210 protein-coding genes and 3 pseudogenes (1 of these 213 running past the window's edge) are annotated in these 225346 nt (G+C 65.4%); 101 read left to right on the forward strand and 112 right to left on the reverse strand.

Annotated elements, in window-relative coordinates; genetic code table 11:
- Positions 1-296 precede the first annotated feature (296 nt).
- The 5 genes from E8F11_RS26960 to E8F11_RS26980 form a co-directional block, all read right to left on the reverse strand.
- Entirely contained in the window at positions 297-689 is a 393-nt protein-coding gene (locus tag E8F11_RS26960; protein WP_280291983.1) for a helicase, read from the reverse strand.
- 136 nt (positions 690-825) lie between these two features.
- The gene (locus tag E8F11_RS26965; RefSeq protein WP_016495401.1) at positions 826-1098 is read right to left on the reverse strand and encodes an HU family DNA-binding protein; all 273 of its coding nucleotides are present in this window, start codon (positions 1096-1098) and stop codon (positions 826-828) included.
- Positions 1099-1286: 188 nt separating this feature from the next.
- Positions 1287-2435, reverse strand: a complete 1149-nt coding sequence (locus tag E8F11_RS26970; RefSeq protein WP_280291984.1) for an FAD-dependent oxidoreductase — start codon at positions 2433-2435, stop codon at positions 1287-1289.
- 73 nt (positions 2436-2508) lie between these two features.
- Positions 2509-2676, reverse strand: a complete 168-nt coding sequence (locus tag E8F11_RS26975; RefSeq protein ID WP_028626916.1) for a rubredoxin — start codon at positions 2674-2676, stop codon at positions 2509-2511.
- 154 nt (positions 2677-2830) lie between these two features.
- Positions 2831-2998, reverse strand: a complete 168-nt coding sequence (locus E8F11_RS26980; protein ID WP_280291985.1) for a rubredoxin — start codon at positions 2996-2998, stop codon at positions 2831-2833.
- Positions 2999-3166: 168 nt separating this feature from the next.
- On the opposite strand from E8F11_RS26980, the gene E8F11_RS26985 reads away from it, so the two are divergent.
- A complete protein-coding gene (locus tag E8F11_RS26985) occupies positions 3167-3721 on the forward strand; it encodes a chorismate lyase (RefSeq protein WP_280291986.1) in 555 nt (184 codons plus the stop codon).
- 25 nt (positions 3722-3746) lie between these two features.
- Entirely contained in the window at positions 3747-4637 is an 891-nt protein-coding gene (gene ubiA, locus E8F11_RS26990; RefSeq protein ID WP_280291987.1) for a 4-hydroxybenzoate octaprenyltransferase, read from the forward strand.
- 110 nt (positions 4638-4747) lie between these two features.
- Here ubiA and E8F11_RS26995 read toward each other — a convergent pair whose 3' ends face one another.
- On the reverse strand, positions 4748-5134 hold the full coding sequence (locus E8F11_RS26995; protein WP_280291988.1) for a hypothetical protein: 387 nt from the start codon (positions 5132-5134) through the stop codon (positions 4748-4750).
- Positions 5135-5450: 316 nt separating this feature from the next.
- Between E8F11_RS26995 and phoB the strand changes: the two genes are divergently transcribed.
- The 3 genes from phoB to E8F11_RS27010 all read left to right on the forward strand — a co-directional run bounded on the left by phoB (position 5451) and on the right by E8F11_RS27010 (position 8900).
- A complete protein-coding gene (gene phoB, locus E8F11_RS27000) occupies positions 5451-6140 on the forward strand; it encodes a phosphate regulon transcriptional regulator PhoB (RefSeq protein ID WP_016495408.1) in 690 nt (229 codons plus the stop codon).
- Positions 6141-6177: 37 nt separating this feature from the next.
- Entirely contained in the window at positions 6178-7482 is a 1305-nt protein-coding gene (phoR, locus tag E8F11_RS27005; protein WP_280291989.1) for a phosphate regulon sensor histidine kinase PhoR, read from the forward strand.
- 77 nt (positions 7483-7559) lie between these two features.
- The gene (locus E8F11_RS27010; RefSeq protein WP_280291990.1) at positions 7560-8900 is read left to right on the forward strand and encodes a hemolysin family protein; all 1341 of its coding nucleotides are present in this window, start codon (positions 7560-7562) and stop codon (positions 8898-8900) included.
- Positions 8901-8960: 60 nt separating this feature from the next.
- Here the strand turns inward: E8F11_RS27010 and E8F11_RS27015 are convergent, their stop codons facing one another.
- The 7 genes from E8F11_RS27015 to E8F11_RS27045 form a co-directional block, all read right to left on the reverse strand.
- Positions 8961-9857, reverse strand: a complete 897-nt coding sequence (locus E8F11_RS27015) for a peptidoglycan DD-metalloendopeptidase family protein (RefSeq protein ID WP_280291991.1) — start codon at positions 9855-9857, stop codon at positions 8961-8963.
- A gap of 104 nt (positions 9858-9961) precedes the next feature.
- Complete coding sequence (locus E8F11_RS27020) at positions 9962-10867, reverse strand: response regulator (protein WP_280291992.1); 906 nt, start codon at positions 10865-10867, stop codon at positions 9962-9964.
- 183 nt (positions 10868-11050) lie between these two features.
- The gene (phoU, locus tag E8F11_RS27025; protein ID WP_280291993.1) at positions 11051-11797 is read right to left on the reverse strand and encodes a phosphate signaling complex protein PhoU; all 747 of its coding nucleotides are present in this window, start codon (positions 11795-11797) and stop codon (positions 11051-11053) included.
- Positions 11798-11917: 120 nt separating this feature from the next.
- Positions 11918-12751: a phosphate ABC transporter ATP-binding protein PstB gene (gene pstB / locus E8F11_RS27030; protein WP_280291994.1), complete on the reverse strand. Its 834-nt coding sequence runs from the start codon at positions 12749-12751 to the stop codon at positions 11918-11920.
- Positions 12752-12819: 68 nt separating this feature from the next.
- Positions 12820-14436: a phosphate ABC transporter permease PstA gene (pstA, locus tag E8F11_RS27035; RefSeq protein WP_280292197.1), complete on the reverse strand. Its 1617-nt coding sequence runs from the start codon at positions 14434-14436 to the stop codon at positions 12820-12822.
- Between the two features lie 252 nt (positions 14437-14688).
- The gene (locus E8F11_RS27040) at positions 14689-16674 is read right to left on the reverse strand and encodes an ABC transporter permease subunit (protein ID WP_280292198.1); all 1986 of its coding nucleotides are present in this window, start codon (positions 16672-16674) and stop codon (positions 14689-14691) included.
- A gap of 515 nt (positions 16675-17189) precedes the next feature.
- Entirely contained in the window at positions 17190-18161 is a 972-nt protein-coding gene (locus tag E8F11_RS27045; protein WP_280291995.1) for a phosphate ABC transporter substrate-binding protein PstS family protein, read from the reverse strand.
- 161 nt (positions 18162-18322) lie between these two features.
- Between E8F11_RS27045 and E8F11_RS27050 the strand changes: the two genes are divergently transcribed.
- Positions 18323-19582: a sorbosone dehydrogenase family protein gene (locus E8F11_RS27050; protein ID WP_280291996.1), complete on the forward strand. Its 1260-nt coding sequence runs from the start codon at positions 18323-18325 to the stop codon at positions 19580-19582.
- 113 nt (positions 19583-19695) lie between these two features.
- Here the strand turns inward: E8F11_RS27050 and E8F11_RS27055 are convergent, their stop codons facing one another.
- Positions 19696-20985, reverse strand: a complete 1290-nt coding sequence (locus E8F11_RS27055; RefSeq protein ID WP_280291997.1) for an MFS transporter — start codon at positions 20983-20985, stop codon at positions 19696-19698.
- 275 nt (positions 20986-21260) lie between these two features.
- Between E8F11_RS27055 and E8F11_RS27060 the strand changes: the two genes are divergently transcribed.
- Positions 21261-21668: an acyl-CoA thioesterase gene (locus tag E8F11_RS27060; protein WP_280291998.1), complete on the forward strand. Its 408-nt coding sequence runs from the start codon at positions 21261-21263 to the stop codon at positions 21666-21668.
- 150 nt (positions 21669-21818) lie between these two features.
- On the opposite strand, the gene E8F11_RS27065 is transcribed toward E8F11_RS27060, so the two are convergent.
- Genes E8F11_RS27065 through E8F11_RS27080 form a run of 4 tightly spaced genes read right to left on the reverse strand, consistent with a single transcriptional unit; the run spans position 21819 to position 26060 of the window.
- Entirely contained in the window at positions 21819-23015 is a 1197-nt protein-coding gene (locus tag E8F11_RS27065) for an ABC transporter permease (RefSeq protein ID WP_280291999.1), read from the reverse strand.
- Entirely contained in the window at positions 23015-24226 is a 1212-nt protein-coding gene (locus E8F11_RS27070; protein ID WP_280292000.1) for an ABC transporter permease, read from the reverse strand. Before E8F11_RS27070 ends, E8F11_RS27065 begins: the two co-directional genes overlap by 1 nt.
- Positions 24226-24900 (reverse strand): ABC transporter ATP-binding protein, encoded by a 675-nt coding sequence (locus E8F11_RS27075; RefSeq protein ID WP_280292199.1) that lies wholly within the window; start codon positions 24898-24900, stop codon positions 24226-24228. The genes E8F11_RS27070 and E8F11_RS27075 overlap by 1 nt, the downstream gene beginning before the upstream one ends.
- A gap of 5 nt (positions 24901-24905) precedes the next feature.
- Positions 24906-26060: an efflux RND transporter periplasmic adaptor subunit gene (locus E8F11_RS27080; protein WP_280292001.1), complete on the reverse strand. Its 1155-nt coding sequence runs from the start codon at positions 26058-26060 to the stop codon at positions 24906-24908.
- 357 nt (positions 26061-26417) lie between these two features.
- On the opposite strand from E8F11_RS27080, the gene E8F11_RS27085 reads away from it, so the two are divergent.
- The gene (locus tag E8F11_RS27085) at positions 26418-27326 is read left to right on the forward strand and encodes a D-hexose-6-phosphate mutarotase (protein WP_280292002.1); all 909 of its coding nucleotides are present in this window, start codon (positions 26418-26420) and stop codon (positions 27324-27326) included.
- A 150-nt stretch (positions 27327-27476) separates the two neighbouring features.
- Here E8F11_RS27085 and E8F11_RS27090 read toward each other — a convergent pair whose 3' ends face one another.
- From E8F11_RS27090 to purE, 4 genes are all read right to left on the reverse strand, one after another.
- Positions 27477-28010, reverse strand: a complete 534-nt coding sequence (locus tag E8F11_RS27090) for a DUF3299 domain-containing protein (RefSeq protein WP_280292003.1) — start codon at positions 28008-28010, stop codon at positions 27477-27479.
- Between the two features lie 86 nt (positions 28011-28096).
- Positions 28097-28342: a GlsB/YeaQ/YmgE family stress response membrane protein gene (locus E8F11_RS27095; protein WP_280292004.1), complete on the reverse strand. Its 246-nt coding sequence runs from the start codon at positions 28340-28342 to the stop codon at positions 28097-28099.
- 102 nt (positions 28343-28444) lie between these two features.
- Positions 28445-29530, reverse strand: a complete 1086-nt coding sequence (locus E8F11_RS27100) for a 5-(carboxyamino)imidazole ribonucleotide synthase (protein WP_280292005.1) — start codon at positions 29528-29530, stop codon at positions 28445-28447.
- 3 nt (positions 29531-29533) lie between these two features.
- Positions 29534-30025: a 5-(carboxyamino)imidazole ribonucleotide mutase gene (gene purE / locus E8F11_RS27105; protein ID WP_280292006.1), complete on the reverse strand. Its 492-nt coding sequence runs from the start codon at positions 30023-30025 to the stop codon at positions 29534-29536.
- 263 nt (positions 30026-30288) lie between these two features.
- On the opposite strand from purE, the gene adhP reads away from it, so the two are divergent.
- On the forward strand, positions 30289-31311 hold the full coding sequence (gene adhP / locus E8F11_RS27110; RefSeq protein WP_280292007.1) for an alcohol dehydrogenase AdhP: 1023 nt from the start codon (positions 30289-30291) through the stop codon (positions 31309-31311).
- A gap of 78 nt (positions 31312-31389) precedes the next feature.
- On the opposite strand, the gene E8F11_RS27115 is transcribed toward adhP, so the two are convergent.
- On the reverse strand, positions 31390-32298 hold the full coding sequence (locus E8F11_RS27115; RefSeq protein WP_280292008.1) for a LysR substrate-binding domain-containing protein: 909 nt from the start codon (positions 32296-32298) through the stop codon (positions 31390-31392).
- A 178-nt stretch (positions 32299-32476) separates the two neighbouring features.
- Between E8F11_RS27115 and E8F11_RS27120 the strand changes: the two genes are divergently transcribed.
- Positions 32477-33901, forward strand: coding sequence for an aspartate ammonia-lyase (locus tag E8F11_RS27120; protein ID WP_280292009.1), 1425 nt, complete (start codon positions 32477-32479; stop codon positions 33899-33901).
- Between the two features lie 124 nt (positions 33902-34025).
- Here E8F11_RS27120 and E8F11_RS27125 read toward each other — a convergent pair whose 3' ends face one another.
- Positions 34026-34718, reverse strand: a complete 693-nt coding sequence (locus E8F11_RS27125; protein WP_280292010.1) for a hypothetical protein — start codon at positions 34716-34718, stop codon at positions 34026-34028.
- Positions 34719-34935: 217 nt separating this feature from the next.
- Between E8F11_RS27125 and E8F11_RS27130 the strand changes: the two genes are divergently transcribed.
- Together E8F11_RS27130 and E8F11_RS27135 are read left to right on the forward strand one after the other, a co-directional pair.
- The gene (locus tag E8F11_RS27130) at positions 34936-35712 is read left to right on the forward strand and encodes an ABC transporter substrate-binding protein (RefSeq protein ID WP_280292011.1); all 777 of its coding nucleotides are present in this window, start codon (positions 34936-34938) and stop codon (positions 35710-35712) included.
- A 10-nt stretch (positions 35713-35722) separates the two neighbouring features.
- On the forward strand, positions 35723-36754 hold the full coding sequence (locus tag E8F11_RS27135; protein ID WP_280292012.1) for a histone deacetylase family protein: 1032 nt from the start codon (positions 35723-35725) through the stop codon (positions 36752-36754).
- 20 nt (positions 36755-36774) lie between these two features.
- Here E8F11_RS27135 and E8F11_RS27140 read toward each other — a convergent pair whose 3' ends face one another.
- Positions 36775-37707 carry a LysR family transcriptional regulator gene (locus E8F11_RS27140; RefSeq protein ID WP_280292013.1) on the reverse strand — a complete coding sequence of 311 codons (933 nt, stop codon included), beginning with the start codon at positions 37705-37707 and terminating at the stop codon, positions 36775-36777.
- 243 nt (positions 37708-37950) lie between these two features.
- On the opposite strand from E8F11_RS27140, the gene E8F11_RS27145 reads away from it, so the two are divergent.
- The 6 genes from E8F11_RS27145 to E8F11_RS27170 are packed head-to-tail and all read left to right on the forward strand — an operon-like array spanning position 37951 to position 43248.
- Positions 37951-38613 carry an amino acid ABC transporter permease gene (locus E8F11_RS27145; RefSeq protein WP_280292014.1) on the forward strand — a complete coding sequence of 221 codons (663 nt, stop codon included), beginning with the start codon at positions 37951-37953 and terminating at the stop codon, positions 38611-38613.
- On the forward strand, positions 38610-39371 hold the full coding sequence (locus E8F11_RS27150; RefSeq protein WP_280292015.1) for an amino acid ABC transporter ATP-binding protein: 762 nt from the start codon (positions 38610-38612) through the stop codon (positions 39369-39371). The genes E8F11_RS27145 and E8F11_RS27150 overlap by 4 nt, the downstream gene beginning before the upstream one ends.
- Positions 39372-39404: 33 nt before the next feature.
- Positions 39405-40733, forward strand: coding sequence for an aspartate aminotransferase family protein (locus tag E8F11_RS27155; RefSeq protein WP_280292016.1), 1329 nt, complete (start codon positions 39405-39407; stop codon positions 40731-40733).
- The gene (locus E8F11_RS27160; protein WP_280292017.1) at positions 40730-41410 is read left to right on the forward strand and encodes a CoA transferase subunit A; all 681 of its coding nucleotides are present in this window, start codon (positions 40730-40732) and stop codon (positions 41408-41410) included. The genes E8F11_RS27155 and E8F11_RS27160 overlap by 4 nt, the downstream gene beginning before the upstream one ends.
- Positions 41385-42038: a 3-oxoacid CoA-transferase subunit B gene (locus E8F11_RS27165; protein WP_280292018.1), complete on the forward strand. Its 654-nt coding sequence runs from the start codon at positions 41385-41387 to the stop codon at positions 42036-42038. Before E8F11_RS27160 ends, E8F11_RS27165 begins: the two co-directional genes overlap by 26 nt.
- Before the next feature lie 13 nt (positions 42039-42051).
- On the forward strand, positions 42052-43248 hold the full coding sequence (locus E8F11_RS27170; protein WP_280292019.1) for a thiolase family protein: 1197 nt from the start codon (positions 42052-42054) through the stop codon (positions 43246-43248).
- A 183-nt stretch (positions 43249-43431) separates the two neighbouring features.
- On the opposite strand, the gene E8F11_RS27175 is transcribed toward E8F11_RS27170, so the two are convergent.
- Positions 43432-44898, reverse strand: a complete 1467-nt coding sequence (locus E8F11_RS27175; RefSeq protein ID WP_280292020.1) for a PLP-dependent aminotransferase family protein — start codon at positions 44896-44898, stop codon at positions 43432-43434.
- A 99-nt stretch (positions 44899-44997) separates the two neighbouring features.
- Between E8F11_RS27175 and E8F11_RS27180 the strand changes: the two genes are divergently transcribed.
- Genes E8F11_RS27180 through E8F11_RS27190 form a run of 3 tightly spaced genes read left to right on the forward strand, consistent with a single transcriptional unit; the run spans position 44998 to position 46793 of the window.
- Positions 44998-45630 (forward strand): FMN-binding negative transcriptional regulator, encoded by a 633-nt coding sequence (locus E8F11_RS27180; protein ID WP_280292021.1) that lies wholly within the window; start codon positions 44998-45000, stop codon positions 45628-45630.
- Between the two features lie 22 nt (positions 45631-45652).
- Positions 45653-46105, forward strand: coding sequence for a GNAT family N-acetyltransferase (locus E8F11_RS27185; protein WP_280292022.1), 453 nt, complete (start codon positions 45653-45655; stop codon positions 46103-46105).
- A gap of 13 nt (positions 46106-46118) precedes the next feature.
- Positions 46119-46793 carry a GNAT family protein gene (locus tag E8F11_RS27190; protein WP_280292023.1) on the forward strand — a complete coding sequence of 225 codons (675 nt, stop codon included), beginning with the start codon at positions 46119-46121 and terminating at the stop codon, positions 46791-46793.
- A 113-nt stretch (positions 46794-46906) separates the two neighbouring features.
- Here the strand turns inward: E8F11_RS27190 and E8F11_RS27195 are convergent, their stop codons facing one another.
- Positions 46907-47725, reverse strand: a complete 819-nt coding sequence (locus E8F11_RS27195) for a helix-turn-helix transcriptional regulator (protein WP_280292024.1) — start codon at positions 47723-47725, stop codon at positions 46907-46909.
- Between the two features lie 176 nt (positions 47726-47901).
- Between E8F11_RS27195 and E8F11_RS27200 the strand changes: the two genes are divergently transcribed.
- Positions 47902-49350, forward strand: a complete 1449-nt coding sequence (locus tag E8F11_RS27200) for an alanine/glycine:cation symporter family protein (protein WP_280292025.1) — start codon at positions 47902-47904, stop codon at positions 49348-49350.
- Between the two features lie 94 nt (positions 49351-49444).
- Positions 49445-50428, forward strand: a complete 984-nt coding sequence (locus tag E8F11_RS27205) for an asparaginase (protein WP_280292026.1) — start codon at positions 49445-49447, stop codon at positions 50426-50428.
- Positions 50429-50647: 219 nt separating this feature from the next.
- On the opposite strand, the gene oadA is transcribed toward E8F11_RS27205, so the two are convergent.
- On the reverse strand, positions 50648-52468 hold the full coding sequence (gene oadA, locus E8F11_RS27210) for a sodium-extruding oxaloacetate decarboxylase subunit alpha (protein WP_280292027.1): 1821 nt from the start codon (positions 52466-52468) through the stop codon (positions 50648-50650).
- Positions 52469-52484: 16 nt separating this feature from the next.
- Entirely contained in the window at positions 52485-53900 is a 1416-nt protein-coding gene (locus E8F11_RS27215) for an acetyl-CoA carboxylase biotin carboxylase subunit (protein WP_280292028.1), read from the reverse strand.
- Between the two features lie 201 nt (positions 53901-54101).
- Between E8F11_RS27215 and E8F11_RS27220 the strand changes: the two genes are divergently transcribed.
- Positions 54102-55049: a LysR family transcriptional regulator gene (locus E8F11_RS27220; protein WP_280292200.1), complete on the forward strand. Its 948-nt coding sequence runs from the start codon at positions 54102-54104 to the stop codon at positions 55047-55049.
- Here the strand turns inward: E8F11_RS27220 and E8F11_RS27225 are convergent.
- Together E8F11_RS27225 and hexR are read right to left on the reverse strand one after the other, a co-directional pair.
- A complete protein-coding gene (locus E8F11_RS27225; RefSeq protein ID WP_280292029.1) occupies positions 54991-55206 on the reverse strand; it encodes a transcriptional regulator in 216 nt (71 codons plus the stop codon). The genes E8F11_RS27220 and E8F11_RS27225 overlap by 59 nt on opposite strands.
- Positions 55207-55428: 222 nt before the next feature.
- Complete coding sequence (gene hexR, locus E8F11_RS27230) at positions 55429-56295, reverse strand: transcriptional regulator HexR (protein WP_280292030.1); 867 nt, start codon at positions 56293-56295, stop codon at positions 55429-55431.
- 193 nt (positions 56296-56488) lie between these two features.
- Here hexR and zwf point away from each other — a divergent pair, with 193 nt between their 5' ends.
- Together zwf and yegQ are read left to right on the forward strand one after the other, a co-directional pair.
- A complete protein-coding gene (zwf, locus tag E8F11_RS27235; protein ID WP_280292201.1) occupies positions 56489-57913 on the forward strand; it encodes a glucose-6-phosphate dehydrogenase in 1425 nt (474 codons plus the stop codon).
- Positions 57914-58060: 147 nt separating this feature from the next.
- Entirely contained in the window at positions 58061-59386 is a 1326-nt protein-coding gene (gene yegQ / locus E8F11_RS27240) for a tRNA 5-hydroxyuridine modification protein YegQ (protein ID WP_280292031.1), read from the forward strand.
- A 105-nt stretch (positions 59387-59491) separates the two neighbouring features.
- Here yegQ and E8F11_RS27245 read toward each other — a convergent pair whose 3' ends face one another.
- Complete coding sequence (locus E8F11_RS27245; protein WP_280292032.1) at positions 59492-62377, reverse strand: GGDEF domain-containing phosphodiesterase; 2886 nt, start codon at positions 62375-62377, stop codon at positions 59492-59494.
- 200 nt (positions 62378-62577) lie between these two features.
- Between E8F11_RS27245 and uvrD the strand changes: the two genes are divergently transcribed.
- The 3 genes from uvrD to E8F11_RS27260 all read left to right on the forward strand — a co-directional run bounded on the left by uvrD (position 62578) and on the right by E8F11_RS27260 (position 66508).
- Positions 62578-64758, forward strand: a complete 2181-nt coding sequence (gene uvrD / locus E8F11_RS27250) for a DNA helicase II (protein WP_280292033.1) — start codon at positions 62578-62580, stop codon at positions 64756-64758.
- A gap of 198 nt (positions 64759-64956) precedes the next feature.
- Entirely contained in the window at positions 64957-65532 is a 576-nt protein-coding gene (locus E8F11_RS27255) for a TetR/AcrR family transcriptional regulator (RefSeq protein ID WP_280292034.1), read from the forward strand.
- 124 nt (positions 65533-65656) lie between these two features.
- On the forward strand, positions 65657-66508 hold the full coding sequence (locus E8F11_RS27260; RefSeq protein WP_280292035.1) for a Tim44 domain-containing protein: 852 nt from the start codon (positions 65657-65659) through the stop codon (positions 66506-66508).
- 135 nt (positions 66509-66643) lie between these two features.
- Here E8F11_RS27260 and E8F11_RS27265 read toward each other — a convergent pair whose 3' ends face one another.
- The gene (locus E8F11_RS27265; protein ID WP_280292036.1) at positions 66644-67108 is read right to left on the reverse strand and encodes a YbaK/EbsC family protein; all 465 of its coding nucleotides are present in this window, start codon (positions 67106-67108) and stop codon (positions 66644-66646) included.
- A 245-nt stretch (positions 67109-67353) separates the two neighbouring features.
- On the opposite strand from E8F11_RS27265, the gene E8F11_RS27270 reads away from it, so the two are divergent.
- Entirely contained in the window at positions 67354-67761 is a 408-nt protein-coding gene (locus E8F11_RS27270; RefSeq protein ID WP_280292037.1) for an SMI1/KNR4 family protein, read from the forward strand.
- 12 nt (positions 67762-67773) lie between these two features.
- Here the strand turns inward: E8F11_RS27270 and E8F11_RS27275 are convergent, their stop codons facing one another.
- Together E8F11_RS27275 and E8F11_RS27280 are read right to left on the reverse strand one after the other, a co-directional pair.
- Positions 67774-69537: a cation:proton antiporter gene (locus E8F11_RS27275; protein ID WP_280292038.1), complete on the reverse strand. Its 1764-nt coding sequence runs from the start codon at positions 69535-69537 to the stop codon at positions 67774-67776.
- A 218-nt stretch (positions 69538-69755) separates the two neighbouring features.
- Positions 69756-70421: a GntR family transcriptional regulator gene (locus E8F11_RS27280; protein ID WP_280292039.1), complete on the reverse strand. Its 666-nt coding sequence runs from the start codon at positions 70419-70421 to the stop codon at positions 69756-69758.
- A 364-nt stretch (positions 70422-70785) separates the two neighbouring features.
- On the opposite strand from E8F11_RS27280, the gene E8F11_RS27285 reads away from it, so the two are divergent.
- The 4 genes from E8F11_RS27285 to E8F11_RS27300 all read left to right on the forward strand — a co-directional run bounded on the left by E8F11_RS27285 (position 70786) and on the right by E8F11_RS27300 (position 75116).
- Positions 70786-72177 carry an aspartate aminotransferase family protein gene (locus E8F11_RS27285; protein ID WP_280292040.1) on the forward strand — a complete coding sequence of 464 codons (1392 nt, stop codon included), beginning with the start codon at positions 70786-70788 and terminating at the stop codon, positions 72175-72177.
- Positions 72178-72252: 75 nt separating this feature from the next.
- Positions 72253-73620, forward strand: coding sequence for a glutamine synthetase family protein (locus E8F11_RS27290; RefSeq protein WP_280292041.1), 1368 nt, complete (start codon positions 72253-72255; stop codon positions 73618-73620).
- Between the two features lie 108 nt (positions 73621-73728).
- Positions 73729-74523, forward strand: coding sequence for a transporter substrate-binding domain-containing protein (locus E8F11_RS27295; protein ID WP_280292042.1), 795 nt, complete (start codon positions 73729-73731; stop codon positions 74521-74523).
- 110 nt (positions 74524-74633) lie between these two features.
- Positions 74634-75116 carry an acyl-CoA thioesterase gene (locus tag E8F11_RS27300; protein WP_280292043.1) on the forward strand — a complete coding sequence of 161 codons (483 nt, stop codon included), beginning with the start codon at positions 74634-74636 and terminating at the stop codon, positions 75114-75116.
- Positions 75117-77112: 1996 nt separating this feature from the next.
- On the opposite strand, the gene E8F11_RS27305 is transcribed toward E8F11_RS27300, so the two are convergent.
- The 4 genes from E8F11_RS27305 to E8F11_RS27320 form a co-directional block, all read right to left on the reverse strand.
- Positions 77113-78513 (reverse strand): mannan-binding lectin, encoded by a 1401-nt coding sequence (locus E8F11_RS27305; RefSeq protein WP_280292044.1) that lies wholly within the window; start codon positions 78511-78513, stop codon positions 77113-77115.
- A gap of 276 nt (positions 78514-78789) precedes the next feature.
- The gene (locus tag E8F11_RS27310) at positions 78790-79260 is read right to left on the reverse strand and encodes a copper chaperone PCu(A)C (RefSeq protein ID WP_280292045.1); all 471 of its coding nucleotides are present in this window, start codon (positions 79258-79260) and stop codon (positions 78790-78792) included.
- A 97-nt stretch (positions 79261-79357) separates the two neighbouring features.
- The gene (locus tag E8F11_RS27315) at positions 79358-80731 is read right to left on the reverse strand and encodes a PepSY domain-containing protein (protein WP_280292046.1); all 1374 of its coding nucleotides are present in this window, start codon (positions 80729-80731) and stop codon (positions 79358-79360) included.
- Between the two features lie 91 nt (positions 80732-80822).
- Positions 80823-81206: a DUF2946 domain-containing protein gene (locus E8F11_RS27320; protein WP_280292047.1), complete on the reverse strand. Its 384-nt coding sequence runs from the start codon at positions 81204-81206 to the stop codon at positions 80823-80825.
- 228 nt (positions 81207-81434) lie between these two features.
- On the opposite strand from E8F11_RS27320, the gene E8F11_RS27325 reads away from it, so the two are divergent.
- The gene (locus tag E8F11_RS27325) at positions 81435-81839 is read left to right on the forward strand and encodes a DUF3301 domain-containing protein (protein WP_280292048.1); all 405 of its coding nucleotides are present in this window, start codon (positions 81435-81437) and stop codon (positions 81837-81839) included.
- A gap of 107 nt (positions 81840-81946) precedes the next feature.
- On the opposite strand, the gene E8F11_RS27330 is transcribed toward E8F11_RS27325, so the two are convergent.
- The gene (locus E8F11_RS27330) at positions 81947-82825 is read right to left on the reverse strand and encodes an alpha/beta hydrolase (protein WP_280292049.1); all 879 of its coding nucleotides are present in this window, start codon (positions 82823-82825) and stop codon (positions 81947-81949) included.
- A 112-nt stretch (positions 82826-82937) separates the two neighbouring features.
- On the opposite strand from E8F11_RS27330, the gene E8F11_RS27335 reads away from it, so the two are divergent.
- The 3 genes from E8F11_RS27335 (at position 82938) to E8F11_RS27345 (ending at position 87561) form a co-directional block, all read left to right on the forward strand.
- Positions 82938-84692, forward strand: a complete 1755-nt coding sequence (locus E8F11_RS27335; RefSeq protein ID WP_280292050.1) for an ATP-binding protein — start codon at positions 82938-82940, stop codon at positions 84690-84692.
- A 2-nt stretch (positions 84693-84694) separates the two neighbouring features.
- Entirely contained in the window at positions 84695-86035 is a 1341-nt protein-coding gene (locus tag E8F11_RS27340; protein ID WP_280292051.1) for a sigma-54 dependent transcriptional regulator, read from the forward strand.
- Between the two features lie 218 nt (positions 86036-86253).
- Positions 86254-87561 (forward strand): MFS transporter, encoded by a 1308-nt coding sequence (locus E8F11_RS27345; RefSeq protein ID WP_280292052.1) that lies wholly within the window; start codon positions 86254-86256, stop codon positions 87559-87561.
- Positions 87562-87731: 170 nt separating this feature from the next.
- Here the strand turns inward: E8F11_RS27345 and E8F11_RS27350 are convergent, their stop codons facing one another.
- The gene (locus E8F11_RS27350) at positions 87732-88703 is read right to left on the reverse strand and encodes a CobW-like GTP-binding protein (protein ID WP_280292053.1); all 972 of its coding nucleotides are present in this window, start codon (positions 88701-88703) and stop codon (positions 87732-87734) included.
- A 78-nt stretch (positions 88704-88781) separates the two neighbouring features.
- On the opposite strand from E8F11_RS27350, the gene E8F11_RS27355 reads away from it, so the two are divergent.
- Entirely contained in the window at positions 88782-89129 is a 348-nt protein-coding gene (locus tag E8F11_RS27355; RefSeq protein WP_280292054.1) for an NADH:ubiquinone oxidoreductase, read from the forward strand.
- Positions 89130-89146: 17 nt separating this feature from the next.
- Here E8F11_RS27355 and E8F11_RS27360 read toward each other — a convergent pair.
- From E8F11_RS27360 to dksA, 3 genes and pseudogenes are all read right to left on the reverse strand, one after another.
- A pseudogene (locus E8F11_RS27360) lies at positions 89147-89283 on the reverse strand (DUF1826 domain-containing protein); the annotation flags it as partial.
- 33 nt (positions 89284-89316) lie between these two features.
- On the reverse strand, positions 89317-90528 hold the full coding sequence (gene zigA / locus E8F11_RS27365; protein WP_280292055.1) for a zinc metallochaperone GTPase ZigA: 1212 nt from the start codon (positions 90526-90528) through the stop codon (positions 89317-89319).
- Positions 90529-90539: 11 nt separating this feature from the next.
- On the reverse strand, positions 90540-90959 hold the full coding sequence (dksA, locus tag E8F11_RS27370) for an RNA polymerase-binding protein DksA (RefSeq protein WP_280292056.1): 420 nt from the start codon (positions 90957-90959) through the stop codon (positions 90540-90542).
- A 68-nt stretch (positions 90960-91027) separates the two neighbouring features.
- Here dksA and folE2 point away from each other — a divergent pair, with 68 nt between their 5' ends.
- Positions 91028-91918, forward strand: a complete 891-nt coding sequence (gene folE2, locus E8F11_RS27375) for a GTP cyclohydrolase FolE2 (protein ID WP_280292057.1) — start codon at positions 91028-91030, stop codon at positions 91916-91918.
- Here folE2 and cfaB read toward each other — a convergent pair whose 3' ends face one another.
- From cfaB to rpmH, 22 genes are all read right to left on the reverse strand, one after another.
- Positions 91919-93103, reverse strand: coding sequence for a C17 cyclopropane fatty acid synthase CfaB (cfaB, locus tag E8F11_RS27380; RefSeq protein ID WP_280292058.1), 1185 nt, complete (start codon positions 93101-93103; stop codon positions 91919-91921). It lies immediately after the preceding gene.
- A 136-nt stretch (positions 93104-93239) separates the two neighbouring features.
- Positions 93240-95075 carry a glutamine--fructose-6-phosphate transaminase (isomerizing) gene (glmS, locus tag E8F11_RS27385; RefSeq protein WP_280292059.1) on the reverse strand — a complete coding sequence of 612 codons (1836 nt, stop codon included), beginning with the start codon at positions 95073-95075 and terminating at the stop codon, positions 93240-93242.
- Positions 95076-95090: 15 nt separating this feature from the next.
- Positions 95091-95861 carry a DeoR family transcriptional regulator gene (locus E8F11_RS27390; RefSeq protein ID WP_280292060.1) on the reverse strand — a complete coding sequence of 257 codons (771 nt, stop codon included), beginning with the start codon at positions 95859-95861 and terminating at the stop codon, positions 95091-95093.
- Positions 95862-95999: 138 nt separating this feature from the next.
- Positions 96000-97364: a bifunctional UDP-N-acetylglucosamine diphosphorylase/glucosamine-1-phosphate N-acetyltransferase GlmU gene (glmU, locus tag E8F11_RS27395; protein WP_280292061.1), complete on the reverse strand. Its 1365-nt coding sequence runs from the start codon at positions 97362-97364 to the stop codon at positions 96000-96002.
- Positions 97365-97468: 104 nt separating this feature from the next.
- Complete coding sequence (locus tag E8F11_RS27400) at positions 97469-97894, reverse strand: F0F1 ATP synthase subunit epsilon (RefSeq protein ID WP_280292062.1); 426 nt, start codon at positions 97892-97894, stop codon at positions 97469-97471.
- 43 nt (positions 97895-97937) lie between these two features.
- Positions 97938-99314 (reverse strand): F0F1 ATP synthase subunit beta, encoded by a 1377-nt coding sequence (atpD, locus tag E8F11_RS27405; protein WP_280292063.1) that lies wholly within the window; start codon positions 99312-99314, stop codon positions 97938-97940.
- Between the two features lie 30 nt (positions 99315-99344).
- Positions 99345-100205 (reverse strand): F0F1 ATP synthase subunit gamma, encoded by an 861-nt coding sequence (atpG, locus tag E8F11_RS27410; protein ID WP_280292064.1) that lies wholly within the window; start codon positions 100203-100205, stop codon positions 99345-99347.
- 52 nt (positions 100206-100257) lie between these two features.
- A complete protein-coding gene (atpA, locus tag E8F11_RS27415) occupies positions 100258-101802 on the reverse strand; it encodes a F0F1 ATP synthase subunit alpha (protein WP_280292065.1) in 1545 nt (514 codons plus the stop codon).
- 21 nt (positions 101803-101823) lie between these two features.
- Entirely contained in the window at positions 101824-102360 is a 537-nt protein-coding gene (locus E8F11_RS27420) for a F0F1 ATP synthase subunit delta (RefSeq protein ID WP_280292066.1), read from the reverse strand.
- Positions 102361-102372: 12 nt separating this feature from the next.
- Entirely contained in the window at positions 102373-102843 is a 471-nt protein-coding gene (locus E8F11_RS27425) for a F0F1 ATP synthase subunit B (RefSeq protein WP_280292067.1), read from the reverse strand.
- 49 nt (positions 102844-102892) lie between these two features.
- Entirely contained in the window at positions 102893-103150 is a 258-nt protein-coding gene (gene atpE, locus E8F11_RS27430; protein WP_003457994.1) for a F0F1 ATP synthase subunit C, read from the reverse strand.
- Between the two features lie 193 nt (positions 103151-103343).
- Positions 103344-104213 (reverse strand): F0F1 ATP synthase subunit A, encoded by an 870-nt coding sequence (gene atpB, locus E8F11_RS27435; protein ID WP_280292068.1) that lies wholly within the window; start codon positions 104211-104213, stop codon positions 103344-103346.
- Positions 104214-104229: 16 nt separating this feature from the next.
- Entirely contained in the window at positions 104230-104637 is a 408-nt protein-coding gene (locus E8F11_RS27440) for a F0F1 ATP synthase subunit I (RefSeq protein ID WP_280292069.1), read from the reverse strand.
- Between the two features lie 147 nt (positions 104638-104784).
- Entirely contained in the window at positions 104785-105657 is an 873-nt protein-coding gene (locus E8F11_RS27445) for a ParB/RepB/Spo0J family partition protein (protein WP_280292070.1), read from the reverse strand.
- Positions 105658-105666: 9 nt separating this feature from the next.
- Positions 105667-106455 carry a ParA family protein gene (locus E8F11_RS27450; protein WP_280292071.1) on the reverse strand — a complete coding sequence of 263 codons (789 nt, stop codon included), beginning with the start codon at positions 106453-106455 and terminating at the stop codon, positions 105667-105669.
- 15 nt (positions 106456-106470) lie between these two features.
- Positions 106471-107118, reverse strand: a complete 648-nt coding sequence (rsmG, locus tag E8F11_RS27455; RefSeq protein WP_280292072.1) for a 16S rRNA (guanine(527)-N(7))-methyltransferase RsmG — start codon at positions 107116-107118, stop codon at positions 106471-106473.
- A complete protein-coding gene (mnmG, locus tag E8F11_RS27460) occupies positions 107118-109010 on the reverse strand; it encodes a tRNA uridine-5-carboxymethylaminomethyl(34) synthesis enzyme MnmG (RefSeq protein WP_280292073.1) in 1893 nt (630 codons plus the stop codon). Before mnmG ends, rsmG begins: the two co-directional genes overlap by 1 nt.
- 514 nt (positions 109011-109524) lie before the next feature.
- Entirely contained in the window at positions 109525-110892 is a 1368-nt protein-coding gene (gene mnmE, locus E8F11_RS27465; protein WP_280292074.1) for a tRNA uridine-5-carboxymethylaminomethyl(34) synthesis GTPase MnmE, read from the reverse strand.
- 85 nt (positions 110893-110977) lie between these two features.
- Entirely contained in the window at positions 110978-112657 is a 1680-nt protein-coding gene (gene yidC, locus E8F11_RS27470; protein ID WP_280292075.1) for a membrane protein insertase YidC, read from the reverse strand.
- A 2-nt stretch (positions 112658-112659) separates the two neighbouring features.
- Positions 112660-112905, reverse strand: a complete 246-nt coding sequence (gene yidD, locus E8F11_RS27475) for a membrane protein insertion efficiency factor YidD (RefSeq protein ID WP_280292076.1) — start codon at positions 112903-112905, stop codon at positions 112660-112662.
- On the reverse strand, positions 112898-113296 hold the full coding sequence (rnpA, locus tag E8F11_RS27480; RefSeq protein ID WP_280292077.1) for a ribonuclease P protein component: 399 nt from the start codon (positions 113294-113296) through the stop codon (positions 112898-112900). The genes yidD and rnpA overlap by 8 nt, the downstream gene beginning before the upstream one ends.
- A gap of 14 nt (positions 113297-113310) precedes the next feature.
- Complete coding sequence (gene rpmH, locus E8F11_RS27485; RefSeq protein WP_137973924.1) at positions 113311-113445, reverse strand: 50S ribosomal protein L34; 135 nt, start codon at positions 113443-113445, stop codon at positions 113311-113313.
- A 526-nt stretch (positions 113446-113971) separates the two neighbouring features.
- Here rpmH and dnaA point away from each other — a divergent pair.
- The 6 genes and pseudogenes from dnaA to E8F11_RS27515 all read left to right on the forward strand — a co-directional run bounded on the left by dnaA (position 113972) and on the right by E8F11_RS27515 (position 122363).
- Positions 113972-115432: a chromosomal replication initiator protein DnaA gene (gene dnaA, locus E8F11_RS27490; protein ID WP_280292202.1), complete on the forward strand. Its 1461-nt coding sequence runs from the start codon at positions 113972-113974 to the stop codon at positions 115430-115432.
- Positions 115433-115461: 29 nt separating this feature from the next.
- Positions 115462-116565, forward strand: a complete 1104-nt coding sequence (dnaN, locus tag E8F11_RS27495; protein ID WP_280292078.1) for a DNA polymerase III subunit beta — start codon at positions 115462-115464, stop codon at positions 116563-116565.
- A 7-nt stretch (positions 116566-116572) separates the two neighbouring features.
- Positions 116573-117672 (forward strand): annotated as a pseudogene (gene recF, locus E8F11_RS27500) (DNA replication/repair protein RecF).
- A gap of 3 nt (positions 117673-117675) precedes the next feature.
- Positions 117676-120096 carry a DNA topoisomerase (ATP-hydrolyzing) subunit B gene (gene gyrB / locus E8F11_RS27505; RefSeq protein WP_280292079.1) on the forward strand — a complete coding sequence of 807 codons (2421 nt, stop codon included), beginning with the start codon at positions 117676-117678 and terminating at the stop codon, positions 120094-120096.
- Positions 120097-120875: 779 nt separating this feature from the next.
- Entirely contained in the window at positions 120876-121223 is a 348-nt protein-coding gene (locus E8F11_RS27510) for a hypothetical protein (RefSeq protein ID WP_280292080.1), read from the forward strand.
- A gap of 948 nt (positions 121224-122171) precedes the next feature.
- Positions 122172-122363 carry a hypothetical protein gene (locus tag E8F11_RS27515; protein WP_280292081.1) on the forward strand — a complete coding sequence of 64 codons (192 nt, stop codon included), beginning with the start codon at positions 122172-122174 and terminating at the stop codon, positions 122361-122363.
- Between the two features lie 134 nt (positions 122364-122497).
- Here E8F11_RS27515 and E8F11_RS27520 read toward each other — a convergent pair whose 3' ends face one another.
- From E8F11_RS27520 to glyQ, 4 genes are all read right to left on the reverse strand, one after another.
- On the reverse strand, positions 122498-123262 hold the full coding sequence (locus E8F11_RS27520) for a lysophospholipid acyltransferase family protein (protein ID WP_280292082.1): 765 nt from the start codon (positions 123260-123262) through the stop codon (positions 122498-122500).
- A gap of 14 nt (positions 123263-123276) precedes the next feature.
- Positions 123277-123807, reverse strand: coding sequence for a D-glycero-beta-D-manno-heptose 1,7-bisphosphate 7-phosphatase (gene gmhB, locus E8F11_RS27525; RefSeq protein ID WP_280292083.1), 531 nt, complete (start codon positions 123805-123807; stop codon positions 123277-123279).
- Positions 123808-123895: 88 nt separating this feature from the next.
- Complete coding sequence (gene glyS, locus E8F11_RS27530; RefSeq protein WP_280292084.1) at positions 123896-125941, reverse strand: glycine--tRNA ligase subunit beta; 2046 nt, start codon at positions 125939-125941, stop codon at positions 123896-123898.
- Positions 125938-126885, reverse strand: coding sequence for a glycine--tRNA ligase subunit alpha (gene glyQ / locus E8F11_RS27535; protein WP_280292085.1), 948 nt, complete (start codon positions 126883-126885; stop codon positions 125938-125940). Before glyQ ends, glyS begins: the two co-directional genes overlap by 4 nt.
- An 81-nt stretch (positions 126886-126966) precedes the next feature.
- Here glyQ and E8F11_RS27540 point away from each other — a divergent pair, with 81 nt between their 5' ends.
- The 3 genes from E8F11_RS27540 (at position 126967) to E8F11_RS27550 (ending at position 128901) form a co-directional block, all read left to right on the forward strand.
- The gene (locus tag E8F11_RS27540; RefSeq protein WP_280292086.1) at positions 126967-127518 is read left to right on the forward strand and encodes a DNA-3-methyladenine glycosylase I; all 552 of its coding nucleotides are present in this window, start codon (positions 126967-126969) and stop codon (positions 127516-127518) included.
- Between the two features lie 61 nt (positions 127519-127579).
- Entirely contained in the window at positions 127580-128467 is an 888-nt protein-coding gene (locus E8F11_RS27545; RefSeq protein ID WP_280292087.1) for a lysophospholipid acyltransferase, read from the forward strand.
- A 170-nt stretch (positions 128468-128637) separates the two neighbouring features.
- Positions 128638-128901, forward strand: a complete 264-nt coding sequence (locus E8F11_RS27550; protein WP_280292088.1) for a PilZ domain-containing protein — start codon at positions 128638-128640, stop codon at positions 128899-128901.
- Between the two features lie 114 nt (positions 128902-129015).
- On the opposite strand, the gene E8F11_RS27555 is transcribed toward E8F11_RS27550, so the two are convergent.
- The 6 genes from E8F11_RS27555 to def all read right to left on the reverse strand — a co-directional run bounded on the left by E8F11_RS27555 (position 129016) and on the right by def (position 135221).
- Positions 129016-129339 carry a tetratricopeptide repeat protein gene (locus E8F11_RS27555; protein WP_280292089.1) on the reverse strand — a complete coding sequence of 108 codons (324 nt, stop codon included), beginning with the start codon at positions 129337-129339 and terminating at the stop codon, positions 129016-129018.
- Between the two features lie 39 nt (positions 129340-129378).
- Entirely contained in the window at positions 129379-130893 is a 1515-nt protein-coding gene (locus tag E8F11_RS27560) for a TrkH family potassium uptake protein (RefSeq protein ID WP_348529795.1), read from the reverse strand.
- 127 nt (positions 130894-131020) lie between these two features.
- Positions 131021-132394 (reverse strand): Trk system potassium transporter TrkA, encoded by a 1374-nt coding sequence (gene trkA / locus E8F11_RS27565; RefSeq protein ID WP_280292090.1) that lies wholly within the window; start codon positions 132392-132394, stop codon positions 131021-131023.
- Between the two features lie 11 nt (positions 132395-132405).
- The gene (rsmB, locus tag E8F11_RS27570) at positions 132406-133719 is read right to left on the reverse strand and encodes a 16S rRNA (cytosine(967)-C(5))-methyltransferase RsmB (protein WP_280292091.1); all 1314 of its coding nucleotides are present in this window, start codon (positions 133717-133719) and stop codon (positions 132406-132408) included.
- Positions 133716-134660 (reverse strand): methionyl-tRNA formyltransferase, encoded by a 945-nt coding sequence (gene fmt, locus E8F11_RS27575; protein ID WP_280292092.1) that lies wholly within the window; start codon positions 134658-134660, stop codon positions 133716-133718. The genes rsmB and fmt overlap by 4 nt, the downstream gene beginning before the upstream one ends.
- Before the next feature lie 54 nt (positions 134661-134714).
- Positions 134715-135221: a peptide deformylase gene (gene def / locus E8F11_RS27580; protein ID WP_280292093.1), complete on the reverse strand. Its 507-nt coding sequence runs from the start codon at positions 135219-135221 to the stop codon at positions 134715-134717.
- 141 nt (positions 135222-135362) lie between these two features.
- On the opposite strand from def, the gene E8F11_RS27585 reads away from it, so the two are divergent.
- The 3 genes from E8F11_RS27585 to E8F11_RS27595 all read left to right on the forward strand — a co-directional run bounded on the left by E8F11_RS27585 (position 135363) and on the right by E8F11_RS27595 (position 138163).
- Positions 135363-136388: a LysM peptidoglycan-binding domain-containing protein gene (locus tag E8F11_RS27585; RefSeq protein WP_280292094.1), complete on the forward strand. Its 1026-nt coding sequence runs from the start codon at positions 135363-135365 to the stop codon at positions 136386-136388.
- A gap of 85 nt (positions 136389-136473) precedes the next feature.
- The gene (dprA, locus tag E8F11_RS27590; RefSeq protein WP_280292095.1) at positions 136474-137568 is read left to right on the forward strand and encodes a DNA-processing protein DprA; all 1095 of its coding nucleotides are present in this window, start codon (positions 136474-136476) and stop codon (positions 137566-137568) included.
- 40 nt (positions 137569-137608) lie between these two features.
- On the forward strand, positions 137609-138163 hold the full coding sequence (locus tag E8F11_RS27595) for a Sua5/YciO/YrdC/YwlC family protein (RefSeq protein WP_280292096.1): 555 nt from the start codon (positions 137609-137611) through the stop codon (positions 138161-138163).
- Here E8F11_RS27595 and E8F11_RS27600 read toward each other — a convergent pair.
- A complete protein-coding gene (locus E8F11_RS27600) occupies positions 138153-139130 on the reverse strand; it encodes an NADPH:quinone reductase (protein WP_280292097.1) in 978 nt (325 codons plus the stop codon). The two genes, E8F11_RS27595 and E8F11_RS27600, sit on opposite strands and share 11 nt — an antisense overlap.
- 138 nt (positions 139131-139268) lie before the next feature.
- Between E8F11_RS27600 and hemF the strand changes: the two genes are divergently transcribed.
- Entirely contained in the window at positions 139269-140189 is a 921-nt protein-coding gene (hemF, locus tag E8F11_RS27605; protein ID WP_280292098.1) for an oxygen-dependent coproporphyrinogen oxidase, read from the forward strand.
- Positions 140189-141013, forward strand: coding sequence for a shikimate dehydrogenase (gene aroE / locus E8F11_RS27610; protein WP_280292099.1), 825 nt, complete (start codon positions 140189-140191; stop codon positions 141011-141013). Before hemF ends, aroE begins: the two co-directional genes overlap by 1 nt.
- A 134-nt stretch (positions 141014-141147) precedes the next feature.
- Here aroE and E8F11_RS27615 read toward each other — a convergent pair whose 3' ends face one another.
- The 3 genes from E8F11_RS27615 to betC form a co-directional block, all read right to left on the reverse strand.
- Positions 141148-142707 carry a SulP family inorganic anion transporter gene (locus E8F11_RS27615; RefSeq protein ID WP_280292100.1) on the reverse strand — a complete coding sequence of 520 codons (1560 nt, stop codon included), beginning with the start codon at positions 142705-142707 and terminating at the stop codon, positions 141148-141150.
- Positions 142708-142770: 63 nt separating this feature from the next.
- Complete coding sequence (gene choX / locus E8F11_RS27620) at positions 142771-143649, reverse strand: choline ABC transporter substrate-binding protein (protein WP_280292204.1); 879 nt, start codon at positions 143647-143649, stop codon at positions 142771-142773.
- 151 nt (positions 143650-143800) lie between these two features.
- On the reverse strand, positions 143801-145306 hold the full coding sequence (betC, locus tag E8F11_RS27625) for a choline-sulfatase (protein WP_280292101.1): 1506 nt from the start codon (positions 145304-145306) through the stop codon (positions 143801-143803).
- A 111-nt stretch (positions 145307-145417) separates the two neighbouring features.
- Between betC and E8F11_RS27630 the strand changes: the two genes are divergently transcribed.
- The 5 genes from E8F11_RS27630 to E8F11_RS27650 all read left to right on the forward strand — a co-directional run bounded on the left by E8F11_RS27630 (position 145418) and on the right by E8F11_RS27650 (position 149815).
- Complete coding sequence (locus E8F11_RS27630; RefSeq protein WP_280292102.1) at positions 145418-146371, forward strand: LysR family transcriptional regulator; 954 nt, start codon at positions 145418-145420, stop codon at positions 146369-146371.
- Between the two features lie 164 nt (positions 146372-146535).
- Positions 146536-147522 (forward strand): hypothetical protein, encoded by a 987-nt coding sequence (locus E8F11_RS27635; RefSeq protein ID WP_280292103.1) that lies wholly within the window; start codon positions 146536-146538, stop codon positions 147520-147522.
- Positions 147503-148774 (forward strand): peptidylprolyl isomerase, encoded by a 1272-nt coding sequence (locus E8F11_RS27640; protein ID WP_280292104.1) that lies wholly within the window; start codon positions 147503-147505, stop codon positions 148772-148774. The genes E8F11_RS27635 and E8F11_RS27640 overlap by 20 nt, the downstream gene beginning before the upstream one ends.
- Before the next feature lie 233 nt (positions 148775-149007).
- Complete coding sequence (locus E8F11_RS27645) at positions 149008-149379, forward strand: hypothetical protein (protein ID WP_280292105.1); 372 nt, start codon at positions 149008-149010, stop codon at positions 149377-149379.
- A gap of 67 nt (positions 149380-149446) precedes the next feature.
- The gene (locus E8F11_RS27650; protein ID WP_280292106.1) at positions 149447-149815 is read left to right on the forward strand and encodes a DOPA 4,5-dioxygenase family protein; all 369 of its coding nucleotides are present in this window, start codon (positions 149447-149449) and stop codon (positions 149813-149815) included.
- 228 nt (positions 149816-150043) lie between these two features.
- Here E8F11_RS27650 and trpA read toward each other — a convergent pair whose 3' ends face one another.
- Positions 150044-150853: a tryptophan synthase subunit alpha gene (gene trpA / locus E8F11_RS27655; RefSeq protein ID WP_280292107.1), complete on the reverse strand. Its 810-nt coding sequence runs from the start codon at positions 150851-150853 to the stop codon at positions 150044-150046.
- Positions 150850-152058: a tryptophan synthase subunit beta gene (gene trpB / locus E8F11_RS27660; RefSeq protein ID WP_280292108.1), complete on the reverse strand. Its 1209-nt coding sequence runs from the start codon at positions 152056-152058 to the stop codon at positions 150850-150852. Before trpB ends, trpA begins: the two co-directional genes overlap by 4 nt.
- Positions 152059-152165: 107 nt before the next feature.
- On the opposite strand from trpB, the gene E8F11_RS27665 reads away from it, so the two are divergent.
- Positions 152166-153047, forward strand: coding sequence for a LysR family transcriptional regulator (locus E8F11_RS27665; RefSeq protein WP_280292109.1), 882 nt, complete (start codon positions 152166-152168; stop codon positions 153045-153047).
- Positions 153048-153080: 33 nt separating this feature from the next.
- On the opposite strand, the gene E8F11_RS27670 is transcribed toward E8F11_RS27665, so the two are convergent.
- From E8F11_RS27670 to E8F11_RS27680, 3 genes are all read right to left on the reverse strand, one after another.
- Positions 153081-155525 (reverse strand): TonB-dependent siderophore receptor, encoded by a 2445-nt coding sequence (locus tag E8F11_RS27670; protein ID WP_280292110.1) that lies wholly within the window; start codon positions 155523-155525, stop codon positions 153081-153083.
- Positions 155526-155708: 183 nt separating this feature from the next.
- Positions 155709-156632 (reverse strand): FecR domain-containing protein, encoded by a 924-nt coding sequence (locus tag E8F11_RS27675; protein ID WP_280292111.1) that lies wholly within the window; start codon positions 156630-156632, stop codon positions 155709-155711.
- Positions 156629-157138, reverse strand: a complete 510-nt coding sequence (locus tag E8F11_RS27680) for a sigma-70 family RNA polymerase sigma factor (RefSeq protein WP_280292205.1) — start codon at positions 157136-157138, stop codon at positions 156629-156631. The genes E8F11_RS27675 and E8F11_RS27680 overlap by 4 nt, the downstream gene beginning before the upstream one ends.
- A gap of 140 nt (positions 157139-157278) precedes the next feature.
- Between E8F11_RS27680 and E8F11_RS27685 the strand changes: the two are divergent.
- The 4 genes and pseudogenes from E8F11_RS27685 to E8F11_RS27700 all read left to right on the forward strand — a co-directional run.
- Positions 157279-157401 (forward strand): annotated as a pseudogene (locus E8F11_RS27685) (LysR family transcriptional regulator); the annotation flags it as partial.
- 59 nt (positions 157402-157460) lie between these two features.
- On the forward strand, positions 157461-157676 hold the full coding sequence (locus E8F11_RS27690; protein WP_280292112.1) for a dodecin: 216 nt from the start codon (positions 157461-157463) through the stop codon (positions 157674-157676).
- A gap of 168 nt (positions 157677-157844) precedes the next feature.
- Positions 157845-158069 carry a DUF1161 domain-containing protein gene (locus E8F11_RS27695; protein ID WP_280292113.1) on the forward strand — a complete coding sequence of 75 codons (225 nt, stop codon included), beginning with the start codon at positions 157845-157847 and terminating at the stop codon, positions 158067-158069.
- A gap of 170 nt (positions 158070-158239) precedes the next feature.
- Positions 158240-159238: an LLM class flavin-dependent oxidoreductase gene (locus E8F11_RS27700; protein ID WP_280292114.1), complete on the forward strand. Its 999-nt coding sequence runs from the start codon at positions 158240-158242 to the stop codon at positions 159236-159238.
- 1 nt (position 159239) lies between these two features.
- Here E8F11_RS27700 and E8F11_RS27705 read toward each other — a convergent pair whose 3' ends face one another.
- Both E8F11_RS27705 and E8F11_RS27710 read right to left on the reverse strand, forming a co-directional pair.
- Positions 159240-159659, reverse strand: a complete 420-nt coding sequence (locus E8F11_RS27705; protein ID WP_280292115.1) for a hypothetical protein — start codon at positions 159657-159659, stop codon at positions 159240-159242.
- Between the two features lie 53 nt (positions 159660-159712).
- Entirely contained in the window at positions 159713-160129 is a 417-nt protein-coding gene (locus tag E8F11_RS27710) for a hypothetical protein (RefSeq protein ID WP_280292116.1), read from the reverse strand.
- A 56-nt stretch (positions 160130-160185) separates the two neighbouring features.
- On the opposite strand from E8F11_RS27710, the gene E8F11_RS27715 reads away from it, so the two are divergent.
- Positions 160186-161262: an aminopeptidase gene (locus E8F11_RS27715; protein ID WP_280292117.1), complete on the forward strand. Its 1077-nt coding sequence runs from the start codon at positions 160186-160188 to the stop codon at positions 161260-161262.
- Positions 161263-161320: 58 nt separating this feature from the next.
- Positions 161321-161554, forward strand: coding sequence for a DUF1161 domain-containing protein (locus E8F11_RS27720; RefSeq protein ID WP_280292118.1), 234 nt, complete (start codon positions 161321-161323; stop codon positions 161552-161554).
- 142 nt (positions 161555-161696) lie between these two features.
- Here the strand turns inward: E8F11_RS27720 and E8F11_RS27725 are convergent, their stop codons facing one another.
- Positions 161697-162341: an HAD family hydrolase gene (locus E8F11_RS27725; protein ID WP_280292119.1), complete on the reverse strand. Its 645-nt coding sequence runs from the start codon at positions 162339-162341 to the stop codon at positions 161697-161699.
- Positions 162342-162351: 10 nt separating this feature from the next.
- Positions 162352-162897: a gamma carbonic anhydrase family protein gene (locus tag E8F11_RS27730; RefSeq protein ID WP_280292120.1), complete on the reverse strand. Its 546-nt coding sequence runs from the start codon at positions 162895-162897 to the stop codon at positions 162352-162354.
- A gap of 157 nt (positions 162898-163054) precedes the next feature.
- On the opposite strand from E8F11_RS27730, the gene E8F11_RS27735 reads away from it, so the two are divergent.
- The 7 genes from E8F11_RS27735 to E8F11_RS27765 all read left to right on the forward strand — a co-directional run bounded on the left by E8F11_RS27735 (position 163055) and on the right by E8F11_RS27765 (position 169077).
- The gene (locus E8F11_RS27735; RefSeq protein ID WP_280292121.1) at positions 163055-163249 is read left to right on the forward strand and encodes a hypothetical protein; all 195 of its coding nucleotides are present in this window, start codon (positions 163055-163057) and stop codon (positions 163247-163249) included.
- A 77-nt stretch (positions 163250-163326) separates the two neighbouring features.
- On the forward strand, positions 163327-165375 hold the full coding sequence (prlC, locus tag E8F11_RS27740) for an oligopeptidase A (RefSeq protein ID WP_280292122.1): 2049 nt from the start codon (positions 163327-163329) through the stop codon (positions 165373-165375).
- Positions 165372-165638 carry a YheV family putative zinc ribbon protein gene (locus E8F11_RS27745; RefSeq protein WP_280292123.1) on the forward strand — a complete coding sequence of 89 codons (267 nt, stop codon included), beginning with the start codon at positions 165372-165374 and terminating at the stop codon, positions 165636-165638. Before prlC ends, E8F11_RS27745 begins: the two co-directional genes overlap by 4 nt.
- 21 nt (positions 165639-165659) lie before the next feature.
- Positions 165660-166433, forward strand: a complete 774-nt coding sequence (locus tag E8F11_RS27750; protein ID WP_280292124.1) for a DUF3658 domain-containing protein — start codon at positions 165660-165662, stop codon at positions 166431-166433.
- A 40-nt stretch (positions 166434-166473) separates the two neighbouring features.
- The gene (locus E8F11_RS27755) at positions 166474-167115 is read left to right on the forward strand and encodes a Vat family streptogramin A O-acetyltransferase (RefSeq protein WP_280292125.1); all 642 of its coding nucleotides are present in this window, start codon (positions 166474-166476) and stop codon (positions 167113-167115) included.
- An 85-nt stretch (positions 167116-167200) separates the two neighbouring features.
- Positions 167201-168259 carry a PA0069 family radical SAM protein gene (locus E8F11_RS27760; protein ID WP_280292126.1) on the forward strand — a complete coding sequence of 353 codons (1059 nt, stop codon included), beginning with the start codon at positions 167201-167203 and terminating at the stop codon, positions 168257-168259.
- Between the two features lie 110 nt (positions 168260-168369).
- The gene (locus E8F11_RS27765; RefSeq protein ID WP_280292127.1) at positions 168370-169077 is read left to right on the forward strand and encodes a carbonic anhydrase; all 708 of its coding nucleotides are present in this window, start codon (positions 168370-168372) and stop codon (positions 169075-169077) included.
- Positions 169078-169172: 95 nt separating this feature from the next.
- On the opposite strand, the gene E8F11_RS27770 is transcribed toward E8F11_RS27765, so the two are convergent.
- Positions 169173-169832 (reverse strand): hypothetical protein, encoded by a 660-nt coding sequence (locus E8F11_RS27770; RefSeq protein WP_280292128.1) that lies wholly within the window; start codon positions 169830-169832, stop codon positions 169173-169175.
- 388 nt (positions 169833-170220) lie between these two features.
- Between E8F11_RS27770 and coxB the strand changes: the two genes are divergently transcribed.
- From coxB to E8F11_RS27790, 4 genes are read left to right on the forward strand one after another with little or no spacing between them, the layout of a single operon-like run.
- Positions 170221-171348: a cytochrome c oxidase subunit II gene (gene coxB, locus E8F11_RS27775; RefSeq protein WP_280292129.1), complete on the forward strand. Its 1128-nt coding sequence runs from the start codon at positions 170221-170223 to the stop codon at positions 171346-171348.
- Between the two features lie 29 nt (positions 171349-171377).
- Positions 171378-172967, forward strand: a complete 1590-nt coding sequence (ctaD, locus tag E8F11_RS27780) for a cytochrome c oxidase subunit I (RefSeq protein ID WP_280292130.1) — start codon at positions 171378-171380, stop codon at positions 172965-172967.
- Between the two features lies 1 nt (position 172968).
- Positions 172969-173520 (forward strand): cytochrome c oxidase assembly protein, encoded by a 552-nt coding sequence (locus E8F11_RS27785; RefSeq protein WP_280292131.1) that lies wholly within the window; start codon positions 172969-172971, stop codon positions 173518-173520.
- Between the two features lie 25 nt (positions 173521-173545).
- Complete coding sequence (locus E8F11_RS27790; protein ID WP_280292132.1) at positions 173546-174433, forward strand: cytochrome c oxidase subunit 3; 888 nt, start codon at positions 173546-173548, stop codon at positions 174431-174433.
- 81 nt (positions 174434-174514) lie between these two features.
- On the opposite strand, the gene E8F11_RS27795 is transcribed toward E8F11_RS27790, so the two are convergent.
- On the reverse strand, positions 174515-174718 hold the full coding sequence (locus E8F11_RS27795) for a twin transmembrane helix small protein (protein ID WP_069081401.1): 204 nt from the start codon (positions 174716-174718) through the stop codon (positions 174515-174517).
- Positions 174719-174787: 69 nt separating this feature from the next.
- On the opposite strand from E8F11_RS27795, the gene E8F11_RS27800 reads away from it, so the two are divergent.
- Genes E8F11_RS27800 through E8F11_RS27820 form a run of 5 tightly spaced genes read left to right on the forward strand, consistent with a single transcriptional unit; the run spans position 174788 to position 178757 of the window.
- Entirely contained in the window at positions 174788-175516 is a 729-nt protein-coding gene (locus E8F11_RS27800; RefSeq protein ID WP_280292133.1) for an SURF1 family protein, read from the forward strand.
- On the forward strand, positions 175491-176072 hold the full coding sequence (locus tag E8F11_RS27805; RefSeq protein ID WP_280292134.1) for a hypothetical protein: 582 nt from the start codon (positions 175491-175493) through the stop codon (positions 176070-176072). The genes E8F11_RS27800 and E8F11_RS27805 overlap by 26 nt, the downstream gene beginning before the upstream one ends.
- Before the next feature lie 37 nt (positions 176073-176109).
- Positions 176110-177195, forward strand: coding sequence for a COX15/CtaA family protein (locus E8F11_RS27810; RefSeq protein WP_280292135.1), 1086 nt, complete (start codon positions 176110-176112; stop codon positions 177193-177195).
- Positions 177196-177219: 24 nt separating this feature from the next.
- Positions 177220-178125 carry a heme o synthase gene (gene cyoE, locus E8F11_RS27815; RefSeq protein WP_280292136.1) on the forward strand — a complete coding sequence of 302 codons (906 nt, stop codon included), beginning with the start codon at positions 177220-177222 and terminating at the stop codon, positions 178123-178125.
- Positions 178122-178757, forward strand: coding sequence for an SCO family protein (locus tag E8F11_RS27820; RefSeq protein WP_280292137.1), 636 nt, complete (start codon positions 178122-178124; stop codon positions 178755-178757). Before cyoE ends, E8F11_RS27820 begins: the two co-directional genes overlap by 4 nt.
- Before the next feature lie 158 nt (positions 178758-178915).
- On the opposite strand, the gene E8F11_RS27825 is transcribed toward E8F11_RS27820, so the two are convergent.
- From E8F11_RS27825 to E8F11_RS27855, 7 genes are all read right to left on the reverse strand, one after another.
- Positions 178916-179692 carry a MetQ/NlpA family ABC transporter substrate-binding protein gene (locus tag E8F11_RS27825; RefSeq protein ID WP_280292138.1) on the reverse strand — a complete coding sequence of 259 codons (777 nt, stop codon included), beginning with the start codon at positions 179690-179692 and terminating at the stop codon, positions 178916-178918.
- Between the two features lie 55 nt (positions 179693-179747).
- Positions 179748-180413, reverse strand: a complete 666-nt coding sequence (locus E8F11_RS27830) for a methionine ABC transporter permease (protein ID WP_280292139.1) — start codon at positions 180411-180413, stop codon at positions 179748-179750.
- On the reverse strand, positions 180413-181420 hold the full coding sequence (locus tag E8F11_RS27835) for a methionine ABC transporter ATP-binding protein (protein WP_280292140.1): 1008 nt from the start codon (positions 181418-181420) through the stop codon (positions 180413-180415). Before E8F11_RS27835 ends, E8F11_RS27830 begins: the two co-directional genes overlap by 1 nt.
- A 164-nt stretch (positions 181421-181584) precedes the next feature.
- Positions 181585-182013 (reverse strand): hypothetical protein, encoded by a 429-nt coding sequence (locus tag E8F11_RS27840; protein ID WP_280292141.1) that lies wholly within the window; start codon positions 182011-182013, stop codon positions 181585-181587.
- Positions 182014-182155: 142 nt separating this feature from the next.
- Positions 182156-182941, reverse strand: a complete 786-nt coding sequence (gene znuB, locus E8F11_RS27845) for a zinc ABC transporter permease subunit ZnuB (RefSeq protein WP_280292142.1) — start codon at positions 182939-182941, stop codon at positions 182156-182158.
- A complete protein-coding gene (gene znuC / locus E8F11_RS27850; RefSeq protein ID WP_280292143.1) occupies positions 182934-183737 on the reverse strand; it encodes a zinc ABC transporter ATP-binding protein ZnuC in 804 nt (267 codons plus the stop codon). The genes znuB and znuC overlap by 8 nt, the downstream gene beginning before the upstream one ends.
- Complete coding sequence (locus tag E8F11_RS27855; RefSeq protein ID WP_280292144.1) at positions 183734-184234, reverse strand: Fur family transcriptional regulator; 501 nt, start codon at positions 184232-184234, stop codon at positions 183734-183736. Before E8F11_RS27855 ends, znuC begins: the two co-directional genes overlap by 4 nt.
- 64 nt (positions 184235-184298) lie before the next feature.
- Here E8F11_RS27855 and E8F11_RS27860 point away from each other — a divergent pair, with 64 nt between their 5' ends.
- The 3 genes from E8F11_RS27860 (at position 184299) to E8F11_RS27870 (ending at position 188299) form a co-directional block, all read left to right on the forward strand.
- Complete coding sequence (locus E8F11_RS27860; RefSeq protein ID WP_280292145.1) at positions 184299-185216, forward strand: zinc ABC transporter substrate-binding protein; 918 nt, start codon at positions 184299-184301, stop codon at positions 185214-185216.
- Between the two features lie 232 nt (positions 185217-185448).
- Complete coding sequence (locus E8F11_RS27865) at positions 185449-187596, forward strand: adenosylcobalamin-dependent ribonucleoside-diphosphate reductase (protein ID WP_280292146.1); 2148 nt, start codon at positions 185449-185451, stop codon at positions 187594-187596.
- 16 nt (positions 187597-187612) lie between these two features.
- Positions 187613-188299, forward strand: a complete 687-nt coding sequence (locus E8F11_RS27870; protein WP_280292147.1) for an NrdJb — start codon at positions 187613-187615, stop codon at positions 188297-188299.
- 245 nt (positions 188300-188544) lie between these two features.
- Here the strand turns inward: E8F11_RS27870 and E8F11_RS27875 are convergent, their stop codons facing one another.
- Entirely contained in the window at positions 188545-189495 is a 951-nt protein-coding gene (locus tag E8F11_RS27875; protein ID WP_280292148.1) for a homoserine kinase, read from the reverse strand.
- 33 nt (positions 189496-189528) lie between these two features.
- The gene (locus E8F11_RS27880; protein ID WP_280292149.1) at positions 189529-189810 is read right to left on the reverse strand and encodes a DUF2782 domain-containing protein; all 282 of its coding nucleotides are present in this window, start codon (positions 189808-189810) and stop codon (positions 189529-189531) included.
- A 74-nt stretch (positions 189811-189884) separates the two neighbouring features.
- Between E8F11_RS27880 and polA the strand changes: the two genes are divergently transcribed.
- The gene (gene polA, locus E8F11_RS27885) at positions 189885-192632 is read left to right on the forward strand and encodes a DNA polymerase I (protein ID WP_280292150.1); all 2748 of its coding nucleotides are present in this window, start codon (positions 189885-189887) and stop codon (positions 192630-192632) included.
- A gap of 277 nt (positions 192633-192909) precedes the next feature.
- Here the strand turns inward: polA and yihA are convergent, their stop codons facing one another.
- Positions 192910-193551 carry a ribosome biogenesis GTP-binding protein YihA/YsxC gene (yihA, locus tag E8F11_RS27890; protein WP_280292151.1) on the reverse strand — a complete coding sequence of 214 codons (642 nt, stop codon included), beginning with the start codon at positions 193549-193551 and terminating at the stop codon, positions 192910-192912.
- A gap of 175 nt (positions 193552-193726) precedes the next feature.
- On the opposite strand from yihA, the gene E8F11_RS27895 reads away from it, so the two are divergent.
- The 5 genes from E8F11_RS27895 to E8F11_RS27915 all read left to right on the forward strand — a co-directional run bounded on the left by E8F11_RS27895 (position 193727) and on the right by E8F11_RS27915 (position 198275).
- Positions 193727-194017: a c-type cytochrome gene (locus tag E8F11_RS27895; RefSeq protein ID WP_280292152.1), complete on the forward strand. Its 291-nt coding sequence runs from the start codon at positions 193727-193729 to the stop codon at positions 194015-194017.
- A gap of 51 nt (positions 194018-194068) precedes the next feature.
- The gene (locus E8F11_RS27900; protein WP_280292153.1) at positions 194069-194674 is read left to right on the forward strand and encodes a c-type cytochrome; all 606 of its coding nucleotides are present in this window, start codon (positions 194069-194071) and stop codon (positions 194672-194674) included.
- Positions 194675-194816: 142 nt separating this feature from the next.
- On the forward strand, positions 194817-195449 hold the full coding sequence (locus tag E8F11_RS27905; protein WP_280292154.1) for a thiol:disulfide interchange protein DsbA/DsbL: 633 nt from the start codon (positions 194817-194819) through the stop codon (positions 195447-195449).
- Positions 195450-195465: 16 nt separating this feature from the next.
- Positions 195466-196344: an endonuclease/exonuclease/phosphatase family protein gene (locus E8F11_RS27910; protein ID WP_280292155.1), complete on the forward strand. Its 879-nt coding sequence runs from the start codon at positions 195466-195468 to the stop codon at positions 196342-196344.
- On the forward strand, positions 196341-198275 hold the full coding sequence (locus tag E8F11_RS27915) for a GGDEF domain-containing protein (RefSeq protein ID WP_280292156.1): 1935 nt from the start codon (positions 196341-196343) through the stop codon (positions 198273-198275). The genes E8F11_RS27910 and E8F11_RS27915 overlap by 4 nt, the downstream gene beginning before the upstream one ends.
- A 6-nt stretch (positions 198276-198281) precedes the next feature.
- Here the strand turns inward: E8F11_RS27915 and E8F11_RS27920 are convergent, their stop codons facing one another.
- Entirely contained in the window at positions 198282-199700 is a 1419-nt protein-coding gene (locus E8F11_RS27920) for a DASH family cryptochrome (RefSeq protein ID WP_280292157.1), read from the reverse strand.
- Positions 199701-199969: 269 nt separating this feature from the next.
- Here E8F11_RS27920 and E8F11_RS27925 point away from each other — a divergent pair, with 269 nt between their 5' ends.
- Positions 199970-200563: a MarC family protein gene (locus tag E8F11_RS27925; protein ID WP_280292158.1), complete on the forward strand. Its 594-nt coding sequence runs from the start codon at positions 199970-199972 to the stop codon at positions 200561-200563.
- Complete coding sequence (locus tag E8F11_RS27930; protein WP_280292159.1) at positions 200560-201339, forward strand: N-acetylmuramoyl-L-alanine amidase; 780 nt, start codon at positions 200560-200562, stop codon at positions 201337-201339. The genes E8F11_RS27925 and E8F11_RS27930 overlap by 4 nt, the downstream gene beginning before the upstream one ends.
- 74 nt (positions 201340-201413) lie before the next feature.
- On the opposite strand, the gene E8F11_RS27935 is transcribed toward E8F11_RS27930, so the two are convergent.
- Both E8F11_RS27935 and algB read right to left on the reverse strand, forming a co-directional pair.
- Entirely contained in the window at positions 201414-203189 is a 1776-nt protein-coding gene (locus tag E8F11_RS27935) for a KinB sensor domain-containing domain (protein WP_280292206.1), read from the reverse strand.
- Positions 203190-203191: 2 nt separating this feature from the next.
- A complete protein-coding gene (gene algB / locus E8F11_RS27940) occupies positions 203192-204538 on the reverse strand; it encodes a sigma-54-dependent response regulator transcription factor AlgB (RefSeq protein ID WP_280292160.1) in 1347 nt (448 codons plus the stop codon).
- A 459-nt stretch (positions 204539-204997) separates the two neighbouring features.
- On the opposite strand from algB, the gene E8F11_RS27945 reads away from it, so the two are divergent.
- Genes E8F11_RS27945 through E8F11_RS27955 form a run of 3 tightly spaced genes read left to right on the forward strand, consistent with a single transcriptional unit; the run spans position 204998 to position 205588 of the window.
- Positions 204998-205237 (forward strand): hypothetical protein, encoded by a 240-nt coding sequence (locus E8F11_RS27945; RefSeq protein ID WP_280292161.1) that lies wholly within the window; start codon positions 204998-205000, stop codon positions 205235-205237.
- A gap of 20 nt (positions 205238-205257) precedes the next feature.
- Complete coding sequence (locus tag E8F11_RS27950) at positions 205258-205401, forward strand: hypothetical protein (protein ID WP_280292162.1); 144 nt, start codon at positions 205258-205260, stop codon at positions 205399-205401.
- Between the two features lie 25 nt (positions 205402-205426).
- The gene (locus E8F11_RS27955; protein WP_280292163.1) at positions 205427-205588 is read left to right on the forward strand and encodes a DUF1328 domain-containing protein; all 162 of its coding nucleotides are present in this window, start codon (positions 205427-205429) and stop codon (positions 205586-205588) included.
- A gap of 394 nt (positions 205589-205982) precedes the next feature.
- Here the strand turns inward: E8F11_RS27955 and wrbA are convergent, their stop codons facing one another.
- Positions 205983-206393 (reverse strand): NAD(P)H:quinone oxidoreductase, encoded by a 411-nt coding sequence (gene wrbA / locus E8F11_RS27960; RefSeq protein WP_280292164.1) that lies wholly within the window; start codon positions 206391-206393, stop codon positions 205983-205985.
- 306 nt (positions 206394-206699) lie between these two features.
- On the opposite strand from wrbA, the gene gltP reads away from it, so the two are divergent.
- Both gltP and E8F11_RS27970 read left to right on the forward strand, forming a co-directional pair.
- Positions 206700-208031 (forward strand): glutamate/aspartate:proton symporter GltP, encoded by a 1332-nt coding sequence (gene gltP, locus E8F11_RS27965; RefSeq protein ID WP_280292165.1) that lies wholly within the window; start codon positions 206700-206702, stop codon positions 208029-208031.
- 224 nt (positions 208032-208255) lie between these two features.
- A complete protein-coding gene (locus E8F11_RS27970) occupies positions 208256-209482 on the forward strand; it encodes a spore maturation protein (RefSeq protein ID WP_280292166.1) in 1227 nt (408 codons plus the stop codon).
- Between the two features lie 182 nt (positions 209483-209664).
- Here the strand turns inward: E8F11_RS27970 and E8F11_RS27975 are convergent, their stop codons facing one another.
- The 7 genes from E8F11_RS27975 to E8F11_RS28005 all read right to left on the reverse strand — a co-directional run bounded on the left by E8F11_RS27975 (position 209665) and on the right by E8F11_RS28005 (position 218808).
- The gene (locus E8F11_RS27975) at positions 209665-210708 is read right to left on the reverse strand and encodes a DUF5924 family protein (protein WP_280292167.1); all 1044 of its coding nucleotides are present in this window, start codon (positions 210706-210708) and stop codon (positions 209665-209667) included.
- A gap of 92 nt (positions 210709-210800) precedes the next feature.
- A complete protein-coding gene (locus E8F11_RS27980) occupies positions 210801-211304 on the reverse strand; it encodes a GNAT family N-acetyltransferase (protein WP_280292168.1) in 504 nt (167 codons plus the stop codon).
- Between the two features lie 119 nt (positions 211305-211423).
- Positions 211424-213112, reverse strand: a complete 1689-nt coding sequence (locus tag E8F11_RS27985; protein ID WP_280292169.1) for a Na/Pi cotransporter family protein — start codon at positions 213110-213112, stop codon at positions 211424-211426.
- A gap of 277 nt (positions 213113-213389) precedes the next feature.
- Entirely contained in the window at positions 213390-214502 is a 1113-nt protein-coding gene (locus E8F11_RS27990) for a tryptophan 7-halogenase (RefSeq protein WP_280292170.1), read from the reverse strand.
- Positions 214492-216498, reverse strand: a complete 2007-nt coding sequence (gene lodA, locus E8F11_RS27995) for a CTQ-dependent lysine 6-oxidase LodA (protein ID WP_280292171.1) — start codon at positions 216496-216498, stop codon at positions 214492-214494. Before lodA ends, E8F11_RS27990 begins: the two co-directional genes overlap by 11 nt.
- Before the next feature lie 69 nt (positions 216499-216567).
- On the reverse strand, positions 216568-217491 hold the full coding sequence (locus E8F11_RS28000; protein WP_280292172.1) for a methionyl-tRNA formyltransferase: 924 nt from the start codon (positions 217489-217491) through the stop codon (positions 216568-216570).
- Between the two features lie 72 nt (positions 217492-217563).
- Positions 217564-218808, reverse strand: coding sequence for a hypothetical protein (locus E8F11_RS28005; protein ID WP_280292173.1), 1245 nt, complete (start codon positions 218806-218808; stop codon positions 217564-217566).
- 44 nt (positions 218809-218852) lie between these two features.
- Here E8F11_RS28005 and E8F11_RS28010 point away from each other — a divergent pair, with 44 nt between their 5' ends.
- The 3 genes from E8F11_RS28010 to recB all read left to right on the forward strand — a co-directional run.
- Positions 218853-220055: an argininosuccinate synthase gene (locus tag E8F11_RS28010; RefSeq protein WP_280292174.1), complete on the forward strand. Its 1203-nt coding sequence runs from the start codon at positions 218853-218855 to the stop codon at positions 220053-220055.
- 84 nt (positions 220056-220139) lie between these two features.
- The gene (gene recC / locus E8F11_RS28015; protein WP_280292175.1) at positions 220140-223385 is read left to right on the forward strand and encodes an exodeoxyribonuclease V subunit gamma; all 3246 of its coding nucleotides are present in this window, start codon (positions 220140-220142) and stop codon (positions 223383-223385) included.
- A 102-nt stretch (positions 223386-223487) separates the two neighbouring features.
- Positions 223488-225346, forward strand: the 5' portion of a protein-coding gene (recB, locus tag E8F11_RS28020) for an exodeoxyribonuclease V subunit beta (RefSeq protein WP_280292176.1). The gene runs 1669 nt beyond the window's last position; the window shows 1859 of its 3528 coding nt (coding positions 1-1859); the start codon lies at positions 223488-223490; its stop codon lies off the right edge, out of view.

The following is a 225346-nucleotide window of genomic DNA, read 5'->3' on the forward strand; positions in this document are numbered from 1 at the left end:
CATGGATGCCGCGAGAGGCGTGCGGGGCCAGGGATGGCCCCTCACGCCGGGCCCCCGGCGCAATGATGGAGCGAGGGAAACGCAGTAACAGCCGAAGGCTGGTCACCCGACGAAGTCGGGCCGGATGCAGGGGCAAGTTTTTTGGTTCCTTTTCAACGATTGGAAAAGGGACTCGCCTGGGAAGGCGAAACCGGGACTCGCAGGCCACTCGATAAGCAGTTCAGCTCAGGACGCTCTAGCAACACTTAACGCAGACATAGCCAATGAATTCGCCCCCACAGCGGAGAGCAGAGCCGTCAGGCCGCCTTCTTCTCCACCGCCTTCTTCTTCGGTACCAGGTGCTTGGTCAGGCCCTGGAACCAGATCACCAGCCCGGGGTTGCCCTGGATCTGGATGTCCTTGTTCTGGATGCCCTGCATGAAGGCCAGCTGCTTGTTCTTCGCGCTCATGGTGGCGAAACCGTAGGCGCCGTCCTTGAAGCCGATGGCGAAGGCCGGCGCGCTGGCGGTGCCGCGTTTGCTGACCACGCGCTGGTCCTTGACGATGAAGTGACGGGCGATCTTGCCGTCCAGGGTGTGCAGCTGGAACACCAGGTCCTTGCCGGCCAGCTGCTGCTGGAACTCGGCATTGTCACGGCTGGCCTTGGTCATCAGGCGGCCCAGCATCCAGAGAAGAAAGCGGAATTTCATGCGCGCACGGTCTCGAAAGGTTGAGAAAACGGCGCATTGTAGCGATTTGCCGGCAGGACTACAGCCAGCCAAAAGGCGGGGCGGGGTGATAGTGGGTGAACTGCCCGGAACCTCCCCGGTTCCGGGCAGAAGAAGCTCAGTTCACAGCTTCTTTCAGCGACTTGCCCGGTTTGAAGGCGACGGTGTTGCTGGCCTTGATCTTCACCGGCTGACCGGTCTGCGGGTTCTTCCCAGTGCGGGCACCGCGGTGACGTTGCAGGAAGGTGCCGAAGCCCACCAGCGTCACGCTGTCCTTGCGATTCAGCGCGTTGGTGATTTCTTCGAGCACCGCATTGAGTACGCGATTGGCCTGATCCTTGGTGAGATCGGCCTTCTCGGCAATGGCGGCGGCGAGTTCCGGTTTACGCATAGATGCCTCTTTGACGGTTTGTTGTTTTTGTGTCCGTGCTGTTCTTCCAGAACAGCGCCCAAGGCGCCGCAACGGCTCTGCGCTGCGGCAGACCACGGGGAGGATGGCACGCCATTTGGCACTTCGCCAGTGTCCCGGAAGGGATTTCCGAATGAAGCGAAGGCCTAATCCGACAGAAGGGCTGACATTTATGCCAAAAGCGGCGGCAGCTCACGGTTCAGAGCCAGTTTCTCCTGCACTGCGGCGCCGGTCAGGGCATAGCCGAGCAGGCGCCCGGCGGCATCGCGGCAGAGCACCTTGATGTCCGCGCCAGAGCCTTCCACCGTCCAGTCGCCCTCCAGGCCACGGGGCGGCGGCGATACCACCAGCGGGCAGGCAGGCGTCTTCACCGTCACCGGCATCGCGCCGTAGTTCACCGCCGTCGGCGTACCCGCCAGCGTCTGCGCCAGGGCGCGGGCACAGGCCATCAGCGGCATCACATAGAGCAGGTTGAGTCCGTCCACCTCGGCGCAATCGCCCAGGGCGTAGATATTCGCGTGGGAGCTCTGCAGCTGGCGGTTCACCACCACTCCGCGGTTCACTTCCAGGCCCGCAGCGGCGGCCAGCTCGGTGCGCGGGCGCAGGCCCACGGCGGAGACCACCAGGTCGCAGCTGATGCGGGTACCGTCGGATAGCTCTGCTTCCAGCCCAGCATCGCCACGATCCAGGCGCGCCAGCACCGGCCCGAGATGGAAATGCGCGCCCAGGCCTTCCAGCCCGGCCTGCACCGCCGCGGCGGCAGCAGGGTGCAGCAGGCCCGGCATCACCTGTTCGCAGGGCGCCACCAGCTCCACCTGCAGCCCGCCCAGGCTGAGGTCATTGGCGAACTCGCAACCGATCAGGCCGGCGCCGAGGATCAGCACACGGCGTTTGCCGGCGGCGGCCGTGCGGAAACGCGCGTAGTCCTCCAGGTCGTTGATGGGGAAGATCGCATCCTGGGCGTCGCCTTCCACCGGCACGCGGATGGTGTCCGCGCCCCAGGCCAGCACCAGGTCGCGGTAGGGCACGGCTTCCTCGCCTATCCACAGGCGCTTGTGCCCCGGATCGATGCCGGTGATGCGGGTGTGGGTGCGGACTTCTGCCTTGAGCTGCTCGGCCATGGCGCCGGCCTCGGCCATGGCCAGGCCGTCGGCGTCCTTGTTCTTGCCGAAACCGGTGGAGAGCATGGGCTTGGAGTAGGAGCGGCCATCGTCGGCGCTGATCAGCAGCAGCGGGGTCTCGCTGTCCAGCTTGCGAAACTCCTTGGCCAGGTTGTAACCGGCCAGGCCGGTGCCGACTATCACCACGGGTGCACTCATTGCTCACTCCTGCTCGTGAAACGACGCGACGGCCCACGGGCCGTCGCTTGAATGGGGTTGGATGGCGGACGGATCAGGCGATCTCGATCATCTCGAAATCGATCTTGCCGACACCGCAATCGGGACAGACCCAGTCCGGCGGGATGTCTTCCCAGCGCGTGCCGGGGGCAATGCCTTCCTCGGGCAGCCCTTCGGCTTCGTCGTAGATGAAGCCGCAGACTATGCATTGCCACTTGCGCATGACCACCTCCGCCGGCGCGGATATCCGTACTGAACCTACTCCAATTGGCCGGCGGCAGCCAAGGGCCGCCATGCCGTTCCAGACAGAGGATAGGCCCTCCCGCGCAAAGACGAAAAAGCCGGCACTTGGCCGGCTCGTTCGACAGGGGACGGGATCAGTTGATCTCGATCATCTCGAAATCCAGCTTGCCCACGCCGCAATCGGGGCACAGCCAGTCTGCCGGGACGTCTTCCCAACGGGTGCCGGCGGCGATGCCCTCATCCGGCCAGCCCATGGATTCGTCGTAGACCAGGCCACACACCACGCATTGCCACTTCTTCATCACTCATTTACCTCGACTATCAGGCGTTCTCGACCTGTTGCCTCTGGTGGGCGCTAGCGGTCGGCTCAGGGCCGCTTTGTACTGCTTCGCCCGCCTGCGGGCAAGAGGCAGCCGACAGACACCGGCCGTGCTAATCTGCGCCGTCTTCAACCGCCCAAGCCCCCGCCCGTGCCCCACGCCGCCCTTGCCCATCCGCCTCGCTGGCTGACCGCCGCCCAGCTCCACCCCGCGCCTGCCGCCTGCGTCCGCGACTGGCTGTTCGACCAGGGTTCCCTGACCCGCCGGCTGACCGCCCTATCGGACAACGCCTTCAGCGTCACCCCGCTGGAGGAAGGCTGGCAGACGCTGCGCGCCGACGAATGCGTCGCCCTCGGCATTCCCGCCGGCAGCCAGGGCTGGGTTCGCGAGGTGTACCTGCGCGGCCATGGCGAGGTCTGGGTATTCGCCCGCAGCGTGGCCGCCCGCAGCGTGCTGGAAGGCTCGGGACTGGACCTGCACCAGCTCGGCAGCCGCTCCCTGGGCGAGCTGCTGTTCAGCGACCGCGCCTTCGACCGCGGCGCCATCGAAGTCGCCCGCTATCCCGCGCCCTGGCTGCCGACCGACGTGCGCGAAGAACGCCTCTGGGGGCGCCGCTCCTGCTTCTCGCGAGGGGAACTGGGGGTGCTGGTGGCGGAGATCTTCCTGCCCGCGCTGTGGCGCGAGGCCGGCGTCGAGGCCGTATAATCCGCTCTCCCAAGGAGAGCCGCCGATGTACCTCACGCTGCTGCAATCGCTGAATCGCCTGCATCCCCGCGCCATGGACTTCATCCAGCTGACCCGGCTGGACAAGCCCATCGGCATCTATCTGCTGCTCTGGCCCACACTCTGGGCCCTGTGGATAGCAGGCTCCGGCCACCCCAGCCTGAAGAACCTGGTGATCTTCATCCTCGGCGTGAACCTGATGCGCGCCGCCGGTTGCGTGATAAACGACTACGCCGACCGCAATATCGACGGCCATGTCAGCCGCACCCACGCCCGTCCCCTGGCCAGCGGTCGGGTCACCCCGCGCGAGGCGCTGGTGTTCTTCACCGTGCTGGTAGCGATCAGCTTCGTGCTGGTGCTCTTCACCAACGCCACCACCATCTGGCTATCCTTCGGCGGCCTGGCGCTCGCCGCCTGCTACCCCTTCATGAAGCGCTACACCTACTACCCGCAGGTGGTATTGGGTGCGGCTTTCTCCTGGGGCATGCCGATGGCCTTCACCGCCGAGACCGGCGAGCTGCCAGCCGCCGCCTGGCTACTGTATATCGCCAACTTGCTGTGGACGGTGGCCTACGACACCTACTACGCGATGACCGACCGCGAGGACGACCTGAAGATCGGGGTGAAGTCCACCGCCATCCTCTTCGGCGATGCCGACCGCCTTATCATCGCCATCCTGCAGGGCCTGGCCCTGCTCTGCCTGCTGCTGGCGGGCAACCGTTTCGAACTGGGGCTGTATTTCCACCTTGGCCTGGCGGCCGCTGCCGCCTGCTTCGCCTGGGAGTTCCATAGCACCCGTACGCGCGATCCCCAGGCCTGCTTCAAGGCCTTCCTGCACAACCACTGGGCGGGACTGGCGATCCTGGTGGGCATAGTCGCCGATTACGCGCTGCGCTGATCGCGACGCAGCGCGCACGCCGATTTGCGGCTGCCGGCCTGTGGAAAAACATTGGCGCGGCAGCCGCTTCAAGCACCGAATCGGCAATGCAGGCAGTTATCCACAGCCTGCTAGTAGGCTTCCGGCTTGGCGACGTGCCATACCCCCATCTTGCCGTCGCCGGTCACGTCGCCAGCCTTCTTGTCCATGACGAAGGTGTACAGCGGCTTGCCGTCATAGGCCCATTGCATCGAACCGTCGTCGCGCTTGACCACGCTCCATTCGCCTTCGGCCTTGGCGCTGGCATCGGCCATCAGCGGGGGCCAGTTCTGCGCGCACTGGCCGTTACAGGCAGACTTTCCGTCGGCGTCCTTGTCGTAGGTGTAGAGCGTCATGCCCTTGGCATCCACCAGCATGCCGTCCTTCTCCATCGCCGGCTCGGCTGCCAGACCCGACAGGGACCAACTCAGCAACGCACCGGCAAGCAACGGGACGAATCGGGGGGAAATTCTTCTCATTTTTTGCGCCTCTCCTCGGAATGAACAGCGATAGCCTGGCGGCAGCTGGATCACGACTTGAGGTCACAGCGATTCAGGACTGGGAAAGCCACGAACGCCCATTTCGAATGGCGCCCTGTGCCAGGCTCCGGACCGCCCTGGGTTGGCGGCGGCCTCATTCAGCTTAGACGAAGCCTTTAGCGGATTCGTTCGATATTCCGTCACGCCAGGGATGGAACTTTGGCAGCGCCTAACATTGCCTGTCACATCGCTGCAATAATTCCGTTATCTAATGCGGCGCAATCAGACATACACGCGATCTTTTCGAGGCCTGAACATGGTTGGCAAGAACATCCTGATAGTCGACGACGAAGCGCCGATCCGCGAGATGATCGCCGTCGCCCTCGAGATGGCCGGCTACGACTGCCTGGAAGCCGAAAATACCCAGCAGGCGCACGCCATCATCGTCGACCGCAAACCCGACTTGATCCTCCTCGACTGGATGCTGCCCGGCACCTCCGGCATCGAACTGGCCCGCCGCCTGAAGCGCGACGACCTGACCAACGACATCCCGATCATCATGCTCACCGCCAAGGGCGAAGAGGACAACAAGATCCAGGGCCTGGAGGTCGGCGCCGACGACTACATCACCAAGCCCTTCTCCCCGCGCGAACTGGTGGCCCGGCTCAAGGCGGTACTGCGCCGTGCCGGTCCCAGCGACGGCGAAGCGCCGATCGCCATCGGCGGTCTGCTGCTGGACCCCATCAGCCACCGCGTGACCATTGACGGCAAGCCGGCCGAGATGGGCCCCACCGAATACCGCCTGCTGCAATTCTTCATGACCCACCAGGAACGCGCCTACACCCGCGGCCAGTTGCTCGACCAGGTCTGGGGTGGCAACGTCTATGTCGAGGAGCGCACCGTCGACGTACACATCCGCCGCCTGCGCAAGGCGCTCGGCGAGGTATACGAAAATCTGGTTCAGACCGTTCGCGGCACCGGCTATCGTTTCTCCACCAAAAGCTGACCCGGGCCCCGCCGGGCCGACCACAAGGACGCGATAGGTGAATCACGACTGGCGCGGCGCTGTCATCCGCCGCCTGCTACTGCTGATCGGTGCCTGCCTGCTGGCAGGGCTGATCACCGGCTACTACGCCTGGGCCCTGGTCATCGGCCTCGGCGCCTACCTGGGCTGGACCCTGGTGCAACTGCTGCGCCTCTACAAATGGCTCAAGCAGCACCAGCCGGAGGAGCCGCCGCCGGATGGCTACGGCCTCTGGGGCGAGGTGTTCGACAGCATCTACCACCTGCAACGCCGCGACCAGCGCGTGCGCGGCCGCCTGCAGGCGGTGATCGACCGGGTGCAGGAATCCACCGCCGCCCTGAAGGACGCCGTGGTGATGCTCGACAGCGACGGCAACCTGGACTGGTGGAACCGCGCCGCGGAAACCCTGCTCGGCCTCAAGACCCCACAGGACAGCGGCCAGCCGGTGACCAACCTGATCCGCCACCCGCGCTTCAAGGAATACTTCGACCAGGGCAACTACAACGAGCCCCTGGACTTGCCCTCGCCGGTCAACGACCGCCTGCGCCTGCAATTCCACATCACCCAGTACGGCAACAGCGAACACCTGATGCTGGTCCGCGACGTCACCCGCCTCTACCACCTGGAGCAGATGCGCAAAGACTTCGTCGCCAACGTCTCCCACGAGCTGCGCACGCCGTTGACGGTGATCGCCGGCTACCTGGAGACCCTGCTGGACAACGTCGAAGACGTGAACCCGCGCTGGACCCGCGCCCTGCAGCAGATGAGCCAGCAAGGCGTGCGCATGCAGAACCTGCTCAACGACCTCCTGCTGCTGGCCAAGCTGGAAGCCACCGACTACCCCTCGGACAACCAGCCGGTGGCCATCGACCTGATACTGCTGCAGATCAAGGCCGACGCCCTCGCCCTGTCCGGCAACCGCCACCACCGCATCAGCCTGGAAGCCGATCACAACTACAAGCTGCGCGGCAGCGAGGCTGAGCTGCGCAGCGCCTTCTCCAACCTGGTGTTCAACGCCGTGAAGTACACCCCGGACGAAGGCGAGATCCGCATCCGCTGGTGGGGCGACGAGTCGGGCGCGCACCTGAGCGTGCAGGACAGCGGCATCGGCATCGAGACCAAGCACCTGCCGCGCCTGACTGAGCGCTTCTACCGTGTCGACTCCAGCCGCAACAGCAGCACCGGCGGCACCGGCCTGGGCCTGGCCATCGTCAAGCACGTGCTGATCCGCCATCGCGGCCGCCTCGACATCAGCTCGGTACTCAACCACGGCAGCACCTTCACCTGCCATTTCCCGGCCACCCAGGTCGCCCGGCGCGCTTGATCCCCGCCATACCCCGACTTGCAAACTCGGGGTACAGCCTTCAACCTTAGCCGGTCATTCGTCAGCAAAAACCATCCATGGACCCTTCCCCCAGTTCCAACTTTCTCGCCTATTTCGCCGATTTCGGCCTGATTCTCTTCGCCCTCTTCCTCGTGCTGCTCAACGGCTTCTTCGTGGCCGCCGAGTTCGCCATGGTCAAGCTGCGCTCCACCCGCGTCGAATCCATCGCCGACAAGCACGGCTGGCGCGGGCGCATCCTGCGCACCGTACACAACCAGCTGGACGCCTATCTCTCGGCCTGCCAGCTGGGCATCACCCTGGCCTCCCTGGGCCTCGGCTGGGTCGGCGAGCCGGCCTTCGCCCACCTGCTGCAGCCCCTGCTGCAAACCATCGGCATCGATTCGCCGAAGCTGGTCCACGGCATCGCCTTCTTCACCGCCTTCTTCATCATTTCCTACCTGCACATCGTGGTCGGCGAGCTGGCGCCCAAATCCTGGGCCATCCGCAAGCCGGAACTGCTGTCCCTCTGGACCGCCGTGCCGCTCTACCTCTTCTACTGGCTGATGTACCCGGCCATCTGGCTGCTCAACGCCAGCGCCAACACCATCCTGCGCATCGCAGGACAAGGCGAGCCCGGCCCACATCACGAGCACCACTACAGCCGCGACGAGCTCAAGCTGATCCTCCACTCCAGCCGCGCTCGCGACCCCAGCGACCAGGGCATGCGCGTGCTGGCCTCGGCCGTGGAGCTCGGTGAACTGGAAGTGGTGGACTGGGCCAACTCCCGGGAAGACCTGATCTACCTCGAACACGACGCGCCCCTGGCGGATATCCTCACCGTGATCCGCCGGCACAAGTACAGCCGTTACCCGGTGCACGACGACCAGAAGGGCGAGTTCATCGGCGTGTTGCACATCAAGGACCTGCTGCTGGCCCTGGCCGCCCTCGACAGCCTGCCGGAAACCTTCGACCTGGAAGAGCTCACCCATCCCCTGGAGCGGGTCACCAAGCACATGCCGCTGTCGCGCCTGCTGGAGCAGTTCCGCCAGGGCGGCTCGCACTTCGCCGTGGTCGAGGAGGCCGACGGCAAGGTGGTGGGCTTCCTGACCATGGAAGACGTGCTGGAAGTGCTGGTGGGCGATATCCAGGACGAGCACCGCAAGACCGAACGCGGCGTCCTCGCCTACCAGCCGGGCAAGCTGCTGGTACGCGGCGACACTCCGCTGTTCAAGGTGGAGCGCCTGCTCGGCATCGACCTCGACCATGTCGAGGCGGACACCCTCGCCGGCCTGATCTACGAAACCCTCAACCGCATGCCGGAAGAGGAAGAAGTGCTGGAGACCGACGGCCTGCGCATCATCGTGAAGAAGATGAAAGGCCCGAAGATCGTCCTGGCCAAGGTGCTCAAGCTGGACTGAGTAATTTATGTAGGTTGGGCTTCGCGTAGCTCAGCCCAACCTACCTCGACTCCGTGGGCCCTACTCCCCACCCACCGCGAAGTTCGGCAGGCTGTCCACCGGCTGGGCGAAATCGAAGGGGATGGATTCCAGCGCCAGGCCGATGTTGCGCTGGATGACGAAGTGCAGGTGCGGGCCGGTACTGTTGCCGGTGTTGCCGGAGCGGGCGATGCGTTCGCCCATGGCCACCTGCTGGCCTTCACGCACCTGTACCGAGCCGCGCATCAGGTGCAGGTAGACACCCATGGTGCCGTCGTCATGCAGGATGCGCACGAAGTTGCCGGAGGGGTTGTTGCCACGGCCGCTCTGGTCGTTCTCGATCTTCACCACCATGCCCGAGCGTGCCGCGACTATGGGAGTGCCTTCCGGCATGGCGATATCCAGGGCGTAGCGGCCCTTGGGGGTGAAGTGGCTGTAACGGCCATTGGCGCCCTGGGTCAGGCGGAAGGGCCCGCCCTGCCAGGGCAGCGGATAGCGGTAAAGCACCGGCTGCAGGCGTGGGTCGCCCAGGGCATAGCGCAGCTTGGGCTTGTAGCGCATGGGCCGGGAGGCATCTGCCGCGGCCAGGGTGGCCATGCGCATGCTGCTGCGCGGCGCCAGCACCCAGCGGATCGGCTGGTCCGGTACGCCGGAGACGTTCTCTGCCTGCTCGATGCGCAATTCCACTTCCACCGGGGCGAACAGTTCGTTGCGCAGCAGCAGCGTTTCACCGGCGGCGTGCTTTTTGGTTTCCAGCTTCACCGACAGGTCGAGGCGCTCCACCATGCGGTCGCGGAAGACGAACACCTTGGCGCCGGCCACGGCCTTGTCGGTATAGGTCACCACACCGTTGGCATCGGTGTACTTGTAAATGGTCAGTGCAGCCGCCGGCAGGCTTGCGCCGAGCAGCAGCACCAGAGAAAGGAATCGCCCCAGCATGTCGGCCCGTTGTTCTTCTGTGCTCCGTGTTGCCGAAGACTAGCAGCGCGGACTGCGGCGGGCGAGGCACCGTCCATCGGGCTGTGACGGGGTTGGCTGGGCGCTCAGGCGCCGGGGACGAAATGCTTCTGCGCAGTGCCGCGGGCGATCAGCCGAGACAAGTAATCGAGCTTCTGCGGATCGCGGTCGACGAAGCGGAAGGTCAGCAGCAGCCACTCGCTATCGGGCCGGGGCTCCAGGGCGGCGACCGCGTGCAGATAGCCATTGAGCCGCGCCACCTCGCCACCCTCGCCCTGCTCCAGATCGAGCACGGCGCTTTCCAGCACCTGCGGTAGCGGATCGCCACGCCGTACCACCAGTTGCGCGTCCTTCAGGCTCAGGGCCTTGATCACGCCGGCCAGCACACCCGCAGGCAGGCGCAGCTGGGCCTGGCCACGGCCACCGGGGGCCTGGGCGGCCGAACTGGTCGATGGCGCGGGCGCAGCGGGTTTGGCGCTCGGCGCCACAGGTGCGGCGGCGGGGCGAACCACCTCGGCCTTGCCACCGGTGAGGGCGGCCAGGGAGTCGTTGGCGAAACCACCGGCATTGGGCAACCGGTTGGGTGCGCTGGTCATCAGGTCTTCCAGGCGGCCGGAGCGGGTCAGCGCCTTCTTCACCTTGGTCACCAGCTGTTCATTGGAGAAGGGCTTTCCGATGTAGTCGGAGACGCCGGCCTGGATGGCCTGGATGACGTTCTCCTTGTCGCCGCGGCTGGTGACCATGATGAAGGGTGTGCCCTTCAGTCTTTCCTGCTCGCGGCACCAGGTGAGCAGTTCCAGGCCGGACATCTCGGGCATTTCCCAATCGCAGAGGATCAGGTCGACAGTGGCGCGGGCGAGCAACTGCTGGGCCTTGCGCCCATTGATCGCCTCTTCGATCTGGATGCCGGGGAAATGGTCGCGCAGCCCCTTCTTCAGCAGGTCGCGAATAAAGGACGCATCATCCACCACCAGCACATTGACCTTGCCCATCGACTGCTCCTCGGGAATCGGGGCTTAGCATAGCCTTGGCTGATAGCCCTTTGCCAAACCAGTTTTGGGCGATGACCTGTCGGACAGCTCGGAGTGATTGCGGCGATCGGTGGGGCCGGTACGACGACGCTGGAAAGCAAAACGCCCGGCGCAGGGCCGGGCGTTCGCTGGGAGGTTTCAGGCTCAGCTCTGGGAAGCGTCCTTGCCGCTGCCGTTGCCCTTCACTTCCTCGGTCATGCGCGCCAGGCCCAGGTGGCGAACGTCGGTGCCGCGCACGAGGTAGATCACCAGCTCGGAGATATTGCGCGCGTGGTCGCCGATGCGCTCCAGCGAGCGCAGGGCCCAGATGACGTTGAGCACGCGGCTGATGGCGCGCGGGTCTTCCATCATGTAGGTGACCAGTTCGCGCAGGGCGGTCTTGTACTCGCGGTCGATGTTCTTGTCGTACTGGGCCACGGAGAGGGCCAGGTCGGCGTCGAAGCGGGCGAAGGCGTCCAGTGCTTCCTGGACCATCTTGCGCACCTGGTCGCCGATGTGGCGCACCTCGACGTAACCGCGCGGCGCCACGCCTTCCTCGCAGAGCTGAATGGCGCGGCGGGCGATCTTCGAGGCCTCGTCGCCGATACGTTCGAGGTCGATCACCGACTTGGAGATGCTGATGATCAGGCGCAGGTCGGACGCCGCCGGCTGACGACGGGCGAGGATGCGCACGCACTCTTCGTCGATGTTGCGCTCCATCTGGTTGATGTGGTCGTCGATCTCGCGCACCTGCTGGGCGAGGCCCGAGTCGGCGTCGATCAGCGCGGTGACCGCGTCGTTGACCTGCTTCTCGACCAGGCCACCCATCGCCAGGAGGTGGCTGCGCACTTCCTCCAGTTCGGCGTTGAACTGCTGGGAGATGTGATGGGTGAGGCTGTCTTTGTCGATCATTTTTCAGTTCGCTCCGCGAAAGCTTCAAGCTGCAAGCTTCAAGCCGGTGGGTTCGTAGTCCTGAGCTGCCTTCACTTGCCGCCTGCAACGTGCGGCTTGCAGCTGTCGCGCGCCGCGCGACTAGCCGTAGCGACCGGTGATGTAGTCTTCGGTCTGCTTCTTGGCCGGGTTGGTGAACAGGGTGTCGGTGTCGCCGAATTCGATCAGCTTGCCCATGTACATGAAAGCGGTGTAGTCGGAAACCCGCGCCGCCTGCTGCATGTTGTGGGTCACGATGACGATGGTGTACTTGCTCTTCAGCTCGTAGATCAGCTCTTCCACCTTGAGGGTGGAGATCGGGTCCAGGGCCGAGCAGGGTTCATCGAGCAGCAGGACCTCGGGCTCCACCGCGATGGTGCGGGCGATCACCAGGCGCTGTTGCTGGCCACCGGAGAGGCCGAGGGCGGACTCGTGCAGGCGGTCCTTCACTTCGTCCCACAGGGCGGCGCCCTTGAGGGCCCACTCCACGGCTTCGTCGAGCACGCGCTTCTTGTTGATGCCCTGGATGCGCAGGCCGTAGACCACGTTCTCGTAGATGCTCTTGGGGAACGGGTTGGGTTTCTGGAACACCATGCCCACGCGGCGGCGCAGCTCGGCCACTTCCTCGCCCTTGCGGTAGATGTTCTTGCCGTCGAGGCGGATCTCGCCATCGACGCGGCAGCCGTCCACCAGGTCGTTCATGCGGTTGAAGCAGCGCAGCAGGGTCGACTTGCCGCAGCCGCTCGGGCCGATGAAGGCGGTCACGCGCTGTTTCGGGATATTCAGGCTGACATTGTGCAGCGCCTGCTTCTCACCATAGAAGAGGGACAGGCCCGGCACTTCGAGGGCAACGGTTTCCTCGGCCAGGCGCAGGTTCTGCTTGTCGCGGCCGAGGGCGGAAATGTTGACGCCGTGGCTGTGGGTTTCGTGTTGCATATTCACTCCGTTCGTAGCTTCGAGCTACAAGCTGTAAGCCTTGGGCAAAGCGAGCGGCGGTGGACTGATCAGCTGTCCAGCGCCTTGTATTTCTCACGCAGGTGGTTCCGGATGGCGACGGCCGAGAAGTTCAGCAGGGCGATCACCAGCACCAGCAGCAGCGCAGTGGCGTAGACCAGCGGGCGGGCGGCCTCGACGTTGGGGCTCTGGAAGCCGACGTCGTAGATGTGGAAGCCCAGGTGCATGATCTTCTGGTCCAGGTGCAGGTAGGGATAGTTGCCGTCCACCGGCAGGCTCGGGGCCAGCTTCACCACACCCACCAGCATCAGCGGCGCCACTTCACCGGCGGCGCGGGCCACGGCGAGAATCAGGCCGGTCATCATGGCCGGGCTGGCCATGGGCAGGACGACCTTCCAGAGGGTCTCGGCCTTGGTCGCGCCCAGGGCCAGGGAGCCTTCACGCACGGCACGGGGAATCCGCGCCAGGCCTTCCTCGGTGGCGACGATCACCACCGGCACGGCGAGTATCGCCAGGGTCAGCGAGGCCCAGAGCAGGCCCGGGGTGCCGAAGGTCGGCGCCGGAGCGGACTCGGGGAAGAACAGGCGGTCCAGCGAGCCACCCAGCACGTAGACGAAGAAGCCCAGGCCGAATACGCCGTAGACGATGGCCGGAACGCCCGCCAGGTTGTTCACCGCGATGCGGATCACCCGGGTCAGCACACCCTGCTTGGCGTACTCGCGCAGGTAGATGGCGGCGATCACGCCGAAGGGGGTGACGATCACGGCCATGATCAGGGTCATCATCACGGTGCCGAAGATGGCCGGGAATATGCCGCCTTCGGTGTTGGCCTCACGCGGGTCATCGGCGAGGAATTCCCAGAGCTTGGCGAAGTAGAAGCCGAGCTTGTCGAACAGGCCCATGGCGTTCGGCTGGTAGGCGTGGACGACCTTGCCAAGGCTGATTTCCTGTTCCTGGCCGCCGGCCTCGCGGACCACCACGCTGTCGCGGTTGAACTGCTGGTGCAAGTCCAGCAGCTGCGCTTCCAGGCCTTTGTAGCGGTTTTCCAGCTCGGCGCGCTCAGCGGCGATATCGGCCTGGGCTTCGGCGGTCAGGGTATCGCTCAGCTCGAGCTTGCGGGTATCCAGGCGCAGGCGCTCGAGACCGTGGTTGATGCCGCCGATGTCCTTCTTCTCCAGCTGGTAGAGCTGGGCATAGAGGTCGTCGACTCGTTGCAGGCGCTTTTGCAGCTCGGCCATGGCGGCCTCGCCTTCGGCCACCATCTGGCCATTCTCCTTCACGGCCACCAGGCGGCCGTAGAAGTTGCCCCACTCGCGGCGCTCCAGCACCAGCAGCTCGGCGGGAGTCTTCTGGTCTTTCAGCCAGTCGCCCACGACCCAAGTGAAGTCGCTGCCGTAGACGTCACGGTTGCCCACCTTGAGCAGCTCGCGGGTCATGAACTCCGGACCGTCTTCCGGCACAGGCAGACCAGCGCCCTTCAGGCGGGTGCGGGACACTTCCTCGACCTGCACTTCTTCGGCGATGACCTGCTTGGCAGCCTGGCCAGGCACCGAGTAGGACGCCTCCACCAGGTCAGCCGGCCAGAAGTGGCCAAGGCCGCGCACTGCAATTACCGAGAGCAGGCCGATGGTCATGATGACGGCGATGGACACCGCGCCGCCGCTCATCCAGACGCCCGGTGCGCCACTCTTGAACCAGTATTTCAGGGAAACCTTTTTCACGGATTTCTCCACCGCTTGAGTCTTTCAGTTCCTCCCGCCGAATGGCCGGAGGATTCGTGTTTTCTACCCCCTCTCCCTTCAGGGAGAGGGTTGGGGAGAGGGGGTCGGCGCGCGGCCAAGCGACCCTCTCCCGGTCCTGCGGACCACCCTCTCCCTGAAGGGAGAGGGTCATCGGATGCGCCTCTGCGAGGCGCGCTTTTAAAGAGAGGCGTACTTCTTCCGCAGACGCTGACGGATCAGCTCGGCCAGGGTGTTCATGATGAAGGTGAACGTCAGCAGCACCAGGGCGGAGAGGAACAGGACCCGATAGTGGGTACCGCCGACTTCCGACTCGGGCATTTCCACCGCCACGTTGGCGGCCAGGGTTCGCATGCCTTCGAAGATGTTCACTTCCATCACCGGGGTGTTGCCGGTGGCCATCAGCACGATCATGGTCTCGCCCACGGCACGGCCCAGGCCGATCATCAGGGCCGAGAAGATGCCCGGGCTGGCGGTGAGCAGGACCACGCGGGTCATGGTCTGCCAGGGCGTGGCGCCCAGGGCCAGGGAGCCGTAGGTCAGGCTGCGGGGCACGCTGAATACGGCGTCTTCGGCGATGGAGAAGATGTTCGGGATCACCGCGAAGCCCATGGCCAGGCCGACGATCAGGGCGTTGCGCTGGTCGTAGGTGATGCCGAGGTCATTACTGATCCACAGGCGCATGTCACCGCCGAAGAACCAGCTTTCCAGCGTCGGGCTCATGCCCAGGGCGATCCAGCCCACCAGGCCGACGACCGGGATCAGGATGGCCGCTTCCCAGCCGTCCGGTACGCGCAGGCGGATGGACTCGGGCAGGCGGCTCCAGGTGAAGCCGGCCAGCAGGATGCCGATGGGGGTCAGCAGCAGCAGGCTGAAGATGCCGGGCAGGTGGCCTTCCACATAGGGTGCCAGGAACAGGCCGGCGAAGAAGCCGAGGATCACGGTGGGCAGGGCTTCCATCAGCTCGATCACCGGCTTGACCTTGCGGCGCATGGACGGCGCCATGAAGTAAGCGGTGTAGATGGCTGCCGCGATGGCCAGCGGAGCGGCCAGCAGCATGGCGTAGAAGGCCGCCTTGAGGGTGCCGAAGGTCATCGGCGCCAGGCTCAGCTTGGGCTCGAAATCGGTGTTGGCGGCGGTGGATTGCCAGACGTACTTGGGCTCGTCATAGCTCTCGTACCAGACCTTGCCCCACAGCGCGCTGAAGGAGACTTCCGGGTGCGGGTTGTTGAGGCGGAACGGCAGCAGTTGGCCGCCCTCTTCCACCACCACACGGTTGGCGCGCGGGGACAGTGCCAGCAGGCCGGAACCATCGGTCACCGGCTCCACCAGCAGAGTGCGGTTGGCAGTGCTGTGGAACACGCCGAGGTGGCCGGTGGCATCCAGGGCGACGAAGCCCTTGCGGCGCTCTTCCGCGGTGATCTGCACCACCGGTGCGGTGCCCAGCTGGAAGTCGCGGATGTGCTTGAGGCGCGAGGAGCCGTCCGGATCGCGGGCCATGAACCATTGGGCGATGCCACCCTTGGAGTCGCCCACCATCAAGGAGATGCCGCCCAGCAGCATGGCGCTGGCGGTCACCTCACGCTCGCCGTCTTCCAGCAGCTTGTAGCGGCCGTTCAGGGCGTGCTCGCGCAGGCTGAAGACGTCGGCCTGGGCGCGGCCGTTGAGCACATAGAGCCACTGGTGGCGCGGGTCGATGTAGATGGCCTTGATCGGCTCGACCATCTGCGGCAGCTCGACGCTGCTCTGCTCCTGGGTGGTCTCCCCGGTGAGCATGTTCTCTTCGCTGACCACCTGCTGCACATGCAGCTGGTTGCCGGTGGAACCGGCCAGCATCAGAGCCTCGTCATTGATGCTGAGGGCAATGTGCTCCAGGGCGCGGCCCTGGGCGTCCAGCGCCATGGGCGCTTCACCGTAGGGGAAGCTGACCTGGGGCTCGATGGTCTTCTGGTTGTCCGGGTAGGTGACCTTGTAGCTGTGCTTGAAGATCAGCGCCTGGCCGTTGGACAGGCCCAGCACCACCAGCGGGCTGCCAGGCTGGTCCTGGCCGATGGACGCCACGCTGACGCCGGCCGGCAGCGGCAGTTGCTGGCGTTTCAGCAGGCTGCCGTCCTTCACCGAGAAGAACTGCACTTCGCCCTTGTCGGCGACGCGCATGCCCACCATGTTCTGTTCTTCGAGCGCCAGCAGCAGCGGCTTGCCGACATCCTGCTGCAACCAGGCCGGGTTCTGCACCTTCCGCGCCTTCAGTTCGGCGCCCTGGAACAGCGGCAGCACCACATAGGCCAGGTAGAAGAAGATCAGGGTGATGGCCCCGAGTACGGCGAGGCCGCCAACCAGCACGTACCAGTGGGTCAGGCGGTCCATCAGCGCACGGATCTTGCGCTTGCGCTGCATCGCCGGCGTGTTGAAGTCGATGCGGACGGGAGGGTTCGTCGAAGTTGTCAGGGAGTTGGCCAGGTCAGTCATGGATTCGGGCTCTTGCCACAGTCAGCGCGCGGGCTTTTACGATGGGCGCACAGCCTACGGTCTTCGTGTGACAGAAAGATTACAGCGAGTTGACGTGGCGAAGCCCACCCAGAGGAGGCCTCGGGCGGGCTTCTGCGACAGGGGTCTCCCGTCGCCCTTGCGTCCTTGCGGAGCGGCGCGCATAAGGCGGCCGCTCCCTTATCCGGCCTGGATTACAGGCCCAGATCCTTCAGTGCTTTTTCGGCGACTTTGGCCGGAACCGGGATGTAGCCGTCCTTGACGACGATTTCCTGGCCCTGCTTGGACAGCACCATCTTCACGAACTCGGCTTCCAGGGGAGCCAGCGGCTTGTTCGGCGCCTTGTTCACGTAGACGAACAGGAAGCGGGACAGCGGGTAGCTGCCGTTCAGGGCGTTCTGCTCGTTGTCTTCAACGAACTCGCCGCCTTCCTTCTTGGCCAGCGGAACGGTCTTCACGCTGGAAGTCTTGTAACCGATACCCGAGTAGCCGATGCCGTTGAGCGACTGGCTGATGGACTGCACCACGGAAGCCGAACCCGGCTGCTCGTTGACGTTACCCTTGAAGTCGCCTTTGCACAGGGCTTCTTCCTTGAAGTAGCCGTAGGTACCGGATACCGAGTTACGACCGAACAGTTGGATCGGCTGGCTGGCCAGATCGCCGGTCAGACCCAGCTCACCCCAGGTCTTGATGTTGCTGGTGCCGCCGCACAGGCGGTTGGCGGAGAAGATCGCGTCGACCTGTTTCATGGTCAGGCCTTTGATCGGGTTGTCCTTGTGCACGAAGATCGCCAGGGCGTCGACGGCCACCGGAACGGCGGTCGGCTTGTAGCCGTACTTCTCTTCGAAGGCCTGCAGCTCGACGTCCTTCATCTTGCGGCTCATCGGGCCCAGGTTGGCGGTGCCTTCGGTCAGAGCCGGCGGCGCGGTGGAGGAACCGGCGGCCTGGATCTGGATGTTCACGTTCGGGTACTCGCGCTTGTACGCCTCGGCCCACAGGGTCATCAGGTTGGCCAGGGTGTCGGAACCTACGCTGGAGAGGTTGCCGGAGACGCCAGTGGTTTTCTGGTAGGCCGGAATGGACGGGTCGACAGCGGCGACCGCACTGGCGGTGGCAACGCCGGCGGCGACGAAGGTCAGGGCCGCCATCAAACGCTTCAGTTTCATGCCTTGCTCCTAAGCAGGACGAGGGGGTTGAATGCAACGGGGGCCAGTATCGAGAGGCCGTATGACCACTCTATGAATTGATTGTGACAATTGGATGAATGGCCACCATCGCTTGTCCAACCTGGGATAGAGCCCGGAACACCTTCAGGAGACCACCCCATATGAAGCTCCATCCCCTGCTGCCCATCGCCGCCCTGGCGCTGTGCACAGCTTGCAGCCAACAGGCCCTGCGCGACATAGCGGAAGGCATCAGACCCGAAACGAAAGAGCCCATCGGCTGGCCCCGGGACACCACGCCGCAGGCCACCGATGGCGCCCGGGTGAATGCCTTCGCCGAGGGCCTGCAGCACCCCCTCTGGCTCTACGTGCTGCCCAATGGCGATGTGCTGGTGGCCGAAAGTGCCGCACCGGACACCCCCAGGCCCGCCGGCATCAAGGGCTGGTTTTCCGGCCTGTCCATGAAGAGTAGCGACGCCGAGGAAAAAAGCGTCAACCGCATTTCCCTGCTGCGGGACATCAACGGCGATGGCGTAGCCGACCTGCGCAGCACCTTCCTGAAAAATCTTCGTTCACCCTTCGGCATGGTGTTGGTGGGCAAGGACCTCTACGTGGCCAATGCCGACGCCCTGGTGCGCTTCCCCTATGTGAAGGGAGCGACCGAGATCAGCGAACCATCCACCTTGGTCACCGACCTGCCCGCCGGACTGAACCGTCACTGGACCAAGAACGTCATCGCCAGTCGCGACGGCCGCAAGCTCTATGTCACGGTCGGCTCCAACAGCAATGCCGGCGAGAATGGAATGGAGGTGGAGGAAGGCCGCGCGGCGATCTGGGAAGTGAATCGCGCCAGCGGCGCCAAACGCCTCTTCGCCACCGGCCTGCGCAACCCCCATGGCCTGGCCTGGGAGCCGCAGACCGGCAAGCTGTGGGCCGCCGTCATCGAGCGCGGCGAACTCGGCAGCGACCTGGTGCCGGACTACATCACTTCGGTGAAGGACGGCGGATTCTATGGCTGGCCCTACAGCCATTTCGGCCAGCATGTCGACGAACGCGTGCAGCCACAGCGGCCGGACCTGGTGGCCAAGGCCCTGGTGCCCGACTACGCCCTCGGCCCGCATACCGCCTCCATGGGCATCGCCTTCGCCAAGGGCAGCAAGCTGCCGAAGTTCCGCAACGGTCTGTTCGTGAGCCAGCGCGGCTCCTGGATCCGCAAACCCGACAATGGCTACAAGGTGATCTTCGTGCCCTTCCGCAATGGCAAGCCCCACGGCCAGCCGATGGACGTGCTGACCGGCTTCCTCGACGCCGAGGGCAATGTCCGGGGTCGCCCGGTGGATGTGAGGCTGGACCTCAAGGGCGCCCTGCTGGTGACGGACGACGTAGGCAACAAGGTTTGGCGGGTGAGTGCGGCGAAGAAGTGAGCCGCCGCAAGCAAAGCCCGAGACGGATATGAAACGGTAGGAGCGAGTTCTGCTCGCGAAGCCCTGCGCCGGGGCCGTTCGCGAGCAAGCTCGCTCCTACGTCCGCTCGCCGATCAGCGCTTCTTCGCGACCAGGAACACACCAATCAGCATCGCCACACCGCACAGGGCGGCGACGTAGTAGGCCGGGCCCAGGCTGTCCCACTTCATCAGCAGCGACACCACCATGGGCGTCAGGCCGCCGAAGATGGCGTAGGCCAGGTTGTAGGAGAACGACAGCCCGGAGAAGCGCACCACCGCCGGGAAGGCCCTGACCATCACATAGGGCACCGCGCCTATGGTGCCGACGAACAGGCCGGTCAGCGCATAGAGCGGGAACAGCCAGTCCGGGTTGGCCTTGAGGCTGGTGTAGAAGGTCCAGGAGCTGGTCGCCAGCAGCAGGCCGCCGATCAGCAGGACACGCCCGGCGCCGAAGCGGTCGGACAGCACGCCCGCGGCGACGCAGCCGATGGACAGCAGGACGATGGCCAGGCTGTTGGCCTTGAGCGCGGTGGCGGCCTCGAAGCCGTAGACCGTCTGCAGCAGGGTCGGGGTCATCAGGATCACCACCACAATGGCGGCGGACAGCACCCAGGTCAGCAGCATGGACAGTACGACGGCACCGCGATGACCCCGCAGCACGGTCTTCAACGGCACCTCGTCGGCCAGCGCCTTGCGCTGCTGCAGCTCGGCGAACACCGGGGTCTCATGCAGCCACTGGCGCAGGTAGACGGCGAAGAATCCGAATACGCCGCCCACCAGGAAGGGCAGGCGCCAGGCCCAGTCCAGCACTTCGGCGGGGGTATAGAGGCTGTTGATCAGGGTCGCCATCAGCGAACCCAGCAGGATGCCGGCGGTGAGGCCCGAGGTCAGGGTGCCGCAGGCGTAGCCGATATGCCGCGTCGGCACGTGCTCGGAGACGAAGACCCAGGCACCCGGCACTTCGCCGCCGATGGCCGCGCCCTGCACGACACGCATCAGGAGCAGCGCTATCGGCGCCCAGATGCCGATCTGCGCGTAGGTGGGCAGGAGCCCCATCACCAGGGTGGGCACCGCCATCAGGAAGATGCTCAGGGTGAACATGCGTTTGCGCCCCAGCAGGTCGCCGAAGTGCGCCATGACGATGCCGCCCAGGGGCCGCGCCAGGTAACCGGCGGCGAAGATGCCGAAGGTCTGCAGCTGGCGCAGCCATTCCGGCATCTCGGCGGGGAAGAACAGCTTGCCCACCACCGCGGCGAAGAACACGAAGATGATGAAGTCGTAGAACTCCAGGGCGCCGCCGAGGGCGGACAGCGACAGGGTCTTGTAGTCGCTGCGGGTCAGCGGACGCGAGGCGGGCGCCTCGGGGGCGAGCACGGAAGCCATGTGAGGGAATCTCGTCTGGGGCGGGCAGGACGTTTGCCGCTACTTGGGCGGAAAATCGCTTGGCAACATATCAAAAAGCGTTAAATGTACACAGTGTCAGCCACAAAACCGCCGGCTGCGCGCTGCGGCGGTCGTTTCGTGGCGCCCGGTGGCTATATACTGTGCGCTGTTCAGCGCAGGTCGGCATGCAGTGGGTCGGCTGGCGCACAGGTAGGAGCGGGGCATCGCCCCTTTCCAGGCATCGGCGCCACACACACGAAACAGGCAGTCCCGGCATGATCGACATCGAAGAAGAAGAGAACCTCACCCCGCAAGGCGACCTGGCCCTGCAGCTCACCGCGCTCCCGCGGGAAACCAACGGCTTCGGTGATATCTACGGCGGCTGGCTGGTATCCCAGATGGACCTGGCGGGCACCGCCATGGCCAGCAAGGTAGCCGCGGGCCGCGTGGCCACGGTGGCCATCGACCGCATGGCCTTCCTGGTGCCGGTGGCCGTGGGCGCCCAGCTCTCCTTCTATACCCAGACCCTGGAGATCGGCCGCAGCTCCATCCAGATGCTGGTGGAAGTCTGGAGCGACGACCCGCTCTCCAGCGAATGGCGCAAGGTTACCGAGGCGGTGTTCGTCTTCGTCGCCATCGACGGCAGCGGCCGCACCCGCCCGGTCCCGCAGCGGCGCGGCTGATTCGACTCGCTAGCCCCCTCCCTCCGGGAGCGGGGTTGAGGCGAGGGATGCCGAGTTTCGTAGGTTGGGCAGAGCGAAGCGAAGCCCAACGCGGAGCCCGGAGACGCATTCGTTGGGCTTCGTCGAACTCAGCCCAACCTACGAAGGCCTCTACTCCAGCCGCAGTGCATCCACCGGATGCAGCTTCGCTGCACGCCTCGCCGGCGCCAGCCCGGCGCCTATTCCCACCAGCGCCGAGAGCAGCAGCGCCAGCAGTACCAGCGGCGGGCTCAGGCTCAGGGGCAGCCCTGGCACCAGCCAGTGCAGCAGCACCAGCAGCACGCCGACCACCAGCAGGCCAAGCAGGCCGCCCAACACCGAGAGCAGGGTCGCCTCGGCGAGGAACAGCGCCAGCACCTGGCGTGGCGCGGCACCCACCGCTCGGAGCAGGCCGATCTCGGCAGTCCGCTCGCCGACCGTGGTGGTCATGATGGTGAGGATGCCTACCGCCCCCACCAGCAATGAAATGCCCCCCAGGGCGGCGATGCCCAGGGTGAGGGTGGCGAGTATCCGGTTGAGGCTGCCCAGCAGGTCGCTCTGGGAGGTCAGGCGGAAGTCCTCGCGGCCATGCCGCTGCACCAGCAGCCGGCGCACCTGCCCGGCGAAAGCCTCGGCCGGGGTGCTCTGGTCGAACAGCACATGGATCTTCACCAGGCCAACGCGATTGAACAGGCTCTCCGCCCAATCGACGGGTATGTAGGCGATATCGTCGAGATCGAAACCCAGCAGGTTGCCCTTGCTCGCCATCACCCCGATCACCCGGAAACTCATGCCGCCCACCCGCACCCGCCGGCCCACGGGGTTGGCCTTCCCGAACAGCTCCTCGCCCAGCTTCGAGCCCAGCACTACATAAGGTGGCGTACGGCCGTCCCGCGAGGGCGGCAGGAACTGCCCCTGGGCCATGTGCACGCGCCAGGCGGCGGCCAGTTGCGAGCCGCTGCCGAGTATGTCCACCCGCCGCTTGCGGGCACCGGTCTGGATATCGCCATTGCCCTGGATGATGGGCACCACGGCCTCCGCGTGGGGCAGGCGGCCGAGGGCATCGGCGTCGGCGATGGACAGCGGCCGCGCACTGGCGAGGATGCCGCCGATACCGCCGGTGGGCAGGGTGCCGGGACGCACCGTGACCACCCGAGTGCCGAACTGGGCGAAGCTATCCAGCACCCGGTCACGCAGGCCTTCGCCCATGGCCGTGAGCAACGCCACCGCGGCGATGCCGATGGCCACCCCGAGCAGGGTCAGCAGACTGCGCAGGGGCTGGCTGGTGAGGGCCGAGCCGCACAGCCCGAGGCCGTCGCGCCAGCGCATCAGCGGCCGCCCTGCGGGCGCAGCGCCTGCACCGGTGCCTGGGCCGCAGCGTGGTTGGCCGGTAGCCAGGCGAACAACAGCGCCGCGCCCAGGGCCAAGGCCGGTGCGCCCAGGCGCGCCCACCAGGGCGCATACAGCGGCAGGCCGCTGGCCAGCCTTCCGACCCAGAGCAGCAACTCACCCAGCCCCAGCCCCAGCCCTGCGCCGAGCAGCGCCAGCAGCGCCGCCTCACCGAGGAACAGCAGGCGCACCTGGGCCGAGCTGGCGCCTATGGCCTTGAGCAGGCCGATCTCGGCGGTGCGCTGCAGCACGGCGATCCAGGTGACGTTCATGATCAGGATGCCGGCCACCAGCAGGCTGATGGCGGCGATGCCGGCCAGCGCCAGGGTCAGGCCGTCGAGGATGCCGTCGAAGGCGGCGAGCATGGAATCCTGACTGAGCAGGGTGACGTCTTCCTCGCCCTGGTGCCGTTCCGTGAGGGCCGCCAGTACCTGCCGCCGGGCGCTGGCCATGTAGCTAGGGCCACGCACTTCGACGAAGACGCGGAACAGCCCATCGCGGTCGAACAACACCTCGGCACTGGCCACCGGGATGATCAGCGCCTCGGAGAAATCCATGCCCAGGGATTCGCCGCGCTCATCCAGCACCCCCACCACCCGGAAGCGCCGGTCGCCGGCACGCAGCCACTGGCCCAGGGCCGGAGCATTGCCGAACAGGTCGCGGCGCAGGCGGCTGCCGATCACGCAGACCTCCTCCGCCTGTCCCGGCTCCAGCTCCGGCAGCGCGCGCCCCTGGGCGAGATGCAGTTGGCGGATGGCGAAGAAGGCGCGGGTGGTGCCCAGGGCCAGGGTCTCGCGGTTGCGGTTGTCGCGGCTGACCTCCAACTGCCCGGCATGCAGCGGCGCCACCCGGCGCACCGCCGGCAGGCGGCCGAGCGCCGTGGCGTCGGCCTGGGTCAGGGGCCGTGGAGCCATGCCGGTGATGGGCGGCATGCCGCCGGTGGTCTCGTTACGCCCCGGCAGGACGATGAGGATGTCGCGCCCGAGCAGGGAAAACTCCCCCAGCACGTAGGCCCGCGCGCCCTGCCCCAGACCACCCAGCAGGGTCACGGCGAACACGCCGATGGCGATGGCCAGCAAGAGCATGGCGCTGCGCGAGCGGTGTCCGCGAAGGGCACCGAACCAGAGCTGGCAGGCGTCCAGCGGATCCATCAGGCGGCACCCTGGCGGCGATCGCAGAAGATGCGCCCGTCGCGCATCTGCACTTGGCGGCGGGCGCGGGCGGCATGCTGGGCGTCGTGGGTGACCAGGATCAGGGTCAGCCCCTCGACGTTCAGCTCCTCCAGCAGGTCCACCACCTCGGCGCCGGACTGGCTGTCGAGGTTTCCGGTGGGCTCATCGGCCAGCAGCAGCCGGGGCTGCATCACCATGGCGCGGGCGATGGCCACCCGCTGGCGCTGGCCGCCGGACAGCTCGGCCGGATGGTGCCGCAGGCGCTCGCCCAGCCCCAGGCGCTCGGCCAGATGCAGGCTGCGGCGGCGCCGTTCGGCGGGGTCGATGCCAGCCAGGAGCATGGGCAGCTCGATATTCTCCTGGGCGGTCAGCCGTGAAATCAGGTGGAAGGACTGGAAGACGAAGCCGATCAGGCGGCTGCGCAGGGCGGCACGGCGTTCCTCGCCGAGGCAGGCGGTTGCCTCCTCGTCCAGCCAGAACTCGCCACTGTCCGGCGCATCCAGCAGGCCGAGGATATTCAGCAGTGTGGACTTGCCGGAGCCGGAAACGCCGGTGATGGCGAGGTACTCGCCATCGGCCACCTCCAGGTCGAGGCAATCGACGCCGCGCACCCGCTGCTCGCCAAGCTGGAAGCAACGACTGATCTGGTGCATGAGGATCACGGGGCGCGCTCCGCGGGTTCGCCGCTGGGGCTGACCACGCTGCCATCGATCAGGCCTTCATGGTCCAGGCTGGGGATGATCCGATCGCCGGCAGCCAGGCCACCCTTGACCTCGCTCCAGCGCCAGTTGGCCAGGCCGATTTCCACCTTTTGCTCACGCAGGTGGCCGTTGCCGGGGTCATAACGCAGCACCTTGCCGCCCTCCAGCAGGCTCTCGGTCGGTACCCGCAGTGCCTGCTCGCGCTGTGCCAGGAGGATTTCCACATCGGCGCTGTAACCGCTGAGCAACATCAGGTCCCGGGGTACCCGCTCGAACTTCACTTCGATGTCGACGGTGCGCGCCTGCTTCTCCAGCTCGCGGACGAAGGGCGCGATGCGGCTGACCCGGCCCTCGAAGCTGCGTCCGCGGAAAGCGTCGAGGGTGATGCGCACTGGCATGCCGGGCCGCACCAGGGCGGCGTCCACTTCATCGATGGGCGCTTCGACATAGAGGCACTGGTCGTCGATCAGGTCCACTGCCGGCGGCGTCGGTATGCCCGGCGGCGACGGGGTGACCACTTCGCCCAGCTCACCGTTGATTTCCGCCACTATACCGGCGAAGGGCGCGCGCAAGGTGGCCTGGTCCAGCTGTGCCAGCTGCAGGTCCAGGCTGGCTTCGGCTTCGCGGATCTTCGCTTCGCCGCCACTGCACAAGAGTTGCGACAGACGCGCGCGGGTGGTGCTCTGGTCCAGCACGTCCTGGGAGGCCAGCTTGCGTTCGGCCAGGCGATCGAGACGCTGCAGGTCGCGCTGGTCCTGGCTGGCCTGGCTGCAGCTCTGCTCGCGCAGGTTGCGCTGCGCGTCGAGGCGCGCACGGGCTTCTTCGACCCGCGCCTGCAGGTCGTCCTGGCGCAGGCGCATGAGCACGTCGCCGGCCTGCACCCGTTGTCCGGCGTGGATCAGCAGTTCGCTGACCTGGCCGCCGGTCTTGAAGGAAAGGTGGGCACGCCTGCACGCCTTCACGGTACCGGCACGGGTATTGGCCACCAGGGTTTCCACCGCGCCATTGGCCACTTCCACCAGTTGCACGGGAATCGGGTCGGGGCGCACCCAGAATCCGGCCAGCATCATCAGAGGGACAAAAATAGGAATAATTATCAGTAACTTGCGCATGGCACCGCTCCACTTGTGAGTGGCTCAAGCAGAGTTTAGGTCGGTCGCTATGACCGCTTTCGGCACCAACGTCCCGCTGTCTCCGGCCCCTTCCCAGGGAACGCCCTTAAATCACGACCTTAGCGGCACCTCGCAACCGGACCTGGAAATTGGCCTTCTGACCATCAATGTCAAAATGCCGACAAGTGGCCTTGCACTTGCGAGCACCAAATGAGAACGCGTCAAAATCAGGTCGATCGCAACCTGGCAACCGGTACTTGGTCGAATGCTGTGAAAGCCCTTGCCGCGTCTGCCATGCTGGTTCGAAATAGCAGATGGCGCCTCGGCGACTCGAAAGCACAGCAAGCGGAGACTGCGATGTACGACGAAACCCTGCCCACCGTGGAACAACTGGTGGTGGATGAACTGGTCTGCTGGCGAGTGCACACCCGCCACGCCGAATTGCTGCTGACCCAGCAGGGCGCTCAGGTCCTGAGCTATCAACCCCATGGCGAGGAACCGGTGATCTGGCTGAGCGGCCAGGCCAGCTATAAAAAGGGCAAGGCGGTGCGCGGCGGCGTGCCGGTGTGCTGGCCCTGGTTCGGCGACCTGCGACGCAATCCGGCGCAGGTCCAAGGCATGCACCAGGGTGGGCCGATCTGCCCGGCCCATGGCCTGGTACGCGAACTCGACTGGGAACTGCTGAACATCGACACCGACGGCCCCGCCGTCCACCTCGCCTTCACCCTCGACAGCCGCAGCCCTCTGCTGCCCGGCTGGCCCCATGCCGCGAAGCTGCGCCTGGACATCCGCCTGGGCGAGCAGCTGCAACTGACGCTCTCCACCCGTAACCTGGGCGACTCGCCCCTGGCCCTGAGCCAGGCGCTGCACAGCTATTTCGCAGTCAGCGACATCCGCGAAGTGGAAGTGGAGGGCCTGGGCGGCTGCCGCTACATCGAGACCCTGGAGGACTGGCAGCAACGCAAGCAGCAGGGAAATATCAGGTTCAGCGGCGAAACCGACCGCATCTACCTGGATACACCCCAGCGCATGAGCATCCTCGACCGCACCTGGAAGCGTCGCATCGAGCTGGACGTCAGCGGCTCATCCACGGCGGTGGTATGGAACCCCTGGATCGACAAGTCCCGGCGCCTCAGCCAGTTCGACGGGGACGCCTGGCAGGGCATGCTCTGCATCGAGACCGCGCGGGTGATGGATGATTTCCTGGTGCTCAAACCGGGCGATGAGCACCGCATGGAGCTGAAGGTCAGCAGCAAACCGCTGTAATCACGAGATCCGCGGCGGCAGACTCGCAGGGCCTGCCTTCCGTAGGAGCGAATTCATTCGCGAAGGCAAGCCGCAGGCCTGCCGTCCAGGTCCGAGCAAGGTCGGTCCTCCTCCCTCCGCCCTCTCCCTCAAGCAGGATAGGGCGGAGGATCAGAGATCCCCCTCCTCCACCAACCTCACCTGCCCCGCATCCAGGGCATAGGCAGCGTCCGCCAGGTCATTGCTGACCTGCTCGACTTTCAGTTTGCCGTCCACCCAGATAGGCGCGTAGATGTCGTCCAGGGCGATGCCCTTGGGGTAGCGCACCAGCACTATCTGGTTCGGCGGCGGCGGCGGGACGTGGATGCAGGCGCCGGGGTAAGGCACCAGGAAGAACAGGGTGCTGCGGCCCTTGGCATCGCTTTCCAGGGGCACCGGATAGCCGCCTATATGGATCTCCTTGCCATTCAGGGCGGCCACCGTCCGGGTCGAATACATCACCGCCGGCAGGTCCTTCTGCTGCTTGAGCCCACCCTTCTGGCCGAAGGAGCCGTCGGACTCGGGGCTGTCGTGGCTGATTTCAGGCATTTCCTCGAGGGCCTTGCGGTCCTCGGGCGGCATCAGTTCAAGCCAGTCGGTTTCGGGGAGTTCGGCGCGGGCGAGGGAGCAGCAGAACAGCAGGAGCAAGCAGGCAAGACGGCGCATGGAATGACTCGTGGAAGCGGGGCAGGAACGTCTGGCGTCAAGATTAACCGCGCACCCGAGTGGTTCCCAGCCCCACTGGGCGGCCCTCAGCTTTTCCTGACGAGGCCGTAGATCACCAGCAACACCACGGCGCCTATCACCGCGCCGATGAAACCCGCGGCCTGCCCGGCCTGGTAAATGCCCAGGGCCTGGCCGCCGTAAGTGGCCGCCAGCGAACCGCCGATGCCGAGCAGAATGGTCATGATCCAGCCCATGCTGTCGTCGCCAGGTTTGATGAAGCGCGCGACGAGACCGACGATCAGGCCGATGATGATGGTGCCGATGATGCCCATGACATTCCCTCCGAGGGTGGTTGGGGTATGCCTGAGCCTAGTAGTGCGGGGTCTTTCCTGCCATCGGCCGCCCTCCCGGGGGGGAAGGCGGCCGGCGGACGGTCAATCCTTGGCGATCAACGCTTCCACGGCCGCGATCTGGCGATCGAGGGTCGCGCGGTCGTCGCTGCGCAAGGTGGCATGGCCGACCTTGCGGCCGACCTTGAAGGCCTTGCCGTAGTGATGCAGGTGGCAGTCGGCGATGGAGACCACTTTATCCACAGCGGGCACTTCACCAATGAAGTTGAGCATGGCGCTCTCTCCCAGCTTGGCAGTGGAGCCCAGGGGCAGGCCGGCGACGGCGCGCAGGTGGTTCTCGAACTGGCTGCACTCGGCGCCTTCGATGGTCCAGTGACCGGAATTGTGCACCCGCGGGGCGATCTCGTTGGCCTTCAGGCCACCATCCACCTCGAAGAACTCGAAGGCCAGCACGCCGACGTACTCGAGCTGCTCCAGCACGCGACCGACATAGTCTTCGGCCAGGGCCTGCAAGGGGTGGTCGGTGCTGGCCACGGAAAGGCGCAGGATGCCGTTCTCGTGGGTGTTATGCACCAGCGGGTAGAAGCGGGTCTCGCCGTCACGGGCGCGTACCGCCACCAGGGAGACTTCGCCGGTGAAGGGCACGAAACCTTCGAGGATGCAGGGCACGCTGCCCAGCTCGGCGAACGCGCCGGTCACGTCTTCGGGCCTGCGCAGGACCTTCTGGCCCTTGCCGTCATAGCCCAGGGTGCGGGTCTTGAGCACCGCCGGCAGGCCAATGCTGGCGGTTGCGGCATCTAGGTCGGACTGGGACTGGATATCGGCAAAATCCGGTGTGGGGATGCCGAGGTCCTTGAACATGGACTTCTCGAACCAGCGATCGCGGGCGATGCGCAGGGATTCGGCGCTGGGGTAGACCGGGACGAACTGCGAGAGGAAAGCCACGGTCTCGGCCGGCACGCTCTCGAACTCGAAGGTCACCAGGTCCACTTCATCGGCCAGCTGGCGCAGGTGGTCCTGATCGCCGTAGTCGGCACGGATGTGCTCGCCCAGGGCGGCAGCGCAAGCGTCCGGCGCCGGGTCGAGGAAGGCGAAGTTCATGCCGAGTGGGGTGCCCGCCAGGGCCAGCATGCGGCCGAGCTGGCCACCACCGATAACGCCGATCTTCATCTGTCAGGCCTCACGCGGGTCCGGGTTGTCCAGGACCATGTCGGTCTGCTCGCGACGGAAGTCCTTCAGCGCGACGTGGTATTTCGGGTACTTGCCGCCGAGAATGCTGGCGGCCAGCAGGGCCGCGTTGATCGCACCAGCCTTGCCGATAGCCAGGGTGGCGACCGGAATGCCAGCCGGCATCTGCACGATGGACAGCAGGGAGTCGACGCCCGAGAGCATGGACGACTGCACCGGCACGCCGAGCACCGGCAGGTGGGTCTTGGCCGCGCACATGCCCGGCAGGTGGGCGGCACCGCCGGCGCCGGCGATGATCACCTCGATGCCGCGGCCTTCGGCCTCTTCGGCGTACTGGAACAGCAGGTCCGGAGTGCGGTGGGCGGAAACCACCTTCACTTCAAAGGGGATGCCCAGCTTGTCCAGCATCTCGGTGGTGTGGCTGAGGGTGCTCCAATCGGACTTGGAGCCCATGATCACGCCTACCAGTGCGCTCATCGTCGTGCCTCGTCAATGGTCGAAAAACCAACAAGCCACGCAATGGCGTGGCTTGTTATGCGATGGGGGCCGTGCTGCGGGGCGCGCTGCCGGCCGAAGGCCGCGCAGTATAACGCAAAGCCGCGCCCGGCGCGCATTTGCCCTGACCGCTCGTCCAGAGCTGGGTGATAGAGCCTTTCGTCGCGGCAAAACCTTGCTCCAGAGCAAGACCCGCGCAACTCGGCGGCGCAGAATCGAATACCTCAACCAAGGAGGTGAGTGCCATGAACCAGACCATGAAAGCCGCGGTGGTCCACGCCTTCGGCGAGCCCTTGCGGATCGAGGAAGTGAAGGTTCCCCTGCCCGGCCCCGGGCAGATCCTGGTGAAGATCGAGGCCTCGGGCGTCTGCCACACCGACCTGCACGCCGCCGAAGGTGACTGGCCGGTAAAACCGAGCCTGCCCTTCATCCCCGGCCATGAGGGCGTCGGCTTCGTCGCCGCGGTGGGCGCCGGGGTAAACCGCGTCAAGGAAGGCGACCGCGTCGGCGTGCCCTGGCTGTACACCGCGTGCGGCTGCTGCGAACACTGCCTGACCGGCTGGGAAACCCTCTGCGAGAGCCAACAGAACACCGGTTACTCGGTGAACGGCGGTTATGCCGAGTACGTGCTTGCGGATCCTAATTTCGTCGGACTGCTGCCGAAAAACGTCGAATTCGCCGAGATCGCGCCAATTCTTTGCGCGGGCGTCACTGTCTACAAGGGCCTGAAGGTCACGGGCGCGCGGCCCGGCCAGTGGGTGGCCATTTCCGGCATTGGCGGCCTCGGCCATGTGGCAGTGCAATATGCCCGCGCCATGGGCCTGCACGTGGCCGCCATCGATGTCGACGACGCCAAGCTGGAACTGGCGCGCAAGCTGGGCGCCAGCCTGACCATCAACGCCCGCAACGAGAACCCCGCCGAGGTAATCCAGCGGGATATCGGCGGCGCCCATGGCGTGCTGGTCACGGCCGTCTCCAACAGCGCCTTCGGCCAGGCTATCGGCATGGCCCGGCGCGGCGGCACCGTGGCCCTGGTCGGCCTGCCGCCGGGTGACTTCCCCACACCGATCTTCGACGTGGTGCTGAAGGCCATCAGCATCACTGGCTCGATAGTCGGGACCCGCGCCGACCTGCAAGAGGCCCTGGACTTCGCTGGCGAGGGCCTGGTCAAGGCCACCATCCACCGCGACAAACTGGACAACATCAACCAGATCTTCGAGCAGATGCGCGCCGGCCGGATCGAGGGCCGCATCGTCGTGGAGATGTAGGCAGCCCGCGCTTTTGTAGGAGCGAGCTTGCTCGCGAAGGACACCGCGCATTCGCCAGCAAGCTGGCTCCTACAGCGATCAGCCCTCGCCGCCCATCCCGCCCTCCAGCTTGCGCCAGAGCAGGCGTACCGACGCCTTGCGCACCAGCGCGCAGCGGTACAGGCGGATTTCCAGCGGCACATGCCACTGGCTGCCGCCGCATACCGCCAACTCGCCACGAGCCAGCTCGGCCTGGGCGCTGAGGCGCGGCACCCAGGCCACCCCCATGCCCTGTAGCGCCATGCTCTTCAGGCTGTCGGCCATGGCCGTCTCGTAGACGGTGGTGGAGCGCAGGGCGCGCTGGCGCAGCAGCAGATTCACCGAACGGCCAAGGAAGGCGCCGGCGCTGTAGGCCAGGAGTGGCACGCTCTGCCCACTCTCCAGGTCGTAGAGCGGCTTGCCCTCGGCATCCACCGCGCAGACCGGGAGCATCTCGGTGCGCCCGAGGCTCATCGAGGGAAAGATCTCCGGGTCCATCTGCAGGGCTGCATCCGGGTCGTAGAAGGCCAGGATCAGGTCGCAGCCACCCTCTCGCAGGGAGTGCACCGCCTCGCCCACGTTGGTGGCGATCAGCCGGCTCGCGATGTTCAGCCCCTCGCCGCGCAGCCGCGCGATCCACTGCGGGAAGAAGCCCAGGGCCAGCGAATGGGCGGCGGCGAACTGCAGCACTTCGCCCTGCTGGCCTTCCAGGTGGTGCAGGTGACGCACCACCTCGCCCAGCTGCTCCACCATGCTGCGCGCGGTGACCAGGAACAGCTGGCCCGACTCGGTCAGCTCGACCGGCGTGCGCGAGCGGTTCACCAGGGTCAGCCCCAGCGCCGCTTCCAGGCTGCGGATGCGCCGGCTGAAGGCCGGCTGGGTGACGAAACGCCGCTCGGCGGCCTGGGAGAAGCTGCGGGTACTGGCCAGGGCGACGAAGTCTTCCAGCCATTTGGTTTCCAGGTTCATCTGAAGGTTCCGGATGCTCGATTTTGGTGCACACGCTCTTGGGCGAAGCCGCGTCACTCGGAGGTTATGCCGATTGTGCATAGGCTAGCGAATAACAGCATTGGCCGACAAATGGCTACAGGCCTAGATTATTGGGCATCGCGGCACTGGCCGTGTTCTCCCAGAGATGAATCGCATCATGTCCTCCGCTGCATCTTTCCGCATCGAAAAAGACCTGCTCGGCACCCTCGAAGTCCCTGCCGAGGCCTACTACGGCATCCAGACCCTGCGCGCGATCCACAACTTCCGCCTGTCCGGTGTGCCGCTGTCGCACTACCCGAAGCTGGTCGTCGCCCTGGCCATGGTCAAGCAGGCCGCCGCCGATGCCAACAAGCAGCTCGGTCACCTCAGCGCCGAGAAGCACGCCGCCATCAGCGAAGCCTGCGCCCGCCTGATCCGTGGCGACTTCCACGACCAGTTCGTGGTGGACATGATCCAGGGTGGTGCCGGCACCTCCACCAACATGAACGCCAACGAGGTGATCGCCAACATCGCCCTCGAGGCCATGGGCAAGCAGAAGGGTGAGTACAAGCACCTGCACCCGAACAACGACGTGAACATGGCGCAGTCCACCAACGACGCCTATCCGACCGCCATCCGTCTCGGCCTGCTGCTCGGCCACGACGCCCTGCTGGCCAGCCTCGACAGCCTGATCCAGGCCCTGGCTGCCAAGGGTGAAGAATTCGCCCACGTACTGAAGATGGGCCGCACCCAGCTGCAGGACGCCGTACCCATGACTCTGGGCCAGGAATTCCGCGCCTTCGCCACCACCCTGGGCGAAGACCTCGACCGCCTCAAGCGCCTGGCGCCCGAGCTGCTCACTGAAGTGAACCTGGGCGGCACGGCCATCGGCACCGGCATCAACGCCGACCCCGGCTACCAGCACCTGGCCGTCGAGCGCCTCGCCGCCATCAGCGGCCAGCCGCTCAAGCCTGCCGCCGACCTGATCGAGGCCACCTCCGATATGGGTGCCTTCGTGCTGTTCTCCGGCATGCTCAAGCGCACCGCGGTCAAGCTGTCGAAGATGTGCAACGACCTGCGCCTGCTCTCCAGCGGCCCGCGCACCGGCATCAACGAGATCAACCTGCCGCCGCGTCAGCCGGGCAGCTCGATCATGCCGGGCAAGGTCAACCCGGTGATCCCGGAAGCGGTCAACCAGGTGGCCTTCGAAGTCATCGGCAACGACCTGGCCCTGACCCTGGCGGCCGAAGGCGGCCAGCTGCAGCTGAACGTGATGGAGCCCTTGATCGCCTACAAGATCTTCGACTCGATCCGCCTGCTGCAACGCGCCATGGACATGCTCCGCGAGCACTGCATCGTCGGCATCACCGCCAACGAAGCCCACTGCCGCGCCCTGATGGAGAACTCCATCGGCCTGATCACCGCACTGAACCCCTACATCGGCTACGAGAACGCCACCCGCATCGCCAAGCTGGCCCTGGAAAGTGGCCGCGGCGTGCTGGAACTGGTGCGCGAGGAGAAGCTGCTGGACGAATCCATGCTGGCCGACATCCTCCGCCCGGAAAACATGATCGCCCCGCGCCTCGTGCCGCTGAAGGGCTGATCAGGCAACGAGCTCACCAGGAGGGGCGCAGCCCCTCATTCCAAAGGATGGTCGCCTGACCATCCTTTTTTTTTGCCTGTGGAAAAGTGCCCGGGCACAACACGCCGGCATCGCCCCCATCCGACTAGAGCGAATGCATTTCCGGCGCATTCCGCCGGTATGCCTGCCAACGCCGCCGGGCTTCAGCCACACGCTCGTCCGATGCACCGCAGAACTGCCGCAGCCATGTCTCGAACATGACGATGTCGGGAAAAAAGTAGTCCTTGCTAAGCCCGGTGCTGCGGGGCGTGTCGTTAGCCCACTCATCGAACGCCGACGCCTGCAGGTCATCTTCCGGAAAACTGTCGTAATCCTCGACAAAACCGCGAAATTGGCGCAGCACCTCGTTCATATGGGCCTGGACACTACGGTCACCCGCCTGGATCAGCTGGAAGCCGCCATGCCTATCCATGAACCGCGCAACGATCAGAGGCAGCTCAGTCTCGGTCAGCGCCCCCAGCTTCATGCCGAAGCGCTGCATTTCATTCAGCCAACGCTCGATAAAAAGCTGCACGAATGCACCCAGGTCACCCCTCTTGATGCCGACGAACACCATGCAATAGCGGGTCTCGACATGCATCGCCAACAGCACGGGCTTTCGCCGTACCCTGATGGCGTGGACCACCCAGCGGGAAGGCAGCCGTGGTTCGCCATCCCGGGAGGCCACATTGTCAGCCTCCTCCCCCGGGGACGGACGCTGCGCACGAGAAAATTTCCTTCCCTTCTCGACCACCGAGAAGAAGTCATCGACAGCCCCGGTGCAATTGAAGATCAACACCAGCCTGTCTCCTTGTCATCCAGAAATCAGTCAATGTTCCATCGCGGCGAAGCCGCGGGTCGGGCGGAGTGCACGCAAAATGCCTGAAAATTCGCCAAGGTGCTTACAAAAACGACTCAAGTGATTGAAAAACAACATAGATTGACGCCGCTGGGAGCCGATTGAAACACTGCGGCGGTCCGTTGCACCGCCCCACAACCAACCGGGAACCACGCCAATGATAAAAACAATCCGTACCCTGGCCGCCGGCATCCTGCTGGCCACCTCCTGCCTCGCTTCGCTGGCCGCCCACGCCGGCGACCTGGAAACCCTGAAGCAGAAGGGGGAACTGAAGTTCGCCCTGACCGGCAAGTACCCGCCATTCAGCTTCATCGACATGGACGGCAAGCTGCAGGGTTTCGACGTCGACATCGGCGGCAGCCTGGCACAACGCATCGGCGTGCAACCCATGCCGGTCACCACCGCCTGGGACGGCATCATTGGCGGACTGCTGGCCGGCAAGTACGACGCCATCATCGGCAGCCTGGCGATCACCGACGAACGCCTCAAGGCCGTGGACTTCTCCGAACCCTACTACCAGTCCGGCGCCCAATTGTTCGTCCGCCAGGACAGCCCCGTCCGGGGTATCGACGAAATGGACGGCAAGGTGATCGGCATCACCCTCGGCGAGACCTACGAAAGCTGGCTGCGCGAGCACAAGCCGAACGTCACCCTGAAGACCTACAAGGGCCTGCCCGATATCCTCCTTGACCTGCAGAACAAGCGCATCGACGGCTTCGTCACCGACAAGATCGCCGGCCTGCTGACCATTCGCGACCGGCGCCTGGACGCCAGGCCGGCAGGCGAACTGCTCTATCCGGAAAAGATGGGCATCGCCGTGCGCAAGGACAGCCCCGAGCTGAAAGCCGCGATCAACGCCGCGCTGGCCGAGATCACCGCCAATGGCACCTACGGCGACATCAGCCAGAAATGGCTGGGAACCGACATTCGTTGAGGGCCGAACGATGCTGACCTACTTCCATCCCGACCAGTACCTGCACCATCCACGCAGCTACCTTTCGCGCGGACAGATGCGCACCCCGCAGGAGATTCCCGAACGCCCGCGACGCCTGCTGCAAGCGGTCGAGGGCCTCGGCTTCGAGCTGCGCCAGCCGGAGGACTTCGGCATGCAGCCGCTCCAGGCCGTGCACAGCGCCGAATACCTGCGCTTCCTCGAGGAAGCCCATCGCGAATGGCTGGCCACCGGGCAGGACTGGGGCGACGAGGTGATGTCCAACGTCTTCATCCGCGAACCCAACCCGCTGCGCGGCATTCTCGCCAAGGCCGCCCGTTATCTGGCCGATGGCAGTTGCCCGGTGGGCGAACAGACCTGGCAAGCCGCCTACTGGTCGGCGCAAAGCGCCATCGCCGGGGCCCGCGCCCTGCTCGATGGCCGCTCCCAGGCCTACGCCCTGTGCCGTCCGCCGGGACACCATGCGCGGCACGACGCGGCCGGCGGCTTCTGCTACCTGAACAACGCCGCCATCGCCGCCCAGTACCTGCGCCAGGGCCACGGACGGGTGGCGATCCTGGACACCGACATGCACCACGGCCAAGGCATCCAGGAGATCTTCTACGAGCGCGAAGACGTGCTCTACGTGTCGATCCACGGCGATCCGACCAACTTCTATCCGGTGGTCGCCGGCTTTGAAGACGAACGCGGAAGCGGCGCCGGACACGGCTACAACATCAACCTCTGCATGCCCCACGGCTCACCGGAATCGGTGTTCTTCGAGCAGCTGGAGCGCGCCATCGCCGCGCTGCGTCGCTTCGAGCCGGACGTGCTGGTGCTCTCGCTGGGGTTCGACATCTACGTGGAAGACCCTCAGTCGCAAGTGGCAGTGAGCAGCGCCGGCTTCGCCCGGCTCGGCCACGACGTCGGCCTGCTCGGCCTGCCGACCCTGATCGTGCAGGAAGGCGGCTACCACCTGGACAGCCTGCGAGCCAATGCCGAGCAGTTCTTCGGCGGCTTCCTGGGATCACGGCGCCAGGGCTGACCACGCCGCGCGCATCGGCTTCAGCCCGCTGGCCCCTGGCGCAACGCGTCGGCGCAGTCTTCGCGCCGACGCATCTCCTCCACCACCGCGTCCAGGGCCTGGCGGATATCGCCGACCAGGCGATTGCTCTTCAGCTCCTGCCGGTACACGAGATAGAAATTGAACCACTGCTCCAGGGCGAAGGGCCGGCTGCACAGGCGGGGGTTTTCGCAGAGGTCGGCGGCGGTGATCGCATTCACCAGGCTCAGGCCACCGCTGAACTCGATCATCGCGCCGATGGACGACAGGCTGGCCTGCAGCTCGTGGCGCAACAGGCGGCGCAGGCTGTTGTCGCGGTAGATCAAGTGGTCGGACTGAATGGGTTTGATCAGGGTCTGGCCGTCCAGGTCGGCCAGTTCGATCTGCGCCTTTGCCGCCAACGGGCTGTCCGCCGGCAGTAGCGCGCGCATTCGCGCCGCCACCACCGGCGTAAACAGCAGGTTCGGCTCATGCACCTCGTAGGCCACCAGGGCGAGGTCCAGCCGCCCGGCCTCGACCTCGGCGATCAGCCAGCCGCTGGCAGCGACGTCGAGGGAGACGGCGATCCCCGGGTGCGCCCGCAGGTAGTGCCACACCAGACGCGGGCCGAAGCGGTGCCCCAGGCCCGGCGCGCAACCGAGCCTGAGCGAAGCCACGCCGCTGTCCTGGAGCACGGAAATGTCCCCTTCGATACGCGCCAGGTTGGCCATCAGCTGCACCGCCTCGTTGAGCATGTAGCGCCCCGCCGCGGTGATCTGCAGCCGCTGGTTCTCACGGGCGAACAGGCGAATCTTCAGCGACTCCTCCAACCGCGCCAGGGCATGGCTGACCGCCGATTGCGTTAGCCCCAGCTGCAGGGCCGCCTGGCGGGTAGAGCCGGTGGTGGCGATGGCGTGGAAGATTTCCAGGTCCCGCAGGCTGTAGTCCGTACGCATGGCAGAGCTCCGGGTCGGTCAAATGATTAAAAAATATCATAAATTGACGCTGATTTTCCCCAATGCAAGACTCACCTCGCCCCATCCAAGCACTGCAACCCTTACAAACAAAGGGTTTCAACGCAAAAGAATGGTATGAAAACAATTGATAGGTAAGACCCGGGCAATCTCCACCAGCCGCCTGCGTGAGGGCACCTCACCAGGGCGCGTCCAGCCCTCCGTCGACAGCACAAGAGAATAAGAATGTTCGACTTCAACCTAGTGCTCCAATACCTGCCGATGCTGTTCAAGGCAGCCGGCATCACCGTCGAGCTGACCGTGCTCGCCATTCTCCTCGGCCTGCTGTTCGGCCTCCTCGCCGCCCTCGCCCGGCTGTCGCGGCACGCGCCTCTGCGCTGGCTCGCCGCCGGCTACATCTGGCTGATCCGCTCCACGCCGCTGCTGGTGCAGCTGTTCATCATCTACTTCGGCCTGCCGCAGTTCGGCCTGGAGCTTTCCCCCTTCGTCTCCGGGGTGATCGGCCTGGCGCTCAACGTCGGCGCCTACAACGCAGAAACCATCCGCGCCGGGATCCAGGCCATCCCCCACGGGCAGGTCGAAGCCTCGCGCTCGCTCGGTTTCGGCGCCGGCCGGACCATGCGCCTGATCATCCTGCCGCAGGCTTTCAAGCTGATCGTGCCGCCGCTGGGCAACAACCTGATCATCCTGATCAAGGACACCTCGCTGGTTTCCACCATCACCCTGGCCGAACTGTTCATGCGCACCCAGCAACTGGTCGGCGCCACCTTCAAGCCGTTCGAGCTGTATTTCGCCTGCGCGCTGATCTACGCGCTGCTCACCACCATCACCAGCCTGATGCTGCAACTGTTCGAGCGGCGCCTGCTGCTCAAGGGAGGACGCACATGAACACCGGCAAAGCGCAGATCCAGTTGAAGAGCCTGCACAAACGCTATGGCGCGCTGGAAGTCCTCAAAGGCATCGACCTGGACGTGCACAAGGGCGAAGTGGTGGTGCTGATCGGTCCCAGCGGCTCCGGCAAGAGCACCCTGCTGCGCTGCGTGAACATGCTCGAGGAGCCGAGCGCCGGCCAGATCCTGTTCCAGGACCAACTGGTCAATGACCGCAAGCGCAGTCACCGGGCCAGGGAGAGGTACCTCAATGCCATGCGCATGAAGGTCGGCATGGTGTTCCAGCACTTCAATCTGTTTCCGCACCTCACGGTCCTGGAAAACATCACCATCGCACCGACCCAGCTGCAGGGCGTCGACCCGCGCCAGGCCCGTGCCGAAGCGGAAGAGCTTCTGGCCAAGGTCGGCGTGCTGGACAAGCGTGACGTCTACCCCGGCAACCTCTCCGGCGGCCAGAAGCAGCGCGTCGCCATCGCCCGGGCGCTGGCGCTCAAGCCCGACGCCATGCTGTTCGATGAACCGACCTCGGCGCTCGACCCGGAAATGGTCGGCGGCGTCCTCTCGGTCATGGAAAGCCTGGGCAGCAGCGGCATGACCATGATGGTGGTGACCCACGAGATGCGCTTCGCCGAAAAGGTCGCCGACCGCGTGGTGTTCATGGCCGACGGCAACATCGTCGAGCAGGGCACGCCGGCCCAGGTATTCGGCGCACCACAACAACCACGCACCCGGCAGTTCCTCGCGGATATCGGCTGACGCCGCTGCCGCCCGTTTCCCATGGGGTCCCACATGTCCGATTACCTGTTCTACCAATCCGCCACGCGCCTGCCGACCATCGACCGTGCCGAAGGCATCTACGCCTGGGACGAGCATGGCAAGCGCTACATCGACGCCTGCTCCGGAGCCATAGTCGCCCAGCTCGGTCACGGCCACCCGGCGGTGCGCGAAGCCATGCTGGCGCAGCTGGACAAGGTTGCCTTCGCCTACCGCACCCAGTTCGAAAACCAGCCGGCGCTGGACCTTGCCGAACGCCTGGTGAACCTCACCGGCCAACGCTTCGACCGGGTGTTCTTCTCTTCCGGCGGCTCCGAGTCGGTGGAGTCGGCGCTGAAGATCGCCCGCCAGTACTGGTTCAACCGGGGCGAGCCGCAGCGCCAGGTGTTCATCAGCCGCAAGCCGGCGTACCACGGCTCAACCATGGGCGCGCTGGCGATGACCAGCTACACCCCGCTGACCGCGCCCTTCGAACCCATGTTCCAGCACTATCCGAAGATCGCCTCGCCGACCCAGTACCGGGTACCCGCCGGCCTGACCGCCGAGGCCCACGCCCTGGCCTGTGCCGACGAACTGGAAGCGGCGATCCTGGCGGTCGGCGCGGAGAAGGTCGCGGCCTTCATTGCCGAACCGGTCGGCGGCGCCAGCACCGGCGCGGAAGTCCCTCACGCCGCCTACTTCCCGCGCATCGAGGAGATCTGCCGACGCCACGGCATCCTGCTGATCCTCGACGAAGTGATGACCGGCATCGGCCGCACCGGCCGCTGGTTCGGTTACGAGCACTGGAACGTAAAGGCCGACATCGTCTGCCTGGCCAAGGGCCTCGGCGCCGGCTACTACCCGGTGTCGGCGGTGCTCACCCGCGCCGAACTCACCGAGCCGATCCTCGCCTCCGGCGGCTTCCAGCACGGCTATACCTACGCCGGCAATCCCCTGGCCTGCGCCACCGCGCTGGCCGTGCTCCAGGCCATCGAGGACGAGAACCTGGTACAGCAGGTCGCCGACAATGGCGCCTACCTGCTGCAACGTCTGCAAGCGCTCGGCGAACGCTACGATTTCATCGGCGATGTACGCGGCCTGGGCTACCTCCAGGCGATCGAGTACGTCGCCGACCGCGACAGCAAGGAGCCCTTCCCGCTGGCGCGCAACGTCAGCGACGCCATGACGCGCCTGGCCCGCGAGCGCGGCCTGATCATCTACCCACGCCGCTCGCTGATGGGCGAGAAAGGCGACCATACGCTGATCTCTCCGCCGCTGGTGACCAGCCGTACCCAGTGCGACGAGATCGTCGAACTGCTCGGCCAGACCTTCGACGCCTTCCAGGCCCAGCAGGTCCGCCCATGAGCAAGTGTTTTTCCCTGGCCGACGCCATCGCCCCGGTGGCCGATGGCAGCACCATCATGGTCGGTGGCTTCGGCTCGCCGGGCACGCCCTTCACCCTGCTGGACGAGTTGGCCCGGCAAGGCAAGCGCGACCTGGTGATCATCAAGAACGACGCCAACCAGGACGGCTACGGCGTCTCGCGGCTGATCGAGGCCGGGGCGGTGCGCAAGATGGTCACCACCCACCTCGGCCTCAGTGGCGCGGCGCGGCGCGCCTACACCGCCGGCACGCTCGAGGTGGAGTTCGTCTCCCAAGGCCTGTTCGCCGAACGCATCCGCTGCGCGGGCGTTGGCCTACCCGCCTTCCTGACCGACCTGGAGGTCCCCGAGGAACTCGGCCAGGCGCGCCAGACGGTGAACTATGGCGGCCGCCACCTCTATATAGAACCGGCACTGAAGGCCGACTACGCCTTCATCACCGGACACGCCGCCGACCACAGCGGCAACCTTCGCCACCAGGGCACCTCACGCAACTTCGGCGCGCTCATGGCGATGGCTGCCGACTGCGTGATAGCCGAGGTCTACGCCCTCCACGAACAACCGCTGCGGCCCGACAGCATCCACACCCCCGGCCTCTTCGTGCACCGCCTGGTGCAGGTCGACAGGAGCTCCCATGAATACCAGCCCATCCCCCGCTGACCCGCGCCAGGTGATCGCCCGGCGCGCCGCCGCCGAAGTGCGCGACGGTCAGCTGATCAACCTCGGCATCGGCCTGCCGACCCTGATCCCGGCCTTCGTTCCCGACGGCGTGCAAGTCTGGATCCACTCGGAAAACGGCATAGTCGGCGTCGGTCCGCAGGCCACCGCGGATCAGCTCGACGCCGAACTGATCGACGCCGGCGGCGGCTATGTCACCCTGGTTCCCGGCGGCGCCATCGTCGACAGCGCCACGTCGTTCGGCATCATCCGACGTGGCCTGCTGGACATCACCTTCCTCGGCGCACTGCAGGTCTCCCGGCATGGCGACCTGGCCAACTGGCTGGTGCCGGGCAAGGTGGTCGCCGGTATCGGCGGCGGCGCCGAGCTGGCGCAGAAGGCCCGCCGGGTGATCGTCACCATGCCGCACTGCGACAAGGACGGGCACGCCAAGATCGTCGAACGCTGCGACCTGCCCGTGACTGCCAATCGCTGCGTGAGCCGGATCATCACCGAGCACGCGGTATTCGATATCGATGCCGAAGGCCTGCTGCTGCGGGAAATCCTCAGCGATCTCAGCCCCACCCAACTGCAAGCGATCACCGCGCCTTTCCGCGACGCCCGCACCTGATCCGGAGTCCGTCATGAATCACACCTCGACGGCGGCCTATGTCGCCGCCTACGTCCGCACGCCCATCGGCCGTGCCTACAAGGGCGCCTTCAACGATACCGACGCGCCAAGCCTCGCCGCCCTGGCGCTGGATGCACTGGTCCGGCGCAGCGCCATCGACCCCGAGCTGATCGACGACGTGATCCTCGGTTGTGCCCTGCCGGAAGGCTCGCAGTATTACAACATCGGCCGCATGGCGGCGCTCGCCTCCGGCCTGCCGTTGCGCACCCCGGGCATGACGGTGGACCGCCAGTGCTCCTCCGGACTGATGTCCATCGCCATCGCCAGCCAGCGCATCCAGGCCGGCGACGGCGAGCTGATCCTGGCCGGGGGGGTGGAATCCATCAGCCTGGTGCAAAACGCGCACATGAATGCCTACCGGCGCCAGGATCGCGGACTGATGCAGCACCTGCCCAGCATCTATATGCCAATGGCGCAGACCGCCGAATTGGTGGCCCAGCGCTACGCGGTCAGCCGCGCAGAGCAGGACGCCTATGCCTTGCGCAGCCAGCAACGCGCTGCTCACGCCCGGGAACGCGGCGTCTTCGCCGAGGAGATTGTCGGCGTACGCGTGCAGTCCCTGCGCACGGACGGGGACAGCGGCCGGGAAGAGTCGGTCGAGATCCACCTGGAGCACGACGAATGCGCTCGCCCGGCGACCAGCCTGGAAGGCCTCGCCGCATTGAAGCCGGTCTTCGACAACGGCAGCGTCACCGCCGGCAACGCCTGCCCGCTATCGGACGGCGCCGCCGCCTGCCTGGTGGTTTCCGAGGCGATGCTGCGCCGTCAGGACCTGCTCCCGTTGGGGCGCCTGGTCAGCTGCGTGGTGGAGGGCTGCGCGCCTGACGAGATGGGCATCGGCCCGGTACCGGCGGTGCGCAAGCTGCTGCGGCGCAACGGCTTGCAGGTGGAAGACATCGGCCTGTGGGAACTCAACGAGGCCTTTGCCTCCCAGGTGCTGTACTGCATCCGTGAGCTGCAGCTTCCCGAGGAGCGGGTCAACGTCAACGGCGGCGCCATCGCCCTTGGCCACCCCTACGGCATGAGCGGTACCCGCCTGGTCGGGCATGCCTTGCTGGAGGCTCGGCGCCGGCAGGTGAAATACGCGGTGGTGACCATGTGCATCGGCGGTGGCCAAGGCGCTGCGGCCCTGTTCGAGTGCTCGCTGTAACCCACCACCCGGCCAGAACTGCGGACGCGAATGGAATGGCGACAGGTTGGATCGCGACTGTGGAAAAGTGGTCGGGGCGCCCCACGCGGAAGCCGATTCATCCGTAGGGTGGATACCGCTTTTCATATCCACCAACGGAGTCGAGCCGGACCACGATGGTGGACCGGTGAAGCGTGGTCCACCCTACAAACGCCACGCCTTGCGAAGGGTGCGGATCGCCTCGGCGATCTGTGCTTCGGGCACGGCGGCGAAGCCCAGCACCAGCCCGGCGCGGTTATCCACAGGCTCGGCGCTGTTCTCCAGCCAGTATTCGCTGAGGCCATTCATTTCCACCCCGGCGGCGCGGGCGGCGGCCAGCAGTTCCCGTTCACGGGCCAGGCTCGCGACGCGCACGCAGAGGTGTAGCCCGGCGTCCACCGGCGGCATGGGCGCGCAGCCGGGAATCGCCGCCGGCCAGTCCTGCAGCAGGGCGTCGCGACGCGCCCGCGCGGCCTGGCGCATGCGCCGCACATGGCGCTGGAAGTGGCCCGCGGCGATGAATTCGGCCATCACCGCCTGGGTGCCGATTTCCGAATGGCGCATGTCCAGCGCGCGGCGCTGGGCAAAGGCCTCGGCCAGCGCCGGCGGCAGCACCAGGTAGCCCAGGCGCAGCGCCGGGAAGGCGATCTTGCAGAAGGTGCCGACGTAGATCACCCGCCCCTGTCGATCCAGCGCCGCCAGGGGCGCCAACGGGGTGCCGCTGTAGCGGTACTCGCCGTCGTAGTCGTCCTCCACTATCCAGCCGTCGCGACGCTCGGCCCATTCCAGCAGCTCCAGCCGCCGCGCCAGGGACAGGGTGACGCCCGTCGGGTACTGATGCGAGGGCGTGACATAGACCAGCCGGCAATCCTCCAGTTGCGACAGCGTGGCGCTGTCCAGGCCATCGTTATCCACAGGCACGCCGCAGAGCTGCGCGCCGGCCACCGCGAAGGCATGGCCGGCGGCGCGGTATCCGGGGTTCTCGATGGCAACCCGGTCACCGGGCTGCACCAGCAACTGGGCACAGAGGCTGATGGCCTGCTGGGCGCCGCAGGTGATCACCACCTGCGCCGGATCGCAGGCGAGCCCACGGCTGCTGCGCAGATAGGCGGCCACCAGTTCGCGCAAGCCCAGGTCGCCGGCCGGGTCGCCATAACCCAGGCGCGCCGGCGACGGCTTGCGCCAGAAGCGCGCCGAGAGACGCGCCCAGGTCTCGAACGGAAACAGGTCGAAGGCCGGCACTCCGACTCGGAAAGCCCGTGGCGCCCCCGCTACCGGCAGCGGCAGGTGGTGGTCCTGGAGCCGTTGCAGCGCCGGGCCCGGCGCAGGCCCGGCGGGACTCGGAAGCGCCGCGCGGCTGGCGCCGGACAGTTCGGCCACATAGGTGCCGTCGCCGACCCGGCCCTCCACGTAGCCCTCGGCGTAAAGCTGGTCGAAGGCGCGGGTCACGGTATTGCGGGAAATCCCCAGTAGCGTCGCCAGGTCGCGGCCGGCAGGCAGGCGCGTGCGGCTACCCAGGCGGCCATCGAGGATGCGCTCGCGCAGGGCCTGGTAGAGCTGGCGCGCCAGGCCCTGGCCAGGGTCCAGGCGGATGCCGGAAAGGTCGACGGGAAGCGGTGGCATGGCAGGCATGATCGGCCCCTGATTGGCTCTATCGAACTGACAGGAAATGGCTCTTACAACGGTCCAATATTCTGCCTAGCATGGAAGCATTCCTCCAGGAGAACCACCATGTACGTCCCGAGTTCCTTCCGCCAGGATGACCTTGCCCAACTCCATGGGCAGATGCAGGCAAGCGGCCTGGCCGTCCTCACCAGTGCCGGCGCCCAGGGCCTGCTGGCCAGCCACCTGCCGCTGCTGCTGGAGCCCGGCGAGGGCGAGTTCGGCACCCTCTACGGTCACTTCGCCCGCGCCAATCCGCACTGGCGCGACCTGGCCGAAGGCGCTGAAGCACTGGTGGTCTTTTCTGGCCCGGACGCCTATGTCAGCCCCGCCTGGTACCCGGCCAAGGCCGAGCACGGCAAGGTGGTGCCGACCTGGAACTACATCGCCGTGCACGCCTGGGGCCAGGCCGAGGTGTTCGACGACCCGGAGCGCCTGCTGCGCCTGGTCAGCCGCCTGAGCGACCGGCACGAAGCCGGCCGGTCGCAGCCCTGGGCGGTGGATGAGGCGCCGCGCGAGTACCTCGCCGGCATGCTCCGCGCCATCGTCGGCTTCGCCCTGCCGATCCGCCGCCTGGAAGGCAAATGGAAGCTCGGACAAAACCGCTCGGCCGCCGACCAGGCCGGCGTGCGCGAAGGCCTGGCCGACTCCGCCAACCCGCGCGACCGCGAACTGGCCGCGCGCATGGCCGTGATCGACTGATCCACCACCGGAAGGAACCCGCATGTCCCGTACACCGCTCGAAATCCGCCCGGTCGGCGCCGCCGACCATGCCGCCTGGCTGCCGCTCTGGCAGGGCTACCAGCGCTTCTACAAGACCGAGATCGCCGCCGCGACCAGCGCCGTCACCTGGCAGCGCTTCCTCGACCCGGCCGAGCCCATGCACGCCGCGCTGGCCTGGCGCGACGGCGAGGCCGTGGGGATGGTGCACTGGATCTTCCACCGCAGCTGCTGGACCACGGGCGACTACTGCTACCTGCAGGACCTCTTCGTGGCCGAAGGCGTGCGCGGCGGCGGTATCGGCCGCCAGCTGATCGAACATGTCTATGCCCAGGCCCGTGCCGCCGGCGCCTCACGGGTGCATTGGCTGACCCACGAGACCAACGAAGTCGCCATGCGGCTTTACGACGACATCGCCGACCGCCCCGGCTTCGTCCAGTACCGCAAGATCCTCTGACCGGAGAACTACCATGACCTCGCCGCACCTGCCCGACTGGCAGCCCTGCCCAGTCCCCACCCACGCCCCGCTGCCGGGCCGTTTCGTGCGCCTGGAAGCGCTGGACCCGGCACGCCACGGGGACGACCTCTGGCAGGCCCTGCAGGGGCCGGACCCGGCGCTCTGGGATTACCTGGCCTACGGCCCGTTCGACAGCCGCGAACCCTTCGATGCCTGGCTGGCCAGCAATGCCGAGAGCCGTGACCCGCTGTTCTACACGGTGATCGACCAGGCAAGCGGCCGCGCCCTGGGCATCCTCAGCTACCTGCGCATCGCGCCGAAGGATGGCTGCATCGAGATCGGCCACATCGCCTTCGGCAAGGCCATGCAGCGCACGCCGGGCTCCACCGAGGCGGTCTGGCTGCTGGCCCGGCACGCCTTCGACGACCTCGGTTACCGCCGCCTGGAGTGGAAGTGCAACGCACGCAACGCCCGCTCCATGCGCGCCGCCGAACGCCTCGGCTTCACCCACGAGGGATTGTTCCGCCAGCACATGGTGGTCAAGGGACAGAATCGCGACACCGCCTGGTTCGCCATCATCGATGGTGAATGGCCGTCGCGGCGCGAGGCGTTCGAGCGCTGGCTGGCTGTGGATAACTTCGATGACGAAGGACGCCAGCGCCAATCCCTGGAAGGGTTCAGGGGTTGAGCCAGGGGACCGCTACGCGGTCCTTTCGCGACTGAAGTCGCCCCCACAGGAGAGGAGCTGTCTTTTCTGTGGGGGCGAATTCATTCGCCAAGCAGGCCGCAGGCCTGCCAGCCTCACTCGATCTCGAACAGTCCGTTCTTCAGCGGCGCGACATCCAGCCGCTGGCGCACGTCATCGTCGATACGCGGATCATCCGGGCGGTAGAGCCGCAGCTGGCGGTAGGCGCTGATGCGGTTGATCTCCGGCCCGAGGAATTCCCAGACCACGCGGGTGCAGGCCGGGTTGCGCCGGTCGCCGCTGGAAACGCCGGTCTTCAGGCCATTGAGGCGGGTGATGCGGCTCTTGTAGCTGGGAATCAGGATGGTCTGGCTCATCTCGTTGAGGGTGAGCGACTCGTAGTCGACGAGAAACACCCGGTCCTGCAACTGGAACGCCGCGCCGAGGTAACGGCAGCGCACCCAGTCCTCGGCCTCGACATCAGGGCTGCTGGAGCGCTCCTGGCGTTCCTGGCGCTCGAAGAGGAAGTTGCCGCCCTCCTCGCGCAAGTGCACCAGGGACAGCAGGACGGTGCCCGGCACCGACATGCAGTTGGAATACTCGAAGTAGTAGCCGCAGTAGCGCGACAGGTTGCCGGCATGCTCGCGCAGGGGCTGCAGCAGTTCCAGCAGAGGGTCGACCCTGTCGCCGGCGGGCTGGCCCGGCGCGCGGGTGCCGATCAGCCGGGCGAACTGCTCGGGCGGCAGGCCCAGTTCATAGTCCTCCACGCCGAAGAAATCGCAGATGCGCTTGAGGTTGTACGCGGTCGGCCGGCTCTGGCCGCCCAGGTACTTGTTGAACTGGGCGCGATTGATCGCCAACTTGCGGCAGACTTCCGCGATCGAGCGGTAATGGCTGCAAAGAAGCTTGAGATTTTCCCCGAGATGCTCGGACATGCCGACGTCCTGCCTGATGCGAGTGGCGCCATTATAGCGCCAGGTAGCGCCACCTAGGTGCAACCCGCGAAATTGTTATCCGCGTCGCATTCCCCAACCATGCGCCCCACGGCGGAGGCGTGTCCGCGCGAAGCCGTTTGTCCATCACGCGAACAATAAGAATCGAGGTCTCGCTCATGCTTGAAGTGATCAACGATTTCCTCTCGGGGAAAGTGCTCATAGTGCTCATCGTCGGGCTCGGCACCTATTTCACCCTCCGCTCCCGCTTCGTCCAGTTCCGCCACTTCGGCCATATGTTCGGCGTGTTCAAGGAATCCATCCGTGGCCAGGCCGGCCAGCTGAGCTCCTTCCAGGCCCTGATGCTGAGCCTCGCCGGCCGCGTCGGCGCCGGCAACATCGCCGGTGTGGGCATTGCCGTGACCCTGGGTGGTCCGGGAGCGGTGTTCTGGATGTGGGTGACTGCCCTGGTCGGCATGTCCAGCAGCTTCTTCGAGTGCACCCTGGCCCAGGTCTACAAGCGCGCCGATGGCGACGGCCTGTACCGCGGCGGCCCGGCCTACTACATCCAGCACGGCCTGAAGCTGCGCTGGATGGCCATGGTCTTCGCGGTGTTGCTGCTGGTGACCTACGGCTTCGCCTTCAACGGCCTGCAGTCCTTCACCGTCACCCACTCCCTGGAAAACGCCTTCGGTCTCCCGGTGCAGTACACCGGCATCGGCCTGGCCGTGCTCCTGGGCCTGGTATTCATCGGCGGCATCAAGCGCATCGCTTCGGTGTCCGACCTGCTGGTACCGGTCAAGACCCTGGCCTACATCGGCGTCACCCTGTACGTGATCGCCACCCAGATCGAGTTGGTCCCCGGCATGCTGGTGACCATCGTCAAGAGCGCCTTCGGCCTCGAACCGGCCTTCGCCGGCCTGCTCGGCAGCGCCATCGTGATGGGCGTGAAGCGCGGCGTGTTCGCCAACGAAGCGGGCCTGGGCAGTGCGCCCAACGTCGCCGCCGTTGCTGCCGTCAAGCACCCGGCCTCCCAGGGCGTGGTACAGGCCTTCAGCGTGTTCCTCGATACCTTCGTGATCTGCACCTGCACCGCCCTGCTGATCCTGCTGTCCGGCTTCTACACCCCGGGCTTCGAAGGCGACGGCATCGTCCTGACCCAGAACTCCCTGGCCGCCGTGGTCGGTGACTGGGGCCGGATCTTCGTCAGCGTGGCGCTGAGCCTCTTCGTCTTCACCTGCATCCTCTACAACTACTACCTCGGCGAGAACGCCCTGCAGTTCCTCGCCGGCCGCAGCCGCGCCGCCCTCCTGGGCTACCGCGGCCTGGTCCTGGCGCTGATCTGCTGGGGTTCGATGCAGAACCTGGGCACCGTGTTCGCCTTCGCCGACATCACCATGACCTGCCTGGCCTTCGTCAACCTGCTGGCGCTGGCCCTGCTGATCAAGGTCGGCCTGCGGGTGATGCGCGACTACGACGAGCAGCGCCAGGCCGGCATCGAGCAGCCGGTGTTCGACGCCGCCAAGTTCGCCGACCTGGACCTGGACCGCGCCGCCTGGCCGACCAACCCGGCCCCCGAGGCGCCCGCCGCCATCCATGCCACAGGCCTGGCGCAAAGCCATCGCTGATCGCGCTATCCGGTAGTACCTGGTGCCGCTCCACCGCTGATGCGGGGAGCGGCACCGTCGTTTCTGCACCTGACGAACCGAGTTATCCACACCCATGAATGCTGTGAAGAACCTTTTCGTGCTCTACACCGGCGGCACCATCGGCATGCTGCAGACTCCCGAAGGCCTGGCTCCGGCCAGCGGCTTCGAGGCCCGCATGCGCGAGCAGCTGGACGGCCAGGAACTGGCACTGGATTGGCACTTCCAGGAACTCTTGCCGCTGATCGACAGTGCCAACATGCGCCAGGCCAACTGGCTGGCCATGCGTGACGCCATAGTCGAAGCGGTGGCGCGCGGTCACGACGGCGTGCTGCTGCTGCACGGCACCGATACCCTGGCCTACAGCGCCGCCGCCCTGAGTTTCCTGCTGCTCGGCCTGCCAGTGCCCGTGGTGCTGACCGGCGCCATGCTGCCGGCGGGCGCCGAGGGCAGCGATGCCTGGCCCAACCTCCGCGGCGCCATCGAGGCGCTGCGCCAAGGCGTCGCGCCGGGCGTGCGCCTCTTCTTCAACGGCCAGCTGCTGCACGGCGCCCGCGCCAGCAAGCTGCGCTCGGAGGCCTTCGACGCCTTCGCCGAACTGCCGCGCCCGCGCGAAGGCGAACGAGCCACGATCATCCCCGTCGGCCTCGACTACCGCACGCCGCGCCAGCCGGTGAACCTCGCCGTGCTGCCGTTCTTCCCCGGTATCCAGGCCAACCAGGTGCAGGCGCTGCTGGACAGCGGCGTGCGCGGCCTGCTGCTGGAGTGCTACGGCAGCGGCACCGGCCCGGCGGACGACACGGCCTTGCTGGACATCCTTCGCGCCGCCCACCAGCGCGGCGTGGTGCTGGCCGCCAGCAGCCAGTGCCCGGCCGGCCATGTGCAGGCCGGTGTCTACGCTGCCGGCAGCCAGTTGCTGGCCACCGGCCTGGTGCCCGCCGGCGGCATGACCCGCGAGGCGGCCCTGGGCAAGCTGTTCGCCCTGCTCGGCGCCGGGCTGCGGCAGGAAGAGGTGGAGCAGTGGTTTGCCGTGGACCTGTGCGGAGAGATGGTGGACTGAGCGCCTGCTACGAATCCTCCAGTGGGGGTTTTTCTTGTGGGGGCGAATTCATTCGCTTAGGGCAGCAAAGCTGCCCCCGTTGAGAGTCCGACGGGCACGCCTTCGGCCTGCTTGGCGAATGAATTCGCCCCCACATTTGCCGCAGCCCGCCGATCGGACAGCCATGCAGCCATAAAAAAGGGAGCCTTGCGGCTCCCTAGGGGACTATCGCCGGAGCAATCAGGCGATTTCGATCAGGACTTCACTCGGGTTCACGCGGTCGCCCTTGGCGACGTGGATGGCCTTGACGGTGCCGGCGATGGGCGCCTGGACCTCGGTCTCCATCTTCATCGCCTCGGTGATCAGCACGGCCTGGCCAGCCTTGACCTGGTCGCCTTCCTTCACCAGCACGTCGACGATGTTGCCCGGCATGGTGGTGCTGACGTCGCCCGGGGCGCTGGCGCTCTTGCGCTTGCTGCCGCCGCCGGCCACGAACTCGTTCAGCGGCTCGAACACCACCTCTTCCGGCATGCCGTCGATGGACAGGTAGAAGTGGCGCTTGCCATCGGTCTTCACGCCGACGCCGGTGATGTCGACGCGGTAGCTCTCGCCGTGCACGTCCACCACGAACTCGGTGGGTACGCCTTCGCCGCCGGCCGCGGCGACGCCGGAACCGTTGGGGATCGGCAGCAGCTCTTCCGGTTTCAAGGTGCCGGCAGCGCGTTCTTCGAGGAACTTGCGGCCGATGTCCGGGAACATGGCGAAGGTCAGCACGTCCTCTTCGGACTTGGCCAGGCTGCCGATATCCGCGCGCAGCTTGTCCAGCTCGGGCTTGATCAGGTCGGCAGGGCGCACGTCGATCACTTCCTCGTTGCCGATGGCCTGGCGACGCAGCTGCTCGTTGATCTCACCGGCGGCCTTGCCGTAACGACCTTGCAGGTAGAGCTTCACCTCGTTGGTGATGGTCTTGTAGCGCTCGCCGGCCAGCACGTTGAAGAAGGCCTGGGTACCGACGATCTGCGAGGTCGGGGTCACCAGGGGCGGGAAGCCGAGGTCGGCGCGCACGCGCGGGATCTCTTCCAGGACTTCGTTCATGCGGTTGAGGGCGCCCTGCTCCTTGAGCTGGTTGGCCAGGTTGGAAATCATCCCGCCCGGTACCTGGTTGACCTGTACGCGGGTGTCGACGCCGGTGAAGGCACTCTCGAACTGGTGGTACTTCTTGCGTACGGCGTAGAAGTAGACGCCGATTTCCTGGATCAGCTCCAGGTCCAGGCCGGTGTCATACGGGGTGCCGCGCAGGGCCGCGACCATGGACTCGGTGCCCGGGTGGCTGGTGCCCCAGGCCATGCTGGAGATGGCGGTGTCGATGTTGTCGGCGCCATTCTCGACCCCCTTCAGCTGGCACATGCTGGCCACGCCGGCAGTGTCATGGGAGTGGATGAACACCGGCAGGCTCAGTTCGGCCTTCAGTGCCTTGACCAGTTCGCCGGTGGCGAAGGGGGTCAGCAGACCCGCCATGTCCTTGATGGCGATGGAGTCGACACCCATGGCGGCCATGGCCTTGGCCTGGGCGACGAAGGCGTCGATGGTGTGCACCGGGCTGGTCGTGTAGCAGATGGTGCCCTGGGCGTGCTTGCCGGCGGCCTTCACCGCCTCGATGGAAACGCGCAGGTTACGCACGTCGTTCATCGCGTCGAAGATGCGGAACACGTCGATGCCGTTGACCGCCGCCTTGGCGACGAAGGCGCGCACCACGTCATCGCTGTAGTGGCGGTAGCCGAGCAGGTTCTGCCCGCGCAGGAGCATCTGCAGGCGGGTGTTGGGCAGGGCGGCCTTGAGCTGGCGCAGGCGCTCCCACGGGTCTTCCTTGAGGAAACGCACGCAGGCGTCGAAGGTGGCGCCGCCCCAGACTTCCAGCGACCAGTAGCCGACTTTGTCGAGCTTGTCGCAGATCGGCAGCATGTCTTCCAGGCGCATGCGGGTGGCCAGCAGGGACTGGTGCGCGTCACGCAGGATGGTGTCGGTGACGCCGATTTTCTTCGCTTCGATGGTATTGCTCATGTTCTGAATCCTTCCCCTACAGGCCGGCGTGGGCGGCGATGGCGGTGGCGATGGCGATGGCCAGGTGCGACGGGTTGCGCTTGATCGAGTACTGGGTCAGCTCCGGATGGCTCTCGACGAAGCTGGTGTTGAACTCGGCACTGCGGAACTCGGGGTCGCGGAGGATTTCCTGGTAATAGGCCGCAGTGGTCTTCACCCCTTGCACGCGCATGTCGTCCAGGGCGCGCAGGCCGCGGTCCAGGGCCTCTTCCCAGGTCAGTGCCCAGACGATCAGCTTCAGGCACATGGAGTCGTAGTACGGCGGGATGGTGTAGCCGGTGTAGATCGCGGTATCGGTGCGCACGCCGGGGCCGCCAGGGGCGTAGTAGCGGGTGATCTTGCCGAAGGACGGCAGGAAGTTGTTCTTCGGGTCCTCGGCGTTGATGCGGAACTGCAGGGCGAAGCCGCGGTGGATGATGTCATCCTGCTTGATCGAGAGTTCCAGGCCCGAGGCGATGCGGATCTGCTCGCGGACGATGTCGATCCCGGTGATTTCCTCGGTGATGGTGTGCTCCACCTGGACCCGGGTGTTCATCTCCATGAAGTACACCTCGCCCTCGGCGAGGAGGAACTCCACGGTACCGGCGTTCTCGTAACCCACGGCCTTGGCCGCGCGCACGGAGAGGTCGCCGATGTAGGCGCGCTGCTCGGGGGTGAGCTGCGGGCTGGGAGCGATCTCGATGAGCTTCTGGTTGCGGCGCTGGATCGAGCAATCGCGCTCGAACAGGTGCACGGTGTTGCCGAAGCTGTCGGCCAGCACCTGGGCCTCGATGTGCTTGGGATTGACGATGCACTTCTCGAGGAAGACTTCCGCCGAGCCGAAGGCCTTGGTCGCTTCGGAAATCACCCGCGGGTAGGCCTGTTCCAGCTCCTCGCGGCTGTTGCAGCGGCGGATGCCGCGGCCGCCACCGCCGGAGGTGGCCTTGAGCATCACCGGGTAGCCGATGCGCTCGGCTTCGCGCAGCGCTTCGGCGAGGTCGGCGACGTTGCCCTCGGTGCCGGGGGTAACCGGCACGCCGGCCTTGATCATGCTGCGGCGGGCTTCGGTCTTGTCGCCCATGCGGCGGATCACTTCGGCGCTGGGTCCGATGAACTTGATCCCGCGCTCGGCGCAGATATCCGCCAGCTCGGCGTTTTCGGAGAGGAAACCGTAGCCTGGATGCAGGGCGTCGCAGCCGGTCTCGACCGCCAGGTTCACCAGTTTGCGCGGGTTCAGGTAGCCGGCCAGGGGGTCGGCGCCGATGCTGTGGGCTTCGTCGGCACGTTTGACGTGCAGGGCGTGCCGATCGGCATCGGAGTAGATGGCCACCGAGCGGATGCCCATCTCGGCGCAAGCGCGCACGATGCGGACGGCAATCTCACCACGGTTGGCGATCAGGATTTTCTTGATCACGAGTTATCCCTCGGCCAAGTGAACAGGCGAACGGCTGGGCCGGTCGTTGGGTGACCGCTGATCGAGGTGCGGTCGCGTCATTACCCTACGCCGCGAGCTGGAATAACCCCAATCAATAATTATTGGGGTATCCATTAGGATCAGCTTATAGTCAGCAACCGCCCTCATTCGACGAGACCAAAACCGATGCGCAAAACCCTGCTGCGCATGACCCTGCGCCAGCTCCAGGTGTTCCGCGCCGTGTTCGAAAGCCGCTCGTACAGCCGCGCGGCAGAGGAAATGGCGCTGACCCAACCGGCCGTCAGCCTGCAGATCCGCCAGCTCGAAGAGCTAGTGGGCCAACCCTTGTTCGAGTACGTCGGCAAGAAGCTCTACGTGACCGATGCCGCCGAGGCGCTGATGCGCGCCAGCAGCGATATTTTCCAGCGCCTGGCCAGCCTCGACATGCAGCTGTCGGACCTGCAGGGTTCGTTGCAGGGCCAGCTGAACCTGGCGGTGGAATCCAGCGCCAAGTACTTCGTGCCGCACCTGTTCGCCGCATTCCGCGAGCAGCATCCGGACGTCAGCCTGCACCTGGCGGTGGTCAACCGCGCCCAGGTGATCAAGCGCCTGTCGGACAACCGTGATGACCTGGTGATCATGTCCCTGGTGCCCCAGGACATGGCCCTGGAGTTCCTGCCCTTCCTGAACAACCCCATAGTCGCCGTGGCGCCGCCCAGCCACCCGCTGTGCAAGACCGCCAAGCTGGCGCTGAAGGACCTGGAGCCCTATCCGCTGCTGGTCCGCGAGGCCGGTTCCGGCACCCGCAAGGCCTGCGAGGAATACTTCCAGCAGAAGCGTGCGCACTTCGCCCAGGCCATGGAAGTGGCCTCGCTGGATGCGCAGAAGGAATGCGTGGTCGCCGGCCTCGGATTGGCCTTGCTGCCGCGCCATGCGGTAAGCCTGGAGCTGGCCACCGGGCTGCTGCGGGAACTGCCAGTGGAGGAGCTGCCGCTCTATCGCAGCTGGTGCGCAGTGCACGCCAAGGGCAAGCGGCTGTCGCCGGTCGCCCAGGCGTTTCTAGCCTTTATCCGCGAAGAACGCGCACAGATCAGCGCACTTTCCCACCGCTTTTCCGGCGCACTGCCTTTGTCGACAACAGGTAGTTAGCGGCGATCAGCTCGGGGTAGTCCGACATTTCCAGCTGCAGGCGGCGCTGCTCGCAGTGGTCCTCTATCGCGCGGCGGAACTGCATGCGCCGCTGGTCTTCCAGTTTGCGCCGGGTCTTGCTGTCCAGATGGGTGGTTTCATCGTGAAAGCGCTGCATGGCATGTCTCCCTGGGTCGGGTGCGGTAGCCGCAGCATCGCCCGGGGCTGTGACGCTTTCGCGAAGGCTCGATGAATCTGTGGTGAAGACGGGGTTTCAGGGTAACAGCCACGGCGGCTGCGGCGGGCGCGATGGCCTTGGCGTTCTTGCAGGAGCGAGCTTGCTCGCGAAGACGGATTCACGAGCAAGCTCGCTCCTACGGGAGGATGGCCCTCAGATGGCTCAATCCTCGGTGGCCTTCACCGACTTGGGCGACAGGCGCAGGCTGCGCAAGCTGCGCTTCACGCTCTTCAGGTGGTTGACCAGGGTCGGCCCGCGGGCCATGGCCACGCCCATGGCCAGCACGTCGATCACCACCAGGTGGGCGATGCGCGAGGTCAGCGGGGTGTAGATCTCGGTGTCTTCCTGCACGTCGATGGCCAGGTTCACCGTGGCGAGGTCAGCCAGCGGGGTCTGGCTCGGGCAGAGGGTAATCAGGGTGGCGCCGGCTTCACGCACCAGGTTGGCGGTGATCAGCAGGTCCTTGGAACGACCGGACTGGGAAATACAGATGGCGACGTCCGAGGGCTTCAGGGTCACGGCCGACATCGCCTGCATGTGCGGGTCGGAATAGGCCGCCGCGGTGAGCAGCAGGCGGAAGAACTTGTGCTGGGCATCGGCTGCCACAGCGCCGGAGGCGCCGAAGCCGTAGAACTCCACCCGCTGGGCCTGGGCGCAGGCGCCGATGGCGCGCTGCAGGGCTTCCGGGTCGAGCTTCTCGCGCACTTCCATCAGGGTGTGCAGGGTGGTGTCGAAGATCTTCAGGCTGAAGTCCGCCACCGAGTCGTCCTCGTGGATGGCGAACTGGCCGAAGCTGGCACCGGCGGCCAGGCTCTGCGCCAGTTTCAGCTTGAGATCCTGGAACCCGCCACAGCCGATGGCGCGGCAGAAGCGCACGATGGTCGGCTCGCTGACGCCGACGCCCTGGGCCAGGTCGGCCATGGAACTGTGCATGACCGCGGCGGGATCGAGCAGGACGTGGTCGGCGACTTTCAGTTCCGACTTGCGCAGCAGATGGCGCGACTGGGCGATATGTTGCAGCAGATTCACAGGGCAGGCTCTGTCTGGAAAGGGGGTTTCGCCGGCGTCTTCCGTCATGCACCGAGCCTTGACTCGGTTATGATCGGGGCACCCTGGCTGTAGTAACCTTGTAGTTATACTACATGAGCCGCTTTTCCGCCCAGTTGAACCACCCAATATCAGACTGCAAGGAAGGAGAGCGCCCTTGACCAGCTCCTGCGACATGCTCGTCTTCGGCGGCACCGGTGATCTCGCGCTGCACAAGCTGCTCCCGGCCCTCTATCACCTCCACCGCGAAGGACGCCTGCATCCGCAGATGCGCATCCTCGCCCTGGCCCGCAACACCCTCGACCGCGATGGCTACCGCGCGCTGGCCGAGCGCCGCTGCCGGGCACAAGTGGCCCGTGCCGACTTCACCCTCGAGGCCTGGCGCGGCTTCTCAGACCGCCTCGACTTCTTCGCCATGGACGTCTCCCAGAGCGCCGACTTCGGCCGCCTGGCGCGCCACCTGGGGCCCGATCCGGGCTGCGGACGGGTGCACTACCTGGCCACCGCGCCGGACCTGTTCGAGGACATCGCCGCCAACCTGGCCATTGCCGGGCTGGCCGGCCCGCAGTCGCGCATCGTGGTGGAGAAGCCCATCGGTCATTCGCTGGAGTCGGCCCAGGCGATCAACGCCGCGATCGGCAAGGTGTTCGACGAATCCCAGGTGTTCCGCATCGACCACTACCTGGGCAAGGAAACCGTGCAGAACCTCATGGCCCTGCGTTTCGCCAACGGCCTGTTCGAGCCGATCTGGCGCGCCGGGCACGTCGACCATGTACAGATCAGCGTCTGCGAGACCCTGGGCGTGGAAAACCGTGGCGCCTACTACGACCGCTCCGGCGCCATGCGCGACATGGTGCAGAACCACCTGCTGCAACTGCTCTGCCTGGTGGCGATGGAAGCGCCGGTACGCTTCGACGCCGAAGCGGTGCGCAACGAGAAGGTGAAGATCCTCGAGGCACTGAAACCCATCTCCGGGCAGGACGTGCGCGACAAGACGGTGCGCGGCCAGTACAGCGCCGGCAAGATCGGTGGCCACGACGTGACGGCCTACTACTTCGAAAAGAACGTCGACAACGACAGCGACACCGAAACCTTCGTCGCCGTGCAGGCGGAGATCGACAACTGGCGCTGGGCCGGCGTGCCCTTCTACCTGCGCACCGGCAAGCGCCTGGCGCGCAAGTACTCGGAGATCGTCATCCAGTTCAAGCCGGTGCCCCACCGCTTGTTCGCCGACGGCGAAGCCAACCGCCTGCTGATCCGCCTGCAGCCCGAGGAGCGCATCAGCCTGCAGCTGATGGCCAAGTCCCCGGGCAAGGGCATGCGCCTGGAGCCGGTGGAGCTGGATCTCAACCTGGCCCAGGCCTTCAGTCACCAGCGTCGCTGGGACGCCTACGAGCGTCTGCTGCTGGATGTGATCGAAGGTGACTCGACGCTGTTCATGCGCCGCGACGAGGTGGAAGCGGCCTGGCGCTGGGTCGACCCGATCCTCGCCGGCTGGCACGAGCACTACCTGAGCCCACGCCCCTACCCCGCCGGCTCCACCGGGCCGGAGCAGGCTCACAGCCTGCTGGAGCTGCACGGTCGGGCCTGGCACGACTGAGGGCCTTCCTCGTAGGAGCGAGCTTGCTCGCGAAAGCGAAGTCCCTATTCGCGAGCAAGCTCGCTCCTACAATGTTGCTCCAGCTCAATATTCAGCCAAAGCGCTATCCCTAGAATCCGCGGCCGTCGCCCATCGCCGAGCCGCGCCATGCACAGCCCCGAACTGCTCTCCCCCGCCGGTACCCTCAAGGCCATGCGCTATGCCTTCGCCTATGGCGCCGACGCCGTCTACGCCGGCCAGCCACGCTACAGCCTGCGGGTGCGTAACAACGAATTCGACCACGGCAACCTGGCCCAGGGCATCGCCGAGGCCCATGCCCGGGGCAAGCGCTTCTACGTGGTGGTGAACCTCGCCCCGCACAACGCCAAGCTGCGCACCTTCCTCAAGGACCTGGAACCGGTGGTGGCCATGGGGCCGGACGCGCTGATCATGTCCGACCCCGGCCTGATCATGCTGGTGCGCGAACATTTCCCGCAGATGCCCATCCACCTCTCCGTACAGGCCAACGCGGTGAACTGGGCCAGCGTGAAGTTCTGGCAGCAGCAGGGGCTCAGCCGGGTGATCCTGTCCCGCGAGCTGTCCCTGGACGAGATCGGCGAAATCCGCCAGCAGGTGCCGGGCATGGAGCTGGAAGTCTTCGTCCACGGCGCACTGTGCATGGCCTATTCCGGTCGCTGCCTGCTCTCCGGCTACCTCAACCACCGCGACCCCAACCAGGGCACCTGCACCAATGCCTGCCGCTGGCAGTACGGCGCCCGCCCGGCGCAGGAAGACGAACTGGGCCAGTTGGTGCCCACCCTGGGCTGCGGCGCGCCCAGCGAACGGCTGTTCCTGCTGGAGGAGGCCAATCGCCCCGGCGAGCTGATGTCCGCCTGGGAGGACGAGCACGGCACCTACATCATGAACTCCAAGGACCTGCGCGCCGTGCACCATGTCGAGCGGCTGCTGCGCATGGGCGTGCACTCGCTGAAGATCGAGGGCCGCACCAAGTCGCACTTCTATGTAGCGCGCACCGCCCAGGCCTATCGCAAGGCCATCGACGACGCCCAGGCCGGGCGCCCCTTCGACCGCTCGCTGATGGACGACCTGGAGTCGCTGGCCAACCGTGGCTACACCGAGGGCTTCCTGCGCCGCCACGTGCATGACGAGTACCAGAACTACGACCACGGCTACTCCCTCGCCGAGCGCCAGCAGTTCGTCGGCGAGCTGACCGGGGTGGTCCGCCAGGGCCTCGCGGAAGTGCGGGTGAAGAACCACTTCGCGGTGGGCGACCGCCTGCAGCTGATGACGCCGAAGGGCAACCAGGACTTCCGCCTGGAGGCGCTGGAGAACCGCTTCGGCGAGCGCAAGGTAATCGCCCCGGGGGACGGCCATGTGCTCTACCTGCCGCTGCCGTCGGGCCAGGACCTGGAAAACGCCCTGCTGCTGCGCTGGTTCAGCACGGGCAACAGCCGCACTGCCGCAAGTGCATGACCCTGCACGGCCCCACCCCGTAGGGTGCGCCATGCGCACCAGCCTTTTCGCACCCGGGTCCCGGTGCGCACAGCGCACCCTACCCAGGCGGAGCCCCGACGCGTTTCAACGCCACAGCGCCGTGGCCTGCTCCTTGAGCAGCCGGGCGAACTGCGGCGCCTCCACCGGCGGGCTGATCAGGTAGCCCTGGATCTCGTCGCAACGCTGGCTGCGCAGGAAGCTCAGCTGCTCCTGGTTCTCCACGCCCTCGGCCACCACCTTCAGCTCCAGGCTGTGGGCCATGACAATGATGGCGCGAGTGATCGCGGCATCCTCGCTGCCGGCGGAGAGGTCACGGATGAAGGTCTGGTCGATCTTCACGTAATCCACCGGGAAGCGCTTGAGGTAGCTCAGGGACGAATAGCCGGTGCCGAAGTCGTCGATGGCCAGCTTCACCCCCAACTGGCGCAGCTGGTGGAAGGTGGCGATGACGTTCTCGACGTTTTCCAGCAGGTGGCTTTCGGTCAGTTCCAGTTCCAGCAGGCGTGCCGCCAGCCCGGTCTCCTCCAGCACCTGGCGCACCAGGCTGACCAGGTTGCCCTGGCGCAGCTGGTGCATCGACAGGTTCACCGAGACGCGGATGTCCGCCAGGCCCTGGCGCTGCCATTCGCGGGCCTGCTGGCAGGCCTGGCGCAGCACGAACTCGCCGATGGGGGCGATCAGCCCGGTCTCCTCGGCCAGGCCGATGAAGTCCCCAGGCGGCACCAGTCCCTGCTGCGGATGGCGCCAGCGCACCAGCGCCTCGGCGGCGTTCAGGCCGTTGTCGGCCAGGCCCAGCTTGGGCTGGTAGAAGACTTCCAGCTGGCCTTCCTCGATCGCCTTGCGCAGCTGGTTCTCCAGCTGCAGGCGTTCCAGGGTGCAGGCCTGGAGGTTGTCGGTGAAGAACTGGAAGGTGTTGCCGCCCAGGTGCTTGGCATGCTGCATGGCCATGTTGGCCTGGCTGATCAGGGCGGTGATGTCGCGGGCGTTGTCCGGCAGCAGGCTGATGCCGAGCGAGCCGCTGATCACCAGTTCGTGGCCGCCCACGGTCATGGGCGTGCGCAACTTGCCGAGCAGGCGGCTGGCCTGGCGCGCCAGGCTGGAAAGGCTGCCGTAGGTATCGAGGATCACGGCGAACTCGTCGCCGGCCAGGCGCGCGATGGTGTCTGCTTCCGGCACCGCCTGGGTCAGTCGGCGGCTGACCTGGCGCAGCAGCTGGTCGGCCACTTCATGGCCGAGGCTGTCATTGAGCACCTTGAAGCGGTCCAGGTCGATGTGCAGCAGCGCCAGGCTGCGGCCGCTCTGCCGCGCACGCTGGCTGGCCTCGTGCAGGCGGTCCTTGAACAGGGTGCGGTTGGCCAGGCCCGTGAGCTCGTCGTAGCTGGAGAGGTAGCGCAGGCGCTCCTCGGCCTCGCGGCGGGCCGTGAGGTCGGCGAAGAAACCGACTATGTGGCTGACCTGGCCCCGCGAATCGCGCACTACATTGAGCTGCAGCCACTGCGGGTAGAGCTCGCCGCTCTTGCGCGTGTCCATCAGCTCGCCCTGCCAGCTGCCGCACTGTTCGAGTTCTTCGCGGATCAGATGGTAGCGCCGACGGGCCTCGCGATGGCCGAGCAGGGTGGCGACGCTGCGCCCCATGACTTCGTCCAGGCGGTAGCCGGTGACCTGGCTGAAGGCCGCGTTGATCTGGATCACCCGGTACTCCGGGTCGAGGATGACGATGCCTTCGCTGGCCGCCTCGAACACCGTGGCCGCCAGCCGCTGCTCCTCGTCCCGGGCCTTGCGCGCGGTAATGTCGCGACGGGTGCCGAGCATGCGCAGCACCTTGCCCTGCTCGTCGCGCTCCACCACCCGGCCGCGGTCTTCCACCCAAACCCAGTGGCCGTCGTTGTGGCGCACCCGGTAGTCGATGGAATAGCCGTCGGTGCGGCCCTTCAGGTGTTCCACCAGGGCACGGCGCAGCAGTGGCAGGTCGTCCGGGTGCAGGCGCGGCTTGAGGTCGCTGAGCACGCGGGTGACGTCCTCGGCCTCGATGCCGAAGATTGCCTTGAGCTGGGAGTGATGCACCTCGTCGGTTTCCAGGTTCCAGTCCCACAGCCCCAGCTCGCTGGCCTCCAGAGCCAGTGCCAGGCGCGCCTCGCTCTTGGAGAGGGCGTGGCTGGCGTCGGCCAGCTCCAGGGTGCGCTGGGCCACACGCATCTCCAGCTCACCGTGGGCGCGGCGCAGTTCGCGCTCGGCGCGGCGGCGCGGTTCGACCTCGCGGGCCAGCTCTTCATTGAGCCCCTCGGCGCGGGCCTTGGCCGTTTCCAGGTGGCTGATCAGCGCCTGGTTCTGGAAGCGCTGCAACAGGCTGCACTGCACCAGCCGGTTGACCTGCCAGGCCACCACCATGAGCGAGACCAGCAGAATCAGGCCGAGCACGCCCCAGCCCTGCAACAGGGTCGTGTCGCTGAGCAGCAGGTAGGTGATGGAGGGCAGCAGACAGGGCAAGGCAAAGGTGAGGAAGGCTGAAAGGCTGACCGCGTAGGCGACACTGGCAGAGAGGATGGCGGCGGCGATCAGGCCGTAGACCAGCGCCTGCTGGAGGAAGGCATCCGGCGGCACCAGGGCCACGGCGGCGAAGGCCAGGGTCAGGCCGGATGCCCCGGCGCCGAAGAGGAAGGCCCGGCGCCAGCGCGGGCAGGCCTGTTGCGATGGCTCGGCGTGCTTGAAGGCAGCCACCTGGGTCAGGCGCAAGACCGCCAGCAGCACCAGCCAGGCGAGCCAGCCGCCGAGCTGCAGGCTGTTGCCCGGCCCCCAGAGCAGGTAGGCGCAGGCCAGGCCGTTGAGCAACATGAACAGGGTAGGAACCTGCGAACCCTGGTAGAGCAGGCGGGTGCGTTCGGCGGCGATGTCGGTGGCGAACAGGCCGCGGATCTCGCGGCTGTCGGCAAGCGAGAGGGTCCGGCCGGCGGGCGTGGAATTGGCGGTCATAGGCGCTTTTTTGTATTGGTCTGCCTAAGCGAGCCCGGAGCTTACCCGAGCGGAAGTGGCTGTCCATAGCTTTATGTGTGAGGTTCCGGACGAGCGCGCCCCTACTTTCGGAGGGTCTCTGGCGCGGGGATGGGCAACCGTCCGGCCGACCAACCGGTCATCGGTTTGCCCTCCCCAACCCGCGCCCCTAGAATGCCGCGATGCGCGACGATCTCTCCCTCCTACTGAACTTCCTCAACGACGCTCAACGCCAGGCCGTAGCGGCCCCGCTGGGGCGTCAACTGGTGCTTGCCGGCGCCGGTTCCGGCAAAACCCGCGTGCTGGTGCACCGCATCGCCTGGCTGATCCAGGTGGAGCAGGCCTCGCCCCACTCGATCCTGTCGGTGACCTTCACCAACAAGGCCGCCGCCGAGATGCGCCAGCGCATCGAGCAGCTGCTGGGCATCAACCCTGCGGGCATGTGGGTCGGCACCTTCCACGGCCTGGCGCACCGCCTGCTGCGGGCCCATTGGCAGGAAGCCGGCCTGGCCGAGAACTTCCAGATCCTCGACGGCGACGACCAGCAGCGCCTGGTCAAGCGGGTGATCCGCGAACTCGGCCTCGACGAGCAGCGCTGGCCGGCGCGCCAGGCCCAGTGGTTCATCAACGGGCAGAAGGACGAGGGCATCCGTCCGCAACACATCCAGGCCGGCGGCGACCTGTTCCTCGGCACCATGCTGAAGATCTACGAAGCCTACGAAGCCGCCTGCGCGCGCACCGGGGTGATCGATTTCTCCGAGCTGCTGCTGCGCGCCCTCGACCTCTGGCGCGATCGCCCGAGCCTGCTGGAGCATTACCAGCGGCGCTTCCGCCATGTACTGGTGGACGAGTTCCAGGACACCAACGCCGTGCAGTACGCCTGGCTGCGCCTGCTCGCCAAGGGCGGCCAGAGCCTGATGGTGGTGGGCGACGACGACCAGTCCATCTATGGCTGGCGCGGCGCGCGGATCGAGAATATCCAGCAGTTCTCCAGCGATTTCCCCGACACCGAGGTGATCCGCCTGGAGCAGAACTACCGCTCCACCGCGGGAATTCTCAAGGCCGCCAACGCCCTGATCGCCAATAACCAGGGCCGCCTCGGCAAGGAGCTCTGGACCGAAGGCGAAGACGGCGAGCCGATCGGCCTCTACGCCGCCTTCAACGAGCACGACGAAGCCCGCTACGTGGTGGAAAGCATCGAGAGCGCCCTGAAGGACGGCATGGCACGCAGCGAGGTCGCCATCCTCTACCGCTCCAACGCCCAGTCGCGGGTGCTGGAAGAGGCCCTGCTGCGGGAGAAGATTCCCTACCGCATCTACGGCGGCCAGCGCTTCTTCGAGCGCGCCGAGATCAAGAACGCCATGGCCTATCTGCGCCTGCTCGACGGCCGCGGCAATGACGCGGCGCTGGAGCGGGTGATCAACGTGCCGCCGCGCGGCATCGGCGAGAAGACGGTGGAGAACATCCGCGAGTTCGCCCGCGTCAACGAAGTCGCCATGTGGGAAGCGATGCGCCTGATGATCGCCAACAAGGCCCTGGCCGGCCGCGCCTCCAGCGCCCTGGCGGCCTTCATGGAGCTGATCGAGAACCTCGCCGCCAAAGTGCTGGAAATGCCGCTGCACCTGATGACCCAGACCGTCATCGAGCAGAGCGGCCTGGTGGCCTATCACAAGGACGAAAAGGGCGAGAAAGGCCAGGCCCGGGTGGAGAACCTGGAAGAACTGGTCAGCGCCGCCCGCGCCTTCGAGAACGAAGAAAGCGAGGAAGACCTCACGCCGCTGCAGGCCTTCCTCAGCCATGCCTCGCTGGAAGCCGGCGAGACCCAGGCCGACGCCTTCGAGGACAGCGTGCAGCTGATGACCCTGCACAGCGCCAAGGGCCTGGAATTCCCCCTGGTGTTCCTGGTGGGCATGGAAGAAGGCCTGTTCCCCCACAAGATGAGCATGGAAGACCCGACCCGCCTGGAGGAAGAACGCCGCCTGGCCTATGTCGGCGTCACCCGCGCCATGCAGCGCCTGGTGCTGACCTACGCCGAGACCCGCCGGCTCTACGGCAGCGAGACCTACAACAAGGTCTCGCGCTTCGTCCGCGAAGTGCCGCCGCAGCTGATCCGCGAAGTGCGGCTGAATAACAGCATCAGCCGCCCCATGGGCGCCGGCAGCCGCCACGGCTCCATCTTCGATGGCGCCGCCGTACCGGAAACCCCCTTCTCCCTTGGCCAGCGGGTGCAGCATTCGCTGTTCGGCGAAGGCACCATCCTCAACTTCGAGGGCGCCGGCGCCCAGGCGCGGGTGCAGGTGAAGTTCGAGAACGAAGGCAGCAAGTGGCTGATGCTGGCCTACGCCAAGCTGCAGCCGCTCTGAACCGACAACCGCCTCGATCCATTGTGGGGGGCGAATTCATTCGCTGAGCAGGTCGTAGTCCTGCCCTGAGGCCCCTGGGACAGCTGCGCTGTCCTTCGCGAATGAATTCGCCCCCACAAGAGCATTCGTCTCCTCCGCCCGTCCGATCCGCCTGTCACTCGCGCAAGCTTGGCCATACTGAGTGGCGGAGGTAAGTCCATGCCCCGCTCCCCCAGCGCCCAGCAGATTCTCGATTGCGCCCTGAACCTGGCCGATACCTGTGGCTGGGAAAGGCTGCACCTGTTCGAGGTGGCCAAGAAACTCGACGTCGGCCTAGACGCCATCGCCAAGCACTACAAACAGAAGGACGACCTGGTGGAAGCCTGGTTCGACCGCGCCGACCAGGCCATGCTGGCCCGCGGCCAAGGCGGTGACCTGGCGGCCCTGAGCGCCGAGAAACGCCTGGAGGAACTGCTGATGGCCTGGCTCGGCGGCCTGGCGGCGCACCGGGCGGTGACCGGACAGATGCTGCTCTACAAGCTGGAGCCCGGCCATTTCCACCTGCAGGCGCTGGGCCTGTTGCGGGTCAGCCGCACCGTGCAGTGGTGGCGCGAGGCGGCCCAGCGGGAAACCCTGCACCTGAGCCGCATCGCCGAGGAAAGCTTCCTTACCGGCGCCTACCTGCGCACCTTCATCCACTGGTTGCGCCACCCGATGGAGGACGAGGCCGACCTGCGTGCCCTGCTGCGCCGGAAGCTGCGTTGCGGGCCTCTGGTGTTCCTGCTGCGCAGATGAACGGCATGCCCGGAAAAGGCCGGCGGACCTGTCCGACAAAATCCCGAAACACTCTCCCCCTAGCTATAGTCGGCCCGACTGTGCAGCATGGCGCGCGTAGATTCATAACCAAGAGAAGCCTCTGATGCGCCGATTCCTCAGTATTGCCCTGGCCCTCTGCGTCGGCCTGACGCTAAGCCTGGATGTCAACGCCGCCAAGCGTATGGGCGGCGGCAAGTCCTTTGGCTCCGCGCCGACCCACCAGACCCGCCAGGCCGCGCCTGCCCAGCAAACCCCGAACACCGCGGCCCCCACCGCTGCCGGCAAACCGGCCGCCGCCAGCGGCGCCTCCCGTTGGCTCGGCCCGCTGGCCGGCATCGCCGCCGGTGGCCTGCTCGCCTCCATGTTCATGGGCGACGGCTTCGACGGCATGCAGATCTTCGACTTCCTGATCATCGGCCTGATCGCCTTCCTGATCTTCCGCTTCCTGGCCGCACGCAAGCGCGCCCAGCAGCAGGGCCAGCCGGCCGTGGCCGGCCACGCGCCCTTCCAGCGTGAAATGCCGCAGCAGCAGGCGCCGATCTTCAGCGGCGCCGCTCCGGCGGCAGTCCAGCCGGCCCTCAACGCCCCCAGCTGGTTCAACGAGCAGCGCTTCATCGAAGCCGGCCGCGAGCACTTCATGGCCCTGCAGCAGCACTGGGATGCGGCCGAGATGGACAAGATCGCCGAGTTCGTCACCCCGCAGATGCTCAGCTTCCTCAAGGAAGAACGCGCCAGCCTGGGCGACGCCTACCAATCCACCTACATCGACAACCTGCAGGTGCAACTGGACGGCATCGACGAACTGGGTGACAAGACAGTCGCCACCCTGACCTTCAATGGCGTCTCCAAGTCCTCGCGCTTCGACCAGGGCGAGGTGTTCAGCGAAAGCTGGCGCATGGAGCGCGTGCACGGCGACAACCAGCCCTGGCTGGTGGCGGGCATCCGTCAGAACTGATCGACCCTGCAATGAAGAACCCCGGGCTTGCCCGGGGTTTTTCATTGGCGCCGCCCGCCACCTCGCCGCCAGCGGCGGCGGGCGATGGAACGGCGGAACCAGAAGGGTGGCGGCTGCGGCGGCCCCGCGGGCCCCTTAGTGGCAGAGCTCGCAGACTTCGGCATCGGGCACCAGCTTGAGGTACTGATCCATGCGCATGTGCACCAGGTTCTCGTGGTCCCCGGCTTCCAGGTAGATATCCCGCTGCCGCGTCAGCTGCGGGTCGACCAGCATCTTCATTCCGTAGGACTGGCCCAGCGCCGGCAGTGCGCCGAGTTCGCAATCCTTGAACAGGCCGGCGAGAGTCGCTTCGTTGGTGAGCTGCCAGTCCTTGGCATCCTTGCGCACCTTGCCCACATCCAGGTGGCGGCTGGCGGGCACCACGGCCATGAGGAAATGGCCTTCGCGGTCGTCGAGTATCACCGGCTTGGCCAGGCGTTCCGCCGACACGTTGGCCACCCGCGCAGCCTCCAGGCTGGTGGCCGAGTGCGGGTGCGGGACCAGGTCGTACTGGGCATGCGCGCTTTCCAGGCTGCGCTGCAGGGTTGCTGCCATTCTCATGATGCACCTCCCAAGGAGTGCGTGATTTCGGACTGCTCTGAGCAGAAACGTCAGTGCTCAAAGTTTAGACAGCGCAGATGGACCGAGCTGAAGCACTTGGTGCTGAAAAAGTGCCGCCACTGCCAGGTCGGGCCTAAGCCAGGACGGTCTGGACCCCGCATTTGCCCGCGCATCCACGCCATGCTTTTTTCTTCCCGACCCGGCTACTGTATAAAGCGCATCCCAATGCATGAGGGCCTGCCGCCATGGAAGAAGTCATCGAACAGCTGCGCGAACTCAACGAGCCGGTGCCGGTTCCCCTGGAGCTGCCCGACGAGGAGCTGCTGGTGGAGATCGAAGAGCAGCTGCTGATCAACCTGCCCTTCGAGCTGCGCGAGTTCCTGCTCAAGGTCAGCGACGTGGTTTATGGCCGCCTGGAACCGGTGACCGTCACCGACCCGCAGTCCCATACCTACCTGCCGGAAGTCGCCGCCGTCGCCTGGGACCTGGGTGTGCCGCGCGACCTGGTGCCGCTCTGCCAGGACGGCCGCGACTACTACCTGGTGGATGGCGAAGGCGAAGTGCTGCTCTGGTCCGGTGACGAGGAAGAGCTCACCGACGAAAGCTGGGACTCGGTGTGGCACTGGGCCCGCGACGTCTGGCTGGCCAGCTGAGTCCCAGCCCTATCAGTGGTGGTTCTGGTCCTGGCTCTGCTCCAGGGTCTCCATCAGGGCGATCTGCATGCGCGAATGCACGCGGATCAGCCAGCGCCAGAGCAGCGCGCTGACGCCCGCCGCCAGCAGGGCGATCAGCACCAGCAGTTCCAGCGTGGGCAGGATGCTCGCCGACAGCGCCATCAGCAGCAGCATGATGCCCAGCAGCGAGAGCAGCGGGATCACCTCGGCTATCACCTTGCGCACCCGCTCGGTGTGGCGCCCGGCCTTGTCCGGGTTCACGCCCATCTCCGCCAGCAGCATGGACAGGGCCTTGAGCTTGCGGTAGGCGGCGATCAGGAAGGGCAGCGAAAGCAGCAGCGCGCCGCCCCAGATCAGTGCCTTCTGCAGGTTGGGCGAAGCCACCCAGTCGCTCAGGTAGCCGGCCAGGGTGCCGGCGAAATAGGCGCTGCCAAGGAAGATCGCCACCACCAGCGCCAGGTTCACCAGCACCTGCAGCAGGATCTTGCGGATCATCTTCGCCAGCACCGCACCCTGGCCCTGGGGCTGGATGCTGCGCAGCCAGTCGCCATAGAGGCCGAAGACTCGCGACAGCGGGCGCGGCATCACCTGCGCCAGCTTGATGGAAAGCGGGTCGGCGGCACGGATCAGGTAGGGCGTCAGCAGGGTGGTGATGGCCGACACGGCTACTGCCACCGGGTAGAGGAAGTCGCTGGTGACCTGCAGGGTGATCCCCAGGGCGGCGATGATGAAAGAGAACTCGCCGATCTGCGACAACCCCATGCCGACCCGCAGCGAGGTGCGGCCGTCATTGCCGGCGATGAAGGCGCCGAGGCCGCAGGAAACCATCTTGCCCAACACCACCGCCAGAGTGATGACGGCGATCGGCCAGGCGTACTCCACCAGCACCTTGGGGTCGATCAAGAGGCCGATGGCGACGAAGAAGATGGCGCTGAACATGTCGCGCACCGGCTCGATCAGCCGCTCGATCTGCACCAGTTGGCGCGACTCGGCCATGATCGCGCCGATCAGGAAGGCCCCCAGCACCATGCTGTATTCCAGCTTCACCACCAGCAGGCAGAAGCCGAAACACAGGCCGAGCACGGTCACCAGCAGCATCTCGTTGCTCTCGAACCTGGCCACATAGGCCAGCAGGCGCGGCACCAGCAGGATGCCGACGACCAGCGCGACGATCATGAACAGGCTGAGCTTGCCCACGGTGGCGAACACTTCACCGGTCTCCACCGAACCGCTCACGGCGATGCCCGACAGCAGCGCGATGATGCCGATGCCGAGGATGTCCTCGACTATCAGCACGCCGAAGATCAGCTGGGCGAAGCGCTCGTTCTTCATCTTCAGGTCGCTGAGCGCCTTGACGATGATGGTGGTGGAGGAAATCGCCAGGATCGCGCCGAGGAACAGCGAATCCATGGTGCTCCAGCCGAAGTAGCTGCCGATCTCGTAGCCGATCCAGACCATCAGGACGATTTCCAGGAAGGCGGCGATGAAGGCGGTGGCCCCGACCCGGAACAACTTGGCCAGGCTGAATTCGAGCCCCAGGCAGAACATCAGGAAGATCACGCCCAACTCGGCGAGGGTCTTGATGGTTTCCTCGTCGTGGATCAGCTCGAAGGGCGGCGTGTGCGGGCCGATGATGAAGCCGGCGACTATGTAGCCCAGCACCACCGGCTGTTTGAAGCGGTGGAAAAGGATGGTCACCATGCCCGCGACCAGCATGATCACGGCGAGATCCTGGATGAAAGCGATGGCATGCATGGCGCGGACTCCTTTTCTGCAATGCGCGGCGCGGCGGGCCCACGCGCGGGCTTCTCGCTTGGTTCCTGTGGAACCATGTAGGAATTAGGGAAGTTGAAGCTAAGAACTTTCGCAGGTTAACACTGCGCCTGGCGGCGTCTGGCGGGCGCAACATACCGAAACATTTGCCGTGCCTGCAGCAGCGGGCATGGCTCGCTCCTGCAGGCACGGCGCCCCGCTCAGCCGCTGCTGCGGGCCTGGGCGAAATCCAGTTCCAGAAGATTGAGGAGGAACTGGCCGAAGTAGCTCAGGTCCTGCTCGATGGCAAAGCGCGCGGCCTTGCCGTCACCGGCCAGCAACGCCTTGAACGCGTCCTCGTGGAAGTCGTTGAGGCGCAAGGAGAGATCCGCCTCGGTAAACAGTCGGTTGAAGAAGGGGCCGACCTGCAGCCAGAGGGTTTCGATGGTGCGCAGCAGGATGGGATTGCCGCAGGCACGGTAAAGGGTCAGGTGGTACAGGCTGTTATCGGTCAGGTAACCCTGGACGTCACGCTGCAGGATGGCGGCGTCCATGCGTTCCATGCAGCCGCGCAGGTCGTCCAGGTCAGCTGTGGATAACTTGCCCGCTGCCGCTTCCACCGCCATGCCTTCCAGCGCCATGCGCACCTGGAAGATCTGCTTGAAGCGCTCGCGGGTCATGGCCGGCACACGCACCGAGCGCTGCGGCTCACCCTCCAGTGCGCCTTCGGCCACCAGGCGCTGCAAGGCGGCACGCACCGGCATCGGGCTGGTGCCCCAGGCGGCCGCGAGATCACGGATCTTCAAGCGCTCGCCGGGTTTGAACTGGCCTGCCAGCAGGCCCTCGCGTAGTCGTAGGTAAAGCTGTTCCTGCAGGTTCTCGGCCATGGGCATGTCACCGTGCAAGGGCCGGCGGCGCCGGCAGTTGGTTCAGGGTCAGGCTGCAGTTACGCATAGTTGGGTCGCCTTGTTCTCGAAAGTCTTGTCCGGGCTGGCGCCTACGCTTTCATGGGCGTGGGCGGCGGCGGAGTGTATCGCGGCGCCCGGCTCCGGTTCCGCTGTGCTTTCGGCTTACGCGGAGGGGCGCCACAGGCCAGTGCTGGACCAGCGGAACCCTTCCATCTGGTCATTCGCTCAACCTTGTGATCACAAATACGGTTCCAAATTAATTTTCAGCGGCTTTTTTCGCAAGCCTTGACAGAATTGTGATCACAAAACAGGATGTGCAAAAAAACGAACGAGGTGTTCAGACATGACTCCCAGTGGCATCGCCGAAAGCGCTGTGGCAACCCTGGCCGCCCGCGAGCGCGAGCGCTTTGTGCAGCAGAATCCGAAGTCCATCGCCCTGGCCGAGCGCGCCCGCCATTCGCTGTTCGGCGGCGTGCCCATGCACTGGATGAGCGACTGGTCCACGCCCAGCCCGCTGTTCGTGAGCCGCGCCAAGGGCGCGCGCTTCCATGATGTGGACGGCCACGAGTACGTGGACTTCTGCCTGGGCGACACCGGCAGCATGTTCGGCCACTCCCCCGAGCCCATCGCCCGCGCCATCGCCGAACAGGGCGCCAACGGCCTGACCACCATGCTTCCCGGCGAAGACGCCGTGGTCGCCGGCGAGCTGCTGGCCGAGCGTTTCGGCCTGCCCTACTGGCAGGTAGCGACCACCGCCACCGACGCCAACCGCTTCGTGCTGCGCTGGGCCCGCGCCATCACCGGGCGCAAGGTGCTGCTGGTGTTCGACGGCTGCTACCACGGCACGGTGGACGACGTCATGGTGCGCTACCGCGAAGGCCGCACCGTGCACCGTTCCGGCCTGATCGGCCAGGCCTACGACCTGACCCGCTACAGCCGCTCGGTACCCTTCAACGACCTCGCCGCGCTGGAAGCGGCCCTGGCCCAGGGCGACGTCGCCGCGGTGCTCTGCGAGCCGGCGATGACCAATATCGGCATGGTCCTGCCCGAGCCCGGCTACATGGAGCGCCTGCGCGAACTGACCCGCAAGCACGGCAGCCTGCTGATCGTCGACGAGACCCACACTATCTCCACCGGCCCCGGCGGCTGCACCCGCAGCTGGAACCTGGAACCGGACTTCATCACCCTCGGCAAGCCCATCGCCGGCGGCGTACCCTGCTCGGTCTATGGCTGCAGCGCGGAAATGGCCCAGGCCATGCAAAGCGCCCGCCGCCATGCCAGCGAGAACAGCCATGGCCACGGCCACAGCGGCATGGGCACCACCCTCTCGGCCAACGCTCTGGCCATGCATTGCATGCGCGCCAACCTGGAGTCGGTGATGACCGAGACCGCCTACGCCCACATGCTGCCGCTGGCCGCACGCCTGGCCGAAGGCTTCCGCGGGCTTATCCACAAGCACGGCCTGAACTGGTCGGTGACCGAGCTGGGCGCACGCTGCGAATTCCAGTTCTGCACCACGCCGCCGAAGACCGGCGCCGAGGCCGAGGCGGCCTTCCACGACAGCCTGCAGATGGCCCTGCACCTCTACCTGATCAACCGCGGCATCCTGATCACCCCGTTCCACAATATGACCCTGTGCTGCCCGGACACCTCGGCGGCCGACGTCGATCGCCTGATCGCCACCCTCGACGACGCCCTCACCGAGTTGCTGGCCATCCCCGGCGCTCGTGAGTGAACGGTAGGGTGCGCCGCGCGCACCAACAATCCGAATCAAAGGTGCGCACGGCGCACCCTACCCAAGGGAACGACCATGCAATTCGCCAATCCCCAGGAAGCCCGCGACTTCCTCGAACAACATCCCGAAGTGCGCAGCATCGAGCTGATGCTGTTCGACGCCAACGGCGTGCCACGCGGCAAGCTGCTGCACCGTGACGAGCTGCTGGCCATCTACGAGAACGGCCGGCCCCTGCCCAGTTCCATCCTTGCGCTGACCATCCAGGGCGAAGACGTGGAAGGCACCGGCCTGGTCTGGGACGTGGCCGACGCCGACTGCTGGACCTATCCCCTGCCCGGCAGCCTGACCCTGCAACCCTGGCGCGCGACGCCCACTGGCCAGCTGCAGGTCAGCATGCACCCCAGCCAGGGCCTGCCGGCCACCCCGGCCGACCCGCGTCACGCCCTGGTGAGGGTGATCGACCGCCTCAAGGCCGACGGCTTCCACCCGGTGATGGCGGTGGAGCTGGAGTTCTACCTGCTGGACAAGCAGCGCGATGCCAGCGGCCGCCCGCAGCCGGCCCTGCAGATGAATGGTGTGCGCCCGGGAGCAGCACAGGTCTACGGGGTCTATGAGCTGGAGCAGCTGCAACCCTTCCTCGACGACCTCTACGCCGCCTGCGAAGTCCAGGGCCTGCCGGTGCGCACGGCGATCTCCGAGTACGCGCCGGGCCAGGTCGAGCTGACCCTGGAGCACCGCTTCGACGCGCTCCAGGCCGTGGACGAAGGCGTGCGCTACAAGCGCCTGGTCAAGGGTGTGGCCAACAAGCACGGCCTGATCGCCTGCTTCATGGCCAAGCCCTTCGGCGACCTGGCCGGCAACGGCCTGCACATGCATGTGAGCCTGGCCGACGAACAGGGCAACAACCGGATGGCCAGCGAAGATCCCCACGGTACCCAGCTGCTGCGCCACGCCATCGGTGGCATGATGGCCACGCTGAACGACGCGCTGGCGATCTTCTGCCCGAACGCCAACTCCTACCGCCGCTTCCAGGCCAACAGCTACGCGCCACTGGCCAAGAGCTGGGGCGTGAACAACCGCACTGTCTCCTTCCGCGTGCCGGGCGGGCCGGCGAAGAGCCGCCACGTCGAGCACCGCATATGCGGCGCCGATGCCAACCCCTACCTGGCAGCGGCGGCGATCCTCGCCGGCATCCACAAGGGTATCCGCGAGCAAATCGACCCGGGCGAGCCCATAGTCGGCAATGGCTACGAGCAGGCCCGCGAAACCCTGCCCACCGATTGGCTGACCGCGCTGCGCAACCTGGAACAATCGGCCTGGGCCAAGGAGGCCCTTGGCGAAGACTTCCTGAAGATCTTCCTCGCCATCAAATGGGAGGAATTCCGTCAGTTCGTCAGCGAAGTCGGCGAGCAGGATTGGCGCTGGTACCTGACCCATGCCTGACGGCGGACTCGAGGTCCGGAGCGACGCCTGGCCGGTCCGGCCGGGCGCTGAAGTTTTCCCGGCCGCCTGCTAGGCTCACTGGCATATCCCCCCTTCCAGGCCCGCCCGATGAAGGCTGCGATCGCCGCGCTGCTGCTCCTGACCCTCGGCGTCTGTCAGGCGGGGCCATTGCGTGTCGGCCTGGAAAGCCAGGACTATCTGCCCTATTACCGCGCCCTCCCGGGAAAGCCCGCCGAAGGTTACGCCATTGCGCTCCTGCAGCGCTTCGCCATCAGCCAGGGCCTTGCCCTGGAACTGGAACCCCTGCCGATCAACCGCCTGCACCGCCAGTTGCAAACCACCGACCGGCTGATGCTGGTGTTCCCCGACAACCCCGCCTGGTCGCGCCAGCTCAAGACCGACGCGCAGCTGCACTACAGCCGACCGGTGATCCGCATCGTCGACGGCAGCCTGGTGTTGCGCGAGCACCTCGGACGTGGCGTCGAGGCGGTACGCCGCCTCGGTACGGTACGCGGTTTCACTCCCGAAGCCTGGCAGGACCGGTTGCAGGGCGGCCAGGTTCAGCTGGTGGAAGCCGGCGATATCGGTAGCCTGGTGCGCATGTTGCTGCGCCTGCGCATCGATGCCATCTACGCCAATCCGGAAGTGCTGCAGCACTACCTGGAAACGAGCACCAGCCTGGGCCGCGATCGTCTGCTGCTGGACCCTGAACTGCCCCTGGCGCACACCGCCTTCCATGCCAGCAGCCTGAGGCACCCGGAAATCCTCGAAGCCTTCGACCGCTTCCTCATCGAGCAGAGCGAGGAACTGGCGCAGCTGCGCCGCCAGCACGGTCTTGCCTGCGGGCCCAGTGACTTGGCTGAAGAGCACCCGGCGTGCGAACAGCCCGGCGCATCGCCTTGAGGCCGGGGTTATCCACAGGCGGCTACGAACTCGCGTGATATTTTCGCTGTGGCGCCCGGCCACCCGCCCGCGTCTATCCCAGACAGACCCCCCACAGCGACGAGGCCAGCATGGAACCCGGAACCGCACAACTGTCGATGACCGTCCTCATGACCCCGGACATGGCCAACTTCTCTGGCAACGTCCACGGCGGCACCCTGCTCAAGTACCTCGATGAAGTGGCCTACGCCTGCGCCAGCCGCTATGCCGGCCGCTACGTGGTCACCCTCTCGGTGGACCAGGTGATCTTCCGCGAGCCCATCCATGTAGGCGAACTGGTCACCTTCCTCGCCTCGGTGAATTACACCGGCAACACCTCCATGGAAGTGGGCATCAAGGTGGTTACCGAGAACATCCGCGAGCGCTCGGTGCGTCACACCAACAGCTGCTTCTTCACCATGGTCGCCCTCGATGACGAGCGCCGCCCCGCGCAAGTGCCGCCGCTGCAACCACAGGGCGGCGACGAGAAGCGCCGCTATGCCCAGGCCCAGCAGCGCCGACAGATACGCCAGGAGCTGGAGCAGCGCTACCAGGAAATGCGCGAGGGCAGCTAAGCCAACGCATCCGCTTTGCTCCCAGATTCAGTGGATGGTGCTGTGGATAACTTGTAGAGCAAGCGCCACAGCCCAGTCTCCACGCTTCCTTCCGCCTTTAGAGCATTTTCTGAACAATTTCAGATACTTGGACTGTACATTGCACACAGATACTGTGTAGCCAACTGTGGATAAACTGTGAGGCCACTGCTACAGGCCGTGACAGCCGTGGCTTCCACGGAGTTGATCATTTTCCATCCAATGGGCCGGGGCGCCGCACGCCTTGTGCATAACCGCCAATCCATGAGATGAACGAATCAGCGCCGACTCGCGCCTGTAGGGTGGATCACGCTTCACCGATCCACCATGGGACGCATCCGGCGCCTCGATGGTGGAAATAAAGAGCGATTTCCACCCTACGTCGAGCCGGGATCAGCGCGCACCAGGCCGAACTGTTCACAGCCGGAGCCTACGCTGCCATGCTTTTACCCAATTCCCGTGGACGCCTTTGTGGATAAGCTGTAGTTCGAAGGCCGCAGCCAGGAGCGGACGCGGATCTTCGACACTTGTGCATTTTTCGTTCTATTTCAATCACTTGTGAATGCAGTTCCACACATTATCTGTGCAGCCAACTGTGGATAAACTGTGAGGCCACTGCTGCAGGCCTTGGCATCCGTAGCTTTGGCGGAGTTGATCATTTTCCATCCAGTTCACCGGCGCGCCACACTCACTGTGCATAACCCGTGCACCCCGCCGGCCCCGTGGGAGCGAATTCATTCGCGAAAGGACCGCAATGCGGTCCCGTAGGTTGGCGCTGAGGAACGAAGCCCAACACTAGGCGCACGGCTACAAACGTTGGGCTTCTCGGAGCTCAACGCAACGCCACCCGGCCAACCTGCGAACTGCGCGCACCTGGCTGATCTGTTCACAGCCCGGGACTGGACTCCCACGCTTTTGCCCAAATCCCGTGGATGCGTCTGTGGATAAGCTGTAGTTCGAGCGCTGCGGGCAAGGCCGGCCGCGGCTTTCCGCCACTTGTTCATTTTTCGTTCTATTTCAATCACTTGTGAATGCAGTTCCACACATTATCTGTGCAGCCAACTGTGGATAAACTGTGCGGCCACTGCTGCAGGCCATGGTAGCCGTGGCTTCCATGGAGTTGATCATTTTCCATCCAGCTCACCGGTGCGCCACACCCACTGTGCATAACCCGATGCACCCGCCGGTCCCATACAAGCGAATTCATTCGCGAAGGGCCCCACACCCGTAGGTTGGCGCTGAGCGAAGCGAAGCCCAACAGCGCAGCACAGGACCCTTTGGGCTCCTCGGAGCTCAACGCGGCGCCACCCGGCCCAACCTACGAACAGCGCGCATCAGGCTGATCTGTTCACAGCCCGGGACTGGACTCCCCCTCTTGTGCCCAAATCCCGTGGATGCGTCTGTGGATAAGCTGTAGTTCGAGCGCTGCGGGCAGCGCCGGCCGAGGCTTCCCGTCATTTGTACATTTTTCGTTCTATTTCAATAACTTAATCACCAAGTTCCGCACATTATCTGTGTAGCCAACTGTGGAAAACCTGTGCGACCAATGCTGCAGGCCGCGTCTGATAAGGCCTCCAGCGGGCTGATCATTTTCCATCCACCCCTCTGGAGCGGTCGGTTAGCTGTGCACAACCTGAGCGAACTCCCTTCCCGTGAGATCGAATCCATTCGCGAAACGCCACTGAGCGCTCCAGGCCCACAAAGTAACCCACAGGCCCGCGCAGGGTTGTCCCGCCTTGTGCCCAATAATCGTGGATGACCTTGTGGATAAATTGTCCATGGATGGCCACGGCCCAGATAATTCGCGGACTCCGGCCTTCCGGATATTTTTTGAGCAAATTCAACAAGATAGTCAGCCTGCTGCACACAGAATCTGTGCAGCAGGCTGTGGACAAGCTGTGCGGGTAACGCTGCAGGCCAGGTAGTGCAAGGCTTTCGCCACACTGGTCAGTTTCTGAGCAGCCGCCGCGGCCTGTGGTTATCCACCGCAACAACCGCAGACGGACATGGTGCCCGGCTCGGTGGTCTTCCAGTTCCCGTTCCAGCCACCCTGGCTATTGCAGACCTTCGGGCAGACTTCGGCGGCCTGGGTGTTGTCGAAGATGGGCCCGGCCTGTACGTCAGAGGGCGAGCTGCACTGGCCCTGCATCACGTCGTCGAAGATGTGGCTGAGCGAGGCCCAGGGAATGGTGTTGCTCTTCCCGCTGCCGTTGAAGTTGTGGCAACCGAAGCAATTGGAAATGAAGGACTGGGTCGGATCCACATACTGGAAGGTGGTTTCCATCACCGAGTTGGCCAGGCGCATGGACCCGCGCTGGTTGGAGAAGGTGGAAGATGGCTGGGTGACATCGTTCTCCCAGATGGCGCCGACGTTCATGTAGTTCTGCCACACGGCCATCGGGTTATCGCTGGGCAGCGCGCTCAGGAAGCCCTGCAGCTGGCTGTTCAGGCTGTCGATGTCGGCAATGTTGTCGGACGCCTCATGGTCGGAGGGGTCGGTGCCGTCGGGGTAGACCCGGCAAATTTCCGAGGGCGTGCCGGTCAGGCTGGTGCTGGGCGCAGCCTGGTTGATGTTGCAGGTGGAGGGCGGGTTATCCACAGCACAGGTTGCGCTGGTGAACGACCAGCCGCCGGCCGGCGCGGTACCCGGATTGCTGCAGTCCGGCACGTTGCTGCGGTGCTCGAAGGTGGCCCAGATGAATTCGGGGTGCAGGGCCGTGGCGATGGCCATATGGAAGCCGACCAGACCGAGCAACTCGGTACCCGGCACACCGTCCACGTCCGCTTCTATCCAGAAATAATCGGGCTGCTCGGCCTGGGTGATGATGCGCCAGGCGGTTTTCAGCTCGGTGGTACCGGACGGGTAGTTCAGCGCGTTCTGGATCTGCGGCACGTTGCACAAGTTCTGACTGAAGCGGATCTCGTAGAACACCACGTTGCCGGCCTGATCGAAGATGGTGTCGCCGCCGCCGGCCTGGCCGGTGCGATCGGGTAGCTGGAAAGGTGTGTCGGCCGCAACCGGTTTCTCCCGGCGGACGAACATCACTTCGGCCTGCTTGGCAGGGTCGCAGGAATTGGTGCCGGTCGCCTGGAGGACCGGGTAGCTGGAGTTGACCTGGAAGTTGCGCAGGCTCGGGTCACCCTGCGATGGACTGACCAGCTGGAAGAACCATTGCCAGGCGAACTGGTAGAAGTCGCAGAAATCGGCGTTGCTGCCGTCGGGTATCTCGCTGGGCGGATTGGGACTGCTGATCCAGTTCTGACTGGCGGCACAGGCAGGGCTGGCAGCCTGCGCCTGCCCGGAAGGCAGCAACGGGCCGGCGAGGAGCAGCGACAACAGCAACAGCCAGGCAACGCGAAATGTCCTTGTAGCGTTCATCTTCCCTCTCCTTTTTCTCTCATCAGGGCGCGGGCCATCCGGGCGCCGCGACATGCGGAACCTCCTGGGCCCGATGCTGCGCATCGTCAAGAAACAGTGAGGGCAGATGGATCGATGTGAGGCCGCACGAAACGCGGGGGCTGGCTCCTGCCGGCGGATGCTCCTTGCGATGGATTCAGGCTAGAAGAGGCGCCAAGACCCGGCAAACCAGACCGCCGAGCGGCGCCTGTGGATAAGACAGAGGAAGACGCGGGGGCGGGCGGCCCCGCTGGAACATCAGTGCTGGTGCTGGGCGGCCGTGGCGGGCGCCTCCTTCTGCACGTGGACTTCCACCTCCAGGTCACCGGCCTTCTGGAAGTGCAGGGTCATGGGGAACTTGTCGCCATCGTTCAACGGCTGCTTCAAGCCGAACATCATCAGGTGATAGCCGCCCTGCTCCAGGCGCACCTCGCCACCGGCGGGGATGTCCAGGCCACTTTCGACCTGCTGCATCTTCATCAGGCCGTCCTTGTGCAAATGCTCGTGGATCTCGGTCATGCCGGCGCGGGCGGTATCGGCGCCAAGCAGCTTGTCGGCCTGCTTGCCCTTGTTGTGGATAACCAGGTAGGCGGCGCCATTGGGCGACACCGCGGGTACCGCCATCGCCCAGGGATGCTCGATGTGTAGCGAGCCGAGGTTGTAGTCATGGGCGGCCAGGGTGCCGGAACAGCTCAGCAGGGCCCCCAGGGCCAGCAATGTCTTGCGCATATGTGAACTCCATTCGTTCGATTGTCTGGCGCCCACCCCCGGCAGGCGCCGATTGCTCTCCATTGCGGACGGGTTGGAAAGCGCCCGCGTCGCCGGCCTAGCCGGCCACCACCTTGCTGCCGCCGATGCGTGACAGCACCAGCCGATCCAGCGCCCAGACCGCCGCCAGGGACATTCCCACCAGCGGGAAGGCGATGCCGAGGCCGATCATGATCACCACCGCGGTTTTCCACAACGGCAGGTCATGGCGCAGCGGCGGCACACCGAGGCTGCCCTGGGGGCGACGCTTCCACCACATCACCAGGCCGCTCACGGCGCTGAGCAGGATCAGCAGGCAGACGCCGAGCATCAGCAGCTGGTTGGCCAGGCCGAAGAACTTGCCCTCGTGCAGTACCACGCCCATTTCCACGCTTTTCGCCACCAGCCCGTAGTCCTGCCAACGGATGTCGGCCAGCACCTTGCCGCTGTACTGGTCCAGGTGCAGGGTGGCGTCGTTGCGCGGGTCGTCGGCGAATACGGCGATGCTGAAGACACCCGTTGCATCGGCCGGCAGGGTGATGCTGTAACCCGGCACCACCCCGCGATCACGGGCGGCGTCCACCACCTGCTGCAGGCTCACCTGGCTGGCGTTCGTGGTCATGGCCGACGTGTCGTGGCCCTTGTGCGCGGCATGGGGGTCGGACACCGGCAACGGCGTGTTTTCCACCGCCCAGGCCACGGTCTGGTCGGCGGCGCTGTTGAGGCTGCGGGCCTGTTGCTCTGACTTGGGCACCTCGTTCCACATGGCGGCCGGGAAGCGGTTCCAGACATCGGCGAACTTCTCGCCCCAGAAGCCCGTCCAGGTCATGCCGGTGAGCAACATGAACAGCAGCAGCAGCGAACCCCAGAAGCCGGTCACCGCATGCAGGTCGCGCCAGAACAGACGCCCGCGATTGGCCAGGCGCGGCCAGAACACACCGCGCATGGACTGGCCGCGCGGCCACCAGAGATAGAGCCCGGAAACCACCAGGACGATGGCCCAACCGGCGGCCAGCTCGATCAGCCGGTCGCCAACTGTGCCGATCAGCAGCGTGCCATGCAGCGAACGAGAGATCGCCTGCAGGTTGTTCTCCGCATCCTGGGTGCCCAGCACCTCGCCGCTGTAGGGGTCGAGGAAGAGGTTGGTCTTGCGGCCGTCGAGGCTGACCACGAACTGCGCGCTGCGCCCTGCATCCGCTGGTGGCAGGTACTGGCTGACGGCAGCTTGCGGATAGGCCTGGCGGACCTTTTCCGCCTGCTCGTCGGCCGTGAGCGCCTGGGTGCTGGGGCGAACCTGCATCAGGTCGCTGTAGGGCAGGTTGTCCAACTGTGGTTTGAACAGGTAGATGCTGCCGGTGACCGCCAGCATGATCATGAAGGGGATGACGAAGAGTCCGGCGTAGAAGTGCCAGCGCCACGCCAGGTTGTAGAAGGAGACAGTGCTCTTGGACATTGTCGTGCTCCCTGATGAGCCAATGATCCGCGCGCACGCGCGGCGGAATCGGCCGGCGCTATGCAGGATGCGGAAGGGAAATTCTGTGGGATCAGGAAAGCGCGGTGGGGGGTGCGCGGGTCAGGGCGCCGGGAAACACCGTCTGCGCGGCATGGCCGGCCTGTGGCGCGGGTGCCGCTTGCGGGCTGGCGAGGTCGCCAAGGGCCAGTCCGTGCAGCGCGGCCGGGCTCAGGGCGGGCGAGTTGAACAGCAGGGTGCAGTAGCCGCACTTCGCCCAGGACAGCTCGTGACCGGGCATGGCCGGTTGCCCGCTCTGGGTGCCGTCTTCGGCGGAACAGGCCAGTTCGCCCATCCAGTGCGGCACTTCGGCCTGCCCCATGGCCTGCGCCTGGGAGACCAGCGGACCGACGAACACCAGCAGCATGGCCAGAAGGCCAAGCCAGGCGCCACGCTGTCGTGTTCTGCCGTGGATCACTCGATGGATTCCATGTCGGTCGGTCGGGGGCGCCTATGCTAGCCAAGCGCCTGCTCGGGTTGAAGCCTAGACGCTGGGACAGAAGGCCGCAGGGCCGGATGCACCGGTTTTCGCACCGTTCGGCAACTGGCGCTGGCGGGTCCGGCAATCGGTGCGAACTGCGACGATCCGGGCAGCTGAAATCCTCCGCGGATGGGTTAAGCTTGGGCCTATGTTTCCGGAGTCATCATGCTGAGCCTGGCTGACGTTTTCCTGCTGATGTTGTTCGCCGCCGGCGCGGCCTGGTTGTGGCGCGGCCATGGTGTGCGCGAGCGCGCCCTGGCGCTGGCCAAGCAGCACTGCGCGCGCCTCGACGTGGAGTTGCTGGACGGCAACGTCGCGTTCCGCCGCCTGGCCATGGTGCGGGACGGCAAGGGCAATCGCCGCCTGGCGCGCATCTACGACTTCGAATTCACCGTCACCGGTGAGCAACGCCTGACCGGCAGCATTCAGATGTTCGGCAACCACCTCGGTCGCATCGACCTCGAAGCCCATCCCTTCCAGGCCCAGCCCCAGCACGACTCCAAAGTCATTCAAATGACCGAGTGGCGGCGTAACCATCCCAAGACGGATGAGCAGCGCCGGGTGGATTGAGCCCCCTCTGCCGATATCCCGCCATCAGCTTGTTCATCCACCTTTCTCGCGCACTGATCGAACCCTGTGGATAACCGCCTGCCAGACCGCTTCGCGATCGGCATCGCTCATGCCGGACGCAGGAGGAAGTCAGCCGTGCGCTCGGCGCTGGCCTGGGGAAATTCCTGCATGAAACAGTGACCGCCCTCCACCACCTGGGCGCTGACATGGCTGTTGAGCGCTGTCAGGCGCGCCACCGACTTGGCGACGAAGGGGTAACTGTGCTGGCCGTGGAGGATCAGGGTCGAGGCGGTGATCCGCCCAAGGGATGGCCACAGGCGCTTGGGAAAGGAACTGAAGATCTCCGCCTCGCGGCTCGGCCGGCACTTGAGCTCGACACCGTTATCCACCGTCTTGAGGGCATGGTCCACGTAGGCCTGCAAGGCCTCCTCGGTCCAACCCTTGAAGATGCCGCGGCCATGCAGGCCGTTCCAGACCGCCTGACGGTCGGCCCAGTGATTGCGCCGGGCCCGCGCCCGAGTGGCCATGGTCGTGCGGCGATGCAGGCCGAGCACCTCGGAGAAGGCCATCACGCCCACCATGGCCGGGGTGAAGATCACCGGATCGAGCAATACGGCGCGGCTGAACAACTCTGGATGCCGGGCCAGGATCAGGCTGGTCAGGACCCCACCGAAGCTGTGGCCGACGGCCAGCCGTGGCACCTCGCCGAACTGCCCACGCCCCACTTCGAAAGCCTCCACCGCCAGCTCGGCGTTGCGGTTCCAGCCGAGGAAGCGACCGCCATGGTCGCTGTCGCCGTGGCCCTGGACATCGCACAGCCAGAGATCGAAATCCTGGGCCAGCGCCTGCAACAGGGGCGCGTAGGTACGGCCGCAGAAGCCATTGCCATGGAGGAAGTGCAACAGGGGTCTGCCGGAGACCGGGCTATGCCAGCCGCGCAGGGTGAAACCGGCGGAAGTCGAGTGGGACCAGGGGATCAACTGCATCGAACGTGCCTCGAATTGACTGCGCGCAGTGTATCCGCTGCCATCCGCCCGGAGCAGGGGGGCGCGGCCAGCCGTGCTATCGTCGACGCCTTCGAACCACGGATTTCACGCCTTGATTCCCCGCCCGCTGCGCATCGTCCTGCTGATCCTGCTGCTGCTCGCCGGGCTGTTCCTGGCGATGCACCTGTCCGGTCGCCAGGCCGAGCGCCAGGCCCTGCGCGACGAAGGCGAGCAGGCCCGCGAGCAGCTGACGCTCTACGCCGGCAGCCTGCGCACCCTGATCGACCGCTTCCGCGCCCTGCCCGCCGTGCTGGCGCTGGACCCGGAAGTGCGCGCCACCCTCCAGGGGCCTGTGGATAACAGCGAGCAGACACAGCTCAATCTCAAGCTGGAGCAGATGAACCGCGCCGCCGGCTCCACCACCCTCGAGCTGCTGGACCGCGACGGCCTGGCGGTGGCCGCCAGCAACTGGCGCTTGCCCACCAGCTTCGTCGGCCACAACTACGGCTTCCGCCCCTACTTCGCCGAAGCCCGCAGCCACGGTAGCGGACGCTTCTATGCCGTAGGCGTGACCAGCGGCATTCCCGGCTACTTCCTCGCTAGCGCAGTGCGCGGCGGGAAGGACGAGTTCATCGGCGCCATCGTGGTGAAGCTGGAATTCCCCGAGCTGGAGCAGGAATGGGGCCAGCGCCCGGACATCATCCTCGTCAGCGACGCCCGTGGCGTGGTGTTCATCGCCAACCAGCCGGGCTGGCGCTACCGCGAACTTCAGCCCATCTCCGCCGGGGGGCGCGCCGAGATGGCCGCCACCCGCCAGTACGACAAGCAGCCCCTGGCGCCACTTATCCACAGCACGCTGCAAGATTTTGGCGAGGGCAGCAGACTGGCCCGGGTCGAGGGGCCCGGCGGCCGCGCCGACTACCTCTGGGAAAGCCTGCCGCTGCCCAGCGAAGGCTGGACGTTGCACCTGCTGCGCGCCCCACAGGAGGCCGCCAGCAGCGCGCGCAATGCCAGCCTGGCCGCCGGCGGCGCCTGGCTGGCGCTGTTCTTCCTCGCCCTATTCCTGCAGCAGCGCTGGCGGCTGGCGCGCATTCGCCAGCGCAGCCGGGAGGAGCTGGAGCAATTGGTCGAGCAACGTACGGCCGCCTTGCGCACAGCCCAGGACGGGTTGATCCAGGCCGCCAAGCTGGCCGCCCTGGGGCAGATGTCCGCCGCCCTGGCCCACGAGATCAACCAGCCATTGACCGCCCTGCAGATGCACTTGGCCAGCCTGCGGCTGATGCTCGACAACGGCCAGCTGGAGCAGGCGCGCAAGGCCCTCTCGCGGCATGACGAACTGCTGCAGCGCATGGCGGCCCTCACCGGCCACCTCAAGACTTATGCGCGCAAGACCCCCGGCGGCCTGCGCGAATGCCTGGAACTCGGCAACGTTGTGGATAAATCCCTGCAACTGCTGGCGCCCAACCTGCGCGACGCGAAGGTGGAAATCAGCCAGGAGCTCAGTGTGCCCGCCTGGGTCTCGGGGGATGCCATCCGCCTGGAACAGGTGCTGGTCAACCTGCTGCGCAACGCCCTGGATGCCGTGGCGGACAAGGCGGCGCCCCGATTGTGGATAACCCTGCGGCGGGAAGGTGATCAGTGGCTGCTGAGTGTCGCCGACAATGGCGGCGGCATCGCCGAAGAGGACCTGCCGCGGGTCTTCGATCCATTCTTCACCACCAAGCCGGCGGGTGCCGGCCTGGGAATCGGACTGGCGGTGTCCTACGCCATCGTCCATGAACTGGGTGGTAGCCTTGCCGCCGCCAACCAGGGCGAAGGTGCCGTGTTCAGCCTGCGCCTGCCTGTGGACAAAGCCAGAGAGGAATAGCCATGACAGCCCAGGTGATCTTCGTCGACGACGAGGCGGCCATCCGCGAAGCCGTACGCGAGTGGCTGGAGCTTTCCGGCTTCGAGGTGCGGGTGGAAGCCAGTGCCGAAGACTGCCTGAAGCGCCTCGACGCCGATTTCCCGGGGGTGGTCATCAGCGACCTGCGCATGCCCGGCATGGATGGCATGGCGCTGCTCCAGGCCGTGCAGGCCGTCGACCGCGAGCTGCCCTTCCTGATGGTCACCGGCCACGGCGACGTGCCGCAGGCAGTGGAGGCCATGCGCCTGGGCGCCTATGACTTCATCGAAAAACCCTTCACCGCCGAGCGGCTGCTGGACAGCCTGCGCCGCGCCCTGGAGAAGCGCCGCCTGGTGCAGGAGAACCGCCGCCTGCGGGTCCAGGTCGACCTCAAGGACCAGCTCGACGTCCGCCTGCTCGGCGTCTCCCGGCCGATGCTGCAGCTGCGTCGCCAGGTCCTGGAGCTGGCTCGTACTCCGGTGAATATCCTGCTGCGCGGGGAAACCGGCAGCGGCAAGGAAATGGTCGCGCGCTGCCTGCACGACTTCGGCCCGCGTGCGGAAAGGCCCTTCGTGGCGCTGAACTGCGCGGCCATTCCGGAGAATCTCTTCGAGAGCGAGTTGTTCGGCCATGAAAGCGGTGCCTTCACCGGCGCCCAGGGCAAGCGCATCGGCAAGATCGAGCACGCCCATGGCGGCACCCTGTTCCTCGACGAGATCGAAAGCATGCCCCTGGCGCAGCAGGTGAAGCTGTTGCGCGTGCTGCAGGAACAGCGCCTGGAGCGCCTCGGCTCGAACCAGAGCATCACTGTGGATATCCGCGTGGTCGCCGCCACCAAGCCGGACCTGCGCGAGGAGGTGCGCGCCGGACGCTTCCGCGAGGACCTGCTCTACCGGCTGAACGTGGCCGAGCTGCAGCTGCCGGCCCTGCGCGAGCGGCGCGAGGACATCCCGCTGCTGTTCGAGCATTTCGCCCGGCAGGCCAGCGAGCGCCTGGGCCGGCCGCAGCCTTCCCTGACCCCGGCCGAGCTGGCGCAGCTGCTGGCCCATGGTTGGCCGGGCAACGTCCGCGAGCTGGCCAACGCCGCCGAGCGTCATGTATTGGGGTTATCCACAGGTGCGGCGGAACGGGGCGAAGGCGAACCCTCGCTGGCCGAACTGATGGAAGCCTACGAGGCGCAATGCCTGCGCCAGGCCCTGGCGCGCAGCCAGGGCGATATCAAGGCGGTGATGACCCTGCTGCAACTGCCGCGCCGCACCCTCAACGAGAAGATGCAGCGCCATGGCCTGGCGCGCAGCGAGTTCCTGCGCGGCGAGGATGATTGAGCTCGCACCAACCGGTGTATCCCTCCGTTCATAAGCGGAATCTTGCTCATCGCCTTCTGGTGATCGGCAGGATTCCGCGCATATTTCCTGCATGATTCCACCGTAACCCCTCTATTCCGCGCCTTTCCTCCCCTGGCACAGCTCCTGCTATGTGCCTGGTGCACAAGCGCAGCCTCAAAGCCGCGCCCACAACAACAACTAAGCGTCGAGGAAAGATGATGGATAGCTCCAGCACCCTGACTGCCTCTGCAGCACCCCGCACGACATCGCAACGCATCAAGTCCATTTTCAGTGGCTCGGTCGGCAACCTGGTGGAGTGGTACGACTGGTACGTATACGCCGCCTTCTCGCTGTACTTCGCCAAGGCCTTCTTCCCCCAGGGCGACATGACTGCCCAGTTGCTCAACACCGCTGCGATCTTCGCCGTGGGCTTCCTGATGCGCCCCATCGGCGGCTGGCTGATGGGCATCTACGCCGACCGCAAGGGCCGCAAGGCGGCTCTGCTGGCCTCGGTCCTGCTGATGTGCTTCGGCTCGCTGATCATCGCCCTGACCCCCAGCTACGAGACCATCGGCGTCGCCGCGCCGGTCATGCTGGTGGTAGCGCGTCTGCTGCAGGGCCTCTCGGTCGGCGGTGAATACGGCACCTCCGCCACCTACCTGTCGGAGATGGCGACCAAGGAGCAGCGCGGCTTCTTCTCGAGCTTCCAGTACGTGACCCTGATCTCCGGCCAGCTCATCGCCCTGGCGGTACTGATCGTCCTGCAGCAGACCCTGACCACCGAGCAGCTGGAAAGCTGGGGCTGGCGTGTACCCTTCGTGATCGGTGCCCTGTGCGCGGTAGTGGCCATGTTCCTGCGCCGCGGCATGGAAGAGACCGACTCCTTCACCAAGAAGAAGGACAAGCCCAAGGAAAGCCTGCTGCGCACCCTGATGCGCCATCCCAAGGAAGTGTTCACCGTGGTCGGCCTGACCATGGGCGGCACCCTGGCCTTCTACACCTACACCACCTACATGCAGAAGTACCTGGTGAACACGGTGGGCATGAGCAAGGGCGACTCGACCATGATCTCGGCCGCCACGTTGTTTCTCTTCATGCTGCTGCAGCCCATTGTCGGCGCGCTTTCCGACAAGATCGGCCGGCGCCCGATCCTGATCGCCTTCGGTGTGATGGGCACCCTCTTCACCTACCCGATCCTTAGCACCCTGCACAGCATCCAGACCTGGTGGGGCGCGTTCTTCCTGATCATGGCGGCGCTGATCATCGTCAGCGGCTACACCTCGATCAACGCCGTGGTGAAGGCCGAACTCTTCCCCACCGAGATCCGCGCCCTGGGCGTGGGCCTGCCGTACGCACTGACCGTATCCATTTTCGGCGGCACCGCCGAGTACGTGGCGCTGTGGTTCAAGAGCATCGGCATGGAAAGCGGTTTCTACTGGTACGTCACCGCCTGCATCGCCTGCTCGCTGCTGGTGTACGTGTTCATGAAGGACACCCGCACCCATTCGCGGATGAACCACGACTGATCGGGCGCTGAGCCCAGGCCTCTGCGGAGGCCTTGCAGATCACGCCAACGGGCCCTTCGGGGCCCGTTTTTCATTGCTCGTGAACTCCCAACCTACGGTAGATCGCAGCCCAAGGGTGGGTCGGGCGGCGCTCCGCTGAGCGCAGCGGTACCAATCAGGGGCCTGCTGCCTTACTCCGCCGCCAGCCTGCACGCCTCCATCCCCGCCTTCAGCGCCGCCTCGTCCTGGGGCCCGGCGAAGATCAGTTCCAGACGCGAATCCTTGCGCCATTCGCTGGCCTGCCAGTGGATCGACGCGCCGTCCAGGGCGTTGCCCGAGAGCCAGCCCGCGTTGGTCTGCAGCACCAGCTTGGCGCGGCGCCAGGGCAGCCCAGCGAGCCACAGCTGCAGGCGCATCAGCTCGAAGCGCTGGCTTGGATGCCAGCGCCAACCGATGCTCCAGCCGTCGGAACCGGCCTGGATCTGGCAGATAGGTATCGCCGGATTCGTCCACAAAACCTGAGGTTTATCCACACCTGTTGGTAACTCATTGATACCAACAGCTTTTCCAGATTGTGCATGGATGCCTGGAAGCTGCTGGATATCCAGCCTTCCATGAGTCGTCCACAGCACGGGTACCGGGGGCAGTTCTGAGTAAAGTTGTTCACATGTGGACAAATCGAGGTTTTCCGACTTGTTTAGTAGCACAAGGCCAGCACTGGAAAGTGCCTCCCGCTGGCTGTCTGGCAGTAGCTGGCCCGTAGCCAGCGCCGCCGCGTCCAGCACCACGACGCTCGGCTGTAGCGCCAGAACGCCCTCCCAGGGGGGTTCGCGTAGCTGTCGCAATAGCTCGACCGGGTGTCCGAGTCCGGAGGGCTCTATCAGTAGCCGGTCGGGCCGCGCCTTGCGCAGTAGCCGGGCCAGCCCGACCTGGAAGGGCGCGCCGTTGACGCAGCAGACGCAACCACCCGCCACCTCGGCGAGAGCGATGCCGTCGTCGCTGCTGGTCAGCAGTGCGGCGTCCAGGCCGATCTGGCCAAATTCGTTGATCAGCACCGCCCAGCGTTCATGGCCGGGCCGCTGCGCCAGCAGCTGGCGGATCAGGCTGGTCTTGCCGGCGCCCAGGGGCCCGGCGATCAGATGGGTAGGGATATGAGTAAGCATGGACCTATGGTGCTGCTTCACAGCCAGCTTAGAAAGCGCCGTGCTAGAGTCGCGTCCTTCATTGCCTGGAGACCTCCCATGCGTGCCTGGTTACTGCCCGCGCTGCTGTTGCTGTCCGTCGAAGCCCACGCCGATGCCTGCGTGGTGCACAGCCAGGGCGAACGTCTGGAAGTGAAGCTCTGCCAGGAAAACCGTAGCATCCCGTCGCGACTGTTTCGCGAAGGTTTCTGCCAGCCGCAGATGCAGGGGCAGAAGGTGGAAGTGGCCTTTGTGGATAACTGCCCAGCCGGCGCTTTCGGCGTCTGCCGCAACGCCAAGGTCAGCAACCAGCCCTATCGCCAGGATATCCACTACTACGGCGTGGCCAGTGATGCGCGTTACCTCAAGCCCTTCTGCGAGGCACAGAGCCAGGGCAATTGGGAGTAGCGCAAGGCATGTTCCCGTCAGCCCAACCAGTCCAGCGTCAGCAGCAGTCGGCTTTCACCGGCGCGGGCTGTGGCGACCTGTGGATAATTCTACGGCCTTCATGGACCTGCCAATTCTTTCCTTTGAACAAGGCAACATGCCCGGCCGCCAGCTGATGGTTATCCACAGCCCAGGCGCACCCGCGGTATCAGGCTGCCGCCTCTTCGTCGTGCCAGGGTCCGAAGGGGTCGGGGAGCCGGGCCCAGGCTTCCGGACCCTGAGCCATCTCGGCATCGTCCAGTAGGCAGGCATCCAGCTCGCTGCGGAGCATGGCGAAATCGATGTCCTGGCCGATGAACACCAGCTCCTGGCGGCAGTCACCGACCTCGGTCGTCCAGTGCCGCATGACGGCCTGCTGGCCTTCCGGATCCTGGGGCCATTGCTCGCGAGGGACGAAGCGCCACCAGCGACCGGCCAGTCCGTGGCGCATCAGGCCACCGGCCTGGGACCAGCTGCCGGCTTCCCTGGGCTTGCTGGCCAGCCAGAAGAAGCCCTTGGAGCGCAGCAACCGGCCATTGGTCCACTCGCGGTCGAGGAAACTGAAGAAACGCTGGGGATGGAAGGGCCGCCGGGCGCGATAGGCCGTCGAAGCGATCCCGTAGGTTTCGGTTTCCGGCGCGTGCTCGCCGCGCAGTTCCTTGAGCCAACCGGGGGCTCGGGAAGCGCGTTCGAAGTCGAAGCGTCCGGTGTCGAGTATCTGCTCGAGCTCGACCTGGCCCATGACCATGGGCAGGATGCGCGCCTCCGGATTGAGCCGCTGGAGGATGGCGGACAGTTCCTCACGCTCGCTGGCGTCGATCAGATCGACCTTGCTAACCAGCAGGACATCGGCGAATTCCACCTGTTCGATCAGCAGTTCGCTGATGCTGCGCTGGTCATCGCTGCCGAGGGATTCACCATGGCTGGCCAGGGCTTCCGCGGCCTGGTAGTCGCGCAGGAAGTTCACGCCGTCGACCACTGTGACCAGGGTGTCCAACCGCGCCAGGTCGGCGAGGCTCTGACCCTGCTCGTCGCGGAAGGTGAAGGTCTCGGCCACCGGCAGCGGTTCGGAGATGCCGGTGGATTCGATCAGCAGGTAGTCGAAGCGCCCCTCGCGAGCCAGCCGGCTGACCTCTTCCAGCAGATCCTCGCGCAGGGTGCAGCAGATGCAGCCGTTGCTCATCTCCACCAGCCGTTCCTCGGCGCGGTTCAGGCTGACGTCGCGCTGCACCTCACTGGCGTCGATGTTGATCTCACTCATGTCGTTGACTATCACGGCGACGCGCAGCTGCTCGCGGTTCTTGAGGACATGGTTGAGCAGGGTGCTCTTGCCCGCGCCGAGGAAGCCGGACAACAGGGTGACGGGTAGGCGTGCGTGCATGGGTATTCCTCTCAGGCTTGGCGCTGGTGGCGCTCTCGTTGTTCCTGGCGTTGCTTGGCTTCGATGCAGAGGGTCGCGGTGGGGCGCAGCAGGAGCCGGCGCAGGCCGATGGGCTCGCCGCTTTCCGCGCACCAGCCGTACTCGCCGCGAGCGAGCCGTTCCAGGGCTTGGTCGATCTTGTCCAGCAGCCGCTTCTCCCGCTCCAGTAGGCGCAACTGCCACTGGCGCTGTTCCTCGCGGCTGGCGAGGTCGGCTTCGTCGCTGACCGGCTCGAAGTCACGCAGGGCACCGAACTCACCGTCGATGCGCAGGCGCAATTCCTCTCGCTGGGATTCGAGCAGGGCACGGAAGAAGGCCTGCTGGGCCGCATTCATATAGGCCTCGGCGGGCTGGGCGAGGAGTTCTTCGTGGTTGAGGAGGGCTTCGGGCATGGCGGCGATCGCTTGGCGTTTTATTTGTTATAACATAACATTTACTGCCAATTTCAAGAGCCCCTCCGATGAACGCCATCAACCTCCCGGATATCGCCGCCCAATCCAGCATCCAAGCCATGCCCCTGGACTGGGTCGGCATGTGTGGGATCGCCCTGCCACTGTTGCTGGACGGCCAACGCATAGCTGCCCGCGCCGATGTCGGCGTCAGCCTGGATGAGGCCAGTGCGCGGGGCATCCATATGTCCAGGCTCTATCTGGCGCTGGAGGAGTTGGAACAGGAAGAGCTGGCGCCGGCCTTATTGCATCGGGTACTGGCACGCTTCCTCGATAGTCATGAGGGTCTGTCCAGCAGCGCCAGCTTGAAGCTGCGCGGCGAAGTCCTGTTGCAACGTCCAGCGCTGGTCAGCCCGCTGGCAGGATGGAAGGCCTACCCCTTCGAGGTCAGCGCACGCCAGGATCGGCGGGGGTTTCACGTGGAACTTCATCTGCAGCTGGCTTATTCCTCCACCTGCCCTTGCTCCGCAGCCCTCGCCCGCCAACTGATTCAGCAGCGCTTTGTCGAGGACTTCGACGGGCGACCGTTGGAGCAGCCGCAGGTGCTGGACTGGCTCGGCAGCAGCAAGGGCATTGTCGCGACACCCCACAGCCAGCGCAGCCATGCCCAGCTGTGGGTGCGGCTGGGGCGTACCGGCGCCCTCGCTTTGCGCCACCTGGTCGACGTGGCGGAACAGACCCTGGGCACTGCTGTGCAAACCGCCGTGAAACGTGCGGACGAACAGGCCTTCGCCCTGGCCAACGGCCAGAACCTGATGTTCTGCGAAGATGCGGTACGGCGCCTGAGCGGCGCCTTGCGCGAACAGGAGTGGCTGGAGGGCTTCAAGCTGCGGGTCGTGCACGCGGAGAGCCTCCACGCGCACGACGCCGTGGCCGAAAACAGCTGGAACTGGGCGGCCTAGCTAGCTGTAGAGGTCGGCACGGCTCCAGGGCAGCTCATGAGAGCCATCCGCATGGGGCTTGAGCGCGAGGATCTGGTGCAGGTTGATCCAGCCCCTCTGGAAGCCGTGGGCGCAGCCGGCCAGGTAGAGCCGCCAGATACGCAAGGCCTGTTCCGGTACCAGCCTGGCCGCCTTGGCCAGGTTGGCCTCCAGGTTGGCGCTCCAGAATTCCAGGGTACGCGCGTAGTGCAGGCGCAGGCTCTCCACATCCACCACTTCCATGCCGGCCAGGCTCAGTTGGGCAACCATGGTCGACAGGTGGGGCAACTCGCCATGGGGAAAGACAAAGCGGTCGATGAACTCGCCGGCGCCACGCCCCACCGGGCGTCCGTCCGGATGACGGGCGGTGATGCCGTGGTTCATGATCAGGCCGCCATCGCGAACCGCGCCATACAGGCGCTGGCAATAGACCGGCAGGTTGGCATGCCCGACATGCTCGAACATACCGACGCTGATCGCTTTGTCGAAGCGACCGTCCTGAGGCAGGTCGCGGTAGTCCAGCAGCTGCAGCTGCACCTGGCCGCCCAGGCCATCGGCCTTGACCCGCTTGCGGCCCAAGGCCAACTGCTCGCGGCTGAGGGTGATGCCGAACACCCTGACGCCATACTCACGCGCTGCGAAGCGCGCCAGCCCTCCCCAGCCACAGCCCACGTCCAGCAGGTACTCGCCGGCCTTCAGCCGCAGCTTTCGGCAGAGGTGGTGCAGCTTGGCCTGCTGGGCGCTGTCCAGGTCTTCGGTGCCGGTGGGGAAATAGGCGCAGGAATAGACCATTTCACGGTCCAGCCAGAGCGCATAGAAATCGTTGGACAGGTCGTAATGGTAGGAAATAGCGGCGGCGTCGGTGTCCTTGTCATGGGCCTGGCGCTCTGGGACGAGGTCTTCGTCGTCTCCTGCCAGGGCCGCGCTCAGCGCATCGCCGACCCGGATCACTTCGAGTATCGGTCCCGCGAGCTCCAGGCGCCCTTCCACATAGGCGGTACCCAGGGTGTCCAGGCTTGGCCGCGCCAGCAGGGATACCAGGCTGGGATCCTTGACCGTCATGGTCACGGTCGGGTTCGGACCGAGCTCGATCTCCTTGCCGTCCCAGAGCAGCAGGCGTAGCGGCAGTTGCAGATCGCGGAGGACCGGGGGAAGTTGCGCAAGCATAGGAACTCCTCCTTCACCAAGGACAATTCAAAGGTAGTCCACCCTGGGCAATTGTCAGGCTTTAGGATCGATACTTCTGCTCTATGCGAACGGCAAAAAGCCCGGCGTACCGGGCTTTTTTCACACGGGCACCTGGTTATTCGACAGTCACTGACTTCGCCAGGTTTCGCGGCTGATCCACGTCCGTGCCCTTGAGCACCGCCACGTAGTAGGACAGCAGCTGCAACGGGATGGTGTAGAGGATCGGCGCCAGGGCGTCGTTGATATGCGGCATGGCCACCATGTGAGTGCCCTCGCCATTCTCGATGCCGGCCTCGCGGTCAGCGAAGACGATCAGCTGGCCGCCACGGGCGCGGACTTCCTGCAGGTTGGACTTGAGCTTCTCCACCAGCTCGTTGTTCGGCGCCACGGTGACCACCGGCATATCGCTGTCCACCAGCGCCAGCGGGCCATGCTTGAGCTCGCCTGCCGGGTAGGCTTCGGCGTGGATATAGGAAATTTCCTTGAGCTTCAGCGAACCTTCCATGGCCACCGGGTACTGGGCGCCACGGCCGAGGAACAGGGTGTGGTTCTTTTCGGCGAACAGTTCGGCGACCTTCTCCACGGTCTTGTCCATGGCCAGGGCTTCGCCCAGGCGAGTCGGCAGGCGGCGCAGTTCGTCCACCAGACCGGCTTCGACGCCCGCCTCGAGGGTGCCGCGTACCTGGCCCAGGGACAGGGTCAGCAGCATCAGGCCTACCAGCTGGGTAGTGAAGGCCTTGGTGGAGGCGACGCCGATTTCCGGGCCGGCCTGGGTCAGCAGGGTCAGGTCGGATTCGCGTACCAGCGAGCTGGTGCCGACGTTGCAGATGGCCAGGCTGGTCAGGTAACCCAGTTCCTTGGCATTACGCAGGGCGGCCAAGGTGTCGGCGGTCTCGCCCGACTGCGAAATGGTGACGAACAGGGTGTCCGGCTGCACCACCACCTTGCGGTAGCGGAACTCGCTGGCCACTTCGATCTGGCAGGGAATGCCGGCCAGGCCTTCGAGCCAGTAACGGGCCACCATGCCGGCGTGATAGCTGGTGCCGCAGGCGACGATCTGCACATTGCGCACCTTGGCGAACAGCTCGGCGGCGCGCGGGCCGAAAGCATTGACCAGCACATGGTCGTTGCCCAGGCGGCCTTCCAGGGTGCGCTGTACCACCTTGGGCTGCTCGTGGATTTCCTTGAGCATGAAGTGGCGGTATTCGCCCTTGTCGGCGGCTTCGGCGCCTTCGTGGTACTGCACCTGCTCGCGCTGTACGGAGCGGCCCTGCTGGTCCCAGATCTGCACGCTGTCGCGGCGGATCTCGGCGATGTCGCCCTCTTCCAGGTAAACGAAACGGTCGGTGACCTGGCGCAGGGCCAACTGGTCGGAGGCGAGGAAGTTCTCACCCAGGCCGAGGCCGATCACCAGGGGGCTGCCGCTACGAGCAGCTACCAGGCAGTCCGGCTGTTTGGCGCTGATCACGGCCAGGCCGTAGGCGCCGTGCAATTCGGCCACGGCAGCCTTGAGCGCGCTGGTGAGGTCGCCCAGCGCGGCCAGCTTGTGATCCAGCAGATGGACGATGACCTCGGTGTCGGTATCCGAGGTGAAGACGTAGCCCAGGCCCTTGAGCTGCTCGCGCAGGGCGTCGTGGTTCTCGATGATGCCGTTGTGCACCACGGCCAGCTGCTCGCCGGAGAAGTGCGGGTGGGCATTGCGCTCGCAGGGCGCGCCATGGGTGGCCCAGCGGGTGTGAGCGATGCCCAGCCGGCCGGCCAGGGGCTCGCCCAGCAGCGCCTGTTCCAGTTCGGCGACCTTGCCGGCGCGGCGGCGGCGTTCCAGCTTGCCTTCGTGGCTGAATACGGCCACGCCGGCGCTGTCGTAGCCTCGGTACTCAAGGCGCTTCAGGCCCTCGACCAGGATTGCGGTGATATTGCGCTCGGCGATGGCGCCAACGATGCCACACATGGTTGTTCTCCTTTCTCAATCAATGCTTGCGCAGATCAGCTTGATCCCGCGCGCGGCCAATTGTTCGCGCGCTTCCGGGGCAAGGCGCTCATCGGTAATCAGGGTGTCGATACTGCTCCAGGGCAGTTCGAGGTTGGGGATGCGCCGGCCGACCTTGTCGGACTCGGCCAGGACTATCACTTCGCGGGCGACCTCGGCCATGACGCGCGAAAGGCCCAGCAGCTCATTGAAGGTGGTGGTGCCGCGCTGCAGGTCGATGCCATCGGCACCGATGAACAGCTGGTCGAAATCGTAGGAGCGCAGGACCTGCTCGGCCACCTGGCCCTGGAAGGACTCCGAGTGCGGGTCCCAGGTGCCGCCGGTCATCAACAGCACGGGCTCATGTTCCAGCTCGCGCAGGGCATTGGCGACGCTGAGGGAGTTGGTCATCACCACCAGGCCGGGCTTGTGCCCCAGCTCCGGAATCATGGTCGCCGTGGTGCTGCCGCTGTCGATGATGATCCGCGCATGCTCGCGGATGCAGCCAACGGCAGCACGGGCGATGGCCAGCTTGTAGGAGGACACCGGCTGGCTGACTTCGCCTATCAGCTCCTGGGGCATCGGCACGGCGCCCCCATAGCGGCGCAGCAGCAGGCCGTTCTTCTCGAGCGCGGTGAGGTCCTTGCGAATGGTCACTTCGGAGGTGGAGAAGGCCTTGGCCAGCTCGTCGACACTCACCTCGCCCTGCTCATCGAGCAGCGCGAGGATCGCATGGCGGCGTTGTGGCGTATTGCGTTTCGTCATCAACGAAAGTTTCGTTTCGAAAGATAATGGCGCGAATCAAAACCTAACGAAGGCTTTGCGTCAACCCCGAAAGCGACAAAAGGCGGCCTTGGCCGCCTTTTGGCAGGACTGCGGTTATCCACAGCCCGGCTTTTCCACAGCTCACTTCTTGATCTTCACCGGCCGCTTCCAGCCTTCGATATTGCGCTGCTTGCCGCGACCAACAGCCAGGCTGTTGGCCGGCACGTCCTGGGTGATGGTGGAGCCGGCGCCAGTAGTGGCGCCGTCGCCCAGGGTCACCGGTGCCACCAGGGAGCTGTTGGAGCCGATGAATACGTCCTCGCCCATGACGGTGCGGAACTTGTTGGCGCCGTCATAGTTGCAGGTGATAGTGCCGGCGCCGACGTTGGTGCGCGCACCGATCTCGGCATCGCCCAGGTAGGTCAGATGACCGGCCTTGGCGCCCTCGCCCAGCACGGCGTTCTTCAGTTCGACGAAGTTACCCACATGGGCCTTGGCCCCCAGCACGGCACCGGGACGCAGGCGGGCGAACGGACCGCAGTCGGCGCCCTCGCCCAGCTCGGCACCTTCCAGGTGGCTGCTGGCCTTGACCACGGCTCCACGGCGCAGGGTGCAGTCCTTGATCACGCAGTGCGGACCGATTTGCACGCCATCCTCGATTACCACGCGGCCTTCCAGGATCACGTTCACGTCGATCAGCACGTCGCGGCCCACGGTCACTTCGCCACGCAGGTCGAAGCGCGCCGGGTCCAGCAGGGTGACGCCCTGGGCCATCAGGCGGCGTGACGCGCGCTTCTGGTAGTGGCGCTCCAGTTCGGCCAGCTGGATGCGGTCGTTGGCGCCCTGCACTTCCATGGCGTCATGGGGCTGCTCGGTGGCCACCACCAGGCCGTCGGCCACGGCCATGGCGATCACGTCGGTGAGGTAGTACTCGCCCTGGGCGTTGTTGTTGGAGAGGCGGCCCAGCCAGTCCGCGAGGCGCTTGCCGGGCACCGCGAGGATGCCGGTATTGCCTTCGCAGATGGCGCGCTGCTCGGGGGTCGCATCCTTGTGTTCGACGATGGCCTTCACCACGCCGGCAGCATCGCGAACGATCCGGCCATAGCCGGTGGGGTCGATCAGGTCCACGGTGAGCAGGGCGAGCTGCTCATCCTTCACCTTTTCCAGCAGGCGCTGCAGGGTCTCGACTTCGATCAGCGGCACGTCGCCATAGAGGATCAGCACACGCTCGGCGGACAGCTGCGGCAGCGCCTGGGCGACGGCGTGGCCGGTGCCCAGCTGTTCGGCCTGCAGCACGAAACCGAGATCGTCCGCGGCGAGCCGCTCGCGCACCGTCTCGGCGCCATGGCCGATGACCACGTGGATGCTTTGGGGGTCGAGCTTGCGGGCAGTGTCGATGACGTGGCCAAGCATGGACTTGCCGGCCACCGGATGCAGGACCTTGGGCAGGGCCGAGCGCATGCGCGTGCCCTGGCCGGCGGCGAGGATGACGATATCGAGGGACATGGAGGGAATCACCAAATCAGGCTGTAGACGGAAACCGGAATGCCGGACAAGAAAAAGGGTAGCCAAGGCTACCCTTTAACTTGTCTGCAATGAAGCCTTGGGCCTTAGCCACCGAACTTCTTGCGGATCTGCTGGACGGTACGCAGCTGTGCCGCGGCCTCGGCCAGACGAGCGGAAGCGGTGGAGTAATCGAACTCCGCGCCTTTCTCGTGCAGGGCCTTCTCAGCAGCCTTGAGGGACTCCTGAGCAGCAGCTTCGTCCAGGTCGCTGGCACGCAGCACGGTGTCGGCAAGAACCTTCACCATGTTCGGCTGGACCTCGAGGAAACCGCCGGAGATGTAATACACCTCCTGCTCACCACCCTGCTTGACCAGGCGAATGGGGCCCGGCTTGAGGTCAGTGATCAGCGGGGCGTGGCCCGGCGCGATACCCAGGTCACCCAGGTTGCCGTGCGCAATCACCATCTCCACCAGACCAGAGAAGATCTCCGCTTCGGCGCTGACGATATCGCAATGGACAGTAATAGCCATACGCTTGCCTCACGTAAGCGCCCGTTGCCGGGCGCTCAGGGGGTTACAGTTTCTTCGCTTTCTCGATGGCTTCTTCGATGCCGCCGACCATGTAGAACGCCTGCTCGGGCAGGTGGTCGTAGTCGCCGTTGAGGATGCCTTTGAAGCCAGCGATGGTGTCTTTCAGCGACACGTACTTGCCCGGGGAGCCGGTGAAGACTTCCGCAACGAAGAACGGCTGGGACAGGAAGCGCTGGATCTTACGAGCACGGTTAACGAGCTGCTTGTCCGCTTCGGACAGTTCGTCCATGCCCAGGATCGCGATGATGTCCTTCAGTTCCTTGTAACGCTGCAGAACGTACTGGACGCCACGAGCGGTCTCGTAGTGGTCCTGACCGATCACCAGCGGGTCGAGCTGGCGGGAGGTCGAGTCCAGCGGGTCCACGGCAGGGTATATACCCAGCGAGGCGATGTCACGGGACAGTACGACGGTGGCGTCCAGGTGGGCGAAGGTGGTCGCCGGGGACGGGTCGGTCAGGTCGTCCGCGGGAACGTATACGGCCTGGATGGAGGTGATCGAACCGGTCTTGGTGGAGGTGATGCGCTCTTGCAGAACGCCCATTTCCTCGGCCAGGGTCGGCTGGTAACCCACAGCGGACGGCATACGACCCAGCAGCGCGGACACTTCGGTACCGGCCAGGGTGTAACGGTAGATGTTGTCGACGAACAGCAGAACGTCACGGCCTTCGTCACGGAACTTCTCGGCCATGGTCAGGCCGGTCAGTGCAACGCGCAGACGGTTGCCCGGCGGCTCGTTCATCTGGCCGTATACCAGGGCCACTTTGTCCAGAACGTTGGAATCCTTCATCTCGTGGTAGAAGTCGTTACCCTCACGAGTACGCTCACCCACGCCGGCGAACACGGAATAACCGCTGTGCTCGATGGCGATGTTACGGATCAGTTCCATCATGTTCACGGTCTTGCCCACACCGGCGCCACCGAACAGGCCTACCTTGCCGCCTTTGGCGAAGGGGCAGACCAGGTCGATTACCTTGATGCCGGTTTCCAGCAGCTCGTTACCACCCGCCTGCTCGGCGTAGGACGGAGCGTCGCGGTGGATGACCCAACGCTCTTCTTCGCCGATGGGGCCGGCTTCGTCGATGGGGTTGCCGAGCACGTCCATGATGCGGCCCAGGGTCGCTTTACCGACCGGGACAGCGATGGCAGCGCCAGTGTTGGAGACGTCCAGGCCACGCTTGAGGCCTTCGGTCGAACCCATTGCGATGGAACGAACCACGCCGTCGCCCAGCTGCTGCTGAACTTCCAGGGTGGTTTCGACGCCGCTGACTTTCAGCGCGTCGTATACGTTCGGCACCTGATCACGCGGGAATTCCACGTCGATAACGGCGCCGATGATTTGAACGATACGTCCGCTACTCATATCTGGTTCCTCTAAATATATGAACCGGTCTTAAACCGCGGCAGCGCCGCCGACGATTTCCGAAATCTCTTGAGTGATCGCTGCCTGACGCGCCTTGTTGTAGATCAGCTGGAGGTTGCTGATCAGATCACCGGCGTTGTCGGTGGCGTTCTTCATCGCGATCATCCGTGCCGCCTGCTCGCAGGCGTTGTTTTCAACCACGGCCTGATACACCTGGGATTCCACGTAACGCACCAGCAGCCCTTCGAGGAGCTCCTTGGCGTCGGGTTCGTAGAGGTAGTCCCAGTGATGCTTCAACTCTTGATCCGGGTCGGCCACCAGCGGAACCAGTTGGTCCACGGTCGGCTTCTGCGTCATGGTGTTGACGAACTTGTTGGAGACCACGAACAGGCGATCGATACGGCCTTCCAGGTATGCATCGAGCATGACCTTGACGCTGCCGATCAGGTCGTTGATCGAGGGTTCCTCGCCGATGTGGCTGATGGCTGCAACGACGTTGCCGCCGAAGTTGCGGAAGAAGGCCGCACCCTTGCCACCAATCACGCAGAGGTCGATCTCCACGCCTTGCTCGCGGTAAACCGCCATATCCTTGACCAGGGCCTTGAACAGGTTGGTGTTCAAGCCGCCGCACAGACCACGGTCGCTGCTCACCACGACGTAACCGACACGCTTGACTTCACGGTCGATCATGAACGGGTGGCGGTACTCCGGGTTCGCGTTGGCCAAATGACCGATCACCTGGCGGATGCGCTCCGCGTAGGGGCGGCTGGCAGCCATGCGCAGTTGAGCCCTGCGCATCTTGCTGACCGCCACCTTTTCCATGGCGCTGGTGATCTTTTGCGTGCTTTTGATGCTCGCAATCTTGCTGCGAATCTCTTTTGCGCCTGCCATGTAACACCTATCGGGTTAGCAGGCGGGGGGTCTTGCGACCCCCCGCTGCGGCTTACCAGGTTTGGGTGGCCTTGAACTTCTCGATACCAGCCTTGATGCCGGCGTCGATTTCGTCGTTGAAGTCACCCTTCTCGTTGATCTTCGCCAGCAGTGCGGCGTGATCACGATTGAAGTAAGCAATCAGGGCCTGCTCGAAGGCGCCGATCTTGGCCAGCTCGATGTCCTGCAGGAAGCCACGCTCGGCGGCATACAGGCTCAGCGACATATCGGCGATGGACATGGGCGCATACTGCTTCTGCTTCATCAGCTCGGTAACGCGCTGACCGTGCTCGAGCTGCTTGCGGGTAGCCTCGTCCAGGTCGGAAGCGAACTGCGCGAACGCAGCCAGTTCACGGTACTGGGCCAGAGCGGTACGAATACCACCGGACAGCTTCTTGATGATCTTGGTCTGGGCCGCGCCACCCACACGGGATACCGAGATACCGGCGTTGACCGCCGGACGGATACCGGAGTTGAACAGGGCGGATTCCAGGAAGATCTGACCGTCGGTGATGGAGATCACGTTGGTCGGAACGAACGCGGAAACGTCACCAGCCTGGGTTTCGATGATCGGCAGGGCGGTCAGGGAACCGGTCTTGCCTTTCACGGCGCCGTTGGTGAACTTCTCGACGTATTCCTCGGAAACGCGGGAAGCGCGCTCCAGCAGACGGCTGTGGAGATAGAACACGTCGCCCGGGTAGGCTTCGCGGCCCGGCGGGCGGCGCAGCAGCAGGGAGATCTGGCGGTAGGCTACGGCTTGCTTGGACAGGTCATCATAGATGATCAGTGCGTCTTCGCCGCGGTCGCGGAAGTATTCGCCCATGGTGCAGCCAGAGTACGGAGCGATGTACTGCAGCGCAGGGGACTCGGAAGCACTGGCGGCCACGATGATGGTGTTGGCCAGGGCGCCGTTTTCTTCCAGCTTGCGAACCACGTTGGCGATGGTCGATTGCTTCTGACCGATAGCCACGTAGACGCAGCGGATGCCGCTGTCTTTCTGGTTGATGATGGCGTCGACGGCCAGGGCGGTCTTGCCGATCTGACGGTCGCCGATGATCAGCTCGCGCTGGCCACGGCCGATCGGGATCATGGCGTCAACGGCCTTGTAACCGGTCTGTACCGGCTGGTCTACCGACTTACGCCAGATCACGCCCGGCGCTACCTTTTCCACCGCGTCGGTGGCAGTAGCGTTGATCGGACCTTTGCCGTCGATCGGGTTGCCCAGGGCGTCAACGACGCGGCCCAGCAGTTCCGGACCAACCGGTACTTCCAGGATGCGGCCGGTGCACTTGGCGCTCATGCCTTCGGCCAGACCCTGGTATTTGCCCAGGATCACGGCACCAACGGAGTCTTGCTCCAGGTTCAGCGCCATACCGTAGACGCCGCCCGGGAACTCGATCATTTCACCGTACATCACGTCGGCCAGGCCGTGGATGCGCACGATGCCGTCGGAGACGGAGACGATGGTGCCTTCGTTGCGGGCCTGGGAAGAGACGTCGAGTTTCTCGATACGTCCCTTGATGATTTCACTAATTTCGGAAGGATTGAGTTGCTGCATTGCTCTGCTGCCCCTTCAAACTCAAGATTTCAACGCTTCGGCCAGTTTCGCGAGCTTGCCGCGAACCGAGCCATCGATAACCAGGTCGCCGGCGCGGATCACGACACCGCCAATGAGGCTGGAGTCTTCCGCGGCGTGCAGACGCACTTCCCGGCTGAGCCGTGCGCTGAGAACCTTGGCGAGTTTGTCTTGCTGTTCATCGCTCAATGCGAAGGCACTGGTGACCTCCACGTCTACCGACTTCTCCCGCTCGGCCTTGTACAGCTCGAACAGTTCGGCGATTTCCGGCAGCAGCACGAGGCGGCCGTTCTCGGAAACAACGTGGATGAAGTTCTGTGCCTGGGCGTCGAACTTGTCGCCAACCACCTCGTTGAAGGTGTTGGCTTTCTCTGTGCTCGTCAAACGCGGGGCTTTGAGCACGCGCTGCATGGTGTCGTCCAGCGACACCGCAGCGGCCAGGCCTAGCATGGCCGACCAGGCGGCCAGCTGCTGATGGGCCTGGGCGTACTCGAAAGCAGCCTTGGCGTAAGGTCGGGCCAGCGTGGTCAGTTCTGCCATGATCGCCCTCGCTTAAATTTCGGCAGCCAGTTTGTTAACCAGCTCCGCGTGCGCGTTTTGATCGATAGTGGCACCCAGGATCTTCTCGGCACCGCCGACGGCCAGGCTACCCAGTTGGGCGCGCAGCGCGTCTTTGACGCTGTTCAGTTCCTGCTCGATCTCGGCCTGAGCCTGCGCCTTCAGGCGCTCGCCTTCGACACGTGCCTGATCGCGAGCTTCGTCGACGATCTGGGTAGCGCGCTTTTTGGCTTGCTCGATGATTTCTGCCGCCTGGCCTTTGGCTTCGCGCAGTTGCTGACCCACTTTTTCGTGGGCCAGCTCCAGGTCACGAGCTGCACGGCTGGCAGCGTCCAGGCCATCAGCGATCTTCTTCTGACGTTCACGCAGAGCAGTGATGACCGGAGGCCACACGAACTTCATGCAGAACAGTACGAAGATGAAGAAGGCAACGGACTGGCCGATCAGGGTTGCATTAATGTTCACGCCAACACCTCGCTCGTTCGTTGTCAGTTGAATCCTCGAAAATCGAGGATTACTGGGCTACCTGAGCAATGAACGGGTTAGCGAAGGTGAAGAACAGGGCGATACCAACGCCGATCATGGTTACGGCGTCGAGCAGACCGGCCACGATGAACATCTTGACTTGCAGCATCGGAACCATTTCCGGCTGACGCGCAGCGCCTTCCAGGAACTTGCCACCCAGCAGACCGAAGCCAATGGCGGTACCCAGGGCACCCAGGCCAATCAGCAGAGCTACGGCGATCGCGGTCAGACCTACTACAGTTTCCATTTTTCCTCCCGACTTTATGTCGTGTTGGTTAAGGGTTAAGTGAAGCGGTAAAGCGAAATCGTTTTGTTCCCACTGCCCTTGCGGGCTTTCCCGTGCCGTGGCACGGGACCATCTCGAACGTGCAGGCACCCTCATCCGCCCTTCGGGCACCTTCTCCCTGAAGGGAGAAGGTCATCAGGTGCGCTGCGCGTTCTTAGTGGTTGTCCTCATGCGCCATCGACAGGTAGACGATGCTCAGCATCATGAAGATGAAGGCCTGCAGGGTGATGATCAGGATGTGGAACACGGCCCACGCCCACTGCAGTGCGATACCCAGGCCGCTCAGAGCCAGGATGCCGGCGCCGAACATCACGGCGATCAGGATGAACACCAGTTCGCCGGCGTACATGTTGCCGAACAGACGCAGGGCCAGGGAGATAGGCTTGGCCACCAGGGTCACGAACTCGAGCAGGAAGTTCACCGGGATCAGGATGATCTGGACCAGGATATTCTTGCTGCCGAAGGGGTGCAGGGTCAGTTCGCCGAGGAAGCCGCCGATGCCCTTGACCTTGATGCTGTAGAAGATGATCAGGGCGAAGACCGACAGGGACATGCCCAGGGTGGCATTCGGGTCGGTGGTCGGCACGGCGCGGAAGGCCAGGTGTTCGTTGCCGGTGATAGTGGCGGCCAGGACCGGGATCCAGTCCACCGGCACCAGGTCGACGGCGTTCATCAGGAAGATCCAGACGAAGATGGTCAGGGCCAGCGGGGCGATCAGCGGGTTGCGACCGTGGAAGGTGTCCTTCACGCTGCCGTCGACGAAGTCGACCATCACTTCGACCAGGTTCTGCAGGCCGCCGGGCACGCCGGAGGTGGCCTTCTTGGCCGCCATGCGGAAGAGCAGCACGAACAGCAGGCCAAGACCGATGGACCAGCCCAGGGTGTCCACGTGGAAGGCCCAGAAGCCCATTTCCTTGGCTTGTTCGGCGCTGTGGGCGAAGCCCCATTCGCCAGTCGGCAGACGACCGAAGGTCAGGTTCTGCAGGTGATGCTGGATATAGCCCGAAGCGGTTTGCTCTGCCATGTTTGCCTCAAACGCCCTAAGGTTTCGAAAATCTTGTTTTCATCAGCAGGGGAGCGAACCAGCTGACCGACTGGGTCAGCATGAAGACGCCGAATACCGCCAGCGCATCCAGGGGTTTCACACCTGCGAACGTCAGTGCGAACAGCACTGCCGTCAGAATCAACTTGCCCATCTCGCCCGCGTAGAAAGAGCGGACTATCGCCTGGGCTGCTCGGGCTCCGCTGAAACGGAACGCCTTGCGGGCGAAATACACGTTCGGCAACCAGGCTATCAGCCCGCCGCACAAGCCAGAGTATCCAGCCACCGTGCCACGCCACTGCCATAAAACGACGGCGGCGAGCAGCAAGACGACCAGTTGGGTCAGCAGGACCGGGAAAACCGGATTTCGATGGAAGGGCAAGCGGTTTTGCGTGCGGATATCCATCGCAGCTGTTCCTCTGGTGTCGGCCGCTTGAATCAACGACTTGGCATACTTTGTGCCGACAAAATTGCGCGCAGAGTATAGGGTGGCAACCCACCCCGTTCAACTGCCGGGTAGTGAAATCCGACCGTCGCTACAGCGCCTTTTGTGTCAGCGAATGTGGGCCAGGACGCCCTGTAGTTCGTCGAGGGAGTTGTAGCGGATCACCAGCTGACCTTTGCCTTTCTGGCCATGCTTGATCTGCACCGGAGCGCCCAGCCGCTCTGCCAGGCGCTGTTCGAGGCGGCTGATATCCGGGTCGGATTTGACCGGTTCGACAACTTTCTCCTTGCTGCTCAGCCAGTGTCGGACCAGTGCTTCGGTCTGGCGCACGGTGAGCCCCCGTGCGACAACATGTCGCGCCCCTTCCACCTGCCGCTCGAGGGGCAGGCCGAGCAGGGCACGGGCGTGACCCATCTCCAGATCGCCATGGGACAGCAGGGTCTTGATCTCTTCCGGCAGGCCGATCAGGCGCAGCAGGTTGGTGATGGTGACCCGCGACTTGCCAACGGCTTCAGCCACCTGTTGCTGGGTGAGCTGGAATTCCTGCTGCAGGCGCTGGAGGGCGATGGCCTCCTCGATGGGATTGAGGTCCTCGCGCTGGATGTTCTCGATCAGCGCCATGGCGATGGCGGCTTCGTCGGGCACCTCGCGGACCATGGCCGGAATCTTTTCCAGCCCGGCCTGGTGGCTGGCACGCCAACGGCGTTCGCCGGCGATGATCTCGTAGCGGCCTCCGCCGATGGGACGCACCACGATGGGCTGCATCACGCCCTGGGCCTTGATCGACTGGGCCAGTTCCTCGAGGGCGGTGGGGTCCATGTCGCGGCGGGGCTGGTACTTGCCGCGCTGGATCAGGTCCAGGGGCAGGTGCTGGAGTTCGCGGGTGTCGACCTGGACGGCTTCTTCTTCAAGCGTGGCGACGGTACTGCCGGCCAGCAGGGCGTCCAAGCCACGGCCCAGACCTCGTTTCTTCGCGGCCATGCGGATTCCTTATGCGGTAGCGGTTTTGGCGTTCGCGCGCTGGCGGCGGACCAGTTCGCCTGCCAGCGCCAGATAGGCGACGGCGCCACGGGATTGCTTGTCGTAGACCAGGGCGGGCATGCCATAGCTGGGGGCTTCGGCCAGGCGCACGTTACGCGGGATCACGGCGTCGTAGAGCTTGTCGCCGAAGTGCGTCTTGAGCTGGGCCGAGACTTCGTTGGTCAGGCTGATGCGCGGGTCGTACATGGTGCGCAACAGGCCTTCGATCCTGAGGCTCGGATTCAGCAGCTGGCCGATGCGTTGGATGCTGTTGACCAGGTCCGACAGGCCTTCGAGTGCGTAGTACTCGCACTGCATGGGAATGATCACGCCGTCGGAAGCGACCAGGGCGTTGATCGTCAGCATCGACAGCGAAGGCGGGCAATCGATGAGGATGTAGTCGTAGTTCTCGCGGATCGGCGCGAGGGCCTCGCGCAAGCGATGCTCCTTGCTCGGCATGTCCAGCAACGCCACTTCCGCCGCGGTGAGATCGCGGTTGGCCGGCAGCAGCTGGTAGCCGCCATGCTCGGAGAATTGCATGGCGGTCGCCAGATCGCATTCACCGGTCAGCACGTCGTAGACGGAGTGTTCCAGGGCGAGCTTGTCGACACCGCTGCCCATGGTGGCGTTGCCCTGGGGATCGAGGTCGATCAGCAGCACGCGGCGCTTGGTGGCGACCAACGAGGCCGCCAGGTTGACACAGGTGGTGGTCTTGCCGACCCCGCCTTTCTGATTGGCGATTGCGAATACCTTGGCCATGGCTGCCCTTCCCCCTTATAGCGTGCGGCGCAGTATCAGCAGATGGCGCTGACCTTGGCAACCAGGAACCACCAGCTCATGCGCCGACTCGACATGGAAGTCCGCGGGCAGTGCCTGCAGCTCGTCGTTCGGGTGCAGGCCCTTCATGGCCAGCCAGCGCGTCTCGCCGTCACCCAGGTGGCGGGTCCAGTTGCTGAAATCCTCCAGCGAACTGAAGGCACGGGACACAATGCCGCTGAATGGCTTTTCCGGGGCGAAGGCTTCGACCCGGCTGTGGACAACCTCAAGATTGGCAAGTTTCAGTTCCAGCTTCACCTGGGTGAGGAAACGGGTCTTCTTGCCGTTGGAGTCGAGCAGTGTGAAGCGTCGCTCCGGGAACAGGATGGCCAGCGGAATGCCGGGCATGCCGCCGCCGCTGCCAACGTCCAGCCAGTCATCCCCAAGGGCGGCCACATGGGACACCACGCTAAGGCTGTCCAGCAGGTGGCGGGACACCATTTCGTCCGGGTCGCGCACCGCGGTCAGGTTGTAGGCCTTGTTCCATTTGATCAGCAGGGCGAGGTAGGCGAGCAGATGCTGCTGCTGCTCCGGCGCCAGTTCGACAGCGAGCTGTTGCGCGCCACGGGACAGTTCGTCGGCGTGGCGTTGGGTGACGAGGGACATCAGAGGGTCTGCTCCAGCTGACGGCTGGCGCCGCGCTTTTTCAAATGGATCAGCAGCAGGGAAATGGCCGCCGGGGTCACACCGGGGATACGCGAGGCCTGGCCCAAGGTTTCCGGACGGGACTGACCGAGCTTGTGCTGGATCTCCTTGGACAGGCCGGAGATGGTGGCGTAGTCCAGGTCGGCGGGCAGGCGGGTATCTTCGCTGGCGCGCAGCCGGACGATCTCGTCCTGCTGGCGGTCGATGTAGCCGGCGTACTTGGTCTTGATCTCGACCTGTTCGGCCACCTGCGGGTCCTCGGCACCGTTCCCGGTCACTTCCACCAGGCCGGCGTAGTCGATTTCCGGGCGGCTCAGCAGGTTGAGCAGGTTGTACTCATGGGCCAGGGGCGTGCCGAAGCGCTGGGCGATGGCATCGCCTTCCGGCGTGCCGGGGCGTACCCAGGTGGTCTTCAGGCGCTGTTCTTCGAGGGCGATGCCTTCGCGCTTGGCCTCGAAGGCGGCCCAGCGCTGGTCGTCCACCAAGCCCAGTTCGCGGCCTTTCTCGGTAAGGCGCAGGTCGGCGTTGTCCTCACGCAGGATCAGCCGGTATTCGGCGCGCGAAGTGAACATGCGGTAGGGCTCCTGGGTGCCCAGGGTGATCAGGTCGTCCACCAGCACGCCGATGTAAGCCTCGTCGCGGCGTGGGCACCAGGCTTCCTTGCCCTGGGCGCGCAGCGCTGCGTTGGCGCCGGCCAGGAGGCCCTGGGCACCGGCTTCTTCATAACCGGTGGTGCCATTGATCTGGCCGGCGAAGAACAGCCCGCCAATGACCTTGGTCTCGAGGCTGTACTTCAGGTCGCGCGGGTCGAAGTAGTCGTACTCGATGGCGTAGCCGGGACGAACGATATGGGCGTTCTCCATACCGCGAATCGAACGGACGATCTCCAGCTGCACATCGAAGGGCAGGGAGGTGGAAATACCGTTGGGGTACAGCTCGTGGGTGGTCAGACCCTCCGGCTCGAGGAAGACCTGGTGGCTGTCCTTGTCGGCGAAGCGATGGATCTTGTCCTCGATCGATGGGCAATAGCGCGGGCCGATGCCTTCGATCACACCGGAATACATCGGCGAGCGGTCGAGATTGCTGGCGATGATTTCGTGGGTACGTGCGTTGGTATGGGTGATCCAGCAACTCACCTGGCGCGGGTGCTGCTCCTTGGAGCCGAGGAACGACATCACCGGGATCGGGGTATCGCCGGGTTGTTCGGTCATCACCGAGAAATCCACGGAGCGGCCATCGATGCGCGGCGGAGTGCCGGTTTTCAGGCGGCCGACACGCAGGGGCAGCTCGCGCAGGCGCTGGGCCAGGGCGATGGAAGGCGGATCACCGGCGCGTCCGCCGGAATAGTTCTGCAGACCGATGTGGATAAGTCCGCCGAGGAAGGTACCGGTGGTGAGCACGACGGATTCCGCGTGGAAGCGCAGACCCATCTGGGTCACTACGCCCTTGACCTGGTCGTTCTCCACGATCAGGTCATCGCAGGCCTGCTGGAATATCCACAGGTTCGGCTGGTTCTCGAGGATTTCGCGAATCGCCGCCTTATAGAGAACGCGGTCGGCCTGGGCGCGGGTAGCGCGTACGGCCGGGCCCTTGCGGCTGTTGAGGACACGGAACTGGATGCCGCCAAGGTCGGTGGCGGTAGCCATGGCGCCGCCCAGGGCATCGATTTCCTTGACCAGGTGGCTCTTGCCGATACCGCCGATGGCCGGGTTGCAGCTCATCTGCCCGAGGGTTTCGACGTTGTGGGTCAACAGCAAGGTCTTCACGCCCATGCGTGCGGCCGCAAGCGCGGCCTCAGTGCCGGCATGGCCGCCGCCGATCACGATCACGTCAAAACGGGAAGGGAAGTCCACCACGCACCTCGTGCCTGTCCAGGCATGGGAAATAGAGAAAGCCGCACAGTATAGGGGAAATTTCCTTTCCGCATGAAGCCGTCTGGCCAAAAAGTAGCCAACCCTCAGGTCAGCCCGTTCCAAGAAAAGTTATCCAGAATGGGAAAGGACCTGTGGGTAAAGAAAATAAGAGAGAAGAATTTCTTAAAAAGCTTGTTCTTATGTTTATACATTGGGGACCGGGGTTTCTGTGGATAAGCTAACGCAGCCCAGTAATCACAGGGAGTCCAGCGAATGATAAACCTGTGGCGTTCCTGCCCGTAGCCGCTGTGTAAGCCGTCAGCAAGCTGTGCATGCAATGCTAGGTTATGCACAGCTGATTTATCCCTGGGCTTTTCACCAGGGTTATGGACTGGGTTAAAGGCAACTTATCAACAGGGTTCTGGCGAGGCTATTTGCGGAGGACGGACAGGCAGAAACGGACCGCCCGGGAACCAGGCAGTCGCGTCTTCTGTGGATAAGTGAGGGGCGCGGCTTATTTGCCGATGCAGAAGCTGGAGAAGATGCGTCCGAGCAGGTCGTCGGAGCTGAAGGCGCCGGTGATTTCCCCCAGCGCTTGCTGTGCCTGGCGCAGGTCTTCCGCCAGCAGTTCGCCGGCACCCGCCAGGGTGAGCTGGGAGCGTCCGTGATCAAGGAAGGCGCCTGCCTGGCGCAGGGCTTCCAGGTGCCGACGGCGGGCGCTGAAGCTGCTCTCGGCGGTCTGTTCAAAGCCCATGCAGGCCTTCAGGTGCTCGCGCAGGAGCTCCAGGCCGTCGCCAGAACGTGCGGAAAGGCTCAGGGTCGCGTGACCGTCATCGCTGATCTCCAGGCCTGTCGCCTCGCCGCTGAGGTCGGCCTTGTTGCGGATCAGGGTGACCTTGGCCGGGTCGGGCTTCTGGTCGAGGAACTCCGGCCAGAGGGCGAAGGGATCGGCCGCCTCGGGCGCCGTGGCGTCCACCACCAGCAGCACGCGGTCGGCTTCGCCAATGGCCTTGAGGGCGCGTTCCACGCCAATCTTTTCCACATGGTCGTCGGTATCGCGCAAACCGGCGGTATCCACAACGTGCAGGGGCATCCCGTCGATGTGGATATGTTCGCGCAGCACGTCGCGGGTGGTGCCGGCGATTTCGGTCACGATGGCTGCCTCACGTCCGGCGAGGGCATTCAGCAGGCTGGACTTGCCGGCATTGGGGCGACCGGCGATCACCACCGTCATTCCGTCCCGCAGCAGCGCGCCCTGGCCCGCTTCGCGCATCACTGTGGATAAGTTTTCGCGCACGCCGTCCAGCAACCCCAGTACATGGCCATCGGCGAGGAAGTCGATTTCCTCCTCCGGGAAGTCGATGGCGGCCTCCACATAGATGCGTAGCTCGATCAGTTTTTCGGTCAGGACATGCACGCGCCGGGAAAACTCGCCCTGCAGGGAGCGCAGGGCATTGCGCGCGGCCTGTTCGGAACTGGCCTCGATCAGGTCGGCGATGGCTTCGGCCTGGGCCAGGTCGAGCTTGTCGTTGAGAAAGGCGCGCTCGCTGAACTCGCCCGGGCGCGCCTGGCGTGCGCCCAGTTCCATGCAGCGGCGCAGCAACAGGTCGAGGACCACGGGGCCGCCGTGGCCCTGCAGTTCGAATACGTCTTCGCCAGTGAAGGAGTTCGGGCCCGGAAAGTACAGGGCTATGCCCTGGTCCAGGGTCTGTCCGGAGCCATCCAGAAAGGGCCCGTAGTGGGCGAAGCGCGGCTTCGGTACCCGGCCGCTGATGGCCTCGGCTATCCGAGCGGAAAGCGGCCCGGATACGCGGACTATGCCCACCCCGCCACGGCCCTGGGCGGTGGCGACGGCGGCGATGGTTTCACGGACAGGATTCATCTGTGGATACCTTGAGGTCAGCGGATTGCGGATAGCAAGACGCCCCACAGAGGGGGCGTCTTGTTCAATCAGTATGGCGCTTCTGTCAGGCCGCGGCTTTCTTGGCGGCCGACTCGATCTGCCGGGTAATGTACCACTGCTGGGCGATCGACAGGACGTTGTTGACCACCCAGTACAGCACCAGGCCGGCCGGGAACCACAGGAAGAAGAAGGTGAAGATGATCGGCATCAGCTTCAGCACCTTGGCCTGCATGGGGTCCGGCGGAGTCGGGTTCAGCTGCTGCTGGATGAACATGGTGGCGCCCATGATGATCGGCAGGATGAAGAACGGATCCTTGATCGACAGGTCGGTGATCCAGAACATCCAGGGTGCCTGGCGCATTTCCACGCTTTCCAGCAGTACCCAGTAGAGGGCCAGGAAGACCGGCATCTGCACCAGGATCGGCAGGCAGCCGCCCAGCGGATTGATCTTCTCCTTCTTGTACAGCTCCATCATCGCCTGGGACATCTTCTGGCGATCGTCACCGAACTGTTCCTTCAGGGCCTGCAGCTTCGGCGACACGGCACGCATGCGCGCCATGGACTTGTAGCTGGCGGCGGACAGCGGGAAGAAGGCGCCCTTGATCAGGATGGTCAGGACGATGATCGACCAGCCCCAGTTGCCCAACAGGCTGTGGATATGTTGCAGCAGCCAGAAGATCGGCTGGGCGATGAACCAGAGGAAGCCGTAGTCGACGGTCAGTTCCAGGCCCGGGGACAGCTGCTTCAGGTGATCCTGGCTCTTCGGACCGGCGTAGAGGGTAGCGGAGGTTTCCGCCTGGGCGCCGGCCGGCACGTTCATCGCGGCTCCAACGAAACCGACGATGTAGTTACCCTTGGAGTCCTTGCGGGTCTGGATGGCGTTGTTCTGGTCCTTGTCGGCAACCCAGGCAGTCACGAAGTAGTGCTGCAGCCAGGCGACCCAGCCACCCTGTACGGATTCCTTGAAGGGCTGCTTGTCCATGTCGCCCATGGACACTTTCTTGTACGGCTCGTCCGGAGTCCAGACCGCGGCGCCCAGGTAGGTCGAGACGCCGGTGGCGGTATTGGAGGACGGGTCGGAACTGGCGTCACGCTTGAGCTGGGCATACATGCTGCCGGTCCAGGGCTGGGCGCTCTGGTTGTCGATCTTGTACGACACCTGCAGATCGTATTTGCCGCGGCTCAGGGTGAAGCGCTTAGTGTAGTTGACACCGGCTTCGCTGAAAGTCAGGTCGACCACCAGTTGTTCCTGGCCGTCGGCCAGCTTGAACTGGCGCTGGGTCGCGCTGTAGAGCGGGCGGCCGTTGGCGCGGGCGTCCGGGCCATTGGCGCCGACGAGACCGCTCTGGGCCTGGTACAGGCGTTCGCCGCCGTTGTCGAACAGCTGGAAGGGCACGTCCGGATGGTCCTGGCGACGCGGGTACTTCGGCAGTGTCAGCTGGACGATGTCACCGCCGTTCGGGTCGATGGCCAGGTTGAGGACGTCGGTTTCAACGCGGATCAGGTCGCTGCTGGGCGCTACCTGTGCGGCTGCCGGCTCGGTGCGCTCTGCGCTTGCGGTCGGCACGTCGTCGCTGGACTTGGCGGTTGCGGTGGTGTCCGGCAGGGTCGCTTGCGCGCTGCTGCTGGCACTGGTGCCTGCAGTCGGCAGGGCGGCTTGACCGTAGTCCTGGTTCCATTGGAGAACCATCAGGTAGGACACGATTGCCAGGGCGACGATCAGGATCGAGCGTTGAATATCCATGATTACTCGGCCATCGAAGGGGGTTGGGGTGTGTTGGCGGGTGGCACCGGGTCATAGCCGCCCGGATTCCACGGATGACAGCGGCCGAGCCGACGCAGGGTCAGCCAGCCACCACGCAGAAGGCCATGCTGTTCGATGGCCTCCTGCGCGTAGCAGGAACAACTGGGATAGAAACGACAGTGACTGGCCATCAGCGGGCTGATGGCGTAGCGGTAGAACTGGATCGGAACGAGCGCCAGTTTACGCATGGGGACTGTCGGACACCCCTGATCCGGTTTGTTCAGGGGCCCGGCTGCGCGCGAGGCGCTTCCAGAGTTTGCCGAACTGATGCCTCAGCTCGGGGTTCTCCAGGTCGCCAATGCCTTTACGCGCCACGATGACGATATCCCAACCGGCCAACGACTCGAGGTTGTGGCGGAAGGATTCGCGAATCTGGCGTTTGAGGCGATTGCGCTCTACGGAGAGCTTGACGCTCTTCTTGCCGATCACCAGACCCAGGCGGGGATGATCGAGACCGTTGTCGCGCGCGAGGAGCAGGACGTGCTTGCCGGGAACCTTCCCGGTTGGTGAGTCAAAGACTGCCTTGAATTGTCGGGGGACCAGCAGACGCTTTTCCCGACCGAAGCCCTGACTCACCACCCGTTCCGGATAAATCAGACGGTCAGGCGCTTGCGGCCCTTGGCGCGACGACGCGACAGGACTGCGCGGCCGTTCTTGGTGGCCATGCGGGCACGGAAGCCGTGGGTGCGAGCGCGCTTGAGGGTGCTGGGTTGGAAAGTGCGTTTCATGATGCTTTACCTGGTGGTCACTACGGGCCGGAAGTGGCCCCCGTTTAAAGAGACCGGCAATTCTAGAGAAACGGGGCGGGCAGGTCAATTTCCAACCAGCACCGCCGAGCAAAAGAATATAAAAGGAAAGGAAATCTAGTAAAGCTTGGCTGTGTTTATTAATGCTGTGTGGTTGGTCTGCCTGTGGAAAACCCTCTCAAGGCCACGGATAGCCTGGCTTTCTTGAGCCTAACAACCTTGTCGACAAGGGGTGACCTGGCTGTGGGGGAGCTGGGCAGAAGCTGGGGGCGGATTGGCACTTTACCCACAGGCGGAATATCCAGATGGTTTTCCCCAGGCAGGAATGGGGGGTTATTGCATGGTTATCCACAAGATTCATGCCAACCACAGCGCCATCCTGTGCGGTGAATAACATCTTGATTTTATTCAACCATTGGCTCCTTTTCGTGTGGATAACTCTTTCGGCGGCGGCTACAATGACGGCTGTTTTTTTGCGTCCGGCACCTTTCCGACTTGGGGGATATCCGTGTCAGTGGAACTTTGGCAGCAGTGCGTGGAGCTCCTCCGCGATGAGCTGCCTGCCCAGCAATTCAACACCTGGATCCGCCCATTGCAGGTTGAAGCCGATGGAGACGAACTGCGCGTCTATGCGCCCAACAGGTTCGTGCTCGATTGGGTCAACGAGAAGTACATGGGCCGACTCCTCGAGTTGCTTGGCGAACGGGGCAATGGCCTGGCGCCAGCCCTCTCCTTATTAATAGGCAGCAAGCGCAGCCCGGCACCGCGAAAGGCACCTCCGCCCCCGCCGCCGGTCATGGCGCCGCCGCCCCCTGCTCCAGCACCCGTGCAGATGCGTATCGAGACCGTGGAAGAAAACCGCGACAATCTTGACCCGCTTGCATCTGTGGTGCCCGCGCCGGCAATCCGTACCGAGCGCTCCGTGCAGGTGGAAGGCGCGCTTAAGCACACCAGCTATCTGAACCGCACCTTCACCTTCGAGAACTTCGTCGAGGGCAAGTCGAACCAGCTGGCTCGAGCAGCCGCCTGGCAGGTGGCCGACAATCCGAAGCACGGATACAACCCGCTGTTCCTCTATGGCGGCGTCGGCCTCGGCAAGACCCACCTGATGCATGCTGTGGGTAACCATCTGCTGAAGAAAAATCCGAATGCCAAGGTGGTCTACCTGCATTCCGAACGCTTCGTCGCAGATATGGTGAAAGCCCTTCAGCTGAATGCCATCAACGAGTTCAAGCGCTTCTACCGTTCCGTGGACGCATTGCTGATCGACGATATTCAGTTCTTCGCGCGCAAGGAGCGTTCGCAGGAGGAGTTTTTCCACACCTTCAACGCCCTGCTCGAAGGTGGTCAGCAGGTGATCCTCACCAGCGACCGCTACCCGAAGGAGATCGAGGGCCTGGAAGAGCGCCTGAAATCCCGCTTTGGTTGGGGGCTCACGGTTGCTGTGGAACCGCCGGAGCTGGAAACCCGCGTCGCGATCCTGATGAAGAAGGCCGAGCAGGCCAAGGTCGATCTGCCTCACGATGCTGCGTTCTTCATTGCCCAGCGTATTCGTTCCAACGTTCGCGAACTGGAAGGTGCGTTGAAACGGGTGATTGCCCATGCCCACTTCATGGGGCGGGACATCACCATCGAACTGATCCGCGAGTCGCTCAAGGACCTCCTGGCCCTGCAGGACAAGTTGGTCAGCATCGACAATATCCAGCGCACGGTAGTCGAGTACTACAAGATCAAGATGTCCGACATGCTCTCCAAGCGCCGTTCGCGCTCGGTGGCGAGGCCCCGACAGGTCGCCATGGCGTTGTCCAAGGAACTGACCAATCACAGCCTGCCGGAAATCGGCGATGCCTTTGGCGGACGAGACCACACCACGGTGCTCCACGCCTGTCGTAAGATTGCGCAATTAAGGGAATCCGACGCGGACATTCGCGAGGATTACAAGAATCTGCTGCGTACACTCACCACCTGATCGCAGCCCATGAGGCAAGGGACTAGACCATGCATTTCACAATTCAACGCGAAGCCCTGTTGAAACCCCTGCAACTGGTCGCCGGCGTCGTCGAGCGCCGCCAGACCTTGCCGGTCCTCTCCAACGTTCTGCTGGTAGTCGAAGGCCAGCAGTTGTCGTTGACCGGTACTGACCTCGAGGTCGAACTGGTCGGGCGCGTTGCCCTGGAAGAGCCGGCCGAGCCTGGTGAGATTACTGTACCGGCACGCAAGCTGATGGATATCTGCAAGAGCCTGCCCAGCGATGCGTTGATCGACATCCGCGTCGACGAGCAGAAGCTGCTGATCAAGGCCGGCCGCAGCCGTTTCACCCTGTCCACCCTGCCGGCGAACGACTTCCCCACGGTCGAGGAAGGCCCGGGTTCGCTGAACTTCAGCCTGGTGCAGAGCAAACTGCGCCGCCTGATCGAACGCACTAGTTTCGCCATGGCTCAGCAGGATGTGCGCTACTACCTCAACGGCATGCTGCTGGAAGTGAATGCCGGGATCCTGCGCGCCGTCGCCACCGACGGCCATCGCCTCGCGATGTGCGCCATGGACGCGGGCATCGAAGGTGTCGAGCGCCACCAGGTGATCGTGCCGCGCAAGGGCATTCTCGAATTGGCCCGCCTGCTTACCGAGCAGGACGGTGAAGTCCGCATCGTTCTCGGCCAGCACCATATCCGTGCCACCACTGGCGAGTTCACCTTCACCTCGAAGCTAGTGGACGGCAAGTTCCCGGACTACGAGCGTGTCTTGCCCCGTGGCGGCGACAAACTGGTCGTGGGCGATCGCCAGGCACTTCGTGAAGCCTTTAGCCGGACCGCGATCCTGTCCAACGAGAAGTACCGCGGTATTCGTCTGACCCTGGCTTCCGGCCAACTGAAGATCCAGGCCAACAACCCGGAGCAGGAAGAGGCGGAAGAAGAAGTGGCCGTGGACTACAACGGTAGCAATCTGGAGATCGGCTTCAACGTGAGCTACCTGCTGGATGTGCTGGGTGTGATGTCCACCGAACAGGTTCGCCTGATCCTGTCCGATGCCAATAGCAGTGCGTTGGTGCAGGAAGCCGACAACGACGACTCTTCCTACGTCGTCATGCCGATGCGCCTGTAACCACTCGATGTCCCTCTGCCGTATCTCGGTCACCGGCGTGCGCAACCTGCAGCCGGTGACCCTCTCCCCCTCCCCCCGCATCAACATCCTCTACGGCGCCAACGGCAGTGGTAAAACCAGTCTGCTTGAAGCCATCCACCTGTTAGGCCTTGCCCGCTCCTTTCGCAGTACTCGCTTGCAACCGGTGATCCAGTACGCGCAGCCAGCGTGCACGGTATTCGGTCAGGTCAGCCTTGCCGAGGGTGGGCATTGCAATCTGGGGATTTCACGAGATCGCCAGGGGGAATTTCAGATTCGTATCGATGGGCAAAACGCCAAGAGCACAGCGCAATTGGCTGAAGCCCTGCCGCTGCAATTGATCAATCCGGACAGTTTTCGATTGCTGGAAGGGGCACCGAAGATTCGCCGACAGTTCCTGGATTGGGGAGTGTTCCACGTGGAACCTCGATTCCTTCCAGCGTGGCAAAGGCTGCAGAAGGCCCTGCGGCAGCGGAACTCGTGGCTCCGGCATGGTACACTGGACGCCGCTTCGCAGGCGGCCTGGGACCGGGAATTATGCCTGGCCAGTGATGAGATCGATCAGTATCGACGGGCCTACATCCAGGCATTGAAACCGGTATTCGAGCAAACGCTCGCAGACCTGGTTGAACTCGATGGGCTCACACTCAGTTACTACCGTGGCTGGGACAAGGATCGGGAGCTGTCCGAAGTGCTGGCGACTTCCCTCCTCCGCGACCAACAGATCGGACACACCCAGGCAGGACCGCAACGCGCCGACCTGCGATTGCGCTCAGGTGCACACAACGCGGCAGACATACTTTCGCGGGGTCAGCAGAAGCTGGTGGTTTGCGCATTGCGCATAGCCCAGGGCCATCTGGTGAGCCATGCGAAGCGAGGCCAATGCATCTATCTAGTTGACGACTTACCGTCGGAATTGGATGAACAGCATCGGCAGGCACTTTGCCGGTTGCTGGAAGGTTTGGATTGCCAGGTGTTCATCACCTGTGTTGACCATGAATTTCTGAGGGACGGCTGGCATATGGATACGCCGGTCGCCATGTTCCACGTGGAACATGGCTGTATCAGCCCCACGATCATCGGGAGTGAAGCATGAGCGAGAACAAAACGTACGACTCTTCCAGCATCAAGGTGCTGAAGGGACTGGATGCCGTACGCAAACGCCCCGGTATGTACATCGGCGACACCGACGATGGCACCGGTCTGCACCACATGGTGTTCGAGGTTGTCGACAACTCGATCGACGAAGCGCTCGCCGGCTTCTGCTCGGAGATCAGCATCACCATCCATACCGATGAGTCCATCACCGTGCGCGACAACGGTCGCGGCATTCCGGTGGATATCCATAAGGAAGAAGGGGTTTCTGCCGCCGAGGTCATCATGACCGTGCTGCACGCCGGCGGTAAGTTCGACGACAACACCTACAAGGTATCCGGCGGCCTGCACGGCGTGGGTGTATCGGTAGTGAACGCCCTTTCGGAAGAACTGCGCCTGACCATCCGCCGAGCCGGCCAGGTCTGGGAACAAATCTACCGCCATGGTGTTCCGCAGTTCCCCCTGCGTCCGGTCGGCGAGACTGAAGGTACCGGAACCGAAGTGCACTTCAAGGCCTCGGCAGAGACCTTCACCAACATCCACTTCAGCTGGGACATCCTGGCCAAGCGCCTGCGCGAACTGTCTTTCCTGAACTCGGGCGTTGGCATCGTTCTGCGTGACGAGCGCAGCGGCAAGGAAGAGCTGTTCAAGTACGAAGGCGGCCTCAAGGCATTCGTCGAATACCTGAACACCAACAAGACCATCGTCAACGAAGTCTTCCACTTCGACATGCAGCGTGAAGAAGACGGCGTGGGCGTTGAAGTCGCCTTGCAGTGGAACGACAGCTTCAACGAGAACATCCTCTGCTTCACCAACAATATTCCCCAGCGTGACGGCGGTACCCACCTGGCGGGCTTCCGCTCTGCCCTGACCCGTCATCTGAACAACTACATCGAGCAGGAAGGCCTGGCGAAGAAGTACAAGATCGCCACCACAGGTGACGACGCCCGTGAAGGCCTGACCGCCATCATTTCGGTGAAGGTGCCCGATCCCAAGTTCAGCTCCCAAACCAAGGACAAGCTGGTTTCCTCCGAGGTGAAGACCGCGGTGGAACAGGAGATGGGCAAGTACTTCTCCGACTTCCTGCTGGAAAACCCCAACGAAGCCAAGGCCGTGGTCGGCAAGATGATCGACGCTGCCCGTGCCCGTGAAGCCGCGCGCAAGGCCCGGGAGATGACCCGCCGCAAGGGCGCCCTGGACATCGCCGGCCTGCCGGGCAAGTTGGCGGACTGCCAGGAGAAGGACCCTGCCCTTTCCGAACTCTACATAGTGGAGGGTGACTCTGCGGGTGGCTCGGCCAAGCAAGGCCGTAACCGCAAGACCCAGGCGATCCTGCCGCTCAAGGGCAAGATCCTCAACGTGGAAAAAGCCCGATTCGACAAGATGCTTTCCTCGCAGGAAGTCGGCACCCTGATCACCGCGCTCGGTTGCGGTATCGGTCGCGAGGAATACAACATCGAGAAGCTGCGCTACCACAACATCATCATCATGACCGACGCCGACGTCGACGGTTCGCACATCCGCACCCTGCTGCTGACCTTCTTCTTCCGGCAGATGCCTGAGCTGATCGAGCGTGGCTACGTCTATATCGCCCAGCCTCCGCTGTACAAGGTCAAGAAGGGCAAGCAGGAGCAGTACATCAAGGACGACGAGGCCATGGACGAGTACATGACCCAGTCGGCCCTGGAAGACGCCAGCGTGCACGTCAACGAGAACGCACCCGGCCTCTCCGGCGAAGCGCTCGAGCGTCTGGTGAACGACTATCGCGGCGTGATGCGTATCCTCAAGCGCCTGTCGCGCCTGTACCCGCAGGACCTGACCGAGCACATGGTCTACCTGCCGCGGGTGTCCGTAGAGCAGCTCGCCGACCAGGCTGCCATGCAGACCTGGCTGGAAGGCTTCCAGGTGCGCTTGAAAGGTGCCGAGAAATCCGGCCTGACCTACGGCGCCAGCCTTCGCGAGGATCGCGAGCGTCACCTCTGGTTGCCGGAAGTGGAACAGACTGCCCACGGTCTGTCCCACTACATCACCTTCAACCGTGACTTCTTCGCCAGCAACGACTACCGCCAGGTAACCGAACTGGGCGATCAGCTCAACAACCTGCTGGAAGAAGGTGCCTTCGTGCAGCGTGGCGAGCGCAAGAAGCCGGTAACCAGCTTCAAGGAAGCCCTCGCCTGGCTGATGACGGAAAGCACCAAGCGTCACACCATCCAGCGCTATAAAGGGCTGGGTGAGATGAACCCTGAGCAGCTGTGGGAAACCACCATGGACCCGAACGTCCGTCGCATGCTCAAGGTCACCATCGAAGACGCAATCGCAGCCGACCAGATCTTCAACACGCTGATGGGCGATGCCGTGGAACCACGCCGTGACTTCATCGAAAGCAACGCGCTGGCAGTGTCCAACCTGGACGTCTGAGTAAGTGAAGGTGGAAAAAGCTAATGTCCGCTGCGGACAAAGTTAACTTCCTACCCTTACCTTGATACAAGCCCCGGTAGATCGAGAGATCTACCGGGGTTTTTCATTCTGATGGAGGAGGAGCTCTTCCACTCCGGCCTCCTACTGCCGAGCCAACGACACTCTAGATATCGGTTACGGCAGCCATGTACCAGGGCTGGCACCTGGGTTAGGCGGGCCTAGCACATCACACCAGGTGACTCGCTGAGTTTGGACTATCAGGAACTCGAACAGCTGGAAGATCTTTGGAGCGCTTGGACCGATCAAGGGGGCCCTATGGCAAGATTCGCCGAGTCGAATCCTCCTTGGGGGAATGCCGTCCTGAGGAGTGTTTTACACGGAAGCATTGCGAGTCTGTCGCTAGTACTCTGTGCCTGTGTCGCGCCTCCAGCAGCGCCTCCGTCTGACGACGAAGTGTGTAAGTCGTACATGCGAGGTCATCTGGAGATGCTACGTACCCACGCACCATGGATGACTGACGGGGAACGGCAGACCCATGCGCGGGCTCAGGCGGCTGAAGTGATCAAGAGCCTGAAGGCCCAGGAGCAGTTTGGTAGGGCTATTTCCCCTGTCATGATTCCTTTGCCAACCCCTCCATCGACCCATGTGCCAGAGGCTGTGGAAACACCTTCACTCCCGGTGCCAGAACCAGGGGTTGTGGCAACAGTTCCCCAGGCAGAAACCGTTCAGGTTAACCGGGCTGCGCCGCTTCCGAATGACTCCAGTTACCCACGCCAGAGATGGCTACCATAGAGCCGGAAAAGGTTGGTCGCCGCGCGTCTCTTGAGGGCATTTCTGTCATCGAGGATGGCAGTTACTCGATGGACATCGAACAGGACGGAGACGATTTGGTTGTCCTCGACTCGAACAAGCGGTCGATCTATAAGAAGCAAGGTAGCGGCAGTTACCAGTTCTATAACCCGAATACTGGTTCCACGTTCTCGCTGCGCTTCCTCGACGAGCGCACAGTTGAGGCGGATCGTGTGCCGTCTGCCGGCACGCCCAGCATCTTGAAAAGGGCGGAAGTGCAGGCCGCAGCTGAGGCTTCGACTGTGAACGAAACCTATGCGGCAATCGCGAAGTACTAGAACGAGTTGGCTCAGAGCGATTCAGATATCCCGCAGGCTTGGACGATGTGCTCAGCGGTAGCGTTCAAGCGCAGCCTGTCCGATGGGGAAGACTTCTCGCGCTATGCCAGCCAGATGGCGCAAACATTGAAACTGATCGCCGTGGACAGCACCAACCCCTGTTCCGATGCAATTCCAGACTCCCTCTGATAAGTCGAAGTCACCCAGGATCCTGGGGAGCGCCGGGCTTAACCTCCCCAGATCAGGGCCGCAGCTGGAGGTAACAGGAGCTGTGACACAGAGTGTTACCTTGTCCTTGCCCCAGGATTGGCCATGCGAGTCGTAAGGGAACAGTTTTGTCCCCTGGTCAGGGCCTTCAGAGCATGTCTATTTTGTAAGGTATTGATTTATAACGATTTTGTATTTTCTGGCACGACTCATGCTCTATATATGGGACAACAACAATAAAAAGCTTCAAGAAGAAATATTTCGACTCTGACAAAACAAAAACAACAGGCCAGAGAAGAAGCAAACCGATTTTTTTGGAAAGGGTGTGCCATTCCGCACCCGGTGACTGGAGCAACATAACAATAAAACTACCTCAAGGTAGCGGCGCTCTGGTTGGTTCAATTGATGACGATGGCATGATCAGCGTCCAAAAAAATCTGTTTGCCCTGGATCCATTTGGGATCAGCCAATTCTGGCTCGCTAGCAGCCAGTAGCGAAGAACAACAACGAACACTCGAATAAGAACAACAACAATAAAGAAGAAACATTTGAGGGGAGCTTAGGCTCCCCTCAGTGCTTTCTGCCTCCCGCAAATTCTCGACTTCCAACCTTTCTCATCTCGGTCCCAGGGCACGCTGGCGCGCGTTTGTCGTGTGACCATGGAAGGTTGGCCGCCATTCGTGGGAATCGTAGTCTAGGAGCGATCCATGGGCCCTGTAGGGCCTACCGAGGAGCAGGATGATGGAAGAGAACAATGAGCAGTCTGCGATCTCCGATGAAGAGATCAGCGCCTACATGATGCGTCAGCTGCGTTCCGGCCGGGTGAAACCCGCGGTGCTGGTGGTGCTGACCGAGAAGAACTTTCCCGACGTGGAGCGTGAGCGGATCATCCGCTGCTTCAACGCCCTGGATTCCAGGTATCTGAAAGGTTGAGCCAGGACGCCGGCGGGAAATCGTTATGCACTTTTTCGCTTAGCCTTAGCGCGAATTACAAAGCCTTGTAAATCAGCGCCTTAGCCTGCATTTTTGGAGATTCGCCAAAATCTTGTTAACAGCTTATCCACAGATCAGGCCGGCTGGTCGACGGCCGCTGCGGATTGCGGGCCTTCCAGTTCGCGCTGAGCTGCTTCCACCCAGGCGAAGGCGCGGTCGTTCAGCGCAGCGATGGCGCGTGGGCCCTCCCCTTCGGCATACATCGCCGGGCCGATGATCACCTGGATGGTGCCCGGGTGCTTGGCCCAGCCTTCCTTGGGCCAGAAGGTGCCGGCGTTGTGGGCCACCGGTAGTACCGGAAGCTGGGCGTTGACTGCCAGCGCGGCGCCACCGCGGGAGAATTTGCCCATCTGGCCAGCCGGCACGCGGGTACCTTCGGGGAAGATCAGGACCCAGGCGCCCTGCTTGAGGCGCTCATCCCCCTGGCTGGCAAGCTGCTTTAGGGCAGCCTTGGGATTGCTGCGATCGATGGCGATGGGTTTCATCAGCGCCATGGCCCAGCCGAAGAAGGGGACGCGCAGCAGTTCTCGTTTGACCACCTGGCTGAGGGGCTCGAACGCGCCGGAGAGGAAGAAGGTCTCCCAGGTGCTCTGGTGCTTGGCAAGGATCACGCAGGGCCGCTCCGGCACGTTTTCCAGTCCCTTCACCTCGTAACGGATGCCCACCATCACCTTGGCCAGCCAGACGGCGAACCGGCACCAGCGCCAGACGATGAAGCGGTAGCGCGCGCGGAAGGGCATGAAGGGCGCGAAGAAGAGGCTCAACGTGCCCCAGATGAATGCGCTCAACGATAGCACCAGGTAAAAGAGGAAGGTTCTGGTGGCCTGCACTGTCGTCATGGGAGCTGTTGACCTTATTGAAGGAGATGCGCGGCGACCGCCGCCAGATCGTCGAATACCAGGATGTCCGCTGGCAAGGGCTTGGCCAGGGTCCGTTCGCCCTTGCCGGTCTTCACCAGAACGGGCTGACAATCGACGGCAAGCGCGGCGTCCAGGTCACCACTGCTGTCGCCGACAAACCAGATACCAGCAAGGTCCACGCCATAGTGCTCGGCAATGCGCTTGAGCATACCGGGGCGGGGCTTGCGGCAGTCGCAGCCATCGTCAGGACCATGCGGGCAATGCACGATCAGGCCTATTTCGCCGCCTTGCTCTGCCACCAGTTCACGCAGGCGCGCATGCATGGATTCCAGGGTGGCCGGGTCGTAATAACCGCGTGCAATGCCGGACTGGTTGGTGGCCACGGCCACGGTCCAGCCGGCCTTGCTCAGGCGCGCGATGGCATCGATCGAACTGGGAATGGGGATCCACTCTTCGAGCGATTTGATGTACTCGTCGGAGTCCAGGTTGATGACACCGTCGCGATCAAGAATCAGTAACTTCATGAATGAGCCTCAAGCGGCAAGCTACAAGCGCCAAGCGTGCTCAGTCGAGACTTGCAGCTTGAGGCTTGCAGCTTGTGGCTGTACTGAATCAACCCAGTACCGAGATATCCGCCACGCCCAGGAACAGGCCGCGCAGCTTGGCCAGCAGCGCATAGCGGTTGCCCCGTACGGCGGCATCCTCTGCGTTGACCAGCACCGCTTCGAAGAAGCTGTCCACCGGCTCGCGCAGGCTTGCCAGGCGTTCCAGGGTTTCGCGGTAGCTGCCGGCGGCCGCCAGCGCCAGCTCGGCGTCGGCCACGGCCTTGGCGAGGGCCTGTTCTGCGGCTTCCTGCAGCAGCGCACTGTCGATGCTGGCTGGTACGGCCCCGTCGGCCTTGCTCAGCAGGTTGGAGACGCGCTTGTTGGCGGCGGCCAGGGCAGCGGCTTCCGGCAGCTTGCGGAAGGCCTGCACGGCCTGCACGCGCTGGTCGAAGTCCAGCGCCGAGGACGGTTGCAGGGCGCGTACCGAGAGGTACACGGCCACGTCCACGCCTTCATCCTCATAACGCGCGCGCAGGCGGTCGAAGACGAACTCCAGGACCTGGTCGGCCAGGCCCTCGGCCTTCACCTTGTCGCCATAGAGGTCGATGGCGAAGGCGATGGCGGAGGCAAGGTCGAGGTCCAGCTGCTTCTCGATCAGGATGCGCAGCACGCCCAGGGCCTGGCGACGCAGGGCGAAGGGGTCCTTGCTGCCGGTGGGCAGCATGCCGATGCCGAAGATGCCCACCAGGGTGTCCAGCTTGTCAGCCACGGCCACGGCGGCTCCGGTGAGGGTCTGCGGCAGCTCGGCGCCGGCGCCACGCGGCATGTACTGCTCGTTCAGCGCCTGGGCGACGTCTTCCGCCTCGCCGTCGTTCTTGGCGTAGTAGTAGCCGGCGATGCCCTGCATCTCGGGGAATTCACCAACCATTTCGGTGGCCAGGTCGCACTTGGCGAGAATGCCGGCGCGAGCAGCGCGAACCGGGTCGGCGCCGATCTGCTCGGCGACGAAACCGGCCAGGCGGGAAACCCGTTCGGCCTTCTCGAACACCGTGCCGAGCTGGGCCTGGAACACCACGTTCTTCAGGCGCTCGTTGAAGCTCTCCAGCTTCTGCTTCTTGTCCTGCTTGAAGAAGAACTCGGCGTCGGTGAGGCGGGGGCGCACCACCTTTTCGTTGCCGGAAATGATCTGCGCCGGGTCCTTGCTGACCACGTTGGCCACGGTGATGAAGCGCGGCAGCAGCTTGCCGTTGGCGTCCAGCAGGCAGAAATATTTCTGGTTGTCCTGCATGGTGGTGATCAGGGCTTCCTGCGGCACTTCGAGGAAGCGTTCCTCGAAGGAGCACACCAGCGGCACCGGCCATTCGACCAGGGCGGTCACTTCATCCAGCAGGTCGGCGGGGACCACGGCGGTGCCCTTCTGCTCGGCGGCCAGTTCGGCCACGCGCTTGGCAATGATCTCGCGGCGCTCGGCGAAGTCGGCCAGTACATGGGCGCTACGCAGGTCTTCCAGGTAAGTGGAGGGCTTGCTGATGCGGATGTTGTCCGGATTGTGGAAGCGATGGCCGCGGGATTCACGACCCGCCTTCTGGGCGAGGATCACGCAGTCGACGACCTCCTCACCGAACAGCATCACCAGCCACTGGGTCGGACGGACGAACTCCTCGCGACGGGCAGCCCAGCGCATGCGTTTAGGGATAGGCAGGCCGGCGAGAGAGGTTTCGACGATGTCGGGCAGCAGGCCGGCAGCCGGCTGGCCAGGAATGCTCTGGCTGAACTTCAGCTTGGGGCCGCTCTTGTCGATCTGCTCCAGGTCGACACCGCACTTGCGGGCGAAGCCCAGGGCGGCCTGGGTCGGCTTGCCTTCGGCGTCGAAGGCGGCCTGGATCGGCGGGCCATCGAGGTTGACGCTGCGGTCCGGCTGCTGGGTGGCCAGCTGCTCCACCAGCACCGCCAGGCGGCGCGGGGCGGCAAACACCTGGGCCTTGGCATAGCCAAGGCCGGCGGCCTTGAGACCTTGCTCGATGCCGGCGAGGAAGGCATCACCCAGGGATTTCAGGGCCTTGGGTGGCAGCTCTTCGGTGCCCAGCTCTACCAGAAAATCTTGTGCACTCATGCTTGAGCCTCCAGCTTGGCCAGTACTTCGTCACGCAGTTCGGGAGTGGCCATGGGGAAGCCGAGGCGCGCGCGCGCCTGCAGGTAGCTCTGCGCCACTGCGCGGGCCAGGGTGCGCACGCGCAGGATGTAGCGCTGGCGCTCGGTCACCGAGATGGCGCGGCGGGCGTCCAGCAGGTTGAAGGTGTGGGAGGCCTTGAGGACCATCTCGTAGGTCGGCAGCGGCAGCTCCAGCTCGATCAGGCGGTTGGCCTCGCTCTCGTAGAAGTCGAAGAGCTCGAACAGCTTCGGCACGTTGGCGTGCTCGAAGTTGAAGGTGGACTGCTCCACCTCGTTCTGATGGAACACATCACCGTAGGTGACCTTGCCGAAGGGGCCGTCGGTCCAGGTCAGGTCGTAGACCGAGTCGACGCCCTGCAGGTACATGGCCAGGCGTTCCAGACCGTAGGTGATCTCGCCGGTGACCGGGTAGCACTCGATGCCGCCGACCTGCTGGAAATAGGTGAACTGAGTGACTTCCATGCCATTCAGCCAGATTTCCCAGCCCAGGCCCCAGGCGCCGAGGGTCGGCGATTCCCAGTTGTCCTCGACGAAGCGGATGTCGTGCACCAGCGGGTCGATGCCGATGGCTTTCAGCGAGCCGAGGTACAGTTCCTGGAAGTTTTCCGGGTTGGGTTTGAGCACCACCTGGAACTGGTAGTAGTGCTGCAGGCGGTTCGGGTTCTCGCCGTAGCGGCCGTCGGTCGGACGGCGGGATGGCTGCACATAGGCGGCGTTCCAGGTCTCCGGGCCGATGGCGCGGAGGAAGGTGGCGGTGTGGAAGGTACCGGCGCCCACTTCCATGTCGTAGGGCTGGAGCACCACACAGCCCTGCTCGGCCCAGTACTGCTGCAGGGCGAGGATCAGGTCTTGGAAGGTGCGCACGGCGGGCGTAGTCTGGCTCACGAAATTCACCTGTGCTGGGTCTTCAACGGAAAATGCCGGAGTATACCCGATCCGACCTGCCGCCACCGCATGGAAAGCCTTATGCCACGCTGCTTCTGGTGCAATGACGACCCCCTCTACATCGACTACCACGACACCGAATGGGGCGTACCGCTGAAGGACCCGGCGGCACTCTTCGAACTGCTTCTGCTGGAGGGCTTCCAGGCCGGCCTGTCCTGGATCACCGTGCTAAAGAAGCGCCAGCGATACCGCGAGGTTATGTACGGTTTCGACCCCGCGCGCCTGGCGGTGATGAGTGACGAGGAAATCGAAACGCTGATGCAGGACCCAGGCATCATCCGCAACCTGCTCAAGCTCAAGGCCGCGCGGCAGAACGCCCAGGCCTGGCTGCGCCTGGACGACCCGGTGGCGCTGCTCTGGTCCTTCGTTGGCGGTACGCCCAAGGTCAATCACTTCAGCGAGCGCGGCCAGGTGCCGGCGGTCACTCCCGAGGCCGAGGCCATGAGCAAGGCGTTGAAGAAGGCCGGCTTCACCTTCGTCGGCCCGACCATCTGCTACGCCTTCATGCAGGCGTCCGGGATGGTCATGGACCACACCGTCGACTGCGATCGCTACCGCGAACTGACTGCCTGAGGCGGGATTCCGCTGCCCGGCGAGGGTAGAATGCCCCCTTTTGAATCTCCTGGAGTTGCCTGTGGATAAGCTGAAAGGCGCGCTGGTCGTCGGTTTCCTGCGCCTCTTTGCCCTGCTCCCCTGGCGGGCCGTGCAAGCCGTCGGGGCTGCCATCGGCTGGCTGATGTGGAAACTGCCCAACCGCTCCCGTGACGTGGTGCGCATCAACCTGTCGAAGTGCTTCCCCGAATGGTCGCCGGCCGAGCTGGACCAGCGCGTGGGCCAGAGCCTGAAGGACATCGGCAAGACCCTCACCGAAAGCGCCTGTGCCTGGATCTGGCCGGCGGAGAAGTCCATCGGCCTGGTGCGCGAGGTGGAAGGCCTGGAAGTGCTGCACGAGGCCCTGGCCAGCGGCAAGGGCGTGGTCGGTATCACCAGCCACCTGGGCAACTGGGAAGTCCTCAACCACTTCTACTGCGCCCAGTGCAAACCCATCATCTTCTACCGCCCGCCCAAGCTGAAGGCGGTGGATGACCTGCTGCAGAAGCAGCGGGTGCAGTTGGGCAACCGCGTGGCACCGTCCACCAAGGAAGGCATCCTCAGCGTCATCAAGGAAGTGCGCAAGGGCGGCGCCGTGGGCATCCCCGCCGACCCGGAGCCGAGCCTGTCGGCCGGCCTGTTCGTGCCCTTCCTCGGCACCCGTGCGCTGACCAGCAAGTTCGTCCCCGGCATGCTCGCCGGCGGCAAGGCGCGCGGCGTGTTCCTGCATGCCCTGCGACTGCCCGATGGCTCGGGCTTCAAGGTGATCCTGGAAGCCGCGCCCGAGGCGATGTACAGCGAGGACGTGGAAGAGGCCGTGACCGCGATGAGCCGGGTGGTGGAGAAGTACGTGCGGGCCTACCCCACCCAGTACATGTGGAGCATGAAACGCTTCAAGAAGCGCCCCGAGGGCGAGAAGAAGTGGTATTGACGATGAAGGCGCCGGTAGGCGCCTTTTTCATGCCTTGTGGGTTCGAATTCATTCGAAAAGCAGGCCGACGGCCTGCCCGGCGAGCTATCCCAGCTCCAGAGGGCTTGTGCCGATCCGCGAATAGCCTTATTAACGGCAGCAGAAAAATTGGCTCAGGATGGCGCGATCCCATGGCAAACCAGCGGCAATTTCCCCGAACTCCGATGAAGTGCAGGATCAAGATCAGCCACCCGAGCTTCGGTGAGCTGATCGCCCAGACCCGCGATCTGTCTGATGGTGGCGTCTATGTCCGGCATCCCGACCTGGCCGCCCTGCCGGTCGGCAGCATGGTCTGCGGCCAGGTGCAGGACCTGCCCATCGAGGCACCCATCCTGGAAATGGAAGTGACACGGGTGGACGCCGAGGGCGCAGGGCTTCGTTTTCTGGAGTCCTGACCGGGATCTGCCGGACCAACTTTGTCCGTCGTAGCTTGTAGGTTGGGCTGAAGAATGAAGCCCAACGAGTCATGCACGATTTTCTGCCTGGGCCTGCCTGCGCTTGGCGTCAACCTACGATGTCCCTGCGTCGCGCTTTTCCAGCCGCTTGAGGAAAACCGTCATCTCCTTCTCCGCCTGCTTGTCGCCATGGGCGCGGGCGGCATCCAGGCCCTGGGTCCAGGCTTCTCGCGCCGCAGTATGCTCGCCCTGGGCTTCCAGGGCCTTGCCCAGCAGTTTCCAGGCGGCCGAATACTTGGGGTCGAAGACCACGCATTGACGCAGGTGTTCGACGGCCTTCGGGTGTTCGCCCTGATCCAGGTAGCCCTTGCCCAGGCCGAAGCGCAACAGGGCGTTGTCGACGCCCTTGGCCAGCATTTTTTCCAGTGACTCGATCATGCCCTGCTCTCCTGCGTATCGCGTTCGTCATTGTGCCAGCTAGAAGCGCCAGAAGGCCGGGCTGAGCAGGATCAGCAGGGAAAATACCTCCAGCCGGCCCAGCACCATGGCCAGGCTCAGCACCAGCTTGGCGCTGTCGGGCAGGTTGGCGTAGTGCGAGGCGGCCTCGCCGAGAGCGGGGCCGAGGTTGTTCATGCAGGAGGCCAGGGCGGAGAAGGCGGTCAGCTGGTCCAGGCCCAAGGCCAGGAGAATCAGCAGGAGAACGACGAAGGTCACCAGGTAGATGGAACAGAAGCCCCAGACCGACTCCACCACCCGGTCCGGGATCTGCCGGCGGCCCAGCTTGACGGTGAACACGCCGTTCGGATGCAGCAGGCGCTGGAACTCGCGGATGCCCTGACGAAGGACCAGGAGGATGCGCATCACCTTCATGCCGCCGCCGGTGGAGCCGGCGCAGGCACCGATGAAAGTGGTGTAGAGCAGCAGGTGCGGCAGCAGCGTTGGCCAGGTGCTGAAGTCGACCAGGCCGAAACCTGTGGTGGTTGCAATGGAGACCACCATGAAGGCGGCATAACGCAGTGCCTGAATGGGCTGCTCGTAATGCTGGTGGAGGATCAGGGTGGCGGTGCAGATGAGGCATACCACACTGAGCAGCAACAGATAGCTGCGGCATTCAGCGTCGCGCAGGTAATGGCCCACGCTGCGCCCCCGCCAGGCCAGGAAATGCAGGCCGAAATTGATCCCGGAGATGACCAGGAAGAACATGCAGATCAGCTCGATCAGCGGGCTGTCGAAGTAACCGATGCTGGCGTCGTGAGTGGAGAAGCCGCCAATGGCGATGGTCGAGAAGCTGTGGCCGATGGCGTCGAACAGGCTCATGCCGGCGGCCCAGTAAGCCAGGGCGCAGGCCAGGGTCAGCCCGCAATAAAGCAGCCAGAGGGTCTTGGCGGTTTCGGCAATGCGTGGCGAGAGCTTCTGCTCTTTCAGCGGCCCCGGCATTTCTGCGCGGTACAGCTGCATGCCGCCGATGCCGAGCATCGGCATTATGGCCACGGCCAGGACGATGATGCCCATGCCGCCGAACCACTGCAGTTGCTGGCGGTAATAGAGCACCGCACGTGGCAGTTGGTCGAGGCCGGTGAGCACGGTGGCACCCGTAGTGCTGATGCCGGAGACGGACTCGAACAGGGCGTCGACCCAGCTCATGTGCGGTGTGTCGACGAGCAGGAAAGGGATGCTGCCGAAGCTGCCGAGCACTATCCAGAACAGCGCGGTGATCAGGTAGCCGTCGCGGATCTTCAGTTCTTCGCGGGCGCCGCGCACCGGCAGCCAGGTCAGCAGGCCGACGATCAGGGTGATCAGCAGGGCGAGGAGGAAACCGCGCCAGGCGCCCTCGGCGTAATACAGGTCGATCAGCAGCGGCGGCAGCTGGGTACAGCTGAACAGCATCAGCAGCACACCGAGGATGCGCAGGATGGCCGCGCGCCGGTTGGCGCGGGAAGGCGTCGGCAACGGCCTGAGGCGGGTCGTATGGTGGGAGCTAAGGCTGGACATGGTGCGGCTGGGTTCGGCGATGCAGGGGGCCGAACCCTAACCCAGGGCCCAGGAGGTGGCTGTAGGCCTAGGCCGAAATGGCCTGGGAATCATCCGCGGGCCATGTCGGTCGCCACCACGGCGGAACTCAGAAGAAGGTCAGGCCCACCTGGAACAGGCGCTCGGCATCGCGGATGTACTTCTTGTCCACGAGGAACAGGATCACGTGGTCCCCTGATTCGATCACGGTGTCGTCGTGGGCGATCAGCACTTCCTCGTCGCGGATGATGGCGCCGATGGTGGTGCCCGGCGGCAGGGCGATGTCCTCGATCATCTTGCCCACCACCTTGCTCGACTTGGCGTCGCCATGGGCGATGGCTTCGATGGCCTCGGCCGCGCCGCGGCGCAGGGAGTGCACGCTGACGATGTCGCCGCGGCGCACGTGGGTCAGCAGGGTGCCGATGGTGGCCAGCTGAGGGCTGATGGCGATGTCGATGTCGCCGCCCTGCACCAGGTCCACGTAGGCCGGGTTGTTGATGATGGTCATCACCTTGCGCGCGCCCAGGCGCTTGGCCAGCAGCGAGGACATGATGTTGGCCTCGTCGTCGTTGGTCAGGGCGAGGAAGATGTCCGCGTCGTTGATGTTCTCCTCCACCAGCAGGTCGCGGTCGGAGGCACTGCCCTGCAGGACGACGGTGCTGTCCAGGGTCTCCGAGAGGTGCCGGCAGCGCGCCGGGTTCATCTCGATGATCTTCACCTGGTAGCGGCTCTCGATGGCTTCGGCCAGGCGCTCGCCGATATGGCCACCGCCGGCGATCACCACCCGCTTGTAGTTGTCCTCCAGTCGCCGCAGTTCGCTCATCACCGCGCGGATGTGGGCCTTGGCGGCGATGAAGAAGACTTCGTCGTCGGCCTCGATCACGGTGTCGCCCTTGGGAATGATCGGCCGGTTGCGGCGGAAGATAGCCGCCACGCGGGTGTCGACGTTCGGCATGTGCTGACGGATCTGGCGCAGTTCCTGGCCCACCAGCGGGCCGCCGTAGTAGGCCTTGACCCCCACTAGCTGGGCCTTGCCCTCGGCGAAGTCGATCACCTGCAGGGCGCCGGGGTACTCGATCAGGCGCTTGATGTAGTTGGTCACCACCTGTTCCGGGCTGATCAGCACGTCCACCGGGATGGCCTCGTTGTCGAACAGGCCGGCGCGGGTCAGGTAGGCCGCCTCGCGAACCCGGGCGATCTTGGTGGGGGTGTGGAACAGGGTGTAGGCCACCTGGCAGGCGACCATGTTCACCTCGTCGCTGTTGGTCACCGCGACCAGCATGTCGGCGTCGTCGGCGCCGGCCTGGCGCAGCACGGTGGGGAAGGAGCCACGGCCGTGCACGGTACGGATGTCGAGGCGGTCGCCGAGGTCGCGCAGGCGGTCGCCGTCGGTATCGACCACTGTGATGTCGTTGGCTTCGCCCGAGAGGTGTTCGGCCAGGGTGCCCCCCACTTGGCCGGCGCCGAGAATGATGATCTTCACTGCTAGCTCCGTTAGCCGCGCGCTGAGGCGGCGATCTTGATCAGCTTGGCATAGTAGAAACCGTCATGACCGTCTTCGCGGGCCAGCAGCTGGCGGCCATGGGGTTGTTTCAATCCGTAGGGGCCGGGGATGTCCAGCTCGCGGGCGCCAGGCGTGCGGGCGAGGAAGGCGGCGATGTTGTCGCTGTTTTCCTGTGGCAGGGTCGAGCAGGTGGCGTAGAGCAGCACGCCGCCCACCTCCAGCGTCGGCCAGAGGGCGTCCAGCAGCTCGCCCTGAAGCTGCGCCAGGGCGGGGATGTCCTCTTCCTTGCGGGTCAGCTTGATGTCCGGGTGGCGGCGGATCACGCCGGTGGCCGAGCAGGGCGCATCGAGCAGGATGCGCTGGAAGGGCTTGCGGTCCCACCAGGCGCCCGTGTCTCGGCCGTCGGCGGCGATCAGGGTGGCCTGCAACTGCAGCCGTGCCAGGTTCTCGCGCACGCGCGCCAGCCGGCTTTCTTCCAAGTCGACGGCCACCACCTCGGCGAGGCCCGGTTCGGCCTCCAGCAGGTGGCAGGTCTTGCCGCCGGGGGCGCAGCAGGCGTCCAGCACGCGCTGGCCGGGAGCGAGTTCGAGCAGGTCCGCGGCCAGCTGCGCGGCCTCGTCCTGCACGCTGACGCGGCCTTCGGCGAAGCCGGGCAGCATCTTCACATCGCAGGCTTCATCGAGGCGGATGCCGTCGCGGCTGAAGCTGCAGGCTTCGGCGCCGATGCCGGCCTGCTCCAGCTCGGCCAGGTAGGCATCGCGGCTGCCATGGCGGCGGTTGACCCGCAGGATCAGCGGCGGATGCGCGTTGTTCGCCGCACACACCGCCTCCCAGTGCTCCGGCCAGCTGGCCTTGAGTGCCTTCTGCAGCCAGCGCGGATGTGCGGTGCGGGCGGCCGGGTCGCGTTCCAGCTCGGCGAAGATGGCTTCGCCCTGGCGCTGGGCGTTGCGCAGCACGGCATTGAGCAGGCCCTTGGCCCAGGGTTTCTTCAGCTTGTCCGCGCAGCCGACGGTCTCGCCGATGGCGGCGTGGGCGGGAATACGAGTATGGAAAAGCTGGTACAGGCCGACCAGCAGCAGGGCTTCCACGTCCTTGTCGGCGGCCTTGAACGGCTTCTGCAGCAGGCGATCGGCCAGGGCGGCGAGACGTGGTTGCCAACGGGCGGCGCCGAAGGCAAGGTCCTGGGCCAGGGCGCGGTCGCGGGGCTCCACCTTGTCCAGCTGTGGCGGCAGGCTGCTACCCAGGGAGGCCTTGCCGGACAGGACCGTGGCGAGGGCGCGGGCGGCGGCGAGACGCGGGTTCATGCGCCCAGCACCTTGCCCACGGCGAACTGCTCGCGGCGGCTGTTGTAGAGGTCGGCGAAGTTCAGCGGCTTGCCGCCGGGCAGCTGCAGGCGGGTGAGCAGCAGGGCGCCCTCGCCACAGGCGACGGTCAGGCCGTCCTTGCTGGCGGCGAGGATCTGTCCGGGCACACCCTGGCCTTCACCGAGGGTGGCGGCCAGCACTTTCAAGGGCTCGCCATCGAGGCTGCTATGGCAGATCGGCCAGGGGTTGAAGGCGCGCACCAGGCGTTCCAGCTCAACCGCCGGGCGGCTCCAGTCGATCCGCGCTTCGTCCTTGTTCAGCTTGTGGGCGTAGTTGGCCAGGGCATCGTCCTGCACCTCGCCTTTGAGCGTGCCGGCGGCCAGGCCTTCGATGGCTTGCAGCACGGCCTGCGGGCCGAGCTGGGCGAGGCGGTCGTGCAGGCTGCCGCCGGTGTCGGAGGCCGCGATCGGCGTGGTGACCTTGAGCAGCATGGGGCCGGTATCCAGGCCCGCTTCCATCTGCATCACGGTGACGCCGCTCTCCGCGTCACCCGCCTGCACCGCGCGCTGGATCGGCGCGGCGCCGCGCCAGCGCGGCAGCAACGAGGCGTGGCTGTTGATGCAGCCGAGGCGCGGGGTGTCGAGCACTACCTGCGGCAGGATCAGGCCGTAGGCCACCACCACCATCAGGTCCGCGCCCAGGGCCTTGAGTTCGGCCTGGGCCGCGAGATCACGCAGAGTCGGCGGCTGCAGCACCGGGATGCCGTGCTCCACGGCCAGTTGCTTGACCGGGCTCGGCATCAGCTTCTGGCCACGGCCGGCCGGGCGGTCCGGCTGCGTGTAGACGGCGACTATCTGGTGAGGGGAATCGAGCAGGGCTTTGAGGTGCTCGGCGGCGAACTCCGGGGTGCCGGCGAAGACGAGGCGCAAAGGCTGGGTCATGGCTACTCGCTAAAAGAAAAAGGCTTGCCGGAGCAAGCCTTTGGAGATCGGGGATCAAGCGTGCTGGCGGTGCTGCTTTTCCAGCTTCTTCTTGATGCGGTCGCGCTTGAGGGACGACAGGTAGTCGACGAAGAGCTTGCCGTTGAGGTGGTCGCACTCGTGCTGGATACACACGGCGAGCAGGCCTTCTGCGATCAGCTCGAAGGGCTGGCCGTCGCGGTCCAGGGCCTTGATCTTCACCTTCTGCGGGCGGTCGACGTTCTCGTAGAAGCCCGGTACCGAAAGGCAGCCTTCCTGGTACTGGTCCATCTCGTCGGTGAGGGATTCGAACTCGGGGTTGATGTAGACCCGCGGCTCGGACTTGTCTTCCGACAGGTCCATTACCACCACGCGCTTGTGCACATTCACCTGGGTGGCGGCCAGGCCGATGCCCGGCGCGGCGTACATGGTTTCGAACATGTCGTCGATCAGCTTGCGCACGGAATCGTCCACCACCTCCACCGGTTTGGCGATGGTGCGAAGCCGCGGATCGGGGAATTCGAGAATGTTCAGTATCGCCATATGCGTTTGTGATGCACTTGTGGAATAAAGTAAAAATCCGCTGCTAAGATGATGAGCAGCATCGAAAAACGGCTACAGAGCCCGGTTGGGGCGGCTCTCAGGGCGTTTCATGTGAATGGACATAATAAAGGGATTCACCGCATGAGGAAATCACTACTCGCCCTGCTGCTCCTGGCTGCCAGTGGCCTGACCCAGGCTGCGGTGGAACTCAGGGAGGGGCATCCGGAGCGCTATACGGTGGTCCGTGGCGACACGCTCTGGGATATTTCAGGCAAGTTCCTGAGCAAGCCCTGGAAATGGCCGGAAATCTGGCACGCCAACCCGCAGATCGAAAACCCGCACCTGATCTATCCGGGTGATGTCCTCAGTCTGGTCTACATCGACGGCCAGCCGCGCCTGGTGCTCAACCGCGGTGCTTCCCGCGGCACCGTCAAGCTCTCTCCCCAGATGCGCAGCACGCCCATGGCCGAAGCCATCCCGGCCATCCCGCTGGAAGCCATCAACAGCTTCCTGCTGTCCAACCGCATCATCGACGACCCCAAGGAGTTCGAAGCCGCTCCTTATATAGTCGCCGGCGATGCCGAGCGCGTGGTCAGCGGTGCCGGTGACCGCGTCTACGCCCGCGGCAGCTTCTCCGAGGAGCAGCCGGCCTACGGCATCTTCCGCCAGGGCAAGAGCTACATCGATCCGGAAACCAAGGAGTTCCTCGGCATCAACGCCGACGATATCGGTGGCGGCGAGATGGTCGCCGACGAAGGTGACATCGCCACCCTGCAGCTGACCCGCTCCACCCAGGAAGTCCGCCTCGGCGACCGGCTGTTCCCCACCGAGGAACGCGCGATCAATTCCACCTTCATGCCCAGCGCGCCTGCTGGCGACGTCAACGGTGTGATCCTCGATGTGCCGCGCGGCGTGACCCAGATCGGCCAGTTCGACGTGGTCACCATCAACAAGGGCAAGCGCGACGGCCTGGTGGAAGGCAACGTGCTGGCGGTCTTCAAGACCGGCGAAACCGTGCGCGACCGGATCACCGATGAATCCATCAAGATCCCGGACGAGCGCGCCGGCTTGCTGATGGTGTTCCGCACCTACGACAAGCTCAGTTACGGCCTGATCCTCGCCGCCTCCCGCCAGTTGGCGGTGATGGACAAGGTACACAACCCGTAACACCTCCAAGCCCCCGCCCCGCGGGGGCTTGTTGTATTGATGGCGGTCCTGCCGCGGCGCGCGGCGCGATCAAGGACCGATCGACATGCCAACAATCTCCCCTGCCGAGCTGGAAGCTCGCCTGCGTCTGCATCTGCTTCCCGAACTCGGCCCGGCCCGATTCCACCGCCTGCTGGAAGCCTTCGGCAGCGCCTCTGCCGCCCTCAGCGCACCAGCTTCCGCCTGGCGTTCCCTGGGGCTGCCGCAAGCCTCCGCTGACCCGCGGCGCAGCCCACAGATCCGCGACGCCGCCGCCAACGCCCTGGCCTGGCTGGAGCGGCCCGGTCACCGCCTGCTGTGCTGGGACGACCCCACCTACCCCGCCCTGCTTGGCGAACTGGCCGGTGCCCCGCCGCTGCTGTTCGTCGCCGGAGATCCCGCGCTGCTGGAGCGGCCGCAGCTGGCCATGGTGGGCAGCCGCCGCGCATCGGCCGCCGGCCTGGACACCGCACGCGCCTTCGCCCGCAGCCTGGCCGGCGGCGGCTTCGTGATCACCAGCGGCCTGGCCCTGGGCATCGACGGCGCTGCCCACCAGGGCGCGCTGGATGTGGGCGGCAAGACGGTGGCGGTGCTCGGCACCGGCCTCGAGCGCGTCTACCCGAATCGTCACCGCAGCCTGGCCGCGCGAATCGTCGACGAAGGCGGCACCCTGGTCTCCGAGCTGCCGCTGGACTGTCCACCGCACCCCGGTAATTTCCCGCGGCGCAATCGCATCATCAGCGGCCTTTCCCTCGGCGTGCTGGTGGTGGAGGCCAGCCCCTCCAGCGGATCCCTGATCACCGCGCGCCTGGCCGCAGAGCAGGGTCGCGAGGTCTATGCCATTCCCGGTTCCATCCACCATCCGGGGGCCCGCGGCTGTCACCAGCTGATCCGCGAAGGCGCCACGCTGGTGGAGAAGGTGGAAGACATTCTCGAAGCCCTGCGCGGCTGGCAGGCCGTGGCCTCCGCTTCGCGGGTCGACACCCCGGCACCGGTCTCCCATCCGCTGTTGGACCTGCTGCGCGCAGCCCCCTACAGCAGCGAAGGCCTGGCCGCCGCCAGCGGCTGGGAGCTGCCGCGTATCCTGGCCGAACTCACCGACCTCGAACTGCAGGGCCTGATTGCCCGCGACGCTGGCTGCTGGGTGCATCGCTCCGGTTGAGCCTTGTACACTTTGCCGAACTGGTTTGCGGGAGTGGGTGATGGTCAGCAATTGGCGAGTGCAGCGAGTGGCGCGGATCGTGCGTGAGGGCGGGGTGATTGCCTATCCCACCGAGGCGGTCTGGGGCCTGGGCTGCGATCCCTGGAACGAGGACGCGGTGTATCGCCTGCTGGCGCTCAAGGAGCGTCCCGTGGAGAAGGGCCTGATCCTGGTGGCGGACAATATTCGCCAGTTCGACTTCCTCCTCGAAGGCCTGCCGGATGCCTGGCTCGACCGCCTCGCCAGCACCTGGCCGGGGCCCAACACCTGGCTGGTGCCGCACCAGGACCTGTTGCCGGAATGGGTCACCGGCCAGCACGAGAGCGTCGCCCTGCGCGTCAGTGACCACCCGCTGGTGCGCGACCTCTGCGCCCTAACCGGGCCTCTGGTGTCCACCTCCGCCAATCCTTCCGGCCGTCCCGCCGCCTATTCGCGACTGCGGGTGCAGCAGTACTTCGGCGATGAGCTGGACGCGGTGCTGGGAGGCGCCCTTGGCGGGCGCCGCAATCCCAGCGTGATCCGCGACCTGGTCAGCGGCAGGGTCCTCAGGGGATAAGCACGGTCGACCCGGTGGTCTGGCGGCTGGCCAGGGCGGTATGCGCCTTGGCCGCGTCGGCCAGGGCGAAGCGCTGCTTGATCTCCACCTTGATGCGGCCGTCGGCGATCAGCCCGAACAGCTCGTCGGCCATGGCCTGCAGGCGCTCCGGCGTATTCGCGTAGCCGAACAGGGTGGGACGGGTGACGTAGAGCGAACCCTTCTGCGCCAGTATCCCCAGGTTGACCCCGCTCACCGGCCCCGAGGCATTGCCGAAGCTGACCAGCAGGCCGCGCGGCGCGACGCAGTCGAGGGAGATCTCCCAGGTGTCCTTGCCCACCGAGTCATAGACCACCGGGCACTTGGCCCCGCCGGTCAGTTCCTGCACCCGCTGCACTACGTTCTCGACGCTGTAGTCAATGGTCGCCCAGGCGCCGTTGGCCTTGGCCAGCTCGGCCTTCTCGGCCGAGCTGACAGTGCCGATCAGCTTTACTCCCAGGGCCTTTGCCCACTGGCAGGCGATCAGGCCGACACCGCCGGCGGCGGCGTGGAAGAGGATGGTCTCGCTACCTTGCAGCGGAAAGGTCTGGCGCAGCAGGTACTGCACCGTCAGGCCCTTGAGCATCACCGCCGCGGCCTGTTCGAAGCTGATGCTGTCCGGCAGCCGCACCAGCTTGTCCGCCGGCAGCACGTGCATTTCGCTGTAGGCGCCCAGCGGGCCGGTGGCATAGGCGACGCGGTCGCCCACCTTGAACTGGCTCACCGCGCTGCCCACTGCCTCCACATCGCCCGCGCCTTCGGTGCCCAGGCTGGTGGGAAAGGCCGGCGCGGGATAGAGGCCGCTGCGGTAGTAGGTGTCGATGAAGTTCAGGCCGATGGCGCGGTTGCGCACGCGCACCTCCTGAGGCCCTGGCTCGGCCGGCTGGTACTCCGCGTACTCGAGAACTTCCGGACCGCCATAGGCGGAGAACTGGATGCGTTTGGCCATGCTTGCAACCTCCTTGGTCGGAAAAGCCCCCATCCAACGCCTCGCCTTGACTCCCGTCAAGCCACCGGTGGCCCTGGGCGGTGGTATGCTTGCCTGCTCATTTTTCCGCCACCCTACCCCGCTTCCAAGGTTGACGACGTGACTGACCGTATCGAGGCCGTGAAGGCCTACCTGCTCGATCTGCAAGACCGCATCTGCACGGCCCTGGCGGCCGAAGACGGCAAGGCCGATTTCTTCGAGGACGCTTGGGTCCGCCCCGCCGGCGGTGGCGGCCGCACCCGGGTGATCGAGAACGGCGCACTGATCGAAAAGGGCGGCGTGAACTTCTCCCATGTCTTCGGTTCCAGCCTGCCGCCGTCGGCCAGTGCCCACCGCCCCGAGCTGGCCGGACGCGGCTTCCAGGCCCTCGGCGTGTCGCTGGTGATCCACCCGGAAAATCCCCACGTGCCCACCTCCCACGCCAACGTGCGCTTCTTCTGTGCGGAGAAGGAAGGCGAGGAGCCGGTCTGGTGGTTCGGCGGCGGTTTCGACCTGACCCCCTACTACGCCGTGGAAGAAGACTGCGTGCACTGGCACAAGGTGGCCCGCGACGCTTGCGCGCCTTTCGGCGAGGATGTCTACCCGCGCTACAAGGAATGGTGCGACCGCTACTTCCACCTCAAGCATCGCAATGAGCCGCGCGGCATTGGCGGCCTGTTCTTCGACGACCTCAACCAGTGGGACTTCGACACCAGCTTCGCCTTCATGCGCGCCATCGGCGACGCCTACCTGGAGGCCTACCTGCCGATTCTGAAAAAGCGCAAGGACACGCCCTTCACCGAGCAGCAGCGCGAGTTCCAGGCCTTCCGCCGTGGCCGCTACGTGGAGTTCAACCTGGTGTTCGACCGCGGCACCCTGTTCGGTTTGCAGTCGGGCGGGCGTACCGAGTCCATCCTCATGTCCCTGCCGCCCCAGGTGCGCTGGGGTTATGACTGGAAACCGGAGCCCGGCAGCGAGGAGGCGCGCCTCACTGAGTACTTCCTCCAGGACCGCGACTGGCTGAAGGAGGCGGGACTCTGATGGACAGCTACTGCGTCTTCGGCAATCCCATCGGCCACAGCAAGTCGCCGCTGATCCACCGCTTGTTCGCCGAACAGACTGGCCAGCAGCTCACCTACGAAGCCGTGCTGGCGCCGCTGGACGACTTCACCGGCTGTGCGCGGCAGTTCTTCGCAACGGGCAAGGGTGGCAATGTCACCGTGCCCTTCAAGGAGCAGGCCTATCAATTGGCCGCCAGCCTCAGCCCGAGAGCGCAACGGGCCGGCGCAGTGAACACCCTGAAGAAGCTCGACGATGGCAGCTTGCTCGGTGACAACACCGACGGTGCCGGCCTGGTGCGCGACCTGGTCCGCAATGCCGGACTGTCCCTGGCCGGCAAGCGCATCCTGCTGCTGGGTGCCGGTGGCGCCGCCCGTGGGGTGATCGAGCCGCTGCTGGCTGCAAGGCCTGCGGCCCTGGTCATCGCCAACCGCACCGTGGAAAAAGCCGAGGCCCTGGCCCAACTCTTCGCCGACCTGGGGCCGGTATCCGCCAGCGGTTTCGACTGGCTGGAAGAGCCGGTGGACCTGATCATCAACGGCACCTCGGCGAGCCTCGCCGGCGACCTGCCGCCCATCTCGCCGAGCCTGATCAGGCCGGGCTACACCGTCTGCTACGACATGATGTACGGCAAGGGGATGACCGCCTTTAATCGCTGGGCCTCCGAGCACGGCGCCGCGCGCACCCTCGACGGCCTGGGCATGCTGGTGGAACAAGCCGCCGAAGCCTTCCTGCTCTGGCGTGGCGTACTGCCCGATAGCGCGCCGGTACTGGCCGAACTGCGTCGGCAACTCGCTCAGGGCTGACCGCCGGCGCGAGCGTTGGCTGAGACTTTGTAGGATGGGTGGAGCCTGCGATACCCATCGGATTTTGCGCAGCAGCATGGGTATCGCTCCGCTCCACCCATCCTACAAGAAGCAGGCCCACCTCCTCCTTCGGTTCACCTCTCGATCAGCAGGCTGCTGCTTTCATCTTCGAGCTTGCGCAGCTCCCGCTCCACCTGGGGCCTGGCGCGGCGCAGCACCAGGCTGCGACCTTCCCCGTCCAGGCGCCGTGCCTCCTCGTGGAGCATGCTCACCCCGGCGTAGTCGATGAAGTTCACATGGTGGGCGTCCAGCACCAGGCGCCCGGCGCGGCTGCGCTGGATCAGCTTCTGCAGGTAAGGGCAGGCGCCGAAGAAGATCGACCCCTCGATGCGCAGCACCTCGTCCTCGCCCTCCCTGCCCTGCAGCACCCGCGGCTGCGAGGTGCGCTTGAGGTAAAAGAACAGTGACGCCAGTACCCCGGCGTAGATGGCCGTCTGCAGCTCCAGCAGCAGGGTGGCGGCGCAGGTCAGCGCCATCACCGCGAACTCCGCCCGGCTGACCCGCCAGAGCGTGCGGACACTGCGCATATCCAGCAGCCCCCAGCAGATCAGCAGGATGCTTGCGGCCATCGCCGGTAGCGGGATCAGCGCGATCAGCCGGGCGCCGAGCACGGCGAACAGTGCCACCCAGAGTGCCGAGAACACGCCTGCCAGCGGCGATTGCGCGCCGGCTTGCAGGTTAAGCCCGGAGCGTGTGAAGGAGCCCGCCGAGAGGTAGCCGGAGAACCAGGCGCCGACCAGGTTGGACAGCCCCTGGGCGCGGGTTTCCTGGTTGGCGTCCAGCATCTGCCCCGATTGGCTGGCGAGGGCGCGGGCGATGGACAGGCTGGTGACCAGCCCGAGCAGGCCGCAGGCCACGGCCGAGGGCAGCAGGCGCAGTACGTCTTCGGCATCGAAGCGGATCAAGGCAAGCGGGGGCAGGTTGCCGCTGAAGGGCTGGACCCGCTCGACGCCGGCAAACGCCCCGGGCAGCGCCGCCACCAGCAGGCTACCGCCGGCTATGCCGATCAACAGCGCGGGCAGGCGCGGCCACAGGCAGCGCACCAGGATCGACAGGCCCAGGGTAACGGTGGCTACCAGCAGCGAAGGCCCGTGCACTTCGCGTACATGCCCGGCCAACTGCAGCGCACTCTGCCAGGCGGTGGCACGCCCTTCCAGGTTGGCGAGGCCGAGCAGGTTGGGCACTTGCCCGAGGGCGATCACCAGCGCCGCGCCCAGGGTAAAGCCAAGCACCACCGACTGGGACACGAAGTTGGCCAGGGAACCAAAGCGCAGCGCGCCCACCAGCCACTGAAAGGCCCCGACGAGGATGGTCAGCAGCAGCACCAGGCTGACGTAGTCCTGGCTGCCGGGCAGCGCCAGCGGACTGACGGTGGCGAAGAGCACCACGGAGATGGCCGCCGTCGGACCGCAGATCAGATGCTGCGATGAACCCCAGAGGCAGGCGATGATCACCGGCACCACCGCGGCATAGAGCCCATACTCCGCCGGCAATCCGGCGATCAGCGCATAGGCGATGGATTGCGGCAGGGCGAGGATCGCGCCGGTCAGTCCCACCAGCGCGTCGCGGCCGAGGCCGCGCGGCCGGGTGGAAGGCAGCCAGCGCAGGAAGGGGAAGAGGTTGGGGAGATTCATCGTGGGCCTGGCGGTGGAGCTGTTATTGCCCCCATAGGGATATGACCCTTCGGAGTAGATCCTTCAGAGCTTCGCCTTCACTGCCGCCGGGCCATCGCCGCCTTCACGGGTGGTGACACCCCGCAGCCAGCCATCGACCACCGCCGGGTTGGCCTTGAGCCAGGCCTTGATCGCCGCGTCGTTGTTGGCGTTGTCGTTGAGCACCTGGTTCATGATCGCGTTCTCCATCTCCTGGGTGAACTGCAGGTTGGCCAGCAGCTTGCCCACGTTCGGGCACTGCTGGGCATAACCCTTGCGGGCCAGGGTGTTCACGCTGCCACTTTCACCGAAGTACTTCTCGCCGCCCTTGAGGTAGGCCATGTCGTACTGCACGTTCATCGGATGCGGGGTCCAACCGAGGAAGACCACGAACTGATTGCGCTTCACGGCCCTGCCCACCTGCACCAGCATCGCCTGCTCGCTGGACTCCACCAGCGTCCAGTCGCCCAGGCCGAATTCGTCGCTGGCGATCATCTTCCGGATCGACTCGTTGGCCGGCGAGCCGGAGGCGATGCCGTAGAGCTTCTTGTCGAACTTGTCGGCGTACTTGTCCAGGTCGGCGAAGGTCTTCACCCCGGCGTCGAAGACATAGCGCGGCACGGCGAGGGTGTATTCGGTGCCGCTGAGGTTTTGCGCCACCTTGTCGACGCTGCCGGCGGCGACGAACTTGTCGTAGTTGCTCTGCTGCGCCGGCATCCAGTTGCCGAGGAAGGCATCGATCTGGCCCTTGTGCAGGCCGGCGAAGATGATGGGCACGGCCAGGGTCGGAGTTTCGGTGCGATAGCCCAGCCCGTCCAGCAGGAAGCGCGCCACGCCGTTGGTCACGGCGATATCGCTCCAGCCCGGATCACCCAGCTTCACCGTTGCGCAATTGGCTTCTTCGGCCTGGGCGTTGAACGCCATGCCGGTCAGCAGCACGCCGCCGGCAAGCACTGCATTGATCGTCTTCATGCCTTGGTTCCTCCGAGTGATTGTGTGTCCGTAGGAGCGAGCTTGCTCGCGAAAGCCTTGGTGCGGCCCTGTTCGCCAGCTGAGCTGGCTCCTACACGCTTCTTCAGGGTTGGGGGAAGCGCGCGCGGCGCTCCAGGTCGTCCAGGTCGATATGGTTGCGCATGTACTGCTCGCTGGCGTCGACGAAAGGCTGGTGGTCCCAGCTTTTCAGCTTGCCCTGGGTCAGGGCGTCGGCGACGAAGCGGCGGCGGCGCTGGCTGGCCAGGGTCGCCTGGTGGATGGCGGGGATGTCCCAACGTGTCCGGGCTTCGGTCAGGAAGGCCTCCAGCAATGCCTGGTGGTCGGCGGAGCCGGCGAGGTTCTCCAGCTCCCGGGGGTCGTTCTCCAGGTCGAACAGCAGGCAGGGGTCCTGCTGCGAGTAGATGAACTTGTAGGGCCCGCGGCGGATCATCATCAGCGGGCTGGTGGTGCCTTCGGCCATGTATTCGCCCAGTACCTCGTCATGTCCTCCCGTACCTTGGAGGTGGGGCAACAGGGAGCGGCCATCCAGCGGCAGGCTGGCGTCCAGCTCGCCACCGGCCAGCTCCACCAGGGTAGGCAGCAGGTCGACGGTGGAGACGGAGGCCTTTACCCGTGCGGCGGCGAAGCGCGCCGGGGCGTGCACCAGCAGCGGGACGCGGGCGGCCATTTCGAACCAGTGCATCTTGTACCAGAGGCCGCGCTCGCCAAGCATGTCGCCGTGGTCGCCGGAGAAGACGATGATGGTGTCCTGGTCCAGGCCGCAGTCGGCCAGGGTCTTGCGCAGGCGGCCGACCTGTTCGTCGACGTAACTGCAGGCGCCGTAGTAGGCACGGCGGGCGTCACGGACCTTGTGTTCGGGCAGCGGCTTGCCCCATAGGTCGATGACCTTGAGCAGCCGTTGGGAGTGTGGGTCCTGTTCGGCATCGGAGAAGTGCACGTGCGGCTGCTCGATGTCTTCCTCGCGGTACAGGTTCCAGTACTCCTCGGGGATGGTGTAGGGATCGTGGGGGTGGGTCAGCGACACCGTCAGGCAGAAAGGCTGTTCGGGATGTTCGCGTACATGGTCGTAGAGGTATTGGCGGGCCTTGAACACCACTTCCTCGTCGAAATCCAGCTGGTTGGTGCGCACGCAGGGGCCGGCCTGCAGTACCGAGGACATGTTGTGGTACCAGCTCGGGCGCACATCCGGCTCGTCCCAGTTCACCGCCCAGCCATAGTCGGCCGGGTAGATATCGCTGGTCAGGCGCTCCTCGTAGCCGTGCAACTGGTCCGGGCCGCAGAAGTGCATCTTGCCGGACAGCGCGGTGCGGTAACCCAGGCGGCGCAGATGGTGGGCATAGGTGGGCACGTCGGCCGGGAAGTCGGCGGCGTTGTCATAGGCGCCAATCTTCGACGGCAGCTGGCCGCTCACCAGGGTGAAGCGCGAGGGCGCGCAGAGCGGGCTGTTGCAGTAGGCCGAATCGAAGACCACACCTTCGGCGGCCAGTTGTGAGAGGTGCGGCACCTTGATCGGCGAAGGGGCGTAGAAAGGCAGCAGTGGCGCGGCCATCTGGTCGGCCATGATGAAGAGGATGTTGGGGCGTTTCATCGTTCGCTTATCCATATCGTCGAATTATGCGAAAGTGCTGCGAGTGATGATCACGCCAGCCAAGGGCTCGGTAAACTGCACGGCGAAACATGACTCGGATAAGCATGGCTTATGGCAGAACTTTCTCCTGAACTTTCCCTGGACCTGCTGCGGGTATTCGAATCCGCCGCCCGCCACCTGAGCTTCACCGCCGCCGCGGTGGAGCTGGGCACCACCCAGCCTGCGGTGAGCCAGCAGATCCAGCGCCTGGAGAAACAGCTCGCCACCCGCCTGTTCGATCGCGTCTACCGGGGCATCGAACTCACCGACGCCGGCCGCCTGTTGTTTCTCCATGTGCAGGAGGGTTTGCAGGCCATAGGCGCGGGTCTGGAAGCCATAGGCTCGCGGCCGCAGCACGAGGTACTTCAGGTGGCCACCGATTTCGCCTTCGCCGCTTACTGGCTGATGCCACGCCTGCACCGCTTCCATGAGGCGAACCCGGATATCGACGTCAGCATCGTCACCAGTGACCGCACCATGAATATGCTGCGCTCCGAGGTGGACATCGCCATCGCCTTCGGCGACGGCCGCTTCAAGCACGGCGAAGCCCTGTTGCTGTTCCGCGAGGAGGTCTTCCCCATCTGCAGCCCGCGCCTGCTGGCCGGGCGCGACTACCCGTTGCCGGTGGCCGCCCTGGCGGAGCTGCCGCTGCTGCACCTGAAGCCCGAGGTGCGCACCCGCTGGTTCGACTGGAGCGCGTTGTTCCGCGAGCTGGGCATCGCCCAAGCGCCGGGCTCGGGCATGCTGCGCTTCGACAATTACACGCTGCTGATCCAGGCCGCCATCGCCGGCCAGGGCGTGGCCATCGGCTGGCGCTACCTGGTGGACGACCTGATCGACCAGGGCCTGCTGGTGCCCGTGCTGGGCACCAGCGTCAGCTCTGATTTCGGTTATTACCTGGTGCAGCCCGAACGCAAGCGTCGCGCGCGGTTGATGAAGTGCTTCGTCGACTGGCTCCTGCATGAGCTGGGTGACGAGGCCCGCCAGGCCCAGCTCATCAGGCATCGGGAAGCAATCGCCACCTGAGTCCCTGGCTTCGATTGCGCTGACGACATTGGCGGGAGGCCAAACTATTGGTTGGTTCTTCCCTTGTTTGAGACAAACGTCCCAAGAAATTCCCCCCGTTGTAATGCAATCGGCAAGAGCCTTGGCTATGAGTTCTGGCTTCCTTCACTTCACGAGTGCTGCCGATGAAAGTCTTCACCTGCCTGGCTGCCGGTCTGAGCCTCTGCGCCCTGGCCGGCCAGGCCAGCGCCTGGTCGCAACCGACCCACAAGAACATCGTCAAGGATGCCCTGGCCTACATGAACTCCCCCTATGCGACAGGGGAGATGCGCGAGGCCTACCAGTTCTACGTGAGCGCCGCCGGTAGCGAGGCCAAGGCGGGCGAAATTCTCGGCCAGGCGGCCTACGACGTGGACGATTTCAAGGACACCCGTCTGGGCGGCTGGTGGGTCGGTTACGAGTACGCGCCGGTGTGGAACGCCGCTTCCGGGCTAGTGAACTACACCTCCTACTGGCACTTCCTCAACCTGACCCGCGACGGCGACGCCCACGGCAATGCCCATGGCGGCTACGACTATCGCTACCACAAGGTGGACGGTGGCATCGCCGATGTCGACTGGTACGCCATGGTTTATCTCTACAACCGCGAGCTGAAGCGGGAGGACTTCGACACCACCGAATCCCATTACCGCCGGGGCACCCGCTCCGACTGGCAAGGGCATTACGGTGACTTCCAGACCGCCGCCTTTCAGCCCATCGATAACCTCGCCGGTTACTGGTTCGACCAGTTCCGCGCCGCGCCCTCGCTGCAGACCATCGGCTACGCCCTGCACGCCACGGGCGATGTGGCGCAGCCGCACCACGTGTGGGTCACCTCGGCCAACGGCCACTCCAGCTGGGAAGGCTGGGTCGACGACCATTACGCCAGCGAAAAGCTCAACGATCCGGCGGCAGTGGCCAACCTCATCGGCCGCTATGACCCGAGCCGGAGCATCCGCGAGTTGCTGACCCAGACCGGTCAGGTCGCTTATGCCCACCCCGAGCCGCTCTACGACACTAGCTACGCGACGCGCCTGCGAGTAGCCAAGGAACTGATCCCGGAGTCCATCGCGCTCACCGTTACCGTGCTGACCAAGGGCGCCAGCAGCTTCAATGCGTCCGAAGGCATCTGAGGTGGGGCTGCGTCTGATCGCCGGCCTCGCGTTGGCGCTCTATCTGGGGGCTGCCCAGGCTCAACCCACTGCGACGGACCTGCGCATTAACGGCGACGTGCTGCCGGGCAGGAGCATCGCCCTGCTCGAACAGGTCCTCAGCCGGGTCAAGTTCAACACCGACCCACGGCAACTGCGCCGTGGGCTAGTGGAGAACCACCTGTTGGCCCGCGAGGTGGCGAGCGAAATGAACGTCCAGAATCGCGCTGACCTGGACGCCAGCGTCGAGATCGAAGCCGGCAACCTGCTGGAGCAGTACTACGGTCGCAGTGGTCGGCAGGACCTGCGACCCTTCCTGCGCCAGCCGCAGCCGCTCAGCGCCAAAGGTCTGCACGACACGCTGGCGCCTGCCTCCCGTGGGCTGGTGCAGAACAGCCTGGAACTCAGCCCGGAGCAACAGCGCGCGGCCGCGCAGGTGGAGCTGATCCGCTGGCAGTTTCCCGGCCAGCCCCAGCAGCACTTGGACCTGCTGTCTCTCTATCGAGGCGACAACATCCAGGGGCAGGTGGAATTGCAGCAGGGCAACCTGGAATACCTGGCGCGTCAGGTGCAGACCCGCGTGCAGCGCGATTACCTCTGGTACCGCTTGGGCCAGGACGGTTTCACCCCGGCGGAGCAGCAGGGCTTGAAGACCCTGGTGCGCGATCGCCTGGTACGCCAGCGCTACCTGCACCAGATCGGCTTGTACAGCGACTTCCACCACGAGTCCGACACCCTGCGCGAACTGGCGCGCACAGTCAGCGACGCCGAAGCCGGGGCCTACTACCAGCGCAACCAGGCGCGCTACCGCAACGTCGCCCAGGTGCAGGCTGCGCATATCCGCCTGCCGGACCAGGCCAGCGCTGACCGCGTCTACACCGAGTTGCAGCAGGGCCTGGATTTCGACGAGGCGGTGCGCCGCTATTCCCAAGCGGAGGACAAGGACCGCACGCCGCCGGGCGACCTCGGCCTGATCCGTCCCGAGAGCGGCCCGCTGGACCTCCTGCGCAAGACCGCGCTTATCCAGAAGGCCGACAGCCTGTCGCAACCCATGCGTATCGAGGGTGCCTTCGAGATAGTCCGGGTGCGCAGCCGCGAAGACCGCCAGCTGCCGCTCAGCGACCGCAGTGTTCGCTATGAGGTGAACCAGGCGGTGGCGCGGGAAAAGCTGGCTGCCGAGTTCGAGGCGCAACTGGGCCGATTGCTCACCGAGGCGCGGGTGGAAGGGCTATGAGGAGGTGGCTCGGCGTGGCCTTGGTCTGTAGCACGGCTGTTGCGGCGGCGGCCTGTGCAATTGTGTTGCTGACGCCGGGGCCGGAGATCCGGCCAGCGCCCTCGCCAAGACCAGCGTTGCAGCCGCAGCCCATTACCGTTTCCTCTCCAGTGCCTGCTCCGTCGCCCGCCCCGCTTGTCGAAAGTCGGCCCCCTGCCCTGGCCACGGCAGCACCGAGCACGGAGACACCAACCATGGACCAGGCCGAGGCCATGCTGCTCATGCAGTGGATGGCTGAGAAAGGCGACCCGCGCAGCCCAACCCTGGGCGGACTGAAGCCGCGTCAGGGAGCCACCACCGCCGAGCTGGCGGACCATCGCCAGTACGCGGCGTTGGAGGAGCGCCAGACCCGCGAACTGCTCCAGGCCTACGCCGGTGGTGTGCAACAGATTCCGGAGATTCGTGCACGCATCGAGGCGGCGGAGCAGAGTGGCGAACGCACTGCCATCGAACTGGACGAAGCGCGTGCCGCCCTGGCGCAACTGGAAGCCATGAAAGGGCGGCTGGAAAGTGAGGCGCCGCAGCTGCTGCCCAGCGACACCACGCCTCCCCCGGCGAAGCAATGACAACTGCGGAAAGCAACGGCCGCTTGCCGCTACCATGGAGGTCTTCGGCATTTAGTGAGGCGTGAACATGCAGGATTTCTCCACACCCCGCATCAAGGGCTTCCACGCCCACGTCTATTTCGACGCAGCCACCCTCGAGCAGGCACGTACCCTCTGCGAGGAGGCAGCTCGACGCTTCCCGTTGAAGATGGGCCGCGTTCACGAGAAACCCGTTGGCCCGCATCCCGACTGGAGCTGCCAACTGGCCTTCAAGCCCGAGCTGTTCGGTGCGGTGATTCCCTGGCTGGCGCTGAACCGCAACGGCCTCACGGTGCTGATCCACCCCATCACCGGCAGCGACCTGCGCGACCACCGCGACTACCCGATGTGGATGGGCGCGGTGCGGCCGCTGGACCTGAGCGGTCTGGAAGACGGTGAGATCGAGTACGAGCTCTGACCGAGGCGTAGGGTGGATCACACTTCACCGATCCACCGTCGGTGCCTGTTTCGGGCTCTGCTGGTGGACAGGACGTAGGATGGGTAGAGCGGAGCGAAACCCATGCTGGCGTGCCCGTAATTCTATGGGTTTCGCAGGCTCTACCCATCCTACGGTGCACCGCGCTCGGGCATGAAAAAAGCCGCTGCTCCCGTGAGGGGGCAGCGGCTTTCTGGTGCGACGCTGGCGTCAGGCGCGGGCGCCGCGCACGCCTTCGGCGAGGGTCTTGCAGAGGCTGAGCACGCCGTCCACGGCTTGCTCGGGGGTGGCGGCCTTGGCGATCTGGTCCACCAGGGCGGAGCCCACCACCACGCCGTCGGCCAGCCTGGCGATGTTGGCCGCGTGCTCGGCGCTGCGGATGCCGAAGCCGATTGCCACCGGCAGGTCGGTGTGGCGGCGCAGGCGGGTGACGGCTTCCTGTACGTGCTCCAGGGTGGCGGAGCCGGCACCGGTGACGCCGGCCACGGAGACGTAATAGACGAAGCCGGAACTGCCATTGAGCACGGTGGGCAGGCGCTGGTCGTCGGTGGTCGGGGTGGTCAGGCGGATGAAGTCGATGCCCGCGGCCTGGGCCGGGTGGCAGAGGTCTTCGTTGTGCTCCGGCGGCAGGTCGACCACGATCAGGCCGTCGACGCCGGCTTCCTTGGCGTCCGCGATGAAGCGGTCCACACCGTAGTAGTGGATGGGGTTGAAGTAGCCCATCAGCACCAGCGGGGTGTCCTGGTTGCCGGCACGGAATTCGCCAACCATCTGCAGGGTCTTGGCCAGGTTCTGCTTGCTGGCCAACGCGCGGATGTTGGCCAGCTGGATGGACGGGCCGTCGGCCATCGGGTCGGTGAAGGGCATGCCCAGTTCGATAACGTCGGCGCCGGCGTCCGGCAGGCCCTTGAGGATCGCCAGGGAGGCGTCGTAGTTCGGGTCGCCGGCGGTGACGAAGGTCACCAGGGCGGCGCGGTTCTGCTTTTTCAGTTCAGCAAAGCGAGTCTGCAAGCGGCTCATGCCTTGTGCTCCTGTTGCATGTGGTGCATCACGGTCTGCATGTCCTTGTCGCCGCGGCCGGAGAGGTTGACCACCATGATGTGGTCCTTCGGCAGGTTCGGCGCGCGCTTGAACACTTCGGCCAGGGCGTGGGAGCTCTCCAGCGCCGGGATGATGCCTTCCAGGCGGCAGCACTGGTGGAAGGCGTCGAGCGCTTCGTTATCGGTGATCGAGCAGTACTCGACGCGGCCGATGTCATGCAGCCAGGCGTGTTCAGGGCCGATGCCGGGATAGTCCAGGCCGGCGGAAATCGAGTGGGCGTCGATGATCTGGCCGTCCTCGTCCTGCAGCAGGAAGGTGCGGTTGCCGTGCAGCACGCCGGGCACGCCGCCGTTCAGGCTGGCCGCGTGCTTGCCGGTCTCGATGCCGTGGCCGGCCGCCTCGACGCCGATGATCTTGACGCTGGCGTCATCGAGGAAGGGGTGGAACAGGCCCATGGCGTTGGAGCCGCCACCGATGCAGGCGACCAGGCTGTCGGGCAGGCGGCCTTCCTGTTCGGCCAACTGGTCGCGGGTTTCCTTGCCGATCACGGCCTGGAAATCGCGGACCATGGCCGGGTAGGGGTGCGGGCCGGCGACGGTGCCGATCAGGTAGAAGGTGGTGTCGACGTTGGTCACCCAGTCGCGCAGGGCTTCGTTCATCGCGTCCTTCAGGGTGCCGGTGCCGGCAGTGACCGGGATCACCTCGGCGCCCAGCAGCTTCATGCGGAAGACGTTGGCCTGCTGGCGATCGATGTCGGTGGTGCCCATGTAGATCACGCATTGCAGGCCGAAGCGCGCGGCCACGGTGGCGGTGGCCACGCCATGCATGCCGGCGCCGGTCTCGGCGATGATGCGCTTCTTGCCCATGCGCCGGGCCAGGAGGATCTGGCCGATGCAGTTGTTGATCTTGTGCGCGCCGGTGTGGTTCAGCTCTTCGCGCTTGAGGTAGATCTTCGCGCCGCCGCAGTGCTCGGTCAGGCGCTCGGCGAAGTACAGCGGGCTCGGGCGGCCGACGTAGTCGCGCTGGAAGTAGGCCAGCTCTTTCTGGAATTCCGGATCATCCTTGGCCTTTTCGTACTCGCGGGCCAGGTCGTGGATCAGCGGCATCAGGGTCTCGGCGACATACTGGCCGCCGAAGGCGCCGAACAGGCCCTTGGCGTCAGGGCCGGTGCGCAATGAAGTCATGGTGGAACTCCTGGGAGTGTTATCCGATGGGGGCCATTCTACCCCTGGCCGGGCACCGGAAAAGCGATTAGATTGCTTTCACCTGTCAGTAAAACTCACGGATCGCCATGAGCCGAGACCTGCCCCCGTTAAATGCCCTGCGCGCCTTCGAGGCCGCTGCCCGGCTGCAGAGCATCAGCCGCGCAGCCGATGAACTGCACGTCACCCATGGCGCCGTGAGCCGTCAGGTGCGGATGTTGGAGGAAGAGTTGGGTATCGCCTTGTTCAGCAAGGACGGCCGCGGCGTAAAACTCACCGATGCCGGCCAGCGCCTGCGGGATGCCACCGGCGACGCCTTCGAGCGCCTGCGCGGCGTCTGCGCCGACCTCGCCAAGCGTAGCGAGGATGCGCCCTTCGTCCTCGGCTGCCCCGGCAGCCTGCTGGCGCGCTGGTTCATCCCGCGGCTGGACCGCCTCAACCGCGAACTGCCGGAGCTGCGCCTGCAACTCTCGGCCAGTGAAGGCGAACTGGACCCGCGCCGCCCTGGCGTCGACGCCACCCTCTGCTTCGCCGAACCGCCCTGGCCGAGCGACATGCGCGTATTCGAGCTGGCGGCCGAATCCATAGGACCGGTGCTTAGCCCGCGCTATGCCCGCCACGACCTCCTGGTGACCGGCGCGCCGTCCGCCTTGCTGGACGAAGCCCTGCTGCACACGGTGTCGCGTCCACAGGCCTGGCCCCAGTGGGCGGGTGCCCAGGGGCTGGATGCCGGCAGGCTGCGCCTCGGCCAGGGTTTCGAGCACCTCTATTACCTGCTGGAGGCAGCGGTGGCCGGCCTCGGCGTGGCCATCTCGCCGCAGCAGTTGGTGGCCGACGAACTGGCCTCCGGCCGTCTCGTAGCCCCCTGGGGCTTCGTCGAGACCCCGGCGCGCCTGGCGCTCTGGGTGCCGGCGCGGCAGCTGGATCGCCGCGCGGAGCAGTTGGCCAACTGGTTGCGCCAGTCGCTGTAGAGCAGGCCCGGCAGTCCAGATGCCTGCGCCGGGCTACTGCAACGACCAGCGCAGGGTCAGCATGGCATTGCGCGGCTCGCCGTACTGGTTGACCGCATAGGCGGTGTTGGAGCCGATGCTCTGGTAGTACTTCTTGTCGAAGACGTTGTTCAGGTTCAGGCGGACGTCGACCTGCTCCGACGCCTTGTAGTGGGTCATCAGGTCGACCAGGGTGTAGCCCTTCTGCTCGATGCGGAAGGGGGTTTCCGCGCCGTAGAAGTTATTGTCCTGGTTGTAGATGGTGTTCTGCCGGTAGACGCCGCCACCGATGGTCCAGCGGTCGAGCTCGCCGGGCAGTTGGTAGCTGGTGAAGGCCTTGAACATATGGCGCGGCAGTTCGGTGTCGAACAGGCGCCCCTGGTTGGTCTCGTCCTTGTGGTACTTGGCCTCGGTGTAGGTGTAGCCGGCGCCGATCTGCCAGCCGGGGGCGAGGCTGCCATTGATCTCCAGCTCGATGCCTTCGCTGCGCACCACCCCCGCCGCTTCATAGCAACTGGGCACCAGGTCCGAGCACTGGTTGCGCTCCAGCGACTGGGCGCGGTTCTCCTGGTCGATGCGGAAGATCGCCGTGCTGGCGTTGAGCCTGCCGTCGAAGTACTCGCCCTTGATGCCGAGCTCATGGTTCTTGCCTTCGATGGGCTTGAGGCCCTGACCGCTGGCGGTGAGCTCCGACTGCGGTTTGAAGATGTCGGTATAGCTGGCATACACCGAGTGATGCGGGTCGATGTCGTGGATCAGGCCGGCATAGCGCGTGACATGGCGGGTGACCTCGTAGCTCGACTGAGTGCTGCGGGCGCCGTTCCGGGTGGTGGCGTCGTAGTCGAACCAGTCGAGGCGGCCACCGACAATGAGCTTGAGGTCATCGCGCAGGTTGAGCCGCGAGGTGACGTAACCGCCCTTCTGCCGGGAGCTGCGCTCCTGCTGCCAGTAGCTCATGTCCAGGTCCCGCTTGGGCACGCTGTTGGGGTCCCAGGCGAAGATGTCCATGTCCAGCTCGTCATCCAGATAGTTGCCGTTGCCCTGGAAGATCAGCTCGCGCTGGCTGGCCCCGACGACCAGCTCGTGGCTGCGGCCGAACGCCTGAAAAGGCCCGGACAGGTAGGCGTCGTAGCTGTTCTGCCGGTCCTTGTAGCGGTACTGGCCGACATACTGGCCGAACTGGTCTTCGTCGACCCAGTAGATGCGCTCCACCTGGGTGCCGTGCATCGCCAGGTCCGACCAGGTGCGGCTGGCGGCGAGCAGCAGCTTCCAGTCATTGTCGAAGCGTTGCTCCAGGCGGGTGAACAGCGTGGTGTTGTCCTGGTCCCAGTACTCCCAGGCATTGCCCAGGTAGGTCGAGCGCGACAGATGCAGGTCACTGCCATCCGTCGCTGTCGGCAAGCCACCCCAGGAACTGGTGTTGTTGCTGTTCTGGTCGGAGGCGCCGAGGGTAAGGGTGGTCCAGTCGCTCAGGTCGGCCTCGCCGATGGCGTAGAGCACCGAGCGCTCGCTGTCGGCAACGTCCTGGAAGCTCTGCCTGGTCTGGTAGGCCGTGACCACTCGACCCCGCAAGGTGCCGGTCTCGTTGAGCGCATTCGAGGCATCCACCTCGGCGCGGTAGTTGTCCCAGCTGCCGGCGTTGCCGGTGATGGCCAGGTACGGGCTCGCGGTCGGGCGCTTTCTCACCAGGTTGATGGCCGCGGCGGGGTTGCCCGAGCCCTGCATCATGCCGGTGGCGCCGCGCACCACTTCGACACGGTCGTAAATCGCCATATCGGGCGAAGAGTTCATGTCCCGGCTGAGGTAGTGGGACAGCTCGCTGGACAGACCATCTGTCATCAGGCTTTCGACCGCGAACCCCCGCGCGTAGAAGTTGGGCCGCTGCGGGCCGTTCTTCGTCATCGAGATGCCCGGCGTGCTCTTGAGCACGTCCTCCAGGGTTTTCATGCCCTGGTCGTCCATCCGTTGGCGGGTGATCACGGTGACCGACTGCGGCGTCTCGCGAATCGACAACGGCAACTTGGTGGCGGTCTGCATCGCGCCGGTGGTGTAGGAACCGGTGCCTTCGGTGGTCTGCCCCAGGCTGGCGGCATCGATGCTGGTGGCGCCCAGCTCCAGGGCATCGCCCTTCTCGAGCCTCACCAGTACATAACGCTTTTCCCCCGCCTGCCTGATTTGCAGGCCACTGCCTTGCAACAGTTGGGCAAAGCCCTGGTCCAGCTCGTAGTCACCGTGCAGGCCTGGCGACTGCAGGCCGGCGGTTTCCGCGCTGCTGAAGCTGATGGTCACGCCGCTGGCGGCGGCGAACTGACTGAGTGTGGTGGCCAGGCTGTCGGCCGGGATGTCGTAGCCGAGCGGCTCGGCCCAGGCCGGTGTCAACGCCAGCAGCGAGCCGGACAGGCCCAGGGACAGCGCCGCATGGTGGATGTGGCGTGCAAGAAGGGAGGGTTGTACGGACATGAAAGGGTTCCTGTTCGGGGTGGCATGGGCCGTGTCTGATGCGCGCATGCAGGTGGAGCCGAGGCAGGAACGAAGATCTGTTACCCCTGAGGCTGAAATCTTTCTGTCCATTGTTTTGCAGTCGTAGGTGTGGCCGTGAGAATTGGCGGCGTCGGGCGCTGCAGCTGCGGATATCGAGGGGTATCAGCTCGGCTTGGCTTCAACCCTTACCCAGTACCGCGTCAGTCGGCGGACATGCACCGGCAATGAGTCCTGCAGATTCGCCAGCGCAGCGTCGCTGTCGTCCAGGTCGAAGGCGCCCGACAGGCGCAGTTCGGCAACCTCGGGCGCGCAGCCGAGATAGCCTTGGCGGTAGCGGGACAGTTCGGCGAGCAGGTCCTGCAGGCGCCAGTCCACCGCCACCAGCATGCCCTGGGTCCAGGCCGAGGGATTGGCCGCCATCGCACGCAGCGCCCCGGCCGTGTCGGCACTGAAGCTCAGGGCTTTGCCGGCCTCCACGCGTATCACTTGAGGTGTCGCCAGGCGCGGACGGACTTCCACCGCATGGGCCTCGACCGTTACCCGGGTCAGGCCATCGTCCTGACGCACGACGAAGCGCGTACCGAGGGCAAGGATGTGGCCCTCTTCGGTCTGTACGCTGAGCGGGCGCGGGTCCTTGGCGGTTTCCACGAGGATTTCTCCCCGGTGCAGACGAATCAGGCGCTGCCCGCCATCGAAGCGGATATCGACCCGGGTATCGGTGTTGAGATCGAGCCGGCTGCCATCGGCCAGGGTCAGCTGGCGCCGCTCACCGAGCCGCGTGGCGTAGTCCGCGTGCCATGGCGAGGCGCGGTAGCCCTGCCAGCCGACCACGCCGACGCCGAGCAGCATGGCGAGCATCTTCAAGGCGGCGCGACGCTGGTGGCGAGCCTGTTCCAGGGTCGTAGCCGCCACCCTTGCCGGGGCCTCGCCCAGGCGCTGCTGCAACCGCTCGATGCGTCTCCAGGCCTGGGCATGCCGAGGGTCGGCGGCCAGCCAGGCCTGCCAATCGTTCCGGGTGGAGTCGTTGGCAGCGCTGTCGTGCAGGCGCACATACCAGTCCACGGCCTGGATCAGGATGGCTTTCATGCGTCGTCCAGCAGCAGGCAGTGCATCAGCGCGCGGGCCAGGTGCTTGCGCACCGTGCTGACGGACACGCCCACCCGTGCGGCGGCCTTCTCGTAGCTGAGGCCGTCCAGCTGCACGGCGAGGAAGATGGCGCGGGTGCGCGCGCCCAGGCCGTCCAGCATGCGGTCGATGGCCAGCAGGCTGTCGAGGATCAGGGCGCGGGTCTCGGCCGAGGGCTCGTGGAGTTCGGGGCGGGTGGCGAGCACCTCCAGGTAGGCCTGCTCCAGGGAGCGGCGCCGGTACAGGTCGATCACCAGTCCGCGGGCGATGGTCGCCAGGTAGTGGCGCGGCTCGCGCAGGCTGCCGGCGGTGCGGGCCAAGAGCACACGGACGAAGGTGTCCTGGGCGAGGTCGGCGGCATCGGCGGAGTTGTTCAGGCGCAGGCGCAACCAGCCGCGCAACCAGCCGTGGTGATCGCGGTAGAGCGTATGTACGTGCTGTTGCAGTGTTGTGTTGGGAACTGCGATGGACACCCTTCCCTCCCTGCCTGGGTAAATGCAGATAAGAATTAATCGCAATTATAGCGACGCAGGCCCCGCTTTGTGAATATGCGGCCGGAGGGCGATGGCTGCCCCGACGGGCTGCGGCTGGCGAGCCAGAGCCCGTCGACGAACTCGCTTCGGTTCGCCTGGTGGCGCCCTGGGGCTTCGCCGGGATGCCGGCCCGGCAACTCGACCGTCGCGCTGAACGCCTGGCCCTGTGGTTACGTCAGGAACTGGCGGGCCGATAGCCGCATTCTTGGCTAGCCTTGCAGGGGAACCCATCCGTGCCTGCCACAGGAGATACGCCATGTCTGATCACCACACCTACAAGAAGATCGAGATCGTCGGTTCCTCGCGCAACAGCATCGACGAGGCGATCAACAACGCCCTGACCGAAGCATCGAGGACGATCCGCAACATGGACTGGTTCGAGGTTGTGGAAACTCGTGGGCATGTCGAAAACGGCCGGGTCGGCCACTACCAGGTGACCCTGAAGGTCGGCTTCCGGGTAAGCGACAGCTGACCGGCTCCGCCGGTCGGCGCTGACTCCGGGATGCGAGTTCCGGAGGAGCGCCGCCTCCCTCGGCGAATTGGGTTAGGCTCTGAGCGTCCGCCCCGCGGCCTTCCTGGAATCCGGCGTGGGGCGGATGGCTCGCGCGAGCCCGTCATCCATCACGAGGGAGCGTTACCCATGAAGAAACTGTTGTTGGCCGTTGGCCTGTTCACCCTGGCCGGTTCGGCCTTCGCCGCCGTAAAGCCCTGCGAGGAGCTCAAGGCCGAGATCGACGCCAAGCTCAAGGCCAAGGGCGTCACCTCCTACACCCTGGAAATCGTCGACAAGGGCAGCGCCGCCGGCAAACAGGTGGTGGGCACCTGCGAAGGCGGCAGCAAGGAGATCGTCTACCAGCGCAATTGATCGCCCTTCACCCGCCGGGCCGGCGCCGCGCGCCGGCCCAATCCTTACCTGCCGGTGCCCTGGTTACCGAAAAGTGCCTTCTAGCGGCCACCGGCGCCAATCCCTAGAGTAAGACCCACTGATTCACTCGGATAAGCGTCCGTGCCTGTCCCCTATCCAGGTCTTGCCCCATGACTGCCCTTTCCAAGCTGCCCTTGTCCGTTCTCGATCTGGCGCCCATCCGTGACCACGGCGGCGCTGCCCAGGCCCTGCACAACTCCCTGGAACTGGCTCGCCACGCCGAGCGCCTGGGTTTTTCGCGCTTCTGGGTGGCCGAGCACCACAACATGGACGGAATCGCCAGCTCGGCCACCGCCGTGCTGCTCGGTTATCTCGCTGCCAATACCTCGACCCTGCGCCTGGGTTCGGGCGGCATCATGCTGCCGAACCATGCGCCGCTGGTGGTCGCCGAGCAGTTCGGCACCCTCGCCACCCTCTATCCGGGCCGCATCGAACTGGGTCTGGGCCGCGCCCCGGGCGCCGACCAGCTCACCGCCCGTGCGTTGCGCCGCGACCGCCTGGGCAGCGCCGACGACTTTCCCCGGGACGTCGAGGAGTTGGAAACGCTCCTTGGTCCACGCCATCCGGGGCAGAAGGTGATCGCCATGCCGGGCGTGGACACCAATGTGCCCATCTGGCTGCTCGGCTCCAGCCTCTTCAGCGCCCAACTGGCCGGGCAAAAGGGTCTGCCCTACGCCTTCGCCTCGCACTTCGCGCCGCGCTACATGCACGAGGCGATTCGCGTCTACCGCAACCACTTCCGCCCTTCGGCGGTGCTCGAAAAGCCCTACGTGATGCTGGGCGTGCCCCTGGTGGCCGCGCCCACCGACGAAGAGGCGGAGTTCCTCGCCACCACCGTCTACCAGCGGGTGCTCGCCCTGATCCGCGGCGAAAGCCTGGTGCTGCGCCCGCCGGTGGAAAGCATGGCGGGTCGCTGGTTACCCCATGAGAAGGAGGCGGTGGGCAGTTTCCTGGCCATGGCCATGGTCGGTGGGCCGGAGAAGATCCGCGCGCGCCTGCAGGTGCTGCTGGAGCAGACCGAGGCGGATGAGCTGATCTTCACCTGCGATCTCTACCAGCACGAACACCGCCTGCGGGCGTTCGACATTCTCGCCAGCCTGCGCAACTGATTCAGAACGGTCCGCAGCGCGGGAAGATCTCGTGGCGGGAGAGGACATTGCGTTGCCCGTCATAGAGCCAGGCCATGGGCTGGTTGGCGGCGTTGCGCGCTTCCACGCGGTAGCGCTGGCCGGCCTGGAAGTTGTCGTAGCGCAGCTCCATGTAGCAGGTCAGGATGGTCGGTTCGGTATTCATGAAACCGCCCCCACCGCCAACCTCGAACTGGTAGCGCAACTCCAGCTCGTGCTTGCCGGGTAACACCTGGTAGTAGCGACCGTCATTCCAGCGCTTGCCGTCCAGCCGGTTCGCCATGAGGACGTCGCTGGGGTCGTGGCGGATGTCGACCCAGGCCATGCGTGGGTCGGGTTCGGGGAGCTTGCCGGCGCAGGCGGTCAGGCTGGCCAGCAGCATCAGGGCCAACAGCGTGCGCATCGTGGGACTCCTGCTGGGGTTGGGGCTTTCAGCATAACCCCATGCCGGAGTTTTCAGACATTGCCGCAGCGACTTTCCCGTGCCTTGGCCACTTCCTGGTTACGCTCGTCGTACAGGCGTGCCCAGGGGCGGAAGCCTATGCCGCCAGCCTGCAACTGATAGCGCTCGCCCGCGGCGAAGTTCGGGTAGGTCAACTTGAGCAGGCAGGTGCGGCGGTAGCTCGAACTGCCCTGGCCAATGTCGGGACCGCCCACCTCGAATTCCAGGCGTATTTCCAGTTCGTGATGACCGGGGCTGACCTGGAAATAGCGAGGGTCGGTCAGGGTCTTGTCGTCCACCCGGCTGGCTTCCATCACTTGGCCTTCCTGCCGCGAAAGGGAGACCCAGGCCTGATTCGGATCATGGCTGGGCATCAGCAGGGCACAGCCGCCGAGACTCAGCAGCAGCAGGGAAGCAAGCAGAGGACGCATGGAAGACTCCAACAGGGATATGGCAGTCGGTGGCTCTGATGCGCTAGTTTCGCGACATGTCGACCACCCTTCTTATCGAATTGCTTGACCGCATCCACCGGCCTCTGGTTCCCCTGCTGGGCGCCTTGCTGCTGAACGGTTGCTCCACCCTGGACTACTACAGCCAGTTGGCCCGCGGGCAACTGGACCTGCTGCGCTCCCGCCAGAGCGTGCAAGCGCTGATCGACGACCCGTCCCAGGACGCCGGGCTGCGTCGACGCCTGGCCGAGGCGCAGGAAGCCCGTGCCTTTGCCAGCGCCAAGCTAGGCCTGCCGGATAACGGCAGCTATCGGGTCTATGCCGATATTCACCGGCCCTACGTCGTCTGGAACCTGTTCGCCACCGAAGAGTTTTCCCTGCAGCCGGAGACCCACTGCTTTCCCATCGCCGGGTGCGTCGCCTATCGCGGCTACTACCAGTTGGGCCGGGCCCGGGGCGCGGCCGCCCTGCTCAGGGAACAGGGACTGGACACCTGGGTTGGAGGCGTCGAGGCCTATTCCACTCTGGGCTGGTTCGACGATCCGATCCTTAACACCATGTTGCGCCGGAACGATGACCGCCTCGCTGCGCTGATCTTCCACGAACTGGCCCACCAGCGGTTGTACGTGCCGGGGGACACCGCCTTCAATGAATCCTTCGCCAGCTTCGTCGAGCGTGAGGGGCTGCGCCAATGGCGCGCCAGCCGTGGCCTGGGGCCCCTGGACGAGGAGGCAGCCGAGCGCCGCGACGCCCTCACGCGACTGGTGCTGGACACTCGCGAGCGGCTGGAAAGCCTCTACGCCCGTGACCTTCCAGCCGAACGGATGCGCCGGGCCAAGGCCGCCGAGTTCGAGCGCCTGCGCCGCGACTACCGGGAAGTGCGTGATCGCCAATGGGGTGGCTCCAGCACTTTTGACACGTGGGTGGAAGGTCCGTTGAACAATGCCAAGCTGCTCCCCTTCGGCCTCTACGACCAGTGGGTGCCGGCCTTCGCCAGGCTGTTCCATGAAGCGGGCGGGAGCTGGCCAGGGTTCTATGAACGGGCGCGGGAGTTGGGGCAGTTGCCCCTGGCGGAACGAGCCCAGGCACTGGAAAGCCTGATGGCAAAGCGCTAGAACTTGCCTGGCTGGCCGTCAGTCGAACGATTAGGACATCTAGGAAAGGGAGTAATCGATGAAGAGAATTGCTGTAGTCCTCATGCTGGGAACGCTGGCGGGTACGGCCTTCGCGGCTCCCAAATCCTGCGAGGAGCTCAAGCAGGAAATCGAAGTGAAGATCCAGGCCGCCGGGGTGACCAGCTATACCTTGGAAATCGTGCCCAACGCCGAAGTGAAGGACCAGAACATGGTGGTCGGCTCCTGTGAGAACGGTACCAAGAAGATCATCTACCAGCGCAATAGTGACTGATCCCCCGGACGGCAGGGGGCCTTTGTAGGAGCGAATTCATTCGCGAAAGGCCGCGCAGCGGCCCCCTGGGAATACCGCAGGGCAGGTCTTCGACCTGCATCGCGATTGAAATCGCTCCCACAGAATGCGACATCGCTCCCCTTCAACCAAACGCCCGTTCCAGCTCCTCCAGGCTGGCGAAGTAGTAGGCCGGCGCTTCCCCCAGCAGCTCCTCGCGGCTGCCGAACCCATACCCCACTCCCGCCCCGTGCAGGCCATTGCGGTGGGCGCCGATCAGGTCGTGCTTGCGGTCGCCGACCATCAGGGTGTCGCTGCGCTCCAGGCTTTCCTCCTCCAGCAGGTGGCGGATCAGCTCGACCTTGTCGGTACGGGTGCCGTCCAGTTCGCTGCCGTAGATGTGCTTGAAGTGCCGGTCGAAGCCGAAGTGTCGTGCGATTTCGCGGGCGAAGACGGTCGGCTTGCTGGTGGCGATGTAGAGGGTGCGGCCCTGCTCGCGCAGGCGTCCAAGCAGCGCGTCGATGCCGTCGAACACGCGGTTCTCGTAGAGCCCGGTGACCTTGAAGCGCTCGCGGTAATGGTTCACCGCTTCCCAGGCGCGGGCTTCGTCGAGGCTGTAGGTCTGCATGAAGCACTGCAGCAGCGGCGGGCCGATGAAATGTTCCAGCCGAGCCAGATCCGGCTCATGGATATCCAGCCTGGCCAGGGCGTACTGCACCGAGCGGGTGATGCCCTCGCGCGGGTCTGTGAGGGTGCCGTCGAGGTCGAAGAGGATGTTCTGGTAGTGCATCTTTGCGGCCTCAGACTCCGTAGCCTTCGGCGATATGCAGATCCTTCAGCTTCACGTAGTTCGCGGCGCTGTAGGTGAAGAAGGCCTTTTCCTTGTCGGAGAGCGCGCGGGCCTGTTTTACCGGGCTGCCGACATAGAGGTAGCCGCTTTCCAGACGCTTGCCCGGCGGCACCAGGCTGCCGGCGCCGAGCACCACGTCGTCCTCGATCACCGCACCGTCCATGACGATGCTGCCCATGCCGATCAGCACCCGGCTGCCCACGCTGCAGCCGTGCAGCAGCGCCTTGTGGCCAATGGTCACGTCGTCGCCGATTTCCAGGGGGTAGCCGTCCGGGTTGAAGGGACCGGAGTGGGTGATGTGCAGCACGCTGCCGTCCTGCACGCTGGTGCGCGCGCCGATGCGGATGCGGTGCATGTCGCCGCGAATGGTCACCAGCGGCCAGACCGAGCTGTCGTCACCCAGTTGGACGTCGCCAATGACCACGGCGGAGGCGTCGACAAAGGCCCGCTTGCCGAGCTGTGGGGTGAGTCCCTGGTAGGTTCTGATCGGGTTCATGGCAATTCCTGAGGCTGCGGAGTGCGCCGATTGTAATTAAGATGGCTGTTATTGACCCAGCAAACCTTGGCGACGGTTCCTTGGCTACACCCCTTTCCGGCACGAGTGTCAATAATCTGGCATAATGCATGGCCGCCTTTGGAAAAGGAGAGCGTTTATGACTACCTTGCGTATCAGATCATCTGCAAGCAGGGCCAAACCTCAAGCGGCAACGGAAACTCGTGAATCCCTCGCAGCTCATGTCGCAGCCTATCTGCGTCGCGGTGGCGAGATTCAGAAGATCGCCAGGGGCATCAGCGGTCTGCCAACGAACGGTTCCTGGCATATGTCCCGAACCAGAAGAAGAAAATGATTTTCGAGGGGGCCTTGCGCCCCCTCTCTCATTCTTGCTGCTCTATCAACCCCACCCAGACGCAACAGGTGAATGCCGTGAGCTCCAGCAATCCCCTCCTGCAGGACTTCGACCTGCCGCCCTACTCCTCGATCCGCCCCGAGCACGTCCAGCCCGCCATCGAGACGGTGCTCGCCGACAACCGCGCCGCCATTGCCGCGCTGCTGGAGCAGCAGGACGGCACCCCGACCTGGCAGGGCCTGGTGCTGGCGCTGGACGAACTGGGCGAGCGCCTGGGCCGTGCCTGGAGCCCGGTGAGCCACCTGAATGCCGTGTGCAACAGCGCCGAGCTGCGCGCCGCTTACGAGGCCTGCCTGCCCAAGCTGTCCGAGTACTGGACCGAACTCGGCCAGAATCGCGAGTTGTTCCAGGTCTACGAGGCCCTGGCCAGCGGCCCCGAAGCCGCAGGTTTCGAGGTGGCGCAGAAGACCATCCTCGAGCACGCCCTGCGTGACTTCCGCCTGTCCGGCATCGACCTGCCGGCCGACCAGCAGGAGCGCTACGGCGAGATCCAGATGAAGCTGTCCGAGCTGGGCAGCCGCTTTTCCAACCAGCTGCTCGACGCCACCCAGGCCTGGACCAAGGAAGTCCATGACGAGGCCGCGTTGGCCGGCCTGACCGACTCGGCCAAGGCGCAGATGAAGCAGGCCGCCGAGGCCAAGGGGTTGGGCGGCTGGCTGATCACCCTGGAATTCCCCAGCTATTACGCGGTGATGACCTACGCCGATGACCGCGCCCTGCGCGAAGAGGTCTACACCGCCTACAGCACCCGCGCCTCCGACCAGGGCCCGAATGCCGGCCAGCACGACAACGGCCCGGTGATGGCCGAGATCCTCGTCCTGCGCCAGGAACTGGCCAGGCTGCTGGGCTTCGCCCACTTCTCCGACCTCAGCCTGGCCACCAAGATGGCCGAGTCCACCGACCAGGTGCTGGGCTTCCTCCGCGACCTCGCCAAGCGCAGCAAGCCCTTCGCCGCCCAAGACCTGGAAGAGCTCAGGGCCTTCGCCGCCGAGCGCGGCGTCGCCGATCTGCAGAGCTGGGACGTGGGTTACTTCAGCGAGAAGCTGCGCGAGCAGCGCTACAGCATTTCCCAGGAAACCCTGCGCGCCTACTTCCCCATCGACAAGGTGCTGTCCGGTCTCTTCGCCATCGTGCAGAAGCTCTACGGCATCGAGATCAGGGAGCTCTCGGGCTTCGATACCTGGCACCCCGACGTGCGCCTGTTCGAGATCAGCGAGAACGGCCAGCACGTCGGCCGCTTCTTCTTCGACCTCTACGCCCGTGCCAACAAGCGCGGCGGCGCCTGGATGGACGGCGCTCGCGACAAGCGCAGATCGACCAGAGGTGAACTGATCAGCCCGGTGGCGAACCTGGTCTGCAACTTCACTCCGGCGGTGGGCGACAAGCCGGCCCTGCTGACCCACGACGAAGTCACCACCCTCTTCCATGAGTTCGGCCACGGCCTGCACCACCTGCTGACCCGTGTCGAGCACGCCGGCGCTTCCGGCATCAACGGCGTGGCCTGGGACGCAGTGGAGCTGCCCAGCCAGTTCATGGAGAACTGGTGCTGGGAGCCTGAAGGCCTGGCACTGATCTCCGGTCACTACCAGACCGGCGAGCCCTTGCCCCAGGACCTGCTGGACAAGATGCTGGCGGCGAAGAACTTCCAGTCCGGCCTGATGATGGTGCGCCAGCTGGAGTTCTCCCTGTTCGACTTCGAACTGCACGCCACCCATGGCGACGGTCGTAGTGTGCTGGACGTGCTGGAAACGATCCGCGATGAAGTGGCGGTGATGCGTCCGCCGGCCTTCAACCGCTTCGCCAACAGCTTCGCACACATCTTTGCCGGCGGTTACGCGGCCGGTTACTACAGCTACAAGTGGGCCGAAGTGCTGTCCGCCGACGCCTTCTCCCGCTTCGAGGAGGAAGGTGTGCTCAACCCGGCGACCGGCCGCGCCTTCCGCGAGGCGATCCTGGCCCGCGGCGGCTCCCAGGAGCCCATGGTGCTGTTCGTCGATTTCCGCGGCCGCGAGCCTTCCATCGATGCCCTGCTGCGCCATAGCGGCCTGACGGAGGACGCGGCATGACCGCCACCAAGAAGCGCTTCATCGCCGGGGCCGTCTGCCCGGCGTGCAGCGAAATGGACAAGATCCAGATGTGGGACGAGGACGGCGTGCCGCACCGTGAGTGCGTGGCCTGCGGCTATGCCGACACCCTCAACGCCCAGGGCCAGTCGATACCCAAGGAGCTGGGTACGCGGGTCAACCAGCCCAAGGCCAAGGCGGCCGATCCGAAGGTCCAGGGGGTGCAGTTCTTCCCCAATCCCAAGTTGAAGAAACCCAGCGAGTGATGTGAAAGCCAAGGAGGGCGTATGTGGCATCTGGTTTGTGGTGATATGGCGGTCGAAGGCGTTATCCGCGTCATAGGTGATGCCGCTGCGCGAGGATTGCGCGTCCTGCGCGATGACCTGGCGGTGGGGTCGCTGGCGGACGTCGAGCGACCGCCCTGTACCGGCCGCGCGCAGTTCTGGCTGGACGTCTGGCCGGACACGGTGACGCCCCGGCCGGACTTCGCTCCTGGGCTGAGCGCCGATGCCGACTGGCTCGCCGGATTGGCGAGCCAGTCGCAGCCGGTCACCGTCTGGCATGGCGACAGTTGTTCCGAACAGCTGCTGCTCGCCAGGGTGGCCGCCGCCCTGGCGCATAGCGAGCTGCCGTTCTGGGAGGTGCCCTGTGGCACGGGCGACAGCAGCGTCCGCAAGCGCCGCGCGGTGGGCATGATCGAGCCCGAGGCTCTGGGCGCCTACTACTTGCCGCGCTTGGTCGACGCCGAGCGCAAACAGCGACTCGCCGCCCAGTGGCGCGCCGCCGTGACCGCCAATGCCGCTATCCGTCGCTGGCGCGATGGCGACTTCCAGGGTGAGGACCACAGCACCGTCGATGCCGTCCTCCTGGCCGCCTGCACGCCCGAATGGCAACCGCTGCCACGGGTGATGGCCGAGGTCATGGCGGGCTGCGATGGATTCTTCGTCACCGATTTCTTCGCCTTCTGGCGCGCCCGCGAACTGGCGGCCCGGGGCTGTGTCGAACTGGCCGGACATGGATGGCAGCATGGCTATGGCGGCCTCAGCGTTCGCCTGACTTGAGGCGAACGGCGCTCCTGCAACCATCCACCTGGAGGTCCCCATGCACGGCCCTGATCCCCGTAATCCGCATCCCATGGCCGGTTTTCCGCAGGTCTGCTTCATCGCCAACACGGTGAACAACCCGCAGATCGAGATCGGTGACTACACCTACTATGACGACCCGGAGGGCGCGGAGCAGTTCGAGCGCAATGTGCTCTATCTCTTTCCCTTCATCGGCGACCGGCTGGTGATCGGCAAGTTCTGCGCCCTGGCGCGGGGGGTGAAGTTCATCATGAACGGCGCCAACCACAAGCTCTCCGGCTTCTCCACCTATCCCTTCCAGATCTTCGGCGGCGGTTGGGAGCATTTCATGCCGGCGCTGGATGAGTTTCCCTACAAGGGCGACACCCTGGTCGGCAATGACGTCTGGATTGGCTACGAGGCGTTGATCATGCCGGGCGTACGCATCGGCGACGGCGCCATCATCTCCTCACGTTCGGTGGTTACCCGCGATGTGCCGCCCTACACCATAGTCGGCGGCAATCCGGCCGAACCGCTGAAGCAACGCTTCCCCGACCAGGTGGTGCAGCGCCTGTTGGCCCTCGCCTGGTGGGACTGGCCAGTGGAGAAGATCAGCCGCCACCTGGCCGCCATCATGGCTGCCGACATCGAGGAACTGGAGCGCTGCGCTGCCCTGGATTGAGCCGCGCCATCCGGCAGAAATTGACCAGGAGCGGAACCATGCCGCATATACTGTATGAATATACAGTTTGCATGGAGTTCTACCCATGGCTGCTCCCCTCCCGCCTCGCGGTCGCGGCACCGCCAGCAATCCCGTCAACCGCTTTGCACCGACCACTTCGGTGGCTTTGGACGATGGCTGGTTCCAGGAGGTTCCGCCCAGCCGCGCCACCGAGGTGCGGCTGGAAACCGCCAAGAGCATCATCACCCGCAACCAGTCGCCGGACCTGCCCTTCGACCGCTCGGTGAACCCCTACCGCGGCTGTGAGCACGGTTGCATCTACTGCTACGCTCGTCCCAGCCATGCCTACTGGGACATGTCGCCGGGGCTGGATTTCGAGACCCGGCTGATCGCCAAGACCAACGCCGTGGCCCTGCTCGAACAGCAACTCTCGAAGCCCGGCTACAGCTGCGCACCGATCAACCTGGGCTCCAACACCGACCCCTACCAGCCCATCGAGCGCGAACATCGCCTCACCCGCCAGACCCTCGAAGTGCTGCTGCGCTACCGCCATCCGGTGACCATAGTCACCAAGGGTTCGCTGGTGCTGCGCGACCTCGACCTGCTCACCCAGCTGGCGGAGCAGAACCTGGTGGCGGTGATGATCAGCCTCACCACCCTCGACGACGAGCTCAAGCGCACCCTGGAACCTCGCGCCGCAGCTCCGTCCGCGCGCTTGCGGGCCATCCGCGTGCTGCGCGAGAACCGTGTGCCGGTGGGCGTTCTCTGCTCGCCGATGATCCCGATGATCAACGACATGGAGCTGGAGAGCCTGCTGGAAGCTGCCCGCGATGCCGGCGCGCGCCAGGCTTCCTATATGCTGTTGCGCCTGCCGCGGGAGGTCGGACCCTTGTTCGAGGAGTGGCTGCAGGCGCACTACCCGCAGCGAGCCGCCCATGTGATGAGCATCATCCGCCAGTGCCGGGGCGGTGAGATCTACGACAGCCGCTTCGGCCATCGCTTCAAGGGCCAGGGCCCCTTCGCCGAGCTGCTGGCCCAGCGCTTCGCCGTGGCCATTCGCAAGCTCGGGCTGAACCGCCGCCGGGACTATGAGCTGGACTGCTCGCGCTTCTGCCCGCCGGGCGGGCAGATGGCTTTGCTCTGAGTTGTGACTCGCCGGGCTGTAACGACAGTCCTGTAGGAAATCAGAAGCCGACAATCAGTGGATAATGTTCGGCAGAAGTACAAATTCCTACGATGACCGAGGTTGGCAGCATGAGCAACGAGCACGACAAGCTAGGCAGTGAAAGTGCGGAAGACGCCCTGCGGAACATAGTCGAGGGTTTCCAGCGGTTCCGCGACGAGGTCTTTCCGCAACAGGAGGCCCTGTTCAAGAAGCTCGCCCACGCACAGAATCCCCGCGCGATGTTCATCACCTGCGCCGACTCGCGCATCGTCCCCGAGCTGATCACCCAGAGCTCTCCGGGCGATCTCTTCGTCACCCGCAACGTCGGTAACGTGGTGCCACCCTACGGCCAGATGAACGGCGGCGTTTCCACCGCCATCGAGTTCGCGGTCATGGCCCTCGGCGTGCACCACATCATCATCTGCGGCCACTCCGATTGCGGCGCGATGAAAGCAGTGCTCGACCCCCAGACCCTGGAGCGCATGCCCACGGTGAAGGCCTGGCTGCGCCATGCCGAAGTGGCCAAGGTCGTGGTCCAGGAGAACTGCGGCTGCGCCAACCACGAAACCCTCGAGGTGCTCACGGAGGAGAACGTGGTGGCCCAGCTCGACCACCTGCGCACCCATCCGTCGGTGGCGGCGCGCCTGGCCAGCGGCCAACTGTTCATCCATGGCTGGGTCTATGACATCGAGACCTGTGGCATCAAGGCCTATGACGCCGTGCAGGGTCGCTTCCGTCCGATCGGCGACGGCCCGCTGCCCATGGCGACGCCGCGGGCCCGCTACCTGCCGGAGTGACACGAAAAGGGCTGCTGGTGCAGCCCTTTTTCCTGGACCCGTACCTGACCGGCTGCGCGAGGTTTCCGGTGCACGCAACGCACCCTACCCGGATTTCAACCCGCCTCGCGCTGGCCCTGGTTCAGTTGCAACTCGACGCCCAGTTGCTGCGACAGGCAGGGCCAGCGCTTCCAGGCTTCCTCCACCTTGGGGTCACGCAACTGCTGGCGGTACGCCTGGGCCGAGGGCAGGCCGAACACCTCTTCGTCCAGGAGGCCCTCCACGGCGAGGTGGACGGCTTCGTCCAACTGGTTGGCAAAGGGTTCGCCGATCAGCTGGTGGGCGATCAGGTTGGCCACCGTGGTATCCAGCGGGATCAGCGGCTGGCCGAAATGCACGATGTAGCGATCGTTGACCTCTTCCACCAGGCGGTGGGCGAGGTAGGCTTCGTCGAGCAGGCCTTCCAGGCCGTTATGCCCCTCCATCAGTGCGGGCGGTTGCAGGAAGAACTGCTCGGCCACCTTCAGCACCGGCTTGATCTGCGCCTCGATGCCCGCCTCACGGGCGACATTGGCGGCGGCATCCAGCACGTCGGGGACTTGTTCCACATAAGCGGCGATGAAACGGGCGAGCACGCCCTGGGCATCCTCTGCCGGCAGGCGAATGGCGGGGTGCAGGCTGGTGACCTGGGCGTCCAGTATCCGGGTCAGTTGGGTGGAAGCGGCTTCGTGCTGGAGGGCGCGCTGGATGAGCTCGCGCAGTGCTGCGGTGTTCATGACTGCTCCTGAAAAGGACATGGCGGTTGCTGGGTGAATGCGGAGGTGAAGAAAAGACCTTAGCTCGCCTTTGAAGGCTGCTAAGACCGGATTGTCATAATTGCGTAGCAGTTATTCGGGCGCGCTATAAAAGCACTTTGCTACCTACCTTATAGCTCACGCCAGCCGTGGCGTTTAGGACAAGGCTTGCGCGCCTTCAGCCATTTTTTGCATCGCGTTGCGCAGCGGAAGTCCCTGTCTATACTCCGACTCGAAAGGCATTACCTGATGGAACCCGACTGTGCACCTGCGTGCCGGGGCCGGCGGTCCGAGTTTGGTAGTCCGGGCAGCCGTTCCCAAGCCGTTGGCCCAGCCGGCGGGATAACAAGAACGAGAAGGGGAACCCGCAATGATGCGACATCCACGAGTCTGGATGGGACTCCTGCTGTGGTCGATTCTCAGCCAGGCGGAGGCTGCCTGGACAGTCAACATGGCGCCTGGGGCAACCGAGGTCAGCCGCACAGTTTTCGATCTGCACATGACCATCTTCTGGATCTGCGTCGTCATCGGCGTACTGGTCTTCGGTGCCATGTTCTGGTCGATGATCATCCATCGCCGCTCCACCGGGCAGAAGCCCGCACATTTCCACGAGAGCACCACCGTGGAAATCCTCTGGACCGTCGTGCCCTTCGTCATCCTCGTGCTGATGGCGGTGCCGGCGACCAAGACGCTGATCGACATCTACGACACGTCCGAATCCGGGCTGGATGTGCAGATCACCGGCTACCAGTGGAAATGGCACTACAAGTACCTGGGTCAGGACGTGGAGTTCTTCAGCAACCTGGCCACGCCAGCCGAGCAGATCCACAACAAGGCGCCCAAGGACGAGCATTACCTGCTGGAAGTCGACCAGCCGCTGGTAGTGCCGGTGGGCACCAAGGTGCGCTTCCTGATCACCGCCGCCGACGTGATCCACTCCTGGTGGGTGCCGGCGCTGGCGGTGAAGAAGGACGCCATCCCCGGCTTCGTCAACGAGTCCTGGACGCGCATCGAGAAGCCCGGCATCTACCGTGGGCAGTGCACCGAGCTGTGCGGCAAGGACCATGGCTTCATGCCCATAGTGGTCGAGGCCAAGTCCCAGGAAGACTTCGCCAAGTGGCTCGCCCAGCGCAAGGAAGAGACCACCAAGCTCAAGGAGCTGACCGACAAAGAGTGGACCCTCGAGGAACTGGTCGCGCGTGGCGACAAGGTCTACCACACCACCTGCGCCGCCTGTCACCAGCCCGAGGGCCAGGGCATGCCGCCGATGTTCCCCGCGCTCAAGGGTTCGAAGATCGCCACCGGTCCCAAGGCCGATCACTTGAACATCGTCTACCACGGCAAGCAGGGCACTGCCATGGCCGCCTTCGGCAAGCAGCTGTCCGAGGTCGATATCGCCGCTGTCGTCACTTATGAACGCAACGCCTGGGGCAACAACACCGGCGACATGGTGACGCCCAAGGAAGTGCTGGCTCTGAAACAGGCGGAAAGCCAATGAAGAAGACACCGGCCTATAGGGAGACTGACATGAGTGCAGTGATCGACCAGGATCATGCCGGGCATGATCACCACCACGGTCCGGCCAAGGGCCTGATGCGCTGGGTGCTGACCACCAACCACAAGGACATCGGCACCATGTACCTGTGGTTCAGCTTCGCCATGTTCCTGCTGGGCGGGTCCATGGCCATGGTGATCCGCGCCGAGCTGTTCCAGCCCGGCCTGCAGATCGTCCAGCCCGAGTTCTTCAACCAGATGACCACCATGCACGGCCTGATCATGGTCTTCGGCGCGGTGATGCCGGCATTCGTCGGCCTGGCCAACTGGATGATCCCGCTGATGGTCGGCGCGCCGGACATGGCGCTGCCACGGATGAACAACTTCAGCTTCTGGCTGTTGCCGGCGGCCTTCGGCCTGCTGGTCAGCACCCTGTTCAGCGCCGGCGGCGGACCGAACTTCGGCTGGACCTTCTACGCGCCGCTATCAACCACCTACGCGCCGGAGAGCGTCACCTACTTCATCTTCGCCATCCACCTGATGGGCATCAGCTCGATCATGGGGGCGATCAACGTGATCTCCACCATCCTCAACCTGCGCGCCCCGGGCATGACCCTGATGAAGATGCCGCTGTTCGTCTGGACCTGGCTGATCACCGCCTTCCTGCTGATCGCGGTGATGCCGGTGCTGGCCGGCTGCGTGACCATGATGCTGATGGACATCCACTTCGGCACCAGCTTCTTCAGCGCCGGCGGCGGCGGTGACCCGGTGCTGTTCCAGCACGTGTTCTGGTTCTTCGGCCATCCCGAGGTGTACATCATGATCCTGCCCGCCTTCGGTGCGGTCAGCTCGATCATCCCGGCCTTCTCGCGCAAGCCGCTGTTCGGCTACACCTCGATGGTCTACGCCACCGCGTCCATCGCCTTCCTCTCCTTCATCGTCTGGGCGCACCACATGTTCACCGTGGGCATCCCGCTGACCGGCGAGCTGTTCTTCATGTTCGCCACCATGCTGATCGCCGTGCCTACCGGGGTGAAGGTGTTCAACTGGGTGACCACCATGTGGGAGGGTTCGCTGACCTTCGAGACGCCCATGCTGTTCGCCGTGGCCTTCGTCATCCTCTTCACCATCGGCGGCTTCTCCGGGCTGATGCTGGCGATCGCCCCGGCGGACTTCCAGTACCACGACACCTACTTCGTGGTGGCGCACTTCCACTACGTGCTGGTGCCCGGCGCCATCTTCGGCATCTTCGCCTCGGCCTACTACTGGCTGCCGAAGTGGACCGGCCACATGTACGACGAGACCCTTGGCAAGCTGCACTTCTGGATGAGCTTCATCGGCATGAACATGGCCTTCTTCCCCATGCACTTCGTGGGGCTGGCGGGCATGCCGCGGCGGATTCCGGACTACAACCTGCAGTTCGCCGACTTCAACATGATCTCGTCCATCGGTGCCTTCACCTTCGGCGCCACCCAGTTCCTCTTCCTGTTCATCGTCATCAAGTGCATCCGCGGCGGCAAGAAAGCCCCGGCCAAGCCCTGGGACGGTGCCGAGGGTCTGGAGTGGACAGTGCCGTCGCCGGCGCCTTACCACACCTTCACCACACCGCCGGAAGTGAAGTGAGATGGACGGGGAAGTGAGCACTCGCCGCCTGATCCAGCGCCTGCTGTTGCTGGTGGTGGCGATGTTCGGCTTCGGCTTCGCCCTGGTGCCGATCTACGACGTGATGTGCCAGGCCTTCGGCATCAACGGCAAGACCACGGGCTCCGCCTACGAAGGGGCCCAGAGCGAAGACCAGCAGCGTCAGGTGCGGGTGCAGTTCCTCGCCACCAACGCGGCGGGGATGAGCTGGGAATTCCGCCCCAAGGCGGATGACCTGGTGGTGCACCCGGGGGCGAGCAACGAGATGCTGTTCGTCGCCTTCAACCCCACCGACAAGCCGATGACCGCCCAGGCGATTCCCAGCGTGGCGCCGTCCAAGGCCGCGGCTTTCTTCCACAAGACCGAATGCTTCTGCTTCACCCAGCAGGTCCTGCAGCCCGGCGAGCGCATCGAGATGCCGGTGCGCTTCATCGTCGATCGCGACCTGCCGGCAGACGTGCATCACCTGACACTCGCTTACACGCTGTTCGATATCACCGCCCGCAAGCCACCAGTCGCCAGGAACGACGGCTGACGGGCCGATAAGGAGAACAACAACGATGGCAAGTCACGAGCAGTATTACGTTCCGGCCCAGAGCAAGTGGCCGATCATCGCCACCATCGCCCTGCTGACCACGGTGTACGGGCTGGGGACCTGGTTCAACGACATGAAGTACGGTCGCCCTGATTCCAACGGGCCGATCATCTTCTTCGTCGGCGGCCTGCTGATCGCCTACATGATGTTCGGCTGGTTCGGCAATGTGATCCGCGAGAGCCGCTCGGGCCTCTACAGCGGGCAGATGGACCGTTCCTTCCGTTGGGGCATGAGCTGGTTCATCTTCTCCGAAGTGATGTTCTTCGCGGCCTTCTTCGGCGCCCTCTTCTATGTGCGCTTCTTCGCCGGGCCCTGGCTCGGTGGTGAAGGCGACAAGGGCGTGGCCAACATGCTCTGGCCCGGCTTCGAGTTCGCCTGGCCGGCGATGAACAACCCCGACGCCAAGTTGTTCCCGCCGCCGAAGGCGATCATCGATCCCTGGCACCTGCCGCTGATCAACACCATCCTGCTGGTGTCCTCCAGCTTCACCGTGACCTTCGCCCACCACGCCCTGCGCAAGAACAAGCGCGGCCCGCTCAAGGCCTGGCTGGCGCTGACCATCCTGCTGGGGGCGACCTTCCTGGGCTTCCAGGCGGAGGAATACATCCACGCCTACAAGGAACTTGGGCTGACCCTGGGGTCGGGCATCTACGGCGCCACTTTCTTCATGCTCACCGGTTTCCACGGTGCCCACGTGACGATGGGGGCGCTGATCCTCACGGTGATGCTGGTGCGCATCCTGCGTGGCCACTTCGACGCCGACCACCACTTCGGTTTCGAGGCGGCGGCCTGGTACTGGCACTTCGTGGACGTGGTCTGGATCGGCCTCTTCACCTTCGTCTATGTTCTTTGAGAGGTACGCGAGAAAGGGCAAGCGGCAAGCTACAAGCAGCAGGAAGGGGAGAACTTGCAGCTTGAGGCTTGCAGCTTTCGACTACCAGGTGACATGGGAAACGAATTGGCCGCTGTAGAAACCCCAGGCGATGAGCGCCAGGGTCAGGGCGGCCAGGATCACACGAACCGTTAGCGCATTGACCACGCGGGAGCTGCGTCCTTCGTCCTTGACCAGGAAGAAAAGGCCGCTGAACAGGCTGACCACCGTGGCAAGCAACATGAGGACGATCGCAGCCTTGAGCATGCGTGACTCCGGGGGAAGGGGGATGTTGTGCAGTATAGCCAGCCCTGTTCAGCCGCACGGACGGCGGCCATGAGCGCCTTCCGGCCGGGCCTCGCCCCGACCCTGGTGGTGCTGGCGCTGCTGCCTGTACTGCTGGGGCTGGGCGTATGGCAGCTCTCCCGTGCCGAAGAGAAGCGCCAGCTGCTGGCCGCCGCCGACGCCCGGCGCATCGCCACCCCCGTCGCTGTCGAGCAGCTCGCCGCCAGCCCCGACCCCGGCTACCTGCGTGTGCGCCTGCACGGCCATTTCGATGCCGGGCACAGCCTGCTACTGGATAGCCGCATCCGCGATGGCAAGGCCGGTGTCGAACTGCTGCAGCCCTTCCAGGACAGCGCCAGCGGCCAGTGGCTGTTGGTCAACCGCGGCTGGCTGCCCTGGCCGGACCGTCGCCTCGCGCCAGCCTTCAGTACCGCGGACGGCGAACTGGATCTGCTGGCCTGGGCCTATGTGCCGCCGGGCGCCGCCTTCGAACTCAAGCACCTGGAAGCATCCGGCTGGCCGCAGCTGGTCAACCAGGTGGACGCCGCTGCCCTCTGGCAACACCTGGGCCGCAACGGCCTGCCCCTGGAGCTGCGCCTGGAGGAAGGCCCGGCGGGCTATCGGACCGACTGGCCGATCGTCGCCATGGGCCCGGAAAAACATATCGGCTACGCCGTGCAGTGGTTCGCCCTGGCGACTGCCCTGCTTGGCCTGTTCATCTACTACGGATTGCGCAAAGGACGGGAGAACGACAATGAACCCAGCACTCGCCATGCCTGAGGCCGCACCGCCGCGCCGCCGCGGGCGCATCCAGCTGCTGCTGATCCTGATGGTGGTGATCGGCCCGATGATGCTCGCCACGGCCATGTACAAGTTCAGCTTCTGGGTGCCAGAGAGCCGCAGCTACCACGGCGCCCTCATCGGCAATGGCCAGACCGTCGTCGACCTCGGCGTGCAGGACGTGGTGCCAGGGGAAACCTGGCAACTGCTGGTCACAGCCCCGGCCGGCTGTGCCGAAGACTGCCAGCAACTGGTCTACGTGGCGCGGCAGATCCATATCGGCCTCGGCCGCGACGCCTCTCGCGCCAACCATGCTCTCGCCGTGACCGAGGTGCCGGCGGACTACGCGGCGAAGCTCCAGCAGGAGTACCCGCAGCTCAAGCGCCTTGGCCTGGATGGCACCGCCTACGGCAAGGCCACCGAGGACCTGAGCGGAGCCCAGTTGTGGATAGTCGACCCCCACGGCAACCTGGTGCTGCGCTACGACGCCACTGCCAAGGGCAAGCAGATCCTCAACGACCTGCGCCACCTGCTGAAGCTTTCCAACATTGGTTGAACGACCCCTTTCCCCGGAAAGGTGAGGAGCGGCTGCTGTGGATAAGTACAAGAACCGTCCCGGATACCGCCTCGCCCTGTTCGCCACCCTGCTGGCCCTGGTGGTGGTGGCGCTGGGCGCCTATACCCGTCTGACCCACGCCGGCCTCGGTTGCCCGGACTGGCCCGGCTGCTACGGCTTCATCGGCGTGCCCCAGAGCGAGACCCAGCTGGCCCACGCCGAGGCCAACTTCCCCCACGCGCCGGTGGAGGCGGAGAAGGGCTGGAACGAGATGGTCCATCGCTATTTCGCCGGCACCCTCGGCCTGCTCATCCTGGGGCTCGCCATGCATGCCCTGCGCCGGCGCGGCCAGGACGGCCAGCCGCTGAAACTGCCGCTGCTGCTGCTGGGCGTGGTCATCGCCCAGGCCGCTTTCGGCATGTGGACCGTGACCCTGCAGCTCTGGCCCCAGGTGGTCACCGCCCACCTGCTCGGCGGCTTCACCACCCTGTCCCTGCTGCTCCTGCTCTGCCTGCGGCTGTCCAACGCCTTTCCTGCCCTGGAACTGCCGGGGCGCCTGCGCCGCTGGGCGGCGCTGGGGCTGGTGCTGGTAATCGTGCAGATCGCCTTGGGCGGCTGGGTCAGCTCCAACTACGCCGCGGTGGCCTGCGTCGACCTGCCCACCTGCCACGGCCAGTGGTGGCCGGCAATGGACTTCGCCAACGGCTTCCACCTGACCCAGCACATCGGGCCGAACTACCTCGGCGGGCAGCTCGACAGCGATGCCCGCACGGCCATCCACATGACCCACCGCCTGGGTGCCCTGGTCGTGGCCCTGGTGCTGCTGATGCTCGCCTGGAATCTGCACAGCGTTGGCCTGTCGCGCCTGGCCGGGCTGCTGCTGGCGGCGCTTTGCCTGCAGGTGGGGCTGGGCATCAGCAACGTGATCTTCCACCTGCCGCTGCCGGTGGCGGTGGCCCATAACGGCGGCGGCGCCCTGCTGCTGCTGGTGCTGGTTTCGGTCAATTACCGGGTGCGCAACCCGGCCCTTCATGTAGGAGCGAGCTCTGCTCGCGAAAGGGGGCACGCCGAAGGTTCGCGAGCAGAGCTCGCTCCTACGGCACTGACCCCACACGGCAAGTAACCGGATCACCAAGGAGTACACGCCATGGCCACTCTGCTCAGCCAAGGACACAGCCAGGCCCACGCAAGCTGGCGCGACTACCTGGAGCTGACCAAGCCCAAGGTGGTGGTGCTGATGCTGATCACCTCGCTGGTGGGCATGTTCCTCGCCACCCGCGCCGGGGTGCCCTGGACGGTGCTGTTGTTCGGCAACCTCGGCATCGGCCTCTGCGCTGGCGCGGCGGCGGCGGTCAACCATGTGGTGGACCGGCGCATCGACTCGATCATGGCGCGCACCCTGAAGCGTCCTGTGGTGAACGGCCGGGTATCGCCCGCAATGGCCCTGGCTTTCGCCCTGGTCCTGGCGGTGGCCGGCCAGGCGCTGTTGCTGGCCTACACCAATGAACTCACCGCCTGGCTGACCCTGGCGTCCCTGGTGGGCTACGCGGTGCTCTACACCGGCTTCCTCAAGCGCGCCACCCCGCAGAACATCGTCATCGGCGGCCTGGCCGGCGCCGCACCGCCGCTGCTCGGCTGGGTGGCGGTCACCGGCCACCTCAGCGCCGAGCCGCTGCTGCTGGTACTGATCATCTTCGCCTGGACCCCGCCGCACTTCTGGGCACTGGCCATCCACCGCAAGGAGGAATACGCCAAGGCCGACATCCCCATGCTGCCGGTGACCCATGGCGAGCACTACACCAAGGTGCACATCCTGCTCTACACCCTGGTGATGTTCGCCGTCAGCCTGCTGCCCTATGCCATCCACATGAGCGGCCTGCTCTACCTGGTCTGCGCCCTGGGCCTGGGTGCGCGCTTCCTGCAGTGGGCCTGGGTGCTGTACCGTGACAGCAAACCGCACGCGGCGATCAGGACCTTCAAGTACTCTATCGCCTACCTCTTCCTGCTGTTCATCGCCCTGCTGGTGGACCATTACCTGTTGTTGACCCTATGACCAGAATCCAGAAAACCGTCTTCATCCTCGTGGCCTTGGTCGCCGTGGTGCTCGGCCTCACCGTGAACCGGGTTCTCAATGGCGAGCGTCACGCCGACCCCACTCAGCTGCTCGACGCCGGCATCGTCCTGCTGCCCCAGAGCCGCACCCTGCCGGCGCTGGAAATGGTCGACCAGAACGGCGCCAAGGTCGCGGTGGACCAGTTCAAGGACAAGTGGAGCCTGGTGTTCTTCGGCTACACCTTCTGCCCGGACATCTGCCCCACCACCCTGGCGCAGATGCGCGAGCTGAAAGGCCTGCTGCCACAGCAGGCGCAGGACAACCTGCGCTTCGTCTTCGTCAGCGTCGACCCGAACCGCGACACGCCGCAGCAGATCAAGCAGTACCTCGGCTACTTCGACCCGACTTTCGTCGGCATCACCGCCGATGAGCCGACCCTGCAGAAGCTGGCCAACGCGGTGAGCATCCCCTTCATTCCGGCCGATACCAGCAAGGAGAACTACACCGTGGACCACAGCGGCAACCTGGTGGTCCTGGGCCCGGATGGCACCCAGCGCGGCTTCATCCGCTCGCCGCTCAACAACCAGAAGCTCAAGGAGCAGCTGCCGGGGCTGGTGGCGCCGAAGAGCTGATGCCGCGCGGGCGTACCCGTAGGTTGGGCTGAGCTACGCGAAGCCCAACGAATCCGGCGCACGGACTTTCGCGAATGAATTCGCTCCCACAGAAACGAATTCCGCACCCATAAAAAAGCCCGCTCGATGAGCGGGCTTTTTTCATTCAAGCGGAGCGATCAGAACGCCGGCACCACGGCGCCCTTGTACTTCTCCTCGATGAACTTCCTCACCTCGGGGCTGTGCAGGGCGGCGGCCAGTTTCTGCATGTCGGCGCTGGACTTGTTGTCCTCGCGGGCCACCAGGATGTTCACGTAGGGCGAGTCGCTGCCTTCGATGGCCAGGGCGTCCTTGGTGGGGTTCAGCTTGGCTTCCAGGGCGTAGTTGGTGTTGATCAGCGCCAGGTCCACCTGGTTCAGCACGCGGGGCAGGGTGGCGGCTTCCAGTTCACGCACCTTGATGCCCTTCGGGTTCTCGGCGATGTCCTTCGGGGTGGCGGTGATGCTGGTGTTGTCCTTCAGCTTGATCACACCGGCCTTGTCCAGCAGCAGCAGGGCGCGGCCGCCGTTGGTGGCGTCGTTGGGGATGACCACCTGGGCGCCTTCGGGCAGTTCGGCCAGGGATTTCACCTTGCTGGAATAGGCGCCGAAGGGCTCGATGTGCACACCAGCCACGGTTACCAGCTTCACCTTGGTCTGACGGGCCTTGTTGAACTCGTCGAGGTAGGGCTGGTGCTGGAAGAAGTTGGCGTCGAGGCGGCCTTCTGCGACCTGGATGTTCGGCTGCACATAGTCGGTGAAGACTTTCACCTGCAGGTCCACGCCTTCTTTCGCCAGTTGCGGCTTGATGAACTCGAGGATCTCGGCGTGGGGCACCGGGGTGGCGGCCACTTTCAGGGTGTCGGCCTGGGCGGAGAGGGCGGTCAGGGCGGCGAAGGCCACCAGCAGTTTCTTCATGAGCGGCTCCTTGTGGGAAGTCATCGGGCCGGCGCGGATGGGCGCAGGCTCCAGGTCATTTACGGGAAAAGTGCACCACCAGCTTGTCGCCGATGGTTTGCAGAATCTGTACGAGCACCAGCAGCAGGATCACTGTGACCACCATCACGTCGGTCTGGAAGCGCTGGTAGCCGAAGCGGATGGCCAGGTCGCCGAGTCCGCCCGCGCCCACCACGCCGGCCATGGCGGTGTAGGACACCAGGGTGATGGCGGTGACGGTGATGGCGGCATAGATGCCCGGTCGTGCTTCCGGCAGCAGGGCGTTGACGATGATCTGCCGGGTGGTGGCGCCCATGGCCTGGGTGGCTTCGAGGATGCCGCGGTCCACTTCGCGCAGTGCGGTTTCCACCAGCCGCGCGAAGAAGGGCGTGGCGCCCACCACCAGCGGCGGGATCGCGCCGGCAACCCCAAGAGACGTGCCGGTGATGAACACGGTAAAGGGAATCATCACGATCAGCAGGATGATGAAGGGCAGCGAGCGCAGCACGTTCACCAGCAGCGACAGCAGCCCGTAGACGGCCTTCTGCTCGAACAGCTGGCGCGGACCGGTGAGGAACAGCAGCACGCCCATTGGCAGGCCGAGGAGCACGGTGAACAGCAGCGAGCCGCCCAGCATCAGCAGGGTGTCGAGGGTGGCGAGCCAGATTTCGTACCAGTCGATATTGGCGAGCAGGGCGTCCATCAGCGCAGGATCTCCAGGTGCACGTCCGCCTCGCGGAAGCAGTTCAGTGCGGCGTCGATATCGCCGCCGGTCAGGGCCAGGGTCAGTTGGCCGTAGGGCGTGTCCTTGATGCGGTCGATACGCCCGGCGAGGATGCTGTAGTCCACCCCGGTCTGGCGCGCCACGGTGCCCAGCAGCGGGGCGTAGGTGGCTTCGCCACGGAAGGTCAGGCGCAGGATGCGGCCGGCGACATGGGCGAAGTCATCGCGCTGTTCGCCTTCGTCGACCTGCTCGTCCTCCAGCACGAAACGCTGGGTGGTGGGGTGCTGCGGGTGCAGGAAGACATCGGCCACCGGGCCCTGCTCGACAATTACCCCGCCATCCATCACCGCGACGCGGTCGCAGACGCGGCGGATCACGTCCATCTCGTGGGTGATGAGGACGATGGTGAGGTTCAGCTCGCGGTTGATCTCGGCCAGCAGCTGCAAAACCTGCGCGGTGGTCTGCGGATCGAGTGCGCTGGTGGCCTCGTCGCAGAGCAGGATCTTCGGCTGGGTGGCCAGGGCGCGGGCGATGCCAACGCGCTGCTTCTGGCCGCCGGAGAGCTGCGCCGGGTACTTCTTGGCATGGTCGCTGAGGCCGACGCGGGCCAGCAGTTCGGCGACGCGGCGGTCGACTTCGGTGCGGGACAGCTCGCCGGCCAGCTTCAGCGGCAGGGCGACGTTGTCGGCGACGGTCTTGGACGACAGCAGGTTGAAGTGCTGGAAGATCATCCCGACGCGCTGGCGGAAACGGCGCAGGCCTTCACTGTCGAGGGCGGTCACATCCTCACCTTCGATGACGATGCGTCCGCCGGAGGGTTCCTCGAGGCGGTTGATCAGGCGCAGCAGGGTGCTCTTGCCGGCGCCCGAATGGCCGATCAGGCCGAAGACTTCGCCGCTCTGGATGGCAAGTTCGGTCGGCTGCAGGGCCGGGATTTCGCGGCCTTCGACGCGGTACGCCTTGTGGACGTGGTGGAATTCGATCACTGCGGAAACCTTGTGGGCTCGTCGTTAGCCGGATCGGCTAAAAACCGGCAAGTTTACCTGCTCGCGTATAGGCGCAGAAAATCTTTCTGGACCTATGGCTATAGCCTCAGGGAATAAGCGACAGACGGACTCTGAGCAGTTTAGCTGCCCGCAGGGAACCGGCCTCAGGACTGTGGAACCAGCTCCACGGGAGCTGTTTCGCTGGCGGCCTGGCGTGCCTTGTCGATGGCGCCGTTCAGGCCCTCGGTCAGGGCCGGTGCCTTGGGCGTAAGGCTGCGGGCATGGCTGAGGGCGGTGGCGGCGCCATTCAGGTCACCTTGCTGCAGGGCGACCTGGCTGCGCTTCAGCCAGGCGTCGGCGAGCTGGCGCTGGTACTGGCCGATGCGGGCGTCCGCGGCGGACTGGCCTTCCAGGGCCCTGAGCTGAATTTCGGCGTCGGCCAGCTGGCCGCCGGCAAGGGCCTGGTCCAGCTGCTGGAAGCTGCTGCGCAGGTCGTCCGCTGGCGCTTGGGCGTCTTGCCGCGCGGTCTGGCAGGCGGCAAGCAGCAGGGAAAGCGCGGCAACGGAAAGGCAACGAGTGGCGAACGGCTTCATTTCGACAGGTCTCTGATTGCGCAAAAAACGCGCGATTCTACACGGCGGCGCCGATAAGGTCGATTCGGCCACCGAATTGGCCTTTCTGGAGGCGTTTTCGAACGTTCATTCGAACAAATACCCCCGTCCTGGCCGCGAACGCTCAGGCGCGGCGCGGCAGGGCAAAGCTGCAGAGGAACAGGCTGGCGGCGGAGACCACGATGGAGGGGCCGGCCGGGGTGTCCTTGAACCAGGACAGCGCCAGGCCGGCGCAGACCGCCACCAGGCCCAGCAGGCTGGCGCCCAGCGCCATCTGCTCCGGGCTGCGGGCGTGACGCTGGGCCGCCGCCGCCGGGATGATCAGCAGGGAGGTGATCAGCAGCACCCCGACTATCTTCATGGCCACGGCGATGACGATGGCGATCAGCAGCATCAGGCCGAGGCGGATGGCCGCCACCGGCAGGCCTTCCACGCGGGCCAGCTCTTCGTGCACGGTGATCGCCAGCAGCGGCCGCCACATCCGGATCAGCACCAGCATCACCAGGGCGCTGCCGCCGAGTATCCAGGCGAGGTCCGTGCGGCTCACCGCCAGCAGGTCGCCGAAGAGGTAGCCCATCAGGTCGATGCGCACTTCGCTCATGAAGCTCAGCACCACCAGTCCGAGGGACAGGGTGCTGTGGGCGAGTATCCCCAGCAGGGTGTCCGAGGCCAGCGGCTGGCGCTGCTGCAGGGTCACCAGCAGCACGGCGAGCAGCACGCAGCCGACCGTCACGGCCAGCGTCGGGCTGACGTCCAGCATCAGGCCGAGGGCCACGCCGAGCAGGGCGGCGTGGGACAGGGTGTCGCCGAAATAGGCCATGCGCCGCCAGACCACGAAGGAGCCGAGGGGGCCGGCCACCAGGGCCAGGGCGAGGCCGGCGAGCAGGGCGTTGAGCAGGAAATCAGCCATGGTTGCAGTCGGGGCCGTGCTTGTGGACGGGAGTGAAACGAGTGCCGCCGGGGAAGGGCGGGTTCTTCACCACCTCGCCATGCAGGTCGTGGGCATGGTCGTGATGGTGGTGGTAGACGGCCAGGCTCTTCGCGTCCTGGCCGAACAGCTCGACGAAGGCCGGGTCGCCGCTGACCTGTTCCGGATGGCCGGAGCAGCAGACGTGGCGGTTCAGGCAGACCACCTGGTCGGTGGTGCTCATCACCAGATGCAGGTCGTGGGAGACCATCAGCACGCCGCAGCCGTGGCGATCGCGCAGGCGGGTGATCAGGCGGTAGAGCTCGGCCTGACCGGCGACGTCGACGCCCTGCACCGGCTCGTCCAGCACCAGCAGCTCGGGCTCGCGCAGCAGGGCGCGGGCCAGCAGCACGCGCTGCAGTTCGCCGCCGGAGATGTTCTGCAGCGGACTGTCGATCACCTGGGTGGCGCCCACTTCGTCCAGGGCCGAGAGCGCCGCCTTGCGGTCCACGCCCGGCACCAGGCGCAGGAAGCGCAGCACGGTGAGCGGCAGGGTGGCGTCCACCTGGAGCTTCTGCGGCATGTAGCCGATATGCAGGCGCGGCTTGCGCCAGACCTCGCCCTGGTCGGGTTTGAGCAGGCCGAGCACGGTGCGTACCAGGGTGGTCTTGCCGGCACCGTTGGGGCCGATCAGGGTGACGATCTCCCCGGCCTTCACCGCCAGGCGCACATCCTGCAGCACCGGTTGGCCGGCGAAATCGACGCCGACGCCTGCGAGGCGGATCAGGTCATCGCTCATGCGGCCACCTGGCAGCTGGCGCAGAGGCCGACGATTTCCACGGTCTGCCCTTCGACGACAAAGCCCACGGACTTGGCGCTCTCGACTATGGCCTGGCTGATGCTCGGCTGTTCCAGCTCGATTGCGGTCTGGCAGTTGCGACAGATGAGGAACTGGCCCTGGTGGGCGATGCCCGGATGGTTGCAGCCGACGAAGGCGTTGAGCGAGGCGATGCGGTGCACCAGGCCGTTCTCGAGGAGGAAGTCGAGGGCACGGTAGACCGTGGGCGGCGCCGCGCGGCGGCCGTCCTCCTCGGTCAGCACGCCGAGGATGTCGTAGGCGCCCAGCGGCTTGTGGCTCTGCCAGACCAGTTCCAGCACGCGCTTGCGCAGGACAGTCAGGCGCAGTCCCTGGCGGCTGCAGATGGCATCGGCCTCGGACAGGGCGTTCGACACGCAATGGGAATGGTCGTGGGGGCGACAGGCCAGAGGGGCTTTTGCGCTGATCGGCTTGAGCATGGCGGCGGCGACGTCTGGAGAAAGAGACGTTATTCTATAACTCTTTTCCCGCCGAGTCTGTGCCGTGCTCCGTCTATTCGTCTCCCTGATCCTCAGCGCCTGTGCCCTGTCGGCCCAGGCCGACGTGCGCCTGCTGACCAGCATCAAGCCGCTGCAACTGATCGCCGCCGCCGTGCAGGATGGCGCTGGCCAGCCCGACGTGCTGCTACCTCCCGGCGCTTCGCCACACCAATACGCGCTGCGTCCCTCCGATGTGCGCCGGGTGCGCGAGGCGGAGCTCTTCTACTGGATTGGCCCCGACCTGGAGGGCTTCCTGCCGCGCGTGCTGCAGGGGCGCGACAAGCCCAACGTGGCCGTGCAGACGCTGCCCGGACTGCAACTGCGTCACTTCGAAGCCGTTCACGACGAGCATGAAGAAGAAGGCCACGATGAACACGAGCACGACCATGACCATCGCCCCGGCTCCCTGGACGCCCACCTCTGGCTGCTGCCGGCCAACGCACGGGTGATCGCCGCGCACATGGCCGTCGACCTGGCCGCTGCCGACCCGGCCAACGCCGTTCGCTACCAGGCCAACCTGAAGGCCTTCGAGGGCCGCCTCGACCAGCTCGACGCGAAGCTCAAGGCGCGCATGGCGGGCGTCGCCGGAAAGCCCTTCTTCGTCTTCCACGAAGCCTTCGACTACTTCGAGGCCGCGTACGGCCTGAGCCATTCCGGCGTGTTCAGCGTGGCCAGCGAAGTGCAGCCCGGCGCCCGCCACGTCGCCGCCATGCGCGACCGGTTGCAGAAAGCGGGCCCCAGCTGCGTATTCAGTGAGCCGCCGGTACGCCCGCGCCTCGCCGAAACGCTGACCGCCGGCCTTTCGGTGCGCATGGCCGAGCTGGATGCGCTGGGGACGAACGCACCGGTTGCGGCCGATGGCTACGAGCATTTGCTGCAGAACCTGGGCGATGGCCTGGCGGGATGCCTGGAAGCGCTCTGAAGCAGGTCGTAGGGTGCGCTGTGCGCACCAATGCCGGCGTCAAGGTTACCGCGCAGTACGCCCAGACTCCGTCTGGTGCGCATGGCGCACCCTACCGTTCTGCGCCATGCCAGCGAGGGACAGCACCCCGCCTGCTAAGGTGAGAGAGGGGCCGCGGGCCGCATTGATGTGGATCAGCGGCCGGCATTCGTGGTCAGACTAGTCTGGACTCTTCATCGAGGGAGGGCAGAGGATGGCCAGGACGGGGGCACCCAAGCAGGTCCAGGGCAACCACGGCATCGCCTTGCAGGCGGCGTCGGAGGACATCTGGGACAGCAAGTACCGCCTCAAGCACAAGGACGGCACGCCGATCGACGTCACCCCGGACGCCACCTGGCAGCGCGTCGCCCGCGCGCTGTCTGGCGTGGAGGCCGACGCCGAGGCCCGCGAGCACTGGTACGAGCGCTTCCTCTGGGCCCTGCGCAACGGCGCGGTGCCGGCCGGGCGGATCATCTCCAACGCCGGCGCCCAGGACTTCAAGCCGGCCACCTCGACCATCAACTGCACCGTCTCCGGCACCATCCTCGACTCCATGGACGACATCCTCGGCAAGGTCCACGAAGCGGGGCTCACCCTCAAGGCCGGTTGCGGTATCGGTTACGAATTCAGCACCCTGCGCCCGCACGGTGCCTACGTTTCCGGCGCCGGTGCGCAGACCAGCGGGCCGCTGTCGTTCATGGATATCTACGACAAGATGTGCTTCACCGTGAGCTCCGCCGGCGGCCGCCGCGGCGCCCAGATGGGCACCTTCGACGTTTGCCACCCGGATGTGCGCGAGTTCATCCGCGCCAAGCGCGAGGACGGTCGCCTGCGCCAGTTCAACCTCAGCCTGCTGGTCAGCGACGCCTTCATGCACGCGGTGGAGAACGATACCGAATGGCCGCTGCTCTACCCGGTGCATCCCAAGGAGCGGGACGAGCTGGATTTCCATGACCCGACCCAGGTGATCTGGCGCGACTGGCCGGTGCACGACGGCTACATAACGCGCGAGGACGGCCTGGTGGCCTGCAAGGTCTACGGCCGCGTCCAGGCCCGGCACCTGTGGGACATGATCATGGTCTCCACCTACGACTTCGCGGAGCCCGGCTTCATCCTCATCGACCGGGTCAACGAGCTGAACAACAACTGGTGGTGCGAGGCGATCCGGGCGACCAATCCCTGTGGCGAACAACCGCTTCCACCCTATGGCTCCTGCCTGCTCGGCTCGATCAACCTGACCGCCTTCGTCGAGGAGCCCTTCGGCGAAGACGCCCATTTCGACTGGGAGCGCTTCCGCTCCGTGGTGCGGGTGTTCACCCGCATGCTCGACAACGTGGTGGAGATCAACGGCCTGCCACTGGAGCGGCAGCGCGAGGAGATCCTCGGCAAGCGCCGCCATGGCATGGGCTTTCTTGGCCTGGGATCGGCCCTGGCGCTGCTGCGACTGCGTTACGGCAGCACCGAGGCCTGCGTGTTCACCGAGGAGGTGGCGCGGGAAATGGCCCTGGCCGGCTGGCAGATGGCCCTGGAGCTGGCTCGGGAGAAAGGCCCGGCGCCGGTGCTGACCCGGGACTACGAGGTGACCGCGGCCATGCTGCGCAAGCGCCCGGAGATGCAGGATGACGGTTACAAGGTCGGCGACCGGGTGCCCGGGCGCATCCTCCACGCCCGCTACTCCCGCTACATGCAGCGCATCGCCGAATACGCGCCGGAGCTGGTGGCCGAGCTGGCCGAGGTGGGCGCGCGCTTCACCCACCACAGCTCCATCGCCCCCACCGGGACCATCAGCCTGAGCCTGGCCAACAACGCCTCCAACGGCATCGAGCCGAGCTACGCCCATCAGTACTCGCGCAACCTGATCCGCCCCGGGCGCAAGACCAAGGAGAAGATCGAGGTGTGCAGCTACGAGCTGCTGGCCTATCGCGCGCTGGTCAACAGCCGGGCGCGGGCGGATGCCGAGCACCCGGCGCAGCGCCTGCCGGACTACTTCGTCAGCGCCGACGATATCAGCCCCGCCGAGCATGTGGACATGCAGGCTGCGGCGCAGAAGTGGATCGATTCCTCCATTTCCAAGACCGCCAACGTGCCCACCGAATTCCCCTTCGAGGGCTTCAAGGACATCTACCTCCACGCCTGGCGCCAGGGGCTCAAGGGTTGCACCACCTTCCGCTTTAACCCGGCGGCTTTTCAGGGCGTGCTGGTGAAGGAGTCGGACCTGGAGAAAACCGTCTACCGCTTCGAGCTGGAGGACGGTACCCAGGTGGAACTGCGCGGTAACGAGGAAGTGGAATACGACGGCGAGGTGCACACCGCCGCCAACCTGTTCGAGGCCCTGAAAGAAGGCTACTACGGCAAGTACTGAACGAGCGGAGGCCGTCATGACCCTGAAGATCGAGAAGAAGATCAAGGGCTTCAGCCTGGTGGACCTGGACCAGGAAAAAGCCCGCAAGGCCGCCGAGGAAGCGGCCTCCGTGGTGACGATGGACGAGACCCTGCAACGTCCAGAAACCCTGGTTGGCGCCACCTACAAGATCAAGTCGCCGCTGTTCGAGCATGCGCTTTACGTGACCATCAACGACATCGTGCTCAACGCCGGCACCGCCTTCGAGCAGCGCCGGCCCTTCGAGATCTTCATCAACTCCAAGGGCATGGAGCACTTCCAGTGGATAGTGGCACTCACCCGCATCATGTCGGCGGTGTTCCGCAAGGGCGGTGACTGCACCTTCCTGGTGGAGGAACTGAAGGCCGTGTTCGACCCGCGCGGCGGCTACCTCAAGCGCGGCGGCGTCTACATGCCGTCGCTGGTGGCCGAGATCGGTGCGGTCCTGGAGCGCCACCTGGTAGCCATCGGCCTGATGGAAGGACAGCAGCTGGACGAGGAGCACAAGCTCTACCTGGCCGAGAAGCGCGCCGCCTACGAAGCCAGCCTGGGCACCTCAACTGCTGAGCCCGGCGAAGGCTTCCCGCCCGGCGCCCAGCTCTGCGGCAAGTGCAATACCCAGGCGGTGGTGCAGATGGACGGCTGCGCCACCTGTCTCAACTGCGGGCATTCCAAGTGTGGGTGAGCCGGAAAAGGCAACGCATGCGTTGCCCCGGCGAACGACCGGCCATGGATGGCCGGGCCGGGGTTGAACTTGGGCAGAGGAGTAACGACAGGGATGTCTGCTCGGACCTGTTGCAAAGCGCAATCATTGTGGGGGCGAATTCATTCGCCAAGCAGGCCGAAGGTCTGCCCCTGGAGGTACAAGGGGCAGCTGCGCTGCCCTTGGCGAATGAATTCGCCCCTACAGAAAGCGGATCCGCCCTGGGCTCAGAGCGCGAACGGCAACGCCACCTCGATCTTCTGCCTGTGCGCCAGCCTGGTCTGGAACACACCCGGATCGTGGATCAGCACGTCCTGCCCGGCGAAGGCATTGGCGGCGATCAGTCGTGACAGCCAGAAGCGCACGCAGGCGATGCGCAGGGCGGTGGGCCAGAGTTCGGCTTCGGCGGCGGTGAACGGGCGCAGCGCGGCATAGGCGCCGAGCAGCGCGCGGGCGAGGTGGGCGTCGAGGCGGCCCTCTTCGTCCGAGCACCAATCGTTCAGGCAGATGGCCAGGTCGTAGAGCATTGGGCCGGAGCAGGCGTTGTAGAAGTCGATGACCCCAGCCAGGTGGGTGCCGTCGAACAGCACGTTGTCCTTGAACAGGTCAGCGTGCAGGTTGGCGCGCGGCAGGGCGAGGAAGCGCGCCTTGAGCTCGCCGATCTCCTTCAGTGCATCGCGCAGCAGCGGGAGCGCGTCATGGTCAAGCTGCAGGGCCAGGGAGGGGCCCTCGTCGAGCATCCAGTCCAGGCCGCGGTCACTCCTGCGCTCCAGTACCTGGTCGCGGGTGGCCAGGTGCAGGCGCGCCAGCAGGGCGCCGACCTCGGCACAGTGGTGGGCATTGGGTTCGCGCACATGCTTGCCCGGCAGGCGTGGCTGCAACAGGGCCGGCTTCTCCGCCAGCTCGCGCAATGCCTCGCCGCCTTCCGTGCGCAGGGCGTAGGGCACCGGCAGGCCGGCGTCGTGGAGCACATCGAGCAGTTCGATGAAGAACGGCAGGTCGTGGCTGGGACCGCGCTCCACCAGGGTCAGTACGTATTCACCCTGTTCCAGGCTGACGAAGAAGTTGCTGTTCTCGGAGCCTTCGGCAATGCCCTGGAAATCCTTCAGCCGGCCCAGCCCGTAGGGGGCGAGGAAGGCTTCCAGTTCCGGACGTTCGAGTGGGGTGAATACGGACATTGGGCTACCTTGTTACGGGGTTTTTCGTGTGTGCTACCAGCTGAAGATTTCCCAGGCCGGGATCAGCATGTCGGGGTTGTCCGAGCGGACGTAATTGCTATCGCCATCGGCGCGGACCAGGAAGTACGGCTTGCCGTTCTTCGGGGTGACCTTGATGGCGTAGAGGAAACCGTTGACGCGGTATTCCTGGATGGTCTTGTCGCCCTCCTGGCGGATGGTGACGTCCGGTTCCGCGGACGGCTCGTCGGCGGCGAACGTGGCGACTGGGGCTACTGCCAGCAGGCTGGCGAGCAAAAGGCGGTTCAGTGCGCGCATGGTAACCTTGTCCCTTCTCGTCAATGATCGGTCCATTCTACTTCGGGTCCGGTGAATAAAGGTTGATTTCACGCATGAGCCAAGCCCCTCTCGTCCTGGTGGACGGATCCTCCTATCTGTATCGCGCCTTCCATGCCCTGCCGCCCCTGACCACCTCGGCCGGCCTGCCCACCGGCGCGGTGAAAGGCGTGCTGAACATGCTGAAAAGCCTGCGCCGGCAGTATCCGGACAGCCCGTTCGCGGTGGTCTTCGATGCCAAGGGCGGCACCTTCCGCGACGAGATGTTCGCCGAGTACAAGGCCAATCGCCCGTCGATGCCGGATGAGCTGCGGGTGCAGGTTGAGCCGCTGCACGCCAGTGTGCGTGCCCTCGGCCTGCCGCTCCTGTGCGTGGAGGGTGTGGAAGCCGACGACGTGATCGGCACCCTGGCCCGGCAGAGCGCGGCGGGCGGCCGCCCGGTGGTGATTTCCACCGGCGACAAGGACATGGCGCAACTGGTCGACGGGCACATTACGCTGGTCAACACCATGACCGGTAGCACGCTGGATGTGGATGGCGTGAAGGAGAAATTCGGTGTCGGTCCTGAACTCATCATCGACTACCTGGCGCTGATGGGTGACAAGGTCGACAACATTCCCGGCGTGCCCGGCGTCGGTGAGAAGACCGCCCTCGGCCTGCTGCAGGGGGTCGGCGGCGGCCTCGACGTGCTCTATTCCAGCCTGGCCAAGGTGCCCGAATTGCCGATCCGCGGCGCCAAGGGCCTGCCGGCCAAGCTCGAAGAGCACAAGGACATGGCCTACCTGTCCTACAAGCTCGCCACCATCAAGTGCGACGTCGAACTGAACGTCGAGATCGACGCCCTGCACCCCGGCGAGCCGGACCGCGAGGCCCTGGCCGAGCTGTACCGCACCCTGGAATTCAAGACCTGGCTGGACGACCTGCAGCGCCAAGCGAAATCCAGCGGCGAAGAGCCGGCCCCTGCCGAAGCTCCGGCCGCCGAGGCCGAGGCCCGCTACGAAACCGTGCTGGAGCAGGCGCAGTTCGATGCCTGGCTGAAGAAGCTGGAAGCCGCGCCGCTGTTCGCCTTCGATACCGAGACCACCAGCCTCGACGCGCAGCAGGCGCAGGTGGTGGGTGTGTCCTTCGCGGTTGAGGCTGGCGAGGCCGCCTATGTGCCCCTGGCCCATAGCTACATGGGCGTGCCCCAGCAACTGGACCGCGACGCCGTGCTCCAGGCCCTCAAGCCGCTGCTGGAAGACCCGGCCAAGCCCAAGGTGGGCCAGCACGCCAAATACGACATGAACGTCCTGGCCAATGCCTCGACACCCATCGCCGTGCAGGGCATCACCTTCGACACCATGCTCGAGTCCTATGTGCTGGACGCCACCGCCACCCGTCACGACATGGACAGCCTGGCCCTCAAGTACCTGGGGCACAGCACCATTCGCTTCGAGGACATCGCCGGGAAAGGCGCCAAGCAGCTGACCTTCGACCAGATCGCCATCGAGCAGGCCGGCCCCTACGCGGCGGAAGACGCCGACGTGACCCTGCGCCTGCACCAGACCCTCTGGCAGAAGCTGGAGGCGATCCCGTCCCTGGCCAAGGTGCTGCGCGAAATCGAGATGCCCCTGGTGCCGGTGCTGGCGCGCATCGAACGCAACGGCGCCTATGTCGACGCCAAGCTACTGGGCCAGCAGAGCCTGGAACTGGGCAGCAAGATGGTCGAGCTCGAGCGCCAGGCCTATGACCTCGCCGGGCAGGAGTTCAACCTCGGCTCGCCCAAGCAGTTGGGCGCCATCCTCTACGAGAAGCTGGGTCTGCCGGTGCTGGCCAAGACCGCGACCGGACAGCCCTCCACCGCGGAGAACGTGCTCGCCGACCTCGCCGAGCAGGACTTCGAGCTGCCCAAGGTGATCATGCAGTACCGCTCCCTGAGCAAGCTCAAGAGTACCTACACCGATCGCCTGCCGGAGCAGATCAACCCGCGCACCGGGCGCATCCACACCTCCTACCACCAGGCGGTGGCGGCTACCGGGCGACTGTCGTCCACCGACCCGAACCTGCAGAACATCCCGATCCGCACCGCCGAGGGCCGGCGCATCCGCCAGGCCTTCGTCGCGCCCAAGGGCTACAAGCTGCTGGCGGCCGACTACTCGCAGATCGAGCTGCGCATCATGGCCCACCTGGCCAAGGACGAAGGCCTGCTGGACGCCTTCCGGCACGACCGCGACGTGCACCGGGCCACCGCGTCCGAGGTGTTCGGCGTGCAGCTGGAGGAAGTCAGCAACAACCAGCGGCGCAGCGCCAAGGCGATCAACTTCGGCCTGATCTATGGCATGAGCGCCTTCGGCCTGGCCAAGCAGATCGGCGTCGAGCGCAAGGAAGCCCAGGCCTATATCGACCGCTACTTCGCCCGCTACCCCGGCGTGCTGGCCTATATGGAATCCACCCGCGCCAAGGCCGCCGAGCAGGGCTTCGTCGAAACCCTGTTCGGCCGCCGCCTGTACCTGCCGGAAATCCACTCGAAGAACCAGGCCATGCGCAAGGGCGCCGAGCGCACGGCGATCAACGCGCCCATGCAGGGCACTGCGGCGGACATCATGAAGCGTGCGATGGTGGCGGTGGACGACTGGCTGCAGGTCAGCGGGCTGGACGCCAAGGTCATCCTCCAGGTGCACGACGAACTGGTCCTGGAGGTGCGCGAGGACCTGGTGGAGCAGGTCGGCGAGCAGATTCGCCCGCTGATGAGCGGCGCCGCCGAGCTGGACGTGCCGCTGGTGGTGGAGGTTGGCGTGGGCGACAACTGGGACGAGGCGCACTGAGTGCGCCCTTCCTGGCGGGGTCTGTTTCATGGCTGAAACAGATTTAAATGCATAAATGGAATAAGCGGGCTGCTACTGATAACTAACTTTTTGAAAATTTATCTGAACTTTCTGCGAAACAGGGGAGTCACACAACTGAATGGCTGGTGAAGCCTTTCGATGCTCCTTTTGCTGTGTTTAGTGTTGGCAGATATCTGAACCCCGCCCTAGCGGTTCAGACTTAAACCCCGAACTTCCCCCTCCCCATACGAAGTCCGGGGTTTTTTTTGCCTGGAATTCAGGCTTCTTCCGGTTCTTCCGGCTGGTCCAGCTGCAACCATTGCGCGAGCACCGCGTGGGCTTCCTCGATGCCCTGGCGCTTGGGCGCCGAGAACAACTGGATGCTCACGTCTTCGCCCCAACCCTTGCGGATTTCCTGGCGCACCTTGAGCAGCGCGTTCTTCGCCGCGCCGAAGGCCAGCTTGTCGGCCTTGGTCAGGAGGATATGCAGCGGCATGCCGCCGGCGCTGGACCAGTCCAGCATCAGGCGGTCGAAGTCGGTCAGCGGGTGACGGATATCCATCATCAGCACCAGGCCCACCAGGCTTTCGCGGCTACTGAGGTAGGCCTCCAGGTGATGCTGCCAGTGCTGCTTGAGCGGGATCGGCACCTTGGCGTAGCCGTAGCCCGGCAGGTCGACCAGGCGGCGTTCTTCGTCCAGGGAGAAGAAGTTCAGCAGCTGGGTGCGCCCCGGAGTCTTCGAGGTGCGTGCCAGGTTGGCGTGGGTCAGGGTATTCAGCGCGCTCGACTTGCCGGCGTTGGAACGCCCGGCGAAAGCCACTTCCAGGCCGGCATCCGGCGGGCACTGGTCGACCTTGGCGGCACTGATGAGGAAGCGGGCCTGTTGGCACAGGCCGAGGATCGGATTCTTGAGTGACATGCGGTGTCCAGGGGTGCGACGCGGTGTCGCAGGGGGCGGTTTCGTTTCCGTTTAAGCATCGCCAGTATATAATGCCGCAGATTTAGTGTGCGCTTTATCCCCCAGGGTCTAGTGTCCACGGCAGTGACCGACGCACCGAAGAACGCGCGGCAGTGCCCTTCCGATGAGGTTGATAATGAAGAAATTGTTGCTCGTCGCTAGCCTTGCGGCGGTGTCCTTCGTTGCGCAAGCAGCCCAGGATCCGGAAGCGGTTTTCAACCGGGCCTGCGGTGCCTGCCACTCGGGCCAGCTGCCGATGGCGCCGAAGAAAGGCGACACGGCTGCCTGGGAACCGCGCCTGGCCAAGGGCATGGACACTCTGGTGCAGAGCGTCACCAACGGTTTGAACGCCATGCCGCCGAAAGGCCTGTGCATGGATTGCAGTGCCGAGGACTATCAAGCGGTCATCCAGTGGATGAGCAAATAAAGTAGCCCGGTACATAACACCTTTACCCTTTAGCCGTAGTTGGATTAGCTGATGAACAAAGTAATCGTGAGTCTGCTGTTGACCCTGGGCATCACCGGCATGGCCCACGCCGCCGGCGACGCCAAGGCTGGCCAGGCCAAAGCCGCAGTATGCGGTGCCTGCCACGGTCCGGATGGCAACAGTGCCGCCCCGAACTTCCCGAAACTGGCTGGTCAGGGCGAACGCTACCTGCTCAAGCAGATGAAGGACATCAAGGCCGGTAACCGCACTGTGCTGGAAATGACCGGTCTGCTGAACAACGTCAGCGACCAGGACATGGCCGATATCGCCGCCTACTTCTCCAGCCAGAAGGGCAGCGTCGGCGCCGCCGACCCGAAAGTGGTCGCCCGTGGCGAGGCACTGTTCCGCGGCGGCAAACTGGAGCAGGGCATGCCCGCCTGCACCGGCTGCCACGCGCCCGATGGTTCCGGCAACGCAGCTGCCGGCTTCCCGCACCTGGGCGGCCAGCATTCCCAGTACGTGGCCAAGCAGCTGACCGATTTCCGCGAAGGCAACCGCACCAACGATGGCGACAGCATGATCATGCGTGGCATCGCGGCCAAGCTGAGCAACAAAGACATCGAAGCGGTTTCCAGCTACATCCAGGGCCTGCACTGAGGTCCGTTGTCCGGAAGCTGAACAAGGGTGGCCCAGGCCACCCTTTTTCGTTCCCAGGCCCGCTACAATGGCCGGAACCCGCCGCACCGCCGCAGGTCGAATCATCGCCCTCGTGGCCCTATTTCCCGTCAAGGAGTGAAGCATGCGTAACCTGATACTTTCCGCCGTTCTCGCCGGTGCCAGCCTGTTGGGCATGGGCGCCGTCCAGGCTGAAGACATCGAGGCCGGCAAGCAGTACGTCGAGCTGAGCAGCCCGGTTCCGGTGTCCGTCCCCGGCAAGATCGAGGTGGTGGAGCTGTTCTGGTACGGCTGCCCGCATTGCTACCAGTTCGAACCGACCCTGAACCCCTGGGCGGAGAAGCTGCCGGCCGACGTCAACTTCGTGCGTATCCCGGCCATGTTCGGCGGTCTGTGGAACGTCCACGGCCAGCTGTTCATCGCCCTCGAGAGCATGAAGGTCGAGCACCAGGTGCACAAAGCCGTGTTCGATGCCATCCACAAGGATGGCAAGAAGCTCGCGACCCCGGATGAAATGGCCGAGTTCCTCGCCACCCAGGGCGTGGACAAGGATGCCTTCCTCAAGGCCTACAACTCCTTCGGCGTGAAGAGCCAGATGGAAAAAGCCAAGAAGCTGGCCATGGCCTACCAGATCACTGGCGTGCCGACCCTGGTGGTCAACGGCAAGTACCGCTTCGACATCAGCTCCTCGGGTGGCCCGGAGCAGACCCTCAAGGTCGCCGAGCACCTGATCGACAAGGAGCGCGCCGCGCAGTAAGCGGCGCATTCGCCCGATGCTGCGACGCTGGGTGAGTGAGCGGGCGGCGAGCCTGTGCGATGCACAGGTCAACCCCCATTGCGACAGGGGTAGCCTGCCCGCCGACGGTCGCCTGCGCCTGCTCAGCTTCAACATCCAGGTCGGCATCAGTACCGAGCGTTACCGCCACTACCTGACCCGTGGCTGGCAGCACCTGCTGCCGCACACGGGCCGCGCCGTAAACCTCCAGCGCATCGGCGACCTGCTCGGCGACTACGACCTCGTCGCCCTGCAGGAGGTCGACGGCGGCAGCCTCCGCTCCGGCTTCATCAATCAGGTCGAGCACCTCGCCCAACTGGGCGACTTCCCGTACTGGTACCAGCAACTCAACCGCAACCTCGGGCGCCTCGCCCAGCACAGCAACGGCCTGCTCAGCCGCCTGCAGCCCAACCTGCTGGAAGACCATCCCCTGCCCGGCCCGCCGGGCCGCGGGGCTATCCTGATGCGCTTCGGCAAGGGGCGCGAAGCGCTGGCCGTGGTGATGATGCACCTCTCCCTCGGCGCCCGTACCCGCACCCGGCAGCTGGCCTATATCCGCGAGCTGGTGGGCAATTACCGCCACCTGGTGCTGATGGGCGACATGAACACCCACGCCAACGACCTGCTGGAGCACTCGCCGCTTCGAGACCTCGGTCTGCTGGCGCCCCAGGTCGAGGCCACCTTCCCCAGCTGGCGGCCGCAGCGCTGCCTGGACCACATCCTGCTCAGCCCGAGCCTGACCCTGGAGCGGGTCGCGGTGCTCAGCCAGCCGATTTCCGATCACCTGCCGGTGGCGGTGGATATCCGCCTGCCCGACGAGCTGCGGACCGACCTGCCCCTGGCGCTGAGCGAATCCGAGCGCGGAACCCCTGCATGAGCGACGACCCCCAGCGTTGGAAGGCCAAGTACCTGGAAAGCCTCGAGCAGCACGAGGCGCTCGAGAAACGCTGGGACGCCCGCCTCGATCTGCTTCGGCGTGGCCTGGTGCGAAGCTCCCTGGCGGCCGAAGGCTCCGACAAGGCTGTCGACCAGTGCATGCAGGAGCTGCGCGAGATCATTCGCGGCGAGCAGATGGATGCCGGCCTCTCGGCACTGATTCCGCGCCTGGAGAAGGCAGTGTTGGATTCCGAGCAGCGCCGCCAGCAGCGCGTGGAGCAGAGCGTCAGCGCCCTCACCAGCTTCGCCAGCCGCCTGCTCGACCTGGATCTGCCGCGGGACGTGCGCAAGGGCCTCAAGCAGTTCGCCAGGCGCATCGATGAGCGTGTCCGCCAGCCCCGTGAATTGCCGGCCCTGCTGGCCGAGCTCGGCATGCTCCAGGGTCAGGCCCTGCAGGCCCTCGCCAGCGAAGTAACGGCTGTCGCCAGGCCCGGGTTGCTGCAGCGGCTGTTCGGCGGTCGGGACGAACGTCTCGGAGAAGTCGAACCTGTTCCGGCCCCACTCCCTGCTCCCTCCCCCGCCCCTGCTGCGACGATTGCGGCGCAAGCCGAGGCGGTTCCGCTGGCACCGGCCGAAGCAGAACTGATCATCGTTGCCGAGCCCGAGCCCGAGCCCGAGCCCGAGCCCGAGCCCGAGCTGGCGCACGCCTCTGGGGCCGAACCGGTCCCGCCGGCCAGCAGCGCTCTCGACAGCCTGCCCCTGGCGGCCTCCCTGATCACTGGCGAAGGCGACCCCGCCTACGCCCTGCCTGCGATGCCCGAGCCCGGCTACAGCGCGGTGGCGCCCCATGTGGCCGACAGCCTCCGCTCATTGCTCGATGAACTGGACCTGCCCGAATTCCACCAACCCCAGGCAGATGACCTGCGCCAGCGTCTGGTCGGCGGGCTCAACTGGTACGAACTGGTGCCGGTGCTGGACGACCTGGGCGTGCTGGTGCTGGCGGTGACCGACAACGGCCAACGCGAGTTCGCCGGCTACCTCAAGCAGCTCAACCAGCGTCTGGCGCTGTTCCTCGAACACCTCAGCGCCACCCAGGAGGGTTATGCCGAGTCGGTGCATTGCGCCCGCACCCTGGGCGACCAGCTGCGCGAGCAGGTCAGCGGGCTGCAGGCCAGCGTGCAGGAGGCCACCGACCTCGACCATCTCAAGCAGAACCTGGAACAGCACCTCGACGGCCTGCTAGACACCATGAACCGCTACCAGCACCAGCGTTCGGCTCGCGAGCAGGAGGTAAGCGAGCGGCTGCAGGCGCTGATGGCGCGGGTGGTAGCCATGGAAGAGGAAGCCAAGGGCTTCCACGAGAACCTCGAAGCCCAGCGCCAGAAGGCCCTGCAGGATCCCCTCACGGGGCTGCCCAATCGAGCTGCCTGGAACGAGCGTCTGGCGATCGAAGTGGCCCGGCAGCAGCGTTATGGTGGGGAGCTGTTGCTGGCGGTGATCGATATCGACCACTTCAAGCGGGTCAACGACGGCTACGGCCATCTGGCCGGCGACAAGGTGCTGAAGATCATCGCCGGCGAACTCGGCCGGCGCCTGCGCAAGACCGATTTCATCGCCCGCTTCGGCGGCGAGGAGTTCGTCCTGCTGCTGCCGTCCACGCCGCCAGAGGGCGGTCAGCAATTGCTGGAAAGCCTGCGCGCCGCCATCGCGGCCTGTCCCTTCCACTTCAGGGGGGAGCGGGTCTCGATCACGCTCTCCGCCGGCCTGGCCGCGCTGAAGGCCGGCGAGCCCGCCGACGCTGCCTTCCAGCGTGCCGACCAGGCGCTCTACCGGGCCAAGCACCAGGGCCGCGACCGGATCGAGCTGGCGCCAGCCCAGCTGTCAACGGGGCCGGCCGAAGCCGATCCACAGGGCATCCCGCAGCCAGGTTGAAGCGGATCAGGCCGCGCTCGGGATGTAGGGCTTCCAGTTGTCCGGGATATGTTCCAGTCGTGGGTAATCCAGGCCGGCGAACTGCGGTTCGCTGAGCATGAAGGGCGTGTGCCGCTGCTCCACCGGCAACCCGCGCAGCTCCGGTAGCCAGAGGCTGACGTAGGCGGCGTCCGGATCGTACTGGCGGGCCTGGCGCAGGGCGTTGAAGGCGCGTGCGCGACGCGGGTCGCTGGCCACCCCGGCGAGGTAGGCCCAATTGCCCCAGTTGCTCGCCGGGTCGTAGTCCAGCAGGTGCTCCTCGAACCAGGCCGCGCCATAGCGCCAGTCCTGCTGCAGGTCGTTCACCAGGTAGCTCGCCACTACCTGGCGGCCGCGGCTGGACATCCAGCCGGTCATCACCAGCTCGCGCATGTTGGCGTCCACCAGCGGCATCCCGGTACGCCCGTTGCACCAGCGCAGGTAGCGTTCGTCGAGGTTGCGCGGCGCCCTTGCGGTGGCCTTCAGACCGTCTGCGCGAAACAGCGCACCGCCGTAGCGCAGCAGGGTCCAGCGGAAGAACTCGCGCCAGAGCAGCTCCATCCACAGCAGCTGGATGGACTCGCTGCGGCCGTGTTGCGCCTCCAGCCGGTGCAGCTCGGCGGCGACCCGGCGCGGCGACAGGCTGCCATTGGCCAGCCAGGGCGAAAGCTTGGAAGAGTACTCGCTGCCGATCAGGCCGTTGCGGCTGTCCTGGTACTGATGCACACCCTGGGATTCCCAGAGATAGTCACGCATCCGCGCCAGGGCCGCAGGCTCGCCGCCGGAAAAGGGAAAGGCGGTGGCCGGTACCCCCAGGGGCTCGCCGAAGCCCAGGCGGGACAAGGTCGGCAATGGCTCCATCAGGCTGGCCGCGCCGCTCGGCAGCGGGGGCAAGGCATAGGACATGGCGCGAGGCTGGAAGACGTTGGGGCGTTCCTCCAGCAGGGCGCGGAACTGGTTGAAGACCGAAGGCAGATCGTTCAGCGGCGTGGGTAGCTCCTCTTCGCGCAGCAGGCTGTTGCCCGGCAGCTCGGACAGTGGCACCCCCAGGCCATGGCGCACCCGGCGGATCTCGGCGCGCTCATACGGCGCCACCTCTTCCAGGGTCAGCACCTCGTCCAGGCCCAGATGCTCCACCAGGGTGGGGATCACCCGTTCGGCCTGGCCCTGCACCACCAGCAGGCGCGAGCCATGGTGGCGCAGGCCGGCGTCAAGGGCGGCGAGGCTTTCCAGCAGGAAGCGCGCGCGATGCACGCCCAGCCGGCGCGGGCCGAGGGGCGAAGGCCGGAGCATTGCCGGGTCGAAGACATACAAGGGCAGCAGGCGATCCGCCTGCAGTGCCGCCTGCAGCGCCGGGTGGTCATCGAGTCTGAGGTCCTGCTTCAACCAAAGCAGCGCGCGGCGCATATAGGTGTCCCTCGGCTAGGGTATCCCTTACCTACAACATTAACTGCAGGCTGAAAACTCCACGTCGCCGTTCATCCCGGCTTGTAGGCCCCATGTCCGATTGCGTGCTGGCCCCGCGCAATCAGGCGCCGCGTATAATCCGCGCCCTTTTCCCGCCGGGCAGCCCTGGGAAGAATCCGTAACAGGTTCGCCGCCGGGCTTTGGGCCTTTGCGCAGACGCCAGCGCCACCGGCCATTACACTTTCGCCCATTGGTTGAGGGGAGCCCCCATGGAAATCCTAGGCATCGCCGTTCTGATCTTTCTGGTCACCGACCCGTTCGGCAACATCGCCATCTTCATCGCCGCCCTCAAGGGCGTCGCCCCCGAGCGGCGCCTGCGGGTAGCCCTGCGCGAGCTGCTGTTCGCCCTGGCGCTGCTGATGCTGTTCCTCACCTTCGGCGACAAGATCCTCAGCGGCCTCGGCCTGTCCCGCGAGTCCATCGCCATCGCCGGCGGCATCATCCTCTTCATCATCGCCCTGCGGCTGATCTTCCCGCGGCCGGAGGGCGTGCTCGGCGACCTGCCCGGCGGCGAGCCGATGCTGGTGCCCCTGGCCACCCCGGCGGTGGCCGGCCCTTCGGCCCTGGCGGTGCTGATGACCCTGCGCAATACCCACCAGGGCGCGCTCTGGGAGCTGTATGTAGCGGTACTGCTGGCCTGGGCCTGCACCGCCCTGATCCTGCTGCAGGCCGCCTTCCTGCAGCGCTTCCTCGGCGACCGTGGCCTGATGGCGGTCGAGCGCCTGACCGGCATGCTGCTGATCATGCTCAGCATCGACATGCTGCTCGATAACCTGCAAAGCATCCTCCACCTGAACCCATGAAGACCCTATTCCTCAGCCTCGCCCTGCTTGTGCTCGCCGGCTGCGCCGGTGGGCTGCGCATCGACGACAGCCACACCTCGGTGAGCCAGAGCAGCCGCGTGCAATACGTGGTGCTGCACTACACCTCCACCGACATGGACAGCTCCCTGCGCGTGCTGACCCGCGACGGCGTCAGCAGCCACTACCTGATCGGCGACCACCCGGCGAAGATCTACCGCCTGGTGGACGAGAGCCGCCGTGCCTGGCATGCCGGGGAAAGCGAATGGCAGGGCCGCACCTGGCTGAATGCCAGCACCCTCGGTATCGAGCTGGTCAACGAGGGTTATCGGGAAACCGCCTACGGCCGGTCCTACCAGCCGTTCAGCGACGAGCAGATCGACGCCCTGATCCTGCTGCTCAAGGACATCGTCCTGCGCCATAGCCTGCCGCCCGGTAGCATCATCGGCCACAGCGACATCGCCCCCCAACGCAAGGTCGATCCGGGCCCGCTCTTCCCCTGGAAGCGCCTCGCCGACGCGGGCCTGGTCCCCTGGCCGGACGCCCGCGCGGTAGCCCGCGAGCAGGCGCGCTTCGCCTTGGCCCTGCCCACCATCGGCTGGTTCCAGCAGCAGCTGGCGCGCCAGGGTTACACCACCCCGCAAACGGGCGTGCTGGACAAGGCCACGCGCAACGTCATCGCCGCCTTCCAGATGAAGTACCGCCAGCGCCTCTACGATGGCCAGCCGGACGCCGAAACCGCCGCCCTGCTGCTGGTGCTGAACGGGATGCGGCACTGAAGATCGAGACCCGAACCTGCCCGCTGCACGGACTTCTCTCCCACAAGGTTCCAAGCCGAACTCCGTGCGCTGCCCTACACCGGCAGCGTCATATAGAACTGCGCCCCCTGCCCCGGCCGTGAATAGAGGCCGATGCGCCCGCCGTGCAGCTGCACGATCTCCTTGCACAGGGCCAGCCCCAGGCCGGCGCCGCCCTTGCGGTGGCCGATCTGCACGAACGGCTCGAAGATCCGCGACTGCTGGCTGTAGGGTACGCCCTCGCCTTCGTCGGCGACGCTGAGCAGCACGCGCTCGCCGTGGCGCCGGGCCTGCAGGCAGATATGGCCGCCGACTGGGCTGTGGCGGATGGCGTTGCCCACCAGGTTGTCCAGCACCCGCTCGATCTGCAGGCGGTCCAGGTTCACCCGCGGCAGCGGCGGGTGCAGTTCCAGTTCGATCTCGATATTCCGTTCGCCGGCATGGGCGGTATAGCGCTGGCGCAGCTGCGCCAGCATTTCCTCGAGGTCGCAGGGTTGGCGCTCCAGCACCTGTACGCCGCTCTGGTAGCGGGAGAAATCCAGCAGGTCGTTGATCAGCCGCACCAGCCGCTGCATCTCCTCATCCACCGTCCGCAAGAGGTCTGCCTCGCGGGATTCCGCTTCGAAGCGCAGACGCTCGTTGAGCAGGCCGAAGGCCATCTGCATGCCGGTCACCGGCGTGCGCAGTTCGTGGGAGGCGCGCAGCACGAACTCGTTGCGTACCCGCTCGAAGGCGCGCGCCTCGGTCACGTCGCGCAGCACCATCACCCCCCCCAGGCGGCGCTCGTCGTCCAGCACCACCGGCGCCAGCCGCCAGCTCAGCACGCGTTGCTCGCCATCGGCGTCTATCACCAGGTCCTCGGGCTCTTCCTCCAGCGGCTCGCCGCGAAGCACCCGCTGGGCCAGTTCGTCCAGCTCCGCGTGGCCCAGGGCCTGCGCCAGCGACTGGCCGCTGGGTTGCTCCTCCCAGGATAGCTGGCGCTGGGCCACGGGATTGGCGTGCTGCACCCGGCCCTGGCGGTCGAGGATCAGCAGGCCGTCGTCGATGCTGTCGAGCACCGCCTTCAGGCGCTGCTCCTCGGCCAGCAGCTTCTCGATGTTGCTTGCCTTGAAAATGCGCAGTGCCTCGGTCATCAGGCCGAAACGGCGGATCAGCGCGGCTATCTCGTTCACCGGCGATAGCGGCAGGGTGACCTGGAAATCCCCCTGGCCGATCTGGTCGGCTGCCTTGGCCAGGGCGTCCATGGGCTCGCCGAAGCGCCGGGCTATGCCCTGGGCGGTGACGACGCCGATCAGCAGCACCGCCACGCCGAGCAGGCCGATCAAGCTGGCGATCAGCACGGCGCGGTCGCGGGCGGCACCCTCGGCACCGCCCACCACCGTCAGGGAGTGGCGTTGCAGTTCCACCATGTTGTTGCGCAGCAGGTCCAGGGAATGGCTGAAGTCATTGTCGTCCAACAAGCGCCAGCGCAGGTCAGCAGGCTGGCGCGCCACGTCGAGGAAGGTCTGGTAAGACGCGGCGATCTTCTGGAATTGCTCGTGAGTCTCGGCATCTCCCGCCGATTTCAGGCCTTCCTCCAGGGCAGCGAGGAACTTGCGCTGGGATTCCTCCAGCGCGGGTACGTCCAGTTCCTTGCCCATCAGGTTGACCAACTGGTCGCCCAGGTGCTGGCGCAGCTCCAGGCTGATGTTGATGGTTGCGAAGGCCCGATTGATCAGGGGTTCCTGGGAGCCGGCCAGTTGCATCACGCTGAACAGACCCAGCAGCAGCCCCACCAGGGCCACCGTGATCAGCGCGGAGATGCTCAGGAACAGTTGAGTGCGCAGTCTCAGGTTCACAGGCCGTAGAGCTTGCGTTTGCGGTACAGGGTCGAGGCGTCGATGCCGAGGGTGCGGGCCGCCTGGTCCAGGGTCTCGCTGCTGGCCAGGACTCCGGCGATATGCGCCCGCTCCAGCGCTTCCAGGCTCAGTGGGCCGCCCACCCGCGGTGAGTTGTCTGCGGAGGCGTCACCCAGACCCAGGTGGCCGACATCGATCAGTTCCTGGTTGCAGATGATGCTGGCGCGCTCGATCACATTGCGCAGCTCGCGCACGTTGCCTGGCCAGCGGTAGCCTTGCAGTGCCGCCAGCGCTTCCTCGCTGAAACCGCGGGCGGGACGCGCGTAGTCATTGATGAAGTGGGCGAGGAAGCGGTCGGCGAGGCCGAGTATGTCCTCGTGCCGTTCACGCAGCGGCGGCAGGCTCAAGGCGATCACATTGATGCGGTAGAGCAGGTCCTCGCGGAAGCGGCCATCGCGGACCATCTCATCGAGGTCGAGGTTGGTGGCGGCGAGGATGCGCACATCCGCGCGCCGGGTCACCGGGTCGCCCACCCGCTCGTATTCCTTGTCCTGGATGAAGCGCAGCAGCTTGGGCTGCAGGCTGATGGGGAAGTCGCCGATCTCGTCGAGGAAGAGGGTACCGCCGTCGGCCTGGCTGACCCGGCCCAGGGTGCTTTCGCTGGCACCGGTGAAGGCGCCGCGATTATGTCCGAACAGTTCGCTTTCCATCAGTTCGGCCGAGAGCGACGGGCAGTTGATGGTGATGAAGGATTTCTTCGCCCGTTTGCTCCATCCGTGAATGGCGCGGGCCAGCTCGCCCTTGCCGGTGCCGGACTCGCCGAGGAGGAGGATATTGGCGTCGGTGCCGGCCACCTGGCGGGCGGTTTCCAGCACCGCCATCATCGCCGGGCTCTGGGATTCGAGGACGTCGCCGGCGCGGCGCATCTCGCCCTCCAGCGCCTCCAGGCGCGCGGTGAGCTGGCGCATCTCCAGTTGCTTGGCCGCGGCCATGCGCAGCTGGTCCGGACTGCAGGGCTTGACCAGGTAATCGGCGGCACCGGCCTGCATGGCGTCCACCGCGGTGTCTACCGCCGAGTGCGCGGTGACTATCACCACCCGCATCCAGGGTGCCTGGACACGCATCTGCGCCAGCACGTCGAGGCCGTTGTCTTCGCCCAGGCGCAGGTCGAGGAAGCAGAGATCGAATACCTGTCGCTGCAACAGCGCCTCGGCCTGGGGGGCGCTGGCGGCAGTGGCCACGCTGTAGCCCTGGTCCTCCAGGCAGAAGCGGAAGGTGCGCAGGATGGCGGCTTCGTCATCCACCAGCAGGATGCGTCCCTGGTTCTCGGTTACCGGTTCCATGCTCTCACTCCATTTCCGAGTCATAGAAAGTTAGTCCAAGAATTATCGTGCAAGTTGCAATCGCATTTCTTACATGCATTGCAGCATGCACGTGTAGGAACGCCCAACTAAAGAAGCAACTTGCTGATTAATAAGAGAATTCAACTTCAATAAGGAATGGCACAGGCCTTGCGATGTTTCCCGTACCTGAAGTCGCACCGGTCTTTCTACCTCTTGTGACCCCTGCGCACCCCAGGTGCACTCCGCCTGGAACAGGGAAGTTCCAGGTCTTTTCAAGAAGTGCAATTTGCCCGAACGGAGAACCCCCGATCATGCAAGTTGCCGCCAGGCCAGATCGGATGCTTGGTGTAACAAACTGAATTAACGAGGTTTTTGTCAGGGTCCTGAGTGGCATGGGCAGTGCCCTTGAAGATCCAGAGCCGGCCAGGCCGGCAAATCCGCCCGAGGGAGGATTCGAGGATGAAAGGCTTCCAATCGCGCACGTCCAGATTATTCATGGCCCTGTTCATCGGTCTGGTCGTACTGCTTGGGGTACTCGCCGAACAGCCGCTTCGCGAACGCATCCAGCCCAAGCCGCTGCAGGTGCCGGCCGCGGAACAAAGCAGTTCCATCGCGCCGGTCCGTGCCGACGGCCCGCTCGATGAAGTCCGCCAGCGCGGCTGGGCCGAAATCGGCGTCCAGCCGCGCTGGACATTCTGAATGGAGCAAGGAGTCGTGCCATGTGGAGTTTCGCCCTGATCACCGCGCTGTGCTGCATCGGCACGCTGCACAGCGTCCTCGAACAATTCGCAGCATCCGCTGGCCCGGCGTGCGTCGCGGTGTCGGTGGTTCGAGTGCAACCAGGCAGCAAGCCGGTGCGCTGAATAACCAAAGCAGAAGGAGAAAGCCATGTTGAGCTGGGCACTTACATTCCTGGTCATCGCCATAGTCGCCGCCGTGCTGGGTTTCGGTGGTATAGCCGGGACCGCCGCGGGCATCGCGAAGATTCTCTTCATCATCTTCCTGGTGCTGTTCGTGGTGTCCTTCATCATGGGTCGCCGAGCGCCCTGAGGAGGTTCGATGGATTGCTTGAGCAAGGCGGCTGCCGCCTTGCTCCTGGATTGGCCGGTACCCAGTCACCGACCGTCGACACGGATGCCCTGGACTAGCCCGGCAACGGGCCGTTGGACCAAGGGGCCGGGTTGTTCCGCGTCGTCAGGAGCGGCATGACCCAGGGGTAAAGGGGGTACCTCCGCGCAGGCGGGCCGGGTCAGGCGAGCTGCTGCCGGGAGCTGGACGGGTTCCAGTTCCCGGTGGTCAGCGGAAGAGATTTCTCCCCGGGCGAGTGAGGGCTCCTTCTGTGGGGGCGAATTCATTCGCGAAGGGCAGCGCAGCTGCCCCGACGGATCTCGTCTGGCAGTCCTTCGGACTGCTCAGCGATTGAAATCGGCCCCACAAATTTCACTCACTGCATCCTGCTCACCAATTTCGCCACGTGCTCGCCCTGGAACTTCGCCAGGGCCAGCTCCTTCTCGCTCGGCTTGCGCGAACCGTCGGCCCCGGCCACCGTGGCCGCGCCATAGGGCGAGCCGCCGCGTAGTTCACTGATGTCGTTGAGCTCGGGCGCCGAATAGGGAAGCCCGGCGATCAGCATTCCGTGGTGCGCCAGGGTGTGCCAGAAGGAGGTGATGGTGGTCTCGGAACCCCCACCGGTGCCGGTGGACGTGAAGACGCTGGCGACCTTGCCGATCAGTGCCCCTTTCACCCAGAGTCCGCCGGTCTGGTCGAGGAAATTGCGCGCACCCTCGGCGACCGATTCCGCCATGCGTTCGATATGACCGTACATCGAGTAATAGAGCACCAGCACCTTCTTCATTTCCGCTCTCCAGATTTCCATGAGCAGGCGACCGGACACCGCCGGACCCAGTCAGCCTAGATGGCGCCCACGCACTTTGTCGCCATGCCTTCCGGGACGTTCGGCATGCCGGAACTGCTATCCGGCAACCTCTGGAACCATCGTCCTATCTGGTTTCTATTATGCCGATTCGGCATGGGGTAGACGGTTACGGCATTAGACGACCATTAGCTCCCTATGAATCATGGCGCCCCTTTTGCGGTTCGCCCGGCCATCCCGGACGTTGCCGTACTCCCGACTTCCATAAGAAATCAGAGGGTGACGACTATGACCAAGGCCAGACTGAGCCTCGCGTGGCAGATTCTTATCGGGCTGGTGCTGGGTATCGCCATTGGCGCCCTGCTCAACCACTTCAGTGCCGAGAAGGCCTGGTGGATCGCCAACGTCCTGCAACCGGCCGGTGACATCTTCATCCGCCTGATCAAGATGATCGTCATCCCGATCGTCATCGCCTCGCTCATCGTCGGTATCGCCGGCGTGGGCGACGCCAAGAAGCTCGGCCGCATCGGCCTGAAGACCATCATCTACTTCGAGGTGGTGACCACCGTGGCGATAGTGGTCGGCCTGCTGCTGGCCAACTTCTTCCAGCCCGGCACCGGCATCGACATGAGCACCCTGGGTACCGCGGACATTTCCAAGTACCAGCAGACCGCCCAGGAAGTGCAGCACGACCATGCGCTGATCTCGACCCTGCTCAACCTGATTCCCTCCAACATCTTCGCTGCGGTGGCCCGTGGCGAAATGCTGCCGATCATCTTCTTCTCGGTGCTCTTCGGCCTCGGTCTGTCGAGTCTGCCGGGCGAGACCCGTGACCCCCTGGTGAAGATGTTCCAGGGCGTCTCGGAGACCATGTTCAAGGTCACTCACATGATCATGGCCTACGCCCCCGTCGGCGTATTCGCGCTGATCGCGGTGACAGTCGCCAACTTCGGCTTCGCCTCCCTGCTGCCGCTGGCCAAGCTGGTGCTGCTGGTCTACTTCGCCATCGCCTTCTTCGCCTTCATGGTGCTGGGCCTGGTGGCGCGCCTGTTCGGCTTCTCCATCGTCAAGCTGATGCGCATCTTCAAGGACGAGCTGATCCTCGCCTACTCCACCGCCAGCTCCGAGACCGTGCTGCCGCGCATCATCGAGAAGATGGAAGCCTACGGTGCACCGCGCGCCATCAGCAGCTTCGTGGTGCCCACCGGCTACTCGTTCAACCTCGACGGCTCGACCCTCTACCAGAGCATCGCCGCCATCTTCATCGCCCAGCTGTATGGCATCGACTTGTCCATCGGCCAGCAACTGCTGCTGGTGCTGACCCTGATGGTCACCTCCAAGGGCATCGCCGGCGTGCCGGGCGTTTCCTTCGTGGTGCTGCTGGCCACTCTCGGCAGCGTCGGCATCCCCCTGGAAGGCCTGGCCTTCATCGCCGGCGTCGACCGCATCATGGACATGGCCCGCACCGCCCTGAATGTGATCGGCAACGCCCTGGCAGTCCTGGTGATCGCCAAGTGGGAAGGCATGTACGACGCCGAGAAGGGCGAGCGCTACCTGGCGTCCCTGCCCAGCTTGCGCAGCGCCGCGACGCAGCCCAAGGGCCGCGCGGTGATTGACTGATCCCTTGAGGTGATTGAAGAGAAGCCCCGTCCTGGTCGGGGCTTTTTTCTGGCTGTTTCGCTGGCAGCTGCTCCGGAGCCAGGCTTGGCTCCCCAAGGTGCGCACGGCGCACCCTACGCGAAGGGCTTGCCCGGTAGGGTGCGCCGTGCGCACCCGAGATTGCATTCGCCGCCACGGCTGCCGCCCCGCTAGAATCCGCGTCACTGATTTTTGGGGGACTGCACATGCTCAATGGCCTGTGGCTGAGCTTTTTCCTGGTGGCGGCGGTAGCCGCGGTGGGGCGTTGGATAGGTGGGGACCCGGGCGTCTGGGCGGCGATGGTGGAAAGCCTGTTCGCCATGGCCAAGCTCTCGGTCGACGTGATGATCCTGCTGTTCGGCACCCTCACCCTCTGGCTCGGCTTCCTGCGCATTGCCGAGAAGGCCGGGCTGGTGGATATCCTCGCGCGTCTGCTCGGCCCGCTGTTCGCCCGCCTGATGCCGGAGGTGCCGCGCGGTCACCCTGCCCTCGGCCTGGTCACTCTGAGCTTCACCGCCAACGGCCTGGGCCTGGACAACGCCGCCACGCCCATCGGCCTCAAGGCGATGAAGGCCCTGCAGGAACTGAACTCCAGCAGCACCTCGGCGAGCAACGCCCAGGTGCTGTTCATGGTCATGAACGCTTCCTCCTTCGTGCTGTTGCCGGTGTCCATCTTCATGTACCGCGCCCAGGCCGGCGCCAGCGACCCGGCCCTGGTGTTCCTGCCGATCCTCCTGGCCAACGCCATTTCCACCATGACCGCGCTGCTCTCGGTGGCCTTCATGCAGCGGATCAAGCTGACGGACCCGGTGCTGCTCGCCTGGTTCGGCGGCGGTGCGCTGTTGCTCGGGGGCTTCATGGCGGTGCTCGCCGGCCTCTCGGCAACCGCATTGACGGCACTGTCCTCGCTGCTCGGCAACCTCACCCTGTTCGCCCTGATTCTCAGCTTCCTGGTGATGGGGGCGCTAAAGAAGGTGCCGGTCTACGAGAGCTTCATCGAGGGTGCCAAGGAAGGGTTCGAGGTCGCGAAGAACCTGCTGCCCTACCTGGTGGCCATGCTCTGCGCCGTCGGTGCGTTGCGGGCTTCTGGCGCCCTGGATCTGCTGCTGGACGGGATTCGCTGGTCGGTCGAGGGCCTGGGGCTGGACAGCCGCTTCGTCGAGGCGCTGCCCACCGGCCTGGTCAAGCCGTTCTCCGGCAGTGCGGCCCGCGCCATGCTGCTCGAGACCATCCAGAGCCAGGGCGTCGACAGCTTCCCTGCGCTGGTGGCGGCCACCATGCAGGGCAGCACCGAAACCACCTTCTACGTACTGGCGGTCTACTTCGGCTCGGTGGGTATCCAGCGTGCGCGCCACGCCGTGGGCTGTGCCCTGCTCGCGGACCTGGCCGGGGTGCTGGCCTCCATTGGCGTCTGCTACTGGTTCTTCGGCTGAACTAACAGCCCCCTCTCCCGCTTGCGGGGTGAAGAGGCACATTTTCGGAAGCAGCGCTTCCAGTGCCGATGAACGACTGAGCGCGAAGCGATCAGGCCGGGGCGCAGGGCGGGGTTGGGGAGAGGGGCTTTTGTCTGTTGGGCTTCGCATGGCTCAGCCACAACCTACGACACCAGTCGAGATCAGTGCGGCTTGGGCGGCAGCTCCGAGGGCGTCACCCGGAAGCGTAGGGTGCCGATCATCTGCCCGGCCTCGGTGAGTACCTGCACCTGCCAGCGGCCCGCCGGGTTGCCGGGGAAGTTCTGCTTGTGGGTCCAGGCGCGGTAGCCGGCCTCGCGGCCGCCGTGGATATCCAGGGCGATGCGGTCCACTTCGCGGCCGTTGAAGCGCCACACGTGGTAGATGCGCTCGTTCAGCCCGCGCGGCGCGTTGATCGCGGTATAGGCGTAGAGCCCCTTGCCGCGCAGCTCCGCCGCGCTGACCTCTTTCACCCCATCACCCGGCGTGCGCTTGTGATTGTCCAGGTCGGGTGTCACGGCCACCTCGGTGAGCCAGAGGGTCGCCGGCGGCACCCAGACCCGCGTCACCCAGCCCAGTCCGCCCAGCGCCAGAGTCAGCCCCACCAGGCCCGCCCCGCGCCACCAGTGCTGCACGCGGAAGGTGCCGAACAGGCTGACGAAGGACAGCGCCACGGCGGTGCCCAGGGCCCAGCGGTAACTCTGCGCGGTGGTCAGCTGGAGGATCAGCGGCAGCGCCGCCAACAGCACGGCGAACAGCGTCAGGGTGTGGTAGGCGAGAAACAGCCAGCGGCGCGGCGCCAGGTGGCGGTTGTAGATCGGATCGGTGATCGAGCAGAGCGCCGCGACCCCCAGCAGGCCGGTGAACAGGGCCTGGCCACTGTTCCAGCTGGTGGTGATGGCGAAGAACGGTAGCACGAAGAACAGGCTTTCCTGATGGATCAGCTGGGTCAGGAAACGCATCAGCGGTGGCGGCAGCTCGATGCCGAAGAGCCGTTCGACGCTGCGTCGGAACAGGTTCTCCAGCATCAGCCAGACCCAGCTCACCAGCAGCAGGATGGCGATCACCTTGGCCACCCGCGCGCCACGCTCCACCAGGAAGAAGCTCGCCATGCCCGAGCAGAAGCCATAGAGGGCGATCAGCCGCGGATGCCGCTGCAGCAGCTCGATCAGCTTGAGTACCTGGGGCTTGAAGGTGGACAGCAACATCGGGCGCGACTGGGCTCGGGGCAAAGCGCGCAGGATACTGCCGCCCGGCGACCCTGAGAAGGCGCGATTCCGCCGGGCTGACGGCGTGCGGCTCAGCGCAGCCGCAGGCGCATCCGCTGCGGCTGGTCGGGTCGGCCGTTGGGCAAGCTGCAGGGCGGCAGGTCCGCCACCCAGCGGAAGGCGAAACGCTCGTACAGGTGGATGGCCGGGCCGTTGGATTTCAGCACCGTCAGGTCCACCCGGCACATGCCCAACTGCCGGCAGCGATCGAGCGCCGCTTCCATCAGCTGCCCGCCCAGACCCTTGCCGCGATGGGCCTTCAACACCTGCATGCCGAGCAGCCCGAAGTCCTCCCCGGAACCGTCTTCCACCCGGCAGAAGCTGGCGGGATAGATTTCGATGGAGCCCACCAGCTCATCCTGGATGTCGGCGACGAACTGCGGCAGGCCCAGGGGCAGCGCCCGCAACAGTTGGGCGCGCATCTGCTCGATGGGCGGCGCCTCGGCGCGCAGGAGGAACTCGCCCTCGGCAGCGACCTCGGCGAAGAGCCGGTGCAAGGCTTCGATATCGCTGATGCGCAGCTTCCTGATCGACATGGGCATCCTGCTCCTGGGTGACTGCAGGCACTCTGGCCCAGGGCGCTCGGCCTGGCAACCGCGCCGCATTGGACTCGGGCTAAAGCCCGGTACTCATCCTTGTAGTGGTCAAGGCGCCCTCAGCGGTGCGATTGGACCTCCGGCTCGAAGTAACGCTGGGGCTCCGGCTGGGCGAGGTCCTCGTCCACCGCTTCCGGCGCGTCGGGGTTGTCCAGCACGGCATAGGCGATGGCGCAGAACAGCGAGTTGAGGCGCTTCATATCGCTGATCAGGCCCAGGTGCAGGGCGCTGGTTTCGATGCTTTGCACCACCTGTTGGTGCAGCCGCGAAACGTGGGCATGGGCGTAACGCCGTTCGAGGATGCGGAAGCGCTGCTTGGCCCGGCGCAGGCGTTTGGCGTTTTCCTGGTCGCCGTTGAGGAACACCGAGAGGGCGAGGCGCAGGTTTTCCACCAGCTGGTCGTGGAGGCTGACGATCTCCGCCAGCCCTTCATCGGAGAAGGCGCGGCCCTGGGCGTTCTTCTTGCTCTGCACGTCGTCGAGCATGCGCTCGATGATGTCGCCGGCCTGCTCCAGGTTGATGGTCAATTCGATGATCTCGGCCCAGCGCCGACTGTCGCGCTCCCCCAGGTCCTCGCGCGGCATGCGCGCCAGGTAGAGCTTGATGGCGGTGTAGAGGGCGTCGATATCGTCGTCGAGGCGGTGGATGTCCTTGCCCAGCATCGGGTCGCCGCCACGCAACAGGTGCAGCAGGTTGTTCAGCATCTGCTCAGCGATGTCGCCCATGCGCAGGGTCTCGCGCACCGCGTTGGCCAGGGCCAGGCTCGGCGTCTCCAGGGCGGCGGGGTCGAGGTGGCGCGGCTTGACCACATCGTCGGGCTGCGGGCGGTCCGGCAGCAGCCAGTTGCAGAAGCGCGCCATGGGCACTGTCAGCGGCAGGCAAAGGGCGCAGCGCACACCGTTGTAGAGGACGTGGAAGGCGATCACCAGCTCGGCGTTGGAGATCGGCCAACCATCGATCCAGTTGGCCAGCGGCCCAACCAGCGGGAGCACCAGGGCGCAGCCGGCGAGTTTGAACAGCAGGCTGCCCAGGGCCACCCGGCGCCCGGCGGCGTTCTGCAGGCTGCTGCTGAGCAGGGCGAGGACGCCGCTGCCGAGGTTGGCGCCGATCACCAGGCAGAGCGCCACCTTGAGTGAGATCACCTTGGACGCGGCGAGGGTCGCGGTGAGCAGCACGGCGGCCAGGCTGGAGTAGGAAACCATTGCGAACAGGGCGCCGGTCAGGGCATCCAGCAACACGTCGCCAGTGAGCGAAGAGAACAGCACCTTCACCCCCTTGGCGGTGGTGATGGGCTCGGCGGCGGCGATGATCAGCTGCAGGGCGAGGATGATCAGCCCGAGGCCGATGCCCACGCGGCCGAGCTGGCCGAGGCGGGTCTGCTTGCGGGAGAGAAAAAATATCACGCCGAAGAAGATCAGCAGCGGCGACAGCCAGGACAGGTCCAGGGTCAGCACCCGTGCCATCAGCGCCGTGCCGACGTCCGCGCCGAGCATGATGGCGAGTGCCGGGGCCAGCAGCATCAGGCCCTGGGCGACGAAGGAGCTGACCAGCAGCGCAGTGGCGTTGCTGCTCTGCACCAGGGCGGTCACCCCGATGCCGGCGGCGAAGGCCAGCGGCCGGCGACGGACGCTGCGGCTGAGCAGGCGGCGCAGGTTGGCGCCGTACACACGGAGGATCCCCGTTCGCACGATGTGCGTGCCCCAGATGAGCAAGGCGACGGCCGAGAGCAGATTGAGCAGCGTCAGCATGGTGGCCCTCCTGGCGATCTCGAAGGCCGCTGTGTCCATGCGCGGGGAAACAGCGGCGCAGTCAGGCGAGTGGTAACGAAATTGTCATCTTTAGACCTTCATGGTCTTGCGTGATTTCCAGGATGCGCCTGACTTTCTGGCACCTGCTGACAAGTAAAGCCCGCCGCGCAGGATTCTGCTCGTTATCGATCAAGGACTTGGAAAAAAAAGTTGAGGTGATTTCCGCGAGGGACCCGTAGCCCGAATTGCATCCGGGCTACGGGGTCCGCAATGGTGCTCAGCCCTCCTGCCGCCTCGCCCAGAACGGCTCCTGGGCAAAGCGCCCCTCCGCGCCGTAGTAGCCGCGCTTGAGCGTGAGGTACTCATCGACATGGCGACGGATATCGTCGCCATAGGTCCGGCGCAGGGCCTGCTCGTCGGCCCGGTCGGCGAAATGCGCGGCCGCCAGGCGGGCGGCTTCGATGCCGGTGCTGAGGGCGTAGCCGATGCCCATGGACGACAGCGGGTCGAACGCCGCCGCGGCATCGCCCGCCGCTGCCCAGCCCTCTCCGCAGGCGGGCTCCAGCGATTGCGAATGGGCCGGCCAGACGCGCAGTGGCTCCAGTGCTTCGAGCTGGCCGATACGCGCGCGCGTGTGGGGTGCCTGGTCCAGAGCGGCTTGCCAGAAGGCGGTACGGCTGGCGTGGCATTCCTGCAGCAGGTCGGAATCGGTCATCAGCACCGACACCACGCGGCCGTCCGGCACCGGCGCGCTGTACCACCAGCCCGTGGGCACCGACTCCACCAGGGAGCAGGCTTGCACCGTCGCGCTGGCGGCGTCGTGGTAGGTGGCCATCCCCACCAGGCGGTCGTGGCGCTGTTTCTTCGCCCCCAGCGCACGGGCCAGCCAGGCACTGCGCCCGGTGGCGTCGATCAGGTAGCCGCAGCGCAGCGGAACCTCGGCGTCCTCCAGGCTGACGGTGAGGCTCCAGCCGTCCTCATCGCGTATCACCTCCTGCAGCCGCGACTTCAGCAACAGCTGCGCACCGAAGGCGTGGGCGGCGCTGGCCAGGCCCGCGTCGAAGCGGCGCCGGTCCAGGTGCCAGCCGTAGCCTCGGCCGGTGAAGAGAAAATCCCGCGCGCGCAACTGGTCGTCGCCCCAGGCCGCGGTGAAGGCGTAGGACGGGCTGAAATCGGCCGCGCGGAAGGCCTCGCCAACGCCGAGATAGTCCAGCAGGGGCAGCACGCCGGGTGAGAGGGTTTCGCCCACCTTGTCGCCGTCGTAGCCCGAACGTTCCACCAGCATCACCGAGAGACCGGTGTAGCGCCGCAGGGTGAGGGCGGCCGCACAGGCGGCCGGCCCTCCCCCGGCGATCACTACGTCGAGGGTCCCCGGCCCCTCAGCGTGCAAGGTGCCCCCGTTTGGGAATGGCCAGGCGGGTGTCCACCTTCGGCCGTTGCGGGTCGGGCGCCAGGTACCAGGTGTTGAAGAAGTTGGCGTCGGCCCCGGTCACCGCGTTGCCGGCGCCCGCCACCGCGACGCTGGCGGCGACGAAGCGGTCGTTGTTGCGTTCGGTCTCCACGAAGTAGGGGAACAGGCTGCGGTACGGCCCGGTGGCCTCGTTGGTGATGAAGCCCAGGTAGTGCCAGGCCTGGATCATCTCCGAGAAGCTGTTGATGCCACGGCTGTAGATCGACTGCAGCGCGGAGGGGATGCCCGACTGGTACTGCGAGACTTCGCTGGCGTCGCCGGGCAGCACGTTCCACGGGCTCTGCGGCGGCCACCAGTAGGCATAGTAGGTGGGTGCCTTGGGCACGCCGTCCTGCTTGTTCACTTCCGGGTCGGTGAAGTTGACGTACTGCACCGTGCACTGGAAGAAGTCCGCCTGCCAGGGGATGGCCATGCGCTTGGTCAGATCGCCCGGCTCGCAGCCCTGGAACGCCAGGCCCGGTACGGTTTCGTTCTCCCGTGGGTCCAGGCCGTACTGGTAGTAGTAGGACTCGTCATGCCGGTGGCGGATGCGGAAGGGCGCTTCGTAGAGTTCCGGGCTGTAGAGGCTCCAGGTCACCTCGATCCCGGGGCAGAGCGGGCCGCCCACGCAGTTGCCGACGCTGGCGCGGTCCAGCGCGGTGACGCCTGGCAGCGCTGCCGGCGCGTCCAGGCTGAACTTGCCGGCAGCCCACTGACCGAGCAGGAAGTACTGGGTGCGGGTGAGGGTGAGGAACTTCGCCAGCACTGCGTTGCTCACGGAGTTGGAGCCCGAGTTCAGCGGCATCATCGGAATGCCCGAATCACCGTCGAAGAGCTGGCCCTGCTGGCCGTCGGTAAAGCCGTTATCCCCCGGGTTGCGGAATAGCCGGAAGTAGGCCTGGCGGTACTCGGCGGTGCGTTCGCTGGCGTCGGTGGCATCGAAGGGGGGGGGCGAGAAGCTGTTCAGCGCCGGCACCGAGGCTACCCAGCGATAGCCCGCGGGGCGCTTGAGGATGGGCTCGATATCGCGGCTGTAGTTGGCGACGTAGTCGGGGTTGTAGCGGTTGTTGGAAAACAGCGCCGGCAGCAGGCCGAGGTCGCGCACCGCGACGTCGAAGACCAGGTCGTCGAGGGTGACGATGTTCTCCAGTTCCGGCGCGAACTTCGGCGAGCCGACGATGCACCAGGCATTGAGGGTGAGCACCTGGCCATTTTTGAAGGTCAGGGAGCAGGTCACCGGGCCATCGGCGATATCGTCATGCCAGCCGTCGGCGCCGGCGAAGCTGGTGATCGGCTGGTTGCCGCCGGCATGGCCGTAGCCGCCGAGCACCAGCAGGCGGCCCTGCTGGTCAGTGCGCATCTCGCCCAGGGTGTTTACCGGCAGGCCCTGGGAGGGTGGTGGCGGGAAAGAGCCGTAGCGGTAGTCCGGCGGGATGCTGTCGCGGGAAAAGTCGGCCACGCCGCCGCGGCCGTCGAGGGTGCGCGGGCCCGGGTCGATGATCAATTGCTGGCGCTGCTGCTCGTTGGTCACGTTGGCGTTGCGCAGCGGCACGCCGACCTTCTCGTAGCTGTTGTCCGGGCCCAGCAGCAGGTTGCCCTGCAATTCCTGGAAGTTGTACCAGGCGGCCTTCTTGTTCGCGAGGTGCACCGTCCATTGCACGTTGGCCACCTGCGGGTCGTCCAGGGTGACTTCGCGGGTGGAGCCGTCGGCCGCCAAGGCGTACACGCCGAAACGCGCGGCCTGGCGCTTGATGCGGCCTTCCGGGTCCTTGTACTGCTCGACATGGATGGGCTGTCCGCGGTCGAACAGCTGCTGGCCCTGGGCGTCGCAGGCCAGCGGGCGTCCGCCTGTGGTCTCCGGTGCCAGGTAGAAGGCGTCAGGGCTGTTGCCGACCCTGGCGATGCCGATGCTCGGGCCTATGACATATTGGTCCATCTCCTTTCCTCCTCTGTATCGCGGTCTTCCATTTCCACGACGGGCAGGCCCGCCGCGGGCCTCAACGCACTAGTCGAAATAGCCGGAGCAACCGGCGAAGAACTGGCTGGCGGGCATGGGCTCGCTTTGCTCGGGCGCCACCGTCTCGATCAGCAGGCCCTGGGGGCCGGGCGGCCCGCACAGGGCCACCACGCCGTCGGGTGTGCCCAGCAGGCGGCCGGGCGTGCCGCGGTAGTCGCGCGGTGCCGGCGCCGCCTCGAGCAGCTCGATGCGCTGGCCATGAAAATGGCTGAAAGCGCCGGGATAGGGCGGTGACTGGGCGCGGATCAGGTTGTGGATATCGCGGGCAGGAAGCGACCAGTCGATGCGCATCTCGCGCTCGCCGCGCTTGTGGAAGAAGGTCGCCTGGCTGCGGTCCTGGGGGGTGAACTGCGCGCTGCCGCGCGCCAGGGCGTCCACCGCAGCCAGGGCCAGGCTGGAGAACAGCGGCAGGGTGCGCTGGAAGACATCGGTGGCGGTGTCCTGCGGGAGGATGGGGACGACTTCCTGGAGCAGGATATCGCCCAGGTCCAGTTCGTCGTCCACCCGGTGCACGGTCACACCGGTCTGGGTTTCGCCGTTGGCCACGGCCCAGTTGATCGGGGCGAAGCCGCCGTAGCGCGGCAGCAGTGCATCGTGCAGGTTGATGCCGCCGTGGCGGGCGAGGGCGCAGACCTTGGGCGAAAGCCAGGTGCGCCAGTTGGAGAGCACCAGCAACTCGGGCTCCAACGCCGCCAGTTGCTCGGCCAGGGCCGGCGAGTTGGCATGGCGGCATTCGACCAGGGGGATACCGGCGGCAGCGGCCAGGTCGGCCACCGAGGCGGCCCAGAGATTGTCGGCGGGGTTGCGGCTGGGCGGGTGGGTCACCACCAGCGGCACGTCATGGCCGTTGGCGAGCAGGGCCCCGAGCGTCTCGGTCCCCCAGCGCTGAAAACCGAAGAAAACGATGCGCATCCATTCGCCCGTCCATGGTTCTTCCCTGGTGGATTGGACACTAGACCCGCGAAGTCAGAAGTCAAATGACGTTCATCGGCAAGATTCCTGGCCGTCCAGCACCCCCTCGGCATCCCCGCGACGGCGCAGCAGCCACGCATCGCCTGCCTCCAGCGCCACCTCGGCGGGCGTTGGGTGCAGGCCGAAATGCAGCAGGCTGTGGTGCAGGGCATAGGCGCCGCAATTGGGCAGGGCCAGCAGGTCGCCCGGCGCGGGAAGCGGCAGCGGCAGGTCTTCCACCAGCACATCCTGGGGCGTCGGCAGGCAACCGGCGACGCTGGCCCGACACAGTGGCCGGCCCTCGCCACCGACCAGGCGCAGCAGGCGGTTGGCCTTGCCGTTGTAGCCCCGCAACAGGTTGTGGATGCCGCCGTCGACTATCACCCAGGTGCGCCCGCGGGATTCGCGCACATCCAGCACCCGGGTGAGGTAGCAGCCACTCTCGGCCACCAGGTAGCGGCCTACCTCCAGCAGAAGGCGCACGGGTCTTGAAGCGCTGGCCTGCAAGTCGCGCAGGCCCCGTGCGAAGCGGGCGAGGTCGAAGGCCGCCTCTACATCGGCATAGGGCACGCCCAGGCCGCCGCCGATATCCAGGCAGTCCAGGCTGGGCCGGCCTTCGCGGCGCAACGTTTCCAATAAGCCCAGCAGCCACTGGGCCGGACGCAGCAGGCGGTCCGCATCCAGCAAATTACTCGCCACATAGCAATGCAAGCCGCGCAGGCGCAGGCCGGGCAATGCGTCCAGTGCCGGCAGCACCTCGCCCAGGCGGTCGGCGTCGACGCCGAACTTGCTGCTCGCCTCGGCTATCTGGATGCCGTCGCTAGCGGCCTCCTCCAGCAACGCGGCCGGTGGATGCAGGCGCAGCAACACGTCCTGGCGATAGCCCAGGCGGCGTGCCAGGGCATCCAGCCGGTGGGCCTCGGTCAGGGACTCCAGCACCACCAGGGCCGGGCGCGCGGCGCCAAGCCGTGCCAGCAGGGCCGGGTACTTGGCCGGGCCGGTGAACAGCAGGCGCTCGGCCGGAAAGCCCGCGGCCAGGGCGGTCACCAGTTCGCCTTCGGAGCTGATGTCGGCGCCCAGCCCGGCTTCCTGCAACAGGCGGCAGATGCCCAGCGACGGGTTGGCCTTGAAGGCGTAGTGCAGCGCCGTGCCCGGCGGCAGGGCGTTGACCAGGCCGGTGGCCTGCTGGCGGATGCGTGCCAGGTCGTAGGTGAACAGCGGGGTGCCGAAGCGCTCGGCGGCCCTGGTCAGGGCGATGTCAGCGGGATGATCTAGCATGAGGTTCTTCCATGAGCGTTCAGTGATCCAGGGAGGGAGCACCCATGAAGATAGTCCTGGCCTATTCCGGTGGGCTCGACACCTCGGTCGCCTTGCGCTGGCTGAAGGAGCACTACCAGGCGGAGGTCATCGCCGTCTGCGCCAACCTCGGCCAGCCCGAGGATTTCCCGGCGATCCGCGACAAGGCCCTGGCCAGCGGGGCCAGCAAGGTGTTCATCGAAGACCTGCGCGAGGAGTACCTGCGCGACTTCGTCTTCCCCGCCCTGCGCGCCGGCGCCCTCTACGAGCGGCGCTACACCATGGCCGCGCCCCTGGGCCGGCCGTTGATCGCCCGGCACCTGGTGCGCATCGCCCATGCCGAGGGCGCCCAGGCGGTGGCCCATGGTTCCACCGGCAAGGGCAATGACCAGGTGCGTTTCTATGCCGGCGTGGTGGCCCATGACCCGACCCTGCGCGTGCTGGCGCCCTGCGCAGAGTGGGAGCTCAAGTCCCGCGACGACGAGCTGGCCTACGCCCAGCGTTTCGGCATCCCGGTCAGCGCCACTGTCGACAGCCCCTTCAGCATGGATGGCAGCCTCTGGGGCACCAGTACCGAATGCGGCAGCATCGACGACTTTCGCACCCGATTGCCGGCCAATGCCTTCCAGTTGACCCTAGACCCCCAGCAGGCGCCGGACGTACCGGCGCGTCTGGTGATCGGCTTCGAGCGGGGCGTTCCGGTGAGCCTCGATGGCCAGCGCCTGGCCCCCGTGGAGCTGGTGCGGCGCCTTACCGAACTGGGTGGCCGGCATGGCGTGGGGCGTGTCGACATGGTGGAAAACAGCCTGATGGGCATCAAGAACCGCGCCCTCTACGAAAGCCCGGCCGGCGCCATCCTGCACTACGCCCTCCGCGAACTGGAGGACCTGACCATCGACGGCGACACCCTGCACTGCAAGGCCGAACTGGCGCTGAAATACGCCGAACTGGTGTATCGCGGCCAGTGGTGGTCGCCGTTGCGCCAGGCGTTGGACGCCTTCGTCGAGGCCAGCCAGGCCCACGTCAACGGCAGCATCGCCCTGCGCCTGTACAAGGGCGGGATCCAGGTCGAAGGCCGGGAAACCGCTGATGCGTTGTTCGATTACAGCCTGACCGCCCAGGACAGCGCCGACCGCTTCGACCATCCGGCGGGCATCGGCTTCGCCTATGTCTGGTCGCTGCCCCAGCGCATCCGCGCCAAGCTGCGCGGGCCGGCCTCGGAGCTCTGACCCCGGGGCGGTCGCGCGCATCGGGGGCGACCACTGGCGGGGTCGGCTGCTAACCTGTGCCGACCTCAAGGATGCGATGCCCCCATGCTCAACCTCTACCACGCCAACGACCTGGAAAGCCTCGGCGAGCTGGCTTGTACACTGCTCGCCCAACCCCAGCGCGACCCGCTGGCGCCCGCCCGGGTGGTGGTGCCGAGCCAGGGCATGGGCCGCTGGCTGACCCTGCAGCTGGCGCGCAAGCAGGGCATCGCCATGCACCTGGATATCCAGTTGCCGGCGCGTTTCGTCTGGGACGTCACCCGCCTGGTGCTCGGCGAGCTGCCACCGCAATCGGCCTTCAACCCGGTCACCCTCGGCTGGCGCCTCTACGACTGGCTCTGCGAGCCGGCCAACCTCGAGCGCGCGCCGCGCCTGGCGCAGTACCTGGAGGGTGGCGACGAGCGCCGCCGGCTGACCCTGGCCTCGCGCATCGCCGACGTCTTCGACCAGTACCTGCTCTACCGCGACGACTGGCTGGCCGCCTGGGAGCGCGGCGAGCTGCCGGGATTGGGCGCCGACGAGGAATGGCAGGCCCTGCTCTGGCGCGAACTCACCGCCGATGGCCACCCCCACCGCGCGCGCCTCCTGGACGACCTGCTGGCGAAGCTGCACGGCGGCGAGACCATTGACGGCCTGCCGGAGCGCCTGCTGGTGTTCGGCATCAGCAGCCTCCCGCCGCACCATATGCGGGTGCTGGAAGGCCTGGCGCGGCATTGCGAGGTGATCCTCTTCGCCCTCAACCCCTGCCGCGAGGCCTGGGGCGATATCCGCGACATCCGCGAACTGGCCAGGCTGCCGGAGCCCGGTATCGACGACTGGTACCTGGACGTCGGCCACCCGCTGCTGGCCAGCCTCGGCAAGCAGGGCCGCGACTTCTTCGACGCCCTCTTTACCCTGGGCGGCCAGGAGATCGGCGTCTACGCCGAGGACGAGGACCTCCACGACGGCAGCCTGCTGCGCGCCGTGCAGAACGACATCCTGCGCCTGCGCACCCGTCGCCCCGAGGAGCGCATGGCGCTGCGCGAGGACGACCGTTCCCTGGAAGTGCACCTCTGCCATTCGCCCCTGCGCGAGGTGGAGGTGCTGCACGACCAGTTGCTGGCGCGCTTCAAGGCCGACCCCACGCTCAGCCCCGACCAGGTGGTGGTGCTGACCCCGGACATCGAACGCTACGCCCCCTATATCGAAGCCGTGTTCGCTCCGCGCGAGGGTGTGCCGCGCATCCCCTTCAGCCTGGCCGACCGCAGCCTGCGCGCCGAACTGCCGCTGGTGGAGGCCTTCCTCGCCTTGCTGGAGTTGCCGCAGAGCCGCTTCGCCGCCGAAGAACTGCTGGCCTGGCTGGAACAGCCGGCCCTGGCCACCCGCGCCGGCATCGAGCATGAAGACCTGCCGCTGCTGCGCGACTGGCTGCGCGACGCCGGCGTGCGCTGGGGCCGCGATGCGGCCCACCGGGCGCGGCTGGGCCTGCCGGAAGAAGGCGCCTTCAGCTGGCGCCAGGGCCTCGACCGCCTGCTGCTGGGCTTCGCCGCGCCGCCGCAATTGGCCGGCGACGCTCCGCCCCTGCTGGGCGAGAACTGGCCACTGGACGCCCTGGAAGGCGCCCGCGCCCAGTTGCTCGGGCGTCTCGCCGGCTTCGTCCAGCGCCTTGGCGCCCTGGCCGACGACATGGCCCGGCCGCGCCCGCTGGCGGACTGGGCCGAGACCCTGCAAGGCCTGATCGACCAGCTGTTCGACGAGCGCGAGGCCGGCGACACCCTGCTGCTGCTGTCCCAGGCCTGTGGCGCCCTGCGTGACCAGGCCGAGGCCGCCGGCATCCAGCGCCCGCTGGAACTGGCGCTGGTGCGCCAGCACCTGGTGGCGGCCCTGGACCAGGGCAGTGGCGCCTCGGGCTTCCTCACCGGCGCCGTGACCTTCTGCACCATGGTGCCCATGCGCAGCCTGCCCTTCCGCCAGGTCTGCCTGCTGGGCCTGGACGACGGCGCCTTCCCGCGCCGCACCCCGGCCGCCGGCTTCGACCTGATCACCCGCAAGCCGCGCCGGGGCGACCGCGCCCGGCGCCTGGACGACCGCTACCTGTTGCTGGAAACCCTGCAATCGGCGCGCGATGGCCTCTACCTCAGCTTCGTCGGCCGCGACCCGCGGGACAACGCAAACCTGCCGCCGTCGGTGCTGGTCAGCGAACTGCTGGAAACCATCGACCTCACTGCCACGGCTGGCGACGGCAAAGCCAGCGAGCGGGTGCTACTGGCCCATCCACTGCAGCCGTTCGCCCCGGCCAACTTCGCCGGCGGCCAGCAGGCCGGCTTCGCCGCGCCCTGGTTCCGTGCGGCCCAGCGCCTGGCCGAAACGCCCCAGGCTGCTGCCGCGCCCTTCGCCCTGCCCCTGCCGGAACCGGACGCCGACTGGCTGACCCTGGAGCCCTCGCAACTGATCCAGTGCTTCCGCCACCCGGCGCGCTTCCTCCTCGAACAGCGCCTCGGCCTGCGCCTGGCGGAAACCGAGGAAGCCCTCGCCAGCGACGAACCCTTCAGCCTCGAAGGCCCGGCCTGGCGCGGCCTGCGCCAGCTGGCGCTGGACGCTGTGGAGCGTGGCTGGTCCGAGGCGGATGAGAAGCGCATCGCCCGTGCCGCTGGCTGGCTGCCCGTCGGCGAAGTCGGCCACGCCCTCTGGGGCCAGCTGCGCGGTCCGGTGCGCGCCTTCGCCCCGCGTCTGTTCGAGGCTCGCCCCGAAGCGGTGCCGCAACCGCTGCTGGTGGATATCGAACTGGCCGGCGTGCGCATCCACGGCTGGCTGGACGGCGTCACCCCGGAGGGCCTGTTCGGCTGGCGCCTGAACCGCCTCGGCGAGTGGGAGCTGGCGCCCTTCTGGCTGCGCCACCTGCTGCTCAACCTGTCCGCCACCCCCGGCATTGCCCGCGACAGCCGCCTGCTCTCCCCGGCCGGCGACTGGCAGGCCGGCCCCCTGGCCAATGCCCGCGAGCTGCTGGAGCCCTGGCTCCATGCCTATCGCGAAGCCCTGTGCACGCCCTTGCCCTTGCTCACCAAGACCAGCCACGGCTTCGCCCATGGCCTGCGCAAACCCGGCCGCAAGGAACCCATCGACGCCGCCCGCGACAAGGCCCGCGTGGCCTGGGAAGGCATCGATTTCGGTCCCGTCGGCGAACGCCAGGACCCCTGGTACGCCCTCGCCTTCCGCGACCGCGAACCCCTCGGCGAACGCTTCGAGCAACTGGCCGAAACCCTGCTCGGCCCGGCCCTGGATGCCCTGGCGGGAGATGAAGATGAGGATTGATGCTGGGCATTTCGGCCGGGATGAACACCCTGTGGGGGCGAATTCATTCGCGAAGCAGGCCGCAGGCCTGCCCTCTGAAGTTCTGATGGACAAGGAACGCCCATGAGCCTCGACCTCCTCAACGACCCCTTCACCGGCCGCAGCCTGATCGAGGCCAGCGCCGGCACCGGCAAGACCTGGACCCTCACCGCCCTTTACGCCCGACTGTTGCTGGAGCGCCAGCTGGGCGTCGGGCAGATCCTGGTGGTGACCTACACCACCGCGGCCACCGCCGAGCTGCGCGAGCGCATCCGTGCGCGACTGGCGGCATTGCTGGCCATGTACGAAGGCGCGCCGGCGCCAGACCCGGTGCTGGCCGGGCTGCATGCCCAGTACCCGGGCGAGGATGCCCACCGCCGCCTGCTGCTGGCGGTGCACGGCTTCGACGAGGCGGCCATCTTCACCATCCACGGCTTCTGCCAGCGCGCCCTGCAGGACGCCGCCTTCGAGGCCGGAGGCGATTTCGACAGCGAGCTGGCTACCGATGACCGCGAAGTGCTCGATGCCCTGCTCGCCGATCTCTGGCGCCGCGAACTGGCCGAGGCCGAGCCGGCCTGGGCGTGCTTCCTCGCACAGAAACGCATCACCCCGACCTGGTTGCGCCAGCGCCTGCGCTCGCACCTGGGCAAGCCGTACCTGCGCATCGAACCCAGCGAGCTGGAGCTGGGCGACCTGTCCGTCGCCGGCGATGCCTGGAGCCATGCCCAGGGCTTCTGGCAGCGCCAGGGCGCCGAGTGCATGGCCCAGCTGGCGCAACTCGATGGCCTCAACAAGCGCAGCTACGACGCCGCCAAGTTCGCCCTCTGGCAGACCGGGCTGGATGCTTATTTCGCCGATCCGGCGGCCGTCTTCTCCCCGCCAGCCGGGCTGGAAAAGCTCGGCACCGAGGCGTTGGCCAAGGCTACCAAGAAAGGCTTCGACGCCCCTGATCACCCCGTCTGCGCTGCCCTGCAGCGGCTCTTCGATGCACTGGAAGAAGCCCGGCCGGCTGGCGAGGCACGCCTGATCGCCCTGCAAGTGCGCCTGCTGGAAGCGCTCAACGAGGAGCTGCCGGCGCGCAAGGCGGCCCAGCGCCTGCTGGCCTTCGACGACCTGCTCAACCGCCTCGACGATGCCCTGCATGGCCCTGCGGGCGAAGCCCTGGGCCAGGCCCTGCGCGAACGCTACCCGGTGGCGCTGATCGACGAGTTCCAGGACACCGACCCGGTGCAGTACGCCATCTTCCATCGGGTCTACGAGCACCAGGGCGACCTGTGCTTCGTCGGCGACCCCAAGCAAGCCATCTATGCCTTCCGTGGTGCCGACCTCGCCACCTACCTCAAGGCTCGCGAGGAAGCTGCGCGGCAGTACAGCCTGGACACCAACCACCGCTCCACGCCGCAGCTGATCGCCGCGCTCAACCAGGTGTTCGACCGCCCCCTGCCCTTCGCCGAGCCTGGCCTGGACTACCCGCCGGTGGGCGCCAGCAGCAAGGCCCGCGCGCAGTTGATACTGCCCGAGGCCGGCGCGCCGCTGGAACTGGTCTGGTTGGGTGACGAATCCATCGGCAAGGGCGACGCCGGTCGTGCGGTGGCGAGCGATACCGCTCGGCGCATCGCCGGGTTGCTGGCCGCAAGTAGCAGGGGCGAGGCCTATTTCGACGAAGATGGCCAGCGTTCGCCGCTCAAGGGCGGTGACATCGCGGTACTGGTGGCCAGCCATCGCCAGGCTGGCGACGTCGCCGCCGAACTGGCCGCCCGTGGCGTGCCCAGCGTGCGCCGGGGGCGCGACAGCGTCTGGCACAGCGAGGAAGCCGAGGAACTGGCGGCGGTGCTCGCCGCCTATGCCGAACCTGGCCGCGAGGGCGTGCTGCGCTATGCCCTGTCCACCCGCCTGCTGGGCCGCGACGCCCAGCAACTGGCGCGTTGCCAGGACGACGAACA

The organism is Pseudomonas sp. BN417 (genome assembly GCF_029871205.1).
In the GTDB taxonomy this organism is placed as follows: Bacteria; Pseudomonadota; Gammaproteobacteria; order Pseudomonadales; family Pseudomonadaceae; genus Metapseudomonas.

Excerpts from the sequence above, each read along its gene's own strand:
- E8F11_RS27730 (WP_280292120.1), bottom strand. The coding sequence starts at position 162,897 with ATGAACCCGATCAGAACCTACCAGGGACTCACCCCACAGCTCGGCAAG.
- def (WP_280292093.1), bottom strand. The coding sequence starts at position 135,221 with ATGGCGATACTGAACATTCTCGAATTCCCCGATCCGCGGCTTCGCACC.
- E8F11_RS27695 (WP_280292113.1), top strand. The coding sequence starts at position 157,845 with ATGAAGAAACTGTTGTTGGCCGTTGGCCTGTTCACCCTGGCCGGTTCG.
- E8F11_RS27880 (WP_280292149.1), bottom strand. The coding sequence starts at position 189,810 with ATGCGCGCACTGAACCGCCTTTTGCTCGCCAGCCTGCTGGCAGTAGCC.
- E8F11_RS27135 (WP_280292012.1), top strand. The coding sequence starts at position 35,723 with ATGCTGACCTACTTCCATCCCGACCAGTACCTGCACCATCCACGCAGC.
- E8F11_RS27285 (WP_280292040.1), top strand. The coding sequence starts at position 70,786 with ATGACTCCCAGTGGCATCGCCGAAAGCGCTGTGGCAACCCTGGCCGCC.
- E8F11_RS27795 (WP_069081401.1), bottom strand. The coding sequence starts at position 174,718 with ATGCTCAAGGCTGCGATCGTCCTCATGTTGCTTGCCACGGTGGTCAGC.
- E8F11_RS27115 (WP_280292008.1), bottom strand. The coding sequence starts at position 32,298 with ATGAACCTGGAAACCAAATGGCTGGAAGACTTCGTCGCCCTGGCCAGT.
- E8F11_RS27645 (WP_280292105.1), top strand. The coding sequence starts at position 149,008 with ATGGACCAGGCCGAGGCCATGCTGCTCATGCAGTGGATGGCTGAGAAA.
- rsmB (WP_280292091.1), bottom strand. The coding sequence starts at position 133,719 with ATGAACCCGCGTCTCGCCGCCGCCCGCGCCCTCGCCACGGTCCTGTCC.
- E8F11_RS27200 (WP_280292025.1), top strand. The coding sequence starts at position 47,902 with ATGCTTGAAGTGATCAACGATTTCCTCTCGGGGAAAGTGCTCATAGTG.
- E8F11_RS27560 (WP_348529795.1), bottom strand. The coding sequence starts at position 130,893 with ATGTCCAGCCTTAGCTCCCACCATACGACCCGCCTCAGGCCGTTGCCG.
- E8F11_RS27330 (WP_280292049.1), bottom strand. The coding sequence starts at position 82,825 with ATGCAGTTGATCCCCTGGTCCCACTCGACTTCCGCCGGTTTCACCCTG.
- rpmH (WP_137973924.1), bottom strand. The coding sequence starts at position 113,445 with ATGAAACGCACTTTCCAACCCAGCACCCTCAAGCGCGCTCGCACCCAC.
- E8F11_RS27520 (WP_280292082.1), bottom strand. The coding sequence starts at position 123,262 with ATGACGACAGTGCAGGCCACCAGAACCTTCCTCTTTTACCTGGTGCTA.
- E8F11_RS27075 (WP_280292199.1), bottom strand. The coding sequence starts at position 24,900 with ATGCACCAGATCAGTCGTTGCTTCCAGCTTGGCGAGCAGCGGGTGCGC.
- E8F11_RS27300 (WP_280292043.1), top strand. The coding sequence starts at position 74,634 with ATGGAACCCGGAACCGCACAACTGTCGATGACCGTCCTCATGACCCCG.
- algB (WP_280292160.1), bottom strand. The coding sequence starts at position 204,538 with ATGGAACCGGTAACCGAGAACCAGGGACGCATCCTGCTGGTGGATGAC.
- E8F11_RS27020 (WP_280291992.1), bottom strand. The coding sequence starts at position 10,867 with ATGGGCAAGGTCAATGTGCTGGTGGTGGATGATGCGTCCTTTATTCGC.
- phoU (WP_280291993.1), bottom strand. The coding sequence starts at position 11,797 with ATGATCGACAAAGACAGCCTCACCCATCACATCTCCCAGCAGTTCAAC.
- atpD (WP_280292063.1), bottom strand. The coding sequence starts at position 99,314 with ATGAGTAGCGGACGTATCGTTCAAATCATCGGCGCCGTTATCGACGTG.
- E8F11_RS27350 (WP_280292053.1), bottom strand. The coding sequence starts at position 88,703 with ATGCTTACTCATATCCCTACCCATCTGATCGCCGGGCCCCTGGGCGCC.
- E8F11_RS27080 (WP_280292001.1), bottom strand. The coding sequence starts at position 26,060 with ATGCGCAAGTTACTGATAATTATTCCTATTTTTGTCCCTCTGATGATG.
- E8F11_RS27915 (WP_280292156.1), top strand. The coding sequence starts at position 196,341 with ATGAGCGACGACCCCCAGCGTTGGAAGGCCAAGTACCTGGAAAGCCTC.
- E8F11_RS27340 (WP_280292051.1), top strand. The coding sequence starts at position 84,695 with ATGACAGCCCAGGTGATCTTCGTCGACGACGAGGCGGCCATCCGCGAA.
- yidC (WP_280292075.1), bottom strand. The coding sequence starts at position 112,657 with ATGGATATTCAACGCTCGATCCTGATCGTCGCCCTGGCAATCGTGTCC.
- E8F11_RS27040 (WP_280292198.1), bottom strand. The coding sequence starts at position 16,674 with ATGGTGGGCATGCGCGTCGCCGACAAGGGCGAAGTGCAGTTCTTCTCG.
- E8F11_RS27950 (WP_280292162.1), top strand. The coding sequence starts at position 205,258 with ATGTGGAGTTTCGCCCTGATCACCGCGCTGTGCTGCATCGGCACGCTG.
- E8F11_RS28005 (WP_280292173.1), bottom strand. The coding sequence starts at position 218,808 with ATGCTAGATCATCCCGCTGACATCGCCCTGACCAGGGCCGCCGAGCGC.
- atpG (WP_280292064.1), bottom strand. The coding sequence starts at position 100,205 with ATGGCAGGCGCAAAAGAGATTCGCAGCAAGATTGCGAGCATCAAAAGC.
- E8F11_RS27540 (WP_280292086.1), top strand. The coding sequence starts at position 126,967 with ATGCCACGCTGCTTCTGGTGCAATGACGACCCCCTCTACATCGACTAC.
- znuC (WP_280292143.1), bottom strand. The coding sequence starts at position 183,737 with ATGAGCGATGACCTGATCCGCCTCGCAGGCGTCGGCGTCGATTTCGCC.
- E8F11_RS27720 (WP_280292118.1), top strand. The coding sequence starts at position 161,321 with ATGAAGAGAATTGCTGTAGTCCTCATGCTGGGAACGCTGGCGGGTACG.
- E8F11_RS27985 (WP_280292169.1), bottom strand. The coding sequence starts at position 213,112 with ATGCTGACGCTGCTCAATCTGCTCTCGGCCGTCGCCTTGCTCATCTGG.
- lodA (WP_280292171.1), bottom strand. The coding sequence starts at position 216,498 with ATGGACCAATATGTCATAGGCCCGAGCATCGGCATCGCCAGGGTCGGC.
- E8F11_RS27755 (WP_280292125.1), top strand. The coding sequence starts at position 166,474 with ATGCACGGCCCTGATCCCCGTAATCCGCATCCCATGGCCGGTTTTCCG.
- E8F11_RS27895 (WP_280292152.1), top strand. The coding sequence starts at position 193,727 with ATGAAGAAATTGTTGCTCGTCGCTAGCCTTGCGGCGGTGTCCTTCGTT.
- adhP (WP_280292007.1), top strand. The coding sequence starts at position 30,289 with ATGAACCAGACCATGAAAGCCGCGGTGGTCCACGCCTTCGGCGAGCCC.
- E8F11_RS27225 (WP_280292029.1), bottom strand. The coding sequence starts at position 55,206 with ATGCAGCGCTTTCACGATGAAACCACCCATCTGGACAGCAAGACCCGG.
- pstA (WP_280292197.1), bottom strand. The coding sequence starts at position 14,436 with ATGAGCGGCGGCGCGGTGTCCATCGCCGTCATCATGACCATCGGCCTG.
- choX (WP_280292204.1), bottom strand. The coding sequence starts at position 143,649 with ATGGCGTTCAACGCCCAGGCCGAAGAAGCCAATTGCGCAACGGTGAAG.
- E8F11_RS27750 (WP_280292124.1), top strand. The coding sequence starts at position 165,660 with ATGTGGCATCTGGTTTGTGGTGATATGGCGGTCGAAGGCGTTATCCGC.
- E8F11_RS27310 (WP_280292045.1), bottom strand. The coding sequence starts at position 79,260 with ATGCGCAAGACATTGCTGGCCCTGGGGGCCCTGCTGAGCTGTTCCGGC.
- purE (WP_280292006.1), bottom strand. The coding sequence starts at position 30,025 with ATGAGCGCACTGGTAGGCGTGATCATGGGCTCCAAGTCCGATTGGAGC.
- E8F11_RS27970 (WP_280292166.1), top strand. The coding sequence starts at position 208,256 with ATGCTCAATGGCCTGTGGCTGAGCTTTTTCCTGGTGGCGGCGGTAGCC.
- E8F11_RS27725 (WP_280292119.1), bottom strand. The coding sequence starts at position 162,341 with ATGCACTACCAGAACATCCTCTTCGACCTCGACGGCACCCTCACAGAC.
- E8F11_RS27945 (WP_280292161.1), top strand. The coding sequence starts at position 204,998 with ATGAAAGGCTTCCAATCGCGCACGTCCAGATTATTCATGGCCCTGTTC.
- E8F11_RS27315 (WP_280292046.1), bottom strand. The coding sequence starts at position 80,731 with ATGTCCAAGAGCACTGTCTCCTTCTACAACCTGGCGTGGCGCTGGCAC.
- E8F11_RS27050 (WP_280291996.1), top strand. The coding sequence starts at position 18,323 with ATGAAGCTCCATCCCCTGCTGCCCATCGCCGCCCTGGCGCTGTGCACA.
- folE2 (WP_280292057.1), top strand. The coding sequence starts at position 91,028 with ATGAACGCCATCAACCTCCCGGATATCGCCGCCCAATCCAGCATCCAA.
- E8F11_RS27550 (WP_280292088.1), top strand. The coding sequence starts at position 128,638 with ATGGCAAACCAGCGGCAATTTCCCCGAACTCCGATGAAGTGCAGGATC.
- zwf (WP_280292201.1), top strand. The coding sequence starts at position 56,489 with ATGCTCGTCTTCGGCGGCACCGGTGATCTCGCGCTGCACAAGCTGCTC.
- E8F11_RS27865 (WP_280292146.1), top strand. The coding sequence starts at position 185,449 with ATGGCCAGGACGGGGGCACCCAAGCAGGTCCAGGGCAACCACGGCATC.
- E8F11_RS27325 (WP_280292048.1), top strand. The coding sequence starts at position 81,435 with ATGCTGAGCCTGGCTGACGTTTTCCTGCTGATGTTGTTCGCCGCCGGC.
- fmt (WP_280292092.1), bottom strand. The coding sequence starts at position 134,660 with ATGACCCAGCCTTTGCGCCTCGTCTTCGCCGGCACCCCGGAGTTCGCC.
- E8F11_RS26975 (WP_028626916.1), bottom strand. The coding sequence starts at position 2,676 with ATGCGCAAGTGGCAATGCATAGTCTGCGGCTTCATCTACGACGAAGCC.
- E8F11_RS27825 (WP_280292138.1), bottom strand. The coding sequence starts at position 179,692 with ATGAAGAAACTGCTGGTGGCCTTCGCCGCCCTGACCGCCCTCTCCGCC.
- oadA (WP_280292027.1), bottom strand. The coding sequence starts at position 52,468 with ATGAGCAATACCATCGAAGCGAAGAAAATCGGCGTCACCGACACCATC.
- polA (WP_280292150.1), top strand. The coding sequence starts at position 189,885 with ATGAGCCAAGCCCCTCTCGTCCTGGTGGACGGATCCTCCTATCTGTAT.
- E8F11_RS27255 (WP_280292034.1), top strand. The coding sequence starts at position 64,957 with ATGCCCCGCTCCCCCAGCGCCCAGCAGATTCTCGATTGCGCCCTGAAC.
- E8F11_RS27055 (WP_280291997.1), bottom strand. The coding sequence starts at position 20,985 with ATGGCTTCCGTGCTCGCCCCCGAGGCGCCCGCCTCGCGTCCGCTGACC.
- E8F11_RS27195 (WP_280292024.1), bottom strand. The coding sequence starts at position 47,725 with ATGTCCGAGCATCTCGGGGAAAATCTCAAGCTTCTTTGCAGCCATTAC.
- E8F11_RS27265 (WP_280292036.1), bottom strand. The coding sequence starts at position 67,108 with ATGAGAATGGCAGCAACCCTGCAGCGCAGCCTGGAAAGCGCGCATGCC.
- E8F11_RS27930 (WP_280292159.1), top strand. The coding sequence starts at position 200,560 with ATGAAGACCCTATTCCTCAGCCTCGCCCTGCTTGTGCTCGCCGGCTGC.
- E8F11_RS27555 (WP_280292089.1), bottom strand. The coding sequence starts at position 129,339 with ATGATCGAGTCACTGGAAAAAATGCTGGCCAAGGGCGTCGACAACGCC.
- uvrD (WP_280292033.1), top strand. The coding sequence starts at position 62,578 with ATGCGCGACGATCTCTCCCTCCTACTGAACTTCCTCAACGACGCTCAA.
- E8F11_RS27190 (WP_280292023.1), top strand. The coding sequence starts at position 46,119 with ATGACCTCGCCGCACCTGCCCGACTGGCAGCCCTGCCCAGTCCCCACC.
- E8F11_RS27585 (WP_280292094.1), top strand. The coding sequence starts at position 135,363 with ATGAGGAAATCACTACTCGCCCTGCTGCTCCTGGCTGCCAGTGGCCTG.
- glmS (WP_280292059.1), bottom strand. The coding sequence starts at position 95,075 with ATGTGTGGCATCGTTGGCGCCATCGCCGAGCGCAATATCACCGCAATC.
- zigA (WP_280292055.1), bottom strand. The coding sequence starts at position 90,528 with ATGCACGCACGCCTACCCGTCACCCTGTTGTCCGGCTTCCTCGGCGCG.
- E8F11_RS27090 (WP_280292003.1), bottom strand. The coding sequence starts at position 28,010 with ATGCGCCGTCTTGCCTGCTTGCTCCTGCTGTTCTGCTGCTCCCTCGCC.
- E8F11_RS27515 (WP_280292081.1), top strand. The coding sequence starts at position 122,172 with ATGGAAGAGAACAATGAGCAGTCTGCGATCTCCGATGAAGAGATCAGC.
- E8F11_RS27705 (WP_280292115.1), bottom strand. The coding sequence starts at position 159,659 with ATGCGCACGCTGTTGGCCCTGATGCTGCTGGCCAGCCTGACCGCCTGC.
- E8F11_RS27630 (WP_280292102.1), top strand. The coding sequence starts at position 145,418 with ATGGCAGAACTTTCTCCTGAACTTTCCCTGGACCTGCTGCGGGTATTC.
- atpE (WP_003457994.1), bottom strand. The coding sequence starts at position 103,150 with ATGGAAACTGTAGTAGGTCTGACCGCGATCGCCGTAGCTCTGCTGATT.
- E8F11_RS27150 (WP_280292015.1), top strand. The coding sequence starts at position 38,610 with ATGAACACCGGCAAAGCGCAGATCCAGTTGAAGAGCCTGCACAAACGC.
- E8F11_RS27420 (WP_280292066.1), bottom strand. The coding sequence starts at position 102,360 with ATGGCAGAACTGACCACGCTGGCCCGACCTTACGCCAAGGCTGCTTTC.
- E8F11_RS27910 (WP_280292155.1), top strand. The coding sequence starts at position 195,466 with ATGCTGCGACGCTGGGTGAGTGAGCGGGCGGCGAGCCTGTGCGATGCA.
- rsmG (WP_280292072.1), bottom strand. The coding sequence starts at position 107,118 with ATGTCCCTCGTCACCCAACGCCACGCCGACGAACTGTCCCGTGGCGCG.
- E8F11_RS27670 (WP_280292110.1), bottom strand. The coding sequence starts at position 155,525 with ATGTCCGTACAACCCTCCCTTCTTGCACGCCACATCCACCATGCGGCG.
- E8F11_RS27980 (WP_280292168.1), bottom strand. The coding sequence starts at position 211,304 with ATGTCGATCAGGAAGCTGCGCATCAGCGATATCGAAGCCTTGCACCGG.
- atpB (WP_280292068.1), bottom strand. The coding sequence starts at position 104,213 with ATGGCAGAGCAAACCGCTTCGGGCTATATCCAGCATCACCTGCAGAAC.
- dnaN (WP_280292078.1), top strand. The coding sequence starts at position 115,462 with ATGCATTTCACAATTCAACGCGAAGCCCTGTTGAAACCCCTGCAACTG.
- E8F11_RS28000 (WP_280292172.1), bottom strand. The coding sequence starts at position 217,491 with ATGCGCATCGTTTTCTTCGGTTTTCAGCGCTGGGGGACCGAGACGCTC.
- E8F11_RS27690 (WP_280292112.1), top strand. The coding sequence starts at position 157,461 with ATGTCTGATCACCACACCTACAAGAAGATCGAGATCGTCGGTTCCTCG.
- gltP (WP_280292165.1), top strand. The coding sequence starts at position 206,700 with ATGACCAAGGCCAGACTGAGCCTCGCGTGGCAGATTCTTATCGGGCTG.
- E8F11_RS27735 (WP_280292121.1), top strand. The coding sequence starts at position 163,055 with ATGACTACCTTGCGTATCAGATCATCTGCAAGCAGGGCCAAACCTCAA.
- E8F11_RS27675 (WP_280292111.1), bottom strand. The coding sequence starts at position 156,632 with ATGAAAGCCATCCTGATCCAGGCCGTGGACTGGTATGTGCGCCTGCAC.
- E8F11_RS27070 (WP_280292000.1), bottom strand. The coding sequence starts at position 24,226 with ATGGATCCGCTGGACGCCTGCCAGCTCTGGTTCGGTGCCCTTCGCGGA.
- E8F11_RS27905 (WP_280292154.1), top strand. The coding sequence starts at position 194,817 with ATGCGTAACCTGATACTTTCCGCCGTTCTCGCCGGTGCCAGCCTGTTG.
- E8F11_RS27160 (WP_280292017.1), top strand. The coding sequence starts at position 40,730 with ATGAGCAAGTGTTTTTCCCTGGCCGACGCCATCGCCCCGGTGGCCGAT.
- E8F11_RS27840 (WP_280292141.1), bottom strand. The coding sequence starts at position 182,013 with ATGAAGCCGTTCGCCACTCGTTGCCTTTCCGTTGCCGCGCTTTCCCTG.
- E8F11_RS27770 (WP_280292128.1), bottom strand. The coding sequence starts at position 169,832 with ATGAACACCGCAGCACTGCGCGAGCTCATCCAGCGCGCCCTCCAGCAC.
- E8F11_RS27155 (WP_280292016.1), top strand. The coding sequence starts at position 39,405 with ATGTCCGATTACCTGTTCTACCAATCCGCCACGCGCCTGCCGACCATC.
- E8F11_RS27245 (WP_280292032.1), bottom strand. The coding sequence starts at position 62,377 with ATGACCGCCAATTCCACGCCCGCCGGCCGGACCCTCTCGCTTGCCGAC.
- betC (WP_280292101.1), bottom strand. The coding sequence starts at position 145,306 with ATGAAACGCCCCAACATCCTCTTCATCATGGCCGACCAGATGGCCGCG.
- gyrB (WP_280292079.1), top strand. The coding sequence starts at position 117,676 with ATGAGCGAGAACAAAACGTACGACTCTTCCAGCATCAAGGTGCTGAAG.
- E8F11_RS27120 (WP_280292009.1), top strand. The coding sequence starts at position 32,477 with ATGTCCTCCGCTGCATCTTTCCGCATCGAAAAAGACCTGCTCGGCACC.
- pstB (WP_280291994.1), bottom strand. The coding sequence starts at position 12,751 with ATGCAACACGAAACCCACAGCCACGGCGTCAACATTTCCGCCCTCGGC.
- znuB (WP_280292142.1), bottom strand. The coding sequence starts at position 182,941 with ATGGCTGATTTCCTGCTCAACGCCCTGCTCGCCGGCCTCGCCCTGGCC.
- trpB (WP_280292108.1), bottom strand. The coding sequence starts at position 152,058 with ATGACTTCATTGCGCACCGGCCCTGACGCCAAGGGCCTGTTCGGCGCC.
- dksA (WP_280292056.1), bottom strand. The coding sequence starts at position 90,959 with ATGCCCGAAGCCCTCCTCAACCACGAAGAACTCCTCGCCCAGCCCGCC.
- E8F11_RS27975 (WP_280292167.1), bottom strand. The coding sequence starts at position 210,708 with ATGTTGCTGTCCACCTTCAAGCCCCAGGTACTCAAGCTGATCGAGCTG.
- ubiA (WP_280291987.1), top strand. The coding sequence starts at position 3,747 with ATGTACCTCACGCTGCTGCAATCGCTGAATCGCCTGCATCCCCGCGCC.
- E8F11_RS27010 (WP_280291990.1), top strand. The coding sequence starts at position 7,560 with ATGGACCCTTCCCCCAGTTCCAACTTTCTCGCCTATTTCGCCGATTTC.
- E8F11_RS27445 (WP_280292070.1), bottom strand. The coding sequence starts at position 105,657 with ATGGCCGCGAAGAAACGAGGTCTGGGCCGTGGCTTGGACGCCCTGCTG.
- E8F11_RS27805 (WP_280292134.1), top strand. The coding sequence starts at position 175,491 with ATGAACCCAGCACTCGCCATGCCTGAGGCCGCACCGCCGCGCCGCCGC.
- E8F11_RS27140 (WP_280292013.1), bottom strand. The coding sequence starts at position 37,707 with ATGCGTACGGACTACAGCCTGCGGGACCTGGAAATCTTCCACGCCATC.
- E8F11_RS27745 (WP_280292123.1), top strand. The coding sequence starts at position 165,372 with ATGACCGCCACCAAGAAGCGCTTCATCGCCGGGGCCGTCTGCCCGGCG.
- gmhB (WP_280292083.1), bottom strand. The coding sequence starts at position 123,807 with ATGAAGTTACTGATTCTTGATCGCGACGGTGTCATCAACCTGGACTCC.
- E8F11_RS27305 (WP_280292044.1), bottom strand. The coding sequence starts at position 78,513 with ATGAACGCTACAAGGACATTTCGCGTTGCCTGGCTGTTGCTGTTGTCG.
- ctaD (WP_280292130.1), top strand. The coding sequence starts at position 171,378 with ATGAGTGCAGTGATCGACCAGGATCATGCCGGGCATGATCACCACCAC.
- E8F11_RS27870 (WP_280292147.1), top strand. The coding sequence starts at position 187,613 with ATGACCCTGAAGATCGAGAAGAAGATCAAGGGCTTCAGCCTGGTGGAC.
- E8F11_RS27260 (WP_280292035.1), top strand. The coding sequence starts at position 65,657 with ATGCGCCGATTCCTCAGTATTGCCCTGGCCCTCTGCGTCGGCCTGACG.
- E8F11_RS27700 (WP_280292114.1), top strand. The coding sequence starts at position 158,240 with ATGACTGCCCTTTCCAAGCTGCCCTTGTCCGTTCTCGATCTGGCGCCC.
- E8F11_RS27085 (WP_280292002.1), top strand. The coding sequence starts at position 26,418 with ATGTACGACGAAACCCTGCCCACCGTGGAACAACTGGTGGTGGATGAA.
- E8F11_RS27600 (WP_280292097.1), bottom strand. The coding sequence starts at position 139,130 with ATGGCCAAACGCATCCAGTTCTCCGCCTATGGCGGTCCGGAAGTTCTC.
- E8F11_RS27875 (WP_280292148.1), bottom strand. The coding sequence starts at position 189,495 with ATGTCCGTATTCACCCCACTCGAACGTCCGGAACTGGAAGCCTTCCTC.
- E8F11_RS27800 (WP_280292133.1), top strand. The coding sequence starts at position 174,788 with ATGAGCGCCTTCCGGCCGGGCCTCGCCCCGACCCTGGTGGTGCTGGCG.
- E8F11_RS27180 (WP_280292021.1), top strand. The coding sequence starts at position 44,998 with ATGTACGTCCCGAGTTCCTTCCGCCAGGATGACCTTGCCCAACTCCAT.
- E8F11_RS27760 (WP_280292126.1), top strand. The coding sequence starts at position 167,201 with ATGGCTGCTCCCCTCCCGCCTCGCGGTCGCGGCACCGCCAGCAATCCC.
- E8F11_RS27270 (WP_280292037.1), top strand. The coding sequence starts at position 67,354 with ATGGAAGAAGTCATCGAACAGCTGCGCGAACTCAACGAGCCGGTGCCG.
- atpA (WP_280292065.1), bottom strand. The coding sequence starts at position 101,802 with ATGCAGCAACTCAATCCTTCCGAAATTAGTGAAATCATCAAGGGACGT.
- E8F11_RS27185 (WP_280292022.1), top strand. The coding sequence starts at position 45,653 with ATGTCCCGTACACCGCTCGAAATCCGCCCGGTCGGCGCCGCCGACCAT.
- E8F11_RS27280 (WP_280292039.1), bottom strand. The coding sequence starts at position 70,421 with ATGGCCGAGAACCTGCAGGAACAGCTTTACCTACGACTACGCGAGGGC.
- E8F11_RS27715 (WP_280292117.1), top strand. The coding sequence starts at position 160,186 with ATGTCGACCACCCTTCTTATCGAATTGCTTGACCGCATCCACCGGCCT.
- E8F11_RS27170 (WP_280292019.1), top strand. The coding sequence starts at position 42,052 with ATGAATCACACCTCGACGGCGGCCTATGTCGCCGCCTACGTCCGCACG.
- yihA (WP_280292151.1), bottom strand. The coding sequence starts at position 193,551 with ATGTCACTCAAGAATCCGATCCTCGGCCTGTGCCAACAGGCCCGCTTC.
- E8F11_RS27145 (WP_280292014.1), top strand. The coding sequence starts at position 37,951 with ATGTTCGACTTCAACCTAGTGCTCCAATACCTGCCGATGCTGTTCAAG.
- wrbA (WP_280292164.1), bottom strand. The coding sequence starts at position 206,393 with ATGAAGAAGGTGCTGGTGCTCTATTACTCGATGTACGGTCATATCGAA.
- phoB (WP_016495408.1), top strand. The coding sequence starts at position 5,451 with ATGGTTGGCAAGAACATCCTGATAGTCGACGACGAAGCGCCGATCCGC.
- recC (WP_280292175.1), top strand. The coding sequence starts at position 220,140 with ATGCTCAACCTCTACCACGCCAACGACCTGGAAAGCCTCGGCGAGCTG.
- E8F11_RS27045 (WP_280291995.1), bottom strand. The coding sequence starts at position 18,161 with ATGAAACTGAAGCGTTTGATGGCGGCCCTGACCTTCGTCGCCGCCGGC.
- E8F11_RS26960 (WP_280291983.1), bottom strand. The coding sequence starts at position 689 with ATGAAATTCCGCTTTCTTCTCTGGATGCTGGGCCGCCTGATGACCAAG.
- cfaB (WP_280292058.1), bottom strand. The coding sequence starts at position 93,103 with ATGCTTGCGCAACTTCCCCCGGTCCTCCGCGATCTGCAACTGCCGCTA.
- E8F11_RS27855 (WP_280292144.1), bottom strand. The coding sequence starts at position 184,234 with ATGCTCAAGCCGATCAGCGCAAAAGCCCCTCTGGCCTGTCGCCCCCAC.
- E8F11_RS27635 (WP_280292103.1), top strand. The coding sequence starts at position 146,536 with ATGAAAGTCTTCACCTGCCTGGCTGCCGGTCTGAGCCTCTGCGCCCTG.
- E8F11_RS27440 (WP_280292069.1), bottom strand. The coding sequence starts at position 104,637 with ATGGATATCCGCACGCAAAACCGCTTGCCCTTCCATCGAAATCCGGTT.
- E8F11_RS27900 (WP_280292153.1), top strand. The coding sequence starts at position 194,069 with ATGAACAAAGTAATCGTGAGTCTGCTGTTGACCCTGGGCATCACCGGC.
- E8F11_RS27650 (WP_280292106.1), top strand. The coding sequence starts at position 149,447 with ATGCAGGATTTCTCCACACCCCGCATCAAGGGCTTCCACGCCCACGTC.
- E8F11_RS27205 (WP_280292026.1), top strand. The coding sequence starts at position 49,445 with ATGAATGCTGTGAAGAACCTTTTCGTGCTCTACACCGGCGGCACCATC.
- E8F11_RS27790 (WP_280292132.1), top strand. The coding sequence starts at position 173,546 with ATGGCAAGTCACGAGCAGTATTACGTTCCGGCCCAGAGCAAGTGGCCG.
- E8F11_RS27165 (WP_280292018.1), top strand. The coding sequence starts at position 41,385 with ATGAATACCAGCCCATCCCCCGCTGACCCGCGCCAGGTGATCGCCCGG.
- E8F11_RS27925 (WP_280292158.1), top strand. The coding sequence starts at position 199,970 with ATGGAAATCCTAGGCATCGCCGTTCTGATCTTTCTGGTCACCGACCCG.
- aroE (WP_280292099.1), top strand. The coding sequence starts at position 140,189 with ATGGACAGCTACTGCGTCTTCGGCAATCCCATCGGCCACAGCAAGTCG.
- E8F11_RS26980 (WP_280291985.1), bottom strand. The coding sequence starts at position 2,998 with ATGAAGAAGTGGCAATGCGTGGTGTGTGGCCTGGTCTACGACGAATCC.
- E8F11_RS26995 (WP_280291988.1), bottom strand. The coding sequence starts at position 5,134 with ATGAGAAGAATTTCCCCCCGATTCGTCCCGTTGCTTGCCGGTGCGTTG.
- yidD (WP_280292076.1), bottom strand. The coding sequence starts at position 112,905 with ATGCGTAAACTGGCGCTCGTTCCGATCCAGTTCTACCGCTACGCCATC.
- E8F11_RS27100 (WP_280292005.1), bottom strand. The coding sequence starts at position 29,530 with ATGAAGATCGGCGTTATCGGTGGTGGCCAGCTCGGCCGCATGCTGGCC.
- dprA (WP_280292095.1), top strand. The coding sequence starts at position 136,474 with ATGCCAACAATCTCCCCTGCCGAGCTGGAAGCTCGCCTGCGTCTGCAT.
- mnmE (WP_280292074.1), bottom strand. The coding sequence starts at position 110,892 with ATGAATCCTGTCCGTGAAACCATCGCCGCCGTCGCCACCGCCCAGGGC.
- E8F11_RS27640 (WP_280292104.1), top strand. The coding sequence starts at position 147,503 with ATGCGTCCGAAGGCATCTGAGGTGGGGCTGCGTCTGATCGCCGGCCTC.
- E8F11_RS27665 (WP_280292109.1), top strand. The coding sequence starts at position 152,166 with ATGAGCCGAGACCTGCCCCCGTTAAATGCCCTGCGCGCCTTCGAGGCC.
- E8F11_RS27595 (WP_280292096.1), top strand. The coding sequence starts at position 137,609 with ATGGTCAGCAATTGGCGAGTGCAGCGAGTGGCGCGGATCGTGCGTGAG.
- E8F11_RS28010 (WP_280292174.1), top strand. The coding sequence starts at position 218,853 with ATGAAGATAGTCCTGGCCTATTCCGGTGGGCTCGACACCTCGGTCGCC.
- E8F11_RS27765 (WP_280292127.1), top strand. The coding sequence starts at position 168,370 with ATGAGCAACGAGCACGACAAGCTAGGCAGTGAAAGTGCGGAAGACGCC.
- E8F11_RS27955 (WP_280292163.1), top strand. The coding sequence starts at position 205,427 with ATGTTGAGCTGGGCACTTACATTCCTGGTCATCGCCATAGTCGCCGCC.
- E8F11_RS27095 (WP_280292004.1), bottom strand. The coding sequence starts at position 28,342 with ATGGGCATCATCGGCACCATCATCATCGGCCTGATCGTCGGTCTCGTC.
- E8F11_RS27130 (WP_280292011.1), top strand. The coding sequence starts at position 34,936 with ATGATAAAAACAATCCGTACCCTGGCCGCCGGCATCCTGCTGGCCACC.
- E8F11_RS26965 (WP_016495401.1), bottom strand. The coding sequence starts at position 1,098 with ATGCGTAAACCGGAACTCGCCGCCGCCATTGCCGAGAAGGCCGATCTC.
- E8F11_RS27290 (WP_280292041.1), top strand. The coding sequence starts at position 72,253 with ATGCAATTCGCCAATCCCCAGGAAGCCCGCGACTTCCTCGAACAACAT.
- E8F11_RS27275 (WP_280292038.1), bottom strand. The coding sequence starts at position 69,537 with ATGCATGCCATCGCTTTCATCCAGGATCTCGCCGTGATCATGCTGGTC.
- E8F11_RS27015 (WP_280291991.1), bottom strand. The coding sequence starts at position 9,857 with ATGCTGGGGCGATTCCTTTCTCTGGTGCTGCTGCTCGGCGCAAGCCTG.
- E8F11_RS27355 (WP_280292054.1), top strand. The coding sequence starts at position 88,782 with ATGCGTGCCTGGTTACTGCCCGCGCTGCTGTTGCTGTCCGTCGAAGCC.
- E8F11_RS27295 (WP_280292042.1), top strand. The coding sequence starts at position 73,729 with ATGAAGGCTGCGATCGCCGCGCTGCTGCTCCTGACCCTCGGCGTCTGT.
- E8F11_RS27345 (WP_280292052.1), top strand. The coding sequence starts at position 86,254 with ATGGATAGCTCCAGCACCCTGACTGCCTCTGCAGCACCCCGCACGACA.
- E8F11_RS27785 (WP_280292131.1), top strand. The coding sequence starts at position 172,969 with ATGGACGGGGAAGTGAGCACTCGCCGCCTGATCCAGCGCCTGCTGTTG.
- E8F11_RS27065 (WP_280291999.1), bottom strand. The coding sequence starts at position 23,015 with ATGCGCTGGCGCGACGGCCTCGGGCTGTGCGGCTCGGCCCTCACCAGC.
- E8F11_RS26970 (WP_280291984.1), bottom strand. The coding sequence starts at position 2,435 with ATGAGTGCACCCGTGGTGATAGTCGGCACCGGCCTGGCCGGTTACAAC.
- E8F11_RS27450 (WP_280292071.1), bottom strand. The coding sequence starts at position 106,455 with ATGGCCAAGGTATTCGCAATCGCCAATCAGAAAGGCGGGGTCGGCAAG.
- E8F11_RS27060 (WP_280291998.1), top strand. The coding sequence starts at position 21,261 with ATGATCGACATCGAAGAAGAAGAGAACCTCACCCCGCAAGGCGACCTG.
- E8F11_RS27175 (WP_280292020.1), bottom strand. The coding sequence starts at position 44,898 with ATGCCTGCCATGCCACCGCTTCCCGTCGACCTTTCCGGCATCCGCCTG.
- E8F11_RS27510 (WP_280292080.1), top strand. The coding sequence starts at position 120,876 with ATGGCTACCATAGAGCCGGAAAAGGTTGGTCGCCGCGCGTCTCTTGAG.
- E8F11_RS27710 (WP_280292116.1), bottom strand. The coding sequence starts at position 160,129 with ATGCGTCCTCTGCTTGCTTCCCTGCTGCTGCTGAGTCTCGGCGGCTGT.
- glyS (WP_280292084.1), bottom strand. The coding sequence starts at position 125,941 with ATGAGTGCACAAGATTTTCTGGTAGAGCTGGGCACCGAAGAGCTGCCA.
- yegQ (WP_280292031.1), top strand. The coding sequence starts at position 58,061 with ATGCACAGCCCCGAACTGCTCTCCCCCGCCGGTACCCTCAAGGCCATG.
- glmU (WP_280292061.1), bottom strand. The coding sequence starts at position 97,364 with ATGTCCCTCGATATCGTCATCCTCGCCGCCGGCCAGGGCACGCGCATG.
- E8F11_RS27920 (WP_280292157.1), bottom strand. The coding sequence starts at position 199,700 with ATGCGCCGCGCGCTGCTTTGGTTGAAGCAGGACCTCAGACTCGATGAC.
- trpA (WP_280292107.1), bottom strand. The coding sequence starts at position 150,853 with ATGAGCCGCTTGCAGACTCGCTTTGCTGAACTGAAAAAGCAGAACCGC.
- E8F11_RS27820 (WP_280292137.1), top strand. The coding sequence starts at position 178,122 with ATGACCAGAATCCAGAAAACCGTCTTCATCCTCGTGGCCTTGGTCGCC.
- cyoE (WP_280292136.1), top strand. The coding sequence starts at position 177,220 with ATGGCCACTCTGCTCAGCCAAGGACACAGCCAGGCCCACGCAAGCTGG.
- E8F11_RS27830 (WP_280292139.1), bottom strand. The coding sequence starts at position 180,413 with ATGGACGCCCTGCTCGCCAATATCGACTGGTACGAAATCTGGCTCGCC.
- coxB (WP_280292129.1), top strand. The coding sequence starts at position 170,221 with ATGATGCGACATCCACGAGTCTGGATGGGACTCCTGCTGTGGTCGATT.
- E8F11_RS27400 (WP_280292062.1), bottom strand. The coding sequence starts at position 97,894 with ATGGCTATTACTGTCCATTGCGATATCGTCAGCGCCGAAGCGGAGATC.
- E8F11_RS27615 (WP_280292100.1), bottom strand. The coding sequence starts at position 142,707 with ATGAATCTCCCCAACCTCTTCCCCTTCCTGCGCTGGCTGCCTTCCACC.